This is a genomic window from Rhodanobacter sp. AS-Z3 (assembly GCF_029224025.1).
Lineage (GTDB): Bacteria > Pseudomonadota > Gammaproteobacteria > Xanthomonadales > Rhodanobacteraceae > Rhodanobacter.
Map to the genome: position 1 here is coordinate 2806396 of NZ_CP119392.1, position 230686 is coordinate 3037081.

209 protein-coding genes and 3 tRNA genes (2 of these 212 running past the window's edge) are annotated in these 230686 nt (G+C 62.5%); 96 read left to right on the forward strand and 116 right to left on the reverse strand.

What is annotated here, in order from left to right; genetic code table 11:
- The 3 genes in view from PY254_RS12500 to hutI are tightly spaced (at most 39 nt apart) and all read left to right on the forward strand, a layout consistent with a single transcriptional unit that may run on beyond the window.
- A protein-coding gene (locus tag PY254_RS12500; protein ID WP_281012371.1) for a bifunctional GNAT family N-acetyltransferase/carbon-nitrogen hydrolase family protein crosses the window boundary here: on the forward strand, positions 1–296 show its end. The gene continues 1264 nt to the left of window position 1, outside the view; 296 of the gene's 1560 nt are visible here — the last part of the coding sequence; its start codon lies off the left edge, out of view; the stop codon is at positions 294–296.
- Between the two features lie 39 nt (positions 297–335).
- Positions 336–1835: a chloride channel protein gene (locus PY254_RS12505; protein ID WP_281012372.1), complete on the forward strand. Its 1500-nt coding sequence runs from the start codon at positions 336–338 to the stop codon at positions 1833–1835.
- Between the two features lie 7 nt (positions 1836–1842).
- Positions 1843–3072 carry an imidazolonepropionase gene (gene hutI / locus PY254_RS12510; RefSeq protein ID WP_281012373.1) on the forward strand — a complete coding sequence of 410 codons (1230 nt, stop codon included), beginning with the start codon at positions 1843–1845 and terminating at the stop codon, positions 3070–3072.
- Here hutI and lpxK read toward each other — a convergent pair.
- From lpxK to PY254_RS12585, 15 genes are all read right to left on the reverse strand, one after another.
- The gene (lpxK, locus tag PY254_RS12515) at positions 3058–4044 is read right to left on the reverse strand and encodes a tetraacyldisaccharide 4'-kinase (RefSeq protein ID WP_281012374.1); all 987 of its coding nucleotides are present in this window, start codon (positions 4042–4044) and stop codon (positions 3058–3060) included. The genes hutI and lpxK overlap by 15 nt on opposite strands.
- A gap of 10 nt (positions 4045–4054) precedes the next feature.
- Positions 4055–5839: a lipid A export permease/ATP-binding protein MsbA gene (msbA, locus tag PY254_RS12520; RefSeq protein WP_281012375.1), complete on the reverse strand. Its 1785-nt coding sequence runs from the start codon at positions 5837–5839 to the stop codon at positions 4055–4057.
- A complete protein-coding gene (locus tag PY254_RS12525; RefSeq protein ID WP_281012376.1) occupies positions 5836–6267 on the reverse strand; it encodes an ExbD/TolR family protein in 432 nt (143 codons plus the stop codon). The genes msbA and PY254_RS12525 overlap by 4 nt, the downstream gene beginning before the upstream one ends.
- A 10-nt stretch (positions 6268–6277) precedes the next feature.
- Positions 6278–6922 (reverse strand): MotA/TolQ/ExbB proton channel family protein, encoded by a 645-nt coding sequence (locus PY254_RS12530; protein WP_281012377.1) that lies wholly within the window; start codon positions 6920–6922, stop codon positions 6278–6280.
- Positions 6923–7020: 98 nt separating this feature from the next.
- Positions 7021–9321 carry a DNA internalization-related competence protein ComEC/Rec2 gene (locus PY254_RS12535; protein WP_281012378.1) on the reverse strand — a complete coding sequence of 767 codons (2301 nt, stop codon included), beginning with the start codon at positions 9319–9321 and terminating at the stop codon, positions 7021–7023.
- A 116-nt stretch (positions 9322–9437) separates the two neighbouring features.
- Entirely contained in the window at positions 9438–10151 is a 714-nt protein-coding gene (gene lolD, locus PY254_RS12540) for a lipoprotein-releasing ABC transporter ATP-binding protein LolD (protein WP_281012379.1), read from the reverse strand.
- Positions 10144–11385 (reverse strand): lipoprotein-releasing ABC transporter permease subunit, encoded by a 1242-nt coding sequence (locus tag PY254_RS12545; protein ID WP_281012380.1) that lies wholly within the window; start codon positions 11383–11385, stop codon positions 10144–10146. The genes lolD and PY254_RS12545 overlap by 8 nt, the downstream gene beginning before the upstream one ends.
- A gap of 98 nt (positions 11386–11483) precedes the next feature.
- Positions 11484–11921: a protein YgfX gene (locus tag PY254_RS12550; protein ID WP_281012381.1), complete on the reverse strand. Its 438-nt coding sequence runs from the start codon at positions 11919–11921 to the stop codon at positions 11484–11486.
- Positions 11893–12141, reverse strand: a complete 249-nt coding sequence (locus PY254_RS12555) for an FAD assembly factor SdhE (protein WP_281012382.1) — start codon at positions 12139–12141, stop codon at positions 11893–11895. Before PY254_RS12555 ends, PY254_RS12550 begins: the two co-directional genes overlap by 29 nt.
- Positions 12138–12458, reverse strand: a complete 321-nt coding sequence (locus PY254_RS12560) for a hypothetical protein (protein ID WP_281012383.1) — start codon at positions 12456–12458, stop codon at positions 12138–12140. Before PY254_RS12560 ends, PY254_RS12555 begins: the two co-directional genes overlap by 4 nt.
- Positions 12459–12487: 29 nt before the next feature.
- The gene (locus PY254_RS12565; protein ID WP_281012384.1) at positions 12488–13270 is read right to left on the reverse strand and encodes a succinate dehydrogenase iron-sulfur subunit; all 783 of its coding nucleotides are present in this window, start codon (positions 13268–13270) and stop codon (positions 12488–12490) included.
- 96 nt (positions 13271–13366) lie between these two features.
- Positions 13367–15154: a succinate dehydrogenase flavoprotein subunit gene (gene sdhA, locus PY254_RS12570; protein WP_281012385.1), complete on the reverse strand. Its 1788-nt coding sequence runs from the start codon at positions 15152–15154 to the stop codon at positions 13367–13369.
- Positions 15155–15178: 24 nt separating this feature from the next.
- Entirely contained in the window at positions 15179–15583 is a 405-nt protein-coding gene (gene sdhD, locus PY254_RS12575; RefSeq protein ID WP_281012386.1) for a succinate dehydrogenase, hydrophobic membrane anchor protein, read from the reverse strand.
- Complete coding sequence (sdhC, locus tag PY254_RS12580) at positions 15580–15975, reverse strand: succinate dehydrogenase, cytochrome b556 subunit (RefSeq protein WP_281012387.1); 396 nt, start codon at positions 15973–15975, stop codon at positions 15580–15582. Before sdhC ends, sdhD begins: the two co-directional genes overlap by 4 nt.
- Before the next feature lie 86 nt (positions 15976–16061).
- Complete coding sequence (locus tag PY254_RS12585) at positions 16062–16229, reverse strand: DUF1674 domain-containing protein (protein ID WP_281012388.1); 168 nt, start codon at positions 16227–16229, stop codon at positions 16062–16064.
- Between PY254_RS12585 and PY254_RS12590 the strand changes: the two genes are divergently transcribed.
- Positions 16228–17178, forward strand: a complete 951-nt coding sequence (locus tag PY254_RS12590; protein WP_281012389.1) for a CAF17-like 4Fe-4S cluster assembly/insertion protein YgfZ — start codon at positions 16228–16230, stop codon at positions 17176–17178. The two genes, PY254_RS12585 and PY254_RS12590, sit on opposite strands and share 2 nt — an antisense overlap.
- A 470-nt stretch (positions 17179–17648) precedes the next feature.
- On the forward strand, positions 17649–18083 hold the full coding sequence (locus tag PY254_RS12595) for a cell wall hydrolase (RefSeq protein WP_281012390.1): 435 nt from the start codon (positions 17649–17651) through the stop codon (positions 18081–18083).
- A gap of 87 nt (positions 18084–18170) precedes the next feature.
- Here PY254_RS12595 and PY254_RS12600 read toward each other — a convergent pair whose 3' ends face one another.
- Positions 18171–18665 carry an outer membrane lipoprotein gene (locus PY254_RS12600; RefSeq protein WP_281012391.1) on the reverse strand — a complete coding sequence of 165 codons (495 nt, stop codon included), beginning with the start codon at positions 18663–18665 and terminating at the stop codon, positions 18171–18173.
- A 34-nt stretch (positions 18666–18699) separates the two neighbouring features.
- On the reverse strand, positions 18700–19269 hold the full coding sequence (locus PY254_RS12605) for a glycine zipper 2TM domain-containing protein (protein ID WP_281012392.1): 570 nt from the start codon (positions 19267–19269) through the stop codon (positions 18700–18702).
- 183 nt (positions 19270–19452) lie between these two features.
- Between PY254_RS12605 and PY254_RS12610 the strand changes: the two genes are divergently transcribed.
- From PY254_RS12610 to PY254_RS12710, 21 genes are all read left to right on the forward strand, one after another.
- Positions 19453–20220 carry a TatD family hydrolase gene (locus PY254_RS12610; RefSeq protein WP_281012393.1) on the forward strand — a complete coding sequence of 256 codons (768 nt, stop codon included), beginning with the start codon at positions 19453–19455 and terminating at the stop codon, positions 20218–20220.
- Positions 20221–20298: 78 nt separating this feature from the next.
- Positions 20299–20823, forward strand: coding sequence for a MarR family winged helix-turn-helix transcriptional regulator (locus PY254_RS12615; protein WP_281012394.1), 525 nt, complete (start codon positions 20299–20301; stop codon positions 20821–20823).
- A gap of 11 nt (positions 20824–20834) precedes the next feature.
- On the forward strand, positions 20835–22319 hold the full coding sequence (locus tag PY254_RS12620; RefSeq protein WP_281012395.1) for an efflux transporter outer membrane subunit: 1485 nt from the start codon (positions 20835–20837) through the stop codon (positions 22317–22319).
- The gene (locus PY254_RS12625; protein WP_281012396.1) at positions 22306–23505 is read left to right on the forward strand and encodes an HlyD family secretion protein; all 1200 of its coding nucleotides are present in this window, start codon (positions 22306–22308) and stop codon (positions 23503–23505) included. The genes PY254_RS12620 and PY254_RS12625 overlap by 14 nt, the downstream gene beginning before the upstream one ends.
- A 14-nt stretch (positions 23506–23519) precedes the next feature.
- Entirely contained in the window at positions 23520–25073 is a 1554-nt protein-coding gene (locus PY254_RS12630) for a DHA2 family efflux MFS transporter permease subunit (RefSeq protein ID WP_281012397.1), read from the forward strand.
- A gap of 89 nt (positions 25074–25162) precedes the next feature.
- A complete protein-coding gene (phaR, locus tag PY254_RS12635) occupies positions 25163–25660 on the forward strand; it encodes a polyhydroxyalkanoate synthesis repressor PhaR (RefSeq protein WP_281012398.1) in 498 nt (165 codons plus the stop codon).
- A 127-nt stretch (positions 25661–25787) separates the two neighbouring features.
- On the forward strand, positions 25788–26549 hold the full coding sequence (gene phbB, locus PY254_RS12640; RefSeq protein ID WP_281012399.1) for an acetoacetyl-CoA reductase: 762 nt from the start codon (positions 25788–25790) through the stop codon (positions 26547–26549).
- A 76-nt stretch (positions 26550–26625) separates the two neighbouring features.
- Positions 26626–28029 carry an FAD-dependent oxidoreductase gene (locus PY254_RS12645; protein WP_281012400.1) on the forward strand — a complete coding sequence of 468 codons (1404 nt, stop codon included), beginning with the start codon at positions 26626–26628 and terminating at the stop codon, positions 28027–28029.
- A complete protein-coding gene (locus PY254_RS12650; protein ID WP_281012401.1) occupies positions 28022–28429 on the forward strand; it encodes a DUF3293 domain-containing protein in 408 nt (135 codons plus the stop codon). The genes PY254_RS12645 and PY254_RS12650 overlap by 8 nt, the downstream gene beginning before the upstream one ends.
- A 59-nt stretch (positions 28430–28488) precedes the next feature.
- A complete protein-coding gene (gene ccmA / locus PY254_RS12655) occupies positions 28489–29124 on the forward strand; it encodes a cytochrome c biogenesis heme-transporting ATPase CcmA (RefSeq protein WP_281012402.1) in 636 nt (211 codons plus the stop codon).
- On the forward strand, positions 29117–29809 hold the full coding sequence (gene ccmB, locus PY254_RS12660) for a heme exporter protein CcmB (protein ID WP_281012403.1): 693 nt from the start codon (positions 29117–29119) through the stop codon (positions 29807–29809). Before ccmA ends, ccmB begins: the two co-directional genes overlap by 8 nt.
- A 12-nt stretch (positions 29810–29821) precedes the next feature.
- A complete protein-coding gene (locus PY254_RS12665) occupies positions 29822–30580 on the forward strand; it encodes a heme ABC transporter permease (protein ID WP_281012404.1) in 759 nt (252 codons plus the stop codon).
- Positions 30581–30585: 5 nt separating this feature from the next.
- Positions 30586–30783 (forward strand): heme exporter protein CcmD, encoded by a 198-nt coding sequence (ccmD, locus tag PY254_RS12670; RefSeq protein WP_281015218.1) that lies wholly within the window; start codon positions 30586–30588, stop codon positions 30781–30783.
- Positions 30784–30808: 25 nt separating this feature from the next.
- Positions 30809–31279: a cytochrome c maturation protein CcmE gene (gene ccmE / locus PY254_RS12675; protein ID WP_281015219.1), complete on the forward strand. Its 471-nt coding sequence runs from the start codon at positions 30809–30811 to the stop codon at positions 31277–31279.
- Positions 31276–33261 carry a heme lyase CcmF/NrfE family subunit gene (locus PY254_RS12680; RefSeq protein WP_281012405.1) on the forward strand — a complete coding sequence of 662 codons (1986 nt, stop codon included), beginning with the start codon at positions 31276–31278 and terminating at the stop codon, positions 33259–33261. The genes ccmE and PY254_RS12680 overlap by 4 nt, the downstream gene beginning before the upstream one ends.
- Positions 33258–33800 (forward strand): DsbE family thiol:disulfide interchange protein, encoded by a 543-nt coding sequence (locus tag PY254_RS12685; protein ID WP_281012406.1) that lies wholly within the window; start codon positions 33258–33260, stop codon positions 33798–33800. Before PY254_RS12680 ends, PY254_RS12685 begins: the two co-directional genes overlap by 4 nt.
- The gene (locus tag PY254_RS12690) at positions 33800–34246 is read left to right on the forward strand and encodes a cytochrome c-type biogenesis protein (protein WP_281012407.1); all 447 of its coding nucleotides are present in this window, start codon (positions 33800–33802) and stop codon (positions 34244–34246) included. The genes PY254_RS12685 and PY254_RS12690 overlap by 1 nt, the downstream gene beginning before the upstream one ends.
- The gene (locus PY254_RS12695; protein WP_281012408.1) at positions 34243–35301 is read left to right on the forward strand and encodes a tetratricopeptide repeat protein; all 1059 of its coding nucleotides are present in this window, start codon (positions 34243–34245) and stop codon (positions 35299–35301) included. The genes PY254_RS12690 and PY254_RS12695 overlap by 4 nt, the downstream gene beginning before the upstream one ends.
- 3 nt (positions 35302–35304) lie before the next feature.
- Positions 35305–36429, forward strand: a complete 1125-nt coding sequence (locus tag PY254_RS12700) for a homoserine O-acetyltransferase MetX (RefSeq protein ID WP_281012409.1) — start codon at positions 35305–35307, stop codon at positions 36427–36429.
- A gap of 48 nt (positions 36430–36477) precedes the next feature.
- Positions 36478–37059, forward strand: coding sequence for a cysteine dioxygenase family protein (locus PY254_RS12705; protein WP_281012410.1), 582 nt, complete (start codon positions 36478–36480; stop codon positions 37057–37059).
- A gap of 27 nt (positions 37060–37086) precedes the next feature.
- Positions 37087–37172 (forward strand) — tRNA-Leu (locus tag PY254_RS12710).
- A 65-nt stretch (positions 37173–37237) separates the two neighbouring features.
- Here PY254_RS12710 and PY254_RS12715 read toward each other — a convergent pair.
- A complete protein-coding gene (locus PY254_RS12715; RefSeq protein WP_281012411.1) occupies positions 37238–38269 on the reverse strand; it encodes a CpcT/CpeT family chromophore lyase in 1032 nt (343 codons plus the stop codon).
- A 163-nt stretch (positions 38270–38432) separates the two neighbouring features.
- Between PY254_RS12715 and PY254_RS12720 the strand changes: the two genes are divergently transcribed.
- Genes PY254_RS12720 through PY254_RS12735 form a run of 4 tightly spaced genes read left to right on the forward strand, consistent with a single transcriptional unit; the run spans position 38433 to position 42035 of the window.
- Positions 38433–39665 carry an MFS transporter gene (locus PY254_RS12720; protein ID WP_281012412.1) on the forward strand — a complete coding sequence of 411 codons (1233 nt, stop codon included), beginning with the start codon at positions 38433–38435 and terminating at the stop codon, positions 39663–39665.
- Between the two features lie 55 nt (positions 39666–39720).
- Entirely contained in the window at positions 39721–41052 is a 1332-nt protein-coding gene (locus PY254_RS12725; RefSeq protein ID WP_281012413.1) for an MFS transporter, read from the forward strand.
- Positions 41053–41072: 20 nt separating this feature from the next.
- Positions 41073–41552 (forward strand): VOC family protein, encoded by a 480-nt coding sequence (locus PY254_RS12730; protein ID WP_281012414.1) that lies wholly within the window; start codon positions 41073–41075, stop codon positions 41550–41552.
- A gap of 39 nt (positions 41553–41591) precedes the next feature.
- Positions 41592–42035: a VOC family protein gene (locus tag PY254_RS12735; protein ID WP_281012415.1), complete on the forward strand. Its 444-nt coding sequence runs from the start codon at positions 41592–41594 to the stop codon at positions 42033–42035.
- Positions 42036–42202: 167 nt separating this feature from the next.
- On the opposite strand, the gene PY254_RS12740 is transcribed toward PY254_RS12735, so the two are convergent.
- From PY254_RS12740 to PY254_RS12765, 6 genes are all read right to left on the reverse strand, one after another.
- Entirely contained in the window at positions 42203–44644 is a 2442-nt protein-coding gene (locus PY254_RS12740; RefSeq protein WP_281012416.1) for a TonB-dependent receptor, read from the reverse strand.
- Between the two features lie 26 nt (positions 44645–44670).
- Entirely contained in the window at positions 44671–45582 is a 912-nt protein-coding gene (locus tag PY254_RS12745; RefSeq protein WP_281012417.1) for a DUF1838 family protein, read from the reverse strand.
- Positions 45583–47205: 1623 nt separating this feature from the next.
- A complete protein-coding gene (locus PY254_RS12750; protein ID WP_281012418.1) occupies positions 47206–48792 on the reverse strand; it encodes a carboxylesterase/lipase family protein in 1587 nt (528 codons plus the stop codon).
- An 89-nt stretch (positions 48793–48881) separates the two neighbouring features.
- The gene (locus PY254_RS12755) at positions 48882–51362 is read right to left on the reverse strand and encodes a TonB-dependent receptor (RefSeq protein WP_281012419.1); all 2481 of its coding nucleotides are present in this window, start codon (positions 51360–51362) and stop codon (positions 48882–48884) included.
- A 422-nt stretch (positions 51363–51784) separates the two neighbouring features.
- On the reverse strand, positions 51785–52948 hold the full coding sequence (locus PY254_RS12760) for an acyl-CoA dehydrogenase family protein (protein ID WP_281012420.1): 1164 nt from the start codon (positions 52946–52948) through the stop codon (positions 51785–51787).
- Positions 52949–53004: 56 nt separating this feature from the next.
- Positions 53005–54447, reverse strand: coding sequence for a flavin monoamine oxidase family protein (locus PY254_RS12765; RefSeq protein WP_281012421.1), 1443 nt, complete (start codon positions 54445–54447; stop codon positions 53005–53007).
- Between the two features lie 312 nt (positions 54448–54759).
- Between PY254_RS12765 and PY254_RS12770 the strand changes: the two genes are divergently transcribed.
- The 5 genes from PY254_RS12770 (at position 54760) to PY254_RS12790 (ending at position 59889) form a co-directional block, all read left to right on the forward strand.
- Positions 54760–56445 carry a hypothetical protein gene (locus PY254_RS12770; RefSeq protein WP_281012422.1) on the forward strand — a complete coding sequence of 562 codons (1686 nt, stop codon included), beginning with the start codon at positions 54760–54762 and terminating at the stop codon, positions 56443–56445.
- 93 nt (positions 56446–56538) lie between these two features.
- Positions 56539–57723, forward strand: a complete 1185-nt coding sequence (locus PY254_RS12775) for a class I SAM-dependent methyltransferase (protein ID WP_281012423.1) — start codon at positions 56539–56541, stop codon at positions 57721–57723.
- Positions 57720–58091: a hypothetical protein gene (locus PY254_RS12780; protein WP_281012424.1), complete on the forward strand. Its 372-nt coding sequence runs from the start codon at positions 57720–57722 to the stop codon at positions 58089–58091. The genes PY254_RS12775 and PY254_RS12780 overlap by 4 nt, the downstream gene beginning before the upstream one ends.
- Before the next feature lie 36 nt (positions 58092–58127).
- Positions 58128–58640, forward strand: coding sequence for a DUF3598 family protein (locus PY254_RS12785; RefSeq protein ID WP_281012425.1), 513 nt, complete (start codon positions 58128–58130; stop codon positions 58638–58640).
- 82 nt (positions 58641–58722) lie between these two features.
- A complete protein-coding gene (locus PY254_RS12790; RefSeq protein WP_281012426.1) occupies positions 58723–59889 on the forward strand; it encodes a nitrilase-related carbon-nitrogen hydrolase in 1167 nt (388 codons plus the stop codon).
- 76 nt (positions 59890–59965) lie between these two features.
- Here PY254_RS12790 and PY254_RS12795 read toward each other — a convergent pair whose 3' ends face one another.
- The 8 genes from PY254_RS12795 to PY254_RS12830 all read right to left on the reverse strand — a co-directional run bounded on the left by PY254_RS12795 (position 59966) and on the right by PY254_RS12830 (position 67165).
- Positions 59966–61084, reverse strand: a complete 1119-nt coding sequence (locus PY254_RS12795; protein ID WP_281012427.1) for a CaiB/BaiF CoA transferase family protein — start codon at positions 61082–61084, stop codon at positions 59966–59968.
- A gap of 45 nt (positions 61085–61129) precedes the next feature.
- Positions 61130–62317 carry a CaiB/BaiF CoA transferase family protein gene (locus PY254_RS12800; protein ID WP_281012428.1) on the reverse strand — a complete coding sequence of 396 codons (1188 nt, stop codon included), beginning with the start codon at positions 62315–62317 and terminating at the stop codon, positions 61130–61132.
- 92 nt (positions 62318–62409) lie between these two features.
- Positions 62410–63591, reverse strand: a complete 1182-nt coding sequence (locus PY254_RS12805; protein WP_281012429.1) for an acyl-CoA dehydrogenase family protein — start codon at positions 63589–63591, stop codon at positions 62410–62412.
- An 11-nt stretch (positions 63592–63602) separates the two neighbouring features.
- A complete protein-coding gene (locus PY254_RS12810; protein WP_281012430.1) occupies positions 63603–64121 on the reverse strand; it encodes a MaoC family dehydratase in 519 nt (172 codons plus the stop codon).
- A gap of 97 nt (positions 64122–64218) precedes the next feature.
- Positions 64219–65073: an HpcH/HpaI aldolase/citrate lyase family protein gene (locus tag PY254_RS12815; RefSeq protein WP_281012431.1), complete on the reverse strand. Its 855-nt coding sequence runs from the start codon at positions 65071–65073 to the stop codon at positions 64219–64221.
- The gene (locus PY254_RS12820) at positions 65070–65936 is read right to left on the reverse strand and encodes a polysaccharide deacetylase family protein (protein WP_281012432.1); all 867 of its coding nucleotides are present in this window, start codon (positions 65934–65936) and stop codon (positions 65070–65072) included. The genes PY254_RS12815 and PY254_RS12820 overlap by 4 nt, the downstream gene beginning before the upstream one ends.
- A 23-nt stretch (positions 65937–65959) precedes the next feature.
- A complete protein-coding gene (locus PY254_RS12825) occupies positions 65960–66802 on the reverse strand; it encodes an SDR family NAD(P)-dependent oxidoreductase (protein ID WP_281012433.1) in 843 nt (280 codons plus the stop codon).
- A gap of 54 nt (positions 66803–66856) precedes the next feature.
- Positions 66857–67165 (reverse strand): RedY/HapK family protein, encoded by a 309-nt coding sequence (locus tag PY254_RS12830; RefSeq protein WP_281012434.1) that lies wholly within the window; start codon positions 67163–67165, stop codon positions 66857–66859.
- A 165-nt stretch (positions 67166–67330) separates the two neighbouring features.
- Here PY254_RS12830 and PY254_RS12835 point away from each other — a divergent pair, with 165 nt between their 5' ends.
- The 9 genes from PY254_RS12835 to PY254_RS12875 all read left to right on the forward strand — a co-directional run bounded on the left by PY254_RS12835 (position 67331) and on the right by PY254_RS12875 (position 76563).
- Positions 67331–68584 (forward strand): MFS transporter, encoded by a 1254-nt coding sequence (locus PY254_RS12835; RefSeq protein WP_281012435.1) that lies wholly within the window; start codon positions 67331–67333, stop codon positions 68582–68584.
- A gap of 41 nt (positions 68585–68625) precedes the next feature.
- Complete coding sequence (locus PY254_RS12840) at positions 68626–69300, forward strand: isochorismatase family protein (protein ID WP_281012436.1); 675 nt, start codon at positions 68626–68628, stop codon at positions 69298–69300.
- A complete protein-coding gene (locus PY254_RS12845) occupies positions 69297–70244 on the forward strand; it encodes a polysaccharide deacetylase family protein (protein WP_281012437.1) in 948 nt (315 codons plus the stop codon). The genes PY254_RS12840 and PY254_RS12845 overlap by 4 nt, the downstream gene beginning before the upstream one ends.
- The gene (locus tag PY254_RS12850; RefSeq protein ID WP_281012438.1) at positions 70241–71179 is read left to right on the forward strand and encodes a polysaccharide deacetylase family protein; all 939 of its coding nucleotides are present in this window, start codon (positions 70241–70243) and stop codon (positions 71177–71179) included. Before PY254_RS12845 ends, PY254_RS12850 begins: the two co-directional genes overlap by 4 nt.
- Before the next feature lie 59 nt (positions 71180–71238).
- Complete coding sequence (prpB, locus tag PY254_RS12855; RefSeq protein WP_281012439.1) at positions 71239–72150, forward strand: methylisocitrate lyase; 912 nt, start codon at positions 71239–71241, stop codon at positions 72148–72150.
- Positions 72151–72162: 12 nt separating this feature from the next.
- Entirely contained in the window at positions 72163–72837 is a 675-nt protein-coding gene (locus PY254_RS12860) for a hypothetical protein (RefSeq protein WP_281012440.1), read from the forward strand.
- A gap of 67 nt (positions 72838–72904) precedes the next feature.
- Positions 72905–73396: a VOC family protein gene (locus PY254_RS12865; protein ID WP_281012441.1), complete on the forward strand. Its 492-nt coding sequence runs from the start codon at positions 72905–72907 to the stop codon at positions 73394–73396.
- 1 nt (position 73397) lies between these two features.
- Positions 73398–74060, forward strand: a complete 663-nt coding sequence (locus PY254_RS12870; protein WP_281012442.1) for a hypothetical protein — start codon at positions 73398–73400, stop codon at positions 74058–74060.
- 322 nt (positions 74061–74382) lie between these two features.
- On the forward strand, positions 74383–76563 hold the full coding sequence (locus tag PY254_RS12875) for a TonB-dependent receptor (protein WP_281012443.1): 2181 nt from the start codon (positions 74383–74385) through the stop codon (positions 76561–76563).
- A gap of 160 nt (positions 76564–76723) precedes the next feature.
- On the opposite strand, the gene PY254_RS12880 is transcribed toward PY254_RS12875, so the two are convergent.
- The 3 genes from PY254_RS12880 to PY254_RS12890 are packed head-to-tail and all read right to left on the reverse strand — an operon-like array spanning position 76724 to position 80021.
- Entirely contained in the window at positions 76724–78148 is a 1425-nt protein-coding gene (locus tag PY254_RS12880; RefSeq protein WP_281012444.1) for an aldehyde dehydrogenase family protein, read from the reverse strand.
- Complete coding sequence (locus PY254_RS12885; protein WP_281012445.1) at positions 78145–79185, reverse strand: nitrilase-related carbon-nitrogen hydrolase; 1041 nt, start codon at positions 79183–79185, stop codon at positions 78145–78147. Before PY254_RS12885 ends, PY254_RS12880 begins: the two co-directional genes overlap by 4 nt.
- A 41-nt stretch (positions 79186–79226) precedes the next feature.
- Positions 79227–80021, reverse strand: coding sequence for an enoyl-CoA hydratase/isomerase family protein (locus tag PY254_RS12890; protein WP_281012446.1), 795 nt, complete (start codon positions 80019–80021; stop codon positions 79227–79229).
- A gap of 66 nt (positions 80022–80087) precedes the next feature.
- Here PY254_RS12890 and PY254_RS12895 point away from each other — a divergent pair, with 66 nt between their 5' ends.
- The 6 genes from PY254_RS12895 to PY254_RS12920 all read left to right on the forward strand — a co-directional run bounded on the left by PY254_RS12895 (position 80088) and on the right by PY254_RS12920 (position 85487).
- Positions 80088–80879, forward strand: a complete 792-nt coding sequence (locus tag PY254_RS12895) for a GntR family transcriptional regulator (RefSeq protein ID WP_281012447.1) — start codon at positions 80088–80090, stop codon at positions 80877–80879.
- Between the two features lie 4 nt (positions 80880–80883).
- Positions 80884–82155, forward strand: coding sequence for a 3-isopropylmalate dehydratase large subunit (locus PY254_RS12900; protein ID WP_281012448.1), 1272 nt, complete (start codon positions 80884–80886; stop codon positions 82153–82155).
- A complete protein-coding gene (locus PY254_RS12905) occupies positions 82152–82646 on the forward strand; it encodes a LeuD/DmdB family oxidoreductase small subunit (RefSeq protein WP_281012449.1) in 495 nt (164 codons plus the stop codon). Before PY254_RS12900 ends, PY254_RS12905 begins: the two co-directional genes overlap by 4 nt.
- A 71-nt stretch (positions 82647–82717) precedes the next feature.
- Positions 82718–83560 (forward strand): cupin domain-containing protein, encoded by an 843-nt coding sequence (locus PY254_RS12910; RefSeq protein WP_281012450.1) that lies wholly within the window; start codon positions 82718–82720, stop codon positions 83558–83560.
- Positions 83557–84453 (forward strand): VOC family protein, encoded by an 897-nt coding sequence (locus tag PY254_RS12915; RefSeq protein WP_281012451.1) that lies wholly within the window; start codon positions 83557–83559, stop codon positions 84451–84453. Before PY254_RS12910 ends, PY254_RS12915 begins: the two co-directional genes overlap by 4 nt.
- Positions 84454–84761: 308 nt before the next feature.
- On the forward strand, positions 84762–85487 hold the full coding sequence (locus tag PY254_RS12920) for a hypothetical protein (protein WP_281012452.1): 726 nt from the start codon (positions 84762–84764) through the stop codon (positions 85485–85487).
- 9 nt (positions 85488–85496) lie between these two features.
- Here PY254_RS12920 and PY254_RS12925 read toward each other — a convergent pair whose 3' ends face one another.
- From PY254_RS12925 to PY254_RS12955, 7 genes are read right to left on the reverse strand one after another with little or no spacing between them, the layout of a single operon-like run.
- Positions 85497–86825, reverse strand: coding sequence for an MFS transporter (locus PY254_RS12925; protein ID WP_281012453.1), 1329 nt, complete (start codon positions 86823–86825; stop codon positions 85497–85499).
- Positions 86822–87661 carry a hypothetical protein gene (locus PY254_RS12930; RefSeq protein WP_281012454.1) on the reverse strand — a complete coding sequence of 280 codons (840 nt, stop codon included), beginning with the start codon at positions 87659–87661 and terminating at the stop codon, positions 86822–86824. Before PY254_RS12930 ends, PY254_RS12925 begins: the two co-directional genes overlap by 4 nt.
- Before the next feature lie 36 nt (positions 87662–87697).
- Positions 87698–88930, reverse strand: coding sequence for a CaiB/BaiF CoA transferase family protein (locus PY254_RS12935; protein ID WP_281012455.1), 1233 nt, complete (start codon positions 88928–88930; stop codon positions 87698–87700).
- Complete coding sequence (locus tag PY254_RS12940; protein ID WP_281012456.1) at positions 88927–90324, reverse strand: amidase; 1398 nt, start codon at positions 90322–90324, stop codon at positions 88927–88929. The genes PY254_RS12935 and PY254_RS12940 overlap by 4 nt, the downstream gene beginning before the upstream one ends.
- The gene (locus PY254_RS12945; protein WP_281012457.1) at positions 90321–91718 is read right to left on the reverse strand and encodes a phenylacetate--CoA ligase family protein; all 1398 of its coding nucleotides are present in this window, start codon (positions 91716–91718) and stop codon (positions 90321–90323) included. Before PY254_RS12945 ends, PY254_RS12940 begins: the two co-directional genes overlap by 4 nt.
- Positions 91715–93091: an MmgE/PrpD family protein gene (locus tag PY254_RS12950; protein ID WP_281012458.1), complete on the reverse strand. Its 1377-nt coding sequence runs from the start codon at positions 93089–93091 to the stop codon at positions 91715–91717. Before PY254_RS12950 ends, PY254_RS12945 begins: the two co-directional genes overlap by 4 nt.
- Positions 93082–94449 carry an MmgE/PrpD family protein gene (locus tag PY254_RS12955; protein ID WP_281012459.1) on the reverse strand — a complete coding sequence of 456 codons (1368 nt, stop codon included), beginning with the start codon at positions 94447–94449 and terminating at the stop codon, positions 93082–93084. Before PY254_RS12955 ends, PY254_RS12950 begins: the two co-directional genes overlap by 10 nt.
- 177 nt (positions 94450–94626) lie before the next feature.
- Between PY254_RS12955 and PY254_RS12960 the strand changes: the two genes are divergently transcribed.
- Together PY254_RS12960 and PY254_RS12965 are read left to right on the forward strand one after the other, a co-directional pair.
- Positions 94627–95871 (forward strand): acetyl-CoA hydrolase/transferase family protein, encoded by a 1245-nt coding sequence (locus tag PY254_RS12960; protein ID WP_281012460.1) that lies wholly within the window; start codon positions 94627–94629, stop codon positions 95869–95871.
- A 40-nt stretch (positions 95872–95911) separates the two neighbouring features.
- On the forward strand, positions 95912–96652 hold the full coding sequence (locus PY254_RS12965; protein WP_281012461.1) for a GntR family transcriptional regulator: 741 nt from the start codon (positions 95912–95914) through the stop codon (positions 96650–96652).
- A gap of 43 nt (positions 96653–96695) precedes the next feature.
- Here the strand turns inward: PY254_RS12965 and PY254_RS12970 are convergent, their stop codons facing one another.
- A complete protein-coding gene (locus tag PY254_RS12970; RefSeq protein ID WP_281012462.1) occupies positions 96696–96887 on the reverse strand; it encodes a hypothetical protein in 192 nt (63 codons plus the stop codon).
- Entirely contained in the window at positions 96884–98410 is a 1527-nt protein-coding gene (locus tag PY254_RS12975) for an FAD-dependent oxidoreductase (protein WP_281012463.1), read from the reverse strand. Before PY254_RS12975 ends, PY254_RS12970 begins: the two co-directional genes overlap by 4 nt.
- Before the next feature lie 114 nt (positions 98411–98524).
- Here PY254_RS12975 and PY254_RS12980 point away from each other — a divergent pair, with 114 nt between their 5' ends.
- Complete coding sequence (locus PY254_RS12980) at positions 98525–99460, forward strand: LysR family transcriptional regulator (RefSeq protein WP_281012464.1); 936 nt, start codon at positions 98525–98527, stop codon at positions 99458–99460.
- Between the two features lie 40 nt (positions 99461–99500).
- On the opposite strand, the gene PY254_RS12985 is transcribed toward PY254_RS12980, so the two are convergent.
- The 7 genes from PY254_RS12985 to PY254_RS13015 all read right to left on the reverse strand — a co-directional run bounded on the left by PY254_RS12985 (position 99501) and on the right by PY254_RS13015 (position 107813).
- A complete protein-coding gene (locus PY254_RS12985; RefSeq protein WP_281012465.1) occupies positions 99501–99794 on the reverse strand; it encodes a DUF1330 domain-containing protein in 294 nt (97 codons plus the stop codon).
- Positions 99795–99807: 13 nt separating this feature from the next.
- Positions 99808–100527 (reverse strand): DUF3108 domain-containing protein, encoded by a 720-nt coding sequence (locus tag PY254_RS12990; protein WP_281012466.1) that lies wholly within the window; start codon positions 100525–100527, stop codon positions 99808–99810.
- Between the two features lie 55 nt (positions 100528–100582).
- Complete coding sequence (locus PY254_RS12995; RefSeq protein WP_281012467.1) at positions 100583–101266, reverse strand: hypothetical protein; 684 nt, start codon at positions 101264–101266, stop codon at positions 100583–100585.
- Positions 101267–101320: 54 nt separating this feature from the next.
- Positions 101321–102880, reverse strand: coding sequence for an FAD-binding oxidoreductase (locus tag PY254_RS13000; protein WP_281012468.1), 1560 nt, complete (start codon positions 102878–102880; stop codon positions 101321–101323).
- Positions 102877–104478 carry an alpha/beta hydrolase gene (locus tag PY254_RS13005; RefSeq protein WP_281012469.1) on the reverse strand — a complete coding sequence of 534 codons (1602 nt, stop codon included), beginning with the start codon at positions 104476–104478 and terminating at the stop codon, positions 102877–102879. The genes PY254_RS13000 and PY254_RS13005 overlap by 4 nt, the downstream gene beginning before the upstream one ends.
- Positions 104475–105488, reverse strand: a complete 1014-nt coding sequence (locus PY254_RS13010) for an NADP-dependent oxidoreductase (protein ID WP_281012470.1) — start codon at positions 105486–105488, stop codon at positions 104475–104477. Before PY254_RS13010 ends, PY254_RS13005 begins: the two co-directional genes overlap by 4 nt.
- 393 nt (positions 105489–105881) lie before the next feature.
- Entirely contained in the window at positions 105882–107813 is a 1932-nt protein-coding gene (locus PY254_RS13015) for a formylglycine-generating enzyme family protein (RefSeq protein WP_281012471.1), read from the reverse strand.
- Between the two features lie 102 nt (positions 107814–107915).
- On the opposite strand from PY254_RS13015, the gene rnd reads away from it, so the two are divergent.
- On the forward strand, positions 107916–109031 hold the full coding sequence (gene rnd / locus PY254_RS13020; RefSeq protein ID WP_281012472.1) for a ribonuclease D: 1116 nt from the start codon (positions 107916–107918) through the stop codon (positions 109029–109031).
- Between the two features lie 60 nt (positions 109032–109091).
- Positions 109092–109167, forward strand: a tRNA-Ala gene (locus PY254_RS13025).
- A gap of 54 nt (positions 109168–109221) precedes the next feature.
- Here PY254_RS13025 and PY254_RS13030 read toward each other — a convergent pair.
- Positions 109222–109425: a hypothetical protein gene (locus PY254_RS13030; protein ID WP_281012473.1), complete on the reverse strand. Its 204-nt coding sequence runs from the start codon at positions 109423–109425 to the stop codon at positions 109222–109224.
- 157 nt (positions 109426–109582) lie between these two features.
- Here PY254_RS13030 and PY254_RS13035 point away from each other — a divergent pair, with 157 nt between their 5' ends.
- Positions 109583–111571 (forward strand): S9 family peptidase, encoded by a 1989-nt coding sequence (locus PY254_RS13035; protein ID WP_281012474.1) that lies wholly within the window; start codon positions 109583–109585, stop codon positions 111569–111571.
- Between the two features lie 4 nt (positions 111572–111575).
- Here PY254_RS13035 and PY254_RS13040 read toward each other — a convergent pair whose 3' ends face one another.
- Complete coding sequence (locus tag PY254_RS13040) at positions 111576–112547, reverse strand: alpha/beta hydrolase (protein WP_281012475.1); 972 nt, start codon at positions 112545–112547, stop codon at positions 111576–111578.
- 82 nt (positions 112548–112629) lie between these two features.
- Positions 112630–114711 (reverse strand): polyphosphate kinase 1, encoded by a 2082-nt coding sequence (ppk1, locus tag PY254_RS13045; protein WP_345781839.1) that lies wholly within the window; start codon positions 114709–114711, stop codon positions 112630–112632.
- A 279-nt stretch (positions 114712–114990) separates the two neighbouring features.
- Between ppk1 and PY254_RS13050 the strand changes: the two genes are divergently transcribed.
- Positions 114991–116247, forward strand: coding sequence for an MFS transporter (locus PY254_RS13050; RefSeq protein WP_345781813.1), 1257 nt, complete (start codon positions 114991–114993; stop codon positions 116245–116247).
- A gap of 174 nt (positions 116248–116421) precedes the next feature.
- Positions 116422–117807, forward strand: a complete 1386-nt coding sequence (locus tag PY254_RS13055) for an FAD-binding oxidoreductase (protein ID WP_281012477.1) — start codon at positions 116422–116424, stop codon at positions 117805–117807.
- Here PY254_RS13055 and PY254_RS13060 read toward each other — a convergent pair.
- Positions 117804–120287 carry an ATP-binding protein gene (locus tag PY254_RS13060; RefSeq protein WP_281012478.1) on the reverse strand — a complete coding sequence of 828 codons (2484 nt, stop codon included), beginning with the start codon at positions 120285–120287 and terminating at the stop codon, positions 117804–117806. The genes PY254_RS13055 and PY254_RS13060 overlap by 4 nt on opposite strands.
- Positions 120288–120445: 158 nt before the next feature.
- Between PY254_RS13060 and PY254_RS13065 the strand changes: the two genes are divergently transcribed.
- Positions 120446–121051 carry a hypothetical protein gene (locus tag PY254_RS13065; RefSeq protein ID WP_281012479.1) on the forward strand — a complete coding sequence of 202 codons (606 nt, stop codon included), beginning with the start codon at positions 120446–120448 and terminating at the stop codon, positions 121049–121051.
- Positions 121052–121192: 141 nt separating this feature from the next.
- Here the strand turns inward: PY254_RS13065 and murB are convergent, their stop codons facing one another.
- The 5 genes from murB to PY254_RS13090 all read right to left on the reverse strand — a co-directional run bounded on the left by murB (position 121193) and on the right by PY254_RS13090 (position 126136).
- Positions 121193–122218: a UDP-N-acetylmuramate dehydrogenase gene (gene murB / locus PY254_RS13070; protein ID WP_281015221.1), complete on the reverse strand. Its 1026-nt coding sequence runs from the start codon at positions 122216–122218 to the stop codon at positions 121193–121195.
- Between the two features lie 94 nt (positions 122219–122312).
- Entirely contained in the window at positions 122313–123350 is a 1038-nt protein-coding gene (locus tag PY254_RS13075; protein WP_281012480.1) for a quinone-dependent dihydroorotate dehydrogenase, read from the reverse strand.
- A 78-nt stretch (positions 123351–123428) separates the two neighbouring features.
- On the reverse strand, positions 123429–124202 hold the full coding sequence (locus PY254_RS13080; RefSeq protein WP_281012481.1) for an SDR family NAD(P)-dependent oxidoreductase: 774 nt from the start codon (positions 124200–124202) through the stop codon (positions 123429–123431).
- A 7-nt stretch (positions 124203–124209) separates the two neighbouring features.
- Positions 124210–124512, reverse strand: coding sequence for a DUF4190 domain-containing protein (locus PY254_RS13085; RefSeq protein ID WP_281012482.1), 303 nt, complete (start codon positions 124510–124512; stop codon positions 124210–124212).
- Positions 124513–124600: 88 nt separating this feature from the next.
- Positions 124601–126136, reverse strand: coding sequence for an L-piperidine-6-carboxylate dehydrogenase (locus PY254_RS13090; protein ID WP_281012483.1), 1536 nt, complete (start codon positions 126134–126136; stop codon positions 124601–124603).
- A 184-nt stretch (positions 126137–126320) separates the two neighbouring features.
- Here PY254_RS13090 and PY254_RS13095 point away from each other — a divergent pair.
- Positions 126321–126397, forward strand: a tRNA-Arg gene (locus PY254_RS13095).
- Positions 126398–126429: 32 nt separating this feature from the next.
- Here the strand turns inward: PY254_RS13095 and PY254_RS13100 are convergent.
- From PY254_RS13100 to PY254_RS13110, 3 genes are all read right to left on the reverse strand, one after another.
- On the reverse strand, positions 126430–127740 hold the full coding sequence (locus PY254_RS13100) for an NRAMP family divalent metal transporter (RefSeq protein ID WP_281012484.1): 1311 nt from the start codon (positions 127738–127740) through the stop codon (positions 126430–126432).
- A 176-nt stretch (positions 127741–127916) separates the two neighbouring features.
- Positions 127917–129476: a protein adenylyltransferase SelO gene (locus PY254_RS13105; protein WP_281012485.1), complete on the reverse strand. Its 1560-nt coding sequence runs from the start codon at positions 129474–129476 to the stop codon at positions 127917–127919.
- Positions 129477–129563: 87 nt separating this feature from the next.
- Entirely contained in the window at positions 129564–130289 is a 726-nt protein-coding gene (locus PY254_RS13110) for a lysozyme family protein (protein ID WP_281012486.1), read from the reverse strand.
- Positions 130290–131093: 804 nt separating this feature from the next.
- On the opposite strand from PY254_RS13110, the gene PY254_RS13115 reads away from it, so the two are divergent.
- A complete protein-coding gene (locus PY254_RS13115; RefSeq protein ID WP_281012487.1) occupies positions 131094–131684 on the forward strand; it encodes a DUF1415 domain-containing protein in 591 nt (196 codons plus the stop codon).
- A gap of 120 nt (positions 131685–131804) precedes the next feature.
- On the opposite strand, the gene PY254_RS13120 is transcribed toward PY254_RS13115, so the two are convergent.
- Positions 131805–132542: a phosphatase PAP2 family protein gene (locus tag PY254_RS13120; RefSeq protein ID WP_281012488.1), complete on the reverse strand. Its 738-nt coding sequence runs from the start codon at positions 132540–132542 to the stop codon at positions 131805–131807.
- Between the two features lie 19 nt (positions 132543–132561).
- Entirely contained in the window at positions 132562–134679 is a 2118-nt protein-coding gene (locus tag PY254_RS13125) for a TonB-dependent receptor (RefSeq protein WP_281012489.1), read from the reverse strand.
- A 386-nt stretch (positions 134680–135065) separates the two neighbouring features.
- Here PY254_RS13125 and PY254_RS13130 point away from each other — a divergent pair, with 386 nt between their 5' ends.
- Positions 135066–135410, forward strand: coding sequence for a YkgJ family cysteine cluster protein (locus tag PY254_RS13130; RefSeq protein ID WP_281012490.1), 345 nt, complete (start codon positions 135066–135068; stop codon positions 135408–135410).
- 163 nt (positions 135411–135573) lie between these two features.
- On the opposite strand, the gene PY254_RS13135 is transcribed toward PY254_RS13130, so the two are convergent.
- From PY254_RS13135 to PY254_RS13160, 6 genes are all read right to left on the reverse strand, one after another.
- Positions 135574–136275, reverse strand: a complete 702-nt coding sequence (locus PY254_RS13135; RefSeq protein ID WP_281012491.1) for a pseudouridine synthase — start codon at positions 136273–136275, stop codon at positions 135574–135576.
- The gene (locus PY254_RS13140) at positions 136272–137339 is read right to left on the reverse strand and encodes a class I SAM-dependent methyltransferase (protein WP_281012492.1); all 1068 of its coding nucleotides are present in this window, start codon (positions 137337–137339) and stop codon (positions 136272–136274) included. The genes PY254_RS13135 and PY254_RS13140 overlap by 4 nt, the downstream gene beginning before the upstream one ends.
- A 70-nt stretch (positions 137340–137409) precedes the next feature.
- Positions 137410–138177, reverse strand: a complete 768-nt coding sequence (locus tag PY254_RS13145; RefSeq protein WP_281012493.1) for an AcvB/VirJ family lysyl-phosphatidylglycerol hydrolase — start codon at positions 138175–138177, stop codon at positions 137410–137412.
- Positions 138178–138194: 17 nt separating this feature from the next.
- Positions 138195–140804 carry a bifunctional lysylphosphatidylglycerol flippase/synthetase MprF gene (gene mprF / locus PY254_RS13150; protein WP_281012494.1) on the reverse strand — a complete coding sequence of 870 codons (2610 nt, stop codon included), beginning with the start codon at positions 140802–140804 and terminating at the stop codon, positions 138195–138197.
- 90 nt (positions 140805–140894) lie between these two features.
- Positions 140895–142889, reverse strand: a complete 1995-nt coding sequence (locus PY254_RS13155; RefSeq protein WP_281012495.1) for an OPT family oligopeptide transporter — start codon at positions 142887–142889, stop codon at positions 140895–140897.
- 111 nt (positions 142890–143000) lie between these two features.
- Positions 143001–143894, reverse strand: coding sequence for a pseudouridine synthase (locus PY254_RS13160; protein ID WP_281012496.1), 894 nt, complete (start codon positions 143892–143894; stop codon positions 143001–143003).
- Positions 143895–143972: 78 nt separating this feature from the next.
- On the opposite strand from PY254_RS13160, the gene PY254_RS13165 reads away from it, so the two are divergent.
- Positions 143973–144530 carry a YaeQ family protein gene (locus PY254_RS13165; RefSeq protein ID WP_281012497.1) on the forward strand — a complete coding sequence of 186 codons (558 nt, stop codon included), beginning with the start codon at positions 143973–143975 and terminating at the stop codon, positions 144528–144530.
- A gap of 75 nt (positions 144531–144605) precedes the next feature.
- Positions 144606–145040 (forward strand): FKBP-type peptidyl-prolyl cis-trans isomerase, encoded by a 435-nt coding sequence (locus tag PY254_RS13170; RefSeq protein ID WP_281012498.1) that lies wholly within the window; start codon positions 144606–144608, stop codon positions 145038–145040.
- 96 nt (positions 145041–145136) lie between these two features.
- Here the strand turns inward: PY254_RS13170 and PY254_RS13175 are convergent, their stop codons facing one another.
- The 3 genes from PY254_RS13175 to PY254_RS13185 form a co-directional block, all read right to left on the reverse strand.
- Positions 145137–145994, reverse strand: a complete 858-nt coding sequence (locus PY254_RS13175; protein ID WP_281012499.1) for a PA4780 family RIO1-like protein kinase — start codon at positions 145992–145994, stop codon at positions 145137–145139.
- 37 nt (positions 145995–146031) lie between these two features.
- The gene (locus PY254_RS13180; RefSeq protein WP_281012500.1) at positions 146032–148326 is read right to left on the reverse strand and encodes an EAL domain-containing protein; all 2295 of its coding nucleotides are present in this window, start codon (positions 148324–148326) and stop codon (positions 146032–146034) included.
- Between the two features lie 321 nt (positions 148327–148647).
- A complete protein-coding gene (locus tag PY254_RS13185) occupies positions 148648–149634 on the reverse strand; it encodes an LLM class flavin-dependent oxidoreductase (RefSeq protein WP_281012501.1) in 987 nt (328 codons plus the stop codon).
- Positions 149635–149740: 106 nt separating this feature from the next.
- Here PY254_RS13185 and PY254_RS13190 point away from each other — a divergent pair, with 106 nt between their 5' ends.
- Together PY254_RS13190 and PY254_RS13195 are read left to right on the forward strand one after the other, a co-directional pair.
- On the forward strand, positions 149741–150463 hold the full coding sequence (locus tag PY254_RS13190) for an rRNA pseudouridine synthase (protein ID WP_281012502.1): 723 nt from the start codon (positions 149741–149743) through the stop codon (positions 150461–150463).
- A gap of 362 nt (positions 150464–150825) precedes the next feature.
- The gene (locus PY254_RS13195; protein ID WP_281012503.1) at positions 150826–151758 is read left to right on the forward strand and encodes an HDOD domain-containing protein; all 933 of its coding nucleotides are present in this window, start codon (positions 150826–150828) and stop codon (positions 151756–151758) included.
- A gap of 6 nt (positions 151759–151764) precedes the next feature.
- Here the strand turns inward: PY254_RS13195 and PY254_RS13200 are convergent, their stop codons facing one another.
- The 6 genes from PY254_RS13200 to PY254_RS13225 form a co-directional block, all read right to left on the reverse strand.
- Positions 151765–152484, reverse strand: a complete 720-nt coding sequence (locus tag PY254_RS13200; RefSeq protein ID WP_281012504.1) for an ion channel — start codon at positions 152482–152484, stop codon at positions 151765–151767.
- A gap of 99 nt (positions 152485–152583) precedes the next feature.
- Positions 152584–155151, reverse strand: a complete 2568-nt coding sequence (locus tag PY254_RS13205; protein ID WP_281012505.1) for an Ig-like domain-containing protein — start codon at positions 155149–155151, stop codon at positions 152584–152586.
- A gap of 307 nt (positions 155152–155458) precedes the next feature.
- Positions 155459–155929 (reverse strand): GNAT family N-acetyltransferase, encoded by a 471-nt coding sequence (locus tag PY254_RS13210; RefSeq protein WP_281012506.1) that lies wholly within the window; start codon positions 155927–155929, stop codon positions 155459–155461.
- A gap of 3 nt (positions 155930–155932) precedes the next feature.
- Positions 155933–156703 (reverse strand): dimethylarginine dimethylaminohydrolase family protein, encoded by a 771-nt coding sequence (locus PY254_RS13215; protein ID WP_281012507.1) that lies wholly within the window; start codon positions 156701–156703, stop codon positions 155933–155935.
- Between the two features lie 14 nt (positions 156704–156717).
- Entirely contained in the window at positions 156718–156909 is a 192-nt protein-coding gene (locus PY254_RS13220) for an oxidoreductase-like domain-containing protein (protein WP_281012508.1), read from the reverse strand.
- 83 nt (positions 156910–156992) lie between these two features.
- The gene (locus PY254_RS13225; RefSeq protein WP_281012509.1) at positions 156993–157766 is read right to left on the reverse strand and encodes a class I SAM-dependent methyltransferase; all 774 of its coding nucleotides are present in this window, start codon (positions 157764–157766) and stop codon (positions 156993–156995) included.
- Positions 157767–157942: 176 nt separating this feature from the next.
- On the opposite strand from PY254_RS13225, the gene PY254_RS13230 reads away from it, so the two are divergent.
- A complete protein-coding gene (locus tag PY254_RS13230; protein WP_281012510.1) occupies positions 157943–160714 on the forward strand; it encodes a M14 family zinc carboxypeptidase in 2772 nt (923 codons plus the stop codon).
- 9 nt (positions 160715–160723) lie between these two features.
- On the opposite strand, the gene PY254_RS13235 is transcribed toward PY254_RS13230, so the two are convergent.
- From PY254_RS13235 to PY254_RS13270, 8 genes are all read right to left on the reverse strand, one after another.
- On the reverse strand, positions 160724–162547 hold the full coding sequence (locus tag PY254_RS13235) for a tetratricopeptide repeat-containing diguanylate cyclase (RefSeq protein ID WP_281012511.1): 1824 nt from the start codon (positions 162545–162547) through the stop codon (positions 160724–160726).
- Between the two features lie 4 nt (positions 162548–162551).
- Complete coding sequence (locus PY254_RS13240; protein ID WP_281012512.1) at positions 162552–162905, reverse strand: hypothetical protein; 354 nt, start codon at positions 162903–162905, stop codon at positions 162552–162554.
- A gap of 197 nt (positions 162906–163102) precedes the next feature.
- Positions 163103–163912: an SAM-dependent methyltransferase gene (locus tag PY254_RS13245; RefSeq protein ID WP_281015222.1), complete on the reverse strand. Its 810-nt coding sequence runs from the start codon at positions 163910–163912 to the stop codon at positions 163103–163105.
- Between the two features lie 23 nt (positions 163913–163935).
- On the reverse strand, positions 163936–164712 hold the full coding sequence (locus tag PY254_RS13250; protein WP_281012513.1) for a slipin family protein: 777 nt from the start codon (positions 164710–164712) through the stop codon (positions 163936–163938).
- A 16-nt stretch (positions 164713–164728) separates the two neighbouring features.
- On the reverse strand, positions 164729–166141 hold the full coding sequence (locus PY254_RS13255) for an NfeD family protein (protein ID WP_281012514.1): 1413 nt from the start codon (positions 166139–166141) through the stop codon (positions 164729–164731).
- A 473-nt stretch (positions 166142–166614) separates the two neighbouring features.
- Positions 166615–167496 (reverse strand): DUF3014 domain-containing protein, encoded by an 882-nt coding sequence (locus PY254_RS13260; protein WP_281012515.1) that lies wholly within the window; start codon positions 167494–167496, stop codon positions 166615–166617.
- Positions 167497–167555: 59 nt separating this feature from the next.
- Positions 167556–168317: an ABC transporter permease gene (locus PY254_RS13265; RefSeq protein ID WP_281012516.1), complete on the reverse strand. Its 762-nt coding sequence runs from the start codon at positions 168315–168317 to the stop codon at positions 167556–167558.
- On the reverse strand, positions 168314–169240 hold the full coding sequence (locus PY254_RS13270) for an ABC transporter ATP-binding protein (protein WP_281012517.1): 927 nt from the start codon (positions 169238–169240) through the stop codon (positions 168314–168316). Before PY254_RS13270 ends, PY254_RS13265 begins: the two co-directional genes overlap by 4 nt.
- A gap of 177 nt (positions 169241–169417) precedes the next feature.
- Between PY254_RS13270 and PY254_RS13275 the strand changes: the two genes are divergently transcribed.
- Positions 169418–169951, forward strand: a complete 534-nt coding sequence (locus PY254_RS13275) for a lipocalin family protein (protein ID WP_281012518.1) — start codon at positions 169418–169420, stop codon at positions 169949–169951.
- A 51-nt stretch (positions 169952–170002) separates the two neighbouring features.
- Here PY254_RS13275 and PY254_RS13280 read toward each other — a convergent pair whose 3' ends face one another.
- Both PY254_RS13280 and PY254_RS13285 read right to left on the reverse strand, forming a co-directional pair.
- The gene (locus PY254_RS13280; protein ID WP_281012519.1) at positions 170003–170497 is read right to left on the reverse strand and encodes a nuclear transport factor 2 family protein; all 495 of its coding nucleotides are present in this window, start codon (positions 170495–170497) and stop codon (positions 170003–170005) included.
- A gap of 74 nt (positions 170498–170571) precedes the next feature.
- Positions 170572–171054: a PepSY domain-containing protein gene (locus PY254_RS13285; protein WP_281012520.1), complete on the reverse strand. Its 483-nt coding sequence runs from the start codon at positions 171052–171054 to the stop codon at positions 170572–170574.
- A 178-nt stretch (positions 171055–171232) separates the two neighbouring features.
- On the opposite strand from PY254_RS13285, the gene PY254_RS13290 reads away from it, so the two are divergent.
- Both PY254_RS13290 and PY254_RS13295 read left to right on the forward strand, forming a co-directional pair.
- The gene (locus PY254_RS13290; RefSeq protein ID WP_281012521.1) at positions 171233–172450 is read left to right on the forward strand and encodes an HD-GYP domain-containing protein; all 1218 of its coding nucleotides are present in this window, start codon (positions 171233–171235) and stop codon (positions 172448–172450) included.
- Positions 172451–172520: 70 nt separating this feature from the next.
- Positions 172521–173768 carry a putative bifunctional diguanylate cyclase/phosphodiesterase gene (locus PY254_RS13295; RefSeq protein ID WP_281012522.1) on the forward strand — a complete coding sequence of 416 codons (1248 nt, stop codon included), beginning with the start codon at positions 172521–172523 and terminating at the stop codon, positions 173766–173768.
- A gap of 21 nt (positions 173769–173789) precedes the next feature.
- Here PY254_RS13295 and PY254_RS13300 read toward each other — a convergent pair whose 3' ends face one another.
- Positions 173790–174134, reverse strand: coding sequence for a zinc ribbon domain-containing protein YjdM (locus tag PY254_RS13300; protein WP_281012523.1), 345 nt, complete (start codon positions 174132–174134; stop codon positions 173790–173792).
- Positions 174135–174249: 115 nt separating this feature from the next.
- On the opposite strand from PY254_RS13300, the gene PY254_RS13305 reads away from it, so the two are divergent.
- The 3 genes from PY254_RS13305 to PY254_RS13315 all read left to right on the forward strand — a co-directional run bounded on the left by PY254_RS13305 (position 174250) and on the right by PY254_RS13315 (position 176226).
- Complete coding sequence (locus PY254_RS13305; RefSeq protein ID WP_281012524.1) at positions 174250–174615, forward strand: VOC family protein; 366 nt, start codon at positions 174250–174252, stop codon at positions 174613–174615.
- A 49-nt stretch (positions 174616–174664) separates the two neighbouring features.
- Complete coding sequence (locus PY254_RS13310) at positions 174665–175222, forward strand: protein tyrosine phosphatase family protein (RefSeq protein ID WP_281012525.1); 558 nt, start codon at positions 174665–174667, stop codon at positions 175220–175222.
- Positions 175223–175287: 65 nt separating this feature from the next.
- Positions 175288–176226 carry a DMT family transporter gene (locus PY254_RS13315; RefSeq protein ID WP_281012526.1) on the forward strand — a complete coding sequence of 313 codons (939 nt, stop codon included), beginning with the start codon at positions 175288–175290 and terminating at the stop codon, positions 176224–176226.
- 20 nt (positions 176227–176246) lie between these two features.
- On the opposite strand, the gene PY254_RS13320 is transcribed toward PY254_RS13315, so the two are convergent.
- On the reverse strand, positions 176247–176828 hold the full coding sequence (locus tag PY254_RS13320) for a 2'-5' RNA ligase family protein (protein ID WP_281012527.1): 582 nt from the start codon (positions 176826–176828) through the stop codon (positions 176247–176249).
- A gap of 393 nt (positions 176829–177221) precedes the next feature.
- On the opposite strand from PY254_RS13320, the gene PY254_RS13325 reads away from it, so the two are divergent.
- Positions 177222–179303, forward strand: coding sequence for a putative bifunctional diguanylate cyclase/phosphodiesterase (locus PY254_RS13325; RefSeq protein WP_281012528.1), 2082 nt, complete (start codon positions 177222–177224; stop codon positions 179301–179303).
- A gap of 38 nt (positions 179304–179341) precedes the next feature.
- Here PY254_RS13325 and PY254_RS13330 read toward each other — a convergent pair whose 3' ends face one another.
- Complete coding sequence (locus tag PY254_RS13330; RefSeq protein WP_281012529.1) at positions 179342–179608, reverse strand: DksA/TraR family C4-type zinc finger protein; 267 nt, start codon at positions 179606–179608, stop codon at positions 179342–179344.
- 38 nt (positions 179609–179646) lie between these two features.
- The gene (locus PY254_RS13335) at positions 179647–180411 is read right to left on the reverse strand and encodes a tetratricopeptide repeat protein (RefSeq protein WP_281012530.1); all 765 of its coding nucleotides are present in this window, start codon (positions 180409–180411) and stop codon (positions 179647–179649) included.
- 134 nt (positions 180412–180545) lie between these two features.
- On the opposite strand from PY254_RS13335, the gene PY254_RS13340 reads away from it, so the two are divergent.
- Together PY254_RS13340 and PY254_RS13345 are read left to right on the forward strand one after the other, a co-directional pair.
- On the forward strand, positions 180546–182306 hold the full coding sequence (locus tag PY254_RS13340; RefSeq protein WP_281012531.1) for an acyl-CoA dehydrogenase family protein: 1761 nt from the start codon (positions 180546–180548) through the stop codon (positions 182304–182306).
- A gap of 113 nt (positions 182307–182419) precedes the next feature.
- On the forward strand, positions 182420–182836 hold the full coding sequence (locus PY254_RS13345; RefSeq protein ID WP_281012532.1) for an OsmC family protein: 417 nt from the start codon (positions 182420–182422) through the stop codon (positions 182834–182836).
- Between the two features lie 24 nt (positions 182837–182860).
- Here the strand turns inward: PY254_RS13345 and ubiM are convergent, their stop codons facing one another.
- The 4 genes from ubiM to cycA form a co-directional block, all read right to left on the reverse strand.
- Entirely contained in the window at positions 182861–184072 is a 1212-nt protein-coding gene (ubiM, locus tag PY254_RS13350; RefSeq protein WP_281012533.1) for a 5-demethoxyubiquinol-8 5-hydroxylase UbiM, read from the reverse strand.
- A gap of 98 nt (positions 184073–184170) precedes the next feature.
- Positions 184171–184410: a hypothetical protein gene (locus tag PY254_RS13355; RefSeq protein WP_281012534.1), complete on the reverse strand. Its 240-nt coding sequence runs from the start codon at positions 184408–184410 to the stop codon at positions 184171–184173.
- Between the two features lie 188 nt (positions 184411–184598).
- A complete protein-coding gene (locus tag PY254_RS13360; RefSeq protein ID WP_281012535.1) occupies positions 184599–185426 on the reverse strand; it encodes an alpha/beta hydrolase in 828 nt (275 codons plus the stop codon).
- A gap of 4 nt (positions 185427–185430) precedes the next feature.
- Positions 185431–186810, reverse strand: coding sequence for a D-serine/D-alanine/glycine transporter (cycA, locus tag PY254_RS13365; RefSeq protein WP_281012536.1), 1380 nt, complete (start codon positions 186808–186810; stop codon positions 185431–185433).
- Positions 186811–187183: 373 nt separating this feature from the next.
- On the opposite strand from cycA, the gene PY254_RS13370 reads away from it, so the two are divergent.
- Positions 187184–188038: an OmpA family protein gene (locus PY254_RS13370; protein ID WP_281012537.1), complete on the forward strand. Its 855-nt coding sequence runs from the start codon at positions 187184–187186 to the stop codon at positions 188036–188038.
- Positions 188039–188139: 101 nt separating this feature from the next.
- Here PY254_RS13370 and PY254_RS13375 read toward each other — a convergent pair whose 3' ends face one another.
- Positions 188140–189003 carry a YihY/virulence factor BrkB family protein gene (locus tag PY254_RS13375; protein WP_281012538.1) on the reverse strand — a complete coding sequence of 288 codons (864 nt, stop codon included), beginning with the start codon at positions 189001–189003 and terminating at the stop codon, positions 188140–188142.
- Between the two features lie 332 nt (positions 189004–189335).
- Between PY254_RS13375 and PY254_RS13380 the strand changes: the two genes are divergently transcribed.
- Complete coding sequence (locus PY254_RS13380) at positions 189336–190178, forward strand: class I SAM-dependent methyltransferase (RefSeq protein WP_281012539.1); 843 nt, start codon at positions 189336–189338, stop codon at positions 190176–190178.
- Positions 190179–190182: 4 nt separating this feature from the next.
- Here the strand turns inward: PY254_RS13380 and PY254_RS13385 are convergent, their stop codons facing one another.
- Positions 190183–191379: a serine hydrolase domain-containing protein gene (locus PY254_RS13385; RefSeq protein ID WP_281012540.1), complete on the reverse strand. Its 1197-nt coding sequence runs from the start codon at positions 191377–191379 to the stop codon at positions 190183–190185.
- Positions 191380–191593: 214 nt separating this feature from the next.
- Here PY254_RS13385 and PY254_RS13390 point away from each other — a divergent pair, with 214 nt between their 5' ends.
- The 5 genes from PY254_RS13390 to PY254_RS13410 all read left to right on the forward strand — a co-directional run bounded on the left by PY254_RS13390 (position 191594) and on the right by PY254_RS13410 (position 195626).
- Positions 191594–192343, forward strand: a complete 750-nt coding sequence (locus PY254_RS13390) for a class I SAM-dependent methyltransferase (RefSeq protein WP_281012541.1) — start codon at positions 191594–191596, stop codon at positions 192341–192343.
- Positions 192344–192635: 292 nt separating this feature from the next.
- Complete coding sequence (locus tag PY254_RS13395) at positions 192636–194630, forward strand: tetratricopeptide repeat-containing diguanylate cyclase (RefSeq protein WP_281012542.1); 1995 nt, start codon at positions 192636–192638, stop codon at positions 194628–194630.
- Positions 194631–194984: 354 nt separating this feature from the next.
- Positions 194985–195287 (forward strand): hypothetical protein, encoded by a 303-nt coding sequence (locus PY254_RS13400; protein ID WP_281012543.1) that lies wholly within the window; start codon positions 194985–194987, stop codon positions 195285–195287.
- A complete protein-coding gene (locus PY254_RS13405) occupies positions 195287–195409 on the forward strand; it encodes a hypothetical protein (RefSeq protein ID WP_281012544.1) in 123 nt (40 codons plus the stop codon). Before PY254_RS13400 ends, PY254_RS13405 begins: the two co-directional genes overlap by 1 nt.
- Positions 195410–195455: 46 nt before the next feature.
- A complete protein-coding gene (locus tag PY254_RS13410) occupies positions 195456–195626 on the forward strand; it encodes a helix-turn-helix transcriptional regulator (RefSeq protein ID WP_281015223.1) in 171 nt (56 codons plus the stop codon).
- A gap of 172 nt (positions 195627–195798) precedes the next feature.
- Here the strand turns inward: PY254_RS13410 and PY254_RS13415 are convergent, their stop codons facing one another.
- The 4 genes from PY254_RS13415 to PY254_RS13430 are packed head-to-tail and all read right to left on the reverse strand — an operon-like array spanning position 195799 to position 199811.
- Entirely contained in the window at positions 195799–196770 is a 972-nt protein-coding gene (locus PY254_RS13415; RefSeq protein ID WP_281012545.1) for an FAD:protein FMN transferase, read from the reverse strand.
- Complete coding sequence (locus PY254_RS13420; protein ID WP_281012546.1) at positions 196751–198958, reverse strand: PepSY domain-containing protein; 2208 nt, start codon at positions 198956–198958, stop codon at positions 196751–196753. Before PY254_RS13420 ends, PY254_RS13415 begins: the two co-directional genes overlap by 20 nt.
- 11 nt (positions 198959–198969) lie before the next feature.
- Complete coding sequence (locus PY254_RS13425; protein WP_281012547.1) at positions 198970–199446, reverse strand: DUF2271 domain-containing protein; 477 nt, start codon at positions 199444–199446, stop codon at positions 198970–198972.
- 20 nt (positions 199447–199466) lie between these two features.
- Entirely contained in the window at positions 199467–199811 is a 345-nt protein-coding gene (locus PY254_RS13430) for a PepSY domain-containing protein (protein WP_281012548.1), read from the reverse strand.
- A gap of 496 nt (positions 199812–200307) precedes the next feature.
- On the opposite strand from PY254_RS13430, the gene PY254_RS13435 reads away from it, so the two are divergent.
- Positions 200308–200871 (forward strand): peroxiredoxin, encoded by a 564-nt coding sequence (locus PY254_RS13435; RefSeq protein ID WP_281012549.1) that lies wholly within the window; start codon positions 200308–200310, stop codon positions 200869–200871.
- 74 nt (positions 200872–200945) lie between these two features.
- Here PY254_RS13435 and PY254_RS13440 read toward each other — a convergent pair whose 3' ends face one another.
- Positions 200946–202892: a M61 family metallopeptidase gene (locus PY254_RS13440; RefSeq protein ID WP_281012550.1), complete on the reverse strand. Its 1947-nt coding sequence runs from the start codon at positions 202890–202892 to the stop codon at positions 200946–200948.
- Between the two features lie 749 nt (positions 202893–203641).
- Between PY254_RS13440 and PY254_RS13445 the strand changes: the two genes are divergently transcribed.
- On the forward strand, positions 203642–205318 hold the full coding sequence (locus PY254_RS13445; RefSeq protein WP_281012551.1) for an AMP-binding protein: 1677 nt from the start codon (positions 203642–203644) through the stop codon (positions 205316–205318).
- A gap of 18 nt (positions 205319–205336) precedes the next feature.
- Here the strand turns inward: PY254_RS13445 and PY254_RS13450 are convergent, their stop codons facing one another.
- The gene (locus PY254_RS13450) at positions 205337–206227 is read right to left on the reverse strand and encodes a LysR family transcriptional regulator (RefSeq protein WP_281012552.1); all 891 of its coding nucleotides are present in this window, start codon (positions 206225–206227) and stop codon (positions 205337–205339) included.
- Between the two features lie 119 nt (positions 206228–206346).
- Here PY254_RS13450 and PY254_RS13455 point away from each other — a divergent pair, with 119 nt between their 5' ends.
- Positions 206347–206757 carry a DoxX family protein gene (locus tag PY254_RS13455; protein WP_281012553.1) on the forward strand — a complete coding sequence of 137 codons (411 nt, stop codon included), beginning with the start codon at positions 206347–206349 and terminating at the stop codon, positions 206755–206757.
- A gap of 61 nt (positions 206758–206818) precedes the next feature.
- Positions 206819–207541, forward strand: a complete 723-nt coding sequence (locus tag PY254_RS13460) for a pirin family protein (protein ID WP_281012554.1) — start codon at positions 206819–206821, stop codon at positions 207539–207541.
- 89 nt (positions 207542–207630) lie between these two features.
- Here PY254_RS13460 and bamE read toward each other — a convergent pair whose 3' ends face one another.
- Positions 207631–208350: an outer membrane protein assembly factor BamE domain-containing protein gene (gene bamE / locus PY254_RS13465; protein WP_281012555.1), complete on the reverse strand. Its 720-nt coding sequence runs from the start codon at positions 208348–208350 to the stop codon at positions 207631–207633.
- A 548-nt stretch (positions 208351–208898) separates the two neighbouring features.
- On the opposite strand from bamE, the gene kch reads away from it, so the two are divergent.
- Together kch and PY254_RS13475 are read left to right on the forward strand one after the other, a co-directional pair.
- A complete protein-coding gene (gene kch, locus PY254_RS13470; RefSeq protein WP_281012556.1) occupies positions 208899–210113 on the forward strand; it encodes a voltage-gated potassium channel protein in 1215 nt (404 codons plus the stop codon).
- Between the two features lie 88 nt (positions 210114–210201).
- Positions 210202–211581 carry a chloride channel protein gene (locus PY254_RS13475; RefSeq protein WP_281012557.1) on the forward strand — a complete coding sequence of 460 codons (1380 nt, stop codon included), beginning with the start codon at positions 210202–210204 and terminating at the stop codon, positions 211579–211581.
- Positions 211582–211717: 136 nt separating this feature from the next.
- Here the strand turns inward: PY254_RS13475 and PY254_RS13480 are convergent, their stop codons facing one another.
- Together PY254_RS13480 and PY254_RS13485 are read right to left on the reverse strand one after the other, a co-directional pair.
- Positions 211718–212902 (reverse strand): GGDEF domain-containing protein, encoded by a 1185-nt coding sequence (locus PY254_RS13480; protein ID WP_281012558.1) that lies wholly within the window; start codon positions 212900–212902, stop codon positions 211718–211720.
- Positions 212903–213222: 320 nt separating this feature from the next.
- Positions 213223–213681, reverse strand: coding sequence for a YybH family protein (locus PY254_RS13485; RefSeq protein ID WP_281012559.1), 459 nt, complete (start codon positions 213679–213681; stop codon positions 213223–213225).
- A 294-nt stretch (positions 213682–213975) separates the two neighbouring features.
- On the opposite strand from PY254_RS13485, the gene PY254_RS13490 reads away from it, so the two are divergent.
- The 7 genes from PY254_RS13490 (at position 213976) to PY254_RS13520 (ending at position 223301) form a co-directional block, all read left to right on the forward strand.
- Entirely contained in the window at positions 213976–214701 is a 726-nt protein-coding gene (locus PY254_RS13490) for a glycosyltransferase family 2 protein (protein WP_281012560.1), read from the forward strand.
- Positions 214702–214885: 184 nt separating this feature from the next.
- Positions 214886–215638, forward strand: a complete 753-nt coding sequence (locus PY254_RS13495; RefSeq protein WP_281012561.1) for an SDR family NAD(P)-dependent oxidoreductase — start codon at positions 214886–214888, stop codon at positions 215636–215638.
- Positions 215639–215771: 133 nt separating this feature from the next.
- Positions 215772–215921: a DUF2256 domain-containing protein gene (locus PY254_RS13500; protein WP_281012562.1), complete on the forward strand. Its 150-nt coding sequence runs from the start codon at positions 215772–215774 to the stop codon at positions 215919–215921.
- Positions 215918–217444 (forward strand): cryptochrome/photolyase family protein, encoded by a 1527-nt coding sequence (locus PY254_RS13505; protein ID WP_281012563.1) that lies wholly within the window; start codon positions 215918–215920, stop codon positions 217442–217444. Before PY254_RS13500 ends, PY254_RS13505 begins: the two co-directional genes overlap by 4 nt.
- A gap of 234 nt (positions 217445–217678) precedes the next feature.
- Complete coding sequence (locus PY254_RS13510; protein WP_281012564.1) at positions 217679–219622, forward strand: CocE/NonD family hydrolase; 1944 nt, start codon at positions 217679–217681, stop codon at positions 219620–219622.
- A gap of 290 nt (positions 219623–219912) precedes the next feature.
- Positions 219913–221562, forward strand: a complete 1650-nt coding sequence (locus PY254_RS13515) for an FMN-binding glutamate synthase family protein (RefSeq protein WP_281012565.1) — start codon at positions 219913–219915, stop codon at positions 221560–221562.
- Between the two features lie 23 nt (positions 221563–221585).
- On the forward strand, positions 221586–223301 hold the full coding sequence (locus PY254_RS13520; RefSeq protein WP_281012566.1) for a thiamine pyrophosphate-dependent enzyme: 1716 nt from the start codon (positions 221586–221588) through the stop codon (positions 223299–223301).
- A 50-nt stretch (positions 223302–223351) separates the two neighbouring features.
- On the opposite strand, the gene PY254_RS13525 is transcribed toward PY254_RS13520, so the two are convergent.
- The 7 genes from PY254_RS13525 to PY254_RS13555 all read right to left on the reverse strand — a co-directional run.
- Complete coding sequence (locus PY254_RS13525) at positions 223352–223741, reverse strand: response regulator (protein WP_281012567.1); 390 nt, start codon at positions 223739–223741, stop codon at positions 223352–223354.
- The gene (locus PY254_RS13530; RefSeq protein WP_281012568.1) at positions 223738–225093 is read right to left on the reverse strand and encodes a sensor histidine kinase; all 1356 of its coding nucleotides are present in this window, start codon (positions 225091–225093) and stop codon (positions 223738–223740) included. Before PY254_RS13530 ends, PY254_RS13525 begins: the two co-directional genes overlap by 4 nt.
- Before the next feature lie 256 nt (positions 225094–225349).
- Positions 225350–226642, reverse strand: a complete 1293-nt coding sequence (locus tag PY254_RS13535; protein WP_281012569.1) for an MFS transporter — start codon at positions 226640–226642, stop codon at positions 225350–225352.
- Positions 226643–226822: 180 nt separating this feature from the next.
- Complete coding sequence (locus tag PY254_RS13540) at positions 226823–227758, reverse strand: alpha/beta hydrolase family protein (protein ID WP_281012570.1); 936 nt, start codon at positions 227756–227758, stop codon at positions 226823–226825.
- A gap of 238 nt (positions 227759–227996) precedes the next feature.
- The gene (locus tag PY254_RS13545; RefSeq protein ID WP_281012571.1) at positions 227997–228575 is read right to left on the reverse strand and encodes a TetR/AcrR family transcriptional regulator; all 579 of its coding nucleotides are present in this window, start codon (positions 228573–228575) and stop codon (positions 227997–227999) included.
- Positions 228572–229246: a cupin domain-containing protein gene (locus tag PY254_RS13550; protein WP_281012572.1), complete on the reverse strand. Its 675-nt coding sequence runs from the start codon at positions 229244–229246 to the stop codon at positions 228572–228574. The genes PY254_RS13545 and PY254_RS13550 overlap by 4 nt, the downstream gene beginning before the upstream one ends.
- An 86-nt stretch (positions 229247–229332) precedes the next feature.
- Positions 229333–230686: the 3' portion of a glycoside hydrolase family 30 protein gene (locus tag PY254_RS13555; RefSeq protein WP_281012573.1), read on the reverse strand. It continues 497 nt past the right edge of the window; the window shows 1354 of its 1851 coding nt (coding positions 498–1851); its start codon lies off the right edge, out of view — the gene reads right to left on this strand; the stop codon is at positions 229333–229335.

The following is a 230686-nucleotide window of genomic DNA, read 5'->3' on the forward strand; positions in this document are numbered from 1 at the left end:
GCTCGCAGGCGCGGGCGATCGAAAATCAGTGCTACGTGGTTTTGTCCGGCAATGTGGGCAATCTGCCGGGCGTAAATAATTTCGATATCCAGTACGGACAAAGCTGCATTCTCACGCCCAGTGATTTTCCGTTTGCCCGCGACGGCATTGCTGCCGACTCCACGCCGAACATCGAGACCGTGCTGTTTGCCGATCTGCGTCTGGAAAGCATCGCTCGTGCGCGCAACGCCGGCGCGGTAACCAACTTGAAGGATCGCCGCTTCGATCTCTACGAGACTCGCTGGCGGCCACGCTAAAAGCGTCGTCAGCCCGTGGGGTCTGCGATAATGGCCGACATGTCCGATTCGCCGAAGCCCTCGTCCAAGTCATCGAACCCGCGCCTGCAGGCGCTGCTCGGTCATGAGTTCTTCGCGCCACACCACTGGAAACGCCGACTGGTGTTGTGGTGCGGCGCGGTGCTGGTGGCGCTGGCGGCGATTCTGTTTGCCAAGGCCAGCGTGTGGTCTTACCAGCTGTTCCTGAAAATTCTCAGCCATGGTTTCTGGATACCGCTGATTCTTACCCCCATCGTCTTCGGCCTGCTCGCCTGGGCCACCGAGGGCAAGCTGCGCGCCACGCGTGGCAGCGGCATCCCGCAAGTCATCGGGACGCTGCATATCGAAGACGAGAGCTTCCGCGCACGCATGCTGTCGCTGCCGATCGCTGCCGGGAAGATGCTGCTGACCCTGATCGCGCTGGCCGTGGGTGCGTCCATCGGTCGTGAGGGACCAACCGTGCATGTCAGTGCCGGCCTGTTTCACTGGTTGGGTCGTCGCTTCGGATTCACCGATCCCAAGGCCGCATCGCGCTTCATCCTGGCCGGCGGTGCCGCCGGTATTGCAGCAGCGTTCAACACACCGCTGGCCGGTGTGGTGTTCGCGATCGAGGAACTTGCCGGCACCTTCGAGCATCGCTTCAGCGGCTTGCTGCTCACCGCCGTCATCATCGGCGGCGTGGTCTCGCTCGGCATCATGGGTAACTATTCGTATTTCGGCGAAGTCAACGCCAGCCTTCCGTTCGGCCGCGCGTGGCTGGCGGTGTTGCTGACAGGCGTGATCGGCGGGCTGCTCGGCGGACTGTTCGCACGACTGATCCTGCTGAGTCAGCATGGTGCGCTGGCCCAGATCGGACGCCTGCGCGCGCGCTGGCCGGTGTTCTTCGCCGTCGGTTGCGGCCTGGCGCTCGCGGTGATCGGCGTGTGCACACACAACAGCGTCTACGGCACCGGTTACGACCAGGCCAGGGCGATTGTGCAGGGCGCGGCAACCATGCCCGAGCAGAGCTTCGGCATCGCCAAGTTGCTGGCCAACGTGGTGTCCTACTGGGCCGGCATTCCCGGCGGCATCTTCTCACCGGCACTGGCAGTCGGCGCCGGTCTGGGTCAGAACATCGCCCACTTCCTGCCCGATACGCCGGCGGCTGCGGTGGTGCTGCTGGGCATGAGCGCCTACCTCGCGGGTGTCACCGGTGCGCCACTGACCTCGGCCGTGATCGCGATGGAGCTGAGCGACAACCAGGATATGGTGATTCCGATCATGGCCGCCTGCCTGCTCGCCCGCGCCGCCGCCTCGCTGTTCTGCCCGACGCCGGTGTATCGCGATTTTGCCGAACGCATGGTGCAGGACTTCGAACGGCAACAGGCCAGTCAGCGTCAAAGCCAGGATGTGGTCTACGAACTGACCGAAGATCCGTTCGACGAACAGATCGATACACCGCCGATAACCGGACGTACCACCGCCTTTACCGAGTCAGCGGCGGAAGCCGATCGGCCCACGACCCAGACGCCACCGGATTGATGACGCGATGAACAACGCTCGCTGGGACCGCCTGTTGCTGAATGCAACGCTCGCCACTTTCGTCGGCGACATGCCGTACGGACTGATCGAGCACGCGGCCATCGCGATGCATCACGGGCGGATCAGCTGGCTCGACCGCATGGTGGATCTGCCGGGCGACCCCGCAGTGCTGGCCGATACGGTGCAATCGCTTGATGGTGCACTGGTCACCCCCGGCCTGATCGACTGCCACACTCACCTGGTTTTCGGCGGCGATCGCGCCCACGAATTCGACCTGCGTCTGAATGGTGCCAGTTACGAGGAGATCGCCCGCGCCGGCGGCGGCATCGCGTCCAGCGTCATGGCGACCCGTGCTGCCAGTGAGGAACAGTTGTTTGCCCAATCACTGCCGCGGGCCAAGGCCTTGCTGGCCGACGGCGTGACCACGCTGGAGATCAAATCCGGCTACGGGCTTGAGCTCGACAGCGAACGCCGCATGCTGCGCGTGGCGCGCCGGCTTGGCCGCGAGCTGGGCATCACGGTGCGCACCAGCTTCCTGGGCTTGCACGCCGTGCCAGCGGAATACCGCGAGCGACGCAGCGAATACGTCGCGATGGTTGGCGACGAAATGCTGCCGGCACTGACTGCCGACGGGCTGGTCGATGCGGTGGATGCATTCTGCGAAGGCATCGGCTTCAGTCGTGAGGAAACCCGGCGGGTGTTTGAGCGGGCGAAGCAACTCGACCTGCCGGTGAAGTTGCACGCGGAACAATTGTCCGATCAGGATGGCGCGGCGCTGGTCGCCGAGTTTGGCGGACTGTCCGCCGATCACCTGGAACATCTCAGCGACAGTGGTATCCGCGCGATGGCCGCAGCGGGCACGGTGGCCGTGCTGTTACCCGGCGCATTTTACGCCTTGCGCGAAACGAAACTGCCACCGCTGGCCGCGCTGCGCGAGCAGCGTGTACCGATCGCGATTGCCACCGACTGCAACCCTGGCACGTCGCCCCTGCTGTCACTGCGGCTGGCCGCCAGCATGGCCTGCACGCTGTTCCGGTTGACGCCGGAAGAAGCCTTGCGCGGCATCACGGTGAACGCGGCGCGTGCGCTTGGACTTGAAGATCGAGGCACGCTGGCCGTCGGGCAACGTGCCGACCTGGTGGCGTGGCACGCGAAGCAGCCGGCAGAACTTTGCTACTGGATCGGCGGACAACTGCTGCGCGGCGTTTGGGTCGGCGGCGAATCAGTGACCGCGTAAGCACGCTTCAATGCGTGCGGTGAGCGTGTCGAAAAACGCGACCGGCAACTGTGCACGTACCGGTACGCGGAACCAGTCAGGCTGGGCGAAGCTGGTGCATTTCACGGCGTCTTTGTCGGTCATCAGCACGGGCAAGCCATCGGCAAAAGCCAGCTCGGCGGGCAGGAAGGCGTGGTGGTCGGTGAACGCGTGCGCCATTACGTCCAGGCCTGCCTCGCGCAAGCTGTCGAAGAAGCGCTGCGGGTTGCCGATGGCCGCCACGGCATGGACACGCTGACCGCGGAATGTCGCCAGCGATCGCCGCTGTCCGTCGGCCAGCGCAACCGCCTCGCCACCCTGCAACTGCATCGCATATTCACCGGGCTCGACAGCACCGCCATTGCAAACACGCAGATCAATGCGCTGCAGGCGAGCAAGCGGTTCACGCAGCGGACCGGCTGGCAACAAGCGACCATTGCCGAACCGACGCACGCCATCGATCACGCAGATTTCCACGTCGCGAGCCAGCCGATAGTGCTGCAAGCCATCGTCAGCAATCACCACATTGCAGCCGGCATCCAGCAGCAACCGGGCAGCCGCGGGACGATCCCGCCCCACCGCCACCGGCACGCCGCTGGCGTGGATGAGACACGGCTCGTCACCTACTTGCAACGGATCGGGCGTATCGTCCAGCAGCATCGGTTCGCGCTGTGAGCCACCATGACCACGACTGACCACGCCCGGGCGATGGCCACGTTCACGCAGCGCTTCGACCACGGCGATCGTCAACGGGGTCTTGCCGGTGCCGCCAACGCTGATATTGCCGATCACCACGACAGGTGCCGGCAGTCGCACGCTGCGCAACAGGCCACGACGAAACAGCCATCCACGCAAGCCGGTGACTGCGCCGTACAGAGCTGACACGGGGTGCACCCACCAGGGCGCACGACCGCGGCCGTACCAGGCTGATTCGAGCGTGTCGATCAGCGCCATCGTCGCCCCTTCAGTCGCTGCCCTGATCGGCCGCATGGTCGTGGAACTGCATGCGATGCAGCGCCGCGTACTGGCCGTTCAGCGCAATCAGTTCCGCGTGCGTGCCGCGTTCGATGATCCGGCCATGATCCATGACGGCGATCTGGTCGGCGCCTTCGATGGTCGACAGGCGATGCGCAATCACCAACGTTGTGCGATCACGCATAAGTCGTTGCAGCGCTTGCTGGATCAGTTGTTCGGATTCGGTATCGAGCGCACTGGTCGCTTCGTCCAGCACCAGGATCGGAGCGTTCTTCAGGATCGCGCGAGCGATTGCGATGCGCTGGCGCTGGCCACCCGACAGCGTATTGCCGCTCTGCCCTATCGGCGTGTGGATACCTTGCGGCAGGCGCGAAATGAACTCCATCGCATTCGCCGCTTCGGCAGCAGCAACAATGTCGGCTTCGCTGGCACCGGCCAGTTCGCCGTAAGCAATATTGTTGGCCACGGTGTCGTCGAACAACACCACGCTTTGCCCGACCCAGGCGATCTGCCGGCGCAGCGACGCCAGTGCATACGACCGGTAGTCCTCGCCATCCAGCACGATCTGCCCCGACTCCGGCTCATAGAAACGCGGCAGCAGGCCGACCAGACTGCTCTTGCCACTACCAGAGCGACCCACCAGCGCGGTCACCGAACCGGGTACGCAGATCAGGTCAATGCCGCGCAGGGCTGGCTGGTCACTACCCGGGTAGGCAAAACGTACCTGCTCGAAACGCAGGTCGCCGCGCGTGCGCGTCAGTTCACGCGTGCCCTGATCGCGTTCCGGCGGCAGGTCAATGACTTCGAACAGGTCTTCGGCTGCCGACAAGCCACGCTGGATGGTCGCCTGCACATTGGTCAGCCGCTTCAACGACGGCATCATCGCGCCCATCGCAGTGAGCACGGCGATGAAGACACCGGAAGTGATCTGGTCGATCACACCCGGCCGGGTGCCCAGGTAGACCAGTCCGGCCAATGCCACCGCGGCCACCGTCTGGATCGCCGTGCCCGAGGTAGCGGCGGTGGCGGCGATCTTCAGGTTGAGTCGGCGGGCACGATGGGTCACTTCGTCGAAGCGCCCAGCCTCGTAAGGCTGACCGCCATAGATGCGCACTTCACGATGCGCGTTGACTGATTCTTCCACCGTGCCGGTCACCGAACCCATCATGCCCTGGATACGCCGACTGATCTGCCGGTAACGCCGGCTGACCAGGGTGGCAATCACCACGATCGGTGGAATCATGACCAGCAGGACCAACGTGAGATAGGCGCTGTTGTGCAACATCACGTAGGTCATGCCGATGACGGTGACGCCTTCGGTCACGGCCGTTTTCAGCGCATCCGTCGACGCCGATGCCACTTGCTCGCTGGTGTAGGTGATGCGGGATATCTGCTGGCCTGAAGGCTCGGCGCCGAAAAACGCCGCAGGCAGCCGCAGATAGGAGGCAAACACATCGTGTTGAACGGACTGCACGATGTTGCGACCAATATAGGAAATGCCATAGGTGCTGACGAACGTGCCGATGCCGCGAATGCCGAAAATCAGGATGATCCAGATCGGCATCCAGAAAATCAGATAGGGGTCTTTCTTGAGGAACAGGTCATCGAACATCGGCCTGAGCAGGTTGGTGAACATCGCCAATCCGCCGCCATCGACAACCATGCCGACCATGGCCAGCAAACCAACCACCCAGTAGCGCCGGGTGTAACCAAGCAGACGCGAATAGACACGCCGACTCTCGGCATTCCATACGCCGCCCTTGCGCTCGCTCACCGCGCAGCACCGGGCTTGGTCGGCGTGGTGGCGATCGACAGCCGGCTGAAACCGAGCTGGCCAAGCGCATCCATCGCGGTCACCACGTTCTGATTCGGTGTCATCGCATCGGCACGGATGATCACCGGCTGATCACGATTGTCGCCAGCGTTGCGGGCAATGGTCTGCTTCAAGGCATTGATGCCCTCGCCCATCACCTCGTCGCTGCCTACGTAGAAGCGACCGTCACGGTCGATCATGATGGTCAGTGCCTGGGTGTTGAGGTCACGCTCCTGCGTACTGGCCTGCGGCAGCGTTACCTGCAGGCGCGAGTGCTGGATGAACGTGCTGGTCAGCACGAAGAACATCAGCAGGGTCAACAATACGTCGATCAACGGGATCACGTTGATTTCGAAGTCATCGCCACGGCGGTCGTTGCTGATACGCATGGCAGCTCGCTCAGCCCGCGTCCGGGGTGGCCGGACGACGCGGACGCGCCGCCGTGGTGGCCGCTACCGAGGTCAGGGTCAGGTCATCCAGCAGTGCGGTCGCCTGCTTCTCCATGTCCACGCAATAGCCGGCCACGCGCGAACGGAAATAACGATGCAGCACGTAGGCGGGAATTGCCACGGTCAGACCTGACGCGGTGCAGATCAGTGCCTCGCCGATGCCACCCGCCATCTTCGCCGGGTCGCCGATGCCGCCGGCCATGACTTCCATGAACATGCGGATCAGGCCGATCACCGTACCGAACAAGCCCAGCAACGGACCGATCAGGGCGATCGTGCCCAGCGTATTGAGAAAACGCTCCATCCGGTGGACCACGTGCCGGCCGGTGTCTTCAATACGCTCCTTGATGATCTCGCGCGGCTGCCGGCGAACCGCCAACGCAGCGGCCAGCAACTCGCCCAGCGGCGAACCGGCGGCGAGGGTTTCAAGGTGGCGCGGATCAAGTTGGCCGGTACGCGCCCACTCGCGTACCTCGTCACCCAAGCCAGGCGGCAGCACGGACTTCCGGCGCAGCGTCCAGCAACGTTCCAGCACAATCGCCAGGGCGACCGCCGAGCAGATCAGGATGGGCACCATCGCCCAACCACCAGCCATCAAAATTTCCAGCACTTTTCGACCCCAACATGCGACCTGACACGAAGCGCGCATGATAGCAGTCTGGCCGAACCATACTGCGGCAGGCGTGGCATTCCTCATTCGCGCCAATAGCGCGGCCGCTGCATTCGCCAGCCCTGAGCACGCCGTGGCGGGGCATCTGCCGGAAAATCCAGCTCGACGGCACCCTGCTCGGCGGTGTTGAAAACTGCCACGCCGGCAGCAGCATAACGTGCCAGCACGTCGGGTTTGGGATGACCAAAGCGATTGCGCCATCCCGCCGACACGATGGTCACCGAAGGATGCACGGCCGCGATGAATGCCGCACTGGACGAGGTCTTGCTGCCGTGATGCGGCACCAGCAACACGGTCGGCGGCCCCGCACCCAACGCTGCGGCTACCGACGGCTCCACCGCCGAGCTGATGTCACCGCTCAGCAGCATGCGACCGAAGCGACCTTCGACCAGCAACACGCAGGAGCTGTCGTTGTCCCGATCGGCCGAACCCGCCGCCGGGTTCAGCACGCGAAAGCGCACGTCATCCCAACGCCACGCTTGACCGGCAACGCATGGCTGCATCGGTATCCGCATCCGTGCCGGCTCGCCGGCATAGCGTGCGGCTTGCGGAAACGCCTCGGCGACAGCCTGCGCACCGCCGGCATGATCATTGTCGCCATGGCTGATCATCAGCATGTCCAGATGACTCACGCCCAGCGCATGCAGCGCCGGCAGCACCGCCGCCTCGCCCAGATCGAAGCCCGACGGATAACGCGCGCCGGCGTCATAAACCAGCACGTGATCCTGGGTACGCACTAGCACCGACAAGCCCTGCCCCACGTCGAGCACCCAGACCCTGAAGCCCCCTTCGAGCGGCGTGGGAAGCGGTGGCCGCAACATCGGCAGGAACAGCAGCAAACCCAGCCAGCGCAGCGGCACACCACGCGGCATGAACAGCCACAACGCGCCCAGCACGGCGAGCAGCAACGCCAGCGGATGCACGGTGGGCAAATACCAATGAGCGCCCGGCCAGGTGGCCATGTGTTCCAGCAACCACCATTGCGCGTGGGCAAACCGGGCCGCCAGCCAGAGCACCGGCGCGGCCAGTGGTGGACACAGGCCCAGCATCAGCATGCCGGACAACGCGCACGGCACGATCACGAAGCTGACCAGCGGCACCGCAATCAGGTTGGACAATGCACCTACCAGTGAAGCCTGCCCGAAGAACCACATCGTCAGCGGCAGCAGCGCCACCGTCATCACCAGCTGTCCCGCCGTCAGCTCATGCAGGAACGCACGCAAGCCGCGCCCGCGTGATTGCAGGCACAACATCAGGAAACCCACGCCAATGAACGACAGCCAGAAGCCGGCCGCCAGCACGGCGAGCGGGTCCACCAGCAGAATCGCGATCATCGCCAGCGACAACGACTGGGCACCGCTGCTGCCGCGTCGACTGCAACGCGCCAAGGTCACCACCGCGATCATCAGCAAGGTTCGCACGGTAGGCAGGCCGAAGCCGGCCAAGGCGCTGTAGACCGTGGCGACCAGCAAGGCAGCCGCTGCCTGCGACTGCGGCCGCGGCAGGCGCAAGCCCAGCGGGGGCCACAGCGCATGCAGCAGCCACGCCAGCCACACACCGAATACCGCCGCCACGCCCACATGAAAGCCGGATATCGCGATCAGATGTGACACGCCGTTTGCACGCGCCACCGCCCAGTCCGCTTGCTGCAAACCGCGGGTATCGCCTACGGTGAATGCCTGCAACAAGGTCGCATCGTGATGATCGCTCACCCGTGCGGCAATGCCGCGAGCCACCGCATCGCGGATCGCGTTGACGCACCAGCGCTTGCCGGAAAGCTCGGCGTTGTCCGGGTCATCGCGCACATAGCCGGCAGCGACGATGCCTCGCTCCAGCGCGGATCGTTCGCTATCCGCAGCGCCTGGGTCGATCAAGCCACGCGGCCGCTTCAGCCGCAGCAGCAACTGCCAGCGCGAACACGGTTTCAATGCTGGCGCATCGTCGTACCAGGACACCGTAAGCAGGCCATGCAACGCGACCGGCGTGCCATCAAGCGTGGCCTGCTCGACATGCAAGGTGAACCGGCTGGCATCGGTATTGGCCTGCGGCAGATCGGCGATGGTGCCCACCACGACCAGGTCCACGCCTTCGAGCGCACGCGGCAGCCGTGCCTCCATCGCCAAACCACCACGCCACGTTGCCCACGCCACGCCAAGCAGCAGGCAGGCCAACCAGCGCCAGCGTGGCCAACGCCACGCCAGCAAGGCAATCACGGGTAACAACAGCAGCAGCCACACCGGTGGCGGCAATCGTGGCAATCCCTGCACCAGCAGCACGCCGGTCAACAAGCTCAGCGCCGCGGTGATCGCTGTCAGTCGCCGCATGCCGCGCGCCCCGTTCCTCCCTGGAAGAACCCGAGCCTAGCGCGGTGGAGACAGCGATGAAGACGAAATGTGTGTAGGCGCGCGCCGGAGCTTGCGACCCATCGGCGTGCGACGAGTCAGCCGCGTGGTGCTTCCTGCAGCCTGCCGTTGTGCAACACCAGCGTTCGATCCATCTTCGCGGCCAGCTGTGTGTCATGGGTGACCAGCACAAAACTGGTGCCGATCTCGCGATTGAGTTCAAGCATCAGTGCGTAGACCTGCGCCGCGTTGCCCTCGTCAAGATTGCCGGTAGGCTCGTCACCGAGCACGCAGGCCGGCTTGGTCACCAGCGCACGCGCCACCGCGCACCGCTGACGTTCGCCACCAGAAAGCTCGGACGGCTTATGGTGCGTGCGACCACCCAGCCCCACTCGTTCCAACAGGGCAGTCGCCTCACGCTCCGCTTGCGCAATCGCGGTGCCGCGGATCAACAGCGGCATGCACACGTTTTCCAGCGCAGTGAATTCTGGCAGCAGGTGATGGAACTGATAGATGAAACCGAGCGAGCGATTGCGCACCCGACCGCGCTCGGCATCGGACAATTTCGACAGCACACGGCCGTCCACTTCCACCTCGCCGGCGGTGAGCGTATCGAGCCCACCGATGATATGCAGCAGCGTGCTTTTGCCGGAGCCGGAAGCGCCGACAATCGCCATGGTCTGGCCGCGCTTCAGGGTGAAGCTGACGTCGCTGAGCACGTCGGTGCGCAAGCCGCCTTCGGCGTAGGTCTTGGCCACGCCAGTGGCGCGCAATACATTTTCGGTCGGGTTGTTCATCACGTTCTTATTCATAGCGCAGCGCCTGCGCTGGCTGCGTGCGCGAGGCGCGCCACGCGGGATAAAGGGTGGCCAGCAGCGAGAACGCAAACGTCAGCAAGGCGGTCCAGCCGACGTCATGCCAGTCCAGCCGGCTGGGCACCTCGCTGATGTAATAGACGTCCGGCGACAAAAAGGTGACGTGGAAGGTGTGCTCGATCCACTTGATGATGCCGGGCAGCTTCCACGACAGCAGCGAACCGAAACCGACACCGAAACCGATACCGACGAAACCCACCAGCACGCCTTGCACCATGAACATGCCCATGATGCTGCGCGGAGTGGCGCCGAGCGTGCGCAGGATCGCAATGTCGGCCTGCTTGTCGGTGACCAGCATCATCAGCATCGAGATCAGGTTGATCACTGCCACCAGGATGATCAGCGAGAGGATGATGAACATCACCATCTTCTCCATCGACAGCGCGGCAAACAAATTCGCGTTGGTGTCCATCCAGGTCTGTACGCGATACACCTGCCCCAACTGGTTGGCCAGTTCGGTGGCTACCGGACGCGCATTGAACAAGTTGTCCAGGCGCAGGCGGATACCGGTCGGACCACTGAGATCGCTGAGTTTTTCGGCATCACTCATGTTGACCAGGGCCAGCCCGGAGTCGAACTGCTCCATACCCAGTTCGAACGTACCCACCACGTGGAAACTGCGCATGCGCGGCATGCTACCCATCGGCGTGGCGCGCAACTGATTGACCGCCATCGTCACCCGATCACCAACGCCCACGCCAAGCGTCATCGCCAATTCGCGGCCCAGCACGATGTTCCAGCTGCCTGGCGTCAGTTCGCTGAGCTTGCCTTCCAGCATGTGCTTGCCGATGTCGACAACCTTCGCCTCTTGTTCCGGCTCGATGCCACGCACCAGCGCACCGTTGGAGCGACGCGCCAACAGCATCGCTTCACTTTCAACGTAGGGCGCTGCACCCAGCACATGCGGATTCGCCTCGGCGATCTGCAACGCGCGCGGCCAGTCCTGCACGCTTTCGCCCAAACCGGAAACCGTGGCGTGCGAGATCGCACCGAGAATGCGCGAGCGCATCTGGTAGTCGAAGCCATTCATTACCGACATCACGGTGATCAACGCAATCACGCTGACCGCGATGCACACGATCGATACGGTCGAGATGAAGGAAATGAACTGGTTGCGCCGCTTGGCGCGGGTGTAGCGCAGGCCGATGAAAATTTCTAGCGGTCGAAACATGGGCGGGTCGCTTGTGGGGATTCGCCGAGCGGGCCGCCCGGTCATCCATTATCAGGTATTCGCTCAGACCCTGCCGTGCAATGGAAGTTGCCGTTCAGTCACAGGCGGGGCAAGGCCTCACCAAGCTGGATCGTGGCGAGCCGCATGCGCAGGCGACGACGGATGTCCGCATCGCTATTGTCCGGCGCGAGCAGCAACACCTGCACGCCGTGTGTCACGGTGTGCAGGCGCAGCAGGACAAAGCTGCCAAGTACTCGAAATGAACTCAGCGTTGCGGGAATATCTTCGTGGTTGTGCAAGCGCAACGTCCAAGACTGGTCGTCCGACCAGCCCGCCGCCGCGACGGGCACGGCCGCCAGACTTCGCAATGTCTTCCGCATGGCCAGCAACACGGCAACTGCAAGCAGCGCCTTCGACCACCACGGAATCATGCACAGCACGATGGCCAGCAACGCCAAAGCAACGACCAGAACAGGCAGCCCGCGCAGCCAGCGCGAAGGCCGGTACTCAAAGCCGATGGCGGGCGCGGATGTCATCGATGATCGCCTGCCAGTCAGCCCGCTGGGGACGCGCATGGCCCATCACCCAGTCCCACAGGTTCGGGTCCTGCTCATCCAGCAGCTCGTCGAAAGCCTGTTGCTGTGCCTCGTCGGCGCTGCCAAAGCTCTCATCCAGCCAGCCGCCGAACAGTGCGTCCAGCTCACGCGTGCCGCGGCGGGTGCGCCAGCGCAGGCGCTTGAGGCGTGCCTCGTTCAAAGCTCGCGCGACCGGTCGCGCTGCTGTTGTTGTTCACGCTCGAAATCAGCATGAATCTGCGGCAGCGTCCTGCTCAATCCTTTGAACAGGTTCTGATAAAGCTTCGGCACTCTTCCGAACAGCACCACCATCATCAAGCTGGGCAGGTAGAGCACGCCACCGACAACGATGAACCAGGCGATCCAACGCGCCAACGCCAGATCATCGTGAAGATGTTCCCATTGCTGGAATATCAAGCTGATGATGAGTGCCGACCACAAAAAGAAGGCGAGCCGAACTTTCCATGACGCACGTGGAAGCGACAGCAGGTTGAACATGGCGAGCATCCCTTCGCAGAAAAACGAGCCTATGCCGAGCGACGTTCCACCATCAGCTTCTTGATCTCGGCAATCGCCTTGGCCGGATTCAGTCCCTTCGGGCAGGTGCGCGTGCAGTTCATGATGGTGTGGCAGCGATACAGCTTGAACGGATCTTCGAGATCATCCAGGCGCTCGCCGGTAGCTTCGTCACGGCTGTCGACGATCCAGCGGTAAGCCTGCAGCAAGATTGCCGGGCCGAGGTACTTGTCGCCATTCCACCAGTAGCTTGGGCAGCTGGTAGAGCAGCAGGCGCACAGGATGCATTCGTACAGGCCGTCGAGCTTCTTGCGCTCTTCCGGTGACTGCAGGCGCTCCTTGTCCGGTGCCGTGCTTTCGGTACGAATCCATGGCTTGATCGATGCAAACTGCGCGTAGAAGTGGGTGAGGTCCGGGATCAGGTCCTTCACCACCGGCATATGCGGCAGCGGATAGATCTTCACGTCACCCTGGGCAACGCTGTCGATCGCGCAGATACAGGCCAGCGTATTGGTGCCGTCGATGTTCATTGCGCACGAACCGCAGATGCCCTCGCGGCAGGAACGACGCAAGGTCAAGGTGGGGTCGATCTCATTCTTGATCTTCAGCAGCGCGTCCAGAACCATCGGGCCGCACGAGGCCATGTCGACCTCATAGGTATCGATGCGCGGATTCTGTCCGTCATCCGGCGACCAGCGATAGATGCGGAAAGTACGCGGCTTCTTCGCATCCTTGGCCGGATAGTGCTTGCCCGGCTGGATCTTGGAATTCTTGGGGAGCGAAAACTCTGCCATGTGCTGAACCCTTCAACTTTTTGCAGGAGGGCTTGCGCCCCGACCGTACAACGTGATTGTTTTCCACCACGCCGCAGCCGAAGCTGCGGCGACGGATCAATAGACGCGCTTCGCCGGCGGCACGGCCTTGACCTCATCGGTCATCGGATTCATGTGCACCGGACGGGAATCAAAACGCGACTTGCCGGCCTCGTCGATCCACACCAGGGTGTGCTTCATCCAGTTGGCGTCATCGCGCTCCGGGAAATCCTCGCGGGCATGCGCACCGCGACTCTCCGGGCGCTGCTCGGCCGAATGCATGGTGGCCACCGCTTGCGCCAGCAAATTGGACAACTCCAGCGTCTCGACCAGATCGGAGTTCCAGACCAGCGAACGGTCGCTGACCTTGACGTCCGCGAACATGTCGAACACTTCGGAAATCTTCTGCTTGCCTTCGGCCAGCGTCTCGCCGGTGCGGAACACTGCCGCATCCTTCTGCATGGTGCGCTGCATGACCGCGCGAATCTGCGCTGTCGGCGTATTGCCGTTGGCATGGCGCAACGCGTCGAAACGGGCCAGTGACTTGTCCAGCACATTGGCCGGCAGATCCTTGTGCGCCGCACCCGGCTGGATCAGCTCGGCGCAGCGATGCGCCACCGCACGGCCGAACACCACCAGATCGAGCAGCGAATTCGAACCCAACCGGTTACCGCCGTGCACCGACACGCAGGCCGCTTCACCGATGGCGAACAGGCCCGGCACCACGGCATCAACATCGTCGCCACGCTTCTGCACGACTTCGCCGTGATAGTTGGTGGGGATACCACCCATGTTGTAGTGCACCGTCGGGATGACCGGAATCGGCTGCTTGGTCACGTCCACGCCGGCGAAAATGCGCGCCGACTCAGCGATACCGGGCAAGCGTTCGTGAATCACGTCCGGACCTAGGTGCATCAGGTTCAGGAAGATATGGTCCTTGTGCTCACCGACGCCGCGACCCTCACGGATCTCGATCGTCATCGCACGGCTGACCACGTCGCGCGAAGCGAGGTCCTTGGCACTGGGCGCATAGCGCTCCATGAAACGTTCGCCTTCGGAGTTGGTCAGGTAACCACCCTCACCACGCACACCTTCGGTGATCAGGCAGCCGGCACCATAGATGCCGGTGGGATGGAACTGCACGAACTCCATGTCCTGCAACGCCAGCCCTGCACGCAACACCATGCCGCCACCGTCCCCAGTGCAGGTGTGCGCCGAGGTGGCACTGAAATAGGCACGACCGTAACCACCGGTAGCCAACACCACCGCCTGGCCACGGAAGAAATGCAGGGTGCCTTCGTTCAAGTCCAGCGCCAGCACGCCGCGGCAAACGCCTTCCTCGTCGAAGATCAGGTCGATGGCGAAGTATTCGATGAAGAACGTGGCGTCATGCGCCAGCGCCTGCTGGTACAGCGTGTGCAGGATCGCGTGGCCGGTGCGGTCAGCCGCAGCACAGGTACGCTGCGCGGTACCCTTGCCGTAATGCGTCGTCATGCCGCCGAACGGGCGCTGGTAGATCTTGCCTTCCTCGGTGCGCGAGAACGGCACGCCCTGATGTTCAAGCTCGATCACCGCCTCAGGCGCGTTCTTGCACATGTACTCGATCGCGTCCTGGTCGCCGAGCCAGTCGCCACCCTTCACGGTGTCGTAGAAGTGGAAGCGCCAGTCATCCTCGCCCATGTTGCCGAGCGCGGCGGAAATACCACCCTGCGCTGCCACGGTATGCGAACGGGTCGGGAAGACCTTGGTGATGCAGGCGGCCTTCAGGCCCTTCTCGGCCAGGCCGAAGGTGGCGCGCAGGCCGGCGCCACCGGCGCCAACCACGATCACGTCATAAAGATGCTGCTGAACCTTGTAGCTTTCCATGAAATCCTGGCCTCGCGTCTTGTCTTAGGGGGTCAGCGCAATGCGCAGAACGGCCAGCACACCAGCCAGTGCGCCCAGCACGGCGAGGAACTTGATCGCCACCAGCAGCACGACTGCCTTCCAGCGGGTGTGCACGTAATCCTCGATCACCACCTGCAGGCCGAGCACGGCATGCCAGAACATGGTGAGAATGAAGGCGATCAGCAGCAACGCGTTCCACGGCTTCGCCACGCTAGCGTGGGCGGTAGCGTAGTCGGCATGCAACAAGCACAACACGGTGATCACAAACCACAAACCGAGCAGCACCAACGCCGCTGCGGTCAGACGTTGTGTCCACCAATGTTCCACGCCAGCCTGAGCCGAACCCAGACCACGGGCAATCTTCAACGGATTGCGGCGATCCTTCACGGCGACATTCTTCTCGCTCATGCCGCACCTCCGGCCATCAATATGTAAGCCCAGACCACCACCGTCAGCACGAGACTGCCGAACACCGACAGCCAGCTGGATCGCACGAATTGGGGGATTTCGTAACCCAGGCCAGCGTCCTGGATCAGATGCCGGATGCCATTGCACAAGTGATAGAACAGCGCCCAGCTCCAGCCCAGCATGAGGATCATGCCGACCGGGCTGCCGACGACGCCCCTGAAGTGGTTGAAGCTCGCTTCACCGGCGGCCAGATGCAGCAGGCCGAAAACTACCACCACGCTGCCTACCGCCAGCGCGATGCCGGTGGCACGATGGGTAATGGAGGTCATCATCTGCACTTGCTTCCTGTAGATCTGCAAGTGCGGGGAGAGCGGTCGTTGCGTGTCTGCCATGGCGGCTATCCTGTGTGGAATCGCTGATGTCCATGCCGCCTCTTTCCCAAAACCTGCGCGACGGCGACGAGCGCCAGCGCGAACGTTCAGAAGTCGATGCAGCGTCCGTTCTTTTCCCAATCACCGTAACGCGTGGGATCGGGTGCCGCTCGATCCGATGAATCCTTTTCCGATGGCTTGCCCGCAGGCACGCCAAACGTTTCCGCCGGAGCGGGAGCAGGATGAGATTCGACGGGAGGAATGGTCTTGGACATGGTTTTTGTAAGCCTGCAAAGGTTAATACTTGCCGCAGTGCAGTACAACCATGCGAACTATTCTAGCCGCGGCGACTGCCTCACCACGCACTTGCATGATGTGGCGTGCGCCCCCAACTCCTCCGGTCTGATGACAATGCCCTTCCCCGCCGAAACCCTGCTGCTTGAAGGCGCCGACGCATCCGCGTTCGCGCAAGCTCAATTCAGCAGCGCCGTCACCTCACTAGCCATCGGTCAATGGCAGTTCAGTGCATGGCTCAATCCCAAAGGCCGCGTGCTCGCCCTGTTTCACCTCGCACGCATTGCCGACGATCGCTATCTGCTGTTGCTGCGTGGTGGCAGCGCAACCACGATGGCGGAGGCACTGCAGCGTTTCGTATTCCGCTCAAAAGTGTTCATCTCGGCGCAACCACTGCGGGGAGTGGCAACAGGACCAGCACTTCCGCTTGGCCTGGTGATTGTCGCGTCGCCGGAAGAAACAGACTTCGCGCTTGCCTTCGGTTGCGACTCGCACAGTTTGCGCGCTACCCGTCCTGCTGCTGGCGATGACGACTGGCGACTGCAGGAGTTGCGCGACGGCTGGCCCTGGCTGGCGCCAGCCTGCATCGGCGAACACTTGCCGCCTGCACTCTCGCTGCAGCGCTTGGGTGCCGTGGCGGTTGACAAGGGCTGTTATCCCGGACAAGAGATCGTGGCGCGCATGCATTTTCGCGCGGGACACAAACGACACTTGCACCATGTCATTTTGTCGCAGGTCATGGGTGCCGGTGACCGGTTGAACAAAGACGAGCGCGAAGCGGGTTGCGTGCTTGATGTAGTCAACAACGACGCTAACGTCGAGGCACTCGTCATCCTTCATGATGAGGTAGCCGCGCAAGCGAACGAATGCGGGACGCTGCTGCTCGACCAGAACATCAAAGTGACGTTGATATCCACATGGCCGGCATGAAAATACTTTTGGCGACAATGAGTTTCACTCGGCACTTGTCAGCGCAAGGTGAGTGTCGGCTAAACTGCGGCACCCCGGCACTTGCCAGCGGAAGATTCCGCCACTAGGCTCCGTCGATCGAATATCGCGACATCCGGAACACGGGGTGTCGATGTACGCGACGAACCGGATGAATTCCGGATCGGCGCGACCCAGCTGCAACACCGCTGGATGGAACAACGCCTCGCAACCAACGAGTGCGTGCAAGTCGCAGGCAATACGGCCCACCACGCCGCGCTACGCCCGACCGCAAACAATCCCCGAACGGCTTGAAAGCTGGTTCGACCCGCCACAATCCCGTGGCAAAGCGTCATGGCCACAAGTTTCGGCCGCGACGACAGATCCAGGTGGAACGGCCTGCCCGCCCGTCCACCGCAACGGCACATGAAGCTGTTTCTGCTTCGATGTGTACAGCACGCTGGAGGCAGAACATGAAACTTTCCATGCTTTTGTGGCTCACTTCTTTGATGCCACAGCCCGTCGCCGATCAGGCCTGCCTGGCCACCACGGTGTATCTCGAAGCACGCAGCGAACCGGTCAATGGCCAGCTCGCTGTCGCAGAGGTAGCCTTGCGCCGCCGTGACCGTGGCCGCTGGGGTGACACCGTCTGCAAAGTGGTGACGGCACCCCATCAGTTCGCCACCACTACTACGCCGGGATCATTCGAGATCACCAATCTTGAAGCGTTCAACAAGGCATGGCGAATCGCCGGCGTGTCAATCAACAACTGGCAACTTCCCTTGGCACAGCGCCGCATGGTCGTGCCGCGCGCAGATCACTTCGCAACCACAGCCATCTCGCCCACCTGGTCGCACAACCATCCAAGCGTGACCATTGGTGACCATGCGTTCTACGCAGTTAACTGAGAAACAAAACAAATGGTCATGAAAAAAGCCCTCTTTCGAGGGCTTTTTTTTGGACGTCTAGACGTCCGTATCATCAAAGATAAAAGATCAACGAGAGTACACGTGATCGCCGCGCACTTCGACATAGTCGCCATTGCGGACGCCCGGATTCTCGCGCTGCGTTACGGTAACGTACTGGCCGTTATCGAGCCTCACAACAACACGCCAGGCCGCATCGCCACTGCTGTTGTGCTTGCCCACCTGATTACCCACCACACCACCGGCAACCGCACCGGCAACGGTTGCCGCCTTGCGACCATCACCCTTGCCGACCTGGTTGCCGAGCACGCCACCCGCAACGGCACCGATGATCGCGCCCAGGGTCCCACCGTTGCCGCTGCCGCTGGTGTAGACCTGCTGCACTTCCTGCACCACGCCACAAGACTGGCAGCGCGCATTGCGGTTGCCATAATTGCCCTGCTGGGACTGGTAGCCGCCGTTGTAACCGCCGTTATTGCCGTAGGGCGCCGTAGCGCAGCCGGTCAAAGCCAGGCCTGCGGTCATTGCGGTCGCCAGTGCAAACTTGCTGGTCAGTGCATTCATCAGGTTGCTTCCTCTATTCAGGGAAATGGGGGATTCAGCGAGCGGCCGAAACAGCGGTCACGCCTTCCTGTACCTCGACGCGATCACCGGGATCGTGATCCATGCGAACGGTGCGGGTAACGCCGTTATATTCGTAACGAACGTCGTAACCGACGATCTTCGAACTGCTGTTGTTCACCGTCTCGCACTTGCGCTCGACGCTCGAGGTCACCTGACCATGCTGGTTCTTGGCCTCAATGCGGTTGCCCGCATAACCGCCACCGACGGCGCCTGCCACGGTAGCCAGAGTCTTGCCCTTGCCGCCACCCACTTGATTACCGAGCAACCCGCCCACGACTGCACCGATGGCCGTGCCAGCGATGCGGTGCTCGTCCTTGGGTGGCGCGGTGCTCGTGACGGTCTCGTCATGGCACGCCTGCTTGGGGTTGTTCACCGTGGACCGCACCGGTTCCACACTGGTCACTTTGGCGTACTTCACGCCGGCATCCGCGCTGGTGCCGGCGCCGGCAACCCCGGCGTCCGCGTTCTTGTTACAGGCCGAAATGCCGGTAGCCAGCACGGCGGCGATAGCGATATTCAGCACATTGAGCGTCATTCTGTTCATGGCAGTGTTTCCTCTGTTTGTTTTTCTGCTGACTGTATTGCGTGACTGTCTTGCCCAGCCTTGCCGCAATAACATGCGTCCTCATTGAACCTTGTGGCAACTGAATCGGAGTTAGCTCACCGCCGTTACGATATCTTCACTTTCCATGAGCCGTTTTCCCGGCCACGCCACGAAAATCAACCCATGTACAAACTTGCCGACAGCCATGTCCACCTCAATGACGCCGCTTTCGACGGTGATCGCGACGCCGTCATTGCACGTGCCAGGGCAGCGGGCGTGGACACCATGGTGGTTCCGTCGGTAGATGCCGCCAGCTGGCCACTGATTGCCGCACTTTGCGCCCGACACGATGACCTGCACCCGGCGTTTGGCCTGCATCCGGTCTTCCTGCCGCATCATGCACCCGGGAATGTGCAGACCTTGTCGTCGCTACTGACGGCAAACCGGCCAGTGGCGGTCGGCGAAATTGGACTGGACTTTCATCTGGCTGAGCTCGATCCGGATACGCAGCGCCACTACTTCGTCAGCCAGCTGCTGCTGGCCCGCGACCACGAGCTCCCGGTCATCGTGCACGCTCGCGGCGCATTGGAGGAGGTGATTCTCACGCTGCGCCGTCAAGGCGGCTTGTGCGGCGTGGTGCACAGTTTTTCCGGCAGCGAGCAGCAGGCACGGCAACTATGGGCGATTGGCTTCCATCTGGGCATCGGTGGCCCGGTGACCCATCAGCGGGCACAGCGACTGCGTCGCATCGTGGCGACCATGCCACTTGAGTTCCTGCTGCTTGAGAGTGACGCGCCTGACCAGCCCGATGCCGCTCATCGCGGCGAACGCAACGAACCGGCGCATGTTGTCGACATTCTGCGTTGCGTGGCCCAGCTGCGTGGGCAGTCGGAACAACAGGTTGCCGATGCCACCCGCAACAACGCCCGACGGCTGTTCAATCTGCCATGAACTGGCCACGTCTGCACTCTTGCACCCGATGGTGCTCTCCTGATATTTTACTTCACTGGTGAAATATGACTCAGTGAAATGGCGCAACTGAAACAATGCATCGCGATGATGGATGAAGGTATCGAACGGGTGGGCAAGGTCCTCCCGCAGATGCCGGCGCTCGAAGCGCGATTGAGTCGACTGATGCTGATGCTGGGCCTGAACATCGAGGAAGATCTCGAGGCCGCACTGAAGCCCAACAAGCTCAATCACAGCGAATTCCTTACCCTGATGATCCTGTACAGCCGACCCGATGGCGCATCGACGCCGGGTGAGCTGTGCGAATACACCGCCCAGGGCGCGACCAACATGACCCGCATCGGAAATACGCTGGTCAAGCGAGGGCTGGTCATACGCAGCGCCAGTGAAAGCGACCGTCGTCGGGTAGTCATGCGCATCACGGCCGCTGGACGGCGCCTGGCGCAGAAAGTGCTGCCACCGATCTTCCCTCGCCTCGCCAGCTTGTTTACCGGTTTCAGCACCGCTGACAAACGTCAACTCGATCGTCTGCTGCGAAAACTGGCGGGCAATCTTGACCTGTTGAACGAAAGCCGAAACTCATGAAGGAATCTCCGATGAAGCATGCCCCGCGCGGCAGTCGTACGGCGCTTGTCGCTGGCGTGATGCTGATGTTGGCGGGCTGCGCACACGCGCCCGCCAAAATCGATGCGCCATCGTTGCGCAACGACGCACCCCTTGCGGGATTGCAGACACCCACCCGAGCCGGTTGGCCCGCGACCGACTGGTGGCGCCAGTACGATGACCCCCAACTCAATGACCTGATCGGCCGTGCGATGCAGCAGTCGCCCGACCTGGCGCTGGCGCAAAGTCGCGTGCAGGGCGCCGAGCAGTCAGCACGACTGGCCGCTGCCCAGCTGGGCCTTTCGGTAAACGGCAGCGCCCAGGTTTCACGCACGCGGATGAGCGACCACGGCCTGATACCGAGCAAGTTTCTCGGCTTCAGTTGGTACAACCAGGCTGATCTGGGCGTGCAACTGGAATACGACTTCGACTGGTGGGGCAAGAAGCGCGCCACCATGGAAGCGGCACTGAACCAGACACGCGCCGCCCAGGCGCAGCGCAGCGCGGCCGCGCTGGCTATCCAGTACGCCGTCGCTGACACTTACTTTGGTTGGCAGGCCGATCAGGCCCGCTTGCAACTGGCTGATCAGCTGTTGGCCACGCAGCAACAATTCACCCACATCGCCGAGCTCCGCGTGAGGCAAGGCGTCGATCTGCCGGACGAGGCACAGAAGGCGCGCGCCCAGCTTGCCGGGGTTCGTGAGATGCGCGTCGCACTGGACGGTTCGGCAAAGATCCGGCGCGTTGCGCTGGCATCACTGCTCGGCTTGGCGCCTGCCGATCTGCCTGAACTCCAGGCCCGTCCGCTGCCGGCCATCAAGGGTGGCGTACCGGCAAATGCCAGCTTAGACCTGATTGCGCGCCGCCCGGATATCGCGGCCAGTCGCTGGCAAGTGGAGGCGGCACTGAAGCAGACGGATGCCGCACGCGCCGAGTTCTTTCCTGACTTCAGCATCAAGGCGCTGGCTGGCTTGTCGAGCATCGACATGGGCAAACTGCTCACCGCGGGAAGCCGCAGCTTCGCGTTGACGCCCGCGCTGCACCTGCCGATTTTCAACGGCGGCACGCTCGAAGCGAACTATGGGGTAAGCAAAGCCCAGCTGGATGCCGCGGTGGCGCAATACAACGGCACCGTCATTGCCGCCGCACGCGACGTAGCCACCCAGTCATTGAGCGCCGAACAAATCGCCAGCCGCCAGCGCGAACAAGGCGCGCAGCTGGATGCCGACAGGACACTACTGGCCAACGCTCAAGCGCGCGCCCGCCAGGGCGTACGCGACCTGCGCGAAAGCCTGGGCGCACAGGCCGCGCTGTTGCAGCAGGACGATGCCGCAAGGCAGTTGCAGGCACAGGCATTGAGCACGGATCTGGCCTTGATCAAGGCCCTCGGCGGCGGCTATCGGGCCGTCGACAGCACTCCCTCTTCTTCCCCTTCTTCTTCTGTTACCGCCGGAGCTGTCGACCATGAGCGCCACTGAATCCGAAACCCCTGTCGACAGCAACGACAGCGGCATGGCCGCAAAAAATCCGGCGAAGCGTCGCCGCGCGTTATTGATTGTTGCCAGCCTTTTCATCGTCGCCGGACTGGTCTGGTTCGTGCTGTGGATGTTCGTATTTTCCACCCGTGAGAAGACCGACAACGCCTATGTCGGCGGCAACCAGGTGGCCATTTCGGCGCAGGTTCCGGGCACCGTGGTGGCGATCCTCGCTGACGACACGCAGCGCGTGGAAGCTGGCCAGATTCTGGTGAAGCTGGATGGCACCGACGCCGAGACACGCCTGGAGCAGGCCCGCAGCGCACTGGCCCAGGCTGTGCGTGGCGTGCGTCAGCAGACCAGTTCAGCTTCCGGCGCCGATGCCCAGGTCACTGCTGCACGACTTGACCTCAAGAAAGCGCAGGCCGATCTGCAACGCCGTCTGCCGTTGATTGCTGCGCAGGCCGAATCACCGGAGATCGTGCAACATCTGCGCGACGCTGTGCAGCAGGCACAGGCGGCGGTGGATGCCGCCGAAGCCCAGTCCGCCGCGGCACATTCCGCCATTGAAGGTACCGATGTTGCGCAGAATCCGATGGTGCTGCAGGCCCGTGCGAATTTCCGCGCGGCCTGGGTTGCTGCGCAGCGCAACGCGATCTACGCACCGGTTTCCGGTTACGTCGCACAGCGCAGCGTGCAGTTGGGCAACAGCGTCGCCGCCGGCCAGCAGTTGATGACCGTGGTGCCGCTGCATGACTTGTGGGTGGACGCGAACTTCAAGGAAAGCCAGCTGCGCCATATCCGCATCGGTCAGCCGGTTAAAATTGTCACCGACGTCTACGGCGATGACGCCGAGTTCCACGGCAAGGTGATCGGTCTGGGTGCCGGCACCGGCGCGGCGTTCTCGCTGCTGCCGGCGCAGAACGCCACCGGCAACTGGATCAAGGTGGTACAGCGTGTGCCGGTGCGTATCTCGCTGGACAACAAGGAACTGGACAAGCACCCGCTGCGGATCGGCCTGTCCAGCGAAGCCACCATCGACATCACCAACGACAAGGGCAATGTGCTGGCGACGGCACCGGCCACGCAGCCGGTGGCGCAGACCGAGGTGTACGACCAGATGGCCAGCAAGGCCGATGCCGAGGCTGAGCAGATCATCCACGCCAACCTGCCCCACGCCGCGCGCTGAGCCGGGCCCCACCGATGGCTGCCAACCCGAATGACACTACGCCGCTGAAGCCGCTGCAGGGCGGCGCGCTGGTCTTGCTGACTATTGCGGTCGCTTTCAGCACCTTCATGGAGGTGCTGGACATGACGATCGTCAATGTGTCGGTGCCCCATATCGCCGGCAGTCTTGGCGTGAGTCCCAGCGAAGGCACCTGGACGATCAGTTCCTACGCGCTGGCCAGCGCGATCATGCAGCCGCTCACCGGCTGGCTGGCACGACGCTTTGGCGAAGTACGCACGTTCATCACGTCGGTCGGGCTGTTCGTGCTGTTCTCGATGCTGTGCGGCATGGCCACCAGCATGCCGATGCTGGTGATCTGTCGCCTGCTGCAGGGAGCCGGTTCCGGCCCCATGGTGGCGCTGTCACTGGCCCTGCTGTTGGCCAACTACCCGAAACAGAAACAAGGTATTGCGCTGGCACTATGGGCGATGACCGTGGTGGTGGCGCCCATCTTCGGCCCGATCCTCGGTGGCTGGTTGACCGACAATTTCTCGTGGCCGTGGATCTTCTACATCAACGTACCGGTGGGCGCGCTGGCAGCAATCATCACCTGGGCCCTGCTGCGCAAACGTGAGACAAAAACGATCAAGGCACCGATTGACGTGATCGGCCTGACCTTGCTGGTGGTCGGCGTGGGTGCGCTGCAGTTCATGCTGGACAACGGCAACGACAACGACTGGTTCTCCTCGCCGATGATCCTCGCGTTGGGATTGATCGCGCTGATCTGCCTGACTTTCCTGATCGTGTGGGAACTGTACGCAAAACACCCCGTGGTTGACCTGTCGCTATTCAAGCGACGCAACTTCACCGTGGCCGTGGCGGCCATGTCATTCGGCATGATGGCGTTCTTCGGCATCAACGTGGTGTTCCCGCTTTGGCTGCAAATCACGTTGGGCTACACCGCCACCTGGGCCGGGCTGGCGAGTGCGCCGGTAGGCGTGCTGGCGTTCCTGATGGCGCCGGTGATCGGTGCCAACATCCAGCGGCTGGAACTGCGAGCGGTGGTGACGTTTGCCTTCATCGTCTTCGCGGTGACCTCGTTCTGGTTCGCCGGATTCGACAGTTCAGCCTCGTTCGGCACCATGGTGCTGCCACGTTTCATCATGGGTATCGGCATCGCCTGCTTCTTCATACCGCTCAACCAGATGTATCTCTCCGGTTTGCCCTCGAGTGAGGTGGCCAGCGCCTCGGGCCTGGCCAATTTCTGCCGCACGTTGGGATCGAGCATATCCACTGCCGCCACGGTGACCCTGTGGCAACATCGCGGTGAATACCACCATGCGGCGCTGACCGAACACATCAATCCGGCATCCCCGGCAGCCACCAGTTTTCTGCAGCGACTGCAACATGGGGGCTTTTCGCCGACGCAGAGTCTGGGCTTGGTCGATCAACTGATCACCCGCGAGGCGCTGACGCTGGCGGTGAACGACGTGTACATCGTCTGCGCGGTAATGTTTCTGGCGTTGATCCCGGTGCTGTGGTTCGCCCGGCCACCCTTCGGCAGCACTGGCGGCGCAGTCGGCCACTGATCGGGCAGGAAATGCTGCGGCCCTGCGCCGCAGCATGGCGCCGGCCGCGTGACTGGTGCGGCGCAATATCTTCTGCTAGCTTGTGCGGCATGGCACAAACCAAACGCACCATCAAGAAGTATCCAAACCGGCGTCTCTACGACACGGAAATCTCCAGCTACATCACGCTGGAGGAAGTCCGTCAGCTGGTGTTGGACAACGAGAATTTCGAAGTCCGCGACGCCAAGAGTGGCGAGGATCTGACCCGTTCGGTCTTGCTGCAGATCATCTCCGAGCATGAGGACAAGGGCCAGCCGATGCTGTCGCCGCAGTTGCTCAGCCAGATCATCCGCTTCTATGGCGACTCGCTGCAGGGCTTCATGGGTCCGTACCTGGAGCGCAGCCTGCAAGTCTTTCTCGACCAGCAGACCCAGTTCCGCAGCCAGCTCAACAGCCTGATGGGGCAAACCCCATGGAACACGCTGAACGACCTGACCGAGCGCAACATGGCAGCCTTTCAGGCCATGCAGCGTGGCTTGATCGATACTGCGGCCCAGGTGGTGCCGATCCCTGCCGCCAGTACCCGCGGCGGCAAGAAGTCCGGCTGATTTCTGCCCGGCCAACGGCGCGCATCGACGCGCCGTTTTCGTTTGTCACTTTCCGTTTGCTTCGATCCGACCGCTGCAGCACAGCATGTGCTGCCCCGCGGCATGATCCCCCCATGGACACACCACGATGAGCTCATCCGCGCATCCTTCGCGCATTGCACTGGTCACTGGCGGCATCGGCGGACTCGGAACGGAAATCTGTCGTCAACTGGCCACCGCAGGCTGCCGGGTGATTGCCGTGGACCTGGCTTCGCGCGACGAGCGCGTCGCGGCCTTCCATGCCGAAGTGGCCGGCTTCGATGGCGCGATCAGCTTCGAAGCTGCTGACGTCAGCGACTTCGACCGTTGCAAGCAACTGGTCGAGCGCATCGAGCAGCAATACGGCAGCGTCGACATTGTGGTCAACGCCGCCGGCATCACCCGCGATGCCAGCCTGCGCAAGATGACCCCGCAGCAATGGCACGAGTTGATGCACGTGAACCTCGACGGCGTGTTCAACCTGTGCCGCAACGCGATCGAAGGCATGCTGACGCGCGGCTTCGGTCGCATCGTCAACATCAGTTCGGTCAACGGTCAGACTGGCCAGTTCGGGCAGACCAACTACTCCGCCGCCAAGGCCGGCGTGCACGGCTTCACCATGGCGCTGGCCCGCGAGACTGCACGCAAGGGCATCACCGTGAATACCGTGTCGCCGGGCTATTGCGACACGCCGATGGTGGCGGCGGTGTCCCCGGAAATCCGCGCGCAGATTGTCGCCGGCATCCCGGTCGGCCGACTCGGCTCACCGGCTGACATCGCCCGCGCCGTGGCATTCCTCGCCGCTGATGACGCCGGCTATATCACCGGTGCCAACCTGCCGGTCAACGGCGGTTATTTCATGAGCTTCTGAGGAACCCGGCTCAGTCGGCATTGCAGTCCCGCGCCACTTGCGGAACAGTGGGCAGACTCCCTCCACGGATCGCAGCATGGCGCAGCAACCCATCACCCTCATTGGCGGCGGCCTGGTCGGTGCGCTGTTGGCGCAGCAACTGGCGCAGCGTGGCTTTGCGGTCGAGGTATTTGAGAAACGGCCCGATCCGCGACGCGCTGGCTTCCTCGGTGGCCGCTCGATCAATCTGGCGCTGGCCGAGCGCGGCCTGCAGGCGCTGCGCCATGCCGGGCTGGCCGACGACGTGCTGCAACGCGCGGTGATGATGCGCGGACGCATGGTGCACAACCACGACGGCCACAGCGGATTGCAGCGCTACGGTGTAGATGACAGCGAGGTGATCTGGTCGGTCTCGCGCGGCGCCTTGAACATGCTGCTGCTGGACGCCGCTGAAGCGGCGGGCGTCAACTTCCATTTCGGCCAGTCACTGGCGGCAGCAGATTTTGACCGGCAGCGCATCCGTCTGGTCGATCATGTCGGTATCGAACGCGAACAATCCGTCGGCCTGTTGATCGGTGCCGACGGAGCTGGTTCGGCGCTGCGCGCCGCGATTAACGCACATACCCCACTCGGCGAGCGGATCGAAGCGCTAGGGCACGGCTACAAGGAACTGGAGATTCCACCGGCGGCGGAACTGCCCGCCGCGGTGCTGCAACTCAGCGGCGGTCGTGACCAATTCGCGCTGGAACCGCACGCGCTGCATATCTGGCCGCGCGGCGGTTACATGTGCATCGCGCTGCCGAATACCGAAGGCAGTTTCACCGTCACCCTGTTCCTGCCCGGCCAGGGTGCCGCGCCCAGCTTCGCCACCCTGCCCGATGCCAGCGCGGCGGCAGCGTTCTTCAGCGAGCAATTCCCTGGCCTGCTGTCGCTGATTCCACGCTTCACCGAAGACTTCGAACAGAATCCGGTCGGCACGCTGTCCACGCTGTATCTGGAGCGCTGGCACCTCGATGGGCGCGCCTTGCTGCTTGGCGATGCCGCGCACGCGATTGTGCCGTTCCACGGCCAGGGCATGAACTGCGGCTTCGAAGACACCGTGGTACTGGCCAGCCTGCTGGCCGAAGCGCCTGAAGACAGCGCCGAGGTATTCGCCGAGTTCCAGCGAGTGCGCCAGCCAAACGCCGATGCGATCGCCTGCATGGCGCTGGAAAATTATGTCGAGATGCGTGACTCGGTGGCCGACCCGCACTACCTTGCCAAGCGCGAGCTCGGCGCCCTGCTGGCGACCCGCATTCCCTCCCACTACATGGCGCGCTACCGCATGGTCACGTTCACCCATCTTCCCTATGCCTATGCACTGGAACGCGGTCGCGCACAGGATCAGTTGCTGGAACAACTGCTGCGCGAGAACCCGAGCGTGGCGTCCATCGACATTGACGCGGCGGCGCAGCTGTTCGCCTCCACGTTGCCCCCGCTACCGGCGCTGCGTCATGGATGAGGCCCTGCTCGAAGCATTCCGCTCCACCGCCTATCACGTGTGCATCGACACCGTGAACTGGGCAACGATACGGGTCGACCTGCCCCTGCCAGCGGCGCTTGCCGAGGTGGTCGGCACCCGCTCGTGGGCCTTTATCACTGCCTGGAACCCGCAAGCGCGGCGACGCCCGCCGGCGGAGAACCTTGCCGCCCAACATGCGCTGCTGACCGCGCTGCAGGCATTGCCCGACGCTATGGTGCTGCCAGCCATTGGTGTCGGCAGCAGTGGCTGGAGCGAACCGAGCCTGTTCGCCATCGGCCCCGACGTCAGCGCCCTCGACCGGCTGGCCAAAACCCACGGTCAACTGGCCTATGTGCATGGCGACGGCCCGGGGGCTGCACTGCTGCGAATGCTCGATTGACGCCTCAGCGGCAGCGCGCCGCATGGACAGCATCGCTGCCATTGCGGACAATCAAGGGAATGACTTCCGCCAGTACCGCCGTGCCCCTGCTCGAAGCGCGAGCCTTGAGTTTCCATCGTCAGGACGAACCGGTGTTCGCGCCGCTGGATTTTCGCCTGCACGCGGGTGAACTGGCCTTGATCGAAGGCGACAACGGCAGCGGCAAGACCACCTTGTTGCGGATGCTGGCCGGTCTGCTGCATGTCGGCGCCGGCGAACTGCTTTGGCATGGCGAACCGCTGCAGCGTGATCTGTGCGCCGGGGAGATCCTGTTCCTCGGCCATCATCTGGGCCTGAAGGCTGACCTCAGTCCGCGCGAGAATTTGCGTATTGCGGCTGGACTGCACGGCGCACGCGACGGCTTGAGCGTGGCGTCCGTACTTGCGGACATCGGCCTGCGTGGCTACGAAGACGAACCCGTGCGGCGGCTGTCGGCCGGCCAGAAGAAGCGTGCAGCGCTGGCGCGACTGGTCTTGCTGCCCGCCACGCTGTGGCTGCTGGACGAGCCCTACGCGAACCTCGACCGCATCGGCATCGCGCTGGTGAACGAGCTGCTGGAACGGCACACCGACGCCGGCGGCGCGGCGATGGTCACCAGTCACGGCACGGTGAGCTTCCACGGCGGCGAGCCGCGACGGATTCGCATGCATGGCTAAGCACCCGCCCGGCCTTGCTGCTGCCTGCGCCGCGATGCTGCGCCGCGACCTCACGCTGGCCTGGCGCCGCCGCGGCGACATCGCCATGCCGGTGCTGTACGCGCTGATCGTCACCATGCTGTTCCCGTTCGCGCTGGGGCCGGAAGACACCTTGCTGCAGCGGATTGCCGCCGGCGTGGTGCTGGTCACCGTGTTGCTGGCGATGCTGCTGGCGCTGGACGCGATGTTCTCCAGCGATATCGAGGACGGCTCGCTGGAACAACTGGTGCTGGCGCCGCAGCCGCTGGCACTGATGATGGGCATGAAAATTCTCGCGCACTGGATCACCACCGCGTTGCCGTTGATCGTGATTGCGCCGTTGATGGCCGCAATGCTGCACCTGCCCGGCGCGGTGATTCCAGTGTTGTTGCTGGCCTTGCTGCTGGCCACGCCGCTGCTCAGCCTGCTCGGTGCGGTACTGGTCGCGCTGACGGCCGGCACCCGGCGCTCTGGTATGCTGCTGGCCTTGATGTTGCTGCCACTTTGCGTACCGGCCGTGATCTTCGCCGCGGGCGCCGTGGCGGCTGCCCAACAAGGTTTGCCATGGCTTGCGCCGATCAGCTGGCTCGCTGCCTCGCTGGTGCTGGCCGTGGTACTGGCACCACTGGCCTGCGCCGCAGCCCTTCGTATTGCCCTGGATTCGTGACCCTCGATCTTTATGGCTAACTGGATTCCACTCTGGTTGCACCGGCTGAGTTCGCCGCCAACCTTCTACCGCTTCGCCGGCACACTGCAGCCCTGGGCGATGACGCTGGCACTGTTGTTCGGCATGGTCGCGTTGTATGGCGGCCTGGTGCTGGCACCGGCTGACTATCAGCAAGGCGACGCCTATCGGATCATCTTCATCCACGTGCCCAGCGCCTGGATGAGCATGTTCATCTACGCCGTGATGGGCGTGGCCGGCTTCATCGCACTGGTCTGGCGCATCAAGCTGGCTGAAGTGGTGGCGATGCAATCAGCGCCGATCGGCGCGGCATTTACCTTCATCACCCTGGCCACCGGTTCCTTGTGGGGCAAGCCGATGTGGGGCACCTGGTGGACGTGGGATGCGCGACTGACTTCCGAACTGGTACTGCTGTTCCTGTTCCTGGGCGTGATCGGCCTGTATCACGCGTTCGAGGATCGTCGCCAGGGCGCCCGCGCCGCGGCCTTCCTCGCGATCATCGGTATCATCAACGTGCCGATCGTGCACTTCTCGGTGAACTGGTGGAACACCTTGCACCAGGGCAGCACGATCAATGTGTTCGGCAAGTCCACCATGACCTGGGCGATGGCGTGGCCGCTGCTGACGATGACGCTGGCCACCAAGTTCTACTACGCCGCCAGCCTGTTCCGGCGTGCGCGCACCGATCTGCTCGACCTCGAAGGCGGCAAGGACTGGGTGCGCCAGATCGCCGAAAGCGAGGCTGAGCAATGAGCGACTTGCAGCACTTCCTCGCCATGGGTGGCTATGCCGCCTACGTCTGGCCAGCCTACGCGCTGTTCTTCATCGTGCTGATCGCCGACACCGTTGCGCCGATCCTGCGCCGCCGCCGCGTACTCGGTGAACTTCGCGCCCGCCTGGCGCGTCAGAGTGCACGGCGCGAGCGCCAACCCCTTCCACCTACACCATCCCCCTGAGCGGGGCGGTCGATCAATCATGCCCATGAATCCCACGCGCAAACGCCGACTTACCATCGTGTTGTCGATCCTCGCTGCCACGGCCGTCGCAGCCGTGCTGGTTGTGCTGGCGTTGCAGAACAACATGAACTACCTGCTCACGCCGAGCCAGGTGCAGTCGGGCGAAGCAGCCGGTTACAAGACCTTCCGCCTCGGCGGCATGGTCAAGGCCGGCTCGATCCAGCGCTCCAGCGATTCGCTCAAGGTCACCTTCACCGTGGTCGACGCCAGCGGCACGATGCCGGTGGAGTACACCGGAATCCTGCCCGACCTGTTCCGTGACAACCAGTCGGTGATCGCCACCGGCCACATGGACAACGCCCACTTCGTCGCCACCGAAGTACTGGCCAAGCATGACGAAACCTACATGCCGAAAGAGCTGAAGGACGCCATGGCCAAGGCGCACGAAGGCAAGAAAATCGAAGAAGGCGCGGCGGCACAGGACAAAACACCATGACCCCCGAACTTGGCCAACTCGCGCTGATTCTCGCCCTGCTGCTGGCGCTGGCGCAAAGCATCCTGCCGTTGATTGGCGCGTGGCGTGGCAATCGCGCCTTGATGGCGGTGGCGCGTCCCGCCGCGGCCGGTCAGGCGGTGTTCGTGGCGATGGCCTTCGTCATCCTGGCGTGGGCGTTCCTGCGCTTTGATTTCTCGGTGCAGTACGTGGCCGACAACTCGAACCTGGCGCTGCCGTGGTATTACCGCATCGCCGCGGTATGGGGCGCGCATGAGGGTTCGTTGCTGTTGTGGATACTGATCCTCAACGTGTGGACGATTGCGTTGGTTGCGCTGAGCCAGAAGTTGCCCGAAGTTTTCGCTGCGCGCGTGATCGCAGTGATGGGCCTGATCGCGGTGGGTTTCCTCTCCTTCATCATCTTCACCTCTGATCCGTTTGGACGGCTGTTGCCGATGCCGGGTGACGGCGCCGACCTGAACCCGGTGCTGCAGGACCCGGGCATGACCTTCCATCCGCCGATGCTGTACATGGGTTATGTGGGCTTCTCGGTCGCTTTCGCGTTCTCGATCGCCGCGCTGCTCGGCGGTGAACTGGAACAGGCCTGGGTACGCTGGGCGCGGCCGTGGACCAACATGGCGTGGGCCTTCCTCACCTGCGGCATCGTCGCCGGCAGCTGGTGGGCGTATGCCGAACTGGGCTGGGGCGGCTGGTGGTTCTGGGATCCGGTGGAAAACGCCAGCTTCATGCCGTGGCTGGTGGGCGCCGCGCTGATTCATGCGCAAGCGGTCACCGAGAAACGCGGCTCGCTGCGCGCATGGACGATCCTGCTGTCGATCTTTGCGTTCTCGCTGTCCCTGCTCGGCACCTTCCTGGTGCGCTCGGGTGTGTTGACCTCGGTGCATGCGTTTGCCTCGGACCCACGCCGTGGCGTGTTCATCCTGGCCTTCCTCACCATCGTGGTCGGCGGCTCGCTGCTGTTGTATGCGCTGCGGGCACCGAAGGTACTCGGCGGCAAGGCGTTCAACGTGGTTTCGCGCGAAACGGTCTTGCTGATCGGCAACCTGATGTTCGCGGTCGCCGCGGCGATGGTGCTGCTGGGCACGCTGTTCCCGTTGATCGGCGATGCACTCAACCTGGGTCGCATTTCGGTTGGCCCGCCCTACTTCGGCTTCCTGTTCCCGCTGCTGATGACGCCGGTGATTCTGTTGATGCCGTTCGGTCCGTTCCTGCGCTGGGGCAAGGGCGATGCGCCGGTACTCAAGAGTCTGTTGCTGCGCGTGCTTATCGCCGCGATGGCCTGCGCGATCATCGCCGCGTTCTTTGTCGACGGAAACCTGAAAGCGATCCTCGGCGTTGCCGCTGGCGTTTGGGTGGTAGTTGGCGTGTTGTTGTATGCCTACAAGCGTTGGCGTGAAATGCCGCGTGGTCGGCGTTATCCCGGCGAACTGGCCGGCATGTTGCTGGCCCACATGGGCGTCGGCATCTTCGTGATCGGCGTGTTGCTGTCCGAATCGCTCAGCGTGACGCGCGACGTACGCATGGCGCCGGGTGAAACCCAGCACATCGGCAGCTACGACTTCCGCTTCGATGGCGTGCATCACACCACCGGCCCGAACTGGACCGCCGATCAAGGCACCGTCACGGTGACCCGCGACGAGAAGCAGATCGCCGTGATGCATCCGCAGAAGCGCACCTATCCGCGTGGTCAGGTACAGACCGAATCCGCGGTCGACGCCGGCGTCACCCGCGACCTCTACGTGGCGCTGGGTGAACCAATGGACGCCAACAACCTCGAAGGCGCGTGGGCGCTGCGGCTGTACACCAAGCCGTTCATCCGCTGGATCTGGGGTGGTGGCCTGCTGATGATGCTGGGCGGCGTGGTTGCCGCTACCGACAAGCGTTTCCGCCTCAAGCGTGCCGCGAAGGTTGAAGACGGCATCGACGTCAGCAGCACGCTGCAGGTCCAGGATAGCCACGCATGAATCGCCTGCTTCCGTTTATTGGCTTCATGCTGCTGGTCGGCCTGTTCGGCTTCGGCATCTGGTGGAACACGCAGCACGATCCGAATGCGATCACGTCGCCGTTGTTGAACAAGCCCGCACCGGCATTCAACCTGCCGAAGTTGTACGAACCCGAGCAGAAAGTCAGCAAGGCCGACCTGCTCGGCAAGCCCTATCTGCTCAATGTGTTTGCCAGCTGGTGCATCGAATGCGGCGTGGAGCATCCTGTGCTGACCGCCGAGGCACCGACGCTGGGCGTAACCCTGGTCGGCTACAACTACAAGGACGCGTCGGCCGATGCGAAGAATTGGCTGGCCCGGCACGGCAATCCCTACGCCGTGCTGATTGCCGATGAATCGGGCGACACCGCGATCGATTTCGGCGTGTACGGCGCGCCGGAAAGTTTCCTGATCGACGCCAAGGGCGTGATCCGCTACAAGCACATCGGCCCGTTCACGCCCGACGTGGTGGCGAAGGAATTGAAGCCGGCCATCGCAGCGATGCTGAAGGAAACGCCGTGATGCGACAGCTGCTGCGAATACTCGTCATGGCCTCGCTGTTGTTCGCTGGCTTTGCTCACGCGCAGGCCATCGAACCACTGCCGTTCAAGGATCACACGCAGGAATTGCGCTTCCAGCATCTCACCCATCAGTTGCGCTGCCCGATGTGCCAGAACGAAACCCTGGCCGACTCCAACGCGCCGATAGCACGCGACCTGCGCAACCAGATTTTCCGGATGATGCAGGCCGGCAAAAATGATGACGAGATCAAGCAATTCCTGGTCGCGCGTTATTCCGATTACGTGCTGTACGACCCGCCGCTGACCGCGAGCACCTGGCTGCTCTGGTTCGGTCCACTGCTCATTCTGCTGGCCGGTGCCGGCGTGGTGCTGGCAGTGATCCGCCAGCGCAGCCGCACCGCCCGCACCGTGGTTGAGACACCTACCGATACCGGGGACGACTGGTGAAGATTGTTTTTCTTGTTGCCGCTGCCGTGATGGTTGCAGTGGCGTTGGCCTTGCTGCTGTTGCCGTTGTTGCGCCACGGTCGTGAAGCGGGTCGCCCGCGCAGCGTGTTCGTGGTGGCCTTGTTGATCGCACTGGTGCTGCCCTTGGGGACCGGCGCGCTGTACCTGCTGGTCGGCACGCCCAAGGCGTTGAACAGTGCCAACTATCAGGCGCCGCCCTCACTCACCATGGATCAGGCGCTGACCGAGCTGCGCACTCACCTGCAGCAACAGCCGGGTGACCTCGAGGGCTGGATGCTGCTTGGCCAGACCAGCAGCATGCTGCATCAGCCGGCAGATGCCCGCGACGCCTTCGAGCATGCGCTGAAAATCGCGCCGAACAACGCCGAGGCGATGATCGGCTGGGCTGAGAACGACGCGATGACCCGCGACGATCACCACATCCAGGGCCGCGCACGCGACTTGCTGCTGCAAGCGGTAAAGCTGCATCCGGATAGCCAGCGTGGACTGTGGCTGCTCGGCGTCAGCGATTCCCAGAGCGGTAATTTCCGCGATGCCGCCGCCACCTGGCGTCTGTTGCAACCGCAGCTGGAACCCGGCTCGAACGTGGCCAAATCGGTTGCCGAGCAAATCGCCCTTGCAGATGCCCGCGTCAACGGCGCGCCGGTCAGCAGTTCCAGCAACAACGCGAACACCAGTAGCACCGCGCCAGGCGTCGCGCTGCAAGTGCAGGTGGCGCTGGCACCGGCCCTGAAGAACAAGCTGGCTGCCGGTGATGTGTTGTTCGTCTATGCCCGTTCGCCAAGCGGCCCGCCGATGCCGCTGGCCGTGGCAAAACTCGACCCGACCAGCCTGCCCGCCAGCGTCACGCTGACCGATGCGATGGCAATGACGCCAGCATCAAAACTGTCTTCCGTATCCCAGGTTTTCGTCGGCGCACGGATCAGCCACAGTGGCCAGCCGGAAGCCCAGCCAGGCGATCTCGAAGGCGACGCCGGCGTAGTCGAAGTGAACAGCGACACGCCGATCAAAATCAGTATCGACAAGGTGCATTGACGCATGGAAGACGCGCGCCGTTATCTCGCCCTGCCCTCACCGTTCGCGATGAAGCGCGGTGGCGAACTGCACGGCGCCCGTGTCGCCTATGAAACCTGGGGCACGTTGAATGCCGCGCGCGACAATGCCGTGCTGGTGCTCACCGGGCTTTCCCCCAGCGCGCACATGACGTCCTGCGAGGAAGACCCATCGCCGGGTTGGTGGCAGGAAATGGCTGGCCCCGGCAAGGCGATCGATAGCAGCCACTGGTTCGTGATCTGCGTGAACTCACTGGGCAGCGACAAGGGCTCGACCTGTCCTGCGTCGATCGATCCCGCCACGGGAGAAGCCTATCGCCTGGCCTTTCCCGAACTGGCGCTGGAAGACGTCGCCAATGCGGCTCACGCGGTGGTTGTCAGCCTCGGTATCGAGCGACTGGCCTGTTTGATCGGCTGCTCGATGGGCGGCATGAGCGCGCTGGCCTACATGCTGCTGCATCCCGGCAGCGTGCGCGCACACATCAGCGTGGATACGGCGCCACAGGCGCAACCCTTCGCCATCGCGATCCGTTCATTGCAGCGCGAAGCGATCCGACTCGATCCGCAGTTCAACGACGGTGCTTACGATATTCATGCGACGGAAGGCGGCCCCTATCCCGACCTTGGCATGAGCATCGCGCGCAAGCTCGGCGTGATCACGTATCGTTCCGCGATGGAATGGAACGGTCGCTTTGCGCGCATCCGGCTCGACCCGGAACAGCGCGAGGACGAACCGTTCGGCCGCGAGTTTCAGGTGGAGTCCTATCTTGAAGGCCATGCTCAGCGCTTCGTGCGCAACTTTGACCCGAACTGCTACCTGTACCTGTCGCGTGCCAGCGACTGGTTCGACATGGCCGAGTACGGCCACGGCAGCGTGCACGAAGGGCTGAAGCGCATCCAGATCGAGCAGGCCATGGTGATCGGCGTCAGTACCGACATCCTGTTCCCGCTGCAGCAGCAGGAACAGATCGCAGAAGGGTTGGAAGCGGCCGGTGCGCGGGTCGAATTCGTGGCACTGGATTCGCCGCAAGGCCACGACGCGTTTCTGGTCGACATCGAGAACTACAGCCACGCCATCGGCGGCTTCCTGAACCGGCTGGCAGCGGCCTGAGCCCCTCGCTGGTAAGCTTGGCGGCTCCCCGCACCACCCGAGACCGCCATGCTTACCCTGGATTTCCCCGGTAGCCGCACCTTGATCGACGCGATCGATGCCGCCGTGGCCAAGCCAACCACCCACGAGCTCACCGACAGCCTGCGCAACAGCCTGTGCAAGATGATCCGCGAGAAGACAGTAACCCTGCCCGAATGCGTGTTCGAGGCGAACGCCGAACACTACGCCCGGCGCGAGCTGTACCGCAGCGAGGAACACGGCTACTGCGTGGTGGCGATGACTTGGGGGCCGGGCCAGGGCACGCCGATCCACGACCACGACGGCATGTGGTGCGTCGAAGGCGTGTGGAATGGCGCACTGGAAATCGTGCAGTTCGAATTGCTGGAACACGACGAGCAGCGCTACCAGTTCCAGCCCGTCGGCTCGATCCAGGCCGGTGCCGGCTCGGCCGGCAGCCTGATCCCGCCACACGAATACCACAGCATCCGCAACCCCAGCGACGATGCCGTCACCGTCAGCCTGCACATCTATTCCGGCCCGATGGTCCGCTGTGCGGTATTCCAGCCGCTGCCCGAAGATCGCTGGTACGAACGCGATGTTCGTCAATTAGGGCTCGACCGCGTCCACTGAACCCGGCATAATCCCCAGCTCACACATGCCGGTGTGGCGGAATGGTAGACGCGGTGGACTCAAAATCCACTGGCAGTGATGTCGTGGAGGTTCGAGTCCTCTCGCCGGTACCAATACTTTGAAGAACCCCGCCAAGCGCGGGGTTTTTCATGTCTGACCGTCACAGAGGGGCTTCCCCCTATTTTGGCTGGATGAAACCGAACTTCCCGGCGTCGCCACCGCGAAGGGTTACCCCCGCCTGGAACCAGCGCAGGTTCATGCCGAGCTGCTTCGCGTCGGTACTGGCCCAGCTGTAGGCAACGGTACGCCCGCTGCTGTTTTCGATCAGGCCGATTTTGAGAATCGGATCGCGAGTGTTCTGGTAGGTCAGTTGCGCCAATTGCAGTGAATAGCCTGTGTCCTGCCCGGTCTTGTCGTCCTTGATCGGCAGAATCTGTCCTTCGTTGTGGATCACGAAACGCACCATCGACCACATCGACTGATCGTCCAGTGCGGCCGCAGGGCCGGCCTTCTTCACGATCGTCCAGCCGGAGAAATAGCGTACGCGGCGGTTCCGGCTCGGGGCACTGTCAGGCGGACTCGAAGCTGGCTTGGCCGCGCTCGTCTGCAGCCACAAACCTTCGGTGGACAGTCGCATGCTGCCAATGCTGATCTCGCGGCCATTCTTGCCGGAACCGATGCCGCAGCTGTCGGCTCGTACGCTTCCCTCAAAGCGATCACCACGATCGGTCAGGTAAAGCGAACAGCTTTCCTTATGCACCACGTCCGCGGCGGCAAGCGCGGCCAGCGAATCCGGCCGGGCATACGCGCCGACGTATTTCGTGGCGTTGACGAAAGCATAGGCTTCCAGACGAATGGCGTGCCTGGCGGAATCTGCGGTCACGCGAAACAGGCGAAGCGCCACGGCCTCACCTGGCTGGCCAACTTCATTCTGCTGCACGAACAACGTGTGTTCGCCGATGGCGCTGGCATGGGCATCAACGACGATGAGATGGTCGTGCCGGTGTGGCTTCGCCACGTTGTCGAGGTCTTCCTGCCAAACCTGTTCGTTGTTGTCGTATTCACCGGGCGCCCACTGCATGAACCTGACCAGAGACTGGTCCAGTGGATTCGGACTTTTCCCTGCGTCGGCGCCCGCATCGGCGGCAGCGGCACTGCCCAAGGCCAGCAAAAGCGGAATGGCAGCCATGCTGCAAAGAAGCCTGTTCATCGTTGAATACCCTCGATCACTGGAGTGCAACCCGGTTGCCAAGTGGCAGGATTGTGTGCAATGTTTGTCCGTACAAACTCTATGGTCAGGCTTGCCCCGGCGTCAACGACGGAAGGATCGCCTGCCCGCCCGGATCAGCGTCGTATCTCCAGAAGGACCATCAATGAAGCGAGCTTATCCGTGGCTGATGGCAGCCTGCGCCATGCTGGCCATGTTGGTCTCCAACGGCCTGACCATGACCGGTTTGAGCGTGTTCGACGGCTCGCTGCTGCACGAGTTCGGGTTTTCGCTGGGAGCGCTGAAATTCCGCGACCTGATCACGCTGGTACTGACCGGCGCCGTTGCTCCGTTCATCGGCATCCTGATCGATCGTGTCGGCGTACGCGCTCTGCTGATCGCCGGCAGCATCCTGCTGGGCGTGGCCTACTTCGCCTACGGCCACGTCACTGCGCTGTGGCAGATCTACGCGATTCATGTGGCTTTCGCAGCGGTACTCGTTGCCACTGGCCTCAACGTGGCGGTCATCCTGGTCTCGCAATGGTTCGTCAAACACCGTGGCACGGCCATTGGCATTGCCTTGGTGGGCGGCAGCCTGAGCGGTGTGATTTTTGCCAAGCTCAACGTCACCTTGTTGCAGCATTTCGGCTGGCGCATGAGTTTTGAGTGGCTGGCGCTGGCGCCGGTGATCCTGCTGGTCGCGGCGATCTGGCTGGTACGCAGTCCGAAGGACAAGGGCATGCTGCCCTTGGGTATGGAAGCCGGCGCCGACGCGCAGGCAGCTTCGACGCGTGGCGACCTCAGCTATGCCGATGCCTTGCGCACTCGTACATTCTGGGCGCTCGCCCTCACCGCTGGCATGACGTTCTATTGCACCCTGGCCACGGTGGCTCATTTGATCGGCTACCTGCTCGACATGCGCTACGACCTGGCCAAGGCCAGCGATGGTCTGGGCTTGTTCTTCGGCATGGTGCTGGTCGGCAATTTCCTGTTCGGCTTGATTGCCGACCACATCAACCAGAAAGCGGTCTTCATGGCGAACCAGGCGGTGATGCTCGCGGGCGCCATCATGCTGGCAAGCCTGAATATTCATTTCGCCTGGTATGGCATCGCTCTGTTCGGCGTGGGCTGGGGCGGGATGTACACCTTGCTGCAACTGCAGGCGGTGAACAGCTTCGGGATCAGTTCGGCGGGCAAGATTCTCGGCACGATCACCGTGGTCGATGCCACCGGTGGCGGTCTGGGCATCTGGCTGACCGGTGTGTTCCACGATCGCACTGGCAATTACGGCCTGGGCTTTACGGTCTGCTCGGTCCTCATCGCGCTGACGTTTCTGGCTTCCATGCAGTTCCGCGACGAACGCAAGGCACGCCTCGCACAGCTGGCACAGGCCGCCTGATCGCCGCGTGTCCCTTCACAAATAGCCGATGCCCCTCTTCCAGCGATGACAGCGCATGACTGATCCTGCAGCGAATTCGCACCGTTATCCTTCCGCCGGTATCGCGTGGCTGATGGTAAGCGTGCTGACCCTGGCCTACGTGTTCTCGTTCGTCGACCGCTACGTGCTTGGCCTGCTGATTCAGCCGATCAAGGCCGACCTGCAGTTGTCGGACCAGCAAATCGGCTATTTGCTCGGTCCGGCGTTTGCCATCTTCTACGCCACCATGGGACTGCCACTGGGCTTGCTGGCGGATCGCAAGCGCCGCACCTGGCTGGTCGCCGCCGGTGTGGCGCTGTGGTCGGTAGCAACCGCCGCCTCCGGACTGGCGCGCGACTTCTGGCACCTGTTCGGCGCGCGCATGAGCGTGGGCGTCGGCGAGGCAACGCTGAGCCCGGCAGCGATGTCGATGATTGGCGACAGCTTCCCGCCCGAACGTCGCGGCAAGCCGATCGCGTTCTATTCGGCAGCACTGACCCTCGGTGCCGGCATCGCCTCGTTGCTTGGCGCAGCCGTGCTGGAATGGACCAAGACCACCAGCATGATCGAGCTGCCCATCGTCGGCATCGTGAAGCCGTGGCAGACGACGTTCTTCGTGGTGGGCTTGCCCGGTCTGCTGATCGCGCTTGGCTTGCTGTTTCTGCGTGAGCCACCCCGCCAGCAGCATGGCGAAAACATGCTCGCCAGGAACGCCGGCGTGGGTGCAACCTTGCGCTTCGTACGTTCCAACGCAGCCACCTTCGCCTGTTTCGTCTCGCTCCCTTGCCTGCTGACCATCATTGCCTACAGCCAGGGTTTTCTGCCGGCGGTGTTCACCCGCAGCTTCGGCTGGAGCGCGGAAAAGTACGCACTGGCCAATGGCATCTCGATGCTGTTGCTCGGGCCGGCCACGGTAAACATCACCGGTGCCCTGTCCGACGCGTGGACCCGGCGCGGCATCAAGGATGCGCCGTTGCGCCTGATCATCCTGGGATGCCTGGTGATGGTCCCGACAGCTTCGCTGGCGATGCTGATGCCTGGGCCGTGGACGGCCATCGCCATGCTCGGCCTCAACTCGATCGCGCTGGCGATGATTTCCGCGGTCGGAGTCACCGCCTTGCTCGCGATCACGCCGGCGCCCATCCGCGGACAGATCGTCGCGTTGTACTACATGGCGATCAGTCTCGCGGGCTTGCTGCTTGGGCCAACGACGGTCGGCTTCCTGTCGACCCATGTCTTGGGCGAAGCGAACCTGCGCTATGCAATGGCCGCGGTGCCTTTGATCTACGGCATCGTGCCATTGTTGCTGATCCCGGTCACCCGTCGCCGCTGGTTGGCGCAGTGCGTGCAAATGGAAGGCAGTACCTGAAATAGACCGGAGAATCATGCATGACTGATGTAATCAAACGCACTACATGCATGGTGCGCGACATCGAAAAAGCCGCACATTGGTACGAACAGGTGTTCGGCATGACCCGCTGGATGGACACACCCTTCACCTTGTCGGGCACGCAACTGGCTGCCGGCAACAAGGGCGATCTCACGCGGCTGTGCATCCTCAAATGCATTGACGACAGCATCGGCATGATCGGCTTGCTCGAATGGCTGAAGCCGCGACAGGATGCACCGACCGAGCTGCCGACAGAGATCGCGTTTGGCACGCCGATCTTCGTGGTTGCCGCGACGGACGCGCGGCGGACGGTGGAACGTGCGCGCGCGCTGGGTTCCCGCATTCACTGTGAACCGCACGAGTGGACCGTGACCGGCGCCGACGGACTCCAGAAGAACCTGATCGGTTGTTCGTTCTGGGATCTGGATGGCTATTTCTTTGAAGTGAATCAGATCGTGACCAACGCGCCTACGGCGTAAAGGGACCGCGATCATTCCTAACTGCCGAGGCACTCACCAATGAACAGCATCCGCTTCCAGCGCGCCAACTTCATGGTTCGTGATATCGAACGCGCGCTTGCGTTCTATCGCGATGTGCTTGGCTTTGAAGTCGCCTTCACCCAGGGACATAACCCGGCCAGCTATTCGTTCCCGGTATTCGAGATTCCACCCCACGCCGTGCTGGGTTTCTGCGTACTGTCGGCCCCGAACCAGCCGCGCGTGATGGCGCTCACCGAAGTCACCAACGTACCGCTCGATCCGATACGGCCAAGACGTAGTGCCATCGTGCTGGAGGCCACTGACCCCGATGCGGTCGTCGCCGGCGCGCACAAACTTGGCCTGCAGGTCTACGCCGAGGAAGTGCTGTCAACCGCCGACGGACGCACCGGCCGGGAAATCGGCATCGTCGACTACGACGACAACCTGGTGGTGATCTACTCGATTACCCCGTCGCAGGAGTAATTCGCACCTACCCTTGGCAGAACCTTGACTGGACGGCGTCCAGCCATCAAGCAGGACAGCGACTGCACCCCTCACGTTTGATCGCTCGCGGCGCGGCATCTGTACCTGCAAAAAAAGCCGGCAAGCCATCGTTGCGATGACCTGCCGGCTCCGGGGCTGCAATCGTTTTAGAAGCGGTACTCAGCCCGCAAACCGAACATCCGCGGAAGCGGAGCCGTCACCATGGCAGAACGCGCGTAGTTCACCGAGTAGCCCGACCCCGTAACCAGATTCGGATACGCAATCAAGACCGTCGGATCGATGTTGCGCATGATGGCCACGCCGGTGTGGTTGTCGAACGCATTGTTGACGTACGCCGAAATGCGCAGGTTCTTTACCGGCTCGATGCCTAGCCTGAAGTTGAACGTGGTCGCCGACCCGGTCCAGTTCACGTTGGTGGGGTCACCGTACCTCGAACCTTCGAATTCGGCATCCGCGTTGCCGAACAGACCCCAGCCATTGGCCAGCACGCCCTGGTAAGTCACACCCAGCGACGCCGTGTCCCCAGGCACGGCAGGAAGATACTTGCCCTTGGCGTTGTTCGTGCCGATGTAGTTGAGGTAATCCGGATCGATGTTGTCGATGATCTTCGCGTCCAGATGGGAGTAGGTGAAATTCATCAGCCACTCGCGTGAGATCAGATACTCGCTCTCAAACTCCAGGCCCCGTATGCGGGACTTGCCGATATTGCTGATATACGAGTTCGTCGACGACTGACCGTTCAACCAAGTCACCAGACCATTGGTTGTCAGCTGCTGGTTGGTCCAGTTGATGTTGAATACGTCGACATTGAGCCGCAGGCGATTGTCGAGCCACATCGACTTCATTCCCAGCTCGGTGGTCCATGCGGTCTCCTCCTTGAAGGTCGCTGATCCCTGGGCGATCAGACTCGCCCGGGACGCGGGCGTCATGCGGGCGTCCTCGATCGATGCGTTGAAGCCACCGGGCTTGTTGCCCTTGGCCGCCAGCGCATAGAAGTTCAAACCGTCATGCACCTTGTAGCTCACCGTGAAGCGCGGCAGCGTACTGGTGAAGGTCGACTGGCTGTTGTAGGCCTGCGACAACGCCGTGGGAACGCCGCTGATCACCAGCAACTCATTGTCAACACCGGTGGCGCCGATCTTGTCCTGACCGCGGCGCAACTCGGCGGACGCTTTCCAATGGTCGTTGAACTGATATTCAAGCAGGCCGAAGACGGCCACGTTGCGAATCGTGGCATTGGGGGTGACTGCCGTCGTCACCACCGGTGCAAGCGAATTGCCTGGCAGGCCCGGCGTCAGGTTGAAGCCGGTCAAGTCGCCTTTATATCCGTAGCCGTTACCCTGGCTGTAGTAGTACACGCCAACCAAGCCGTGCAATGGCTTGCCCTGGTCGGACGCGAGGCGGAATTCCTGTGAAAAGTCGTGCGATGGTTGCGAACTGAAGGTCTCGAAAGCGCCACCAAACCCCCGAACTCCGCTGTAGTCCTGGTCAACGCCGAGATAGCCGTCAACCGAGTTGTACGCGCTCGTCGAACTCAACTGCCAACCGTTCTGGAAGTAGTAGTTCAGCGCAAGGTTGGCGCGGACGGAACTGGAGTTCACACCGGCACCGTAGCCCGCAAGGTGGAAACTGTCGGTGTTGATCGCGAGTTGATCCGGCACCTTGATCTTGCCGCACTGATACGGCCGGCCGGTATAGATCGGCGCAAAGTAGGCATACACGCCGCCGGTGGCCGTCCCGCCACAATTGGCATCGGCGAGGCCATAACGATAGAACCCCGCCGCCTGATCCTGGTCATGCAGATAGTTTGCTCGCAACACGGCCGAGAACGAGTTGTTCGGATTCCAGAACAACGATCCACCAAACGAGGTCGTGGCCTGTCCGCCAAGATCGTCTTTTGCGGACACCGTGTTGTGATACAGACCATCGCGCTGATCACGGTACGCGTTGACCCTGAAGGACAGCGTGTCGGCAAGCGGCGCGGAATAGCTGAAGCGCGCCTGCTTCTGGCCCTTGTTGCCGAACTGCACCGACGCGCTGCCCGACGGCTTGTTGCCCGGCAACTTGGTGATGAAATTCACCGCACCAGAGAACGTACGGCGGCCGAATAGCGCCGACTGCGGTCCACGAATCACCTCGACCCGCTCCACGTCCGACAGGTCGTAGCCACTGATATTGCCTTCCACGAAGACGCCGTCGATGAAGAACGACGCGTTCGGCTCGCCCAGGATATTTACCTGGCCTCGGATGACCGGACGATCCAGCACGCGGCCAAAGCTCTCGTGGAACGTGAAGCCAGGCGTAAAGCGGGAAATGTCCTGGACGTTCTGCAGTCCCTTGTTGTCGATGGTCGCTGCCGAGAACACCGTGACCGGCAACGGCACGTCCTGCGCCTGTTCTTCAACGCGGCGTGACGTAACGGTGACCGATGGCAGCGCCACGGCCTTGTCGGTGTCCGCCTTCTGCTCGGTTGCGCTTGCCTGCTTGTCACTTCCCGCACTCTGCGCATCGCTTGTTGTGACCAACAAACCATTACTCAATATGACGGCAATCACGCTGGCAAGGATGGTCTTGTTCTGCTTGTTCATTAAGTCTCTCCGCCGCTTGGGCAAAATTAAGGCTTGGTGGTCGCAGGTGGGTTAGCAGGGGTGCCGGTGGCTTGCGCGTTTTTCATGTCCCGATAGACCGACCACGTGGTCTCGTTGGGACTGACAAACTCGGTGGGTGCATCGATGAACTTTGGAAAGTGCTTGCGGGTGTAGGCCTGAACTTCCGCAGGAAGCTCGGCAAAGCTGTCCAGCTTCCGTCCTTCGCCGCTGTAGACAAGCCCGCCAGGGCGCTGTCCCATCTTCATCCAAGGCAGCCATGGGCCGGTGCGGAACCACGAATTCACGTAGGGAACGCTCTGCAGCTTGGGGTTTTTCATGTCCGCCAGCTTGGCGAAGAAGCCGAAATGTTCTGAAGCAATGTAGTGGTCGCCACTGGACTCTTCGGGGAACTTGGCGGGCGACAGTTCATTGGGATATTCCAGCGGAACATCGACCAGTAACATCACTTCGTCACCCATCACCACCCATGGCAGCGCGTACTTCCCGCTGCCATGGGCAGGCATCGCCGAATTCACCGGATCGTTGTGAACATGCATCACGTCATCGGTCTTGCCGGTGTAAGGGTTGTCCCATTGCTCGATGATCTTGCCGGTCTTCAGATCCCGGTAATAGCTGACTTCACGGGTCAACAATTTGTAGCTGCCGTCGGCCTCTTTGACTACGCGACAAACGTTGTATCCCTCGAATCCGAGCAGTGGCTTGAGCTTCTGCCCAGGCACCTGCGCGTAGACGGTGGCGGTCCACGCTGAATACTTCTGGTCGTGCGGATCGAGACTGCAACGCAGACGCAGGAACGCCGCTGATGAGTCAGCAGGATTGCGGAAGTCCGGGGTTGCCGCAAACGAGGCGGTTACTGCAGAGGCGGAAGAAATAATTGCCGCGCTGGTGATGTATCGGAACAATTTGCTCAATCGCATGATCGAAATCCTCTAAGACAGGTAGATATCGAGACCAGTTGGTCAGAGTCGTTCAAAGAACAACAGCACCCTTGAGTTCGATTACCCCTCGGAGCTGCCCGGCAACCACGCTCAATTGATTTATCGTTATAACATTAAACAGGTCGACACTAGCACTGCTAAAGATGCGCTGTAAAGCAAATGTACGTACAAAGTTATCAACATCCATGGTGGAATAGCCACGACCCAGCGAATCACGCGATGGAGCCGAAATTTTCTGGCTGTCAAAACTCCCACGAAATGGCCAGTACCAGCCCGTTCACACTAGCCGTCCTGCAGCCGCGAATACCCTTGAACTGGAGGTGGTTGCGTACGCCCCGCAGGGTGGACGTGGGCAAGAAGAGAGAGCAGACGGGGGACCGCCAGCGACCAGCCATCAGAGGTGGAAAGTCCGCCGGGAGACACTCGCCGAGATCACGCTTGCTGCAGTGCCGCGCTCCGCGGATCTAACCCTCGCCATTGACGCGCCCCCGATCCAACAACAAAGTCTCGGACGGCGAGCAAGGGTAGCTGCCATCGGATGACCGTCGTGACCACAAGACCTGACCGCCATTCGAAATACATGACCCGAGCGACGGCTACTCGCGGAGTCGATCCCTTACCCAGGCGAGTCGGCAGACCAGAGCATCTTGTAGCCGATGAATCATCATGCCGACGGCCAATCGGCCGGCCGCAATCGCGGGTCAAAATCGAAAATCCACTCGCGACCGAAACATCACCGGGGGCGACTTGCCGTCAAGATGCCCCACCCATGATCGACCAGTTGACCCAATCCAGCCAAAAGTGCGTAGGCGACCACGGACTCCGGAAAGCCTTGCTTCAGATTGCCTTCTGTCAGAGGCGGAAACCGCAGGATCTTCACGGTATCAATGCGGAGGATGGCATTGAACCTCATCGACAAGCGGGTTCAGACCAGGTTGGATCAGTCTCGGCAGCACGACGGTTCGCAGCCAGCATCAACCTTGCCGAACGGGCTCCCGCCATTGGCGAGCGTGCTCATCTTGAGTCGGCGCGACCGTCGCCGTGTTCGCAGGCAGCTGTCGGAGACTGCTCCCGTTTACTTTGGGTTTGCCGAAGCAGGTGTTAGCGCCAGCACTCTCGCCAGAGACAATCGTTGCATCCAGGTCACGGAAGGCAAGTCTCACCCGCCGATAGCGAAAACTGAGGAGGCTGTCCCTGATTCCCAAGCCACGCCGGGGAGCGCGCCAAAATTTCTGGCAAACAAATTTGGCGATGACCTACAGGCCGCCACTGATTCGTGGCAGTAGCGGTCACCTGCTGACGGTTTCAATTGTTGTTGAAGAAGTCCGCGTGGATGCGCAGGTGTTTGACGAGCCACGACGACTTCAGGTCAAGCACTGCCCTCCACGCCATGCCCTCCATGAATGAGCTCGATCCTGACTGGTCCGACCCTGCTTCGACGCATCAAGATAGCGGGCGCCCTCAATGCTGATATTGAAAGCGCGTGCTTGTCGTTCTCGCCCCGCTGACACCTGCCAGGCATTGACGTCCCAACGATCCGGCGACCTCCCGTTTGACTCGGCACCCAACCCGGGGGAGTCGATAGCCGGATCTGGAGCGCTTCTAGTGATCAGACTTGGTCGTGGATTCGGGCTGGGCAAGAACTTTCTGGTAGCGTTGGAGCTGGTATTTCATCCGCTTGATGAGCAAGTTGCGCGAGACGTGGGGCGATGTATCAAGAACCATCACCGCATTGTCTTTGGATGTGTACTGTGGCCATTTCGACAAGCCCGAACCATTCGGATTTCCGGTACGGGCAAAATTTGTCCAGTACCTCGCCATGGTGTCGGCCAGTGCAACATCTTCTTTGTCCGGAGCGGGTGCTTGCGTGACACCCACCAATTTCAGCAGATAGGCGACATCGTCGCTGTGGGCGGCGCCCGGTTGTTTGCCGCGCGTACTCGATCCCAGATGATCAAATTGATAGACATACGCGGGCTGTCCATGTTGCGCCATTTCGGCAGCAATAAAGCGGGCGGGCGCATGGAACTGGGCATCGGCAAACCAGTCTCCACCTAGAGTCTTGTCATCCAGGTTGCCATAGACGGCGCGCGCGGCAGCGGGCGAAACGCCAGCCAGAACCGCTGTCAGAGGGAAGCTGAAAGGAGCCAACAAGCTTTGCTCCCAGCTAACACTTCCGATCAGAGTAGGCGTCGTATTTGCCTGTCCGTCCGCGAAGATCCGGACCGGATCGCGAGGGATGATCTTGCCGTCGATTATTGGTGCGAGTGCGTTGTTCGTGTGCTTTTCGGTGTATTCGATGATCGCCTGCCAGGGTAGTGCACGCAGTTGCTCCGGACCGTCCTTCGTCCGATCAACACCAAGTTCCTTGCCCATCGCCTCCCCTTCGCGTTCCAGGCTCGACAGGTCACGCAGACCGCCGACAACGGCAACTGCGCCGCTCTGGGGAATGGCTTTCTGGAACAAGCCCTTGGCCAGGGGAGAGGCCATCAATGAGGTGACCGCAATACCGCCGGACGACTGTCCGAAAATGGTCACGTTATCAGGGTCACCGCCGAACGCGGCGATATTTTGCTTGACCCATTTGAGCGATGCGATCATGTCCATCAGGCCATAATTGCCGAGCAACTCGTGCGGCTGACTGGCAGTCAATGCCGGGTCCGCAAAGAGACCCAGACGACCAAGCCGATAGTTGATCGTCACCACGACCACGCCGTGTTTCACCAGCGGCGTGCCGTCATAACGCGAGCCCGCATTGAAGATCGCGTTACCCCCATGAATCCAGACCATCACCGGCGCCTTGGCCGCGGACTTCAGCGATGGTGTATAGACACTCAGGTTGAGGCAGTTCTCGCTCATGTGGAACTGTGCAACCCAGGGCACCTGCTTGCCGAAGCGCTTGTCCGGTTGTGGACAGATTGGACCGGCAACCGTTGCATCACGCACACCACTCCAGTGCGCGGGTGGCGTGGGTGGATGCCAACGACCTGCGCCGCCGACATCACTCGCGAAAGGAATGCCGCGAAAGACGTCGACACTACCCTCAGCCACGCCACGCACGTCGCCGTAGATGGTGTGAACCTGCGGTGCTGCGACGACCGGAGTCTCCGTAGCCGCCAACGGCACGGCTACCGCCATGCCAATCGTCGCGATCAGCACCACTCCAAGCAAAGCTGTCCTGTTGTTCACTGCGGTATCCGGTCGGTGAGGGAAGATAATTCAGCTATTTGACGCATGCCACGAAGACCCGATGGGATGTCCGTACCATGTGCCCATCATCAGAATCGATAATCCAGTCGAATACCGAAGAGTCGGGGCATGGGTGCCGTAACCGCCACGTCGCTCGGATAGCCGACCTTGTACCCCGAACCCGTCTGTCGATTCGGATAGGCAATCAATTGGCTGGGGTCGATATAACCAAGAATGTTTTCCGTCGTTCTGTTGTTGAACGCGTTGTTCACATACGCCGTGATGCGCAGGCCCTTGCGTGGCTCAATTCCAATGCGGAAATTGAACTTGGTCGACGCTCCGGTCCAATTGATATTTGAGGTTGTCCCGAAGCGACTTGATTGATAGAACATGTCCGCGTTCCCGAACAAGGTCCATCCATTCGACAGCGTGTGATTATAGGTCGCGCCAAGCGCCACGTCGTTTTTGGGAACCGCCGGCAAGTACTGGCCAGCGGCGTTGCCGACCCCGATGGTATAAAGCAAATTGGGATCGGGATTATTGACAACCTTCGCATCGAGGTAGGTGTAAGAGAGATTCAAGAGCCAATCGCGCGACAACAGGAACTCGCTCTCCACTTCCAGACCACGGATGCGGGAGCTGCCGATATTGGCAGTGTATGAGTTCGCTCCGACCTTCCCGTCCTGCGTCTGGTTTGGCACCGAAATTGTTTGGGTCTGATTTCGCCAGTTGATGTTGAAGATATCGGCATTGACGCGGAGGCGATCTTCCAACCACATTGATTTCACGCCAAGCTCAGTCGTCCAGGACGTTGATTCCTTGAACGTACTCAAGCCCTGCGCAATGAGACTTGCACGGGATGCATCGGTCAGGGCGGCACTCTGCACTGCCTGGTTGAAGCCACTTGGTTTGTTGCCTTCAGCCAGCGAAGCATAGAAATGCAACTCTGGTTGGGGCGCATAAGTCACAGCAACGCGTGGCACCAGCTTGCTGAAGTTCGCTTTATCGTTATAGGCGCGCGTGAACAGTGTGTAATTCGGCCCGATCTGCAGATATCCGCTATCCAGGCCAGCTTGCCCGATCGTATCCTTCCCCCAGCGCGCCGCGACTGACGCGCCCCACTGGTCATTGATCTGGTATTCGATCATGCCGAAAACCGCCTTGTTCTCGACGGTTGCACCAGGCGTCAACGGCGCGACAGGAACGGGAGCCAGCGAATTGCCCGGCTGTCCCGGCGCAAGATCGAATCCGGTCAGATCTCCCTTGTAACCATTACCCTGGCCTTGCCTGTAGTAGTAAACACCTACTTGACCACGCAGCGGTGCACTCTGGTCGGTTGCCAGCCGCAGCTGTTCCGAAAAATCATGCGACGGCTGAGAGCTGAAGCTCTCGAAAGCACCACCAAAGCCGCGGATACCACTGTAATCCTGGTCGATGCCAAGGTAATTGGTGAGCGTGTTGTACGCCGTAGTCGAAGTCAACGTCCAGTTATTTGCAAAGTAGTAATGCAACTCGACATTTGAGCGCAATATGTTGTTTCTCAACCCTGCGTCATGACCCGACAGACCAAATGCGGGTGTATTCACAGCGAACGTGTTGGGTACTTTTACTTCCCCGCAGTAGTTGGGACCATTGGTATAGATAGGGGCAAAGTATGCATAAACGGTACCTGTCGGCGTACCGAAACAATTCGAATTGGCCACACCATAGCGGTAATAAGCCGGCGATTGATCATCATCATGCTGATAGTTCACGCGCAGCGTGGCGTCGAACGAGCTATTCGGATGAAAGTACAAGGACCCGCCCACCGATTGGGTCTTCTGGCCACCCAGGTCATCCTTGCCTGACACCGAGTTGTGGTAAAGGCCGCCGAGCTTGTTGACGTACGCATTGGCGGCAAAGGACCACGCTGAACTCAGTGGCGCCGAGTAGTTCATGCGCACTTGCTCTTGCCCCTTGTTGCCAACCTGGAGCGAAAAGCCACCCTCAGGCTTGTTGCCGGGCAGTTTGGTGATGTAGTTCACCGCACCTGAGAACGTGGCTCGTCCGAACAATGCCGACTGCGGACCACGCAACACTTCGATCTGCGCGACATTGGAGAGGTCATAGCCGCTGATATCGCCCTCAACGTAGACCCCATCAATGAAAAACGAGGCGTTTGCCTGCCCCAGGATATTGACCATGCCTCGAATGATGGGCCGGTCGAGCGTGCGCCCAAAGGACTGATACATATTGAACCCGGGCGTAAAAGCTGCGATGTCCTCGATGCTTTCGAAGCCTTTGACATCAAGGGTTGCTGCACTGATGGCGGAAACAGCGATTGGTACGTCCTGTGCCTGCTCGGACACACGCTGTGCCGTAACCATGACAGGCTTCAACTTGATGGCCGAAGTCCCGCTCGTCGCCTTTGCGCTGCTCGTTTGCCCCTCACTAGTGTCGCTGGCGCCTGAGGCAGCCTGCCCCTCAGCGCCGCCCGCCGCGCTCTGCGCGTGGCTGTTACCGACAACCATGCCGTTGCTGAGGATCACCGCAATCGCGCTTACCAGCAGTTTCTTTTCCAGGCTTTTCATAGATCGTTACCCTGAGTTGTAGAGCAGAGTTCATGGATGGTTCTTGCGGGTGTTGTTTGGCGTCACGCCGTTCGCGCCCAATCCCGTGGCATGCTGCAAATCTCGATAGACCGGCCAGTCCCTGACAGGCAGGTTTCGACACCAGCCGGCCGAAGCAGCCCGCAAAGTGATGAATACCGTGGATCCCCCTGCCCCTTGCGGCCGCCCCCGGCGGCCACACCAATTGCTTTATCGTTATATCATTAGGCTAGTCGACACTAGCACTGACGACACCTGCCTGTAAAGCAAATGTACGTACAAAGTTTGCTCGCCGTCATGTTGCCCGCATGGCGCTCAAATAAGCTCGCTTGCAGCGGCAATCCATGCACCAGGTGCGGAGCGCGCGATGCGCCCACACCCTTGCCATGTCACACAAAAGCGCCTCAGAAGGCGTTGATGCCAGTCAGCTCACGGCCGACTACCAACTCATGCACGGTCTCGGTGCCTTCATAGGTGATCACCGATTCCAGATTCAGCGCATGACGGATTGCGCCGTGCTCGGTGGTGATGCCGGCGCCGCCGAGGATGTCACGGCACTGACGCGCGATGTCGATCGCCATGCGGCAGTTGTTCCACTTCGCCAGCGACACCTGCGTCGGCTGCATCTTGCCGGCATCTTTCAGACGACCGAGCTGCAGCGACAGCAGCTGCGCGGTGGTAATGCGCCGGGCCATGTCGGCCAGCTTCAGTTGCACCGCCTGGTTGGACGATAGCGGACGGCCGAACAGGATGCGCTCACTGGTGTAGTCCAGCACTTCCTTCAGGCACGCCTGGGCCGCGCCAATCGGCCCCCAGGTGATGCCGTAGCGCGCCTGGGTCAGGCAGCCCAGCGGACCCTTCAGGCCCTTCACGTTCGGCAACCGTGCGCTATCGGGCACGCGCACGTTGTCGAAGAACAGCGCGCTGGTGACCGAGGCGCGCAGGCTCATTTTCTTGTGGATTTCCTGCGCCTTGAAACCGGCCGTATCGGTCGGCACCACAAAGCCCTGGATGCCGTCGTCGGTCATGGCCCAGACGATCGCGATGTGCGCCAGGTTGCCGTTGGTGATCCACATCTTGGCGCCATTGATGACCCAGTCGCCGCCATCCTTCTTCGCATGCGTCTTCATGTTGGCCGGATCGGAGCCGCCATGCGGTTCGGTCAGGCCGAAGCAGCCGATCACTTCACCGGCGGACATGCGCGGCAGGTACTGTTTTTTCTGCTCTTCGCTGCCGTAGGCAAAGATCGGGTACATGCACAGCGAGCTCTGCACCGAAGCAAAGCTGCGCAGACCGGAATCGCCCCGCTCAAGCTCCTGGCAGATCAGGCCGTAGCTGACCGCATTCATGCCGGCGCCGCCGTATGCCTCGGGAATCGTTGCGCCGAGCAGGCCCAGCGCAGCGATCTCCGGAATCAGCTCCTTCGGGAAGCGGCCCTGGTCGAAGCAGTCGCCGATGATCGGCAGCACGCGCTCGTCGACGAAACGGCCGACAGAGTCCTGCACCATGCGCTCTTCGTCAGTAAGCAGCGAGCGGACATCGTACAAATCAATTGGATCGAGTGCCATGAAAAGAGCCTGTCAATGGGCCACGCATGCGCGGCCGCGGAGGGAGATGATTTGCGTCAAGTAGCCTGACGGGTGGCGCCAATCGTTGCCGCCGCGTGTTCGCCGGTGACCACCGCACCTTCCATGCCCGGCAAGTCGAAATTGGTGTCGCTGCCGGCAAAGTGAATCCGCCCCAAGGTCTTGCCCGCCCATTCGACGGTCTGGGGAACGTGGCCTGGAGCAATTTCCGGGAACGCGCCGGAGGCAAACTTGTCGTTGCCCCAGCTTCGGGTAGCCAAGGGCTCGAACGCACCTTTGCTGGCCGGGCGCAGGCGCGCCAGCTCATCCATCGCCCACGCCATGCGCTTGGCCGGTGCGTAGCGATCAGCATGGTCTGCACCAGCGCCGTTCAACCAGACGATCAGGCGCTCCATCTTGCCGTCACTGCCCGGTATGGCCAGTACGCGCTGGATCGGGCCATCATTCCACATGCCCGCCGGCATCCCATCAGTCTCCCAGAAGGGTTTGGTCGGACGCAGGTGGATCGTGGTCACCGAGTTGCTGCGGCGTGCGGCCCACACCGCGCTCTGTGCCGCAGGCGGCGCAGGGTTGATCTTGATCCGGCTCAACGGGCCACTGGGCACCGTAACGATCACATGGTCGGCATGATAGCGACGTCCGCCACGACAAATGACTTCGATGCCGCGCGAACCCTGCTCGATGGAAACCACTTCGGTGCGCAAGATCGGTGGCGACTTCAGCGAGGCCGCCATTGCAATGGGCAACGCCTGGCTGCCACCGGTAACCCAGCCCGGCACATCCCTTCCGCCGAAACGTGGTTCGGCATTGCGACGCAAGGCATCCAGTGCGCTGATCGTGCGCAACGAGGTGTAGCTGTTGGCCACATCCATCCAGTCCAGCGCCTGCCCCGACCAGCCCTTGCTGGCGAGATAGTCGCGCAGTGGAATATCCAACGCGAGGTTGGCTGGGTCGTCCCAACCAGCCAGCTTGGGCAAAGCCGCCTGCGCCATCGCCGCATACAGCAGACCCGGCGGCGGAATGACATGCTCGCGACCTTTCAAAGTGTTCAGCGGACTGTCGCGCCAATCCGTCGATGACAACGCCTGACCTGAAACCAGCAAGGTGGTAGGCCCACCCAACTGCACATCCACCTTTGGCGGCGCGATAGTCACGCCCACCCGCTTGGCATGCGCATGAATGCGCGTGTAGCCGCCGCCCACCTGCACCCCGCCCACTTCGAAACGCATACCGTCATGTTCGATTGTGTGCAGACGTCCGCCGACGCGATCATTCGCCTCCAGCACGGTGACCCGAGCCCCGCTCGATTCGAGCGCATAAGCCGCGGCCAACCCGGCCAACCCCGCGCCGATCACGATGACATCGCTACGCTGCGTGCCCGAACCCAGTGCCATCGCCGTGCCCTCACCCAATCCGATTGCCGCCACACCGGCCATCCCGGCAACCCCAACCGCGCTCTTGAGAAAATTTCGTCTGTCCATTGTTCATCTCGCTCAGCTTCCAGGAAGGGAAGACCAGCCGTGAGGAAGAAACAACTCGACACATGGCAGGTCACGTTTAATATGATCTATGAATATATCATTAAATCAATATTGTCCACTCGACAGACTCAGCTGCGACAAATTGCCCAGCAGAGTGCTGCGCAAAAACAGGGAGGCTTTCCTTCCACCGCCGATTCGCCCGTCCCAATCGCTTTGCCACAAAAACTTGCAGTTGCATTTGTCCGGACATTAAGCCTATGCTCGAAAGACTGCAACCCGGCACATGCTCACCCGTGCCAAGAGAGCCCCTGCATGGCATTCAAAGCCTCGTTTCTGACACTCTCACTGGCGCTTGCCCTCGGCTCTTCTGTCTTTGCTGCGGAGTTGCCCAGCGCGATTGAATTCCCCGCAGGCGTGCACCAGTTCGAGATCGACCGGATCACCAAGGGCAAGTTCGTCCGGGTAGCCGACGGCACCCACGCCGCAACGGTAGTGATGACGGGTCAGCACGGACTGGTCATCAACGGTGGCCACTTCAGCACTGCCAAACCCGTGAATTACGCCCGTGGCATCGAGCTTGCGCGTGGCAAGAGCATTTCGCTCTACAACAAGGAAAAGCCGACACAGCAGCCCGGCAGTCCTGAAGCGAGTTACAACCTATATACCGCCGACGAGATCAAGAGCATCTTCGCCAGCGGTGACAAGGAGCGCATCAACAACGCGTTCACTTCCAGCGACGCAAACAAAATGGCGCCGGTGCAGCTCACCGAAGCCAACGCGCTTGCAGCTTTGGCGGCGGCCAACGAAGTCGCGGCCGCCCGGGAAAAAACTGCGTGGAAGTTGACCAGCAGTAGCGGAAATCTTGAAGTCAACAGCGGCAACTTCAACTTCCACTCGGTCAACCAGAACATCATCTCGGCCGATGCCGGCCAGTTGATCTGGAACGGTGGCGAACTGGTATCCAGCGGGGGCGGCGGTGACACCATCCTGCAAGGCAGCAGCGGTATCGACATTCTCGGTGGCAACATCACCAGCAACGGAACCGTCGATGGCAAGCCGACCGCCGTGCAATACGACGATCGGCACAAACTGAATCGTGATCGCTGGACGCTGGGCAAGTATCTTTCGCTCGCCAGCAACGGTGACATCAACGTGGGGCTACAGGGCCAGCCTGGCCCGGTCATCCATGTTTCGGACGGCATGCTGAAGATCGGCGTGGTTTCCGCGGCACCAGCAGGCAATGCGTCAGCGCAGGCCCATTACTTCAATCTCAATAGTGGCTCGGTCACCCTGCAGGGAGACTACCGTTCCACCCTGTTGGCGCTTGAGCGTACCTATGACCTCGTTGCCACCATCAAAGGCGGGGTGCTCAACATCAGCACCGGCGAGAAACTTGCACACACGCCCACCGAAAGCCCCTCCATGTGGAACATGAAGACCCTTCTGGAAGGCGGCGTGATCAACCTCGTCAATGGCGAAGTGATCGGACCGAACAGCGCCATTCGCGGTGGCTTGCTGAACATGATGGGCCGCTCCAGCTTCAGCAGTCCGATGGGCAGCCTGACCATTTCCGGCGGCACGATCAACGTCGGCCCGCAGTCCTTCATCGGCGCGATCCGTGGCGACAGCAAGGCGCAATCGACCTACCCGACCAGCCAGCAGGATCTCACCATCAGCGGCGGAACCCTGAAGTTCAAGGTGGCCGCACCCGCACACGGTTCTGAACTCAAGGTAGGAACCGACATTGGCGGCATTTTCGCCGGTGACAACAACCCAGCCAGGCCCAGCCAGCCGACGCTGACCATCGCGCCGGAGACGGTGATCAAGCTGGATACGTCGGCGCTCAACAAGGGCACCTATACCGCGGCCAACTTTGCCTCAGTCGACGAGGGTGACGGCAGCTTGCATATTGCGGCACCCATGCAGATCGGCGGCCCCGAGCTTCCCTACAGCGGTACGCTGGACACCAGCGGATTGCTGACCATCATGGTCCACTGATTCAAGTTCATTCCGTTGCCGGTGTTTGTCCCCACAATCACCAGCGACACCCCACGGCAAACGCGTTTCCCGTTCGCAGCACGGAGATATCCAATGAGCCAACAAACTCCCCCACCCAGCTGGCAGCATGTCGGTCGCCACGGCGTCTTCCCCGAAAGCGGGCATGACGACACCGCACGCTTCGACTTCCTCGCCAACATGAATGGCTATCTGTCCACCCAGCTCAGTCCCAAAGTCCGGGTGGCCTACGAAAAGCGTGCCAAGCCGGCGTTCGAGAAGGAACAGGGACGCGAGCCGCAGACGCGCCAGGAAGTACGCAAGGCGATGCTCGGTGATTCGATCTATCAGACCTGGAGCGCGCTGCGCCGCAATACCATGGAGATGCGCCAGCAGGCCGGCCGCGCCCTGGTGTTCCGCCAGCTCAAGCCCTTGCTGGCCAAGGCACGCGCACTCAACACCAATGCGCCGACGCTCAAGCTCGATCCGTCGGTGGTGATCCCGCGCCACGTCAGTGCAGTCGACATTCACTGCATGCCGGGCGGCTATCACACCGAAGTGGTGGCTGAAGACATTTCCGCGGGCGCCAACTATGACGCGGGCATCTTCGCCACCACCGGCGGCATGCTCGGGCGCTACAACGATGGCGGCGGCCAGGCACTGGCGCAGTGGCTGAAAGAGAAATACCCGGATTTCAAACCCAAGCGCATCCTCGACCTTGGCTGCACCGTCGGTCACAACGTCGTGCCACTGGCGCAAGCGTTCCCGGATGCCGAAGTGATCGCGATCGATGTGGCCGCGCCAATGCTGCGCTACGCCCACGCCCGTGCGCGTTCGATGGGCGTCACCAATCTCGAATTCCGCCAGGTCGATGCCGAATCAACCGGCTATCCGGACGGCCATTTCGACCTGATAAGCAGCGCCATGTTCTGGCACGAAAGCTCGGCCAAGTCGATGCCAAAAACCTTGCGTGAAGTCGAACGCTTGCTCGCGCCGGGCGGCCTGACGGCACACCTGGAGCAGCCGCAGTACCCCGGCATGGACCTGTACGAGCAGTTCGTGCGCGACTGGGACGCCTACAACAACAACGAGCCGTTCTGGAGTGTCATGCATGAATATGACTTGCGCCAGATGATGATCGACGCCGGCTTCGACCCAGCGAAGTATTTCGAGACCAAGGTGGCCGGCGTGGTCGACCGCAGCATCTTCCCGGTCGCCAGCAACGAGGGCGAGGACTTTGGTCGCGCCGCACTATGGACGATGTTTGGAGCATGGAAATGACCGATATCGATTCGATCGACCCGATCGCCCTGGCCGGTTCTCGCGCCAAAGGCAAGCGCCCCTATTTCTTTAAAGACCCCGACGTCGAGCGCGTGCTGTCGATTGCGATGGTGATCGCGATGGAACATTCGGTCACCCGTCAGCGGCTGGATGCACTGGAACGCGTGATGGAAAGCAAAGGCCTGTTGAGCCGTGCCGAAATCGAGCAGTTCCATCCCGATGCCGAAGGCGAAGCCGAGCGTGGCCGCTGGATGCAGAACTACATTGCCCGCGTGCTACGCATCGTGCAGCAGGAAACCGAAGCGCTCGAAAACGGCTCGGCCGAGCCACCGCTGGCCGACATGATCGAGCAGATGCGCGAACACTGAATCATTACCCGCCATACCCTGAAAAGAGGATTACGCATGATCGACATGAAACGGCACATGCCCGCACTGGCCCGCCACGAGGGCGTATGGGACGGTGACTATCGCTATTACGACACCGAAGGCAACAAGACCGACGAGCACCGCTCGCGTCTGATCTGTCGCATCACCGGCGACGACAAGATGCCCTACCACCAGACCAACCAGTACAGCTGGGCGGATGGCCGCACCGAAGTGCGCGACTTCCCCACCACGTATTCGTTCGGCCGGATCATTTTCGACAACGAGCTGATCTACGGCTGGTGCACGGAAATTCCGGAAGACGACTTTCATCGCACCTTGATGCTGCACTGGAGCCGCAAGGGCGAGGGCGACATCGAGCTTTACGAGATGATCCAGTTATCCGATTGTGGCAATTACCGTCACCGCACCTGGCAGTGGTACAAGGGCGGCCGGCTGATCCAGCGCACCCTGATCGACGAACACCGCGTCAGCCACAACTGGAAACAGATCCCCGGCGTGAGCTTTGCGGGCGAGCCACTGGAGCCTTGATCCAATCCCCCGGGCGGAAGGCATGTCGCCTGTCCGTCCTGCCCGTTCGTTGAGGGCAATTCACGCAGCTTCGGGAAATTCCATGGATAACTCACGACGCAAGTTTCTCTCCAGTACCGCAGCCACGGCAGCAAGCGCCGCCGTAGCTACCATGGGCGTGGTCGCGCCAGGTGTGCTTGGCATCGGCGGCGCGGCCCACGCTGCCACCCCGACAAAGACCGGCAAACCCATCGACATGCGCACCGACGGCACCTATGACACCGTCGAACTGGCCAAGCCAAGCTGGACGCTGGGGCTGGTGCAGTCGCGCGTGCACTCGTTCGATGCGAGCAACTGGAAAGCGGGGATGAAGGAAAACCTCGCGCATATGCTGCGCTTGATCGACAACTCGTTCTACTACGGCGCCAAGCCTGACCTGCTGCAGTTTCACGAGTTCCCGCTGTCCGGCTGGCGCAGATGGGATCGCGCGGAGATCAACAAGTTCTCGATCGAAATCCCCGGTGAGGAAACCGAGGCGCTGGCCAAGAAAGCGCGCCAGTACGACACCTGGATCGTGTTCGGTGCCTACGCCAAGGACCCGGACTGGCCGGGTCATGTGTTGTCCATCACCACGGTGATGAACAACAAGGGCGAGATCGTCGGCAAGGACTGGAAGGCACGCAACATCAAGGGCGTGTTCCCCGACTTCGAGTTGTTCACCACAACCATCAACGATGTACTTGACCGCTACGTGGAAATGTACGGCCGCGATGCCGTGCTGCCGGTACACCGCACGCCACTGGGCAATATCAGCACCAGTTCGACCCAGCGCGAACCGGAGCTGTTCCGCGCACTGGCGATGAAGGGCGCCGAGGTGTTCCTGCGTACCGCATCGGGTGGCTTCTCGCCGATGGATATCGGTGCCACTGCGATGTACAACGGCGTCTACAGCTCGGTCGTCAACAACTCGATCTCGCCGGACAACGGCCCGTTCTTCGATGATCCCGGCGCAGGCGGAACCGCGTTCTACGGCCCCAGTGGCGAGCCGATGGCGCAGGCCACCAGCAAGGACGAACAACTGGTCGTCGGACGCGTACCCATCGCCGAGCTGCGCGCGCGCCACCGCCAGCCGATCGTGCACATGGACCTGTATCGCGATGTGTTCGATACGTACGTTCCGCAATTCCCGCCTAACCTGTGGTCAGCATACCTGCCGACTTCGCTGGAAGATGCGGGCCGTTACGTGCGTGGAAAATCACGCTGGAAGTAGGTTTGCCGGTAGTCGCGACCAAACGAAACACGCCCCGTTCGGGGCGTGTTTTTCTATCCGGCATGACATGCGCCGACTACTTCAGTTTCAGCTCCGCCAGCACGTCCGCCGTCGAAGCACCCAACGCGTCGAGATGGGGATTGATGCGACCCGGCTCGTTAGCAAAACGGATCGGGATGCCCAGATGCATACCGCCATCAGGCGCTTCCCAGACCATGCCACGCTGTTGCGTATGCGGGTCGTTGAAGGCCTCGGTCAGCGTTTTCACCGGCGCCCAGCAGACGTCGAGCGTTTCCAGCAACGCGCACCAGTGGGCCAGCGTCTGCGTGGCGAACGTTTCAGACAAAAACGCCTTGACCGGATCCTGGCCGCTGCCCGGTCGCAATTGACACAGCGGCGCCAGGTCCGACCGCCCCAACGCAGCCAGCAGGTTGTCAGCAAACTTGTGCTCGGCGCCACCAAGCGCCAGCCAGCGATCATCACTGCAGCGATACAGGCGATACATCGCGTTGCCGCCCCAACTGCGCTCTTCCTTCACGACCGGATCGCGATGCTCGGCAAAGGGCGGGCCAAGCACATTCGGCAGCCACGCCATCAACGCGTCCTGCATCGACAGGTCGATGTAGTCGCCCTGCCCGGTTTTCTCGCGGCGATACAACGCCATCAGGATGGCGGAAAGCGCCGTCAGCGAGCCAGCCATGTCGGCCACCGGCATATGCGGCGAAGCCGGCGAACCGTCCGGCCCGAGGTTGAGGCTGACCACCCCGCTGTCGGCCTGCATCGCCAGATCATGGGCGGCCCGGGTGGCCTTCGGACCGGTCTGCCCGAACGCACTGATCGAGCAATAGATGATGCGCGGATTGATCGCGCGGCAATGCGCGTAGTCAATGCCCAGACGCAGGGCTACCCCGGGGCGGAAGGCCTCAACCACCACATCAGCCCACGCGACCAGCTTGTCGAAGGCTGCCTTGCCGTCGTCGCTCTTCAGGTCCAGCACGATGCAGCGCTTGCCGCGGTGGGTGTTGCGAAACCACGTGGACACGCCAGCCTGTTTCAGGCCGACTTCACGCACCGGCTCGCCAGTGGGTGGCTCGACCTTGATCACATCCGCGCCGTGGTCGGCCATCGTCATGGTCAAATGCGGACCCGGCAGGAACAGCGACAGTTCGAGTACGCGCACGCCTTCCAGTTTCATCAGAGTCTCCGGGCAGTGCTGTCGATCATCGTGGCAACGATGTACTTACACCACACCCTGCGATACCAGTTGCCCGCGTTCCTGCGCGGAGTAGCCGAGTTCTTCCAGCAAGGCATCGGAATCTGCACTCAGCGGTGGACAGGCCGTGCCGGAAAGCCGCTCGCCGTTCAACTTGATCGGACTGCGCAGCATCCGTTGCGTGCCCTGCGGGTGCTCGACTGACTGCAGCATGTTGATCCGCTCCACGTACGGATTGTCCAGCGCATGGGCGACATCCAGTACCGGCGCAATCGGAATCTTGCCGGCAAACTGCGCCACCCAGTAGGCGGTGTCGTGGTGCATCAGCGCTTCGTCGACCAGTGGCGTCAGCGCCTCGCGGTTGGCGCGGCGTGCCGGGAAGTCGGCGAAGCGTGCATCAGTCGCCAGTGACGGGCAGTCGATGCCGGCGATGAAGGTTTGCCAGAACTTCTCCAGCATGCACATCACCATCACCCAGCCATCAGCCGTGCGGTAGACCTGACACGGCACCGTGCTGGGATGCGCCGAACGCTCCAGCCGGGTGGTCTCGTGCCCCTCGTTGAGATACCAGGTGGCCGGATAGCTGAGCTGATGCAAGGCCACGTCGAACAGGCTGACATCCACGTCACGACCGATTCCGCTGCGTCCAGCGCCAAGCAGCGCCGCCAGCAGCCCCATCGCCATCGTGGTGCCGGTCATGTAGTCAACCATCGACAGGCCGAAGCGCGACGGCGGCTGACCCGGTTCACCGGTGAGCGACATGAAGCCAGCCTCGGCCTGCATCAGATAGTCGTAGCCCGGCCACGCGGCACGTTCGTTGTCACGCCCGTAGGCCGACAGGTGGGCGCAGACGATTTTTGGATTGAGCTTGCCCAGCGTGGCGTAATCCAGCCCCAACTTGGCCGGCTGGTCACCACGAAGATTGTTGAGTACCGCATCAGCCGTGATGACGAGTCGCTCAAATACCTGGCGCCCGGCAGCCGTCTTCAAGTCCAGTCGCAACGAGCGCTTGTTGAGATTGAAGGTCTGGAAAAACTGACTGTCGCCTTCACCCAGGAAATACGGACCGGTGGCGCGCGACACATCACCACCCGGCGGCGACTCGATCTTGATCACCTCCGCACCCAGGTCGGCCAGATGCATCGAGCCGTACGGGCCGGCGCCGTATTGTTCGACTGCGAGAATGCGAATGCCCTGCAGCGGAAGAGAACTCATGAGGCTACCTGTGCGTGAATGGCTGCCAGCGTGCGCTCACGCGTGGCAGCGAAAATCGTCCAACTCCGGGAAGCCTGGCAATCCGGCACCACTCAGATCGGGTTACGCGCCACCAACTGCTTGGAAATGATGATGCGCTGCATTTCGTTGGTGCCTTCACCAATGCACATCAGCATCGCGTCGCGATGGAAGCGCTCGATCTCGTACTCGGTCGAATAGCTGTAGCCGCCGAAGATGCGCATGCCCTCTTCCGCGCAGAACGCGCCGGTTTCGGTGGCGAAATACTTCGCCATGCCCGCTTCCATGTCGCAGCGCTGGCCCGTGTCGTAGGCGCGCGCGGCGCTTTCGATCAGCAGCTTTGAGGCTTCCACGCGCGATGCCATCTCTCCGAGCTTCAACTGGATCGCCTGATGCTCGCAGATCGGCTTGCCAAACGTCTTGCGCTCCTGCGCGTAACGAAGCGACAACCGCAACGCACCCTGCGCAATGCCCGCCCCACGTGCCGCGATGTTGATGCGGCCCAGCTCCAAGCCACCGACGGTCTGCTGGAAGCCCTTGCCTTCTTCACCACCGAGCAGGCAGTCGACCGGTACCTTGTAATCCTGGAACACCAGTTCACAAGTATCGATCGCGCGGTAGCCGCTCTTCTTCATCTTCTTGGCCACGATGAAGCCTTCGCCCTTCTCGGCGATCAGCATGCTCATGCCCTTGTGCCGCGGCTGCGCATCCGGATCGGTTTTCACCAGCAGCAGGATCATGTCGCCGTTGAGTGAATTGGTGATCCACGTCTTGGCGCCATTGACGACGTAATGATCGCCTTCACGCCGCGCAACAGTGCGGATCGCCTGCAGGTCGGTGCCGGCATTCGGCTCGGTCAGGCCAAGGCCGCCACGCAGCTCGCCGGTGGCCATCCGCGGCAGGTACTTCTGCTTTTGCGCCTCGGTGCCGCAGCGCTCGATCGCCGACGCCATGATCAGGTGCGAATTGAAGATGCCGGTGGGCGCCATCCACACCGACGCGATGCGGGTGACGATCTTGGCGTAGATACCTGCTGGCAAACCCAGACCGCCGTACTCCTGCGGAATGGTGGCGCCGAACAGGCCGAGCTCCTTCATCTCCTCGACCAGCGCGTGCGGGTACTTGTCTTCCTGGTCGTATTCCATCGCGATCGGCGCGACCGACTTTTCGACCCAGGCATCGATGGTATCGAGCAAGGTCTTCTCGTCGTCAGCGCTCCACACGGGCGTATCGGCGGCATTCACGGGTGCATTCATGGCAGGGATGCTCAGTAGTTGACCTTGTCTTCGATCGAATGGCCTTCGCGCGCGATCAGCATGGTGCGGCTGAACGTGCTGACCAGCTTGCCGTCCTGATTGAAACCGTCGGTCTTGCAGGTGACGATGCCGGCGCCCGGACGCGACTTGGACTCGCGCTTCTCCAGCACCTGCGATTCGGCATACAAGGTGTCACCGACAAACAGCGGATGGGTCATCTTGATTTCCGACCAGCCGAGATTGGCGACCGCCTTCTGGCTGACGTCGGTCACGCTCATGCCGACCATCAAGGCGACGGTGAACGGCGAGCAGACGATGATCTTGCCGAACTCGGAGGCCTTCGCGTATTCCTTGTCGAAGTGCATGGGATGCGTGTTCATCGTCAACAACGTGAACCAGGTGTTGTCGGTTTCGGTGATGGTGCGACCCGGGCGATGCTCGTAGATGTCGCCGACCGTGAATTCTTCGAAGAAGCGACCGAAGGTTTCACGGTAACGGTGCTCACCGACTTTCTTGACGTTCTGAACCATGGGGAGTGATTCCTGTAGTGTTGAATGGCCTACGTGATCGGGCCGGATCTGGATGACGTATGGCCGTCTGGCCAGACATTGGATAAGCGCTAATGACTCAGCCTTCGCGTGCACCATGCGCACCGAGCGCAATCGCACGCTCGGCCGCAATTTCAATCGGACGATCCACCAGCTTGCCGTCCAGCTGGATCGCCTCGCCGCGGTTTGCCTGCAGCGCGGCCACGACACGGCGTGCACGCTCCAGTTCATCCACGGTGGGCAGATAACGCTGCTGGATCGGGCCGACCTGGGCTGGATGAATCGCCGCCTTGGCTGTGAAGCCCAACGCAATCACCCGATCGGTTTCCGCCACCAGCGCGGCTTCATCCTTGATGTCGAGGAACGGCACGTCGATGCAGCCGATGCCCGCCTCGGCGGCGATCACGGCGAGCTGCACGCGTGGATGGAAAAAGCTTTCCCAGCTGGCGCGACCGCGCAGCGCCACGATGAAATCGAAGCCGCCAAACATCAGTGCCTGCAGCCGTGGCGTGGCAGCGGCGATCTCGCGGGCATCGAGCAGGCCGCGCGGCGTTTCGATCTGCGCGATCAGCAAGGTGTCGCGACCGGCCAGTACGGCGTCGGCCTGCAGCAATTCAGCGGCACTCTCGACCTTGGGCAGCATCACGAACGCCGGCGCCAGGCCGGAGTCTTTCAGTTCGGCCAGATCCTTCTGCCCCAATTCGGTGGACAACGGATTCAGGCGCAAGCCGATCTCGCTGCGTGAGGCGGGCGCATCGGCAAGGAAGGCGAACACCGAAGCGCGCGCACTGTCCTTGTCGCCCGGCGCCACCGCGTCTTCCAGATCGATGCAGACCTGATCGGCATCGGTGGCAATCGCCTTGGCGTAGCGCTCCGGACGCGAGCCGGGCACGAACATCAGGCAGCGACGCGGATTGATGAGGGCGTTGCTCATCGCGACGCCACCTCTTTGACGAAGTGTTCCGCGATACCACGACGTTTCGCATACCAGACGCCCTGCTTGTCGGCGACGTACTTCAGGAATTTCTCGAACGCGGCAATCCGACCCGGTCGGCCGATGATGCGCAGGTGCAGGCCCAGCGACATCATCCGTGGCGCATCGGCGCCTTCGGCGTACAAGGCGTCGAACGTATCAATCGCGTATTCGAGCCAGTGGCTGGGCAGATACGACGGCGCCAACCACATCTTCATGTCGTTGGTGTCTAGCTGATAGGGCACGATCACCATCGGCTGGTCCGAGCCTTCGACCGGCGCCCAGAACGGCGCATCGGCCGAGTAGTCGTCCATGTGGTAGAGGAAACCCTCTTCCTGCAGCAGGCGACGAGTCACGGCCGTGTGCAGGTAGCGCGACAGCCAGCCCACCGGACGCGTGCCGGTGGTGCGTTCGATGCTGTCGGCGGCCTTGCGAATGAACTCGCGTTCCTGCGTTTCGTCCAGCCGGAACTGATGGATCCAGCGCCAGCCGTGCGAGCACGTCTCGTGCCGACTGTGGTGCAGATAGGCGGCAATTTCGGGTGCACGCTCCAGCGACAACGCGGCGGCGGTATAGGTCGCGGTGACGTTGTACTTGTCGAGCAGCGCGGCCACGCGGGCATGGCCCTCGTTCACGCCATAGCGATAGTTCGACTCGTTGCCGTAGTTGCGTACCGGCTTGGTCAGATGCACCGCCAGCTCATCCACCGGCTCGGTGATCTTGTCGCCTTCGCCGACGTTGTATTCGGAACCTTCCTCGACGTTGACGACGATCGACAGCGCGAGTCGCGCTTTGTCGGGCCAGCTGTAGACGGGTTTTGACATGACAGGTTCTCTGGGGTCGCCGATTAATGATTTTCTTCGCCGCCGGAAACGTTCATCGCTTCGCCGGTGACGTAGTTCGCATCGTCCGAGCACAGGAACGCACAGGCGGCGGCGGTATCGTCCGGCAGGCCGGGACGACCCAGCGGAATGCGCTTGCGCATAGCCGCGAGATACTCCTCGACGCTCACGCCCTGCGCCTTGGCGAAGTATTCGTTCTGCCACGCGCCCAGGCCGGTGGTGACATGGTTCGGGCAAATCGCGTTGACGGTGATACCGTGCTGCCCCAGTTCCACCGCACCGACGCGGGTCAGCCCCACCAGTCCATGCTTGGACGAGCAGTAAGCGGAGGCAAAGGGGAAGGCCGACTTGGCGGCCTGCGAAGCGATATTGACGATGCGGCCACCCCGCCCCTGCGCAATCATCGCCTTGGCGGCGTGCTTCATGCACAGGAAGCCGCCACGCAGGTTGACGCCGAGCACGGCATCCCATTCGGAAGCCTCCATCTCGATGATCGGCTTCATCAGGTAACCGATGCCGGCGTTGTTGACCAGGATGTCGAGGCCACCGAAGCGCGCCACCACATCGGCAATCGCCGCCTGCACCTGGGCTTCTTCCAATACATCCAGCGTGATCGCCGTGCAGTCGCCGCCTTCGGCAACGATCGCTGCCGCCACCTGCTCCAGTGCTTCGTTGCTGCCCACCGCCGAAGCCGGCATCTCGGCACCGCGCACGTGGCCGATATCGGTGACCACGACGCGACAGCCTTCGGCGGCCAGTCGGCGGGCAATGCCCTCGCCCAGGCCACCAGCCCGACCGGCGCCGGTGATCAGCGCAACCTTGCCTTTCAATTCGGGATAACGGGACATCGGATCTTCCACACGTTGAGAGAGTTCAAGAGGGCAGCTCGCGCTGCTCGACCATCACACTGACTGCGTCAGGATGAAAACAGGGTTATCGGCAAACTGCTGGAACTGCGCCGCACCCTCCTGCACCGCCGGTGCACCCAGATCAGCGCCAAACGCGGCCATGTCTGGCACCCGGATGATTTCGACATATTCATAAGGCGGCTTGCCGTCGCCGATCAGCAGTCCGCTGCAGCGCAACACCTCGAAGCCATCCACTGAAGCCAGCGCATTGACGGTCGGCAGGTCACGTTCGCGCGCCCAACGCTCGTAATCGTCGCGGCTTGCGCCGGCTTTGAGGTTGAAAAGTACGATGACGGTATTCATGGCTTCCTCCTTGGCAACAGATTGTGGCACACTTTGTCCGGACAAAGTTTAGACATACGGATTGCTCGCGGTCAATGCCAACAACGCAGCAATTCGCCAACGCATGATGATCACCGTATCAAGCTGCTCGCCACCCCTGACTTCGATCTCCCGAGAGGTTCAACGATGAAACGCTACTACCCCTGGCTGATCGCGATTCTTGGCTTGTTGATGCTGATGGTCAGCAATGGCCTGACCATTACCGGCATCACCGCCTTCGATCCGTCGCTTCTCTCTGAATTCGGTTGGTCCCGCGCCGTACTGAAATTCCGTGACCTGCTGACCCTGCTGCTGGCCGGGCTGATGGCGCCGTTCCTCGGCATGCTGATCGATCGGGTCGGCCCGAAGCGGCTGGCGCTGGTCGGGTCGCTGATGCTCGCCGCCTTGTACTTCGCCTACGGCTACGTGCATTCGATCGGCATGGTCTACCTGATCCATGTTGGCTTCGCCGCGGTTCTGGTCGCAGCCGGACTCAACGTCGCCGTGATCATGGTTTCGCAATGGTTCGTGACCAAGCGCGGCGTCGCGCTCGGTATCACCCTGGTCGGCACCAGCCTGGGCGGCGTGGTGTTGCCCAAGATCATCGTGGCGATGCTGCCGGCACTAGGCTGGCGCGAAAGCTTCATGTGGCTGTCGGTGGTGCCACTGGTGCTGTTCGTGCTGGTGCTGTTGCTGGTACGCACCCCTGCGCAGATGGGCATGCAGCCGTACGGTGCCCGAGACGCGAAGGCCGGTGCTGGTGAGACTGCCGCCACGGATGAACTGCCGGACATCGGTTATGCGGCAGCCATACGCACACCCACCTTCTGGGCACTGGCGATGGTCGCGATGACGACCTTCTACAGCATCCTGTCCGTGTCGGCCCATCTGTTCCTGTACATGCGCGACATGGGTTTCGACCTTGCCACCGCGGGCAACGCCATGGCGGTGATGTACGGCATGGCGATGATCGGAAAATTCGTGCTGGGTTTCCTCGCCGACTACTACGCGCCCAAGCGGGTGTTCCTGATCAACATCGCGATCATGATCGGTGGCGCGGTGCTGCTGGCCGGCATGAAGCCCGGACTGATCTGGTATGCGCTGGTGCTGTTCGGGCTGGGCTGGGGCGGCTTGTACACGATGATCCAGCTGCTCGCCGTCAATGCGTTCGGACTGTCCTCGGCCGGCAAGATCCTCGGCACGATCACCTTGCTCGACGCCACCAGCGGTGGTCTGGGCATCTGGATCACCGCCTTGTTGTATGACCATTTCGGCAGCTACCACGTGGCCTTCCTCGTCATCGCCGTGTTGATCGTCGCCGCCTTCATTGCCGGCTTCAGGGTGCGCAACGAGCGCCAACAGCTGGTGCTGCAGGACGCGCCCAAGCCAGCCATGCGCTGACTGCAGCCGCCCATCAAATCCCACGTATCAGGAGAACCCACATGCCCGTGATGGAAACCTCAAGTCTGACTGCACGTGAATACTGGGAGCAGGTCAAAGCCAGGCCGAACCGCGCGAAATTCGGCTTCGGCAAGCGCCCGGCGCTGCTCAATATCGACGTGCAACGTGCCTATACGGACCTGGATGCGTTCAAGACCGCGTACCAGACCGATCCGCGCCAGATCGAATACATCAATAGGCTGGCCGTGCTATTCCGCGAGCGCAAGCTGCCGGTGATCTGGACCCACGTGGCCTACCTGCCGTCCGCCGAAGATGCCGGTGTGTGGGGCACGCGCACCGACACCGTCGACTCGCTGCAGAACATCAAACACGGTTCCGAGCGCGCCGAATTCGACCCGCGCGCGCAGATCGAGCCGAGCGACATCGTCATGCACAAGCGCATGGCCAGCCCGTTCTTCGAAACCAATCTGTGGTCGCTGCTGACCTTCCATCACATCGACACGCTGATCATCACCGGCGGCTCCACCTCCGGTTGCGTGCGGGCCTGCGCCATCGACAGCCTGTCGCGCGGCTTCCGCACCACCGTGGTGGAAGAATGCGTGGCCGACAAGCACGAGATTCCCCACTTCGCCAACCTGGCCGACATCATGCTCAAGTACGCCGATGTCGAATCCATCGCGACGGTGGAGGAAGAACTGCGCAAGGTATCGCCATGAACACGCCGCTCATCAAGACCCCGAAGTCCGATCCGGGCCTGTTCGACTACCTGCCGTATGACAGCCGCCCGAAAATCAGCTGGCCAAGTGGTGCACGGGTCGCATTGTGGATCGCGCCAAATATCGAGTTCTACGAATACGCGCCGCCACCCAACCCGCAGCGCAAACCGTGGCCACGCCCGCTGCCGGACATACTCAGCTACGCCACCCGCGACTACGGCAACCGCGTCGGTCACCAGCGCATGATGCGGGTGATGGACAAGTACGGCCTGCGCGGTTCGGTCTCGCTGTCGGCGGCCACGCTGATCCATCACCCCGAAGTGATCGAACTAGCGGCGGCGCGCGACTGGGAGTTCTTCAGCCACGGCATCTACAACACCCGCTACACCTATGGGCTGGACGAGGCGCAGGAGCGCGAGATGATCGAGGAGTCGATGGCGCTGATCAAACAGCACACCGGCCAGCACTGCGACGGTTACCTCGCGCCCGCGCTGTCGCACTCGGAAAGCACCATCGACCTGTTCGCCGAAGCCGGCGGAGCGTACACCTGCGACCTGTTCCACGACGATCAACCCACGCCGGTGCATACCCGCAGCGGCAAGCGCTTTGTCTCGGTGCCGTATTCGCTGGAACTCAACGACACGATCACCTACGTGGTCAACAAGATCGAGCCGCGCCGTTACGGCCAGATGATCAAGGACGCGTTCGACCGTCTGTACGCCGAAGGTGAACACAGCGGCACGGTGATGTGCGTGCCCTTGCATGCCTACCAGGTCAGCCATCCGCACCGCATCCGTGCATTCGAAGAAGCGATGGATTACATCTGCAGCCATGCCGGCGTGTGGAAGGCGACCGGCCGCGAGATCGCCCAGCACTATCTCAAGCACAGCTACGACGATGCGCTGGCCGCGATCGCAGCCGTGGCAAAGGAGGACGCAGCATGAGCATGGACCGCAGCTATCTCGAATATCCGATGCGTCGCCACGGCATGGACCAGGACCGCTACGCGTGGTCGATGCTGGCCGATCGCGCACCGGTCAACTGGCCGCAGGGCAAACCGCTGGCGCTATGGTTGAACCTGAGCCTGGAACACTTTCCGCTGGATGCGCGCGGCGAGGGCTTCAAGGCGCCGGGCAACATGACCATGCCCTACCCCGACCTGCGCCATTACACGCTGCGCGACTACGGCAATCGCGTGGGCGTGTTCCGCGTGCTGGATGCGCTGAAGAAACACGACCTGCAAGCCAGCCTCGCCGTCAACGGCGAGCTGGCGCAGCGCTATCCCGCACTTTTGCGTCGACTGCACGCCACCGGCTTCGAACTGCTCGGTCACGGCTGGAACATGGACAGCATTCATTACGGCGGCCTCGACCCTGCGCGAGAGCGCGAATGGATCGAGCGCAGTCTCGCCGCGCTGGCGCCGTATGCGTCACACCCGGTCCGCGGCTGGCTGTCGCCGGCGCGCTCGCAATCGGAAAACACGCCCGAACTGCTGCGCGCCGCCGGACTCGACTGGTGCGCGGACTGGGTCAACGACGAACTGCCCTACGCCTTCCACACCCGCGAAGGTGACTTGTCCATCATGCCGCTGTCGCTGGAACTGGAAGACCGCTTCATCGTCGGCGACAACCTGCATGCCGAATCCGACTACGCCGACGAGATCATTGACGCCTGCGACTTCCTGCTCGACGAAGCCCGTCGCACCGGCCACGGCCGGATGCTGGCGTTGAACATCCACCCGTGGGTGATGGGCCAGCCGCATCGGATCAAGCATCTCGAGAGGATCTTCGCTCACTTCGCCACGCACACCGACGCGATCTGGAACGCCGCACCGTCAGAGATTCTCGCCGCCGCCCATCCGGCAAAGTCGCCCGCGTGACCCCCGCCACAACGTCACACTTGTCCACCCACCCATCCATCACAAAGGCGGTTCCAACCATGACCACCCTCCCCAGTCCCGGTGCCAACTTCCGCCAGGCGCTCGCCGATGAAAGCCCGCTGCAAGTGGTTGGCACCGTCAATGCCAACCATGCCCTGCTCGCCCAGCACGCCGGTTTCCGCGCGATCTATCTCTCCGGTGCCGGCGTGGCTGCCGGATCGCTGGGTCTGCCGGACCTGGGCATCAACACGCTCGATGACGTACTGACCGACATCCGTCGCATTACTTATGTCTGCGATCTGCCGCTGCTGGTCGACATCGACACTGGCTTTGGCCCGAGCGCGTTCAACATCGCGCGCACCGTGCGTTCGTTGATCCGGGCTGGTGCCGCGGCATGCCACATCGAAGACCAGGTCGGCGCGAAACGTTGTGGACATCGGCCGAACAAGGAAATCGTCTCGGCCGGCGAAATGGTCGATCGGGTCAAGGCTGCCGTCGACGCCAAGACTGATTCAAACTTCTTCCTGATCGCGCGCACCGACGCCATTGCGGTACAGGGCGTGGATGCCGCGATCGAACGCGCGCTGGCCTGCGTCGAAGCCGGTGCCGATGGCATTTTCCCGGAGGCTTCTTACGACCTGGAAACCTATCGCCGCTTCGTCGATGCAGTGAAGGTGCCCGTGCTGGCCAACCTTACCGAGTTTGGCCAGACCCCGCTGTTCAGCCGCGACGAACTGGCCACGGCCGGTGTGGCGATGCAGCTGTATCCACTGGCGGCATTCCGGGCAATGAACAAGGCCGCCGAGAACGTCTATGCGGCCATTCGCCGCGACGGCCACCAGCGCAACGTGGTCGACACCATGCAGACGCGTGAAGAGTTGTACCAGTGCATCGGCTACCACGAGTTCGAGCGCAGCCTCGACAGGGTGCTGGCTGCCAAAAGGGTCAATGACACCAACAACGGAAAGTAATCCGGGATCGACATGACCCATTTGCTATACCCGACCCTGCTGTTCGCGCACCTGCTGTTGTTCGTCCTGTGGCTGGGCGCCGACGTCGGCGTCTATCTGCTCGGCCAGCATTTCCGCAAACGTGAGCGCTATACGCTGGACCAGCGTCTGGCGCTGCTGAGGCTGTTGGTTGAAGTGGATATGGTGCCGCGCACGGCGTGGGCGCTGATGGTGCCGATATCACTCAGCCTGGTCACTGTGGGTCGCTATTGGATCGTGCCGGGATGGGGCCTCGCGCTGGCCTGGATGGTCGGCGCGATCTGGATTGCGCTGGTGTGGGACGCGCATGCCCATGATCAGACCCCGCGTGCGGCGCGCGACCGCAGGATCGAATCGGTGTTGCGCTACGCGCTGGCGATTTTCTATCTCGGCCTGGGGCTGGTCTCGCTGTGGCGCGGCGCCCCGCTGGCGCCGCACTGGCTGGCCACCAAGGCGCTGATGTTCGGCGTGATCTTTGCCGCCGCCATCATGATCGACGTCCGCTTTCGGCCGGTCGGCCCGCAGTTGCTCAAGCTGATCCGGGAAGGCTCCAGCGACGCCACCGAAGTGCCGTTGTTGCGGACCATGAACCGCACCCGGATCTGGGTCTGGATCGTCTATCTGATGTTGCTGGCTACGGCGTGGCTGGGCGTGGTCAAGCCGTTTTGACTGCCGAGTACGGCCACACGGCAGTCACTGCCGCAGCGCATGTCAATGGGGACTATCGGGTGATGAAATGCATCTGCAATTCGAGCGCTTTACCATTTTCTGCCGTGACCTGCAGGCGTCGCTGGCGTTCTACCGCGATGTCCTGGGTCTGATCGTCGTCGAGGAAAAACTCCTCGAAGGTGCGGCAGCGGGTGCACTGTTGCAGCTACCGCCGTGCCGCATGCAGATCGCCTTGCTGGCTGCCGCCGTCGACGCGCCGGTGATCGTCGGCCTGTTCCAGATCAGCGATACACCCATGGCAACGCTGCAGCCGCCGCTTGTTCAACCCGCCTGCAGCCAGACGGCGCTGGTGCTTTCCACCAGCAATTTCGACGGCCTGCACAACGCACTCAGTGCGGCCGGCAGCCGATTCCTCACGCCACCGGTGCGCTATCCCAAGCGTCAGGCCAGTGAACGTTCTCCGGCAGGCGTTTATCGGGAAATGATCGTCTACGACCCGGACAACATCCCCGTCAGCATCCTGCAAGTGGAACCTTTCGCAGAAGCTGGAGCGAACTAGCATGCTTCTGCAGACGCTACTGGTCGTGCATATCGCCGTACTCGGCTACTGGCTGGGTGCCGAACTGGTGATCAACAGTACCTACCGCTACGTTTCTTATGGCAGCGAGATACCGTTTGCCGAACGCAGTCGGCTGATGGAACACGTGATGCATGTCGACCAGCATGTGCGTTACGCACTGGTGCTGCAGGCTGGACTGGGTTTTGCACTGGCTGCCTTGTATGGGTTCGTGCCAGGTGGCGAACGCACCGCGTGGCTGGCTGCAGGTCTGTGTGCCCTGTGGCTGGCGTTTGTCGAGGCTACACACCGCTGTCGCCATCGGGCGAGCGGTCGTACCTTGGGTGCCATTGACCGTGGCTCGCGTTATGTCCTCATCGCGCTGCTGCTTGCCATCGCCATCGGCCTCATCGGCGGAAGCTGGCCGATGCCGCGGTGGTTGCACCTCAAGCTGGCGCTGTACGCAGGCGTGATGGCCAGCGGCATCGGCATCCGGCTGGCCCTGATCGGTCACTTCCGCACCTGGCAAGTGATGGCCCGCGAAGGTCCCGATGACCTTACCAACGCCATCATCCGTCAAACCTATGTACGCGCGACTTCAGTATTGGGCGTGCTGTGGCTATTGATTCTCGCGATCGTCGTGGTCAGCGTCTGGAAACCGGGATGAGCCAAGACGCAGCCTGATGAGCGTGTCAAATGCGACGCGTGTCAACACACACGAGGCCGCCGGGAACTGGCGTCTCGCCTAACCTTCAGCGACTGACTGAAGCCGATGCACCTCACATGCACAGCCACTTTCATGCCAGACCAACGGCTGCCTGCCCCTACCCGTTCATTGCTGCGTCGCGGCACGAACGCCTTGCCAAATAGTGTTCAAACCTTCTTGATTGTCCGGACAAACTAAAAGATACTGCGGCGACATTGTTATAGATGCATAACATTAAGATCAATACTCGAAATACCACCCGTCCACTGTCGTCGAGGTAATTATGAGCATGTATCTGAGCCGCAATCTGCTGGCCTCGTCGATCTTTCTGGCCATGCTGGCCACCCAGGCCTACGCGCAGGACCCCGCCAGCTCAACGCCATCGAATGGTGCGCCGGCAGCCGGGCAGGAATCACCGACAAGCCAGGCTCCGGTGGCGGAAAAGAAAGCGGTGCAACTGCAGAACGTCACGGTCACCGCTCAACGTCGCCAGGAATCGGTCCAGAAGGTACCGATCAGTATCACCACGCTGGACTCGATCCAGCTGCAGCGGATGAACGTCACCCGCATCGACGACATGAAGTTCGTGGTGCCCAACGTGGTGATCGAGCAGAACACCGCTCTCAATACGGGGCTGAAAATCTTCATGCGTGGTGTTGGTCAGGATGAATCCATGTTCACCGCCGAGCCTGCCGTCGGCCTTTACCTCAACGACGTCTACATTCCCCGGATGACCGGCGCGATGCTTTCGGTCTTTGACGTGGAGCGCATCGAAGTGCTGCGTGGACCCCAAGGTACGCTGTTCGGCCGCAACGCCACCGGCGGCGCGATTCGCTACATCACCAAGAAGCCCACCGGTGAAACCTATCTGAAGCTGAATGCATCGGTGGGCAATTACGGTCGCCGCGACCTCGGCCTGAACTTCAGCACGCGGCTCGGCAAGGATATCGACGTCACCGGTGCCGTGATGTCGAGCAATCGTGCGGGCTATATCCACGACCTTACCCACAATCGCGATGTCAACAACGTTCACCAGAACGCCGCGCGAACGACCGTGGCGATGCCCTGGGGCGACAGCACCTATGCCACGTTGAACCTTGATTACACGCGCGACACGTCCGGCGCCACCTACGCCGTGCCGGTCAAGCTGGATACCAACGGCAAGCTGGTGCCGGTGCTGGGCAGCTTTTACGACACGCGAACCAATACGCCCGGCTCCAATATCCTGCGCAGCTGGGGTTCGTCGTTGACCACCGACACCGACCTCGGCACCGTGTCATTGCGCAATGTCCTAAGTGCCCGCGGCCTCGACAATGAGTTCTACGAAGACCTCGATGGCACGGAACAGACGCGTTACCACCTGTACCAGAATCAGAAAGAACGTTCGTACAGCTATGAAGCGCAGTTGATCTCCCAGCTAACAGGTCCGTTCAGTTGGGTGGGCGGTTTCTACGCCTTCCGCGAGACCAACTCGCAGCCCACCCGCAACGACATCTTCGGCCCCGGCGCCACCAACTACATCAGCCAGCAGGACAATGCCTACGCACTCTACTGGCAGGGCGACTACGCCTTCACCGACCGTCTGAAACTGACTGGTGGCGCGCGCTACAGCATCGAGAAGAAAGACTTCCTGGTGGTCTCCGTGAGACCCAATGGCAGTCAGGCCTTCACCGTTGCGAAGAGCAATCGATGGAAGCGTCCGGACTGGAAACTGGCGCTGGACTACGACTTCGCCGAAAACGTGATGGGCTACGCCAGCCTGACCACCGGGTTCAAGAGCGGCGGCTTCAACGGTCGCGGAACCACCGTGGCAGCATTGGGAAGCTTCAACGCGGAAACCCTCACTGCCTACGAAATGGGCATCAAGAGTTCCCTGCTCGACAATCGTGTCCGCTTCAATATCGATTACTACCGTAACGACTACGCGGGTATCCAGCTGTCGGCCGTCGATCCCAACGGTGTGTTCTCGGTCACCAATGCCACCGGCGCCGTACTGTCAGGCGTGGAGATGGATGCCCAGGCACAGGTGACCGATGCATGGCAGGTTGGCGGTGGTTTCGGCACCATTGATGCGAAGTACCAGAACTACGCCCCGGTAAACGCTGCCACATTCGCCGGCATGGACTTGAAGGATGCGCCCAAGTTTCAATGGCATCTTTCCACGACCTACATCCAGTCACTGGCCAATGCCGACCTGATCTGGACGGCGGCAGTGAAGTACACCGACAAGTACTACGAGAACCAGGCGCTCTCCCCGATCATCATGACGCCGACCCATCTCGACGCGCGTGCACGCATTTCGTACGAGCCCAGAAACGCCAACTGGTCAGTGGCCCTGTGGGGCAACAACCTCACCAACAATCACATCTCGGCCGGCGGCTTCGACATTGCCGGACTCGGCATCGCCGTGATCTATCCAACCATGCCCCGCACTTATGGCGTGGATTTCAAATATCGCTTCTGAAGACAAGACCCTCCCCGGCGTCTTCTCTTGGCTCCCAATCCATGCGGATTGGGGGCCAATTTTTTGTCCGCGAATCGCTGGCAGCGTTTGACGGAAGATACCCAAGAAGCCCCTGCGCCCGCCGGGCAGGAGCTCCACGAACATCGCCCTCAACCGCCGCTCATGGCTGCGCTTTGAACCACCACGGGTCTTCAACACCCGGATTGATCAACAGCGCCTGCGCGCGCAGGAAGCGACGAATCGACGGCGCACCCATGCGTGAACCACCCATGCCGGATTGCTTGAAGCTCTGCTTTTCCTCGCTGTGGATCAGCCCGGTCAGGCTGGCATCGTTGATGCTGACGCCGCCTGCCTGCAGTCGTCGCGCCACCCGCTCGGCACGCGCCTGATCCTTGCTGAACACGGCAGCGGACAAACCATAGACCGAGTCGTTGGCGCGCGCGATGGCCTCTTCTTCATCGGCAACCACCATCACCGGCAGGATCGCGGCGAAGGTCTCTTCCCTGACCACCTTCATGCTTTCGTCCACGTCGACCAGCACTGTGGGCGGGCACCATTGTCCGCCCAGATCCTTCAACTCACCGCCCGTCAGTGCCCGCGCGCCGTGTGCCTTCGCGTCGGCAAGATGTTCGCGCACGATGTCCACCTGTGCGGCAGAAATGATCGGGCCGATTTCGCCATCGCGCGGTTGTGGATGAGCCAGCCGCAAACGGCTGGCTTCCTCGACCAAGGCAGCGATGAACACCTCGGCAATGCTCGCATCGACATAAACCCGTTCGAGCGACATGCAACTCTGCCCGCCGTTGACGAAGCCGCTCCACGCAATCGCACGCGCTGCGCGTTGCGGATCGGCGTCGGCCAGTACCAGGGCCGGGTCCTTGCCACCCAGCTCCAGCGATGCTGGAATGAAGCGCGCGGCGCAGGCTTCCCCGACACGACGCCCGGTGCGCACGCTGCCGGTGAAACAAATCATATCGACGGCCGCGATCAAGGCGCTGCCGACGACACCATCACCAATCACCACACCGATCAGCTGATCCAGTGCAGGTACCTCGGCCAGCGCCAGCCGCAAGACTTCGACGAAACGCGAGGTGACCTCACTGGGCTTGACCAGCACCGCACAGCCGGCAGCGAGCGCCGGGATCGCGTCAATCAGGCTCAGCAGCAGCGGGAAATTCCAGGGGCTGATCACACCCACCAGCGCATACGGCACCAGGTTCACCCGGGTCTTGATGAAAGGGATGTTGCCTGGCGCTTCCGCCGGTACTTCAAGACAGGCCGGCGCGCCGGCGGCCCAGCGACGCAAGGTGGCCAGCGTGCTGTCGAACTCGAGTACCGATTCGTGCCAGCGTCCGGTGTCACGCAGCAAGGCGTCGGTCATGGACTCGCGCCGGCGCTCCAGCGCATCGGCCAACGCCAGCAGCGCATCGCAGCGGAATTGTACCGGTTGCGCTGCCCACGCTGGTTGCGCGGCGCGCAGCTTCGCCACCAAGGCATCCAGCTCCGCCTGGCTGGTGACTGCCAGTTCACTATCGATCTGACCGGTGCGCGGATTGCGCATCTTCAACATGCGGATTTCAGTCATGAGCCGAGGACTCCGGAGGTTTTGAGGGCGGCGATGGTAGCCCGCTGACGTTGTGCAAATTGGGCGCGCTCGGGTATCTGCAATTGTCCGTCCGCGATCAGCGCGTTCGGCTGCAGCGGCGCCGGTGCCAGTCCGGCAGCGATCGCCGCCTGTGGCAAGCGCGAAAGTATGTGACCCATGCCGGGTCGCTCACGCCGCCGGCGCAAGGCATCGATATCGATTTCCGCATGCGCCACCATCGACTCGCCGGTGCCTGCGGTAATCAGCACCCGACCCTGGTCATCGACGATCTTCGACATGCCGTCGGTGCTCTGGCCGGGAAAATCCAGATCAACAATGCCGGCGGTATTCGCCGACACCACGTAAGCCATGTTCTCGAAGGCACGCGCACGCTTGGCGACATCCTTCGGCGTGAGATCCGGGCTGCCCACCTCGCTGGTGGAATGCAGGAACACCTCGGCACCGCGCAGCGCCAGTGCGCGCGCAATCTCCGGGTAGAGAATCTCTTCCGACGCGACGCAGGCCAACCGGCCCAGCGGAGTGCGCGCGACGGGAAACACCCCGTCGATACCATAGATGTCGAGGTAGCGATCCCATACGTCGTACGGCGACGGCGCGAACAGCGAGACCATCCGCCGGTAACGCAGCACGAGGTTGCCGGCATCGTCGAACACCACGCTGGCCTGGAAGTACAGCGAGGGAAAGTTCGGGTCGGTCTCGTAAGCGTTACTGACCAGATAGACCTTGTTGTCCTGCGCAATCCGCGCCAGCGCGTCGTACTCGGGGCCGTCCATCGCAAACGCCGCCTTCTGCGCCCAGCCGGGGATGGTGTCACCCATCGGGAAACTGGTGGCGAAATATTCCGGCAGCACCACCAGCCGCAGGTCCTGGCCGATGAAGCCCTTGCTGGCGCGAATCTGCCGACCGACGCGGTCGATATTGCTGGTGATCTTGGCGCGAGCCGTGGCGTCATCCGGACAGTCGTTGACCGCGTGACAGGTGGTTTGCAGTGCCAGTGCGCGGTAGGCGTCAGTCATGGAGTTGTCCTGTGGTCGTGCATCAAACGTGGTTGGCCACGTCACTGAAATTGCGGCGGGCGCTTGGCCAGAAACGCACTCGCGCCCTCGGCGAAGTCGGCACTGCTGAAAGCATCATTGAACGCGGCGGTGGCCGCGGCATGATCGACGTGATCATCGCCGCCGAGATAGGCCAGTACCTGCTTGATGCCGGCACGCGCGCTGGCCGAGGTCTGCTGCAGCTCAGCGACCATCGTCGCCACCACCGCAGCCAGTTCGTCATCGGCCACCAGCCGGTTCAACAGGCCCCAATGCAGCGCGGTCGGTGCGTCGAGCAAGCGTCCGGTCAACAACATCTCGCGGGCGCGCGCCAGACCAACTGTGTTGGCCAGCCGGCGGCTGTCTTCGGGGCTGTAGACCAGGCCGAGCTTGGCCGGACTCAATGCAAAGCGGCTGCGTGCCGTACCGATACGGAAATCACAGGCCAGTGCCAGTCCCAGACCACCACCGACACAGGCACCATCGATGGCCGCGATGGTGGTCAGCGGCGAGCGCTGCAAGGCCAGCTGGGTGCGCTGCACTTGCGCGTTGCTGGCAGCGAACGCATCGGGCTCGCCGAGCAGCCTGCCCAGCTCGTCGATGTCAGCACCGGCACTGAAGGCACCGGGGACGCCTTCAAGCACCAGCAGCGTTGCCGTGCTGGCATGGATCTGGTCAAGGCAACTTTCGAGCGCTGCCCAGTGCACGGTGGCCAGCGCGTTGCGCTTGGCTGCGCGGGCAATAGCCAGACGGGCCACGCCACCATCAAGCTGCCAGCCAATCACTTCGCCGCTGGATGATGCATTGTCTGACGACATTGTCACGCTTCCATCTTGCAAATATGGTATATCGTTATAGCATTAAGGCACGGAGGATGGAACCAGATGCGTAAAACGGCAATCGATCAATTGCGGTCTCCGGGCCAGAAGAAGCTGTTGCACGCTGACCTGCCCGCCCCGCTGTACTACCAGATGTTCACGATTCTGCGTGACCACGTGCTCAGCGGTGAAATCACGGTAGGCACGCAGCTACCGACCGAGTTCGAACTGGCCGAGTCGTTCGGGGTTTCACGAATCACCGCCAAGCGCGCGATGGATGACCTCGCTGCCGCCGGGCTGGTTGAACGGCGCCGCGGGCGCGGCACCCACGTGATCCACCACGCCACGCCCAAGCCGTTGCGCGGCCCGCTTACCGGACTGCTCGAAAACCTCGAAATCCTGGCCGAGGCCACCGACGTCAACCTGCTGCAGTTCAGTCGCGAAGCGCCACCGGCACCGGTGCGCGCGCTGTTCAAGCTGGACGCCGAAGAAACGATGGTGCACGCGGTCCGCATTCGCAGCCGCGCCCGTACACCGTTCGGCTACTACACCAGCTGGACGCGCACCGATCACCGTGAATTCAACGAGGCCAACCTTGCCACCACCTCTCGACTGGTCTTGTTCAAGCGCTGCAAGATCGACGTCGCTCGCGTCGATCAGACCCTGTCTGCCGTTTCGGCCGACGCCCAGAGCGCCCTGCATCTGAAGGTAAAACCCGGGACGGCCTTGCTGACCCTGGAACGCCATTCGTTCAATGCAGCCGGCGACCTGGTCGACCTGCTGAATATCCAATATCGCCCCGACCAGTTCCGTTACCAGATGAGCCTGGACGTCGAGAACTGGAAATCGAAGGAGTAACACCTTGGCTTCGACACTTGCCGAAAAGATCATTGCGCATGCGTCGGGCCGCGAGCGGGTGCGACCGGGCGAAATTGTCACTGCCGCCATCGACCTGTTGATGATGCACGACTCCGGCGGCCCGCGACGGGTCGCCTCGCGGCTGGACACGCTGGGTGCCAAAGTGTGGGACCCGAGCCGCGTGGTCGTGGTGAGCGACCACTTTGTTCCCGCCGTGGATATCGAAGGCGCCGAAATTCTCGCGCTGACCCGGCGCTGGGCGCGGGCCAACGGCGTGCGTCACTACGATGCCGTGGGGATTTGCCATGTGGTGCTGCAGGAACACGGACACATCCAGCCCGGCATGTTCTGCGTGGGCGGCGACTCGCACTCCCCCAGCGGCGGTGCGTTTGGCGCCTTCATGATGGGCGTGGGTTCCACCGACATCACCGGTGCACTGGTCACCGGTGACATCTGGTTGACCGTACCGCAGACCGTTCGAGTGAACTGGAGCGGTGAATTGTCCGCTGGCGTCAGCGCGAAAGACATCATGCTGTTCCTGTGCGCCAAGCTCGGCATGGGCAATGAAAACCAGGCCTTCGAATACGATGGCTCGGCCGTGCGCAAGATGTCGATGTCCGAGCGCATGACCTTGTGCAACATGTCGGCAGAACTGGGCGCGGCCACCGGCATCGTCACCGCCGACGCAGCCACCCTGCGCGCACTGGAACTGGCCGGACGTCCATTCGCCGGTGACATCGCGCAGTGGCAGAGCGACCCCGATGCCACCTGCCTCGCCGTGCATCACTTCGACGCCAACACGCTGGAGCCGCAAATCGCCGCGCCGCACAGCCCGGCCAACAGCCGTGCGGCATCAAGCTACGAACGCATTGCGATCGATCAGGCGTATATCGGCGCCTGCACCGGCGCCAAGCTTGACGACCTGCACATGGCCGCCGAGGTACTCAAAGGCCGCAAGGTAGCGCGCAACACGCGCTTGCTGATTGCCCCGGCGTCCACCGAAATGACCGCCCAAGCCGCTGCCGATGGCACGCTGCAAATCCTCACCGAGGCGGGCGCCATCCTGCTGCCTACCGGTTGTGGTGCCTGCCCCGGCATGGGTGCGGGCATCGTGGCTGCCGGTGAAGTCTGCCTGGCCACCACGGCGCGCAACTTCAAGGGACGCATGGGCTCCCCGGATTCGCTGGTCTATCTCGGCTCACCGTACAGCGTCGCTGCCGGCGCCGTGAAAGGCGAGATCTGCGACCCGCGCGAACTGTTGATGGAGACCGTATGAACGTTCGTGGCCGCGCCTTCGTCTTTGGCGACAAGATCGACACCGACCTGCTCGCCCCGGGCCCGTACATGCGCAGCCCGATCAAGGTGCTGGCCAGCCATTGCCTGGAAGCGATCGACCCGAACTTCGCCAGCGAAGTACAGCCCGGCGACATCATCATCGCCGGCGACTCGTTCGGCATCGGCTCGTCACGCGAACAGGCGGTGCAGGCACTGGCGCAACTTGGCGTTGGTGCGCTGCTGGCGAAGTCGTTTGCGCGCATCTTCTATCGCAACGCGCTCAACCTCGGCATGCCGGCGCTGGTCTGCCCCGAACTTGAAGCCAGTCGCGGCGACGATGTGGAAGTGCGGGCCGCCGAAGGCATCGTGATCAACCACACCAGCGGCCATCAGTTCCGCTGCGAAAAGATGCCGGCCGAACTGCTGGAGATCGTCGCCATGGGCGGGCTGATGCCGTGGCTGGAACGCAAGCTGGCACGCGAGCGCGCCTAGCGTGGTGACGCCAGGGAGATCGAGCTGAAGTCGCCCGGCCCCGAATCACGCGATTTAACGAGGATTGCTCCATGGCCCGACCGCATATTGAATTCCTGCAAAACCAGTCGCTGCCGTGGGAAGCCGAACCGCTGCTGCCCGGCGCCTGGACGCGCACCCTGAGCCGCGATGACGAGACGGGCGCCTGCACACTCCTGTCGCGCATGGACCCCGGCCTGCACTTTGAAAAAGGCAGTCGCATCGCCGCCGACGAAGAGTTCTACGTGCTTTCCGGTTGCTACTACCTCAACGGTTTCGAGTACGCAGCAGGATGCTACGGCTACTACCCCGCCGGCCATCCGCGTGCGCAGGCCTACTCCTCCGAGGGCGCCGTGATCCTGCGTTTCTTCGATGCCGAGCCTCGGCTGATGGCGGCCGACGAACCCGCACCGGCAGACCACGCCCCCGCCATTCCCTTCATCGATGCGATGCGCATGCTGTGGGATCGCAGCGTGTTCGACTACCGCCTCAACCACCTTGCTGCCGGCCGGAAAATTCTGCGCATCGATCCGGTCACCCAGCAGAAGACCTTTCTGTTCATGACTGCGCCACAAACCCACCCGACCAACTGGCGTGGCCCGAAGGAACATCACCCCACGCCCGAGGAAGCCTTCCTGATTGCCGGCGACCTCACCGGCGAATACGGCACGATGCGCCCAGGCTCGTACTTCTGGCGTCCGCCCGGCATTCCGCATGGGCCTTACGGCTCGCGCGGTGGTTCGCTGTGCCTGATCCGCTTCGTCGGCGGTGCGCACGTCAATCACTGGAGTGAATCCCAGCATACGTTCGACTACCAGCAAGCCTACGAACCGCAACTGCCGCCCGAACTGGCCGCACTGGCACTGCCACCGGCACCACTGGAAAATCCATTTTGACAGAGCCCACGACACGCCAAGGCATCCTGCACGCCACTGTGATCGCGCCCGATCTGCAGGCCGCCTGCCACGCCTATCTGACACAGCTAGGTTTGGACGTCTGCCAGCGTGGTGAGCTGGATGCCGACACTGCACAGCTACTCGGACTGGATGATTTGCGCGGACACGCCGTAGCATGGCTGGCCAACGAAGCCGGCGAACCGATCCTGCGCCTGATCGAAGATTCGCAAGCGTTGCTGCACGAGCCGATGTTCCATCACGGCTGGCTGGCGCTGGAAGTTCTGGTCGGCGATGTCGACACCCTCGCTGCCGGTTTGCGTGCGCCGTTCCGGGTGCTCGGCCCACCCGCTGATCTGCAGCTGAGCCAGGCGATCCGCGCCAGCCAGGTACTCGGCCCATGCGGCGAGTTGCTCTACCTCACCCAGATCAAGGCGGCGGTACCGCCGTTCGATTTGCCGATGAACGACGCGCGAGTATCGCGTCCCTTCATCGGTGTCATGTCCAGTCCCGACCGCGCGGCATCGCAAGCGGCCTGGTCAGCGCTGGCCCGTCACGCGGGCTGGGCGTTCGATACCAAGATCACCGTGCTCAACCGTGCGCTGGGCAAGCCGCTAGAAGGACAATATCCGGTGGCGGTGGTGCCGCTGGCGGGTCAGTGCATGGTGGAAATTGATCAGGTGGAGTCGTCGGCGGCAACCATCAACGAACGTCGCGCCGGATTGCACAGCATTGCGTGGCGACTGCCCGATGCTATTGAGGTGAGTCCGGAACACTGGGGAGTGGTGGGCACGTTCGACGACAGCAGCACCGGTGAACGTCGACTTGGGTTGCGTGGACCGGCTGAGGAACATATCGAGTTGCTCTGCAGGATGGACTCAGCCACGATTCGCTGAGCACAGGGCTAACATCGCGCGCCGCCTGCCAGCGTGACCTGTCAGGCGCGGATTCGCGAGTTCGTCAGGACGGCCACGCGGACATCAAAATTTTTTATTTCGACCGCTCGTGCCACCACCTGTGGACGCGGCAAGATCAGGCCGCCAAATCAAGCCACGGCAATGAGGGCACCCCATTGCCTTGCCGAGGCATACAGCTCGAGCCGACAACGAAATGCCGTGACTAGAGTGCTGGATTAGACTGCATTTTGAAATCCACTTAGGGTGAGCCCTCTCAACATGCACTGCGCGCTCTGCCTAGAAAAAAGGTGTTACAGGAATCGCACATCATTCCTGAGTTTCTCTATGGAGTGATGTACGACGAAAAGCATCGCTACAACGTGCTCAGTATTGCTCCAGACAGGCAAGAGCGGATCGAGCAGAAGGGAGCACGAGAGCCACTACTTTGCCGCGAATGTGAGCAGAAGTTCGCAAAGTTCGAGCGCTATGCGAGTTTAGTGATCAAGGGCGGCGCTCCCGGTATGAATGGACAAAGGAATGACAGCATCGTCTCCGTGACCGGCATCGACTACAGGCAATTCAAGTTATTCCTACTGTCGCTGCTTTGGCGCGCTGGAGTAGCCAAAGCTCGGTACTTTGAGCGTGTAAGGCTAGGCCCGCATGAAGAGCGACTGCGCGCCATGCTCCGCGATGACGATCCAGGGCCCTACCACCTCTATCCATGTATTTTCTGGGGCTTAAATCTAAAGCCAGACGAAATCCCGGAGCTAATGGTCCAGCCATGTAGGGACAAGGTATGGGGCCAGTCCACCTATCATTTCGTCGTACCTGGCTTAAAGCTTGTCTACTTCGTTTCTAATCAGCGTCTTCCCCGAAAGCGGAGTCAATTCGTGCTGCAGCACGATGGGTCTCTCGTGTTCCAAGTGAGGTCCGTTCTTGAGCTCCAAAGCGTGTCCGGCTTCATGAAACAGTTCGAGAGCAAAGACCTTCGTGTACAAGACGGGCGCCGCATCCAGCCCGAATCGCAAGACTGACCCACCCCACTACAACGAAATATCCCGCTCCCGCGTCTCCGGCATCAGCCACAACGCCAGCGCCGCGCATAGCGACGCCATCACGATCGGGTAGTACAAACCCGCATAGACGCTGCCGAAGTGCGCGCCCAGCGCCACCGTGGCGAACGGCATGAAGCCGCCGAACCAGCCGTTGCCGATGTGATACGGCAGGCCAATCGCGCTGTAGCGAATCCGCGTGGGAAATAGCTCGACCATATAGGCAGACGCCGGTCCGCACACCAGTGCGACGGGCACGGCCAACATCCACAGCACCATCAGCGCGGCCGTGAAATGGAGTTCCGGTTGAACGGCGGCGGCGAGCAGATGGAAGCCGGGCAACAGGCTGACCGCCGAAAGCACGAAGCCGGCGATGATCACCGGGCGGCGACCGTAGCGATCGGACAACCAGCCGGCCAGCGGAAACAACGGACCGGACAGCAGCAAGGCGCAGGCCATCAGCGTCGCGGCGCGCCCCACATCCAGACCGAGCGGCGATTGCAGAAACACGAGCGGAAAGTATTGCCCCGCATTCCACACGACGCCTTGCGCGGCGGTCATCGTGACGAAGGCCAGCAACATCGACTTCAGGTGCGTGCGCGAGGTGAACGCTTCTTTCAGCGGTGCAGTGGCCAGTTCGCCGCGTTGCTGCAGCTTGGCGAACAGCGGTGATTCGCCCAGGTGCAGACGCATGTACACCGAGAAAACCAGCAGCAGCACCGAGGCCAGAAACGGCAGCCGCCAGCCCCACGACTCGAACGCCGACTCACCGATCAGCGCACGCGTGCCCATGATGGACAGCAAGGCCAGCAGCAGGCCGATCGTGCCGGTGCCCATCACCAAGCTGGTGGTGAGACCCCGGTGCTTCGGATTGGAATGTTCCGCCACATAGGTCGACGCGCCGCCAAACTCGCCACCCACGGCCAGGCCCTGCAGCAGCCGCAGGATCACCAGCAGGATCGGCGAGAGCATGCCCACGGCATCGTAAGTGGGCAGAAAGCCGATGGATACGGTGGAGCCGCCCATCAACACGAGGGTCACCAGGAAGGTCTTGCGCCGACCGATGCGATCACCCATTCGGCCGAACACCAATGCTCCCACCGGTCGCACCACCCACCCCGCGCCGAACACGGCCAATGCTGCGAGCAAGCCGGTGGTGGCGTTGCCCGTGGGAAAAAACAGCCGTCCGAATACCGCAACGAGGCTGCCGTAGAGGAAGAAGTCGAACCACTCGAACACCGTGCCGGCGACGGCCGCGATGATCGCCCGGACCGAGGCCCGCGGCGTTGTCGTGGTTACGGCGACGCCTTCGCTGATCAAGGCGACTTCGCGCCCGCAGCAGGTTCAACCTGCGAGGTGGTTGGCGCATCGATCACGAACACGCTATCGGCAATCGGCTGGTTGACGTCGTACTGCTCCCAGGTGATGTCGTTGGTCAACGCACCGCGATAGAACAGCCGCACGTGCGTGGCCTGCTGGAAGTGCGGATGCTCGTGGTACTTGAAGTCCGAATAGATGCGTTCATGCCAGCCGCGTGGCGTGTCGAAGCCGACCTTGCGGATCGCGTAGTTCTTGCTGTCGATCCAGAACAAGGTGGTGCTGCCGGCCGGATCGCGCACCGACACATTGAACGATGGATGGCCTTCAACCTGATCATCGGCCAGCCGGGTGATGCTGAAGCCCTTGTCCAGCGCGAAGCGGATGATGCCGAAGCCGAAGGCCTCGGACCATTCCACGCTGGCCTTGGCACCGGGCACCAGTCCGTTCTGGTTGTAGGTGTTGTTGCCGTCGTAGGCAATCTGGAACAAGGTCTTGCCGCCGCTGGATGCGTCGATGCGCACCTTGCCGCTGGGGTTGTGCGCGGTGGTGTTCCACTGGGGGAATACGCGCCACATCTCGTAGTGGTCGGCAACCGTGCGGGTTGCCAGCACGCCGTTCTCGTAGACGATCGCGCGGCCACGCAGATGCAGGGTCACCGGTCGCTGCCAGACCGCACCGCCAGCGACTTCATGGGCACGACTGACAATGGCACTTCCACTCAGCGCGGCGTCAGCAGGCGCGGCCGCACTCACCGGGGTTAGCGTGGCCAGCCCCGCGCACAACGACAGGAACAGACTGAACAGCAAGGCGTACTTGCGCTGCGCGACAGATGGCATGACAACTCCCGGGTCGGTGAATCAGTGGAACCAGGCCTAGCCAGACAGAGCGATGACACCGGCGGCATCAAGCTCGGCCAGTGCGGCCGCATCAAGGCCCAGCATTTCCTGCAATACGTCTTGCGTGTGCGCGCCCAGCTCGGGTGCGGCGTGGCGGTACTGCACCGGCGTTGCGGAGAAGCGCACCGGGTTGGCCACGCCCGGCACGCTGCCGGCTACCGGATGCGGCAGCTCGATCTGCATGCCGCGCGCCTTGATCTGCGGATCATCGAACACCTGATCAATCGTATTGACCGGCGCACACGGCACCGTGGCCTGTTCCAGCGCGGCCAACCAGTCAGCACTGGGGCGGGTCACCAGACGTTGTTCCAGATACGCCACCAATTCGTCACGATGCGCCACACGTGCGGCATTGGTCGCATAACGCGGATCAGTCGCCAACGCCGGCTCACCCAACACGCTGCAGAAGCGCGCGAACTGACCGTCGTTGCCTACCGCCAGCATGAAATAGCCGTCCGCACTGGGCACCACCTGATACGGCACGATGTTCGGATGCGCCGTGCCCTGCCGCTTCGGCACCACGCCACCGACCAGATAGTTCATCGCCTGATTCGCCAGCCATGCCACCTGGGTGTCGAACAAGGCCAGGTCGATGTGCTGACCTTCGCCGTGTTTTTCGGCATGCCGCAACGCCGCCAGAATCGCTGACACCGCATACATGCCGGTCATCAGGTCGGCCACCGCCACGCCAACTTTCTGCGGTACGCCGCCGGGCTTGCCGTCAGGCTCGCCGGTAATGCTCATCAAGCCGCCCATCGCCTGGATCGCCGCGTCGTAACCGGCACGCTGTGCGTAGGGACCGGTCTGGCCGAAGCCGGTGATCGAGCAATACACCAGCTTCGGGTTCAGCGCTTTCAGGCTGGCGTAATCCAGCCCGTATTTCGCCAAGCCACCGACTTTGTAGTTCTCCACCAGCACATCGCATTGCGTGCAGAGTTTGCGGATCAGATCCTGGCCGCGCTCGCTGGTGAAGTCGATCGCCACCGAGCGTTTGCCGCGATTGGCACCCAGGTAATACGCCGACTCTTCGGTGAGTTGGCCATCGGTGCCGGCCAGCCACGGTGGTCCCCACTGACGGGTGTCGTCGCCACCTTGCGGGCGCTCGACCTTGATCACTTCGGCGCCGAAATCCGCCAGCACCTGGGTCGCCCATGGGCCTGCCAGGATGCGTGACAGGTCGAGAACCTTCACTCCGTCCAACGGTGTCATGACATGCCCCATGAGTGACTGGCGGCCGGCAGGCGCGGCTGCCAGCGCGTCGCATGCTGGAACGCCTCGGCCAGCGCGATCAGCCGCAATTCGTCGCCCACCCGGCCAACCAGTTGCAGACCCAGCGGCAGCTCGCCCTCGCCTACCGCCATCGGCACCGACAGCGCCGGATTGCCGGAAAAATTGGCGTAGCCGGTAAGGTCGGCCTGATTGGCCGGTACCGCATCGGCGAACGCAAATGCGCGCTGCGGCGTGGTCGGCGTCACCAGAACATCGCATGCGGCAAGCCACTGTTGCAGTTGCACCTGGGCCCGATCGAGCAGGCGTGACGCATCCACCAGATCCGCCGCAGAGCGACCTTCCGCGTAGCTCATCAGCTTGGCCAGCATCGGCGAAAAACGATCGCGCTGATGCTGCCAGTCGTGCCGGTGTTCGACCAGCAATTCGGCCTCACACACCAGCAAGCCGGCACGACGCGCGTGGCCGGGCGGAAATGCAGGTGCAGGCAGATCCACACGTCGATGGCCGAGACCAAACAGCACGTCGAGCGATCGCACAAACTCGGCGGCAACGTCATCGTTGCAGTGAACCGCATCGCCGAAATCCACAATGCCCAGACGCAACGGGCCAGTCGATGTCGGCAGCATGGTTATGCTGCGCGATTGCGCACTAGCCGGATCAAAACCCGCCAGTACCGGCAACAACCGACGCAGGTCACGGGCGGAGCGCGTCAGCGGTCCCACATGGTCGAGTCGGTGGCTCAAGGCCACGCTGCCATGCGTGCTGATCGCACCCCAGCTCGGCTTCAGTCCCACCACACCGCAGTAGCTGGCGGGAATGCGTACCGAACCCATGCTGTCCGTGCCCAGCGCCGCACTGCACAGGCCAGCGGCAACCGCCGCGCCACTGCCGCCACTGGAACCGCCCGGCGTGAAACCGGGCCGATGCGGATTGTGGCAGGCACCGAAGTGGGGATTGTTGTTGTCGGCGCCCAGCGCCGCTTCGTGCATGTTGAGCTTGCCGATGATGACCGCGCCGGCCTCGCGCAAACGTGCAACCGCGGTGCTGTCGCGCACAGCCACTGCCGCGTCGCGCCGCGTCGCCATGCCGGCCGTGCTGACCATGCCGGCCACGTCGAGATTGTCCTTGATCGCGATGGTCACGCCTTCCAGCGCCCGCGCCTGACCGGCCTTGCGCCGTGCATCGGAGTCGGCGGCCGCGGCACGCGCAGCGGACTCATCGATAGCCACATACGCATTCAAGATCGGCTGGCTCGCCGTGATGGCGGCCAGCTGCTGCTCCAGCAACTCCACGCAGCCGAGCCCACCCATGTCCAGCCGCGCCAGTTGCGCGGTCAGGTCCTCGCCCAGCAGCAGTGGATCGACGCGATTCATTTGAAGCGCTTGTCGATCAGGCGCACCGGTTTCTGGCGCACTTCCAGACCGGTCAACGGCGCCAGCGAACCGAGCTCGGCCAGCACGATCGTCATCTCCACGCCAAGGCGCTGACGCAGCAGCGCCGAAAATTCAGCCGACAGCGTGGCGTCGGTGACACTGCCGTTCACCTCGATATGCACGGCAAGGTCATCACGTCCCTTTTCGTCACGGGTGGCCACGCAGATGAACTCGCCAGCAAAACCACCATGTTCTTCCAGAATCGGCGCCATCGCCTGCGGGAAGATATTGATGCCGCGGATCTTGACCATGTTGTCGCTGCGGCCAAGGAAACCCTCGATGCGACGCAAGTTCAGACCCAGCTTCGACGGCGTGGTCAGCACGCGGGTGACGTCGTGCGTGTTGAAACGGATGATCGGATAGATGTCGTCCTTGTACAGACAGGTGACCACCATGTCGCCGACGTCACCGTCAGCCACCACCTTGCCGTCGTCGACGCCAAGAATCTCCAGGTACTGTGCGTCTTCCATCACATACATGCCATCCTGGTCGGGGCCCTGCCCGGCGATCGCGCCGGTGTCGCCGACGCCGTACCAGTCATACAACTGCGCCCCACCCCAGGCCGCCGACAACGACTCCCGCGACTCACGACCGAGATGGCCGCAAATCATCCGCACCTTGATGTCGCGGCCGGGCTCAAGGCCTTCCGCACGGGCGACGTCGGCCAGCTTCTTGATGTAGTCGGCAAAGCCGACGATGACGGTGGCGCCCATGTCGCGCATCAGCGAGACCTGCTGCACCGAACGCATTTCGATGCCGGTGCCGGCCGAGCAGAACAGCGCCTGGGTGAAATGATTCACCGCCTCGCGTACGTAGTGGCCGCCGTTGATCATGCCGTGGCCGTAGACCGAATGAACCACGTCACCCGCCGCCATGCCCTGCCAGCGATACAAACGCGCCAGCAGCAGGTTCTGGATCTCACGACTCTTCGGGCTGAACACCAGCGGCTGCGGCCGTCCGGTGGTACCGCTGGTGGTGTGGAACACCATCGAGGTATCGCCGGCCTTGGTGCCATCGTGCCAGCCGTGGAAATCACCCAGCGGAGGGCATAGTTCCACCGACGCCATGATTTCGTGCTTGCCGAATACCGGCAGCTTGGTGATGTCGGCCAATCCCTTGATGTCGCCCGCCTCGATGCCCGCGGCGCCCCACAGGCGCTGGTAGAACGGAATCTGCCATGCACGCGCCACGCAACGCCGGAACATCACATCCTGCTGCGCGAACAACTCGTCACGGCTGAGCGTGCGGAAGCGCTCGGCAAACTCCTGTTCCAGCGGAAAGTGCTTGAACAGCTCGTTGACGTCGAAGGTTTCGAAATAGGTTGGCGAGGTCATGGCATCTCAACAATCAGGTGATCGACCAGCTGACGCACGTCTTCGAGCGTCTCCAGTTGGTCTAGAAGGGACAACAGTTTGGTCCGTCGGTCGTCATCGAAAGGCCGGGCCGCGTGGTCCAGGCAGTGATGGAATTTTTCGAGCTGGGCTGCGCGCGTCAGCGGTCGCTGCGGCGAACCAAGTGCCGCTTCGCGATGGTTGTGCAACGTGACGCCGCTGCGGGTGGTGACAATCAGGCTTTGTGGCACCAGCGCGTTGGGATCGTCGCAATCGTTCGGGACCACCTGCATCCGGCTGGCAAACGCGGCGCGACGCGGATCGGTCAGTTTGTCGGGCGCATAGGTATCCAGCCCGACCCGGCCATCGATCAACAGGCTCGCGGTCAGATACGGCAGGCACAGGCGCGCATAACTGGAAGCCAGTCCATCGACATAGGGCCGCGACACCAGTCGCCGCACCAGTGGCGGTGCCTGCAATTCGATGCTGACCACGTCATCCAGCTGCAATCCTTCGCGCTCACGCAGTTCGCCGAGCATGTCGAGGCAACCATGCGCCGCGCCGCCGGTGGGGAACACCTTGTGACTGACCTGTTCCACCTGCGCGTCACCAGCGGCCAGGGCGGCCAGTGCCGGCGCGGTGTCGTAGCCGCCTTCGATCAGCGGCAGATAGCCGAACGGTCCTTCCAGCATGTCCCGTGGCGCGGGGAAGCCTTGCTCGGCGAACGCCCATGCGCTGAGCGCGGCGCGTGCATTGAAGCCGATCTGCAGGGCGAGCGTGGGCGAGCCTTCGACATGTGCTTGCATGGTGCCGGACAAGTGGCTGTAAGTCAGTCCGAGTGCGCGTTGCAGCAGCTCCGTATCGGCCCCGTACAACTGGGCGATGCCAGCCGTCGCGCCGAGCGCCCCGCACATTGCCGGCCGGAAGAAACGCATCGGCGAACGCGCGCTGATGCCCAGCAAGGTCGCCACGTCGATGGCGACGGATACCGCACTGATCAGGCGTTTGCCATCGATGCCACCGCGCTGCTCGGCTGCCGCCACCAGGGTCGACAGGATTACCGCCATCGGATGCACGACGGCGGGCATGTGCACGCAATCGAATTCCTGATTGTGGATCTGAAAACCATTGACCAGCGCCGCACTGGCAGCCGGCAACGCTTCACCGGTGACCCAGACGCGGGCGTCGTTGCCGCTGCCCAGCGATGCGGTGGCGCGGCGTACATCAGCGGTGAGTGGCACCTGCGGACCGGAACCGGAAATACCGACGGCCACCGAATCCATGATGAAGGTCTTTGTCGCGGCGATCGCCGCCGGCGACAAGTCGGCGTAACGCCGCGTGGTGGCATGGGCGAGCAGCGCTTCGGTCAACCGCATCGACGTATCTCCGCCAGAGCTGCACGCAGGGGTGCCAGCGAACCACCAGAGGGCAAGGCGCGCACGGCATCAAACAAGGTCGCCGCCAGTGTACGCGGCACGCCACCCCACTCGGCCAGGGCGAACGCCTTGTCGGTGATCGCCGCATCATCCATCGGGCATTCCGGATCGCCCCAGGCATCGACGCGCTGCGCCATCAGCACTTCGCCCGTCTTCAACTGCACGCGGACATTCGCGCCGTAGTGCGCGGGGAAGCGCGCACTGCACGGCGCATCTTCATTGACGAAGACCCGCTCACGCAGCGCCGCCAGGGCAGGATCATCCACGCTGGCCTGGGCGTAATGGGCAAGTTGCGGGCGACCAAAGATGATCACCGCCGCCAGCGCGTGCTGCAGGCTGAACTTCGCCTCCGCTTCGCTGACGGGCGTTGGCTTGTCGCAGAAGCGCAAGGCGTCGGCATAGGTTGCCACGTCGATGCGACTGATCGCATCCGCGTCCAATCCAGCCAGCTGCGGTGCCAGATCCAGCAAGGCATCGATGGCCGGGTGCGCATGCCGACACGCCGGCCACGGTTTCAGGCTGGTGCTGTGGATCAACCAGTCGGACTCCGCGGCAACCACCTGCTCCGGCTGCGCGTCCGGCGCGGTGGCGGCGAACAGGCCCTGCGGGCCTTCAAGAATGTAGCGCGGCCCCGGCACGCCCGCCGCGGCGAGTTGTGCCGCCAGCCAGCCGCTGCGCGCGGCTTCGGCGTTGTGGATCGACTTGGTCGGCACCGCTTCGTGGCGCATCTGCCACAAGCCACCCGTGCGACTGCCCGCCGTGCCGAGTGCGTCGGCCGTGGTCTCGGCGTCCAGCCCGAACACGGACACCGCCGCTGCCGCTGCGCCAAACGCGCCGGCAGTCGACGTGGGGTGCCAGTAGCGATAGTGACCGACGCCCAACGCGCGACCGATGCGGATTGTGGTTTCGTAACCGCGCACCACGGCGTCAAGTAGTTGGGTCGCGCCTGCCCCACTGGCTTCGCACGCCGCCAGCGCCAGCGGAATCACCACCGGGCCGGGATGCAGGATCGCGCCGCGATGCACATCATCCATTTCCAGCACGTTGCCGAGTGCCGCGTTGAGTAACAGCGCCGATGCCGCGTCATGCCGCCCGGCTGCGAGCGCCGTGGCCTCGCCCATGGGCATGGTCTCGACCAGCGCCGTCAATTGCGCTGCCAGCGGATAGCGCAGCGCGCCCAGTGCACAGCCCAGCCAATCGACCACCAGCGCCGCCGCCCGTTCGCGCGCCGCGGCATCGACGGGTCGCTGCAATTGCACGGCCAGACGTTCGGTAAGGCTGGAGCCCTGTTCGGTCATGTCGTACCAACCATCCTTCCACATTGCTTGAGATTGCCCGTGCGGTGCGCGGCGAAGCTTCCACCGGCTATGCAAGGGTACCTGACTTTGTCCGGACATTACCATATGATGAGGGCGCGGAAGCCGGATTCCCGCAACGAAGCATCGGCCGCACCGATCACAGAAGATCAACCCTTCATGCCCAGACAGCTCGACGCCAGCAGTATCTTCGACTACCTGCGCCCCGGCATGGAAATCTATACGCCCGGATGCGCCGGCCATTCGCTGCTGTTCGAATCGTGGTTGAGCCAGGCGCCCGAGCGTTGCGCGCAACTGCGCTTCACCGGCGTGCACATTCCCACGGTGAACTGCTTTGATTTCGCCGGCCTCGACTCGCAGACACGTCAGCGCACTATCTTCCTCAGTAGCGATTTGCGCGCCTCGTGGCTGGCAGGCAAGGTCGATTACCTGCCGATGACTTACAGCGGCACCTGGCAGTGGCTGGTCGAGCAGGTCCGTTTTGATGTGGCGCTGGTGCAGGTGGCTCCACCGGACGCCAACGGCGAATGCTCGCTGGGCGTGGCCTGCGACTTCACCCCGGCGGTGTGGCCGCAGGCGACCCGGGTGCTGGCGCACGTCAATCCGCGCATGCCGCGCACGCACGGTCCGTCGATTCCATGGTCACGCATTGATGCGGCTGTTGAACACGACAGCCCGCTGCTGCGGGTGCCTGATCCCGAGCCGGACGCGTCCATGGATGCCGTCGCTGCGAACGTTGCCGGGCTGGTCGACAATGGCGCGACCTTGCAGCTTGGTCTCGGTCGATTGCAGTCAGCCGTACTACGCGTACTGCATGACCGTCGCAACCTGCGTATCCACAGCGGCATGGTGTCGGATGGCTTGCTTGGTCTGATCGATGCGAACGCCCTGGCTGAAGATGTCGACGCTGTCGTGGCTGGCGTCGCCATCGGCACCGAAGCGTTATACGCCGCGGTCGCCGAGCGCGTGCGTTTCCGCGATGTCAGCCATACCCACGATCATGGCGTACTGCGCGCGATCCCCAAAATGACCGCAATCAACAGTGCGCTGTCGGTCGATCTGCTCGGTCAGATCAACGGCGAATACCTTGGCGGCCGCCAGCTCAGTGGCGTCGGCGGCCTGCCCGATTTCCTGCGCGGTGCGCGCCAGGCGCCCGGTGGCCGCGGAATCATTGCGCTGCCGGCTGCCACACCGAAGGGTGAAAGCCGCATCGTGCCGATGCTACCCGCCGGCCCGGTCAGCCTGCCGCGCATCGACGCCGACTGCATTGTCAGCGACCATGGCGTCGCCGACCTGCGTCACCTGGATGTACATGAGCGCGCCCGCGCTATCATTGCCATCGCCGACCCGGCGCATCGCGAATCCCTTGAACGCGGCTGGCACGAACTCACGCGACAGCTGTGAGCACTTAGCCACGCGTGACCGCCCCTTGAAGGATGATTGAATGACCGCAAAGCCACGCAGCAAACCCCGTTACGCCGAACTTGGCGATTTGCTGCGGTCGGGCATCGAACGTGGCGACTACCCGGTAGGCAGCCTGCTGCCCACCGAACTGGAGTTGTGCGAGCGTCACGAGGTCAGCCGACACACCGCCCGAGCGGCGCTGGCGCAGCTGATGAGCGCCGGGCTGGTCTCCCGTCGCCCGGGTGCTGGCACGCGGGTGATCGCCCAGCGCGAGGCCATGCGCTACGAACACGGCATCGACACCGTCGACATGCTGATGCAGTACGGCAATTCGACGCGACTGAAAGTGATGTCCTGCACCCGCAAAGTGGCTGACGAGGCCATGGCAACCCGGCTGGAAATGACCAAGGGCAAGGATTACCTGCACCTGGTCGGCTTGCGTCTGGAAGAGCCCACGCTCGATCCGATCGCCGTCACCGAAATGTTCGTGCCGGTGCGCACCGGCGTACCGGCCGAGAAAATGCTTGATTCCCATACCGCCAGTCGCGCCGTTGCACGCTTCCTGGACGCATCCCGGCTGTCGCGGGTGGAACAGGTTTTCGACGCCGCCTCGTTCACCCCTGATGAGGCCAAGCTGCTGGGCATCAAGCGCAACGAACCGGCCCTGCGCGTGCAACGTCGTTACCGAGGCACCGAGGACCGTCTGATGATGCTCGCCGTCAGCCTGCATCCGCCCGGTCGCTTTGCCTACAGCATGGTGTTGTCGCGCACTACGCGATGAGCATACGACGGCTTGCCTGCGGCCCAGCCACGCCGATGCATCTTCAGCGCGTGAACAGCAAACGCAATACCGAAGGCCGCAACGCCATCCACATCAACTGACGAAATTCCGCTGGCGTCAGGCTGGTCTTGCACGGCAGCATGCCCGCCACACCATCCATCACCAGCAAGCCATCCACCGATTTCACCTCGTTGATGCGCACGTCGAGCTTCATCGCTGGCGTTACCACCTTCATGCCACCACCTGCGCGTCTTTCCACGCGGCCAGGGCCACCAGGCCACGGCCCGCCGCACGACCGGAAATCATTGCCTCGGTCAGATAGGAACCGTTCTGGTAGAGGTCAGAGAACATCGAACCCAGTTCGCCTGCTTCATACAGTCGTGGCACTGCCCTGCCCGCATGATCCAGCACTTCGGAGGCGATGTTGCGACGCGCGCCACCGCCGGTGCAGACGATTACCGGATCGACCTTGATGGCATAAAACGGTGCTTGTGCAATCGGCATCAAGGTATCCGCCTTGCGCCCGAAATCGCCATCATGCTTATTCGCACATGCGGCGTTATAGCGATCCACCGTGGTCTTGATCAAAGCCGGATCGCGGCCGATCTTCTGCGCCAGTTCCTCGATGCTGTCGGCCTTGACGATCCAGCCCTTGGCGATTTCTGCAGCGTTGTCGTCACTCCACTGGTAACCACGCACCACCGGGTTCCAGGTCATCACCTCGGTAACCAGCTTGTTGTACTGACAGGTGATGGCGTCGAAGATCATGTGCACCGGCTGGGCGCGATAGTGCGGCGTGTCGACCCAGTGACCGTGCTTCTTTTCCTTGTAGTGGGTCAGCTGCAGCTCGGCCGTCTCGTTGTAGAAGCGCTCGCCCTCGGCATCGATCTCGATCCAGCTAAAGCTTTGCCAGAAGAAGTTGCGCAGGAATGCACTGCTGAAACCCGGTGGCTTGAAACCCGGCCAGATACCGCCTGACTGGCCCTGGTTGCGCAGGTGCCACAAGTCGGCGCCCGCCTTCTGCAGGATCTTGATGCCATCGCCGGTATTGTGCGGTGTGCCCAGCGGGTTCGCCTCGGACAGGCCGTAGTAGTCGCGCTGCATCTCGACGTTGGCCTCGAAACCACCGGTCGCCATCAGCACGCCACGATCGGCGCGCAGCGCCTGGCGCTTGCCGTCGATCTCGGCGATCACCCCGAACACTTCGAGCGTATCGGGGTCCTGAACCAGATCGCGCAGCGGTGCTTCATAGACAATCTGGATGCGCGGGCGCAGCCGGATGTTCTCGCGGAAGGCCAGGTAGACACCGCTGGGAATCGGCAGAATGGTGGCGGTGCAGTACACGGCATCACGCGCACCGAACTCGGGGAATTCCAGCACCGCGTCGCGTTCGCTGAAGCCGGTGCCATGAATGAATTGGGCACCGGCCTGCTGCGCCCGCTCCTGAATCCACGGTTCCAGCTTCGTCATCGCCTCGGCCCAGGCCAACAGCATCTCTTCGGGAATCGGATTGGCCGTACTCATCTTGCGCTGATAGTCCGCCAGCGCCTTGGCATCGCGCGAGATCAGCAACGACTGGCCCGCCACGCGACTGTTGCCGCCTGTCTCCGCCTCCGGTGCCTTCTCCAGAATCAGGATGCGGCAATCCGCATCGAGGTCATGCGCTTCGATCGCGGCACACATGCCAGCCAGACCGAAGCCGGCAATGATGATGTCCCACTCCTGATCCCACTGTTTGACGGAAGACAGACTTGCCATGACGCTCTACCTGTTGGAGTCAGCAGTACGCACTATCCGGCGCGACGCGGGCACAAGGCCAACGAATTCGAAGCACCGCTACAACCGCGCGTTGTAATGACTTAGGCTGAAGCCATGGATCTACGCCAACTCCGCTATTTTCTCGCGCTCGTCGAATACGGCAGTTTCACGCGTGCCGCGGCGATGACCGGGCGTACCCAACAGGCGTTGAGCAAGGGTATTCAGGCGCTGGAGCACAGCCTCGGCACACGCGTGGTTGAGCGCGGCACGCATGGCGTGCGCCTCACCAGCGCGGGGCGATTGTTGCTCGACCACGCACGCATCGCTGATGAGGCGGTACGCAGTTTCGAGGAGCGCCTGCAGGAGTTGCAAACCGGCACGGAGGGCGAGGTACGCATTGGGGTCGCACCTACCGGCGCCAGTGCGCTGGTCGCGCCCGCCGTGCTGGCACTACGGCAGCAATGGCCGGACATCGGCGTACGCGTGATCGGCGGCATCCTGCCTGATTTGTTGCCAGCGCTGCTGGCACGTGAGGTCGATGTGGTGGTGGCCCTCGACACGGTCAGCGAACCCGATCCACAGGTGATTCGAGACGTGCTGATGCAGGATGAATACCGGATCATGGCCGGCGCCCGGCACCCATTGGCAGGCCGGCGCGTGAACAGCGTAGACCTGCTGCAGTACCCATGGATCGTGGGGCGGCGCCTGGGTTCGGTGGAAGTCGAATTCCGGCAGCGCTTCGTCGAAGCCGGGCTGACGGCGCCGGCATCGGTGATCGAGTCATCCTCGGCCGAGTTCCTGCGCGCTCTGGTGAGTGCCGATCACTACCTCACCTTGTTGCCCAGCCTGCTGGTCCACGACGAACTGCGTTCCGGCCAGTGGGTTCGATTGAACGCACCGGGCTTCAGCTGGCAGCGCCCGCTCATTGCCTGCACGCGCCAGGGCGAGCCGCAGTCCACCCCGGTGTTGCGCTTGCTGCAGGCCCTGCACAACGCTGCCGCTTCCCTGCGGCAGACTGGGCAAGCCGGCGACGAGCCCAACAACGATTGAACGGCAGGGTTGGCCCGGGCCGAATCGTTGAGATGGACGTCTAATCGGGTAGTCCGTTCACCAACACCACATCAAAGTGCCCAGTCCCTGCACGCAACTGTTTCGCCTGCGTGTATTCGGGCGAATCCCAGAAGCGTCGCGCCGCTTCCATTGACGGCCACTCGGAAATCACCATCTTCCCTTCCGGCGCCTCACCTTCAAGGGCTTCCGCCACACTGCCAAGCACCCGATAGCGGCCACCGAACGCCGCCACCATCGGAGCGACGGTTTGGGCGTAGGCACGGAATGCCGCTGGATCGGAAATTCGTGCAGTCACCAGCATGAATGCAGTCATGGTCAACCCTCCTTCAAGCGTTGCTGACGAGCTCGGTCAGTTCGTATTGGGTCTGCATGTAGCCACCGACGCCACCCTTCAGGAAGATGTAGTTGCCGTCATCGGTACACCACACGTCATACGGCGGGTGTTCCTCGGGCAACTGGCCGGCGGTGTCGACATACCTGAAATGCAGCGCATCGAACGTTCCGGCCGCCACCGTGACTGACTCGCGCCCGACGAACTCCAGACCGAAACCCAGTCCGAACAACATCGGCCCGGTGGCGCCGCGATGGTCCGGCGAGGTCAGCATCAGATGCGGGTAGAACTGCCGCCCCGGCCCCTGGCTCAAGTCGTAGATGCGCAGACACAGTGCATCACCACAAATCGGGTGGGCACCAAGCCAGCGCACGCGTTCCGGCAGATCGATCCGCTGGGAAATTTTTCCGGCCGATCGATTGACGGTTTCGCACATGGCCTGTGTATCGGTGAAATGCATCTGACCGGTGCCCTCGAAGCGGTCACCCACCGTGAGCCGGACCGAACAGTCGATCGGATACCACTCAGGGTCCAGGCTCATCACGATGTCGCGAATGACATTCGGCTCATCGTCAATTTCGCAATGCGCGTGCACTACCCGCACGCCATCCGCCTGATCGGTGAGCATGAAGTATTCACGGCCGCGCTCCTGGCCAAGCCGCTCGGGCTTGGCGCTGGTATAGCGGATGGTTCCACGCAGAGTCTTGTGTTTCATGCAGCCTCCTTCAAAACGGGCAGCTTCAGAACGGTCGGCTTCAGAACGGTCGGCTTCAGAAAGGTTTGACGGCCGCGATGAACGCCACCGTGCCAATACCGATCCAGTACACATAGGCCAACAGGCGCGCCACGCTGATCGAGCGCTCCAGCGTTGCCTCAACCTCCGGGTTGTTTCCTTCCACCGCCAGGCGACGGAACATTTCCTGCCACTCACGCATCACGAAGCGCAGTTTCAGACCGATCACCAGCATCAGCGAATAGATCAGCACCTTCGCCGAGAACCACAACTGGTGTTCACCACCGGCAAACGGGCCATGACCGAGCAACGAGCTCAGCGCGCAGACGAACAGCAGCGGGATCAGAACGAAGCGGACTTTCTCATCGATCTTCGTCAGGGTGATGCCCATTTCGGAGCGGCGGAAAATGAAGGCCGACCAGCACAGTCCCAACCATGCCAGACCCAACACCCAGAACAGCACCAGCCAATTTCCATCGTAGGGCTGCACGCCCCAGAACGTCCCCATGTGCAGGCCCAACGGAAGCAGCAGGATGATGCCTGAACGCGCAAGGATGTCGATGCGGTAGGCGGTCTCCATGTGTCGTCGACGCTCTTCCATCGGCAACTTCCGATTCACCACGTTGTACGAGGTCTGGAATACCCCCCATTCCCCACCCAGCCAGTAAACCATCGCCAGGATGTGCACCCAGCGCAACATCCCCAGTTCATTCAGGACCATGGCTCTTCCCCTCTGATTGTTTTCAAGACAACGTGACTACGTCCGAACTCCCCACTACACCAGCACCCCCGGATTCATCAGACCGGATGGATCAAGCTGCCGTTTGATGGCATCGAGCAAGGCCAACGCCACCGGATCACGCCCGGCGCGATAGGTGTAGAACTTGCCGATCTGGAAATGCACTGCGCCGAGCCCACGCATGGTGTCGGCGATCTTGTGCTTGAGCGCATCAGCCGCCGCGCGTGCCGCCAGGTTTTCACCGGGACAGCCGATTCGCGCCAGGTGATCCGCGTCGACATTGCGGCGGTGAAATTCGGTGTGCGAATCGGGCCAGTAGATACATGGCTCGATCAAGGTGCCCTGCGCCCCTACCGTGGTCATCAAGGTACCAATGAACAAACCATGCTGATCCATCGTTGCCTGCTCGGCGGCAAACAACGCATCGAGCGCCGCCAGCAACGTGGTTGCTTTCGAATGCGGCACCACGGCGTGGATCGGCGCCCAGCGTTCGCCACCAGAGCCGAGCATCGAATTGAGTGCGGAAAACGGATTGGCCGCCATCACCTTGGGGATGCTGTTTTCCACTTCCTCGCCGAACGATGCCACCAGCTTGCGGGCTGCTTCGACCCGCGCCGCCACTTCGGCCGCCGAATCGCCTTCAAGGGTGACATGCAGCGAATACTGGGTCGGGTCCAGAAAATCGCGACCCTTGGCGACCAGCTTCAGGCCCTGCATCAGGCCGCCCTTCTTGATCACGTTGCCAAGCGTTTTGACGTCACTGCCAAGACTGGCCCGGCGCATGCGAATCTGCGACAGCTTTGGATCGAATGCCGCCACTTCCGACGGCAAGCCCGCACGTGCGAGGGCGCCCATCGCTCCGGTCAACCCTGCCGCCTCGTGAAATTGCCAAGATAGATAGTCGATATGCGAGTGCCGCGGCAGCAGGCGCAGGCTGGCGCGCAGCTTGATGCCGAGCAGGCCGCAATCGCCGAGGAACAAGCCGGTCAGGTCCGGGCCGAAATAGCGGAAGAATGGTGCCGAATTGCCCGATGCTGCTGAACCGGTTCGCACGACCTCACCATTTGCCGTCAACACTTCCACACCAAGCACGGCATCACCCGACGAACCGTAACGGCCGGAACCATGAAACACGCTGCCTTGCGACAGCGCACCACCGACCGTGGCGCGCAAGCCCGACATCGGACCGAAGTACGGCGTCCGCACGCCCTTCTCCGCCAGTGCAGCGTGCAGTTGCGCCCAGGTCACGCCCGCCTCGACCACCACGTACGCATCCTGGACATTGATCTCGACGATCCGGTCCAGCCCGGCGGTGTCCACCAGCACCGTCGGCTGGCGCGTAGCCAGATAACCTTCGGTGTAGCTCATGCCGCCACCGCGGGCGATGATCGCCACGCCCGCGGCGGTCAACTCGGCCACTACGGGGGCCAACTGCTCTGACGTGTGTGGACGCAGCACAGCCAGCAGCGGCTCACCGCGCGAATACACATCCTGCGCGTAATACTGCAGCTCGACCTGATCGGTGATGCAGCCCGAGTCACCCCAGTCACGATGAATACGCTGGATGATTGCTGTGGCGTTAGCTGGCATGGTCATGCGTGATATTCCTTCTGATGTTGCTTGTGCAGAAGCGCAGCGCGCCCCTGATAGTCGTCCTCTACCGCTGCGTCCACCTCCAGTGGCAACGGCAACCGTCGCAGGCGAACCAGCAGGTCCGCAGGCGTCGCTTCGCGGAACAATTGTTCGCAACGTGCGCCCAGGTGCAGCAGTTCCACCACGTTGTCATTGACCTCGTCGGTGGCTGGAGCAGCGACCCGTCGACGCGCCGCTGCCGTCGGTGCCAGCCAGGGCCACAACAGATGGCGTTCGCGCTCCCACTGCCATGCCTCGCCCAAATGACCACCGGCGCGGTCGAGTTGCGGGTTCGGCAACTGCGCCAGCAAGGTGGCCTGCTCACTCGCGTCAAGCAGCCATGGTCGATGCAGCACCACCCGTTCGACGCGTTGGCCGAGCCGTTCGATCAAGGCAGGAATGTAGCCCGCCGCTGCAGCATGGCTTTCGATTACTACGGGCAGTAAGTCGCTCATCGTCGCAAGCACCGCGGTCACCGCGACAAGCATGGTCTCCAGGCTCAGCGGCACATCGACTTCGGCAGACGCTCCATGTCCCGGCAGATCCACCGCGAGTACCGCCGCGTCACCAGCATCGAGTTGCGCCGGCGGCAAGGGACGCGTGCCCGGAGCGTGCAGATGCAGGTGCAGGCGACCGCTGCCAGCTCGACTCCAGCAGGCGATGTCACCCACGGGCGACTCCACGATACGGCGCTGCCACAGCATGTCTTCGACCGCAGGCGCCAGCAGGGTGGCCGCCGGCTCCCACGCCAGCGTGTCGGCGAGGATCGTGTCCATGTATTCGTGCAGCCCCGCAATACCGCCAGCCGCGACGCCCGAGGACACGTGCGCGGGCAATTTCGGCAGACGGCTGCGATGCGCCATCAACGGATCACCGTTGCGATACAACAGCCACGCTGGCGGTTTCAGCTGGCTGAGGTAGGCATGCTCGGTATAGCGGAACGCTGCGCCGTAGCCTGCACGGTAAGCGTCGCCGACCTCAAGCACATCCATCACGGTTTCATGCGTACTTGCCGTGGTTTGCGGATCGATCGCCATGGCACATTCGGCGCGACCGTCGTACCACGGGAAAAAGTATTTCTGCTCGCGCATGCGCGACCACAACCAGCGCAGATGCGCCCCGTCCCAGCTCGGTATAAACGGCGGCAGATAGCTTTCGCCATAGACCACGCTTTCGGCCGGTTCAAACGCGGCATAGCCGTCAACCACCAGTGCGGCAACCCGCTCCGGATAAAGCCACGCCACCTGCGCGGCGATCAAACCCCCGGTGTGCATGCCGAACACCGCAAAGCGCTGCAGGCCCAGCGCATCGGTCAGTTCGACGGTCGCTTTCGCCAGATCAGCAATACTCGGTTGGGCGGACGGCAGTGCGTCGGAGTAGCCAAAGCCGGGTGTATCCGGCGCGATCACGGTGTAGCGATCGGCAAAGCGTTCGATCATCGCCAGCCACATGCGCGAGTTCTGTGGCGATTGGTGCAGCAACAATAGCGCTGGACCGCTGCCCGCGTGGCGGTAATGCACGTGGCGCTGGCCAAGCCGCGCGAATTGACGATGAATCTTCACGAGAACTCTCCCACGCGTACCATCGCCTTACCCCGGTTTTTGCCCTGCATCAAGTCGACGAATACCTGCGGTGCGCTCTCCAGCCCCTGACTTACCTCTTCGCGATAGCGCACGGCGCCGCTGGGTATCAGCGGTGCAACTTCAGCCTGAAATTCAGCGAACCGATGCAGGTGGTCGTAAACCACCAGACCTTCCAGCCGCGCCCGCGCACCAATGACCGGGCCGAGATTCGGGCCAGGCGGACGCTGATCCTGGTTGTACTGGGAACTCAATCCGCACAGCACTACGCGCGCATGCCGGCGCAGCAGGGATACCGCCGCTTCCAGCACCGCGCCACCGACGTTGTCGAAGTACACGTCGATGCCATGCGGACAAGCCGTCCGCAGCTCATCGACAAAGTTGGGGCTGAGATAGCTCACGCAGGCGTCAAAGCCGAAGTCGTCCAGCGCGATCTGGCGCTTGTCCTCCAGTCCGACGATGCCGACCGTGCGGCAACCGGCAAGGCGTGCGAGCTGTCCGACCACACTGCCCACGGCACCCGTGGCGGTGGAGACCAGCAAGGTTTCGCCGCGCTTCGGTCTGGCAATGGAATTCAGGCCCGACCAGGCCGTAAGCCCGGGTATGCCGAGCACACCCAGCGCCGTGGACGGTGGCGCCAGCGCCGGATCAACTGGACGCAGGTCGGCCGGATTGGCCACCGCGTACTCGCACCAACCGGTTTCGCCAACCACCCAGCTGCCAACGGAAAATGCCGCGTGGTCGCTTTGCACGACACGGGCCAGCCCCATGCCGGGCACGATCGTCGCCAGTGCAGGACGTGGCACCACATAGCGCCCGGCCAGCAGCGGTCGCAGGTAAGGGTCCATCGAAAGCAGCTGCGTCTGCAGCAGCACGTGGCCTGCCGCAGGTTGCGGTACGGGCCGAACGACCATGCCGAAATCGTCGAGCTGCGGCGCACCGACGGGATAGCGCAGCAATTGCACGGCCTGCTGAGTGTCGGGAGTCACCATCGACGGCTCCTGCATCAAGTGAAACGTGGACGATTCGGCACGTTGCTGGCGGCGAGCGCGAGCGACATGGCCCCAGTGCTTTCATTGCCGATGCAACATTAAATGTCCGGACATTTAGCAATGTACTGGAATTTCCTGCTCACGCCAACAGGTGCGACAAATTGACTGTTGGTGCGCCTCACGACGCGGCCGCCGCGAGCCTCCCTTCTGCTGGAAGCCTTGCGCTACAGGCACACGCTCACATCGGCCCAAAGCCCTCGGGCTGTGCAGGTTCTCCAGGGTTTCCATTGGCGCCTGCGAGCCGGTTTGGCCGCGGGTGACTCCGCAGCGGTCAGAGGCCGTACCAAGCGGTTGATCGAATCATCCCCCGCCGACGGCAGCAGCAAAGGGCACCTACAGCTCGCGCACCACGCGGAAGCCGACGCGGCCGCTGCGCGCGTCGCCGTTGGCGCCCTGCCGGTACGCCGAGTCGACCTGTTCGGGCGAACTGCCCCACGAACCGCCGCGCAATACATGGGCACTGCAGCCCGGATTGATCCAGGCGCTGCCGTCGGTGGGCGCACGCAGGTAGCTGTCGTGCCAGCAGTCGGCCACCCACTCGGATACGTTGCCGTTGATGTCGTAAAGACCAAACGGATTGGCCACGAAGCTCATCACCGGGGCCGGTCCCCAGTAGCCGTCGCGATAGCCGCGGAATGCATGACTCCAACGCCGGCCGCTGCGTGAACGGTCCGCGGAACCGGTCAGGTTTTCCACCGGCTGGGTCGGCACGCCATTGCCCCACCAGTAGCGCGTGGTGGTGTTGGCGCGCAAGGCGTACTCGAATTCCGCTTCGCTGGGCAGCCGATAGATTTTGCCGGTGCGCTGGTGCAGCCAGTCCGCATAGGCGGAGGCATCGCGCCACGACACGTTCACCACCGGCAGGTTGTCGTCGGCCTTGTGGCCGGCGTAGTCGTCTTCCCAGGTCGCCGAGCTGTCGTCGCGCAACGCACCGCTGCGCTCGTCGTACACGCTGGCGCCGCCGAGCTTGATCGAATCGGGCACGTAGCCGCTGGCACGCACGAACTCACGGAACTGGCCCACGGTAATCGCACTGCGGGACATCGCAAAGCCGCTGGCAAGGGTCACCGTGTGTTGCGGCTGCGCAGACTCCACGCCACTGCCCTCGCTGGCACCCATCAGGAAGCTGCCGGTGGGAATCACCACCATCGCCGGGGTCTTGCCAGGCAGGTCGACGTAATGGTCAGTGAAGACCTGACCAGGCCGGTGGCTGGCATACAGGCGTGCGTTGATGATTTGCTCGTCGAGCGCGGCCAGTGCCGGCAGTTTCGGGTCAATGCCGCGGGCCTGCTCGGCCAGCTTGATGGCCAGCGTCACATTGCCGGCATCCAGCGCCGTGTGCGCCTGAGTCAGCACACCGTTGGCGCGCTGCTCGCGCATGTCATCGACGCGCTGGTGCACGTCACGCATCTGTTGCGAGCCGGGGCGGATCAACTGCGCCGCCGCCAGTTCGCGATCGGCACCGGCAAAATCGCTTTGCGCCACCGCAGCCAGTGCACGATCCAGCACCGCCCGCTGCACCTGCAGGATGCCCTGCTCGGCCACCGCATTTTGCGGATCAAGCTGCTGCACCTCGTGATACAGGTCCAGCGCACTGGCGCCGGCGGGCGTGTCGGCCTCACCTTGCCGCAACAGTCCCGCCGCGCGGGCCAGCATCGGCCGTACTTTTTCCAGCGTCTGCAAATTGGCTTCCAGCTGCGCCACCTCAGCTTCGGCATTGGGCAGCGTGCGCAACGCATCCAGCAGCTCGCGGGCCGCATCCACATCGCCCACGGCAATGTCCTGATCAACTTCCGCCACCAGGCGTGCGCGCACGTCGAACAGACCTTGCACCGCGCGCCGACTATCGGGCTTCTGTTTCAACGCTTGTTCGAACAGTGTTGCCGCGCTGTTTTCGCTACCCGCGAGCGCACCCGCATGCAAGGCCTTGGTAGCCCGATCAAGCAAGACTTTCACTGCCGGCGGATCGACGCCCAACTGTTTCGGCAGGTCGGCCTTTTTGCTGTTGCGCGCGGCGATCACTTCAGCCGGCGCCAGGGTCAGCGGCGGCCCCGCGTTGAGTTCACTGATGGCGGCCACGCGTTCCGGCTGCAGGCCGCTGGCTGGCACCAGCGCACCCAGGGTCATCGAACGGCGCGGCGCCTCGGCCGGGTTGACATGGAAGAAGCCCGGGAAAAAGTGATAGGTCAACGCAAATGCAAGCACGGTCACGCCCAACGCACCACCGAGAAAACGCTGACGATTCAGGGTTGCGTTGTTCGGCATGGATGGGCGTCCTTGGCTGCGGCCTGTTATCGTGCGCTGCTCACCATAGGCACAAATTGCCGACAGGGCAATCCGTGTCCGCGCCATTCGTAAGGAGTACCGATGTCATTGCCCGAAACCCCTGCTGCCGACTGGATCGACACCCCCGAGGCACTGCAGGCCTGGCTGGCCACGATACCGGCGGACGCGGCCGTTGGCCTGGACACCGAATTCATGCGGCGCAACACCTTCTATCCGCAACTGGCCCTGCTGCAATTGGGTTGGCAAGGACGTTATGCGCTGATTGATCCGCTCGCCTTCGACATCGGCGCGGCACTGCAGCCACTGCTCGGCGCCGGTCCGGCCGTCACCATCATGCACAGCGCCAGCGAGGATCTTGAAACGCTGTCGCCGTTGCTGCCGGGCGGCCCGCATGCCCTGTTCGACACGCAGATCGCCGCCGCCTTCGTCGGCATGGGTCTGGGCATCAGCTATCGTGCACTGGTCGCCGAACTGGCCGGCGACGATCTGGACAAGGGCGAAACCCGTTCGGACTGGCTGCAGCGCCCGTTGACCGGCTCGCAGTACAGCTATGCCGCGCTGGACGTGGTCTATCTGAAAACCATCCACGAACAACTCAGCGAACGCCTGCAACAACGTGACCGCAGTGCATGGCATGCCGAGGACTGCGCGCGGCTGAAGCAGCGCGCCAGCCACCGCGACGGCGACCCGCAACCGCAACGCGCACTGCGTGGTGCCGCCGAATGGTCGCGCGAACAGCAAGCCCTGCTGCGCCGCCTGCTGCTGTGGCGCGACCGCAGCGCGCGTCGACTCGACGTGCCACGCCCGTGGCTGCTCGACGACAACCTCGCCCTTGAACTGGCCCATCAGCCGCCGGGCAAGCTGGCTGAGCTCGAACAGCGCAGCCGTGGCCAGCGAGCGCTGCGCTCGGCTCAGCGCAACGAGTTGTTCGAGCTAATCACGCCTGCCGTCAGCGCCGAGGAAGTTGCCGCCACCGCACGTATCCCCGCCCATCCCCAAGGCGAGGCGAAGAAAGCGCTGGGCGACATGAAGCAACTGGTCGACAACCGCGCCAGCGAACTCGACCTGCCACCCGGCCTGCTGTGCCCACGCAAGGTGCTGGAAGAATACGTGGTGACTGCCGAGTGGCCCGAATTCCTCGAAGGCTGGCGCCGCGAGGTACTGCACGATGCCCTGCCCGGGCTGCTGCCAGGCTGAGCCAAACACATTGGCTCTTGGCGAACACCCACACACGCTGCTAACATTCGCGGCTTCCGTGGGGCGGTAGCTCAGCTGGGAGAGCGCCACGTTCGCATCGTGGAGGTCGTGGGTTCGATCCCCATCCGCTCCACCACGGATTTACAAAAAAGCCTCCGGTCTCCGGAGGCTTTTTTGTTAGCTGCTCACTTTACAGGCGCACAAACCGCGGAATCACCATCAACACCACGCCGACGACGATCAACCACGCGGCGCCGCTGACGAAATACGGAAAGGCCATCAGCGCGATACCGCAGACCAGCGGCACGATCTCGCGCTGCTTTCTGCCGTAGATGAAGTAGCCCAGCCCGATCGAGCCGAACAGCAAGCCCCACCACAGTGTCGATGTGTTCAAGGCCACCTCGCGGCATGGCGATTGGGTTGATACGGTCGGTGCTGCTGCCGGCGCCTGCTGTGCGCCGGGGTATCGGCGTAGAGTAACGCGGTCTCGTCATACCGGTGAACGCCGTTCGCGTGTCGCCGATCCACCACCGCTCGATCAAGGGGTTGCCATGAAGTCCATTGGACTTGCCGCGTTGGGTTGCTGTTGTCTGCTTGCCTTGCCGTTGCCGTCGCATGCTGCCAGTACGACGCCCTCGTTCCAGCTGAGCGACCTGCAGAAAATCGTGCGGCTCAGCGAGCCGCAGATTTCACCGGATGGCAAACGCATTGCGGTCGTCGTCTCCACGCCGGATTTTAAAACCGACAAGAGCAAGGATGAAATTGATCTGGTCGATGTAACCAGTGGCAAGCGCCGCACGCTGACCTGGCATCGCGAGGATCTCGGCTCGCCGCGCTGGTCACCGGACGGCAGCCAGCTGGCCTTCCTTGCCAAGGACGAAAAGACCAAGGAAGACCAGCTCTACGTGATGCCGATGGATGGCGGCGACGCCCATTGCATCACCGAAGCCAAGCATGGCGTGGACTCCTTCAGCTGGAGCCCGGATGGCACGCAGCTGGCGTTTGTCAGCACCGACGAGCCGGCCAATGCCAAGGCGATCAAGGCGCATGACGATGCGTTCCAGGTCACTGACAATCACTTTCTTGCACGCGCTGCCCTGACCTCATCGCACCTTTGGCTGATTCCCAGTAGCGGCGGCACGGCCAAGCGGCTGACCGAAGGCAGCTTCAGCCTGTCCACCGACCAGCAGGATGGTGCACCGGAACCGGCGTGGAGTCGTGACGGCCACAGCATCGCCTTCACCCGTTTTCCGGGGCCGTATTGGGGACCATCGTTCCACTCGGTGATCGACAGCGTGGATGTGGCTGGCGGTGCGCCACATCCCCTGGTGACGGCGCAGAGCGTGATGGACCCGCGCTACGCACCCACCGGCAAGGCACTGGCCTGGCTGCGCCCGCGTGGTGGCGACCAGAACAACGGCAATGCCGTCTATGTTTCCGTCGACGGCCACCAGCGCGACGTCACTGAAGCACTGGCGCGCAACATCGGCAACTACGCGTGGCTGCCAAATGGCAAGCTGCTGCTGGCCGGCGGCGATGGCACGCATGCGGTGCTGTGGTTGCAGCCGCTGTCGGGCAAAGCCAGCAAGCTCGACCTTGGCGAGGTCGAGGCCGGCGCCGATGTCAGCATCGCGAAAACCGGCGTACTGGCCTTCATCGGCAGCACGGCCAAACACCCGGGCGAGCTGTATGTGATGAATGCGACGAGCGGCAAACCGCGCCAGCTGACCCAGCTCAACGCGTTCATCGATACGCTGGCGCTGGGCCGTACCGAATCGATCGACTGGGACGGCCCGGATGGCTTCCACGAAGATGGCGTGCTGACCTACCCGGTGGGTTATCAGAGCGGGCAGAAGTATCCGCTGGTGCTGGCCATCCACGGCGGCCCGGAAGCCGGCTCGACCGTGCAGTTCTCGCCACTGCCGCAGTTGCTGGCGGCCGCCGGTTTCGTGGTGTTCCAGCCGAACTATCGTGGCAGCACCAATCTGGGTGATGCCTACCAGCATGCGATTTATCGCGATACCGGCGAAGGCCCGGGCAAGGACGTGATGGCGGGCGTCGCCGCGGTGGAGAAGCTGGGCATGGTCGACAGCAACCGGATCGGTGTCAGCGGCTGGTCATACGGTGGCTACATGACCACCTGGTTGAGCGGCCACTACCCGTCCAGATGGAAGGCTGCGGTGGCTGGCGCCTCGCTTACCGACTGGCTCATGGATTACACCGTCTCGTACTACCAGACCGGCGACGCATATTTCTTTGGCGGCTCGCCGTGGGCCGGCAAGGACCGCGAGATCTGGCGCGAGCAGTCACCCATTGCATCGGCCGACAAAGTCACCGCACCGACCCTGATCATGGGCGACGTCGGCGACCCCAACGTACCGCTGGTGAACAGCTACGAGTGGTACCACGCGCTGCGCGACAACGGCGTGCCGGTGGAGTTTTACGCCTATCCGGTCGATACGCATTTCCCCAAGGACATCGTGCGCACTACCGACGTTTATCGTCGCTGGGTCGGCTGGATGACGGCGCACCTCAACTGACCAATCAGCGGTCGATCACCACCGGCAAGGCGGCGATGCGCGCCGCCTGATCGTCCAGCAAACGCGACACGGCGGGATCGAGCGAACGCATGAAGCGCTCGACCGCCCGTGTGTAATCCGCAGGCAGGCCAAGCTGCTGGTTGATCTCGCCGTGCGACAGGTCTTCTTCCAGCACGCTGGCCTGGCTGCCGAATGACCTGGCCTTGCCGACGAAGGCGTGCGACTGCGCACAGGAGTTCAGCCGCTGACTGGAACACACGGCAAGGAACGGCACGATGCGACCCTGCAGTTGCTGGAACGGCGAAGCCGCCCGCCAGTCTGCGGGGTTGGCGCCGAACGCTTCGTCGAATAGTGGAAAGTGCGGCGCCTGCATGGTCTGCACCACATCCAGGCTGCCGCCATCCAGCGAGATCGCGCCCAGCCACGGCTGCGCGCCTTGAGCCTTCGCCAAAGCCGGCGCGGCGCTGAGCAGTGCCACCAGATGCGCCCCCGCCGAATGGCCCATCAGGATGAAGCGCTGCGCATCACCGCCCCACTGCGCGGCCTGACGCTGGGCCATGGCCAGCGCGCGAGCCACGTCCTCGGCCTGTTGCAAGGGCGCCGTGTCCGGACGCATGCGGTAGTTGGTGGAGATGACGATGAAGCCACGCGGCAGCCAGCGTGCCACCTTGTTCGCCACCACGTTGTCCATCGCCTTGTCACCGCGACGCCAGCCGCCACCGTGCACCATGAAGATCACCGGCGCGTGCGCTGCCTGCGCCGGTGCGTACACATCAAAACGCTGGCGCGGATCGTTGCCGTAGGCCACGTCGCGGATCACGCGAGTGCCCGCAGGAAGTACCGGCGTGCCGGTATTGCCGGCAACCTGGCGGCGCGCCAGCAAGGTATCGCGCAGCGAACTGGCCGATGATTCGGCGCAGACGACCACCAGGGTCAGCAGCAGAACGCTGACAGCGAAACGCGACAATCGGACCATCACATGCTCCATGGCGGGCGCGGGCTAGATACCCATGGCAACGCGAGGGAACGAAATCGGTGGACAGCCAGGTTCGATCGGCTCAGTGGACGGCGCCGGTGCCACACAGCAAGGCCATCAACTCCGCCTGCATGTCATGCACCGGCTCACCAGCGACAGGCACTGGGCGCTGGTAGTCGCCGTCGGCCTGCAGGTGGTAGGTGCCCACGTTGTCGGCCAGGCACAGCTCCAGCGCATGATGAATACGTTGCTGCAGCTTGCGGCCGTCGATCGGGAAGGCCACTTCCACGCGACGATCGAGACTGCGCTCCATCAGGTCGGCGCTGGACAGATACAGCCGGGGCTCGCCATCGTTGGCAAACCAGTACACGCGATTGTGTTCAAGAAAACGGCCGATGATCGAACGTACCCGGATGTTTTCCGAAACTCCTTCGACGCCGGGTCGCAGGCTGCAGATGCCGCGCACGATCAGCTCAATCTGCACCCCGGCGATACTGGCCTGATACAGCGCGCGAATCACGCCAGGGTCGGTCAACGCATTGAGCTTGAGGATGATCTGCGCCGACCTGCCCGCCGCGGCATGCACTGTTTCCGCGGCAATCATTTCCAGCAGCCGGGGTTTCAGCGTGAACGGCGCATGCAGCAGCTTCTTCATGTGCAGCACCGTGCCCATGCCAGTCAGCTCACTGAACAGCTTGTGCACGTCCTCGCACAAGGCCACATCCGAAGTGAGCAAGCTGTAATCGGCGTACAAACGCGCGTTGCCGCTGTGGTAGTTGCCGGTACCCAAGTGGGCATAGCGCACCAGCTTGTCGCCCTCGCGGCGCTGAATCAGCATCATCTTCGCGTGCGTCTTGATGCCGACCACGCCGTAGATCACCACCGCACCCGCCTGCTGCAGGCGTTCGGCAAGGCTGAGGTTGGATTCTTCTTCGTAGCGCGCGCGCAACTCCACCACCGCGGTGACTTCCTTGCCCGAACGCGCGGCGTCGACCAGGGCATCGACAATCTCCGACTTCGCATTGGTGCGATACAGCGTCTGCTTGATCGTCAGCACCTGCGGATCGCACGATGCCTGCCGCAACAGATCCACCACCGGCGCAAACGATTCGTAGGGATGCAACAGCAGCACGTCGTGCTTGCCAATCACTTGAAACAGGTCATCCGCGTGCCGCAGCGCTTTCGGCAACGCCGGCGTGATCGGCGGATATTGCAGTCGCGGATAGTTGGCGTGACTGGCAATCAGGAACAGCCGGGCCAGGTTTACCGGACCGTTCACTTCGTAAAGTTCGGACTCGGCCAGACCGAATTGCTTGAGCAGGTGATCGGCAAGCACCTTCGGGCAGTTGTCCGCCACCTCCAGTCGCACCGCGTCACCAAAGCGGCGCGAATACAGCTCGCCACGCAAGGCCAGCGCGAGGTCTTCGACGTCTTCGGGGTCCAGCGTGAGGTCGGCGTTGCGGGTCAAGCGGAACTGGTAGCAACCGAGCACGTCCATGCCGGGGAACAGCTCTTCCACATGGGCATGGATGATCGACGACAACAACACATAGTTGTCGCCGCCTTCGCACACTTCTGCCGGCATCTGGATCAAGCGCGGCAATACGCGTGGTGCGGGCACTACGGCCAGCCCGGAGTTGCGACCGAACGCATCGACGCCATCCAGCTGCACGATGAAGTTGAGGCTCTTGTTGACCAGTCGCGGGAACGGATGGGTCGGGTCAAGCCCGATCGGCGTCACCAGCGGCGCCACCTCCTGACGAAAATGGCGCTGTACCCATTGCTTCTGTTTCGGCGTCCACTGCGAACGTCGCACGATGCGAATGCCCTGCTGCGCCAGCTCCGGCAGGATGCGCTCGTTGAGGATCGCGTACTGCCGCTCGATCTGCCGATGCGCGATTTCGCTGATCATCGCCAGCGCGCGTTTCGGCGCGATACCGTCCGGCCCGATGATTTCGTGGTCCAGCGCAATCTGCCCTTTCAGCCCGGCCACGCGAATCTCGAAGAACTCGTCCATGTTGCGCGAGAACAGCAGCAGGAACCGCAGTCGTTCCAGCAACGGCGTTCGCTCGTCCAGCGCCTGATCCAGCACGCGGACATTGAACTGCAGCTGCGACAACTCGCGATGGATGTATAGACGGCTGTCGGCCAGATCCACAGTCATTGCCAACGGCGCCGCATCATTGGCGGCGGCAGGCGAGTCAGGGCGAATAGTGCGGCTGTTCATCGGCAAATCATGCAGCAAGGACGGGGTGGCAGCCCATGGTAGCTTGCCTGCGGTGCCGCCAGTCGCGGCATGCCTTCCCGGGTCAGCTTGCACTCAGGCTGTGTTGCCTTGTCGATGACCGGCAACACAGGCCAGACGACGCGTGGCACATGCAGCACGCTGGCGAGTTGCCTTATCGTTGGCACCCCCACGCCGCCCCACACAGTCAACCACCTCATGCAGACCCGCGTCGAAAGCGCCTTGATCTCCCCTGCGGCAATCCCCGCCTCCGACGTTCCCGGACCCGCCAGCGAACGTACCCAGTTCGCGGTGCTCGGCGGCATCAGCTTCGCGCACATGCTCAACGACATGATCCAGTCGCTGATCCTGGCGATCTACCCCTTGTTGAAAGGCAACTTCCACCTGAGCTTCGCCCAGGTCGGCCTGATCACCCTGGTGTTCCAGCTCACCGCCTCGATGCTGCAGCCATTGGTGGGCATGGTTACCGACAAGCGGCCGATGCCCTACTCGCTGCCCATCGGCATGGGCTTCACGCTGTGCGGCTTGCTGTTGCTTGCCGTGGCGCCGAGTTTCACGATGCTGCTGCTGGCCGTTGCGCTGGTCGGCACCGGCTCGGCGGTATTTCATCCGGAATCGTCACGGGTGGCGCGGATGGCTTCCGGTGGACGGCACGGGCTGGCGCAGTCGCTGTTCCAGGTCGGCGGCAATACCGGCTCGTCACTGGGGCCGCTGCTGGCTGCGTGGATCATCGTGCCGTATGGGCAAGGCAGCGTGGCGTGGTTCTCGCTGGCCGCGTTGCTGGCCATCGTGGTGCTGCTGCAGGTCGGCCGCTGGTACGGCCGCCATCATGTGGCGCGCAGCCAATCGCCGTCACGCCACCTCAATGTGATTTCGCTGTCACGTAACAAGATCATTGCGGCGCTGGTGATTCTCGGCTTGCTGATCTTCTCCAAGTATTTTTACCTGGCCAGTCTCAGCAGCTACTACACGTTTTACCTGATCCACAAATTCGGCCTGTCGGTGCAGAGCGCGCAGGTCCACCTGTTTGTCTTCCTGTTCGCAGTAGCCATCGGCTCGCTGATCGGCGGCCCGGTGGGTGACCGCATCGGCCGCAAATGGGTGATCTGGGTATCCATACTCGGCGTGGCCCCGTTCAGCCTGCTGCTACCGCACGCGAACCTGCTGTGGACCGGCGTGCTGACGGTGATCATCGGGCTGGTGCTGTCCTCGGCGTTCTCGGCCATCCTGGTCTACGCGCAGGAATTGATTCCCGGCCGCGTAGGCATGATTTCCGGCCTGTTCTTCGGCTTGGCCTTCGGCATGGGTGGCATCGGTGCGGCGGTGCTTGGTGGACTGGCCGACAGCCACGGCATCGAATACGTTTACCAGCTGTGCGCGTATCTGCCGTTGATGGGGTTGATCACGGTGTTTTTGCCGAATATCGAACAGCGCACTGCACGCACCGCACGGTAGGGCGGGCACTCCCCGCCGGGCCTGGCGTGCCGCCATCATCAAAGCCGTATGCTTCCATCATGACCGTGCCTGCGAAGATGGTCATAGTGACGCCAGGCAGTGGAACGGGAAACGCTGTCTGCTAGTGCTGTGATCCCACCGCATCGCGATGCCTCAGCGAGACAGGAGCAAGTCATGTCCAGCGAATTGGATGCTGCACACACACCGGCGTGGGATGAACTGGCCGCAGCACTGCGTGGCCCTGTGCTGCGCCGTGGCGAGCCGGAGTACGAGCAACGCCGCCATGTGTGGAACGGCGCGATTGACCGGCACCCGCTGGCGATCGCTCGCTGTCTGGATGCCGAGGATGTCCGCGCCGCCGTCAGGTTCGCCACTCGCTCGCAGGTGCCGATGACCGTGCGCGGCGGCGGCCACAACGTGGCCGGACTGGCGGTGCGCGAGGATGCGCTGATGCTGGACCTGGGTGCCATGAATCGCGTCGAGGTCGATCTGCAATTGCGCACCGCAAGGGTCGAGGGCGGAGCCTTGTGGCGGGACGTGGACGCGGCGACGTCACCGCACGGCCTGGCTACCACCGGCGGTCTGGTCTCCAGTACGGGTGTCGGCGGCTACACACTCGGCGGTGGCGTGGGCTGGTTGATGCGCCACTACGGGCTGGCTGTCGACAACCTGCTCGAGGCCGACGTCGTGCTGGCGGATGGACGCAGCATCGTGGTCAATGAACGGCAGCATGCCGATCTGTTCTGGGCGCTGCGTGGCGGCGCGGGTGGTTTCGGGGTTGTCACGCACTTCACCTACCAGTTGCATCCCGTCGCCGAAGTGTTCGCCGGCGTGGTGTTTCACCCCATCGAAGGTGCAGCCGAGCTGTTGCGCGCATTCCGCACGTTCACCCGGAACGCGCCGGACGCGCTGACCGCGATGCTGGTTTTCACCACCGCACCGCCGGCGCCATTCCTCCCCCCGGCAACCCACGGGAAGCGTGCCATTGCGCTGGCTTATTGCTGGAGTGGCGAGCCCGCGGAGGGAACGCGGGTGCTGGCACCGCTTGCCGATCACGGCCAGCCGCTGGGTCGCCACGAAGGCGTGATGCCGTATGCCGCGTGGCAGCAGACCTTTGACCCCACGGCCCCGGCGGGTGACCACTATTACTGGACGACCTCGCAGTTCGATGCGCTCGATGACGCGCTGATCGATACCCTAGTCGCAGGCGCCGAAACGCCACCGGACCCACGTTGCGAGGTACACATCCACCACTTGGGCGGCGCGGTGGCCAGAGTCCCGCGCGATGCCACGACCTTCATGCAACGTGATGTTCCGTTCTTCATCAACGTGATCGGCCATGCGGGCGGCGCGGAAGGACTCGCCGCCGTCCGCGACTGGACGCAAGGTCTGCGCACTGCGTTTGCGCCCCATGCGCGCAGCGACATGCAGCCGAACTTTACCGGGGACGTAGCCGACCTGGGCACACGCAGCCACGATGCGGCCACGCAGCAGCGACTGGCGGCGCTGCGTGCGCACTATGATCCGGCAGGACTGTTGCTGCCCGTGCGCAAAGCTTAAGCCGTGGCGATGTCTTCCAGCAGCGCGCGAGCCTCATCGGCGATCTGCTCGAAGCGGGTCCCAGCACCGTCCCGTCGCACCTGCTCGAAGGTCTGCCCGAGCTCTTCGCATGACCTCCGCTGCGCCACCACTTGCGCGTTGCGCCACTGCGGCATGAGTGGCGACTGGGTCAACTCACGCAGGTGCGCGGCGGCGGCCAGGAAGCGGGCGGCGCAATGCGCGTCGCCGCGCTCGCTCGCCAGATAGGCCGCGCCCTCGACGCAGCCCGCCACGCCACGCCAGTGCTGCAGCCCAATGAAGATATCGAGGTCAAACAGCCAATCCTGTGCCGCACCCGGCAGGTCGCCCAGGTAGAAACGCTGCAAGGCACGATTGATCAGGATATAGGCCTTCTGGAAAGGATCGCCGCTTGGCGACGTCACCGCATCGAAGGCGTCGCCGAGACAGGCCTCTGCGTCACGATGCCGATTGTTCAGCGCATGCGTGATGCCACGACTCAACAGCGCCATCGAGCGCAACCAGGGGTCGCCTTGCGCTTCGGCGACGCTCAGTGCCGATTCCGCGCAAACACCAGCCTCAGTGAATTCCCCGCACGTCGCGAGCTCGAACGCCAGCACCGCCTTGCCCGCCCCGGCCAGCCACAAGTCGCCCAGTTTCATGGCCAGCGCGATGCCTTCGCGTAATTGCGGACCGGCCTGCTCGTGCGCCTGCATCTGGTGATTCATGATGCCAATGGCGATCAGTGCCTGCGCGCGCTGTCGTGTCTGTGCTCGTCCGGCACGCAAGGCCTGGTCCAGCCAGTTTGCCGATTCGACATAGTCGCCCCCCATCCGCAGGTACCAGCAAAGATTGCCACTCAAGGCCAACGCACTCTCGGCACCGTCTGGCCGTGACAGCGCATGATCGAATGCGACGCGCAGATTGGCCCATTCGCGCCTGACCCGCTCGGACCAAAGCTGCTGGCGATCCCCGCGAATGCTCTCATTGGCGTGTTCGGCAAGCTGGACGAAGTGCGCCAGGTGCGCATCCCTTACGCACGGTTCGTCGCCGCTTTCGGCCAGCTTCTCGCGCGCAAACAGTCGCACGCTGTCCAGCAGGCGATAGCACGGCGGATTGGTGGTGGTATCCACGGCAAGCAAGGATTTGTCGACCAAGCTGCCCAGCAGATCCAGTACCTGCTCGTCCACCAGACCGAACACCGCGCCCACGGCGTTGGCACCGCCGAGCGTGCAGGCACCGGCGAATACGCTGAGCCCACCGAGCAGGGACAATTCAGCTTCCGACAACAGGGTGAAGCTCCATGCGATCAGCGCATGCAGCGTCTGATGCCGCGCTGGCCGGCTCGGACTGGTTTCGGCGAGGTTGAGAAGATGGGCATCCATCCGCGCCAGCAATTGCTGCGGGCTGAGCAAGCGCAACCGCGCCGCGGCGATCTCCAGTGCCAGCGGCAAGCCATCAAGCCGCCGGCATATCTCGGCAACCGGGTGAGCATTGGTCGGCGTCAAGGCGAAACTCGAGGCAAACGCGCGCGAGCGCGTCAGCAACAATTGCATCGCGGGGACTTGCGACAGGCAGGCCACCTGCTCGTCCGTGGCCCACTCGCCCAGCGGGGGAACCTCCAGCGGCGGCAACCAGAAAAGTCCCTCGCCGGCGCAGTTCAGGCGATGCTGACTGGTCACCAGCACACGCACATCCGCGCAAGCTGCCAACAAGATCTCGACCAGCTTTCCCAGCGGTGCGGCGATGCGCTCGCAGTTGTCGAACAGGAGCAACAGATGGCGTTCGCGCAGCAGTTCACCCAGCCGCTCGATCAACTCCTGCGCCCCCATGGTGACGCGGATATCAAACAATTCGGCCAGACCGCGTGCGACTGCGATCTCGTCTTCAAGCATGGTGCAATCGCTCAGCCAAACCCCATCGGGGAAATCCGCCGCTACCCGTCGCGCGACCTCGAGTGCCGTCTGCGTCTTGCCTATCCCACCTGCGCCGATCACCGTCACCAGCCGGCCATTCTGCAATAGCTGCTGTAGTTGCTCGATGTCGTTCTCGCGCCCGATCAGCGGGCTCGTGCGCTGGGGCAGGCGCGCTTGCGCTGATGGTGAAAAACGCAACGCAGGCACACCTTCGACTTGCGGTTTCTGCAAGGAGGCGATGAAGCGATAACCCAGTGCGTGCACGGTCTGAATGCAGTGCGGGTTCTCGCTGTCGTCCGCCAGCGCACGCCGCAGTTGCGCAATGATCCGACTGAGCGTGCCAGGCGTTACGTAGTTGTGTCCCCAGACGGCATCCAGCAAGGCGTCGCGACTGAGCAGTTGGCCAGGGTGAGCCAGGAATTCCAGCAGCACGGCAAACGCTTTCGGCTCCACCGTGATATCGCGACCATCACGGGTCAACCGATGCGCATCCGCATCGATCAGCACATTCGCGAACGCGAACGCACCGGACGCCGCAGGATGGATCGGGTGCTTACGGTTTTCCATATCGCAGCATGCTCCTTCCGGATCAGGTCACCACTACGGTGACCACGCATCTTCTCGCAATTCCCTCACCTATCCATCATGACTGGCACGTGTAGAGAGCGCAGATTACTGGCCAGGCGAACAGCGGAGTCGCCCTTGCCATGCCACAGGAGAATCCCATGAAAACTCGTATGCAAGCAGCAATTACTCTGGCTGCCATCGGCCTTTCGACGATTGCCGTCAGCCACAACGCAAGAGCTTGCGATTTCGGCAACGTCCAGTCACCCACAAACCTGCACGCCACGATGCTGACGTACACGCAAGACTCACCGAACGTTGCTCTAACCGCGGCAATGCGACATGAAGATGGCCGAGGTTACGCCAATCCCCTGCAAAAGCTTGAGCCCATCACTGGCCTGTACCGCTTCACGTTCACCGTGCAAGGCAACGTGGCCGACCAGGGCTTTGTCACCTGGCATGCCGACGGTACCGAGATCATGAATTCCGGCAAGGCCCCGCAGACCCAGAGCTTCTGCATGGGGGCATGGACGCAGACTGGGCCGCACACCTACCGGCTCAACCACTGGGCGTTGAACTGGGACGCCACCGGCCAGACCTTCCTCGGCCCGGTGAATATCCGCGAGAACATCACGCTGGCTCCCGGCAACAATGCCTACAGCGGAGACTTCACCCTCACGCAGTACACGCCGGACGGGAAGCAGCCTGTGGGGCCCACGGTGCACGGCACGACCACGGCGATGCGCGTGAGCGCCAATTCAAACTGATCCATCGGCATGCGACATCCCGTCGTGAAGACAAGGCGGGCGCGGAGGTTCCACGCGCCCGGCTTGCTCGAAGGCGTGACCAGGATGGTTACTTGAAGGGCAGTCGAAGGAAATCAGATGCAGCCTGCCTCGACGTGCGGCCTAGCTCCCGATTACCACTGGCTCCGGTTCCAGCTGCACGCCGAACTTCTTGCGTACGCCTGCCATGACTTTTTGCGCCAACGCCCACAGTTGCGGACCGGTGGCATTGCCGTGATTGACCAGCACCAGCGCATGCCGATTGGAGATGCCGGCGTCACCTTCACGCAGCCCCTTGAAGCCGGCCGCTTCGATCAGCCATGCCGCCGACAGTTTGCTGCGGCCATCCGCTTGCGGCCACGCAGCCAGTTCGGGATGCTCGCGCTTCAGCGCTTCAGCCAGCGCGGCATCAACGATCGGGTTCTTGAAGAAGCTGCCTGCGTTGCCGATCACCGCCGGGTCGGGCAGCTTTTTCGTACGCAGGTGCACCACCGCTTCGGCCACGTGGAATGGCGCAGGCTTGTCGACACCCATCCGCGCCAGCTGCTCGTCGATGCCGGCGTAGTCGGTTCGCAGTGGGCGATTGCGCGGCAACAGGAAACGCACGGCGGTAACGATGTAACGACCGGGCTCGCGCTTGAACAGCGAGTCGCGGTAGCCGAATGCGCAGGTGGCGTGATCGAGAATCACCACGCGCTGTTCTCGGGTATCCCACGCTTCCACGCTTTCGACGAACTCGGCCACTTCGCAACCGTAGGCACCGATGTTCTGGATCGGCGCGGCACCGACGGTACCGGGAATCAGGATCAGATTCTCAAGACCCGCATACCCCTGACCCAAGGTCCAGCGCACGAAATCATCCCAGCGCTCGCCCGCAGCCACAGCGATGCGCGCACTATCGCCATCGCTTTCAACCTGCACGCCGCGGGTCGCCATGACCACCACGGTGCCGTCGAAATCGCCGGTGAACAACACATTGCTGCCCTCACCCAAGGGCAGCACGCAGCCGTTGCGGATAGCCAGGAATTCGAGCAGCTCGGGCAGCTTCGAGGCATCACGAATTTCGGCCAGCAGGCGCGCACGCGCGTCCACGCGCAGCGTATTTCGCGACGCCAGCGAGGCATGCTCGATCAGCGTATAGCCGCCCATATCTATTCGCTCTGCTGGCATGTCTATTCGCTCTGCTGGCATGTCTATTCGCTCCGCTGGCACGGCTGTTCGCTCCGCAGGCATCTCTACCCGTTCAATGGCCATGACCGGCCTCGTGATGGCGACGAATTTCGTTGACACATTCACCGATCAGATGCGGCCCGCGATAGATCAAACCCGAATAGACCTGCACCAGCGAAGCGCCTGCATCGAGTTTCTCGACCGCATCACTGCCTTCGAGAATGCCGCCCACGCCAACCAGCGGAATACGCCCCTGCAAGCGCTGGTGCATGCCGGCAAGTACCGCGGTGGAGCGGGCAAACAACGGTTTGCCGGATAGCCCGCCTGCTTCGCCTCCGCGCGGATCGTCAGCCACTGAATCGTGATCGATCGTGGTGTTACTGCAAATGACGCCGTCGATACCGGTGCGCAGCAGCACTTCAGCGATCGCATCAAGCTCGAGCTCCGAAAGATCAGGCGCAATCTTCAGCAACATCGGCTTGCGCTTGCCCTGTTGCGAGCCCAACCGCTCCTGTGCCGCGCGCAACACGGAAATGAATTTGTACAGCGTGGCTTCCTGCTGCAGGTCGCGCAGGCCAGCGGTGTTCGGCGAGGAAATATTCACCGTGATATAGGTGGCGTGTTCGTAGACCTTGTGCAGGCAGATCAGGTAGTCGTTGACCGCCTTCTCGTTCGGCGTGTCCTTGTTCTTGCCGATGTTGATGCCGAGCACACCGTGGTAACTCGACTTCTGCACGTTGCGCACCAGCGCATCGACGCCACCGTTGTTGAAGCCGAGCCGGTTGATGATCGCTTCGTGCTGCGGCAGCCGGAACATGCGCGGCTTGTCGTTGCCGGGTTGCGCCAGCGGCGTCACCGTGCCGACTTCAATGAAGCCGAAACCCAACGCATCGAGCGCGTCCAGGTGTTCGGCGTTCTTGTCCAACCCGGCAGCCAGGCCCACCGGATTCGGGAAAGTGATGCCGAAAACCGTGGTCGGCAGATCCGCCGGCGGCTTGGCGATCCAGTGCGCAAACCCACTGCGCTGGGCCACGCCCAACCCATACAGGGTCAGGTGGTGCGCCTTCTCGGCGTCGAGCTTGAACAGCAGCGGGCGCAGGATGTCGTACATGGGTTTCCGATCAATGAGCCACAGGAAAACGGTAGTCGTCGGCGAAGTCTAGCCTGCCAGTGTTCCGGCCGCCGTCACTCAGCCACTGAGCATCTGCCCGCCATCGACAACGAGGGTCTGGCCGGTGATCCAACCCGCCCATGGCGAGGCGAGGAACAGCGCCGCGTGGGCGATCTCTTCGGGCTTGCCGAAACGACCAAACGGAATTTTTGCCAGGGTGGCGTGATAAAGCTCGGGTTGTTCGACCCGGCGGCGATCCCACAAGCCATCGGCAAAGGCGATCGAGCCCGGTGCAATCGCATTGACGCGGATGCGATCAGCGGCCAGTGCCGCCGCCTGAGACATCGTGTATTGGCTGAGCGCGGCCTTCACCGCCGCATAGGCAGCGCCATTCGGACGCGGACGAAACGCGGCGATCGAACTGGTATGCAGGATGCAGCCGTGATCGGAAGCTTTCAGATACGGCAACGCAGCCCGCGAGGCACGCACGGCAGCCATCAAGTCGACGTTGAAACCAGCCAGCCAGCTTTCATCGCCCTCGCCGAAGCCGTAGCCACTGGCGTTGTTGACCAGCACATCGATACCGCCCAGCGCACTCGCCGCCTCAGCGATCCACGCGTCGATCGCCGTGCCGTCTGCGAGATCGCCAACTTTCGCATGTGCGATCACGCCATGCGCTTCGATCGCTTGACGGGTTTCTTCCAACGCCGTTGCACCGCGCGCACAGATCGACACCGCCGCGCCGGCCTCGGCAAAACTCAGCGCGATACTGCGACCGATACCGCGACTACCGCCGGCAACCAGCACGCGATAGCCGTGAAAGTTGAACGGAGTCGAAGACCGGTCGCTCATGCGTGGATCAATGCCAGCCGGCAACCGCGAAGCCGAAAAACAGCACGGCCATCAGCAGCAACCCAGCCAGTACGCAAAAGCCCAACTGCACGTAACCCAACACCAGACCGGCCACAGCCATGCCGTCGCCTTCCATGCGGTTGTCGATCGGGCTGCGACGAATTTCGCCACGCGCCAGGTGGCCGCAGACAATCGCCACCAGCGCACCAATGAAAGGCAGCAGGAACCAGGTCACGATGCCAAACACCAGGCTGACCACGGCCAGCGAACTGGTCGCATTGCCGGGCCGGTAGGACGGTTGATAGCTCATCGGGTTGCTCACTCGTCAGGAAGGTGGAACCACGCCGTCGTGCACGGAACCGTCGCAGGCAGTGAACCGCCTGCGACGGCTTGCTTGATTACACCGTGAACTTGATGCCCTGTGCCAGCGGCAGAGCATCGGAGTAATTGATGGTGTTGGTCTGGCGGCGCATGTAGACCTTCCAGGCATCCGAACCGGACTCGCGACCGCCGCCCGTTTCTTTCTCGCCACCGAATGCGCCGCCAATCTCGGCACCCGAGGTGCCGATGTTGACGTTGGCAATGCCGCAATCCGAACCGGCGGCCGACAGGAACTGCTCGGCCGAGCGCAGGTTGTTGGTGAAGATCGACGAAGACAGGCCCTGCGGCACGTCGTTCTGCATGTCGATCGCCTCGTCCAGCGTCTTGAACGGCATCACGTAAAGGATCGGTGCAAACGTTTCGGTCTGCACCACGTCATCGGAATTCTTCACGCCGGTGACAATGGTCGGCAGTACGAAGTTGCCCTTGCGATCGGTCAACGCCTTGCCGCCGGTGCGCACGGTGCCACCCGCAGCCTTGGCATTTTCCACCGCCTTCAGATAACCCTGCACCGCTTCCTGGCTGTTCAGCGGACCCATCAGCGTGGTGGCCAAGGTCGGATCGCCGATCTTGCCTTCAACCTGCTGATACGCCTTGACCAAGGTGTCGACCACGTTGTCGAAAATCGACTCCTGCACGAACAAACGACGGGTCGTGGTGCAGCGCTGGCCGGCGGTACCGACGGCACCGAACACGATGCCCGGGATCGCCAGCTTCAGGTCGGCGGTGTCGTCCAGAATGATCGCGTTGTTGCCACCCAATTCCAGCAGCGAACGACCCATGCGCTGGGCGACGCGCTCGCCGACCATGCGGCCGACCTTGGTCGAACCGGTAAAGCTGATCAGCGGAATGCGCTTGTCGTCGACGAAGCTCTGCGCCAGATCACTGCCCGCATCGTTGAACAGGAAGAACAGATCCGGGAAGCCGCCGTCCTTCAGCGCTTCGTTGCAGATCTTCATTGTGGCGATCGCCGACAACGGGGTCTTCGGCGACGGCTTCCAGATGCAGATGTCGCCGGCGATCGTCGCCAGCATCGCATTCCACGCCCACACCGCCACCGGGAAGTTGAACGCGCTGATGATGCCGACCAGACCCAGCGGGTGGTACTGGTCATACATGCGGTGGCCGGGACGCTCCGAGTGCATGGTTGCGCCGTACATCATGCGGCTCTGGCCCACCGCGAAATCGGCGATGTCGATCATCTCCTGCACTTCGCCGTCGCCTTCGGGCTTGATCTTGCCCATTTCCAGTGCAACCAGCGAACCCAGCGCGTCCTTGTGCTTGCGCAGCGCTTCGCCACACAGGCGCACCGCTTCACCGCGCAGCGGCGCCGGCGTGGTCTTCCACACCTTGAATGCCGCCTGGGCGCGCTGGACGATCACTTCATAGTCAGCCGCGCTGGACGCATGCACGGTACCGAGCACTTCTCCGGTGGCCGGATTCACCGGCTGCAGCGCGCCGGCGTCGGTGGTCTTGGACCACTCGCCCTGGCCGAGGTAGCTGCCGGACTGCTCGCCCTTGAGGTTGAGCGCGTTGAGGATTGCATGGGACATGGATGTCTCCTGAGACGTGCGGCGCCCGCAGGCACCGTGAATGAAAACTGTAATCCGCCATTCTAGCAGGGCTGGCCAACCGGCTCCCGCACCGCCTTTGCGGACGCTCCGCCAGCTGTCAACGCGCGAACCCGCGTGTGCGCGGATCGCGCCATCGTGCGATCCATGCCAAAATCCCGGCGATGCCCTCGTAGCTCAGTTGGATAGAGCGGCCCCCTCCTAAGGGGCAGGTCGGACGTTCGAATCGTCTCGAGGGCACCAAATGCCTGTTCCAGCCGGGGGCGCACGGCCCGCTACTGACCCCATGTGGCAAACATCACCACAGCGGCCGCCGCCATCACCAGGGTGGCCAGCCAGCCAACCAGTTTCAGTCGCAGCGAGATGACGAACTTGCCCATCACCTTGCGCTGCGCTGCCAGCAGCATGATCACCACCATCAGCGGCACCGCGATCACGCCGTTGATCACCGCACTCCAGAACAGCATGCGGATCGGGTCGATCGGCGAGAAGCTCAGCAGCACGCCGAACAGGGTCGCCAGCGCAATCGTGGCGTAAAACAAGCGGGCTTTGCGCGGCGCGAACTCCAACCCCGTCTTCCAGCGAAACGCTTCGCCCAGCGCGTAAGCGCAGGAGCCCGCCAAAACGGGCAGCGCCAACAGGCCGGTACCGATGATGCCAGCGGCAAACAGCCAGAACGCAAACCGGCCGGCGATCGGTCGCAGCGCGGCCGCCGCGTCGGACGAGGTCTGGATGTCGGTCTGGCCATGGGCGTGCAGGACGACCGCCGCAGTCAGGATGATGAAAAACGCCACCACTTCCGAAAACAGCATGCCGCTGATCGTGTCCACGTTGATCCGCCGCAACGCCGCCGGGCCTTGCTGCGGCGCACGCCGCAGCGCCTTGCGTCCAGGCGTGATGCGCACTTCGTTGGCCTCTTCCGAGGCCTGCCAGAAAAACAGGTAGGGACTGATCGTGGTGCCAAACACGGCCACCACCGCCACGGCATACTTGGCGTCCAGATGTATGGTCGGCAGAAAGGTGCCCTTGGCAACCGCGAGCCACGGCACATCGATGACCAGCACCGTGCCGACATAGGCGAACAGGCTGAAGGTCAGCACTTTCAGCAACGGCGAATATCTGGCAAAGGGAATGAACACCTGCAGCACGACCGACAGCGCCGCAAAGCCGACCGCATAGGCCACCGCCGGCCCACCGATCAACAGGTTCAGCGCCGCACCCATCGCGCCAATGTCTGCCGACAGATTGATGATGTTGGCGATGAACAGCAGAAACACAAAGCCCATCACTACCGGGGCCGGATATTGCGAGCGAATATTTGCGGCCAGCCCCTTGCCAGTCACCCGGCCAATCCGTGCGCAGATGGTCTGGATGCCGATCATCAGCGGCAATGCCAGCACCACCGTCCACAGCGTGCCATAGCCGTACGCGGCACCGACCTGCGAATAGGTGGCAATGCCACTCGGGTCATCATCGGCAGCACCGGTAATCAGGCCAGCGCCAAACTGACTCGGCAGAGACTTCTTCCCCGGGCGTTCGGAATCTTCCACAACGGCCTGGACCAACGGGCCTTTCAATGCAGCCATCGCCTGATACTCAATCTGTCGGGGTGAACGTGGCCGGCTGAATGACCCGGAAAGCATGCAGTATGTTCTGGCGATTGTCGGCTTGCCCCACTTCGCGGAGCTTTCGTCACCAGACGATGGCTAATCCAATCGGGTCCACGGCAACCAGCGTTCATCACAGCCACCGACGTCGACCGTCAGGAACTGCACGACAGCATCGAGCATCCGGCCTTATGCCTGGCCCAGTCCGGCCGCTTCTGCGCAAACGCCTCGCGACCGGGCTGGTCGTCATAAGGGCGGCGCATCACGTCAAGCAGCTCGGCAATCCCTTCGGCATCGCCCTGCATGGCACGATCGATCGCCTGCTGCGCCAGATAGTTGCGCAGTACATAACGCGGGTTCGCCAGACGCATCTGCTCGCGGCGTTGTTCGGGTGTCAACGCATCAGCGGCAAGACGCGCCGCGTAGCGGGTCAGCCAGTCATTGAGCGCCGGCTCCGCTTCACGCCGTTTCGCCTCGTCGTAAAACGCATCGTGCATCGGTGCCAGCGTCGGCGTGTTTCGATCGACCTCACCCAGCGCGCGAAACCACAGCGTCATATCGATCTCGGCCTGCTGCATCAAGGCCTGCAAGGACTGCATCAAGACCACGTCGTCGTCGCGACATTCGGCGAGGCCGAGTTTCGCGGCAATGTTGCGGCGATCAGCAGCGGCGTAGGCCGCCGCATAGCGATCCAGCCCCACCTGCAGCGGCGCCACGTCCGCGAACAAGGGCGCCAGTGCACCGGCCAGTCGGCTCAGGTTCCACCACGCCACGTCCGGCTGCTGGCCAAAACGATAGCGGCGGCGCTGTGCATCGGTGGTATTCGGCGTCCAGTCCGCGTCGTAATTGTCGACCCAGCCGTACGGGCCATAGTCGATGGTCAGGCCCAGGATCGACATGTTGTCGGTATTCATCACGCCGTGCACGAAGCCGACGCGAATCCAGTGGGCAATCATCGTGGCGGTGCGCTCGCACACCTGGGCAAACCATTCGGCGTACAAGGCTTCACCACTACCCGTGAGTTCCGGATAGTCACGCTCGATGGTGAAGGCGACCAGTTGCTGCAGCAGACCGACATCACCACGCGACGCCGGCAATTCGAAGTTGCCGAAACGAATGAACGACGGCGCCGCACGACAGACGATCGCGCCCGGCTCGGTCGCTGCGTTGCCGTCGTAGAACATGTCGCGCAATACCGGCTCGCCGGTGCCAACCAGACTGAGCGCACGCGTGGTCGGCACGCCCAGATGATGCATCGCCTCGCTGCACAGGAACTCGCGCACCGACGAGCGCAGCACCGCACGGCCGTCCGCACCGCGCGAATACGGCGTCAAGCCAGCGCCCTTCAATTGCAACTCCCAACGCTCGCCCGCCGCGTTGATCACCTCACCCAGCGAAATCGCCCTGCCATCGCCAAGCTGCCCGGCCCAGTGGCCGAACTGGTGGCCGCCGTAATTTGCCGCGTAGGGCTGCATGCCATCGAGCAACAGGTTGCCACCGAACACGCGAGCGAACTCGGCTGAGCGGACATCAGCCTCGGAAAGGTCCAGCACAGCGGCCATTTCCGCCGAATGCGCGAGCAATCTTGGCGCCGCTACCGGGGTGGGATCGACCCGCGAATACAGCGCACCTTCCACCTGACGCAGGCCGATGCCCTGCTCCGGATCGCCGGGCAGGTCACGTACGAAAGCATTGTCGAAGCGCCACTGGAACATGCCGAGATGACCGCAAGAGGATGCCGCTTATATTCGGGCGGCCGCGATGCGATGCAAGGCAGCGACACCAACTGCCCGCATCAGATGTCAGCGCGCGACAGGCTTGTGCCGGCGCGCAATGCGACGTTCTGCCTTCAATCGCTCATACACGGTAAGCACGGCCGTGCCGTAGCCCTTGGCCAGGCTTGGCGTGCGGCTGTGGTAGTAACCCACACCCATCACGCGGTCGCGGGTACGGTGCATACCGTCGCGCAGGATTTTCGCCGCTACCGTGATGTTGGTGCGCGGGTCCAGCAGAATCAGCGGATCGCGTACGGCATCGCGATGCATCGGGTAATAGACCTGCATGATGCCCACGTCCTGCACGGCCGAGCCAAACTGGCTGGCTGCCGCCATCTGCAATTGCACATGCTGGCGATCACCGCGCACCAGGTGGTCGTCAACCCGGAACAGCCACGGTGTCGGCGCCACCTTGCCGTCCGGATACAGCGATTTCGATTCGACCAGCGCCACGCTGTACAGCAGCAGCGGATCAATGTCATACGCCTTGCCCACCTGAGCCCACAGGCTGTGGCGAGACGTGATGTCCAGATTCGGATCAGCCATCGGCATCATCAGGTCCATCGTGCTGACTTCGCTCAGCAGCCGCTCGGCCGAGGGCGCAGCCGGGGCACGATCAACGGCAAGACCGGCCTCCGCCAGCGGCTCGTCATGCGTTGTCACCAGCGCGGTGGCAGGTGGAACCACCGTCTGCTCGACTGGCTGGACCACCGGTGGGGCCACGTTGGCCGTGACCGGCTGTACAGCCGCCACACCTGAGATCCTCGCTACCGGCACCGTCGAATGAGCGCCGTGCCAGGCCATGCCGCCCAGCGCTGTCGCGGCGCCCGCAGCAACAACCAACAAGGCGGCGATGGCCAACCGAGGCGGCGCCAACAGTACCGACTTCCGCGCAATCGCTTGCGCGCGAACAAACTGGCCACCGGAAGCCACTGCCGCACAGCCGCTCCCCGCCAACCTGACAAGCCATTGCCCGAATCCCACCGCGCGCCCGCGTAGCAGCGGAACGAGCGGCTGCAACGACGCCGACGATCGCCGCTGGCGTGCCAGCGCTGGCATCAAGACTTTCCAATCGGTGGCACGGTAGCGCGGTGCCAAGCGCGCTTTTTTCGAGCGAACTGGCGCGGCAAGCGCAAGCCGTGATCCAGAGCTCACCGGCAAGGCACGCGGGCTGGGTCGGCGCTGCGGACCGTGGAATCGACCCGTCGCCGAAGCGCACGCACGCGCAGCCGCAGCCTCGCCGCGGGCTGCGGCGGTTTCCGAACCCTCTGGTTTGTCGCCGGATTCGCGGTGCATCGCACCTGTCATCCGGCCGCTCGAACCATCCACGAATGAATCCTCGTCATGCCCCAGGGGGCTACGCACGATACGCCAGCTTTGCCACGGTTGCCCGTAACACGAGGCTGGCACACACCTTTCGGCCAGCCATCAAGGCGACCCTTTGGCCCAGTCTGTGGCAGGCCAAAGGGGCATGATCGCACGTGAACCGCCCAATCCAACCTCACCGTGCGCGCTGGCCCCGGCTATAGTCGCGCTCGCCATCACACCGGAAAGTTCATGAACACGCCCCCCGCCAACGATCTCAACGCCGACGCCCTGCCCGAGGACGCGCCCTATCTTGCCGCGACCACCCGCTGGGTGGAACGCGCGGTGATCGGCTTGAATCTGTGCCCGTTTGCCCGCGCGCCGCATGTGCAGGGCAAGCTGCGCATGCGGGTCAGTCAGGCGCGCGACACCGATGCCTTGCTCGACGACCTCTGCGGCGAACTGCAGTCGCTCAACGCACTGACCCCGGATGAATGTGAAACCGGCCTGCTGATCCATCCATTCGTGCTGGGCGATTTCCTCGACTACAACGACTTCCTCGACGTCGCCGATGCTGCCGTGCAAACGCTGGGTCTGGAAGGCGAATGGCAGGTCGCCAGCTTCCATCCGCAGTATCAGTTCGCCGACAGCGAGCCCGAGGATGTGGAGAACTACAGCAACCGCTCGCCCTTCCCCACGCTGCATCTGCTGCGCGAAGCCAGCATCGAGCGGGCGATGGAACAGATGAGCGACACCGACGCGATCTACCGGCGCAATATCGACACGCTGCAGAAGCTGGGGCCGCAGGGTTGGCAGGCGCTATGGGACGACACCACCGGCTGAGCAGTGGGCAGCATCCACCAAAAATTTCTAATGCGGTGAACCATCACCTTCGCCAGGACGCGTCGGGCACGTGGCGTGCCCGACGCGTGGTTCGAAAACGAGAGGTCTTTCGGCAACCGGCTAACCGCCTGCCGGAACCTGTCGGTTGAAGCCAGCGTCCTCCAGTTCGCGTGCTGCTGCATCGAGATCGTGACGGATGGCCGGGCTGGACAGAAAGTCGCGGACCAACGCCTGTCCCAGCACGCGGCCGGCGAAGATGTCCTGCGGCGTATGCACGCCACGCACCACCCGGCGCCAACCCACGCTCCGCGCGTAGCGATCCAGCGCCTGCGCACGTTGCGGAAGCAAGTGGCCGAGCAGCAGCGCGAAGACCGTTGCCCGCGTGCTGTGCCCACTGGGGTAGCCATAATCGCGGCTCTTCCAGTCGACAGCGTCACCTTCCGGGTCCCACTGGCATGAGTTGACCGGACAGGGCCGCTCGCGGTGCCAGGTCTGTTTGGCTTCGTTCTTGGCGAGATTCGTCTCCTTCTTCACCTCGGCGAACAACGCAGCGGTGGCTGGCAGCCGCTGCTCGGTGAACTCCGGACCCAGTACGGCAGCGAACGAGAACACCCCGAACTCCTCTTCCTGTTTCGACAGCGCGGCCTGCTCCGTTGTTCGCGTGGTGTAGGCCTGAAAGGTGACGGTGCGATCGGCGCTGTCTTCAGCGCTGCCCATGGCTGATGGCGCTGGAAGCACGGCGACGGCCTCATGCAGCTGGGCGTCACTGAGATAGTGTTGGGCGGTGCGCGCGTTGCCGATATTCAGCATCGACAGGCCAAGTACGGCGACACACACGCGGGTAAAATTCATGCTCATGCGACTGCTCCGCTGCATGTCAAAGTGCCAGCGACACGGAGGCAAACCAGCTCCGTCCGGGCAGCACGAGATAATAGGTATCGCCCTTCTTCACCGAGTCGGCGACCTGCTGGTTGGCGTCGAGCAGGTTGTCCACCTGCAGCTTCAGCTTGTAGCTCTTGATGAACGAGCCGCTGAGTTTCTGGCCGTAGCCCAGGCTGAGCGCAGCGCGCCAGAAGCCGCCACTGTTGCTGGTGGCGGTGACCGAATTGGCCTGATCGGGATTGAAGTCGCCGTTGTAGACCTTCTGCGCACCGATGTACTTGCCGCCCAGCGCTGCGAAGAAGCCGTTCTGGGCGTAATTCACGCCGAGCGCCGCGGTGCTGTCGGGGATGTTGGGGATATCCAGACTGGAGCGCTTGAAGCGTGCGTCGAGCAACGAGCCGTTGGCATACACGCTGACACCGCTGCCCACGTAATAGGTAGCTTCCGCTTCCACGCCGTGCATGCGCGCACCCTTGGCGGTGGCGTAGATGTCATCGTGGGTGACCGGATCGACTGCGGTGAGCGGGTAGTTGTTGTAGTCGATGAAGAAGATGTCGGCATCGGCGTTGAAGCGGTCGGTCTTGTATACCGTGCCGAACTGGTAGTTCATCGTCTGCTGTGGACGGGCGCGGTTGAGGCGCGGATCAGGCACGTAAAACTGGTTGAGGTTGGGGGCGAGAAAGCCCTGCGCGGCCTGCGCGTAGATGCTCCAGTCAGCGCCGAGGCGGTAGTTGCCGCTGAGGTAGCCCAGCGTCTTGCGCCAGGTCTGGTCGTACTTCAGCGGCAGCTTGGTGCCCTGGTTGTACGGCGTGTCGATGTAACGGGTGAAGCCGACGTTTTTCATGCCCGGAGCGATGGTGAGCGCTTCACTGGCCTGCCAGGCGTACTCGGCGTACAGCTGCGTGGTACGCAGGCGATCATTCATCGTGTATTTGTAGGGCGCGTAGGGGTTGCTGCCGCCGGGTTTGACGTCGGTCGCGCCGCCGCGACTGTAGTCCAGCGCTACGCTGGAGCGGTCGTTGCCGGTGTATTCGTACCAGCCGCCGGTACGAAACTGACCTTTGTCGTCGGTGTGCGCCAGCTCGAATGTGTCGCCCCAGGCACGGTAGTTGTTGACCTTGTAGTAGCCACCCATTGCCGTCTTCGAACTCTTGGTGCCCACGTAGGCGCTTTCGTGGCTGCCATTGGTATACGCGTACGTATACAGCTTGTTGTCGAGCTGCCAGGTCTCGCTGAAATCGCTGTGGACGCCCAGGTATTCCATGTCGGTATTCTTGTCCTGGTAGTTGTAGCAGTCGCAATCGGTGCTGGTACGGTCGGTATTGAGGCCGAAGTTGCGGCCCAGCGTGTTGATCTGCTGCTGGGTGAGCGTGCCCTTGTCCGGCTTGTTGAAGTGGATCGTGTTGTAGTTGCTGAGCAAGGTAATTTCGGTGTGCTCGCCCACCGGCTGCACGTACTTCAGGTAACCAGTGGTGCGCCGCATCGGTGCATGCGTATTGGCGGTATCGGTGTCGTTGTATTGCACGCTGGCGATCAACTTGCCGCCGCCCAGGCCATCGATGCGGCCGGTGTTGAGCTCCAGATGCGTCAGCGTAGTGCCATAGCTGCCGATGCTGAAGGTGGGGATGAACGAGAACGTGTCGCGCGCGTCCTTCGAGCGCAGCGCCACGGTGCCGCCGAAAGTCGCTGCGCCCAGCGTGCTGGCACTGCCGGGACCACGATCGATACTGACCTCGCCGATCATCTTGGCCGGGAAGTAGCTGCTGGTGTGGTGGCTGAAGTCGTTGGTGTCGCCGAACGGGATACCGTCATAACTGACGTTGTACTGGTTGTCGCTGAAGCCACGCAGGGTCATCTGCTTGGATTCGCCCAGGCCCGGACCGGCCGGGCTGATGTTGCTCACGGCCGGCGCGATGTTGGCGATGCTGGCGTAGTCGGCGGTGGGCGCCGTGTAATTGTTGATGTAGTCCAGGCCGATCACCGACTGCGGCTGCGTCGCATCCAGCTCACTCTGCACCGGCGCCAGGGTGATTGCCGAAGTCGTTACGGCGCGCACTTCCACTTCCTGCAGTTGCTTCGCCTCGATCATGTTCGGCGCAATGCTTGACGCCATTGCGGCGTTTGACACGTCATCCGTGGTGGCTGCATGGGCGCCGCCGACAACCAGCAGCGAAGAGGCGCACAAGAAAGCCACGCGATAGGATTGGCGGATCGCGGTAACCAGCGGGCGCCTGCGGAAAACAACGCGGCCAACGGCAAGGCCTGCATGCAAACATGACATCATGATCAAATCGTCCTGGATTGAGGCGGAAGGGCAAGCCCATCAAGCCTAGGGAGCTGATTTGACCGTTTTGTTGCAGCTGGCTTGCAGAAAAAGTGCGACTGAGCTGGCTCCGAAAGTTCCCTGCACTGAATGCGGGATGTGAGATGTGGGACGCAAAATCGTACCGAAGCCGATGCCTCAACATCCTGTTCATCGGATGGCTGTCACGCTGACGCATGACTGACCTCAGCACGCAACCCGACGACCCCTACGCCGAAAGCGTCGACCCCCGCGTGCATTGCAATACCTGCGAAGCCGTGTGCTGCCGCCTCACCGTGGTGCTGATGCCCGAAGACCGGGTGCCCACCTGGTTGATCGAGCGCAATGAATACGGCATGGAAACCCTGGCCAAGGGCGAAGACGGCTGGTGCGCCGCCATCGACCCCAAGACCTTCGGCTGCACCATTTACGACGAGCGCCCGACCATCTGCCGCAAGTTCGCGATGGGCAGCCCGAGCTGCCGCGACGAACGGCACAAATGGTTTGGCGCGAGCATCCCCACCGCGGTGCATGTGCTGTAACCGCAGGACCATCACGTCTCCCATCGCGCTCCGGCGGGCAGTGTCCGCCCTACGGGACGAAGTTGAGTTAGGGGTCATGGCGCACGCTGCAGCTCGTCGTTGGGCAGGCACTGCGCGCCGGCTTTTCGCCACGACCTGCTGCAAAGCGGCGTGCAGTGCCGCCCTAAGCCGCGAAAATCAGTGCGACTTCGCTGGCATCCAGCGGGCGCCATTCGCCCAGCGGCAAATCGCCCAGCACCAGCCCACCAACTGAAACCCGGCGCAAGGTCTCCACGTTGTTGCCGGTGGCGGCGAACATGCGGCGTACCTGGTGGTAACGGCCTTCGGTGACACTGAGCCGCGCATGACGCGGGCCGAGCACTTCCAGCTCAGCCGGCGCCAGCGGCTCCTTTTCCGATTCCAGCATCATCGTGCCGCTGGCAAACAGCTCACCTTCGTCGCCGCGCAAATCCTGCGCCAGCGTGGCCTCGTAGACTTTGGTCACCTGGGTCTTCGGCGAAATGATCCGGTGCAACAACGCACCATCATCGGTGAACAGCAGCAATCCAGTGGTGTCGCGATCAAGTCGACCGACGCTGGACATCGCCGGTGAGCGCACGCTGTAACGCGGCGGCAGCAGATCGTAGACGACGCGGCCCGGGTCCTTGCGCGAGCAGGTGATGCCCAGCGGCTTATTCATCATCAGCACCAGACCTGCTGGTGGGTCCAGCGGCTCGTCGTCGACGCGAATCGTGTCAAGCGGCACCACGTCGTCGGTGTACAGCACGTCGCCAGCGCCATCGGTGATGCGGCCCGAACGAAACAAGGCAGTGACATCCTTGCGGCTGCCATAGCCAAGATTCGCAATCAGCTTGACCAGTTTCATCCACGCACCCCTGTTGCTTCGATCACTTTGAACCCATCCTGCACGATCAGCGTGCGTACTAAATGAAAACGCGCGCCAAGCACCGCTTCGTAAGGCAAATGCCGATTGGCCACGAGCAGCAGGCGACCATTGGGCTGCAGCGCCTCGGCGGCGCTGACGATGAACGCGCGACCGAGTTCGGGCAGGTCGGCACGCCCCTGATGAAACGGCGGGTTGCTGACAATGACGTCATAACGCTGCGCCAGTCCGCGAGTGACGTCATGCCAGTGCACCGAAATCGCCACCTCACGCCCGGACTGCTGTTTCGCCCGGGCCAGATTTCGCCGTGCCGGTTCCAGTGCACGGGCTTCGGCTTCGTATAGATCAATGGCCTGCACGCGCGGGCAACGCGCCATCAACTGGCTGGCGAGATAACCGTAGCCGGCACCGAGATCCGCCACGCTGCCATGCAGATCATCTGGCAAGTGCTCGGCCAGCAAGGCCGAGGCGCGATCAATGCGGTCCCAAGCGAACAATCCGGGACGGCTGACATAGCCATAGACAATTTCGCGTGGCGCATCGAGCCCCAGCCAGTCGGCCAACAGTGGCTGGTCGATGTCGTTCGCTGCCGGCGTGCTCCAGAACACCCGGCATTTATGCTTGGACAGGTGCTGCACGGTCGTGGCGAGTTTCGCCAGATCCGCCTCGCCCGACTTCGCACCCTCGGTATTCGGCATCGCCGCCAGCACGCAGCCTCCGGGCTGCAAATGCGTCAAGGCGCGGGCGAACAACGCACGTGCCTCGTCACGCTGACGCGGCGGCAGCAGCAGCACCAGCGCAAACTTCTCGCCACTGGCCGGCTCGCCTACGCGCATGCCGTTTCGACCAAGCTCATCGGCAAATGGAAGGAAGCTTTGCTCGCACAGCCAGCCTGGCTGCGCCATCTCACGCAGGCGCACGCCAGCACGAGCGCGCAGAAACAGCACCTTGCCAGCAACCGGCAAGCTGAGGTCACGCGTCTCGAACGGAACGAACAGGGCGGCCAACGCCGCATCGGGCGCGGCCGCAAATACGCTGGCAGTCACGTCATATCTTCAGCACAGAATCGGGATGGCCATTGTACGTGGCCGCGCGAAGCAACACCGCGGCGACGCTTCAATGCGCGGCAGCCGGCAACTCGTCCAGCAGCTGGTTCGTCAGTGGCTGATAGCCGCCATCGAAATGATGATCACCCTTCTTGGCATGCACCGTCACCCACGCTGGCACGCCCGACTGGTCGCAGACGCTGTCGTCGGCGTCGTCCAGGCCGTAATAGCAGACCACCGGCGGCTGGCCCTGCAACGCCTGCAGCGGCGGCAAGGCGTCGTAGTGCTGGATCGGGTTGATGTGCTGCAGGACCTTCTTGAGATGTTCCTTGAACCAGCCCTGCTTGATCATGTAACCCTCCAGCTCGATCTCGAAGGTCACGTCGCGACTGGGTGACAGCAAGACCAACTGGGTGATGCGCGCACGATTGGCCGGGCTGAGCCTGGCCACGATGGTTGGCAGCACATCGGCACCGAAGGAAAACCCAACCAGCCAGATGCGCTGCTTGCCCCAGGCGCCGAGATACTTCGTCATCAGCGCATCTAGCTCGTGCGCCGACTGCTCCGGCGTGCGCTCGTGCCAGTAATACTTGAACGTGTTGACGCCCAGCACCGGAATGCCGCGATCGATGAAGGCGATGCCCAGGCGCCGATCCAGGTCGGCCCAGCCTCCGTCACCGGAATAGATGATCGCCATGACGTCATCCCGGCCCGCCGGCGGCGCCGTGCTGATGGCCGCCACCGGCAACACCACGGTGGCCTTTTCCAGACTGACGCGTGACCACGGATGCCACATCATCACCGCACCCAGCACGCTTGCACCCACCACAGCCAGCATGATTCGACTCCTGCGTGTCATCGGCGCACCACTCCGGAAAGCCCGCCGGAAATCAGGCTGGCAACATTGGTCAGGATCATCGGCAAGGCAATGCCGCGGGGCACGGCGATGTAACGTGGCTCCCAGACCGGGCCGAACTTTTGCTTGTAGTGCTGCAGCCCGCGGAAATTGTAGAAGCGTCCGCCGCGACCGAACACCAGCGCGCCGAAGCGATTCCACAGCGGTGCCTGGCGTCGGTTGTGCAACCCGGCCAGCGGTGCCATGCCGAGGTTGAACCACGTATAGCCTTCGGCGCGTGCCCACTGCATCAGTTCAACGAACAGATAATCCATGATCCCGGCCGGGCCCTCCGGTAGATGCCGCATCAAATCCACCGAGGCCTCCTGCTTGAACTCGGTCAGGAACAGATTGGCGAACGCCACCATTTTCCCGTCCTGCCAGACCACCGCCATCGGCGTGCGCTGCAGATACTCCGGATCGAACGCACCCAGCGAGAAGCGCTTCTCGCGCACATTTTTGCCTTTCAGCCAGGCATCGGAGACCGCTTTCAGTTGCGGCAGCAGCGGCGCCACAGCGGCAGCCGGCAGGATCTCCAGCCGCAGGCCGTCTCGGGTCAGCTTGTTCACCGTATTGCGCAACACTTTGCGCGACTTGCCGTCGAGGTTGAAATCGGCCAGCCGTACGCGCGCCTCTTCGCCCACCTTCAACAGGGTCAGACCGACTTCCAGATACATGTCCAGGTCCGCCGGGGTCACCTGATAGAACACCGGCCAGCCGCCAGCGTGTTCGCATTGCTCCAGGAAACCCCACACCAGCTCGCGGCGGGCATCCTCATCGCTGCCCACCGGATCGCCCATGGCCACCCAGCTGCGGCCGGCGATGTCGTACATCACGAACGCCTTGTGTGCGGCATCGAACAACAGACTCTTGTCGCCCACCAGCGCCAGATGTGCCTGTGCGGAGGGAAACTGCTTGATCAACGGCAACGCCAGTTGCAGTTCCGCCTCGCTCGGCGCTTCCCGATGCAGCTTCATTGGGCGGATCAGGCTGGCCAGCGCGAACAGCATGCCGGTGGCGGCCGCAGCAACCAACGCCCGCGCAGCGCGCGGTGCCGCGCCGTGGTTGAAGCTGAACTGCCACCACAGGTCGGCGCTGTAATCGACGTGCCGATAGCTGAACACCGCCAGCCACCCCGCGCAGCCAAGCACGGCAACGATTGCCAACACCCAGCCCAGCGAGAAGCTGGTGCTGAACAAGGAAGCCCGTCGATAGAACAGTCGGCGTGCCGGCGCCAACGCCATTGCCAGCAACACCAGCAGGGTGGCTTCCTCGTAATCGATGCCTTTCAACAACGAAAACAGCGCACCCGCGACAAGCAGGATCAGGGTCAGCCAATAGGCCGCGTCCAGCCTGCGTTGCAGCCCGCGTGCAAGGATCAGCAACAGCATGCCGATGACACTGGCCAGCAAGTGCGAAACCTCAAGCACCGTCAACGGCAGCACCTCCCGCAGCACGGCCATGCGCGCCGGCAATGCGTGGGTGGCTCCGGAAAACAGCAGCACCGCACCCGAGACCAGGGTCAACCCGGCAAAGAAGGCCGGCAGCAAGCCCATGAACCACGGCGACCACAACGACTTTTGCCTGAGGCCACGCGCCTCGCGCTGCAACACCAGCACCGTGGCCGAACACAGCGGCAACAGGTAGTAAATCACCCGGAATGCAGCCAGCGCACCCAGGATCGGCGCGGTCAGCGCCGGATTGCCGGTGGCACCGAAGCCGGCCAGCATCAGCGCTTCGAAGACGCCCAGCCCACCGGGAACATGACTGATCAGGCCGGCGATCTGCGCGATCACGAAGATCGCCAGGAAGTGGGCGAAGCCACTGTCGAGCTGATCCGGCATCAGCACATACAGCACGGCGGCGGCCAGACCCCAGTCGAGCGCGCCGACCAGCACCTGTCGCAACGCCACCATGAACGACGGCAGCCGCAACTGCCAGCGACCGATCTGCAACGGTCGACGCAGCAGGCCACCGGCAACGATCCACGCCAACGGAATCAGGGTCAGCAGCAGGCCCAGCGAAAAGCTGAAGCTGGCCAGCGGCAACGCCGGCGGCAACGGCACCAGCAGCAGGGTCACCCCGGTCAGCGCCAGCAGGCCCAGCCAGAAACTGAGCGTGCAGAACAGCACCACCTTTGCCACTTCGGTGGTGGACAAGCCGTTCTGGATATAAAACCGGTAACGGATTGATCCGGACACCAGCAAGGACATGCCGATGGCATTGCTGAAGGCATAACTGACAAAGGAAATCAGGCTCACTCGGCGCCATGGCAACGGCCGCTCGATCGACGCCAGCGCAAAGCGGTCGTACAACGTCATCACCGCAAAGCCGAGCAAGGTGAACAGCGCAGCCAGACCCAGCCGTACATGCGAGATACCCTGCACGTAGCGCCGCACCTGATGATAGTTCACGTCGCGCGCCAGCAAGTGCAGCGCCCACAACGCCAGGCACAACATGGCTACCGACAGCAGCGGCCCCGCCATCCTGCGCAACAGCACGGCACGCTGGCTCGGTGGCTCCAATGCCTGCTCCGCGGTCAGAGCGGCTTCAACTTCTTCTTGCTGCACGCGGCGCAGAACTCCACTGGGATCACCCAGTTTAGAGCCAGTCTGGTGACTTGCGATGAACGGCCATGCAGCCGTTCATCGCGGCAACCTTCAGGCAGCCGAGCGACGACCCATCCGCGCCACCCACAGATACAAACCGGTATTGACCAACACGAAGGCAAGGCCACCGAGCCAGATCGCTGCGGTGCCAAAGCCCGGACCAACCAGGGCCAGCGGCGCATCCTTGCCGGAGAACACCACGATCGCGGCGATCACCACGCCGATGATGCTTTCACCGACGATCATGCCCGAGGCCAGCAGCACACCCAGCTGCTTGGTCGCTGCCGGATCGCGTGCCAGCTCTGCACGCTTGTCGAAGTACCAGCCGACGATCGCGCCAACCACCACCATCAGCGTAGTCGAGGTCGGCAGGTAAATGCCCAGGCCCACCGCCAGCGGCGGCAACGATGCGGACTTGCTGCCGCGGCCAAGTGCAGCGTCGATGATGATCAACACCACGCCGATCGCGCCGCCCAGGATGATCAGGCTCCAGTCGATATTGCCCTGGATCACGCCCTGCGCCAGCGCTGAAATCAGCCCGGCTTGTGGTGCGGCCAATGCACGTGGGCCAGCGCCAGGCATGCCGGCAAAGCCATACGCCTGGTTGACCAGATCCAGCACCGGCGGAATCACCGCTGCACCCACCAGCACGCCGGCCACCAGCGCCACCTGCTGCTTCCACGGCGTGGCATCGACCAGCTGGCCGGTCTTCAGGTCCTGCAGATTGTTGTTGGCGATGGTGGCTACCGAGAACACGATCGAAGTGGCGAACAACGCGAATGCCACCAGCCCCTTGCCCGCGCTGACCGGCAATTGCGACTGCACGCCGGCGACCAGCAACAGCGCGGCGACGATCACCACCAGAATGCCCACGCCGGACAATGGACTGTTGGACGAGCCGATCAGGCCGGCCATGTAACCGCACACGGCGGAGACCAGAAAGCCCATCACCACCACGAATATCAAGCCGCCCACCAGCAGCAAGGCCAGGTGGTCGCCCAGCCCGGTATCGCGAGCGAAATCCCCGAGCAGCCAGGCAATCGGCAGCAGGCACAACAGACTGATCAGGCCGACAATGCCGATCGGCATGTCCAGCTCGGTGCGCGGCAGGCTGGCACCCTGGCCGGATTTACGCGCACGCGACGAGGCCATCGCTGCGGCCAGTCCGCCGATCACCGGCTTGACCAGCTTGGCCAGCGTCCAGATGGCTGCCACACCAATGGTGCCCGCACCGATGAAGCGGACCTTGGTGCTCCACGCCGCCTGTGCAATATCTGCTGCTGCGCCAGCCGCGCCCAGCAACGCGGTGTAATGCGGCACCGCCCAACCCCAGGCAATCACCGCACCGAACAACATGGCAAGACCGACCCACAAGCCGACCAGGTGACCGACCGCCAGCAGCGCAAACGAAAGGTTGAAGTCGTAGCCGGTCGCCGAGCCGCGATCACCCAGACGAAAATACTGGGCCACGTCACTGCCGAACACACGCGTGGCCACGACAATGGCGAACAAGGCCGACACCACCGAACCGCCCAGCACGGCCAGCAATCCGGCGCGAGTGCTTTCTTCGGACTTGGATTCCGCGCCCTCACCGCCGCCAACCTTCAGTACCTCGGCGCAGGCGACGCCTTCGGGATACGGCAGGTCCGAATCAGTCACCAGCGCCCGGCGCAGCGGGATGGTGTACATCACGCCCAGGATGCCGCCGGTGGCGCAGATGCCAAAGGTGATCCAGAACGGAAAGCCGGTCCACCAGCCGACCATGACCAGGCCGGGCAACACGAAGATGATCGCCGACAGCGTGCCCGCCGACGACGCAATCGTCTGCACGATATTGTTTTCCTGGATGGTCGAATTCCTGAAGTTGCGCAGGATCGCCATCGAAATCACCGCCGCCGGAATCGAGGTGGCGAAGGTCAGGCCGGCCTTGAGGCCGAAGAACACGTTGGCGGCAGTGAACACCAGGGTGATCACGATGCCGATGATCAGCCCGCGCACGGTCAACTCGGTGCGTGGCTCACTGACGGATGCTGGTTTTGCACTCACTGATGGCTCTCCCCCGGTTGGATGCTGCGGTGGAAGATAGCGTGGATAGGTCGCCAGGCGTTATCCGAAACATTCCCATGCCAGGCAGCCAACCCGTACCGCACCCAGCCGTCAGCGCAACACGAGCCGGCTTTCGAAGTTCCGTGGCATCCGCGACAGCGGATCGACGAACGTCAGGCCACGCGCCAGCAATTGCAACGGATGGGCAAAATCCTCCGGTGCTGCCACCGCGAGTTGTGGATAGCAGGAATCGCCCATGATCGGCGCGCCCAATGCCGCCATGTGCACGCGCAACTGATGCTTTTTCCCGGTAACCGGGTGCAGCGCATAACGCCACAACTCGGCACCGCGATCGAGCACTTCGATGCGCGTTTCGCTGTTCGGCTCCCCATCAACCTCGCACATGCGGAAGAACGGCTCGCCAGCAACGATCCGCGACCGACGCAGCAGCGGGAACGTCAGTTGCGCCAGCGGCGGCGCCAGCGCCTCGTAACGCTTGTCGATGCGCCGCTCGCGGAACAACGCCTGATACGCACCACGACTGGCCGGATTCGCGGAGAACAACACCAGTCCCGCGGTAAGCCGATCAATCCGGTGCAGCGGCACCAGTTGCGGGTTGTCCAGCCGGCGGATCAACCGGCGCAGCAAGGTCTGCTCGACGAAACCACCGGCAGGGGTGACCGGCAGGAAGTGCGGCTTGTCGACCACCACCAGGTGCTCATCCACATGCAGCACCGTCTCGGTGAACGGAATCGGCAACTCCTCAGCCACCTCGCGGTGGTAGTGGATACGCATGCCCGCGCGATATGGCGTCTGCACGCTGATCGGCACGCCCTCTCCATCCAGCACGCGACCACGCGCGATCCGGTCCAGCCATTGCGTGCGACTGACCGTGGCGAAATGGTCGCTCAGGGCATCCAGCACGCTGACCCAGTGACCGGCCGGCAGATGCACGGTGCTGGCGTCGCTGTCTGGAACAAAAGCGGGGGTGGCAGGTTTGTTCATCAGGCCGGCAGTCTAGCCGGCTGCCTGCCCAGCGGCGCCAGCGCGTAGAATGGTGGGTTGTCGTCCGCAGGCACTCTCATGGCACTCAACTCCACCATCTACAAGGTCGAACTGCAGATCAGCGACATGGATCGGCATTACTACGCGACCCATGCACTGACGCTGGCCCGGCACCCGTCGGAAACCGAGGAGCGGCTGATGGTGCGCCTGCTCGCGTTCGCGCTGTACGCGGAAGACCGGCTGGAGTTCGGCAAGGGCATCAGCGACGAGGACGAACCGGCGCTGTGGCGCAAGGCGTATACCGACGAGATCGAGCTGTGGATCGAGGTGGGCCAGCCCGATGAAACGCGTATCCGCAAGGCCTGCGGTCGTTCGCGCCAGGTGGTGGTGATCAACTACGGCGGCAACACGGCGGAGATCTGGTGGAACAAAAATGCCAGCGCACTGGCCCGCAACAAGAATCTGACCGTGCTCGATATTCCGCACGCCACCGTGGCCGAACTGGTGGCGCTGCTGCAGCGTGGCATGCGCCTGCAGGCGCTGATCCAGGACGGCCAACTGCAATTGATGAATGATGCCGATGCGGCGGCGGTTGAACCGGTCAAGCGCATGCTTGCCGCCGAACTGGTGAGCTGAGCCGCGCCAGGCCCGTGAGCACCCGCTTTCCCGCATAATCCCTATCCATTCCCACCAGATTTTTCGGAGTCACCCATGCGCTGGTTGCTGCCCCTGCTTACCGTGTTCGCCCTCGCCGCCTGCAGCACCCCGCCCGCTGCGCATGCCAGCGGCAAGGTGGACAAGCTCACCATCATCGACACCAAGGTGGGCACCGGTGCCGAAGCCAAGCCCGGCATGGACGTGCTGGTGCAGTACACCGGCTGGCTCTACGACGACAGCGCCAAGGACAAGCACGGCGCCAAGTTCGACAGCTCCTACGACCATGGCGCGCCGTTCAACTTCCCGCTCGGTGCGGGTCGCGTGATCGATGGTTGGGACCAGGGCGTGGCCGGCATGAAGGTCGGTGGCAAGCGGACCCTGCTGATTCCCGCCGCGCTGGGCTACGGCGCACGTGGCGCCGGTGGTGACATCCCGCCGAACGCCTCGCTGGTGTTTGACGTGGAGCTGGTTGACGTCAGCACGCACTGAACTACCTTCCGTAGGAGCGCACCCTGTGCGCGATGCTCTTCGTCACGTCACGCAAAAGCATCGCGCACAGGGTGAGCTCCTGCAAAATCGCCAGGCTCAGTCTTCCTGCTCGGCCGCCTCACGGCCCTGCTGGCGGATGATCGCTTCCTCGCGCGCGTCGATGATCGACTGCATCACACTGTCCACGTCGGCAATGGTTTCATCGAATTCGAAGTGGCCGGTGAGTTCGCTGTCCGGATGCAGCTCACCCAGTTCAAACAGCGCCCACATTTCCTCGCCGTAATGGGTGTCCAGCAGCTCTGGCGCGAAGCGCGACAGGCTGATGCTGATATTGCCCACGTCACGCCGCAGCATCATTCGCGCGTTGTTGTTGCCCGAGGCGCTGACTGCTTGCGGCAAATCGATGATTACCGGGCCATCCCGCCCGACCAGCACGTTGTATTCGGAAAGGTCACCGTGGATCAGGCCCACGCAGAGCATCCGCGCCACCTGTTGCATCAAAAAACGGTGGTAGTCGCGGGCCGTGTCGGCGGACAACTCCACCTCGCCCAGTCGCGGCGCGGAATAGCCGTCGGCATCAGTAACCAGCTCCATCACCAGCACGCCACTGAAGTAACCGTAGGGCTTGGGTACTCGCACGCCGGCAGCAGTCAACTGGTACAGCGCATCTACCTCGGCGTTCTTCCAGGCGGCCTCGGCTTCCTTTCGACCGAACTTGGTCGCCTTGCCCATCGCGCGCGCCTGGCGGCTGCCACGCACCTTGCGGCCTTCCTGATATTGCACCCGCGCCTGGAAACTGCGCTGAGCCATGTCCTTGTAGACCTTGGCGCAGCGGATATCCTCGCCTGAGCGGACGACGTAGACGGAGGCTTCCTTGCCGCTCTTCAGCGGTCGCAACACCTGATCGATCACACCTTCGTCGATCAGGTCCTGCAGGCCCTTGGGGGTTTTCATGCGTGGAAAGCTTCGATAGTTCGGATGCCAACGCCCATTATGGCTGATTGCTGCCCGCCGCCGTGACTACCGCCTGTACGGGCCTTCTGGCAGAGCGCTCCGGCTGACGCCGCGCGGCTTGCCAGCGGGTCATGGCCTCACCGATCGGCAACGGCCGCGCAATGTGGAATCCCTGCGCCCAGTCCACACCCAGCTCACGCAGGGCTGTCGCCGTGGCGGCATCCTGAACGTACTCGGCTACCGTCTGGGCCCCGAACGCCTGTGCCACGGACACGGTGGCACGCACCAACTCCATGTCGCGGTGGGAGCGCATCATGTCGCAGACAAAACTGCCATCAATCTTGATGACGTCCACCGGAATCTGTTTCAGACGCTCGAACGACTGATAGCCCACGCCGAAGTCATCGATCGATATCAGGCAACCACGCTCGCGCAAGGCGGCAAACAACTGCTCCGACTCCCCGGCGTGGGTGATCGCATCGGTTTCGGTGACCTCGAAACACAGTTCATTCATCGGCACCACGAAGTGATCAAGCAAACCCAGCAACTCGCGCGCAAACACCCGCGAGGCCAGCGATTGCCCGGCAATATTGATACACAGGTGACCAAGGAACGGGGAATACGCGCCGCGTTCCTCGCGCAGCCAGCGATCGACCCGCCGTACCACCGCCAGATCCAGTTCGGCCATGCGGCGATCATTGCGCAGCGAGTTGAGAAAACTTCCAGGCAGCATCAACTCGCCGTCCGAGTCGCGCAGGCGACAAAGAATTTCACCCGAGACGCCTTCATCGCCCGCCCGCGAAGACAGCGGCGCATAGGGCTGGAAATGCAACTCGATCTCACCATCGCGAATTCGCGACAACACTGTTGTGGAAAGCTCAAGCACCCTTCGGTGGCGCTCCTGCGGCGTAGTGTCTTTCTGCAGCTCGGCGTGTTGCATGCACAATTCACCGCGAAGATGCGCGTCGATCGCCGCTTCGGACGCGCGCAGAATGCGGGCATCCAGGCTCTCACCCGGCAACTCGGTACCCGCCACCCCCAGGTAAGACAACATTCTGATGCGGTGTTCGTGCCAGACAAACTCACTGTCGTGCGCTCGCTTAAGCAGGCGACTCCACGCGGCATCGCTATCAGCCTGCGCATCATTCAGGACCAGCAAAAACTGACCCGTGCCAAAATAGTAAGTCTTCGCAATGCCTGCAGCCTGCTCGGCCAGCCATCGCGGAATCGCCGCCTGTGCCCGAAGTCCAACCCCAGCGTTTATCTTCGCGATACCGTCAATCAGCAGAAAACCCATGGAACGTGGCGGTGTTACCTCGCAATCACGGCGAAAAGCGGCAAGATTGGCCAGCCCACTGAGCGGATCAACCAGACTGGCCTGCTCGTGTCGCTGCAGGGCTTCCTCGCGCTCGCGGCCATACAGCAGCAGCAGCAGAACCAGCAGCTCCAGCATCATGCACTCAATGGCAATACGCAGCAGCGCGCTCGTCCCCAACAAATGAGTCGCATGACTTGCATAGTCCACCAGCGATGCAGCGAAAACGAATTCGACCATCACCAGAAGTGGCATGCTCCAGCGCAGTTTCAGCCCGAGTACCGCCAATACCAGCAATGCCGCCAACAGCAAGCGGCTATCGAGCAAGGCATCCAGGGCAAGCTCAATATTCCATCCCATCAAACCTGCGAAACGCAGCAGCGCAGCAGGAAGTAGCACCCCTATACCGAGCAACCGCCAGGGAATTTTCCGCCACGACAGGGCGGTATCTTCCGGATCGCCAGACAGGCGCCGAACCACCAGCGGCAACCCCAGGATCATCACGCCAAACGCCGTCGAGAAGAACGCCTCGATCGCATCACGGGTCATCGTTTGTCTGGTTGCCAGCGGATCAAACCAGAGGTTCAGAATGACGGTCGACAGCGTCAAAAGAAGTGGCACCACGACCACACCGAACAGCATGAATGGTGGTACATCTGCCACGCTGAAACGCCAATCATCGTGATGACCGCGCCGCAGCCAACGCGAACCAAGGTCAAACAGCACATACGTGAGAACAGCTGATGCTGCACCGAACGCGTAATAGGTCAACGTAAGATGAAGCACCAAACTCATCTTGACCAACCAACTGGCATAGCTGGCCATGACCGCCAGCGCCAGCGGCAGGCGGTCACGATAGATCACGGCCAACGCAAACAGAAAACCCAGGTGCAAATGGGTCAGCAGAATGTTTTCACCGACGCCGGAAAGGTGGACCTCGTAGGGAATTTCGACAACGTAGAAAGCACCGGCTACCAGTGCCAGCAATATCGCCGCTACCCAACGTGATCGTTGCATCCCAACCTCTTCAGCATCTCACTCGAACGATCCAGCTACCGGTCAGCAGCGACGATTTTCACGAAAAAACGGCCAGCTGCCAGCCATGCAACCTGAAAATGCCTTTGGCCGCAAGCCGCCAGGAGAACGGTTGAATGGGCCTCGACCACCCATTTCAGGCTCACCAGATGGCGCGGAATGGGTGCCATCTCAACCACAGCAAACCTGATCTCTCACACTCGATAGCGGCTGCCTGTGGGTAAACTGAACCACGGATTGCATCGCCGGCGGTTGCCCCGGAACCTGGAACGTTCGTCACATCGACACCGCCCCACTGTCAGGTCAACCGGCTACCATCAGCCCGGCGGCCAGTTCGAAGGAACGCCGACGCGCCGCATGTTCGAACACGTTGGTGGTGATCAACAGCTCATCCGGGCAGTGTCGCGCCATGAAAGCCGTCAGGCCCTCCTGAACGGATGTCGCGTCACCGACCACCGCGCAAGCCAACGCCCTTTCCATCATCAGCTTTTCCGGTGGCGTCCAATACGCCTCGATATTGTCGATGGGCGGTGGAATCAACCCCGGCCGGCCGCGCCGCAGGTTGATGAAGGCCTGCTGCTGGGTGGTGAACAGTCGCCGCGCTTCGGTGTCACTGTCCGCCGCCACCACGTTGATGCCGAGCATGGCGTACGGCTGTGGCAACCGTGCGGACGGCGTGAAGTCCCGCCGGTACAGCGCCAGTGCCTCGTCCATCGCGTCCGGCGCAAAATGCGAAGCGAACGCGAATGGCAGGCCGAACTGCGCGGACAGTTTCGCGCTGAACAAACTGGAGCCCAGCAGCCAGACCGGCACGTCGATACCGGCGCCCGGCACCGCACGCACGGGCTGGCCAGGTTGCGCCGGTTCGAAATAGCCAAGCAATTCCAGCACATCGTGCGGGAAGCTTTCCGCGCCGTCGAAATAGCGACGCAAGGCCCGAGCCGTGGCCTGGTCGGTACCCGGCGCCCTGCCCAGGCCCAGATCAATCCGGCCGGGGTACAGCGAGGCCAGCGTGCCGAACGCCTCAGCCACCTGCAGCGGCGCATGGTTCGGCAACATGATGCCGCCCGCACCCACGCGAATGGTCGAGGTACCACCAGCGACGTGGCCGATCAGCACCGCTGTCGCCGCGCTGGCAATGCCCGGCATATTGTGATGCTCGGCCAGCCAGTAACGCCGATACCCCAGCCGTTCGCCCAGCCGCGCCAGGTCCAGCGTATTGCGAAATGCCTCACTGGCGTCGCTGTCCTCGGTCACCGGGGCCAGGTCGAGAATGGAAAACGGAATCATCGCGTACTCTTGCCGGAAGGGTTGAACAAACGATGTGGGGACGCCCCGACGAATTGCCACCGGCTGCAGCAACTACAATGCTGCCACCTCACTCTGTGGCACCCCGATGACTGAAGCCATCCGCCTGTCCAAACGCGTCGTCGCGCTGCACCAATGTTCGCGCCGCGAGGCCGACCAATACATCGAGGGCGGCTGGGTGCGCGTCGACGGTGTCGTGGTGGAAGAACCCCAGTTCATGGTCGACACGCAACAGGTCGAACTCGATCCAGATGCCGTGCTCACCGCCACCGAGGCGGCCACCCTGGTGCTGCACAAACCCGCCGGTTACGACGCGGGCACAGGGGCCAATCCAGCCTCGGCGCTGGTCACACCGCTGACGCATTGGTCAGAAGACAGCTCCGGCGTGCGCCCATTGAAGCGCCATCTGCATCGGCTCGAAACGCCGCTGTCCCTGCCGACCTCAGCCAGCGGGCTGCTGGTGTTCACCCAGGACTGGCGGGTCAAACGCAAGCTGATCGAGGACATCGATCGGGTCGAGCAGGAGTTCGTGGTCGAAATCAGCGGCGAACTGGCCCCGAACGGGCTGGCGCTGCTCAATCACGGCCTGCACTTCAACAACTACGCGATGCCACCGATCAAGGTCAGCTGGCAGAATGAGCACAACCTGCGCTTTGCGTTCAAGCGGCTGTCATCCAGCCAGATCGAGCCGATGTGCAATGCGGTCGGTCTGACCGTACTGTCCATGAAGTGTCTGCGTGTTGGCCGTATTCCCCTGGCGAAATTGCCGCCAGGCCAGTGGCGCCATCTCGCACCGCACGAGCACATCTGAGACCATTCGCGACGATCCCGGAACAGTCTAAACTGCACCCGACAACAACCACCCGCAGGAGAGCGACATGAGCAAGGGCATGGATTCAAAGAAGAGCGAAAAGAAGAAACCGGCGAAAACCATGAAAGAGAAAAAGGCCGCCAAAAACGAGAAGAAAAAGGGCTAGTGGCCCCGAATGCTAAATTTTCGGCATCCGTGGCCGATAAGCCCGGATGCCGAACGCTGAAATAAACGGGAGTCTTATGGCGAGCATGTGGCAGCGCCTTTTCGGCCGCCAAAGCAATCGTGCGCGAGCAGCGCCGCAGGCAACCCGGCCGGCCGCGCCTCCCGCCGTGGCTCCCCGCCCCGCTCCCGTGCCCGACGTGCCCGAGCCGCCTGCCGAACAGGCGCTGGCCAGTCGTGTCCAGCTGGAGGAACTGTTCCATCGCTTCGTGCTGGATCTGCCGGAATCCTCCCTGGTCGAACTCACTCCGAACGAACTTGCCCTGGTCAAGCGACTGGACCTGCTCAGCGTGCGCTTCGACATGCGCAGCCTGCCGCGCCTGCCCAGTGTCTTGCCGCAATTGCTGCGTGAACTTCGCAGCGACACTGCCGCTGGCGCCCAACTCGCCAAGCTGATTGCCCGCGATCCACTGCTGATCGGCGAAGTGATGCGCGTCACCAGCAGCGTGTTCTATCGCTCGGCGCAGCCGATCACCAGCCTGCAACAAGCCGTGGTGCTGCTGGGACAGGACACCTTGCGTCAGGTGGTTGCCCAGCACGTGATGAAACCGATCCTGCAAGCGAATACCGGCTCGGGTGGGCAGAGTGCCGGCGTGCGCCTGTGGGAGCACGCCGAACGCTGCGCCCACGCCAGCGCGTTCCTGGCCCGCAACGCGGGCGGTGACGCGTTTGAATCCTATCTGGCCGGCATCATCGCGCGCACCGGCACGGGCGCCGTGGTCCGCCTGCTGGAAACCACATCCCCACTCAACGAGGCGCCGGTTTCAGCGGCGTTTCTGGCCGAATGCGACCACCTTGCGGCGCGTCTCTCACTGCAGGCGGCACAGCACTGGGAGCTACCGGCGCGCGTCGTCGAAGCCGTGGCGGAGATGCAACTGCAGGACGCCAAACCCATCAGTACACTCGGCAAAATCCTGGTCGTGGCCGACCTGCTGGCGATGGAACAGGTACTGGGCGAGCATGCACGCCTGCCCAAATCGGTCGAAGCCGACTGCGGCAACCTGCTGCCTGCCTCGACCGTGGAACGCTGCCGGAAGGATCTGCGCAGCAATTTCGAAAACACGCACGCCTGAACCCGCTCAGCGCCGGTCGCGTTGCAGTGGCGCCACGCTGAGACCGATCAGTCGCGACACCACCAGCGCCACGTACATCAGCCCGACAAACATCTCCAGCGCGGCCACGGCGCGGGTATGAACAGTGATCGGGATGACATCGCCAATGCCGGTACTGGAAAGCAGCGCGAAGCTGAGAAACAGCAGCTCGGTCCAGGTTCGTGGCGCCTGCGGATTCACCGCCGCGGAAAAGCAGCCGGGCTGCAAGGTCTGGCACAACACGAACACGAAGGTGAAAGCCCACGCGAGCAGGGTGAAGGTCGCCCCGGCCGCGAACAGCTCATCCGTGGTGGCATGCCGGTCGGCCAGCATGTAGCTGATCAGGCAACCGGCAGCATAGAAATAGAACACCGCTTCCAGCGCCGCCCACCAGGGGCGCAACAGCGGCACGTCCATGATCATGTCGATCACGTTCAACGCCACCGCCGGCACCGCGATGCTCAAGCTGATCCACGCGCGACCCGGTGTCCGCCGAACCATCGAAATGGCCAGACCAAGCACCACCACGCCAAAAGCTCCGAGCAAAGCCCGCGCCGGACGCGTCTGTTCGATGAACGGATACAGCAGCAAACCGGCCAGTTGCACCAGCAACAGAATGGCCGAGGGGTGGCGGATGATGCGCACCAACCAGCGCAGTTGGGTAAAGCGCAGCAGCTTCCGGGGTGTCAGGGTGTCGGCATCGCTCATGCGGGTTCCTTGCATGCGGTGGATCTGATATCCGCCGAGTGTAGCCGCTGAGATCGCGTGCGGCGGGAGGCATCCTGTGACTCCCGCCACACCCATCACTTACTGCGCAACAACCCCGACGTCGTCGATCACGAACGAGGTCTGCTGACTACTGTCTTCCTTGCCGTAGAAATTGATCTGTATCGCCTGTCCTTTATAGGCATCCAGATTGATCGTGCGCTGCTGGAAGCCGCTCGCTGCATCGACGTTTGAATAGCTGGCCAGATTGATGGTCTTGCCGGTGGAGGTGATCAACTGCACCTGCAAGGTGTCATAGGCCTTGCTGCCGGTCTCCGCGGTATCCACATGCAGGAAGAAACTCAGCGTGGCATGCGCGACACCGACGGGAATGCTGATCGCCTGGCGCACATAGTCGGTGTGGCTGCTGCCATAACCATCCAGCCATGCCTTCCAGCTTCCGGCATGGGCGGCTTCGCTGCTGTCGCTGGTGATCACGCCGCTGGTCTGCGTCCAGCTGGTCGAACCGCTTTCGAAGTTGCCATTGTTGATCAACTGGGTCGTGCCACCACCGCCATTGGATAGGCTGAAGTTGACTGATCCGCTGGTGCCGACGTTGCCTGCCGCGTCGTATGCTCTGGCCATCAGCGCATGCGTGCCGTTGCTGAGCGTGGTCGAGTCCAGCGTGACGCTGTACGGTGAGCTGGTATCGGTGCCCTTGAGTGCGCCATCCACGTAGAACTCCACCCGCGCCACGCCGACGTTGTCGCTCGCCGCGGCCTTCAACGTGATGCTGCCGCTACTGCCGCTTTCCGATGCACTCACTGTCGGTGCCGTGGTGTCGCTACCGCCACTGCTGTTGGACACGCTGAAGCCGACCGAATTGCTGCTACCGATATTGCCGGCTGCGTCATAAGCCTTGACGATCAGCACATGCGTGCCGTTGGCCAGCGTGGTCGAGTCCAGCGTGGCGCTGTACGGTGCGTTGCTATCAGTGGCCTTGAGCGCGCCATCCACGTAGAACTCCACCTTTGTCACGCCTATGTTGTCGCTGGCGCTGGCATTGAAGGTGATTGTGCCGCTGCTACCGGCTTCACTGGCAGTTGCCGTTGGTGCGGTGGTGTCACCCGAGCCAGCGCCCTCGCTCACCCAGACCGGCGCCGACCACAGCCGCAGACCGTTGGCCTGGGTAATTCTGGCGTAATAGAAGTGATCTCCTTCGGTCGGAGTGAACGTCGTGGTCGCCGTCTGAGTCAGTAGGGTCACCGTGCCGTTGCGTCCCGGGACACCCTCGAAGATCTCGACCAACTGGGCACTTTGCCCCGAAGCACTCGCGTAACTGACGTTCAATGCCAGCGGTCCGCTATTGGCAAAACGCTCACCCATCAGGTGCCCATTCGCGGTCAGTATGATCTGCGAGGTCTTGTCTTCGGTGGCAAACACGTGGCGTGCGCGCAGTGCCGCGACAAAGCTGTCCAGACTCAAGGCGGTGCCATTGGGTATCAGCACACCGGTACGGTTGCTGAAACTGGCGCCCCAGTTCGCGCAGTGATTGTCCTGATCGGAACTCGGTGCCACGTGATACCCACGTTCGAGAATGGTGTTGTAGGCAATCTCGTAGTTCGGGCGCGACGTTTCCGACTCGGTGGTGTTCACCGAGAACGCCGAACTGTTCAATACTTCGGCCAGCACCATGACCTGATCACCGTCGGCGGTGTAACCGAAGTCGGTGCCGTTGACCTTGAACTGCCCGCTTTGTGCTGGGTGATTGAACTGGCCGATCCAGTTCTTGCTGCGCATCAGGGTGTACAGCGACGCATAGTCGCCCTTGGCGATCTCGTAATCACCGATCAACTGACCGGCACTGTTTTTCTCCCACTCGATCAGGCCATCGGCGTTGAAGATGTTCATGTGGCCGCCGTTGCTGATCACGCCCCACTCCTGACCATAGATCGAGAGGAAATTGGGATGGGCGGCATGGAACGCCGTGGCTGCCTGCAAGCCCGAGGCAAACAGGTTGTGCGCGGTGGCGGGATTGGCCGAGGCGTTGGTACCGGTGGAGCCATCGAACATGTGGTTGTGCTCGGACGTCATCAACATGTCCAGCCCGTGATCCATCGCGTACTGGTAGGCGTCGGTCGGACCAAAGGCACTGCTCTGCGGACTCTGTTCGCCATGGCAGGTCGCCAGCGCGCCACCGCCGTCACTGTGATTGGTCTGACTGTGCAGATCGCCGTACCAGATCGTGTAAGGCAAGCCGCCGGTGGTGGCCGCAAGCGTATGCAGGTTTGCCTGCCGCGCCAGCGTCATGACCTGCGGCATGGCGGTTGCTGCAACCTGGCCCACCTGGATCTGCTGGCGTTGTTCGGTGATCGCGTCGGGCGCCAGGCGTGCTGCCAGGCTCAGCGCACGACTGGCCAGGCCGCTGCCAATCCGGCGCGCGTTGTCATTGTCCAGCGCGATCGTGCGCAAGCGCACCGTGTAGTAACCCGGCGATAGCGGCTTGAGCTGCGCGTCCAGTCCATCCCAACGGACGCTGGCCTGCGCCTGGCGCGTGTGCAACACCGAACCGCCATTCCATTCGCGCAACAGCTGACCATCTCGATCAAGCAGCGCGATCTGCCATGCCACCGGCGTGCCCGGGTTGGCTCCGGGGTATTCGAAATGCATCACGATGTCCCGGCCCGCAGCAACCTGAAACGGCACCTGCAGCGAGGCGTCAAACTCTTTGTGGTCCGGCAGCAGCGGAGTGGCCAAAGCTGACCAACAGGCTACGCATCCCGCGAGCACAAGGCTGCGGGTGATCTTGTTATTCCACGACATTGATAAACCCCTACGCGTTGGCAAGAACTCCCCCGGCGCGATTTATAGGCGACCGGAGCACGCAGCGGTATGACCAAAATTCTTAGTTGCCGCTGCAACCACCGTGACTAAACCGGTCAAGCCTTGCGTCAAAGGTACTGCGAGACGAGGTGAGTCAGAGCCGATCCAGATGCATCGACTGGGTCAGCAGACCGTTGTCGCTGAGCTTGGGCGGACCGCTGCACACAAAGCCCAGATGCAGATAGACCGGCACAGCCATCGCCGACGAATTCAAGGTGAAGCGCCGGGTGCCCGCGCGGCGCACGGCGTCGCGCATCGTGCGTTGCCACAACTGTCGCGCGATACCGAGGCGATGCAGGCGCGTACTGACGAAGAACTGGAACAGGTGTGAGTCATCACGCATCGCCGCCACACCAACGACCCGTCCGTCATCCGCACACGCCAGCTGAAAGCGCTGGCCAGCGAGGATCTTGCGGCGAATGATCCGTGCACCCATGCCATACAGAAGCGACGGTGCCGCACTCGCTGGTTGCTCCGGCAGTATCCAGCGGCGCGTCACCCGGCGCGCCACTAGGCCAATCGCACAAGCATCCTGCGGGCGACCGAGCCGATAGCGAATGACCATCACTCAATCCGCCACGCGAAACACCAGACTGCAACAGGTCACCGCACCTTCGGCCTTCTGCAGTTCGGACACATCCACAGAGGTTACCGCGAAGCCGGCATCGAGCAGTCGCTGCTGCGTGCGCGGGAAGCTCGCCGGCATCAGCAGCGCATCACCGATGCGCACCACGTTCGCCGCATGCGGCTCGGCCGGGTCGACTTCGATCACGCGGAAGTCAGCGAAGCGCGAGCGATCCACCCACGCCGGCTGCAACAATACGGTCTGATCATCGAGCTGGGTCACGGCGGATTTCAGATGCAGGCAGCCGTGGGTCGGCACACCCTCTACGGCGTAGCCATGGCCTACCAGCAACTCGCGCAACTGCGTAATGCCCGCATCATTGCTGCGCGCCGACTCACCGACGTAGAGGGTGCGGCCCAACCGCAGCACATCGCCACCGTCAATCGTTCCGGGCGCCTCGATCGCCAGCAACGGCCGCCAGCTTTTCAGCGCAGCGCCGATACTTGCCACCTCGTCACGACGAGACGACGCGCCGGGCCGGGTCAGCACCGCAACCTCATCCAGCACGATCGCGGCGTCCTCGACGAAAACCGAATCAGGCAACTGGGCTTCGGCTGGCAACGAAATCACCCGGCAACCAAGCGCCATCAGTGCTTCCCGATAGGCGTGATGCTGTTTGATGGCCTGCGTCACATCGATCGCGGAGCGCTCGACGAAGGACAATTCGCACGTACCCAGTGCCGGGCTGACGTCACGCGTGATGGCTACCCACATGCCTGCTTTCCTTTCTACGTTGAGGGATGACGCGCACGCCAGGCAGCCATCGCCGCCTCATGGCGGGCCAGTGCTTCGTCGTGTACATCGTAGACACAGCGTACGCAGCCCTCGCCGCAACAATCGGCAGCGTCGGGTTCGACGGGGCGTTGCGGTGGCGGATCATCCGGGTCCGACACCGCAGCGGCAGGCTCATTCGTACTCACGGCAGTTCTTTCTGCAGCAGCGGGAATCACCCCGATGGTGCAACCAAGCGCCGCCGCAACTCAAGCACCGAAGGTGTGCAAGCTCACTTCGCCGGTTTGCGGAAGCGGTAGATGAACTGGTCGGTGTGACCACGGATGGCCTTGTCGAACACCTTGATATCCAGTGGATCAGCCGCGTTGTGCAGCGCCTTGCTTTCGCCATCGAAGACGAAGCCGGCCGCTTCCACTTCCTGTTTCACCGCCGCCGGATCGATCCGATGCAAGGTATTGGTATCGGCAAAGCCGGAGCCGGCTGGCGCGACGTGATCGATAATCACGAACAGCCCTCCAGGCTTGAGTGCGTCGAAGACTTGATGGTTGAACGCCGCCATATCCATCGGGCCCATGAACGCATCGTGGAAGTCGTGGTAGTTCTGCACCGTGAACACCAGGTCCACTGGTGCTGGCGCCTGCAGCTTGGCCGCCGGCTGCTGCAGGATGCTGACATTGGCGTAGTGCGGCGTGGCCACCAGCTTCTGCCAGTTGCCCAGGCTTTCGGTGTCGAACTTGCCCATCTCGGTCGGCCAGACGGTGTAGACATGTCCCTTGGGACCCACGATGCCACTGAACACCCGCGTCCAGTAGCCGCTGCCGGGAACCAGTTCCAGCACACTCTGGCCAGGCTTGACCTCGGCGAACTGCATCACCTGATCGATTTTGCGGCGGCTATCGTCGACCTTGTCTGCCGCACGGGCTGGATCGTTCAGGGCCTTCTGCAGCACGGCCTGTGGCGCGGCTGCATGGGCATTCGGCGCGTAGGCCGAAGCAGCGGCGGGGACAGCAAGGCAGAACAGGGCTGCAAGCACGGTTGGTCGCATGACGCTTCTCCATCGCAAGAGGTCGTTCGATTGTGCTCCCGAATACGCGCAGCAACCTGTGCCGAGCGGCATGGTGCGTGCTGACGGAATCCCTGCCTGACTGATGGCCTATTCGCCGCGGCGCCTGCTCTGGCAAAGTGGGGGATCGGCCGGCTGTGGCCACGGGGAAAGCGATCATGCACAAGACCATCCGGTTTTCATGGGGAATGCTGTTCACGCTCGGCGTGTGCGCGGCTCAGGCGGCCAGTGTGAGCGTGGCTAACGACTATGCGCGTGCGCCGGACCAGCCGCTCGACCAGGCCTATACCGCACAGATCCTGAAGTTCACGACCGATCCGTCGTTCAACACACCGCTGACGAACTACCTGCCCGCCTCCGCCACGGTACCTACACCGGAGAAAGTGCTGGGCCATATCGCCGGCGCACCGAACTACCTGCCCTATAGCGCCGACGTATCCCGCTATTTTCGTGCACTGGCCGCCGCCAGCCCACGGGTCAAGGTGTTCAGCATCGGCAAGAGTGAGGAAGGCCGCGAGATGATCGCGGTGGCGATCGCCGATGAAAGTCTGCTGGCCGACCTTGATGCAAACAAGGCGCGCCTGGCCAATCTGGCCGATCCACGCGCCATCGGCATGGACGATACCAAGGCCGACCAACTGATCGCACAATCCACCCCGGTCTACTACATCACCGGCTCCATCCATTCCACCGAAACCGGTTCGCCCACCGCGTTGATGGAACTGGCCTACCGCCTCGCGGTGGATAACGCGCCCTACATCCGTCACATCCGTTCGCATGTGATCACCCTGATCACGCCGGTCGTCGAGGTCGATGGCCGCGACCGCATGGTCGACCTGTACAACTGGCATCTGGCGCACCCCGGGCAGAACTATTCGCGGCTGCTGTATTGGGGCCACTACGTGGCGCATGACAACAATCGCGACGCGATGGGCATGTCGCTGGCGCTTACCCGCAACGTCGCCGACACCTTTGTCGGCTGGCATGCGCAGGTGCTGCACGACCTGCACGAGTCGGTGCCGTTCCTGTACGACAACACCGTGGGCGACGGCCCGTACAACGCGTGGATCGACCCGATCCTCACCGGCGAGTGGCAGCAACTGGGCTGGGACAACGTGCAGCAAATGACAAGGCTGGGTATGCCCGGCGTGTTCACCCATGGTGACTTCGATACCTGGAGCCCGGGCTATCTGATGTTCATTGCCGCCATGCACAACGGCATCAGCCGGCTGTATGAAACCTTCGGCAACAACGGCGCCGATACCGTGCAGCGCATCCTCGATCCGTCGGAATACGCGCGCACCTGGTACAAGCCCAACCCGCCGCTACCCACCGTGCTGTGGTCACAGCGCAACAACAACAACTACCAGCAGACCGGCCTGCTCACCGCGCTGAATTATTTCTCCAGCAACGGCCAGCAGTTCCTGAAAAATTTCTACCTGAAGGCCAAACGGTCGATCGAGAAGCCGCAGCAGGCTGGCCCCGCCGCCTATGTGTTCAGCGCGAGCGATCCGCGCCCCGGCTCACGTGCCCAGCTGCTGCGCGTGCTGCAACGTCAGCATGTGGAGATCAGCATCACCAGCGCACCGGTCACTGTAACCATGCCCGCCCCAGGCGACGACAAGAAGCCGGCCGCCAAGCAGACTTTCCCCGCTGGCAGTTACGTGGTGCGCATGGACCAGCCCTACTCGCGCATCGCCGATACGTTACTTGACCGTCAATACTGGTCACCGAAGGACCCGCAGCAACATCCGTATGACGACACCGGCTGGTCGATGGGCGACCTGTTCGACGTGCAGCTCGCGCGGGTCACCGATCCGGCGATCCTGCAAGCGCCAATGAGTGCGCTCGGCGAAGCGGTCAACGTACCTGCCGGACTGGCCGCGATCGACTTGCCCAACGCGAAGCTGCCACGCATCGCGCTCATGCACACCTGGCTGGGTACACAGACTGAAGGCTGGTGGCGCATCGCGCTGGACAATCTGAACGTTCGTTACGACTACATCAGCACGCAGGACGTAGCCAAAGCGGGCAACCTGCGCGCCAAGTACGACGTGATCCTGTTCGCACCGATCGGCGACACCAGTGCGCAGGAAATCGTCGACGGCATGCCGATGTGGGGCAACCCGATGCCGTGGAAGACCACGGCGCTCACGCCGAACCTTGGTCGCATCGACGCTACCGATGACATCCGTCCCGGCCTGGGCAACACCGGGCTGGCCAACCTCAAACGCTTCGTCCAGGACGGTGGCCTGCTGGTCACCGCCGAGGACACTGCGAAATTCGCCATCGACACCGGTATGGCACCGGGCGTGTCAGTCGCGCCAACCAATCGACTGAAGGTAGTCGGCAGCGTGCTGCAGGCGAAATTCGTTGACCGCCATAACCCGATCGCCACCAGCTACACCCGCGACGAGCTGGCTTTGTATAGCGCCAACGGCCAGTCGTTCAACGTATCCAACCTGCTCACCGGCGACCATGGGCTGCCCAGTGCGAAGAGCTTCCAGCGCCCCACCGGTCGCGGCGGCCCGCACGACACCGACACGCCGGAAGGCAGGGCCGCTACCGCCGCCGCACCGCTGCCCGACGTGCAGCCATGGCAGCCGATGCCGCTGAATGCCGAGCAGATGCGCAACAACCCGTGGGTGATTCCTGTCGATCAGCGACCGCAGGTGATCCTGCGCTACGCCGAGGCGAAGAACCTGCTGATCGCCGGCCTGCTCGACGGTGCCGACGAGATGGCCGAGCATGCGGCGGTGGTCGACGCCCGCTACGGCAAGGGCCATGTGCTGCTGTTCGCAAGCAATCCGATCTGGCGCGGCGAAACCATCGGCAGCTACCCGCTGGTGTTCAACGCAATTCTCCACCATGACCGGCTGGATACGCCGGCGAGCGCCACCCGGCAGGCGACGAGTCAGCCAGCCGAGTGATCCCGCGACTCAACCGTGATCAACCGCCACGCCAGCCACGCGCTGGCGTGGCTGCGTGTCATCACTGACCATGACCCGGTTGCGCCCTTCGCGCTTGGCGCGGTAGAGGCCATCGTCTGCATCGACCAGCAACTTCCGCAGGTCGTAACCGGAACGCTCGATGGTGGCTACGCCAAAGCTGGCCGACACCGGCACCTCAGCCAGATTGTCGCCGAAGACCGAGGCCGCCGCGATGGCCTCGCGAATCTGCTCGGCACGCGCCAGCGCCTGCTCCAATGTGCATTCCGGCAACAGGATACCGAACTCTTCGCCACCGAGCCGACCAAAGATATCGGTGGAACGCAGGTGCTGCTCACACGCCGCCACCGCACGCTTCAGCACGCGATCGCCTACCGCGTGCCCATGCGTATCGTTGACCACCTTGAAGTGATCCAGATCGATCAGCACCAGGCAGGCCTGCCGCGAGGACTTGCGGCAGTACTGCAATTGCTGCTCGGCTGACGTCACAAAATGCTGTCGGTTGAAGATCCCGGTCAGTCCGTCGCGCCGTGCCAGTTTCATGAAACGCAGTTGCGAGCGCTTGATGCGGTAGGTCATGAACGCAATGAAACCCAGCACCAACAGCAGTAGCAGGAGCTGCAGCCGACTGGTTTCCGAGGCCTTGCGATCCAGCGCCTGCTGCAGTTTCAGCACTTGGTTCTGCCGACTCAGCGTATCCACCTGTGCCTTGTTCGCCGCCAGTTGCTGCTTGACCGTCTGGAAGGCCAGCGCCTTCGCGCTGACCTCGTCAAGATGTCCCTTGTCGGCCACCATATATTTTTCATGGTAGGCCAGCGCTGATGCAGCGTCGCCTTCCTGCTTGGCCAGCGTATAAAGAATCTTGTACGCCTCGACCACAGCTGGCGCGAATCGATTACTGGTGCCATGCCCGACGGCAGCCAACGCAAATTGCCGGGCCAGTGGCGTTTTCCCTGCCTGCTGATACGCCTGCGCCAGCAAGCCCTCGAATTGGGCTACCTGCTGCGAATAGTTGTCGCGGTGCACTTCGGCGAGGTGTTTGCTCAGCAAGGCAATCGCCTTGTCCGAATCTCCCTGCTGCAGAGCGAGGCTGGCTGCAAAGTAGCGGATACCGTTCGCGTAAAGGCTGTTGTTTTCCTTCAGGCAGGTTGCCACGCCTTCGCTGATCAACGGCTCAATGCCATTCCACTGCCTGCCGCCAAACCGCGCCGCAATCCGCGCATGATCATCGACACAGGTAAAGCCCGGCCTTGCCAACCCCTGCGTGAAGATTTGTTCGGCGTAATAGGAAGCCAGTGCGTATTGCCCGGCATCGGCATACAGCGACGAAACCACGCCGTAGCCTTTCTCACGCAGGCTCGGCGTTGCGCGTGACCCCTCGCCAATCGCTCCGACGAGCTGATCCAGTTGCCGAAAGGCATCTTCGAAACGAGACTGCTCGGAAAGCGAGTTCACCTGCAACATCCGGGTCTTGAGCCGCAGGTCGTCATCCTGCGAGTCACTCAGGATGGCGTGGGTCAATGCATCCGACTTTTTGTAGTCACCCGCCAGGATGGCCTGCCACGCCTGCAAGTAACGCAAGTGCTGCTGCTGTTCCGGTGCCAGTTCGTCAATTCTAGGTTCCAGCTGACGCAGCAAGCTGACACATTGATCGGACAGTGACGTGGTGCACGCCGGATGCTCCGCTTGTTGCAACAAGCTGGCCGCATCAACCGCATTCGTTGACGCGGCCACACCGGTGGAAACGGCGAACGGAAGTCCACCGCCACACGCAGCGATCAGCGCTAATCGACGCAGTGCGCTGAATGCACGCATGGACTCAAGCGGGCAACGAGCTAAGTAGGCGGCCGTCGCTCTCGACGAGAAGTGCCCGCTCGGAATCATCCGCGAGCTCTTCGTCCTCGTCGGCTTCTTTGGCGGGCGACGGTGGTGGTACGGCAGGCCGTGCCGGCTGCGGGCCGGTACCTGGCGGGCCGGGTGGTGATACCAAAACGCAGACGGGCTTCGATCCCAGCAACTCGCCCAGGCGCTCGGCGTCGCGCGCGACCAACGCTGCATACTGTTGGGGGGTGGCGTCGACGACAGCCAAGGCCGTAGCCAATTCATCCGGTGAAGCCTGCGAAAGCTGCGCGTCCCCGCCCATCCTTTCGAGAAAATCGATCACATCCAGCATGTATCAGTCCTCAAGCCAAGTTGCTCAGACGCTCACCCGGAACGGCAGTAAACGTATCCACTGTCGCCCCCGTTGCGTAACACCGGGAATGCATCGGCATCGTTCCAGCTAAAGCTTCGGACGCGCCCCTCGCGGCCAGCTCCAATCCCGCAGAATAGTGTTTTCTTGCGCCCTCAGGTAGTCAACCTGATGCACCGTCACCCAGTACCAGCCACCGCACGGTCCAGCGCATCAAAGCGCGCGAGTATCTCCGGATTGGGCTGCATGGCATACGCCGGTGGAATCACCAGAGTATCGGTCATGTCCAGCTTCGCCTGCGGCAACGCAGCAAGCGTGCACCGCTCGATGCGTGGCGACTGGATCGGCAGCGTCGCGGCGCGATAGATGGTCACCTCATGGTTCAACGGATAGTCGCGTGCCAGCACATCCACCAGCACCTGACGATAGGCGGCATTGGTGGAGAAACGCGCCATCGACTGGTCGCCGACCACGCCGACCTGCCACAGGATCAGGTAGGCCGCAGGATCGATGCGTCGCTGGTAGAACAGCAACTGGCTGGCTTCGTAGTGCTGGCAGCCATACGCACCCGGGTCGATGCCGAGATCGGCGTATAGACAGCCTTCGGCCGAAATGGCCGGCTCCATGTGCGCGCGGCAGCCCTCCTCCCTGGCCAGCTCGATCGCCTTGTGCGGCACCCATGCAAACACGCCGGGATGACCGTAGAACACGCCACAGACCCGCCTGCCGGCGCGCACTTCCACCAGCATGGCTTCGACCATCTGCCAATAGGTGTTCATACGCGAGCTGCCTTCCTGGTAGAACGACTGCAAGCTGCGTACGTCGGCGTGCATGCGCCGCAGCCACAACTCCACGATGCCATCGGACAGCGCGAAAAACACTACGTCGGCCTGTTCGATATGACTGCGCGCCAGCGGCGCCAGATGGGCACCCAAGGTCATGCCCAAGCCGACACAGACCAAGCTTCCAGTCGAAGGCGTTGTTTGCATCATGCTGACTCGTTTGGGGTGAATCAGTCAGTTTTACCCGAATCGCGCTTGGACGGAAATGCTTCCATCAGTGGCCGGATCAAGTCCAGCGGCAACGGGAACACGATGGTCGAGGACTTGCCGTTGTTGGACATGTCGGCCAGTGTCTGCAGGTAACGCAATTGCAGCGCCTGCGGCTGCTGCGACAACATGGCGGCGGCATCACGCAGTTTCTCCGCTGCCTGCATTTCACCCTCGGCGTGGATCACCTTGGCGCGGCGTTCGCGTTCGGCCTCGGCCTGGCGGGCGATCGCGCGCACCATGGTTTCGTTGAGGTCGACGTCCTTGATCTCCACGTTCATGATCTTGATGCCCCACGGATCGGTGGCTTCATCCAGCGTGGTCTGCAAGGTGTGGTTGATCGAGTCGCGCTGGGACAGGATCTCGTCCAGTTCGTGCTGGCCCAGCACCGAACGCAAGCGCGTCTGCGCCAGCTGGCTGGTCGCCTGCAGGAAGTTTTCCACTTCCAGCACCGACTTGTCCGAATCAACCACGCGGAAGTAGACCACCGCGTTGACCCTCACCGACACGTTGTCGCGCGAGATCACGTCCTGCGGCGGCACGTCCATCACGGTGACCCGCAGGTCGACCCGGATCATGGTTTGCACCACCGGAATCAGCAGCACCAGGCCGGGGCCCTTGGTACTGGTGTAGCGACCCAGGGTCAGCACCACGCCGCGCTGGTACTCCGGCAGGATCTTGATCGTGGCAAACAGCAACATCGCGCCAAGAATGACCAGTACACCGACAAATCCGAACATTTCTATCTCCTGAACTTCATGAAATTTCTGCGTCGGCTTGCGCCGGCTCGACCCGCAACAACAAACCCTGCCGCGACAGCACCCGCACGCGCGCACCAGCCGGCAATGCCGTAGCGCAATGCACGCGCCAGCGCTCGCCGCGCAACATCATCCAGCTCTCGCCGCCGGGAACGACGGCCTGCAGCAAATCGCCGGTGTCAGCCAGCATCGCCGCATCACCACTGAACTGCGGCGCTCGCCGCGCGCGAAACACCAGCCACACGATCAGCCCGAGCAGTGCGGCCGCACACACCGCAATGCCGCCGATCGCGCCCAGATTCACCGCATAACCGGGCACGCCGGTGTTCATCAGCATGACCGAACCGGTGACAAAAGCGACCAACCCGCCGATGCCGAAAGCGACCACGCCGGGATTCACCGCTTCGGCCACCAGCATGCCAATGCCCAGCGCCATCAGCGCCAGCCCGGCGTAGTTCACCGGCAACAACTGCAGCGCGTACAAGCCGACCAGCAGGCTGATCGCACCGACGATGCCGGGCAGCATGGCGCCGGGATGCAGTGCTTCCAGCCCAAGGCCAAAGATGCCGCCCAACAGCAGCAGATAGGCGATGGTCGGATTGGTGATGATGCCCAGGAAGCGAGTGCGCGCATCGGGCGCATAGCTACGCACCGTAGCCCCTTGCAGATTCAGCGTGACGGTGCGATCACCCAGCTTCACCACGCGGCCGTTTGATTTCGCCAGCAGGTCGTTCACATCGCTGGCGACGAAGTCGATCACGTGTTGTTGCGCGGCCTCGCCGGCGGTCAACGTCGCGGCGCCGCGCACCGCCTGCGCTGCCCAGTCCGCATTGCGCCCGCGTAGCTGTGCCAGCGAGCGGATGTAGGCAATCGCATCGTTGGTGACTTTGTTTGATTCGGCATCATGGCCCGCTGCCGACGGCTCGCTGCGAACGGTGGAACTGGCGACGGGTTGGCTGGCCGGCCTGGCCGAAGGCCGTGGCGTGTTGCCGCCCAAGGACACCGGCGTCGCCGCACCGACATGGGTGGCCGGTGCCATCGCGGCAATCTGGCCGGCATAAAGAATATAGGTACCGGCCGAGGCGGCACGGGCACCGTCGGGTGCGACGTAGACCAGCACGGGAATGTCGCTGGCCAGCATCCGCGAGATGATCAATCGCATCGATTCGGACAGCCCACCCGGTGTATCCAGCTGCAGCACGATGGCTTGCGCGCCGTCGTGCTCCGCGCGGATCGAGGCACCCTCGAAATACTCGGCGGCGGCAGGACCGATCGGCCCCTCCAGCGTGATCTTCGCCACCATCTTTCCGGCAGCCTCGTGACCGGCTGCCGCCGCGTGGTCAGCCCAAGTCGGGGTCACCAAAAACGCAGCCAACAGGGCCGCGCTCATTCGCCACCAACCACGCTTCATCACGCCGACCTCCGCAAACAGCGACGATACCGCCACTGTACGCGTGCAGGTGTTCAAAAACGGTCACACACAGGAAAATCATGCAAGGCCGGCTGGGCGCACAAGGACGAAAGGCACTACGCCTGATGATGTTGCAAGTCGCCACCCCGAAGCGACCATTCGGCACGCGCGTGCCCGTCCGAAAAACCGTTGACGCCAGCCAGCAGCACGAGCATGTCCACCGGCGACGACAGCAACCACCTCAGGTCGCAGCGCCGAATGCTCGCCGAGCATGCAGGGCTGCCTGGCAGCGAGGTGGCCCAGTCCGGCGCGCTGTCAGGTCGGAAGATACGGCGCGAATGGCCTGCGCTGCCGCGGTCACGCGTGGCCGAGTTCCGTATCCGGCAGCAGTGCAAGAAACAAGCTATGCGCTTGGACAGGCTATGCCGCGGTGGCGCCAGACAGGTTTGGCTGAGCGTGACCCGACTCGCCCATCAGTCAACCGGCGGTGCCGGCTGGATCTTCTCACTGGGCGTGCCTGCAGGAGCAGCATGCAGCCCTGCACCGACCAGTTGCGCGCGTATCGCGCGCAGTTTCGCCTTGATGCGCGCTTCGGCTTCCGGCCCCACCCGCATCATCAACTTCTGTCCAGTCGACAGCGACTCCAGCGCAGGATCGGCATAAACATAATAGGCGTTCGATCGCCGCATGGGCGCCCGGGCCGCCAGGTCCGGTGCCGCAAGCAAATCGTCCAGAACCACGATCAGTCGGTCATTGAAGTAGCCCTTGGGATAACCCAACTGCTGATAAGCCTGCTGGAACAGCGGATAGGCATGCACATACCAGGCAACCAGCGCCCGCGGATCGGTGGCGTCGACTACCTGCAGATAGGGCGCGTAGCGCTCGCTGTTATTCGCGGCCAGCACGATGGAACCACCCACGTCGTCAACCAGCACCGGACCCTTCGGCGTATGCGCCGGCAAGGTGAAGGAACCCAGTGCCTCGTGCCGGGGCAGCGCATCCAGCGTGGCGACGATCCGTTCGATGATCCGCTGACGAATCAGCAACGCCGACCAGTCACTGCCGGCCGCCAATCGGCCAAGCCCGTCGGCCACACTTTCATCGCTGCCGTCCAGCGCGGGCAACGGAGTGGTCGAGGCCTCGGCCGGCGCTGTTCGCGCCTGCTCAATGGGGTGCTCGATCACCGCCTGCTCCTGCGCGGTCGCCACGGGTGTGGCGCTGCTTGCCCTCGGGGTCACCAGTGGCGCGTCGCCAGCATTCATCGCCTTGCGCGCCAGATACAACCCGCCTGCACCAATGGCCAACACGACGACGCCCGCCGCAACCCAGCTTCCCACCGATGACTGCTTGCTCATGATTACTCCGATCTTGTTGCACGACTCAATGTGTTCTGACTGGCGCAAGCCCGATTCGTTCACGCCTTCAATCGATAGCCGCTGCGGAAAATCCACCATACCAACGCCAGACACATCGCCAGAAACACCATCGTCATGCCAACACTGACCCCGATGCCTACGTCGGCCACGCCGTAGAAACTCCAGCGAAAGCCGCTGATCAGATAAACCACCGGATTGAACAAGGTGACCTTCTGCCAGAACGGCGGCAGCATGTGGATCGAGTAGAAACTGCCACCGAGGAAGGTCAGCGGCGTCACGATCAGCAACGGCACCAATTGCAGCTTCTCGAAGTTGTCCGCCCAGATCCCGATGATGAAACCGAACAGACTGAAGGTCACCGCGGTGAGCAGCAGAAAGGCCAGCATCCACAGTGGGTGCTGGATATCAAAGGTGACGAAGAGTCGCGCGGTAATCAGGATGATCACCCCGAGGATGACCGACTTGCTGGCCGCGGCACCGACGTAGCCCGCCACGATTTCAAACGGCGACACCGGTGCCGACAGAATCTCGTAGATGGTGCCCACGAACTTCGGAAAATAGATCCCGAACGATGCGTTGGAAATGCTTTGCGTCAGCAGCGACAACATGACCAGACCCGGCACAATGAAAGCGCCGTAGCTGACTCCGTCGATGCCGTTCATGTGCGAACCGATGGCGGCGCCGAACACCACGAAATACAGCGAGGTGGAGATCACCGGCGAGACGATGCTCTGCAGCAAGGTGCGCCAGGTACGCGCCATTTCGAAGCGGTAGATTGCGCGGATGCCGTGAATATTCATGCGCGCTCCCTCACCAGATCCACGAAAATATCTTCCAGCGAACTCTGGCTGGTCTGCAGGTCCTTGAAGTCGATACCGGCCTCGGCGAGCCGTCGCAGCAGCCCATCGATGCCGGTGTGCTCGCTCTGTGCATCAAACGTATAAACGAGTTGCTGACCGTTGCCCTTCAGTTCGAGAGCATAGGTCGCCAACCCTGGCGGAACCTCCGACAGCGGATTCTGCAACTGCAGGGTGAGCTGTTTACGCCCAAGCTTGTTCATCAGCGCAGCCTTCTCCTCCACCAGGATCAACTCGCCCTTGTTGATCACCCCGATGCGATCAGCCATCTCCTCGGCCTCTTCGATGTAGTGCGTGGTCAGGATGATGGTGACGCCGGTGTCACGCAGCGCGCGCACCATCACCCACATGTCGCGGCGCAGTTCCACGTCGACGCCCGCTGTGGGCTCATCAAGGAACAGGATGCGCGGCTCATGCGAAAGCGCCTTGGCAATCATCACCCGGCGCTTCATGCCGCCGGACAAGGTGATCATCTTGTTGTTGCGCTTGTCCCACAGTGACAAGTCCTTCAGCACCTTTTCGATATGCGCCGGGTCGGGCGCGCGACCGAACAGACCGCGGCTGAAACTGACCGTGTTCCACACCGTCTCGAACGCGTCGGTGGTGAGTTCCTGCGGCACCAGACCGATCTTGCTGCGAGCGGCGCGATAGTCGCGCACCACGTCGTGTCCGTCAGCCAGCACCTTGCCTTCGCTCGGGTTGACGATGCCACAGATGATGCTGATGAGCGTGGTCTTGCCGGCACCGTTGGGGCCGAGCAAGGCGAATATTTCGCCCTGGCGAATTTCCAGCTCGATGTTCTTCAGTGCACTGAAGCCGGAGGCGTAGGTCTTGCTGAGTTGATGAACGGCAATGATCGGCGGCACGCCAACCTCCTGACAACGAGCGGGGAGAGGCATGGTATGCCTGACCTGACAGCCAGGGCCAGCCATCACCAGGCCCATTCCACCCCGGTCGACGAGTGCTTACCCGACCCTGCACGACCTGCAACCATTCAGGCGCCGACAACGTACGATGGTCAACGCACCTGACGGATATCCCTCATGCCATTACTGCTCTTGTTGCTCGCCTCGCTGGTTGCCGCCTCACCCGCCGCGGCGGACACGCTGCCGAACGAACCGGTGCCGACACTGGCGATGGACCGCTATGCTGGCCAATGGCATGAAATTGCCCGGCTGCCGATGTACTTCGAGCGCCGGTGCCTGAACGGCGTGACCGCGAAGTATGTGCCGAATGCCGACGGCACGGTGCGGGTGGAAAACACCTGCATGACCGCGAAGGGTCAGATGTCGATTGTTGGCATGGCACGCGTCAAGGAGGGCCAGCCGGGCGCGCTGGAGGTTCGCTTTGCGCCGGGCTGGCTGAGCTGGCTACCGTTGAGTTGGGCCGATTACTGGGTGATCGAAGTGGACCGTGATTACCAATGGGCGGTCATCGGCAGCCCCGGCCACAAACACCTGTGGATACTGGCGCGCCAGCCGCGCATGGATCGGGCACTGTTCCAGACCTTGAAGGAGCACTCCCGGCTGCGCGGTTATAGCGTCGACGACCTGATCATCACGGCGCCGCTGGACTGACTGGCGTTGCGTTTGCCACCACGCCAGTGATGCGAATGTGCGCTTTCCCGGTCAGTGAACCTCACCGAGCGGGCTGGCCATACAACCGGTTTTCTGCACTGTGTAGCTGATCCCGGCCACGCGCCAGCCAGCCGCCGTGCGCACCAGGCTGAAGTTGTCGATGCCGCAATGTGACAATTTTCCATCGAGATGAAAGTCATACGGGGCCCACACCTGGGCGATATTTCCGTTCACCGTGACCTGCGCATTCCAGATCCGTTCGAGGAAGATTTCGCGGTGTTTGCCGAGGGTATCGAGGTAGCCCGTGTCTGGTTCGATGCGCACCGTGCCGTCAGGCAGCAGCACCACGAAATTTGCGCCCGGCAGAATCAGCCGGCGCGAGGCATCGACATCATGCTTGCCCATGGCCGTAAAAAGAGCGACCACTGCAGCCAGGGCATCCCGCTGGGCAGGGCTGTAAATGTCCTTGGCGTTCGCGCAACTGGCACCCGGTATGGCGCAGGCAATGAACACAATCATCGCCATCGTGGCACTACGGAAATTCATCTGCTGTCCCCCGCTGAAAGTTGCCTGATACCTGTTCAACCTGGCGCGTCACCCAAGCTGGTCAAACCCCACGTTCAAAACAGCAGCAGCAATAATGGCACGATGATTCCAGCGCCAGACAGCGCACCGAACAGCGCTGGGCGACGGCTGAAACGCCAAGCCATGTAGAGCCCGCTGAGCACCGAGACGAACAAGCTCAGTGCCACCAGCGCAAAGAAAACTTTCATCGGCAGCAAATTCTTCCTGGCCGGTCGATTCTCGACGGCCACCACTCGCGGCTCCGCGTCCGCGGCTGGTCGTGCTTGCAACGGTGCGGCGGCACCGTTGGCGGGCGGGCGTCGCCGCTGCGGCATCTCGATGGTCTGTTTCTTATGTAGTTGTGCTGCGCTGGCCAGCCACGCCGGTGGCGCGTAATCGCTGCCGCGCGTGGTTTCGTGCAGGCTGAACACCTGCAGTCCGCCAGTGAGCGCAAAAAACAGGAGCATCGGCGCGCTGAACACGCCCAGGTAGAGATGTATCGAACGCAGGCTGCGCAGGAATCGATGAGGGAGCGACATACAAGATGCAAGATCGTGACAAGAGGTCCGTACTCTAGTCGGAACCGCGTGGTCGTTCCATCGCCTGGGCGCCCGCCGAAGTACGCCGATGGAAGCAGCACCAGGATCATTGGCACCGGCATGTAGTCTGCTGATAGGCTCTGACTCGTTGCATCCTGCCAGTTCACCGGGATAGCGCGTGGCCTTTGAGATCGAAGAACAGCGCATCGACGTCAATGACCTGCGACTCGGCATGTATGTGTGCCGACTCGACCGGCCATGGGAAGACACGTCCTATCCGCTGCAGGGTGTCGGGCTGACCAGCCCGGAGGATCTCGCCGGCATCCGCGCCATTTGCCAATACGTCTACATCGATTTGCGCCGCCAGGTGGTCATCGCATCGCCCGCAGCGCTGACCCGTACCAACCTCTCTGGGACACGCTTCAAGAACACGGTTCACTACAGCGACAAGATACCTGTCGAAGAAGAAGCGCCGCGCGCGCATGCCGCGCTCGACAATGCCAGCCAGATGGTTGACCGCATCTACGACGACATCGCCAGCGGCCGAGAACTGTCGGTCGAGCGCGTGGAGCAGGCCGTGCGTCCACTGGTCGCCAGCGTGCTGCGCAGTGCCGATGCGTTCTTCCTGGTCGAAGGCTTGCGCCGACACGATAACTATTCCTACAGCCATTCGATCGGTTGCAGCGCGCTCGCCGCCGTTTTCGGGCGACATATGGGCTTTGCCGAGGAAACCATCCTCAGCCTGGCTGCGGGCGGATTGTTGATGGACGTGGGCAAGACCCGTCTCCCGGAAAGCCTGTTGCGCTATCCGGGGTCGCTGGCACCGGCCGAGGTGGACGTCGTGCGTTCGCATGTCGCTGCGGGCCTCGAAATCGTCTCCGAATCGGGTATCACCAACCAGGATGTACTCGACATCCTGCGTACTCATCACGAGCGTCACGATGGCAGCGGCTATCCCGATGGCCTCGCCGGCAATGTCATTCCGATCACCGGGCGCATGCTCGGCATCATCGACACCTACGACGCGATGGTCAGCCCACGACCGTATCGGCCGGCCATCTCGCGCCATCATGCATTGCGGCAAATCTACGCGGCCCGCAACACCCTGTTCCAGGCAGAGATGATCGAGCGCTTCCAGGTTTGTCTTGGCGTGTATCCCACCGGATCGATAGTCGAATTGAGCAGCGGTGAAGTAGCCGTGGTCATCGCGCAGAACCAGGTGCGTCGCCTGCGACCGAAAATCGTCGTACTGACCTTGCCAAACAAGCAACCACTCAAGGAGTTCCGTCAGATCGACCTGATGGCGTCTTCGGCGAAGAACGAGCCGATCGATATTCTGCGTGGCCTGGCCGTGGGCGATTACGGCGTCGACGCTGCCGAGCTGTTCCTGAAATGACGCCACTGCACACCAGCCTGCCAATGCCGCAGGTCCCCCCTTCCTTCTGCTGTCAGGACGCGATGCCACCATGCTGAACCGGCCAGCCCTGTTCGACGTCATCGAGCAACAGATTGCTGCCTGCATCGGTACCGGCGGAAGCTTCGCCGTGCTGATGCTGCGCGCTCACGGCCTGCGTGAAATCGCCCTGCGTTTTGGTTACAGCCAGGCCGAGCACGCTGGCGAGATCGTCCAGGAGTTGATTGGCATGTCGCTGCGCCCGATCGACTGCGTCTTCCAGATCGGCGATGACAGCTATGCGGTGGTGCTACCCGACATGCTGGGCCGCAACCACGGACTGCTGGCCGCCGCCAGACTCAGCCAGGCCTTCGAACAGCCGCTGGTGGGGATGGAAGCCCCCTGGCAACTGCGCATCTCCATGGGTATTGCAATCTACCCGGAACATGGCCAGGACGCCGAACTGCTTTGCCGCCGCGCCGGAATGGCACTGGATGAGGCGCAGCGCCGGCGCGAGCCCTGCGTAATCTATCAGCCCGACGAAACCCAGGTGGAGGTCTTTTACGAGGAACTGCGCGAAGCCATCGAGGCGAACCACCTGCAGGTTTTTTTCCAGCCGGTGCATGACTTGCTGAGCAAGCGCATGGTGGCGGTTGAATCGCTGGCGCGGTGGACCAGCCCGCGCCACGGCGAAGTATCACCCGCCCGTTTCGTGCCGTTTTCCGAACAAAGTGATCTGATTTCCGCACTGACCCGCTGGAGCATCAACGCCACGCTGCGACATGCAGCGCCGCTGTGCGCAACCGGCGAGTTGAGCTTTGCCATCAACTTGTCGCCACGTGCGTTCTCACGCCCCGGAATGGTCGAGCAACTCAAGGGCGCGCTGGACGTCTGGGGCGTGGAGCCCACGGCAATCATCGCGGAAGTCACCGAGACAGCGTTGGCCAATGACCTGGAATCCGGCGTACAGGTGCTGGGCCAGCTACGCGACATGGGCGTGCGCATCTCGATCGATGATTTCGGCACCGGCTATGCGTCGATCTCCTACCTGCACCGTTTCCCCGCCACCGAACTGAAGATCGATCAGTCGTTGGTCGGCTCCATGCAGGACGATCCGCATACGAGCCGACTGGTCGGCGCAATCATCAATATGGCGCGCCATCTGGATCTGGCCACGGTAGCCGAAGGCATCGAGAATCAAGTCACCCAGGACCGGTTGACTGACATGGGCTGCACGTACGGACAGGGCTTCCACCTTGGTCGACCGGAGCCCGCCGCGAATTTCGCCAGCCGCTTCCTTGCCGGCCACGCCCAGCGCTGAGCCGTGCTCAAGCCGACCAGCTCAGGCCTTTTTCAGAAAACAGACTTTCAGCACCAGGCCCTTGATCTTGTCCGAGTTGCCTTCGATGTGTTCGTCATCACCATCGACCAACCGAATGTTGCGGATCAGCGTGCCCTGCTTCAGCGGAATCGATGACCCTTTCACCTTGAGGTCCTTGATGACCGTGACCGTGTCCCCGCTGTTGAGCACGTTGCCGTTCACATCGCGAACCAGCAGCGCTTGGCCGCCCTGGTCTGCGCCCGCCTCCATCGACCACTCATGCCCGCAATCGGCGCAGATGTAGTTGCCGCCATCGGCATAGGTATTTTCCATGGCGCACAACGGACAGGCTGGAATGTCAGACATGGAACGATCCTGAGGCGGTCTAGCGGGCCAGAAGTATACCGGCAAGGTGCGGATCTTCACGTCACCGACATGGCCAAGGCGCTACATCTGCGAGCATCACATGCGGAGAGACGTCATGACTGCCCACCAGGTTCTTGCCACAGTTGCCGCAAGTGACTTCGGTGCATCCCGTGCGTGGTACGCCCGTTTGTTCGGGCGGGTGCCCGACAATGCGCCAGACGCTGCTTGCGCCGAATGGCAGATTGCCAGCCGCACGCGTATCCAGCTGCGGCCGCGCGACGAGCTCGCCGATGCACCGTGGCAAGCGGGCCCCGCCTCGCTGGGCATCATGGTCGACAACCTCGATGAAATGCTGCGTGACCTGCATACGCGCCAGATCGACGTACCGATACCCCAACTGGCCACCCACTTTGTCCGGGTTGTGCCGGTCCGCGACCCCGACGGCAATATGGTGACCTTCGTCGAGTCGGCTGCAGCTTGAGCGACTGAAGCGGGTATCCTCGTTACTCAGCCCGAGGGAGTTGCCCGCCATGTACCGTTGCCTGCTGCTGTCGCTTGCGCTGTTCGGGTTCGCGCCATTTGCCAGCGCCGCGAGCTCACCACCAGCTGAGCTGACCGGACTGCCTCACGTGTCTTTCCCGGCGCCGCATCGCGTCGCCTCGGGCCGTTTGCAGGCCAGCGATATTCCGGCCTTGAAACACGCCGGCATCCGTGAAGTGATTGACCTGAGTGTCGACAGTGAAACACCCGACTTCGATGAAGCCGCTGCCATGCACGCCGCCGGCATCGACTATCGCAACCTGCCGATCCATGGCGCAGATGACTTGAGTCCTGCCACGGTCACCCACTTCGATCGCCTGCTGGCCGAAGCCGGTGACCGGGAAACCCTGGTGCATTGCGCCAGCAGCAACCGGGTGGGTGCCCTGATTGCACTGCGCGCGGCGCTGATCGGCGGCAAGAACAGTGAGGACGCGGTGGCCGAAGGCCGCCGCTGGGGCTTGAAGAGTCTGGAGCCGGTCGTTCGCGCGCGATTGAGTGCGTGGCAGAGCGCGGATACCAGCGCGGCTCCTGCGCCACCGACTCGCTGATCCACTGCCCGCCCTGTTGCCGGCCTTTGCTCGGCGCACACCCGCACTCACCTGCCCGCCGCCGCATGACTACGCCGTCACCAGCCACGCCGCAGCCCGCTACGCCACTGCCACCGCGCGCGGTGCTGCTGATGCTGGGCAGCGCGCTGCTGTTTGCACTGATGGCCGTATCGATCCGGCTGGCATCAGCGCAGTTGCACCCGTTCCAGATCACCTTCTTCCGTAGTGCTTTCGGTGCCTTGTTTGCGCTGCCCTTGTTGCATGGACGTGGCTTGCGCTTCCTGCATACCCCGCGCTTCGGTTTCTACCTCGTGCGCTGTGTGATCGGCATGGGCGGCATGCTGGCGGGATTCTGGGCCATCGTGAACCTGCCGCTGGCCGAAGCCGTCGCGCTGTCCTATTCGTCGCCGCTGTTCGTCACCATCGGTGCCGTGCTGTTTCTCGGCGAAGTGGTACGCATGCGCCGGTGGAGCGCTGTAGTGGCTGGTTTCATTGGTGTGCTGGTGATCGTGCGTCCCGGTAGCGATGCCTTTGCCACCGGCAGTCTGGTTGCGCTGCTGGCCGCCGCACTGACTGGTGCGGTGACGATCAGTATCAAGTCGCTAACCGGCAGCGAACCCGCCGACCGCATCGTGCTGTTGACCACACTGTTGTGGATTCCCCTTTCTCTACCAGCCGCGCTGGCGGTGTGGCAGTGGCCGCACGCACAAACGTGGCCGTGGTTGGTGCTGTCCGGCGCATTCGGCACCGGCGGTCACTACTGCTGGACGCGCGCCCTGCGGCTCGCCGACGCCTCACTGCTGGCCCCATTCAGTTATCTGCAGTTGCTGCTGGTCGCGGCTTTGGCGTGGTGGCTCTTCGGCGAAGTGGTAGATCGCTACACCGCCGCTGGCGCGCTCATCATCGTCTGTGCCAGCCTGTATATCGCCTGGCGCGAACATCATCTGGCGCAACAGCAACGTCGTTTGCTGGTGGCCGCGACGAGTGCGGAGCCCACCATCTGACCGACCCAGCGGTGCAGTGCTCAATAGTCGTCGGGAAGCTCAGGCAAATCCGGCATATTGGCCAACTCGTCCATCAGATCGATCACCACAGGCTTCGGGGCGCTGGCCAACGGCCAGCTGGCGACTACCTCGAAACGCGACTCGCCGAAGAAGCTGCGAATCAACGCGAACTCTGCCGCATACCATTGGATTGGCGCGATGGATTCTTCGATCGAATCGATCAGCGTGCCATGCAGCAAACTGACATGCGGCAGGAAGCTGGAAACCCCGCTGACCTGCAGACCGAAGCGCGCCTGGGCTGCCGCAATCGCCTTGCGCAAGCCGAGCGCCGCCTCGTTGGTAGCGCTGTCCGCGCACAGCACGAACGGAAATTGTCCATCCTTGGCACTGAAACGCATGGCCGCATCGAGGTTGACCGTGAAGCCTTGTTCACGCACCTCCCCCGCGGCGGCCAGCAAGGCTTCTTCGAGTGGTCGCGGCGGCCAGTCCGGCTTGCCCATCGGACACAGGGTCAGATGCAGGCTGTCGATCCCGACCGGAGTTGCGCATATCCGGTGCGATTTGCAGAAGCGCTCACCCACTTCGATCATCGCGGCGCGCACGCGCCTATCCGGCAGCAATCCAAAGAAGTAATTGATGCCCGCAGTGAGTCCGGAGGGGTTGGACGAATTGGAAATGGCCTTGCCTCCGTGCTGTCAGGATTGCGACGACTTGAGCGGTGCTGCCCAGCCTAGCAAAATCTGCGAAAAAGGACGGCACCGCTGGCCCCGACCGCGCCCGCACCCCGCGCCCCGTCCTGTCGTCGCTGAGCTTGCCGCTTGTCGGGCATCCGTACAAGTGGATGGAATCATCACCAAAACACGGAACCGGCCGAGGCGAGCAAGGTTCGCGACAGCAAGCCTTGCCCCCTGTCGCTCCATGGGCTGCGGCGATTCCTGTAGCATGTTGCGACGTGGTCACGGGATTGATCATTCGAAAGCGTCCATGACCCAGCCATGACCTTGTTTGTTTCCAGCCAATTGATCGCCTGCGGCATTTGCCTGTTCGCCGGCTTCTATTCCCTGCTGGCCAGGTCGGCTGGGCAGCGTGACCCCATGGTTCTTGCGTTCGGCAACTTGTGTCTGCTGCTCGCCGCCTACCTTCTGCTGACTGCATCCATCGCTCAGACCAACTCGCTGAACCTGGCGTGTTCGCTGGTCCGCTGGCAAGTGGCGATCGCCTGCCTGATCTTTCCGGCAGCCACCTGGTTCATTGGCCACTATGCGCAATTGCAACGTCGCCGACCATGGCTTGGCGTGGCATGCGCCATCTTCGGCGGGCTGTTTTTCGTCAATCTGTTCTCTCCCTCCAGCGTGATCTACTCAGCCATCGCGAAAGGCGCGCCGATCGTGCTGCCATGGGGTGAAACGGTCAGTAATTTCGTCGGACAGAAGTCCAGTTTGTTTGGGGTCTACTACCTGGCCAGGGATGCCGCCTACCTCTGGGCGATCGGTTGCTGCATCGCCTTGTGGCGGCGAAACAGCACGCGCGCGCGGCCGTTGACCCTCTATCTTTTGATTCAGGCAGTGGCAGCCATTCACGGCGAGGTGATCAGCCGTGCCGAACTGCGTTCGGTGAGCTATGAGTCACTCATCTTTCTCGCGCTGGTCGTGCTGATGGGTGACCAGTTGCGACGTGAATTGCAACACCGTGCCACGCTGCTGACCCGCAACCTCGATGAATTGCGCTCCGAAACGCTGCGCCGCGAGCAGGTAGAGTCGAACCTGCGCCATCTTGCCTATCACGACACGGTCACGGGCCTGCCGAATCGGCTGGCGGTGCGGGAACATGTGCAGACAGCACTGATGGCAAAAAACCCGGCCGGCAGCGCACTGATCATGCTGGACCTGGATCATTTTCGCACGATCAACGAAGCACTTGGCCACGACGTCGGCGACAAGCTGCTGAAGGCTGTTGCAACGCGACTGGTGTCGGCGGTTCCCTCCGGCAGCCTGGTTGCCCGACCGGGTGGCGACGAATTTGCCCTGCACCTGAAACTGCCCGTGGGTCTGGCACCCGCCGGCGCCGCACTCGACATCGCCGGCGACCTGACGAAACAGCTTACCGCGCCGTTCCGAATAGGTGCCCACGACCTGGCCATTGGTGTCAGCGGCGGCATTGCATTGCTGCCCGGAATGGCTGGCGACGTCGACAGCGCCTTGCGCCAGGTAGCCATGGCCCTGCACAAGGCCAAAGCCACTGGCCGCAACCGGACCATTGTTTTCGAGCAGGCGATGCAGGCGCAGGCGGACCGTCGGCTGTTGCTGGAAAAAGGCTTGCGCCTGGCGCTGGAGCGCGACGAATTCGAACTGCATTATCAGCCGCAGATTGACGCCAGTGGCCAGTTCGTCGCCGCCGAAGCGCTGTTGCGTTGGTGCCACCCCATCGAGGGAATGATCTCGCCTGAGGAGTTCATCCCGATTGCCGAGGAGGCCGGACTCATCCATGCGATTGGTCGCTATGTCATGCAACGCGCCTGCGTCGAACGGGAAGGCTGGCCGACCGCCCATGCGACAGCGCGCGTATCCATCAATGTCAGTCCGTGGCAACTGTTCGCGCAGGACTTCGTGACCTCCTTGCAGGAGATCGTCAATGCCACGCGCACCCTGCCGCGCCAAGTCACCATCGAAATTACCGAAAGCGCGTTGCTGCACGATCTGGACGACCTCACGCGCAAAATTGATGAGCTGGCAAACTGCGGATTTCACTTTGCGCTGGATGACTTCGGCTCGGGCTATGCCTCGCTCGGACATCTTAAGAAGCTGCCGCTGCACGAACTGAAGATCGATCGCGCCTTCATTGAAAACCTGCAGGCCGGCGTAACCGACCCCTTCGTCAACGCGATCATCACGATTGCACACGAACAGAAATTGCTCGTAGTGGCTGAAGGCGTCGAGACCGAGCCGCAACGGGTTGCCTTGGTTGAAATGGGCTGTGATGCTGCCCAGGGGCATTTGATCAGTCAGCCACTGCGTGCAGATTCCTTCTGCCACTGGCTTGAACAACAGCCCGCCCGGCAGGTTCTGGCAAACGGTTGATCAAACCCGCTGCATCTGCGAGAGCTGCCACATCGAGATCAACGCAACTGGCTGTCCTTGCTGCCACGGCGGTTGTACAAGCCGGCGCCGCGCTGCTCCTCATCGTGAACCTGCTGGCAGGCCACACACAGGCGCACGCCCGGCACGGCTTCGCGACGCGCCGGTGGAATCACCGCGTCACATTCCTCGCAATGGCTCAGCCCCGGGCCTTGGCGCAATTGCTGCCGCGCACGCTGTACCGCGTCACTGACGGTGGCGTCGATCTGATCTTGTACAGCGCCGTCGCCGGCCCAACCGGTTGCCATGATCTATCTCCACAAAGACCGCAGCGCGGCCGCGCCGCTCAGTGCGACTTTGCCCGCAAATCCCTGATATATCCAAGCTCACCCAACGACTTGGGTTCACCCGGGGTCAGTTTCAAGCAGGCCTGATAAGCCTTCGTCGCATCGTCCAGACGATGCAGTTCAACCAGGGCGTAACCTTCACCGCGCAGAGCCACGCACTTCAACCGGGTGATGGTTTCCGGGTCAACACCACTGATCTCGGCATTACCCTCGGCGTCCTGATACAAGGCCAGCATCTTCTGCCAGTCACCGCTGCGTTGATAGGTGAATGCAAGTTCGCTCTGGTACTGGCTGTCCATCGGCGACAAGGCCAGCGCTTTCGCCAGCTCGGCTTGCGCTTCGGGATAACGCGCCATCTCGCTGTAGGCGTAGGCACGGGCCCAGTGCGCACGAGCCCAAGCGGCCCCGATCACCTCGACCGGCCGGTCGACTTTTCCGTTGACCGCCTTGCTACCCAAGGTTGCGTAGGTGAGCGCATCGAGCATGCCGTTGGCGCAGAAAACCAAGACCGGCTTGCCCGCGTACATCGTTTCGTACTTGGTGATCACCTCGGTCAACGGCCCATCGATTGCCAGTTGGATGCGCCCGGACTGGATCATATGCACCGCGTCGGTCACTGTCTGCAGATCCGCATCGGCAACCGGCTTGCCGTCTGCGTCGAGATTCAAGGTGACGGTGCTGGACGGCTTGACCGCTGCCTGCGGTGCACAGCCGGCCAGCGTGAATACCGCAATCAGCACGGCAAAGTTGGCAAAACGATGCATGGACTTCCCCTGTTCAAATGCGGGCCCAGCATAACGCGACAGCATGCTTGCTCCAGCCTGCGGCGATTGGCGGCATGGCCAACTGCGCAGCAAGTGCAAGAATGCAACTTCAGCCCTTGCCTGGAGAACGTACCGTGAGCACGCCATCGCCTGTCACCCCCGCACTGCGCAGCGAGCACAGCGTCGCCAAACAGTTGTTCCTCGGCAACATTCTTGAAGAAAATCTGTTCCCTTACCCGGAAATCCGTGCACGCGACCAGGAAATGCTGGGCGCGATGACCGACGCCATCGACCAGTTCCTTGGTGACAAGACCGCCGAACTGAAACAGTACGACCGCGATGCCGAGCAGCCGGCCGAATTCATCCAATCACTGCGCGACATGGGTTTGTTCGGCCTGATCATCCCCGAAGAGTTCGGTGGACTGGAGCTGTCCAACGGCGCCTATGCGCGCGTGCTCGGCCAGACCAGCAGTCACGACAGTTCGGTCTCGCTGACCATCGGCGCGCACAGCTCGATCGGCATGAAGGGCCTGCTGTTGTTCGGCAGCGACGAGCAAAAACGGCGCTACCTGCCCAAGCTGGCCACTGGCGAAATGATCGCGGCGTTTTGCCTGACCGAATCCGGCGCCGGTTCCGATGCCGCGTCCATCCGCACAAAGGCCGTGCGCAACGACGACGGCAGCTGGACGCTGTCCGGTGAAAAAATCTGGATCACCAACGGTGGCATCGCCGATTTCTATACCGTGTTTGCGCGGACGGATACGCCCGAAGGCAAGATCAGCGCTTTCATCGTGGAGGCGACGTGGCCCGGCGTCAGTCATGGCCCGCATGAGGACAAGATGGGTATACGCGCATCCAGCACCACCACGGTCGCGTTTGCCGATGTGCGGGTGCCACCCGAGAACCTGCTCGGTCCGGTCGGCAAGGGCTTCAAGGTCGCCATGAGCATCTTGAACAGCGGCCGTACCGGTCTGGGTGGCGGCGCTGTCGGCGGCATGCGCTCGCTGATCCGGCTCGCCTGCGCACAGGCCAAGGAGCGCAAGCAGTTCGGTCAGCCGATTGCCGAGTACGGGCTGGTGCGCGAAAAGATCGCGCAGATGACGATGGACTGCTTCGCTGCCGAAAGTGCGGTGTGGATGGTGGCGCATCTGATCGATGCCGGTGGCAGCGACTATTCGGTCGAGGCGGCGATGAGCAAGGTGTTCGCCAGCGAGGCCGTGCAGCGTGCGTCCTACGAGGCGCTGCAGATCGCTGCCGGCAACGGCTTCATGCGCGACTTTCCGTACGAACAGATCACTCGCGACACCCGCATCCTGTCGATCTTCGAAGGCACCAACGAGATCCTGCACCTGTACATCGCACTTTCCGGATTGAAAGACGTGGGTGCCGGCCTGAGCGAACTGAAATCCGCCGTGGGCGAGATGTTCAACGATCCGATCAAGGGCTTCGGCGTACTCGGCAGTTATACCGGCCGACGCATGCGCGAAGCCACCGGTTACGGCATCGATCGGATTGCCTACGCGCTGTCGCCGCGACTGCGCAAGGTCGCCGGGATGTACGAGAAGTACACCGTCGAATTGTCCAAATCATCCGATCAGCTATTACGTCGCCACGGCAGGAAAGCCACCGACATGCAGCATGCGCAGAAGCGTCTGGCCGATATCGCGATTGATCTGTTTGTCGGCTTGTGCGTGCTATCGCGTGCCGACAGTCTGGAAAAGAAATCCCACCCCGCCGCCGCACAAGCGGTCAGCATTGCCGAGATGTTCGCCAGACAGGCACGCCGCCGCATGGCGCGCAACGTGCGCGGGCTGGAGCGCAACGAGGATGCGGCGGTCGAGCAACTTGCTGGCGCCGTGCTGGCCAACAACGGCTACATGTGGGATGTGATCTGAGCCAGGTCGCGGACAGCTTTGACGATTGATAGGGCACCCGATGAACTGGCGTCATCGGGTTACCATGACGTCCTCGTTGACCGTTGCCACCTTCGCTGCAGGAGCTTCCGAGCATGAGCATTCCCTCCGTCCACGCTGTCACCGGACAAACGCCTTACACGGTGAGTTTCACCGATGACCAGGGCCATTCATGGCTCGCCGACGAACCGCTCGAAGATGGCGGCGCGAATGCCGGGCCGGCGCCGCATCGGCTGTTGCTTTCCGCACTGGGTGCGTGCACCGCAATCACCTTGCAGATGTACGCTGCGCGCAAGCAATGGCCGCTGCGTCGGGTTGGCGTGGATCTGCAGTTCAATCCGGAAGGCACGCCGACCAGCGGCAACGACATCACCCGCATCATCACGCTGCAGGGCGACCTCAGCGAAGAGCAGCGCGAGCGTCTGCTGCAAATCGCCAATGCCTGCCCGATTCACAAGGTGCTAACGGGCGAAGTGCGGATTGGCAGCAGTCTGGCCAGCAATCCGGTCTGAAACGCCCTTTCGAAGGATGCGGGTTCAGACAGACCGACGTCGCAACAGCGTGGGAATGGTCGTGGAATCCGCTGTCAGTCCCGACATCACCATGCGCTTGAACGGCCCCAGCCTTGCGCCCGCGCCGAGCGCCAGCTTGCGTACGAGGCGCGCGGGACGACGGTCGTCGGTGTACAGGCCCGCCAACATCTGGGTGGCCAGATACAGCGGACGCGTTGCGCGACGGTGCCGGCGTTCGTAGCGCTGCAATACGGACGCACTCCAGAACGGCCGACCTGCCGTGAGCGCCGCGCACAGTTCATGCGCCAACGTGTCCTGGCCGAGCAGCCCAAAATTGAAGCCATGTGCGGTGACCGGATGCATGCCGACCGCGGCATCGCCGATCAACGCAAAGCGCTCGGCGACGAAGCGCTTCGCATACACCCCGACCAACGGATAGGTGCAACGGGGACCGACGACTCGCATGGCTCCCAGTCGTTGCTGAAAGCGCTCGGCCATCGCCGCTTCCAGCGCCGCATCGTCCAGTGCCAGCAAGGTTTTCATCGCCTGTGGCGAAAGCGTCAGCACCACGGAAGAAGTATGCGAGTCGTGCAACGGCAGCAAGGCCAGCGTCTGGCCGTGACCAAACCATTCCCACGCCACCTGTTCGTGCGACACGTCGTGCTGCATGCGCAGCACCAGCATGGTCTTGCCGAAATCATGCATGCCGGCGGCAATACCCATCGCCCGTCGCGTGTCGGAGAAACGACTGTCTGCCGCAACCACCAATTGCGTGTGCAAGCTTTCGCGATTGGCCAGTTCAACCTCGGCACCGTCGCTACTGGTGCGCACCGTTGTCACCTGCGCGCCAGTGATTCGCTCCACCGCCGGCAGTTCCATCACCTCGGCGTACGCAGCCCGGCGAATCGCATGGTTGGAAAGTAGCCAGCCCAGTTGTGACTTGCCCGCTTCGTCATGACGAAACATCAAGCCATCGCGATCATCACCATCGAGCACCATCGCATCGCGCAGGGTGCCGATCTCGTCCTCGCGCAAACGCGCCCACAAGCCCAGTTCGCGCATCAAACGCTGCGAATGATGGGTGATCGCGATTTCACGGCCATCATCGGCTGGCGCCATCAAGGCCGCCTCCTCCTGCCGCTCGACCAGCGCGATGCGCAGGCCGCTGCCCGAAAGCGAACGGGCGAAACACAGTCCGGCCGGACCCGCGCCGATGATCACGATATCGAAGAACATGGCAGCACACTCCATTGATGGATCGCCCGCAAGTGGCGGGCCGTGGTTATCTTTCTGCGCAGACCGCAGTCAGCGACGTCGCACGACAAAAACGCTGATCAACCGCTGCAGCCACCGCAGCAGATCGACGGTTGCTGCACCACCTGCGCGGGTGCCACCGTCCAGCCCACATGTCGCAGCACTTCGATCAGGTCGGGTGCGGTGGTGGTGGAAGAGATCCGCATCACCAGGCCACTCATGTCCAGATCGACCACCGCCATCGGGTCGATGTCGAACATCGCATCCTGCACTTGCGCCGGATCGGGCGCGCTGTCGGTCAGGGCAATATGGAATTCCATCGGGGTTCCTCGCTTTATGCACACTGATTCAGTGTCATCGAACCCATCTTGGTCGCGCCCGCTGATCGTCACCTTGACGGGGGTCAAGTCATGACCAGACTGCGGGCAGGCAATCGGACGCCCCGTAAAGGCGCCCGCAGAAATACCGGCCACCGGTCACCGTGGTGAAACGGAGTTGCAGCGGCTGTTCAGTGCGCGGGGAACAGCTGCATGAAAATGGCGGGCGAGGCACGCCGATAGATATTCTCGTGCGTGAGCTTCGGCCAATGCTCGTAATACCAGCGTATGCCGGGGCTTGCTTCAGTACGCAACGCGGCCTGCAGTAGCCCGCCGCCCGCCTCGTCCAGTCCGTCGTCACCGGTGCTGGCCACGTACAAGGTCTGCTGACGCCGCGGCCGCGGCGCCTGCAAATCGAGCTTGGCGTTGCGGGCCAGGAAACTGTCGTTCCACCACAGGCTGGGGCTGAGCGCGATCCCCGCGTCGAAACGTTGCGGATCGACCAGCATCGTTTCCACCACGAACAGGCCGGCCAGGGATTCGCCGACAATCGCGCGGTGTCCGTCGGTGCGATAGCGGTGCTCCACGTCGGGAATCAATTCGTCGCTGATGAAACGGCGGAAATTTTCCGAGCCACCGACATGGGGAGCGATGGCACGATCACTCGCCACGCTGGTAACGCCGGTCATGTCACGGCGGCGCTCGGTGTTCTCGATACCAACCACGATCATCGGGCGCATGTGTCCGGCACGAATTGCGGCATCCACGTCGTGCGCAACGTGTGGAAAGTCTTCCTGCAGCCCACCGTCGAGCACGTACAACACCGGGTAGCGTGCTGCCGTAGCCATGTCGTAGGAAGGCGGTGTGTAGATGTTGATGTGCCGTGCTTCATGCAACACCGCCGAATGGACGGTGAACGCGACGTGCGCCGGCAGATCCGCCGCACGCGCCCGAGACATTCCTACGATGACCAGCAGGAAGATTGCCGACGCCAGCATTCGGCGGAAGATCGCACTCATCCGCTCAACCCTGTCGCACGCGGCGCCCCTTCCACAGGTAGCCAATCCCCAGCAGCACGAACCACACCGGGCTGGCCATCAGTGCTTGACAGGTATCGGGCTGCAAGCTCAGCAGCACCAGCACGAACACGAAGAACGCCAGACACACCCAGCACATGAACACGCCACCGGGCATCTTGTAGGTCGACGCTTCATGCAACTGCGGGCGCTTGCGCCGGTAGGCGATATAGGCGAACAGGATCAGCGACCAGACAAACATGAACAGCACCGCTGACAAGGTGGTGATCAGGGTGAACGCGGTGATCAGGTCGGGAATCAGGTAGATCAGTGCCGCACCACACAACAGGCAGAAGCAGGAAAACAGCAAGCCCAGCGACGGCACGGCAGCGCGGGACAAGCGTGCGAACGCCGACGGCGCGTGTTTCTCTTCGGCCAGGCCATACAGCATACGGCTGGTGGAGAAGATGCCGCTATTGGCCGAGGACGTGGCCGAAGTCAGCACCACGAAATTGATCAAGCTGGCCGCTGCCGGAATGCCGGCCAGCACGAACAGTTCCACAAACGGGCTCTTGCCCGGCTCCACCATGCGCCACGGCGTGACCATCATGATCGCCACCAACGCCAGCACGTAGAAAATGATGATGCGGATCGGGATCGAGTTGATTGCCTTGGGCAGGTTGCGCTGCGGGTCGGCGGTTTCCGCCGCGGTGGTGCCGACCAGCTCGATGCCCACAAAGGCGAACACCGCGATCTGGAAGCCCGCGAAAAAGCCGCTCAAACCTTTCGGGAAGAAGCCGCCGTCATTCCACAGGTTGGCCACCTCGGCCTTGTGCCCGGTCGGCGAAGTGAAGCCCCACGCGACCAGCGCGAAGCCGGTGGCGATCAGCGCGCAGATGGCGACAATCTTGATCAGCGCAAACCAGAACTCCATTTCGCCGAACAGCTTCACCGTGACCAGGTTCAGGCTGACCAGCAGCAGCACGCAGAGCACCGCCGGTATCCACGGTGCCAGTCCGGGAAACCAGAATTGGGCATAGGCAGCAATCGCGATCACGTCGGCGATCGCGGTGATGATCCAGCAAAACCAGTAGGTCCAGCCGCAGAAGAAACCGGCCCATGGCCCGAGCAAGTCGGTGGAGAAATCAATGAACGACTTGTACTCGAGATTGGACAACAGCAACTCGCCCATCGCCCGCATCACGAAGAACAGCATCACGCCGATGATCAGGTAGACCAGCAGGATCGACGGACCGGCCAGACTGATCGTCTTGCCCGAGCCCATGAACAAGCCGGTGCCAATCGCGCCACCAATGGCGATCAATTGCAGGTGTCGGTTGGAAAGGCTGCGTCGCAGGTGCTCCGGGTGTTCCAGCGTTGCAGTCATGCGGTCAGCCTTGGCAGCGGGGAAAGAAGCCAACATACAGAAAAGCTCCCGCCGCAGCCACGCATTCAGTGCAGCGCCGCGTGATGCATCCAGAGCACAAAGAGCAACGCCAACACCAGCACACTGCCAGCTGCACGCCGGTTCCATGCATACGTCTGGAGGCGAGATAGTTCCTTTCGTGCCGGGTCGCCCCGGCGACATTTGCTGTTCCAGACGACGTGCTGACCGCATGGGCTGCCATGCCGAAAATCGCCCCAGCGCTCCGGGCAAGTCGACGGGCAATACGGCGGCTGGTCGGCATGCGGCCTTGCAGCTTCCCCGCATGACCTGATCGGGAGCATCATGCGGCAACCTACGACTGCTGGTGCCCCTCATGAATCGGATCTTCCGCGTCTTCATGTTCGCGCTCTGCCTTACCCTGCCCTTGCTGGCAATGGCCGGCAACGATATTGCCGGCTCCAAGGATCATCCCCTGCTGACCCGTTACCCGGGCTCATATATTGGCGAATACAGCAAGGCGTACAACGCCACCGAGTTCAAGGTTGGCGCCGGTAACAGCGCCACGACCCAGACCGTGGAAGGCGATACCACCAGCCTTCGCTATTTCCACGGCAGCCCGGAAACCCAGCCCAGTGCGCTGCAGGTCATCCGCAACTACCAGAACGCAATCCGGCAGATCGGCGGCGAAGTGCTGTACGAGCGTTTGCCCAGCGACGGCGACGGCGGCGAGACCACGCTCAAGGTGCACACCGGCGGCAAGGACGTCTGGGTCAAGGTAGTACCGGACATCTACGGTGCGCCGACCCAGGACTATCTGCTGGTGATCACCGAAGTGGCTGCGATGGCACAGGCGGTGACCGCCAACCAGTTGCGCGACGAACTCGACAAGAATGGCTTCATCACCCTGCATGTGAACTTCGATACCGGCAAGTCGGTGTTGAAGCCGGATGATCTGGCCACGATGCAGCAGATCGCCCTCATGCTGAAAGCCACGCCGGCACTGAAGCTCAGCGTGGAAGGCCATACCGATAACGTCGGCGACGCCGCTTCCAACAAGACACTGTCCGAGGCCCGTGCGAAAAGCGTGATGGCTGCAATCGTGCAGGCGGGCGTCGCCGCCGGGCGACTAAGCGCCACCGGCTTCGGCCAGGAACGCCCCGTTGCCGACAATCGCAGCGAGGAAGGACGCGCAAAAAACCGCCGCGTCGAACTGGTCAAGGCACCGTAACCGAGCGCACTGACGCCCTTTGGATGGATGCCGCCGCAATGATTTCATCGGAAACGCGTCTGCGTTCAAGCAGGCATGGGACACACGCCAGGTGAAGTGTCCTACCCGGACACATCCTTCGACGCATGCTCGGCCGGCTGTGCCCGTTCGCCACGCGCCACCATCAACGAGTGCGTGAGTTCGGCGCCCATCAGCACAATCACCGACGCATAGAAAACCCAGGTCAACAACACCACCAACGCACCGGCCGAACCATAGGCCCCGCCCACGTCGCTGTGCGAGATGTACAAACCGATCACCCATTTTCCGGCCAGAAACAGCAGTGCGGTCAATGCGCCGCCGCGCAGCGCATCCCGCCAATGAATATGGGCATCCGGCAGCACCCGATACATCGCACCAAAGGCAAGCACGAATACGGCTGCCGAGAAAACGTATTCGATGGTGGCCCACATCCACGTATCGCCCGGCACCACCAGTTGCAACACGGCTGAGACAACAAACGTCACGATCATCATGAAACCGATCCCGCCGAGCAACGCCAGCCCGCGTGCTCGTGCCCGCAGCCATGCGCCAATGGCATTACCCGGTTGTGCTTCAACCCCCCAGATGCGGTTGAGTGATCCCTGCAATTGGGCAAATACCGAGGACGCACCGACAAGGGTGACGCCGATACCCACCAGGCCGGCCATGTTTCCCGCGCGCGGATGTTCGCGCGCACTGCTCACCACAGCCTGGATCGCGTCAGCCGCACTCGACCCGATCATGCCGGTAAGCATGGCTGCCAATTGTTGCTGACCGTCGCTGTGCAAAAGAGAAAGCATCCACACCAGCAGGATCAAGATGGGTGCGAACGACACTGACGCATAGAAGGCGAGCGCGGCGGCGCGTGTCATCAACTCGTCGTCGCCAAAGCCGGAGAACGCCGAGATCACGGTGCGCTTGACCAGACTGGCTATCGCTTTCATGAGGGATCGTCGGGAAAAGGGCCTTCAGTGAAGCATCGTGAGGGTGAAAATCAGCTCACGGCGTTCAGGCCGTGAGCTGAAACACCGTAGGGCACTCAGTCAAGGGGCACACGGTGAGCCCTGATTCGTCGGCAGGCGATGTGCGCAGAGCTGACTCTCACGGCGCATCGCGCTGTTACAGCAGGTGCAGGCCATCGAACGGCCAGCCAACCAAACCTCGCGCTGCACCAACTGCTCGGACGCGCAACATGACCTGGCAACCGCCAGTCGGTTACGATGCCACGCTTTCACCGCCTCGCGGTCGTACCTACCAGAGCAGGAGCTTGCCCGTCGTGTCGCACTACTCCGGCCCCTTGCTCACGCGACCGCTCGCCGACGCCTTGCTGGCCGCACGCGATGCCGACGTTGATGTCTGGACGGGCTCACTCGACCTTGGCATCTCGAACCACACCGCCACGCTGGAACCCGATGTCTGGCAATGGCATGGCAACGGTTATCCCTATCCGGGCCGACTGAAGGACCGCACCATCCACTACTGGGACGGTGACGACTTTGCGCCGGTGGCGCGTTATTCCGGATCACTGATCAAACTGGTGCCGACCGACTGGGGTGCACCCACGTTCGAGATCGACGGCATCAAGATGCTGCCCACCGCCAAGGAATCCCCGTTCGAGGATGCGCGGCGCAAGGTGGCGCTGATTGAACCGCGCGGCAAGGTAGTGCTGGATACCTGCGGCGGGCTGGGCTATTTCGCCGCGTGCTGCCTGGAAGCGGGCGTGGCACGCATCCATTCGTTCGAGAAAAATGCCAACGTATTGTGGCTGCGCACAATCAATCCGTGGTCACCCGATCCGGATTCGACGGCCAGCGATGGTCGGCTACAGCTGACCCATGCCGACGTGTCGCAGATGATCACGCAAATGGCCGATGGCTCAATAGACGCGTTGCTGCATGACCCACCGCGCTTCGGCATCGCTGGCGAGCTCTACTCGCAAGTGTTCTACAACGAATTGGCGCGCGTACTGCGCCGTGGCGGGCGGCTGTTCCACTACACCGGCAGTCCGAACAAACTGACCAGCGGCCGTGATGTACCGCGCGAAGTGGAAAAACGGCTGGAGAAAGCCGGCTTCAAGGCGCAACTCGCACTCGACGGCGTGCTGGCGACACGCCGCTGAATCGTTAGGGGCTTGGTACCTGCGTTGTGTCCGCGCCACGCTGAACCGCTTCAATGAAAGCCCGACGTGAAGCCACCAGTGCCTTCGAGGTTGCCTGCGGCCATGCGCCGACCTGCACAATCACCAGCTGGCGCGCCGGGTCCACATAAACCATCTGGCCGTAGATGCCGATCGCGGCGTAGCTGCCATCGCTGTCGGTCCACCACAAGTAACCGTAACCGTGCCCCGGACTGGCCACGTCCTGCTGCTTGCGCATCGCACCGTGCATCCACGCATCGGCGATCATCGGCTGACCATCGATACGTCCGCCATCGAGCATGAACTGGCCGATCCGCGCGTAGTCCGCCAGTGTGGCCGACAAGCCGCTGCCACCGGTGTCGCTGCCATCGCAGTCGTCCTTCAACCAATACGCGTCGGACGCCATGCCGTAAGGCTGCCAGATAGTCTGCGACAAATACTCTGCCAGCGATTTCTTCGTGGCCCGCTGGACCAGAATACCGAGCAGGTCAGTCTCGGCAGTGTTGTAGTTCCAGTGCGTGCCGGCCGGATATTCGCGCGGCAATTTCGCCAGATACGAGATCACGTGCGGCTGGCCGTGCTCGCACGCGCTGCGATACATCTGCGCCACGTCGGAGTGCGGGTCCGCGTAGTCCTCGTTCCAGCGTACGCCCGAGGTCATCGTCAACAACTGCTCCACCGTAACCTTGGCGTACGCGGTGTCGCGAAATTGCGGAACATATGTATCCAGGGTGTCGTCCATGCCATGGATATCGCCGCGACGCAGCGCGATGCCGAGCAAGGTCGAGGTGACCGACTTGGCGACCGAGAACGAGGTCCAGCGCTTGCCGGCATCAAAGCCCGCTGCATAACGCTGCAGGCGAATGCGACCGTGCTGCAGCACCATCACGCCCGCCAGATGATGGGCGGTCATATAGCCGTCCAGCGTGGTCACGCCATCCTTCCACTGCGGCAGCAACGCTGTGCCCTGTGGCAAGGCATGCACCTGCGTGCCATGTGCCACGCGATCGGCGGGGAAAATTTCGTACATGCGCGGGAAGCGCGCTGTGTGTTCAGCCTGGCTCCAGAACAACACGTCCTCACGTTGCTGGCCGACCGACGGCGACTGGCTGGCCCATAGTGGCAGCGCAAACGCCCCGCATGACGCCATGCACAGCCAACGCAGACAAATGTTCAAACGCATGACACTCCCGGCCATCGAGGCAACTCTGTTGAAAAGGGCCGCCAGCCAGAACACTTTGCCGACGGCTCAACGCGGCATTCTAGATCTTCCGTGACGCGCACGCAGTGAACAGCTCCGAATACAGCGAAGCATTCGGCGTGCAGGCCGCGCACTATCCTCGCGCTGCTGGCTGCGCGAAGATGTCTTGTCAGACCGGCTCTCCTCAGGGACTCGCATGAACAAGTCAGCTCGCCGTGGTCACTACGGCATTGATGCGCCTTACGCTCCGTTTTTCATGGGCATCGGGCTGCTGGCTTGCCTCGCTCTGGTGGTGTTTGCACATATCGACAGCTTCCTGATCAGCGCGACCATCCTGCCCTTGATCCTTGCGTTCTATCTGCACACTACCTTGCGCGGCAAATTTGTCGCCTGGCACCAGCTGCTCGCCAGCCAGCGCTGGCGTGGTGACGAACACGTGCTCGACCTTGGTTGCGGTCGCGGCGCGGTGCTGTTGATGGCTGCCGAACACCTCCCGCAAGGTCGTGCCACCGGCATCGATATCTGGAGCAGCAAGGATCAGTCGGGCAACGCTATCGACGTGACCGCCAGCAATGCCAATGCGGAAGGTGTGGCCGACCGCATTGAACTGAAAACCGGCGACATGCGTGAACTGCCGTTCGCCGATGCCAGCTTCGACCTGGTGGTCTCCAATGTGGCAATCCACAACATCAGCGCGCGGGCTGGCCGTGATCGTGCCATCGCAGAGGCATGGCGCGTGTTGCGTCCGGGTGGAAAGCTGCTGATCGCGGATATCGGCAAGACCCGCCAGTACCAGCAGAGCCTTGCGGCGCTGGGCGTTTCTTCGCAACGTCACTCACTGGGTTGGCGCATGTGGTGGGGTGGCCCGTGGATGGCTACGGTACTGCTCACCGCAAACAAGGCAGCCGCTGCCAATGAGTCCATCGAAATCGTCGGAAGCAGCTGAAGCAGACTCCCGATTTCGCCCGCATCGACCCGGCTGGGACGCCTCGTGCTCCACCGCATGTCGGGTGCGTTCTCGGCCAAGGTCGTCATGCCGACTGCCGAGCGAGCATCCGTTGTCCGGCACATCGCCGGAACGGACTGGGCTGCCCCGAATAGCTGTACCCGGATGGCAGAATTCAAGTTTTCCATCAGGCGGCCGATCGCTTTTGATGAAAATGAAAGCGGCCTTGATTTGGCTATGCCTTGGCCTGTTGTTCGTGGCTGAGTCTACAGCTGCACGTTCATCCGAAACCGTGACTCAGGTTGTGACCGACCTGCAAGCGCATGGCTATCAAAACAGTCATGCCGCACTGACACGGCTGCGCGATGCCAGCGATGTTCCCGGCCCGACGTCTCCGCTGGATGCGAGGCTGCACTACGAACAGGCGCTGCTCAAACTGGCCATGGAAGGTAACCAGATCGAGCAGGTCCGCGCGAGCCTGACCGCGCTGCAACGCATGGCCAGGCAGGAGGCTTGCGACGCCTGCCACTTCTACGCACTTCTGGCGCAGGCGCGCCTTGCACTGGTGGACGTTTCCGCCCCTGCCGCCCGGCCTTATCTTGATCAGGCCAGCGTCTTGTTGACGAAGAATCGGAATGCCGTCGACCAGCAAATTTTTTACACCCTGCTTGGCAATACCCAGGCTCAAGATCGCAAGCTGAATACCGGTATCGAGAACACCATGCGGGCGCTCGAGCTGGCTGAGGCGCGCGGCGATGCCGCGGCCGCGGTCAGATTGCAGGGCGCCCTGATCTGGATGAATGCCGATTTAGGCGACCTGCGTCGCGCCAGCGGGCTGGGGGAAGACGCTTATGACCTTGCCACGGCAATGAATTTCCGGCCAGCGATGGCACAGATCAGCCTGGATCTCGGTCACGTCTATGCACTGACCGGTGACCGTGCCAAACAACGCACCGCGATCGAGCGCTCCCTGTCTCTTTCCCGTGACGACCCTGGCCTGATCAGTCTGCAGGTACTCAGTCTGAACAACCTGTCCGACCTCTATCTTTCCGAACCCGGACAAGAGCAGCGTGTACTGGACTATGCGCACCGCGCCGATGATTTGGCCAGCTTGCACAAGATGGAGTTACAGCGTGCAGCTCCGCTTACCAATATTGGCCTCGCGCAAGCCAGGCTGGGCCGCGTTGCTGACGGCGTGGCGAATATTCGCGAAGCGATCGCCATTTCCCAACGGCATGGACAAAAGGAATACGTCGTCGGCATTACCCGCGAATTGGTGGGCGTTCTGGAGCGCGCCAGCCGCTATCGCGAGGCGCTGACCGAATTGCGCAAAGCCGATGCACTCGAGCTCGACCTTACTCGGCAGCAGCGCGATAGCGCGGTACTGGATCTGCAGGAAAAGTACGCGGCCGAACACCAAGCCCAAAAAATCATCCAGCTTTCTGCCCAGAATGCCCTCAAGCAGGCAGAGCTGGCCGCTGAGTCCTGGCGTAATCGCTTGTGGGCGGCGCTGGCCCTGATGTTGGCGATAGGATCCGCCTTGCTTGTGCGATCGATTCGTCAGGCGCGGCTGGCCAACCGATCCCTGGCCATAGCCAACGCGTCGCTGGCCGAACAGTCGACAACCGATCCGCTCACCGGCGCAGCCAATCGGCGTCACGTGCAGAACCTGCTGCAGCAACAGCCGCGACCGCTGAGAACACGGCGTACTGACCCCAGCGAAACCCGGCAGCCGGAAACCAGCCTGCTCTTGCTGGATCTGGATTTCTTCAAGCGGATCAACGACACCCACGGTCACTCTGCAGGTGATCTTGTACTGGTCACCGTGGCCCAACGTCTGCGCCAGTTGCTGCGTCAGGAAGATACTGTCGCCCGCTGGGGTGGCGAAGAATTCGTGCTGGTACTGCCACACACACCCGCCAGCACCCTGCCGGCGGTGGCGCATAAAGTTCTACAGGTCATTGCATCGACACCTGTATCGCTGGGCGAGTGCGAAATCGCTGTCACGGTATCGCTTGGCGCGGTCAGCTTCCCGATGTATGCCGATCAGGGCTGGGAAGCTGCCCTGGCGGTAGCGGACCTTGCGCTCTACGAGGCCAAGTCCGCGGGCCGCAATCGCGCCGTCTGTCTGACCCGGGTAAATCCGCATGCGGATTTACAGCAACTGCGTGGTGATCTTGCCCAATCGGAGCAGGCCGGCGACATCGACTTGACCGAGGTGCCTGGCCCCGCTGTGGGGCCAACCTTACCGCAACCCGCTTCGACCCACGACAAATCCGTGGTGTAGCACACTTCCACGAATCTTGCGGATGCGTGCCCGGCCGAATCCCCCAACGCTTGCCGGTGGCGGCATGCGTGCCGCCTACGAACACCGACAGGCACGCATACACAACAGTTGCTTCGGCGGTGCTATCCAATAGCGCAGTCCGCAGCCCACGGATGCCCATCTGTTGGCGTCTATTGATCGACGCGAGTGCGCTGAATCTTCAGGACTCCACCAGCACCTGGCGGTCTGCCGAAGCCGGCACCCGCCATGACAAGCATGCCGGCCCGCGATCAGACACGTCCGTAAACAAGTTTATTGACACTATGTCAAATATATATAACATCATGAACACCTGAACAAACATGAAGAATCGTCATGTCCGCCCTGGAAAAACGCGCCTGGCTTACCCTGTGCAGCATGTGCCCCGTCTATCTGGTCTATTTCACGATACGACTCGGCTTTCCCGAAGTCATGACCACCATGCTGCAACGCTTCGCCCTGCTCGCCATGGTTGCCAGCCTGCATGCAGTGGCTTATCTCGCCGCATGGCTGTGGATGAAGTACCGAGAAGCTGGCGAGAACCTGCTGGAAGACGAACGCGACCACGCCATCGACCGCCATGCTTCACGCATCGGCTATTTCCTCCTGCTGACCGGGCTTATCGTGGTCGGCTGGTGATGCCGTTCAACAAAGGCGGCTGGGAAATCGTCAACGCCGCACTGTTCTTCATCGTGCTGACCGAAACCGTTCGCAACGCGCTGATCGTGCTTGGCTACCGGCATTCACGTCATGCCCACTGAGCCGATCGCCAACGACGTCAAGCTGTTGCGCTTCCTCGCCCAGGAGATGACTCAGGCCGAACTGGGCAAGCGCGTGGGCCTGACCCGGCAGACCATCGCCGCTATCGAGCAAGGCGGCTACTCGCCCTCGCTGGATGCCGCTTTCCGCATCGCGCATACCTTCGGCAAGCGGGTCGATGAGGTGTTCCACTGGCAGCCCGATGGCGACAAGGCCTGACTGAAGTGCGTATCGCCAACCAACTCACCACGTCCGCGAGCAGAACTGACCAGCATGCCCAGCCAGCTGAGCATCTGGCTGAGGGTCGTCTGTCGACCCAGACTGACGTTCAGGGAAATAAATTTGTCCCCTTTTCTCGCGAGTTTTTGGAAGAGCTAATGATCGCTGCAACTTATCGCTGCAATCGACCATCCATGACCGACACTTCACGCAAACCATCCCTATCGCGAAGGATGAACAATGCATCGATGCCTCGCGCCAGGGCCAGTGCCGGACCTGCTTGCGGGCCAGCCACCAGCAGTGCGGTGGCCCACGCGTCCGCGTGCATACAGGTGCGCGCCAGCACGGTGACCGATGCGACGGCATTGTTCACGGGCGCGGCGCGACGTGCGTCCATGTTGTGTGCGAAGCGGACGTCGCCCACCTGGAGATAGCGCCGGTAGTCGCCCGATGTGGCTACGGCCAGGTCTTGCAGTTCGATGACTCCGCGCACTGCGCGGCGCTCAGTCTCGGGCTGTTCAAGCGCCACAGCCCAGGGTGCACCGCTGGCTTGGCTGCTCACGGCGCGCAGCTCACCATCGAGCGCCGTCAGCGCATGCTGCACGCCGTGCTGCAGTAGTACAGAAGCCATGCGGTCTACCGCGTAACCTTTGGCAACCCCACAAAGGTCGAGCTGCAAAGGGTTACGCTTGCGGGCTCGGCGTGTTGGGAGGTCGAGCTCCAGGCATTCGTGCGTACTGCGATCCGCAGCTTGGCGTGCGCTGCGGATCGCCACTGCATCGGGAGCATCGCGCACCGCGCCAAAGCCCCAGGCATCGACCAGTGCCCCGATGCCCGGATCAAACGCACCTGCGCTCAGGCGACAGATGTCAAGCGCACAGACCAGCACCTCTAGCATTTCAGCGGGTAGCTCCACCCAGGTGTCCAAGGGCGCGCGGTTCAGTCGCATGAGCTCGCTATCGTGCTTCCAAGGCGACATCTGATCGTCCACCTGCTCCACTGCGGCGGCGAGATCCTGACGCAGGATCTCCAGGTCGATAGTGGCGTCCACGTCAACGGTGGCAGACCACCGCGTGCCCATGGTCGGGCCATTCAAGGTAGTCCGCGTGAAGGGAGAAGCTGACTCAGAAGACGTCTTCGGCATAACGCTCCTTCGCTTTAAGCTGCGCCACGCTCAGTTGCAGCGGCGCGAGTATGGCGTCCAGCGTCAGGGTCACATCGCGTGCCATGGCGCGGCTGCCACAAACGCGCACGATAGCGCCCTGGGTCACAAGGTCGCGCAGGTGCTCGGCGTCGCGGTTCAAGGCGTCCTGCACATATCCGCCACCATCGGGCACGCGTGAGAACACCGTCTGCACAGTTTCCAGACGTCCTTCGCCGAGCCAGCGCTGAATCTCCGAGCCAAAGTAAAAATCCCGCGCTGGGTCGCGCCCACCAAAGTACAGGTGCATGCGCGTGCGCCGGTCGTTGCGGCGGATGAAACCGGCCAGCGGCGCCACGCCGGTGCCTGCTCCTATCAGCAGCACGGGTCGCCGCGTGCGTGGCAACGCAAAACCGGGGTTGGAACGAATGAAGGCGGCGATGTGGTCTTCTGGCTTGAGGCCCAGCAGGTGCATAGAGCATAGGCCGTTGGGCATCTGACGCACGCATATTTCCAGAAATCCATCCTCCCAACCCGATGCCAGCGAGTAAAAGCGCGGCACGCCAGAGCCTGGTGGCACGATACCCACGAGGTCGCCTGCGGCAAAGTGTGCCAGACCCTGAGCGCGTAGCCGTTCCCGCCAATCTTGTGCAGGCCACGCAAAACGCAGGATTGCCGTGGGTTGCCCGTCCCAGCCGGGGTAGTCCTCCCGCGCCACGAGCGTAAGTGCGGTGGTAATCGGCACCCGCGGCACATGCTCCAAAATTAGCGGTTCGCCCAGTGCCTGCGCCAGAGCCTGGCCCCAGTGCGCGAATTGCTGGCTCGATTGCTGGTGGATACTCTCCAGTCGGAGCAGCGCAGACCAGCCCTTCGCTCGCAGGGTTTTCTCCAGCACCTCGGCAAAGGCGCAAAAGGTCGGGTATTGCCGATCGCCAAAGCCCAGCACCGTCACCGGTACGGCGCTGACACTAAGCTGCTCTATACGGTTCAGGGCATTGCTGGCGTGGGCCGGAGCCTGACCGTCACCATAGGTTGCGGCGAGCACGAAAACTTGCCGAGTGGCTGTCGTGGTCCGGAAATACTCGAGCGCGCAGGTGTGCACACGGTGGCCGTTTCGGCCCAGCGCGTCGTGCAGCGTTTGAGCAAAGCCCCAAGTGCTACCGCCTTCGCTGGCGACGAAAATGAGCACGTCGGCCTGTGTCATCGGGCTGTTGCCTGTGATGTGTGGAGCTTGGCCGCGCGCCTGCCACCAGATCACAACGCCTGACAGCCAAAACAGCAGCACACTGGCGCCTACAAGCGCGAGCACCAACGCCCAAGGCCAGGCTCCTTCACCCGTGTGCAGCACCAGAGCCAAGTCGTACATACGCTGTGCCAAGGTAACGTCCTGCCAGGCCAGCATTTTCCCAGAGTACCGGTCAATCCAACCTTCACCCTGCCGGGTGGAAACCTTCCAGGTGTCCTCAGGATCGGCAGCATCAGGAAAATTCAACTTGCGCAAGTCCTGCATAGAGAGGCTTCGCAGCATGGAAATCTGCCCCGCGGGCAGGGCCGTCTGTCCGGTGACCACGGAGACCACGTCGGGCTCGGTCCCGGAGTCCAACGCCACCAGTCCAAGGGTCGAGGCGCTCATGGTCAGCGCTGTGAGCGACGTCAGGCACAGCATCGTCAGCACCACCCGGCCCGTTACCACGTGGATGCGCTGCGCCAGCGAGCCACGCACCCGCGCCGCCAGCCGCCGCCAACCGCCCATGCGGCGCAACAGCAGCATGAGCGCCGAGACGCATAGCATCCCTATGGCCAGCGCAATACTCGCCGCACCCCAGCGTCCGGCGTCGCCCAAGAGCAGCGAGCGGTGCAGATTCTTCACCCAGCGCGGCAGCGCCGAAGGCTGCCACGCGCCCAGCACCCGACCATCAGCGGGGTCCACGTAGGTTGCCCTCGCCTGATCGCCGTCGAAGCTGAACACCACGATGGCACCTGAGGGAAGGTGTCGCAGTTCCTCCGCACCCGGAACGGTGCGCACCACGCGTTCCACCAGTGTGGCCACCGGCAGGTCGTCCGGCGCGGCAGGTGCCTGCCAAGCCTGTTGTACCGGATCGAACGCCAAGATGGCGCCGGTGATGCCCAGCACCACGGCTAGTGTGCCTATCGTCAGGCCCAGCCAGCGGTGGATCGACTTCCAACCCATGCGTGCGTCCTTTACTGCAGTTGGAATGTCAGCGTCTGGATGTACTGCTTACCGGCCTGCGACTTGCCGACTTTGTCGGTGGACAGTGGCACGCGAACCTCCGACGGGCTATCGCGCATGTCTTCCACGGCTGCGTCGATGCGGATTTCGTAGCCCGCGTCAATCAGTGCATCGGCTAGGTCGGCCGTGATCTCGAGCGTTCGCCCCGCACCCACGCTGGCGCCAGTCACGCCGGCAAGGCGCTTGGCGTCGCTGTTTGAAAGGCGGTTCCAATCTGACAGGTGCTTGTAGTACTTGGCCTTGCCACCGGACACCCACAGCGTGCGCACATAGGCTCCATTGGCGTCGGTCAGGTACGCGGCTAGATAGGCGCCGTCGCCACCGTAGCTATTGAGTTTGGTAGTCAGCGTGATCTGACGGCTGTGTGCCAGGGCGGGCATGGCCAGCGCACAGGCGGCGGCCAAAGTGGTCAAAAGTAGTTTGGACATGGTGATGCTCCAATGATGGGTTAATCGACCTGGCCGTCCGGTTGCGGCGCGGTGAGCTCACGGACGCGCTCTTGAGAACGCTGGTGGCCCTCTTGCTTCATCTTCAATATCTTCAGGGTTTCCGGATCGATTTTGGCCTTGAAGGTGCGACCTTGGGCGTCCGTGCCACGAATTTTGTAACAGCCGTCGTCAATATTTAGCCGCTGGATTTTCCAGCCCTGCCGAGCTGCCATCTGCTGCACGGCCTCACGTGACTGCCAGCGCTCGACCGGCGCATCGCAATGGTCATCGGCCAATGCCTGCAGGGTGATCAGGCACAGTGCCAGTGCCAGCAGGCCACGACGCAGAAAGGAAGAGCGTTTCATGGTCGGACTCCTTTTCATCACGTTAGCGCATGACAAACGCTTTGCAGGGCAGACGCTGGTCCAAGGTACGAGTCGACTGTATTCACCCAGCAGCTTGATCATCTTGCGCGGCAGTGGCACCTGGCACATTGATCAGGGTCAACAAGTCCGACTTGAAGGTCGGAGTGCATTAATTATTTCCTAGCCAGATCTGAATGGCTGCTTCTGGCGGATCGTTGTCGTCGACTCCGTTGGCCAACACACCTGTCGAACCTCGCCAGTTCCGCTGGTGATAGTGTGCAGGCCGGTCGGTGGTGGGCAACGCGGTCGCCTGCCGTGGTCGGTTTCGCTGGCGACGCTGATTAGTTGTCTGGCGAAGGCGGGAGGTGGTTCGCGCTTTGCACTCAAGGCCCACCCAAGAGTCGCCGCGCGAGCGAACAAGGCATCCATCCAGATGCTTCAGGCGTATACAGTACTGGATTGTTTGCCTGTCACCCCTCGCCCTGGAGTTCCCGTCATGAAGCCACTGATCAAATTCGCCGCCCTTGCCCTGATCGGCAGCGCCACCGTTGCCATGCCGGCATTTGCCGCCTTGAAGGTGGGTACCCAGGCACCGGAGTTCAGCGCACCCGCCTATCTCGCCGGCCAACCGTTCACCTTCAACCTCGCCGATGCACTGAAGAAAGGTCCGGTGGTGGTGTACTTTTTCCCCGCGCCGCATACCTCCGGCTGCAATGTCGAGGCACACCTGTTCTCTGAAGCCATCGATAAATTCAAGGCCGAACACGCCACGGTCATCGGCGTCACCGCCGGCAATCTCGACCAGCTGGCCGCGTTCTCGAAGGAAACCGAACATTGCGGCGGCAAGTTCCCCGTGGCCGCCGACGCGGGCGCGAAGATTGCCAAGCAATACGACGCCACCCTGATGATGCGTCCGGGTTGGTCGGACCGCACCTCCTATGTGATTGCGCCTTCCGGCAAGATCACCTACGTCTACTCCGACCTCAGCCCCAACAAGCATGTCGAAGAAACACTCAAGGCGGTGAAGGCGATCGAAGACGGCGGCACCAGCGCCAAGTAAATCGACCGGTCACCTGACCCCATGATGCGGAACGAAGCACGCGCTTCGTTCCGCATCGACTCACAACTTCTGCTCTACTTCCGTGCCGCAATGATCTGGCTGAGATAGTCCGGCGTGCCCTTGATGCGTTCCAGGTGCGGGTACTGCAAGCCATCGTGGTAGTCCAGCGAGATGGTGCGATAGCCGCCCTGATACTTCATCAGCAACTGGATTGGCGTCTTGCTGCCCTTGGCTGCCGCAATGGCTTCCTTCAGCACTTCCTTGGAATAGGTCTGGCCGTTCACCGCCTCCAGCGACGCGCCGGTGCTGACCCCGGCCTTGAACGCCGGACCGCCCCAGCGCACATCGTTGACCTGACCGTGATCATTCATGGTCAGCCCGATCGACCAGGCGAAGTTGTACAAATGCCGCGACGGCTCCGGCCGTGAGTTGTACTGCTTCTCGTAGGCACTGGGCTGGTCGGTATAGACCAGCTTCCAGCCGGTTGCCGCCAATCCTTCTTCCAGCGGCGGATTCAGCGCATCGACGCGCGCGTGCAGGAAGCTGGCCCAGTCATTTTTGACCACGCCATTCAAGGTCGCCACCACGTCATCGAACGTATAGGTCTTGGTCACGTAGCTGCCGTTGTCGACGCCGAAGAAGGCATGCGCGAAATCGTCCAGCGACTTATGTCCCTGGGTGAGTTCGCGAATTTTTCCGTCGACCGCCAGCCACATCATCTGGCCACCGCTGTAGTAATCCTCACTCATCTGCCAGCTGCGATACGGCAGGCTCGATCGGTGGGCCGCCGTGGCATCATTGGTGGTGTCCTCCAGCGTGCGCCACTGGAAGCCGGGGCGGTTGCGCTCGTAGTTTGCGGCCACCATCGCCAGGCCATCGCGGAACTGCTGCACTGTCCACATACCCGAGCGCGCGGTCAGCACATAACCCCAATACTGGGTCTGGCCTTCGTAGACCCACAGCAGCGAGTCGCCCATCGGCACGTTGAAGTTCGGCGTCCACAGATCCGCTGGGCGGCGGAACTTGCCGTTCCACGAATGCACGTATTCGTGCGCCAGCAGGTCACGCTCCGGCGCATTGCTGTCCCAGGCGGTGAAGTAGTCGGCGCCCATGCCGTCCTCGCTGGACTGATGGTGCTCGGTGCCATTACCGCCGAGCTCATCGGACAGCGAGAACAAAAAGTCGTAGTGATCGTAGTGATGCGAGCCGAACACGCTCACGGCCTGAGTGACCAGCGCGCGATGCACCTTGAGCTGCTCGGCCGACATCTCCAGATACTTCGGTGCGTCCGCGACGATGTCCAGATGCACCGGAGCGCTGCCACCCGGATTCAGGTCGACGCGCTTGAAATATCGCCCGGCGTAAACCGGGGAATCGACCAGGTTGTTGAACGTCACCGGCTTGAACGTGGTCGTGTCACCGGACTGCGAAGCAGTCTCCAGCGCCGTACCGAACTGCCAGCCTTGCGCCAGCGTCATGCTGGGGGCGAAGGTGATCGCGCGCGAGAAGTGCCCGGCCGGATACAGCGACACCTTGCTCCATTCCATGTCCATCATGCGATCGGTGATTTCGAAGCCGCCATCGCGCGGCGACATGTAGTCGAAGGCTACCTCAAGGCTGCTCACCCCCGCCGGCACGTCGAGATGGAACGCGAACACGTTGTACTTGTCACGCTTCCACATCACCGGCTGGCCATTGGCCGAGAGCTTGAGGCCGGCCAGCATCGCGATCGGGCCGCTCGGCGAGTGGTCGCCGGGAATCCATTGCGGATACAGCAAGGTCAGCGGACCGGCCGTGACCGGAATCGTCTCGTGTACGCGGAAGATGCCCTGCAGCGTGTCACTGGCGTCGACATGCAGGCTGATCGTGCCGGGATACGGCGTGTCCTGCGGCGCGGGCACCTGGTCAGCGCCGATGGCCTGTGCCTGGACTGCCGTGGCAGCAAACGCCAGCAGCACGGCAGCAGCAAGCGTCGCAAGCGTGTGGCGCGCGCCGGCAGAGGTAGGGGTAGGAACAGCCATGACGAACTCCGGCAAGCAGGTGGGAATGTTCAAAACTAGCACCCCTGCCCGGTCCGATGGCAACCCCGTCGCCACGCAGTCCATCGCGCGCCGTGCACCAGCCCGGCGGTGAGCCATCGCGGTCAAGCGACGTAGGCAGGCCCTGCCGGCCTTCAACTCGACACGGTCGCAAAGCGTCACTAGCCAGCCCGGCCGAGCCGTGCTGCGAGTCACGTGCCTGCCGAAGAGCCAGGCACCTCCCGCGGAAGTCCTCTGCGCCGGCAGCGGCAAATCAATCAATGTTCTGCGATCCCGGCGCTGCCGCTGCGCCATGGCTCCCCGCGCAGCCAACGCCAAAGCCAATGCGCGCTGCCGCCCCTGAAACGGCCATTCCGTGAAGATGCGTTTTGTCAGGCAATACAGCGAACCCGGCATTAGCGAGGAAAGTCGAGCCAATTTTCTCGGCGAGCTGACGCGGATCAGCGCGGTTCTAACCGATTGCTTCACTAGATAGGAACACTCGCTGCACGCGTTGTACCAGCTGCCGCATGCCTATCGTGCTGCCCCTACGCCTGCCCCACACCATGGGCTGACGTCCGCTCTAGGGCAGCCTGCCAGGCAGCCACCCAGGACCGAGCTTGGGCCAGCAGCCACGCTCCGACAAATCGATGTCGTCTGCATCCGTTAATGCAAATACGCCCGCAAGATACCGTAAGGTATCGACTGGCCCTTGATGAGGCCGGCTTGCCTACCATCGCAGGGGTATTGCAGTGATCTATCCGTTCGGTAGTCATGTAACGTCGCCGCTGTCCCGGCCCGACTTCCGCAATGTGGCCAGCCACGCGTTCGATAGCGGACATACCCTGCCGCAGATGTTGATCGACGCGTGCCGCCGCCACGCCAGCCAACCAGCTTTCAGCAATCTCGGTCGTACCCTGAGCTTCGGCCAGATCGATCAACTGAGCGATGACTTCGCCAGTTACTTGCGCCAGCAACTGGGGCTGGCCAGCGGCGAGCGCGTGGCGATCATGTTGCCGAACCTGCTGCAGTTTCCGATCGCCGTGCTCGGCGTGCTGCGCGCCGACCTGATCGCGGTGCTGGTCAACCCGTTGTATACCGCACGCGAACTGCATCATCAACTGGTCGACTCCGGCGCGGCTGCGCTGGTGGTGCTGGACAATTTTGGCGCGGTTGCCGCCGAGGCCGTGCAAGCCACGGCGGTGAAACACGTCATCACCACGCGCGTCGGCGACATGCTGCCGTGGCCAAAATCGGTGCTGGTGAACACCGTGCTCAAGCACGTCAAGAAGATGATTCCGTCGTTCCACATCAACGCTGCCATTCGCTGGCCCGTGGCACTCTCCGAAGGTCGCCGACTGCCGCGCGTGCAGGCACAAGCCATCGGCAGCGACACGGCGCAACTGCAATACACCGGCGGCACTACGGGCCTGTCGAAAGGGGCGGTGTTGCCACACTCGGCGCTGATCGCCAACGTGGCATCCGCCGAGCAGTGGCTGGGCCATCGGTTTGATCCGGCCACCGATGCGGTCATCGTCTGCCTGCCGATGTATCACATCGCGGCCTACAGCAACGCCATCTACAACATGACGCACGGTATCCATTCGGTGCTGGTCACCAACCCGCGCGACATTCCCGCGCTGGCCGCCACGTTCGCCAAGGTTCGGCCGGCCGGCTTCGCCGGCGTCAACACCTTGTATGACGCGCTGCTCAACTCGGCCGACTTCGCGAAGCTGGATTTGTCCTATCTCAAAGTGTGCTTGCAAGGCGGTACAGCGTTGCGCAGCGGGACGGCCGAACGCTGGAAAGCGCTGACCGGCAAGGATGTGGTCGAGGGCTACGGACTGTCTGAAACCAGCGCGGCAATCACCTTCAATCGCTGGGATCAGGCCAACCCGGTGGGCTCGATCGGCTTGCCGATGGCCGAAGTGGAAATCAGCTTGCGCGACAACGACGGCAACGTGGTGGCCAGCGGCGAAGCCGGAGAATTGTGCGTGCGTGGTCCGCACGTCACCACCGGCTACTGGCAGCAGCCTGACGAAACGCGCGATGCCTTTTTCGACGGCGACTGGTTCCGCACCGGCGACATCGCAAGGGTTGACGAGAACGGCTATTACTTCCTGCTCGACCGGCGCAAGGACATGATCCTGGTATCGGGCTTCAACGTGTTTCCCAATGAAGTGGAAGACGTGGTGGCGATGCACCCGGGCGTACTCGAAGCCGGCGTGGTCGGCATGCCCGATGAGAAGACCGGCGAGGCTGTGCGGCTGGTGGTGGTACGCAAGGACCCGGCACTCAGCGAGAGCGACCTGCGCGCGTACTGCCGTCAGCACCTCACGGCTTACAAGCAACCCAAACAAATCGAGTTCCGCGACGCCCTGCCGAAAACTGCCGTGGGCAAGGTACTGCGACGGGAGTTGCGCAAATAGCCGCGGCTGCGCGACTCGTCATGCGTCTGCGCTGCGGAATTGCTCCACCAGGAAGTCACTGAAGCTGCGCACCAGCAGTGACGCCTGCCGATGCTGCGGATATACCGCATGCACGGTGAAGCCTTCCGGCTGGAAGGCATCCAGCACGGGAACCAGTCGTCCATCGGCAAGCGCTGCGGCGACGATGAAATCCGGCAGGTTGATGATGCCCAGTCCGGTAAGCGCTGCGTCACGCAGCATTTCGCCATTGTTCGCACGCAGCGGCCCGCTCACCGATACCTTGCGCGCGCGCTCACCAACACGAAAACTCCATTCGCCGTGGCGTGCATGTCCATAGATCAGGCAGGCGTGCGTCGAGAGTTGCTCGGGCTTCGCCGGCGTGCCGTGTTTGCGCAGGTATTCCGGGCTGGCACAGGTGATCAGCTGCACGGTCGTGATGCGACGGGCAATCAAGCTGGAGTCGGCCAGCGTGCCAATACGCACGGCCATGTCGTAACCCTCGCCGATCAGGTCGACCGTGCGGTCGTTGAGTTCCAGTTCAACCGACACCTCCGGATGGCGCTGCATGAACAACGGAATCAACGGCCCCAGGTGCAGGGTCGCAAACGTCATCGGGGCACTCAGCCGCAGCAGCCCGCGTGGAGCGGCGGTCTGGCTGGTGATCAACTGCTCGGCGGCATCCACGTCCTGCAGAATGCGCTGGGCGCGCTCGTGATAAGCCAGCCCCAGATCGGTGACACGCAGACGCCGCGTCGAGCGGAGCAGCAAGCGCGCACCGAGTCGTGTCTCCAGCGCCGCAATGCGCTTGCTGACAAACTGCTTGGACAATCCGAGCCGCTCGGCTGCCGCGGTAAAACTCTGCGCATCCACCGTCTCGGCAAAGATCCGCATGTCCTCGAGCTGGCTCATTGTCGCTTTCCAGTTGACAGTATTAAGCCGATCATCGCCTTTTTCTATTTACAAGGCGACTCTAATATCTCGCTCCAGACGCAGCACTCGCTGCATCCCCACTCATTCGGAGTACTGCCATGAATCATCGCGAACCCGCCTTCGTCCCCGCCGCGGCCCGCATGCTGCTGGCTTCCCTGTTCCTGATCAGCGGCTTCGGCAAGCTGGCCGCACCAGCCGCCACCAAGGCTTACATCCTGTCCGCCGGGCTGCCATTGCCAGATGTCGCCTACCTGATCGCCGTGCTGATGGAAGTCGGCTTGGGTCTGGCGCTGTTGGTCGGATACCGCACGCGACTGGTCGCCGCGCTGATGGCCGCTTTCACCGTGGCTACTGCATTCGCCTTCCACGCGCACTTCGCCGATCCGAACCAGATGACCCACTTCCTTAAAAATATCGCCATCAGTGGCGGGCTTTTGCAGGTTGCCGCCTACGGTGCAGGCAGCTTTGCACTGGATGCTCTGCGTCTGCGTCGTACCCAGACCGCCTGAGCACATTGTTTTCGTGAGGGAGCGTCGCTCCCTCCGATCCACCATCAACGAGGAGCAACACATGATGCAAGTACGCAAGGCTTCCGAGCGCGGTGTCGCCGAACACGCCTGGCTCAGCTCTCGCCACACGTTTTCGTTTGCCGGCTACATGGACCGCACGCAACTGGGCTTCTCCGATCTGCGCGTGATCAACGAGGATCGTGTCGCACCCGGCCAGGGCTTCGGCAAACACCCGCACCGCGACATGGAAATTTTTTCCTATGTGCTGGAAGGTGCGCTCGCCCACAGCGACAGCATGGGTACGGGCTCGGTGATCAAGCCCGGCGACGTGCAACTGATGAGTGCCGGCAGCGGCGTAACCCATAGCGAATTCAACGGCAGCGACGAAGCGCCGGTGCACTTCCTGCAGATCTGGATCGTGCCGGAAAAATCTGGTGGTACACCGGTGTATCAACAGCGTCACTTCGCCGAAGCTGACAAGCGCGGTCGCCTGCGCCTGATCATCTCGCCGGATGGTCGCGACGAATCGTTGCGCATCCAGCAGGACACGTCCGTCTATGCCGGGCTGTTTGATGGTGATGACACCGCCACGCTGAACCTGGCCGATAACCGGCACGCCTACGTGCATGTGGCCCGTGGCAGCGTCGAACTCAATGGCATGAAGCTGGAAGCCGGCGATGGCGTGCGCCTGCGCAATCCTCGCACGCTGCAACTAGCCGCGGGCGAAAACGCCGAAGTGCTGGTATTTGATTTGCGTCCGCAGGAATTGCCGCAGATGCCGTGATGTGTGGCCGGTCGCGGATGGGTCGATGGATTCGCCCCATCCGCGGCCGCAAGATGGCGGCCCGAGCGCACATTGCAGAAGGTTGGCCGCTATTGAACGTCGGTGACACGTCCACCGGTGAAGGTCACCTTCATGGTCGGGAAGTAGTCGATTTCCTTGCCGCCACCAAGCTGCACCACGGTCGTCGGCTGCCCGAGAATGGCCTGCACCTGCTGTTTGGTCTGGCCCACGGCAAGCGTTCGCGACACAGGGGCTTCCGCCGGCGCATCGTGACTTGCCGGCTGCACGGAAATCACCTGTGCCAGCGACTGCATCACCTCATCCGCCGAAGGTGTACTGCCCTTGGCAAAGGGCAACACCAGAAAAGCCTTGTAGTGCAGGCCGTCGATCATCTCGCTGAGCAGCGACAACTGCACGCCGTCGTCCTTCATCTCCACGCCAGTCAACAACACTTTCTCGCCGGCGACGAACATGCGCGTCGGCACGGTCGGTGCGTTGCCGCTGGCGGTGAAGAACTTCATCTTGTTGAGAAAGCTCTGGTGAAGCTTGCCGCCCTTGTATGTGTTGTAGGACGGAATCGCCGAACTGATTGCGCACATGAACAAGTCATCCTTGTTCAGCACCAGAACGTCGCCGGGCTTGACGATCGAGGTCAGGTCAGCGGTAGGTTTGGTCAGCGCGTAAGTGGCTTCGATCCGCTCGGGAATCGAGCCGGCCTGGGCATGCGCGGCAGGCGCAGCGGCAAGCAGCGTCGCAGCAAGCACGAAGGCGGAAACAACGGCACAAGCCGAATAACGCAGAGTGGACATGGCAATCCTTTGCAAAGTAACTGCTCCCGCAGCGGAAACAGTGGACAGGAATAAATCAGTGCTATGCACAGAGGCTAACATCGTTCAAACAGGCACACAATTCGGCCTCAAGCGACAGCCGGACGCCCCGACAGGCACTTCACACAACCGCTTGAAATTTCCCATGCGCCGCGCCGCCAGCGTGATGTCGCCATGCTTCCACGCGTCTACAAAGGACACTGCGCCACGCACGAATCCCGTTATCCGGAGCGCCGTGCCTCGCACCATGCCGCGCACACAACAGCCATGTCCAGTCGAGCAAGCGATGCAGCGTTTGCGCAGCCACGTCCGCGTGGCACGGCAAGCTCGTGAATCCGCCCTCGTGTGAAAGACGGCATACTGACCCTCCCTCGGGCAACAGGCCAGCGAGTGAGAACACTGCGCCAAATGGGACTTCCATCCCCACCCAACGTTGACGGCGTCCGCTTTCGAAGCAAACCGTCGCAAAGCGCTGAAGCGCCGACCACGCCATGGCAACCATACCCGGTGAACCATTCGGGGAGCTGCCCATGAATGTGCGCCCGCTGGTTCGGCTTCGCTCGCTGCTGCGCCGTTGGTTCACGGCCGTGCGTGGAGACCTCTGGTTTCCCCATGTACCGCTGGCGCTGGCCATAGCCTGCGGCGGCGTGTTCCTGTTGCAGATGGATTTCGGCGGACGCTGGCAGCATTACGTCGATGCCCTGGCACACGGACGTTTCGACCTGCCACCTGGCCTGCTGCCACCGTTGCTGATCGGCGGCAGCATGCTGATCATGGCGATTGGACTGCTGCTGCGATCACGGCTGGCGTGGACGATGGCCACCTTGCTGGTGATCACCGGTGCTGCCAGTTTGCTATTCAGCCAGCATCTGCAGACGCACTTGTTGCTGAGCTATTTCGTGCTGATCCTGCTCGCGCTCAGCTTGGCCTGGCGCCAGTTCGATCGCAGCAGTGTCGCCGCCAGCACCTTGTTCGCCATCACTTCGGTAGTGATGCTGATGATGTACGCCACCTTCGGCGCCTACTACCTCGGCAAGGAATTCAAGCCGGAAATCGGCGACTTGGTCAGCGCGTTCTATTACGCAGTAGTCACCATGAGCACCGTGGGTTACGGCGACATCACGCCGCAAACTCCCGAGGCAAAACTGTTTACTGTGTCGATCATCATTCTTGGCGTGGCGGTGTTCGCCACCTCGCTGACCGCGGTGATCGCACCGATGGTCAGCAACAGCCTTCACCGCATCGTCAACCGCAAGGGCTCACGCATGAAACGGGAGAATCACTTCGTCGTCATCGGCAACGGCCCGCTGGCCATCAACACGGCGCGCGAATTGCTCCGTCGCGGCCACCCGGTGACCCGGCTGTTGCGCAAGGCACCCGAAGACGGAAGCATCCGTGACAGCGAGCTCGACATCGTCATCGGTGATCCCAGCGACACGGACGTGCTCAAGGAAGCCGGTGCCCAGCATGCCGAAGCGGTATTGGCGATGATGGTCGATGACTCGGAAAACGCTTTCGTGATCCTCGCCGTCAAGGAACTGGGCGGCAAGGCGCGCACGGTGGCTGCGGTCAACGACGCCGCCCATCTGAGCCGCGTGAAACTGGCCCAACCGGACGTGGTGATCTCGCCGCAGGTGCTCGGCGGCGAACTGATCGCGATGTTGATGTCCGGCGAAGAAGTGACTTCGGATTTCGTGATGAAGCACGTTTTCCAGCGCACGGTGGAGCCCGCCACCACAACCTGATCTGCCGCACGGCGGGCAAGCCAGCACGTGCCGCCAGCCCGCGCTTGATACAATCGCCCGCTTGTTTCCTCCTGTCAGGCCACACGGCATGCGCCGGTCTTATCTAACCGAACCGCTGGTGATGCTGGCGACCGTGTTGCAATGGCTGATCCTGTCGATCTTTACTGGCGCGCTGGTCGGCACCGGCTGCAGCCTGTTTCTGCGTATTTTGTTTGCGACGGCTGACCGCACCTACACCGCGCCGCTGTGGCTGCAAATGAGCTTGTTGCCGATCGGCGGGCTGCTCAACGGCTTGCTGCTGTATTACGGCAAACGCCAGAATCGCACCGGATTGAAGGACTCGGTGATCATTGCGGTGAATGATCAGAACGGCAAACTGCCGTGGCGCACCTTGTGGATCAAGCCGATCGCCACACTGATCACGCTCGGCTGCGGCGGCTCAGCCGGCAAGGAAGGCCCTTGCTCGCATCTTGGCGCCAGCATTGCCTCAGGCATCGGTGAATTGTTGCACCTCAATCCCGAGCTGCGCCGGCGCCTGGTCGCCTGCGGTGTCAGCGCGGGTTTTGCGAGCGTGTTCGGCACGCCGATCGCCGGCGCGATCTACGGCGTGGAAATGTTGGCGATTGGTCGCATCCGCCACAACTTCCTGTTCCCCGCGATTGTGGCCGGCGTAACCTCGTATGAAGTCAGCCGCTTCTGGGGCGTGCCCTATCCACACATCGACGTTTCCTTTGCCGGCAATTTCACCGAGCTGCTGTTTCTGAAAACGGTGATGATCGGCATTCTGTGCGGCGTGGTCGCCTGGGTGTTCATCGAACTGCTGCACGGTACGACCCGTCAGTTCACGCGTCTCCGCACGCACTTCTCGATCTGGCCACCGTTGATGCCGTTTATCGGCGGCATCGTGCTGGCCTTGCTGCTGTTCGTGATTCCCAACGACTACATGGGCCTGAGTATTCCGTTGATGGACCGTGCGCTCGCAGGCCAACCGATGCCTTACGTCGGCTTTCTGTGGAAGGCCTTGCTGGTGGCGATCACGCTGGGATCGGGCTTCTACGGCGGCTTGATCACCGAGCAATTCGTCATGGGCGCCGTGGCCGGTGGAGCGTTTGCCCACTTGTTCGGCGTACCACCGGAGCTGGGTGCCGCGGTGGGGCTGTGCGCGGTCGTTGCGGCCGCATCCAACACGCCCATCGCCGCCATCCTGATGGGTGTGGAACTGTTCGGCGGCGACAGCTTGCTCTACGTCAGCGGCGCAGCGATCGCCGCGTATCTCATCGTCGGCCATCGCAGCGTCTACCCCGAACAACAAATCGCAGCCACCAAGACTTCGTGGATGACCTCCCGCGCCGATGTGCTGGTCAGCCAGGAAAAGGTGCGTCTTTCTGGTGAACTGGTGCGTTGGTGGCATGACCGCCGACACCCCGGCACGCCCTACCCGGAAGAGCCGCCCGAAGACAAGCTGTAATCAATGTTGTGGCACCTGGAAACCGCGCCTCGTCCGCACAGCCTCCTTCGATTTACCCGAAAATGCCTGCCGGATTGACTCTGCTCTGCAAGGGTGTCGACAACCTCACCCGGTCGGCCGTGCTCATTGAAGCGTTTCAGGCCACCTGATTGCGACCAGCCTTCTTCGCCCGATAAAGCGCCTCATCAGCGGCGTGCATGGCCTCTTCGAATGTCTCGGTCTCGCCCAGCCTCGCGCAACCGAGGGATGCCGTCATCGGTCCCTGCAGGTCAGTCCATCCGGGTACCGATAGCAACTCGATGTTCTGCCGCAGGCTCTCCGCCACGCGCAAACAGCCGTCCTGATGAGTGTCGGTGACCAGTACCGCAAACTCTTCGCCGCCGATGCGCGCGACCAGATCCACCTTGCGAACGGATTGCGACAGCAGCGCAGACACCGCCACCAGCACATGATCACCCATGGCATGTCCAGCCGTGTCGTTGACGTGCTTGAAATGATCCAGATCCACCATGACCAGCCACAGCTGGCCGCCGTTGCGCCTGGTCCGTTCGACTTCGCGCTGGGCAACTTCGAAGAACTGCCGCCGGTTGGGCAAGCCAGTCAGTGCATCTGTCCTGGCAGCTTTTGCCAGTTTGATTTCGGCCTGGCGGCGAGCAAAATCCACCCGCTCGAGAAAAAAGGCGGAAACACTGATCATCAAGATGATGAACCAGCAAATGGTGACCACGAAAACCCCGAACAGGCTTTGGTCTCCACCGGCGCCGGATATCGCAGACCTGACCAGGATGTAGCCCAGTGCCGTGGGTATCAGGTAACCCGCCAGCGCCTGCATTCGCGCGACCTTGCCGCCGATATACGGACTGAGCATTGACCGGAAGCCCCCATGGTCTGCCGTCATCGCCAGGGTAGCGCATGCCAGTCCCAAGCCGGCAGTGGCTGTCAGCAACGACATTTGACCGTAGAAATGCTGCAACCCATACGCATATCCGGTGAAGGACACGGCCGGAATGGCGATGGCGACGGAAGCGGTCAGCTGTGAAAGGCTGGGCGCTTTCAGTACGTGCAGCCCCAGCGTAAATGCAATGCTGAGCAACATGACCGCCGAGTTGACGCCCATGCGGTTCTCTCTGCCCAATTGCTGCTCGCGCAACACTTCTCCGTGAAAGGGCGTGATCCACGAAGTGAGGTCAATGCCCAGAGCCGCTTCTGCCAGACGGCAAGTGACCGCTCCCAGGACAAGCAGGGTGAAGATGCGTGCCAGCCAGATCCCGCTTGGCGTTCCGCGCGATTCCTCCCGTATACCCAGACCCAGCAGCAGCACACACAGTGCCGTCAGGGGATGTGTGGCGGGACCATTTGCTAGAGGCCGATAGAGCGCTTCGACGTGTCCAAAGTATCCGGCCAGCGCAAGCAATCCGAAAAGAGCACACGCCGAACCCAACGGACCTGACACGGTCAGTATTGCCCGCACCAGCCGCCATTGCCTTTCTCCATCCGTACCGACCGTCATGCAGTTACGTCCCCCACAACAAGCGAATTCGGAGCACGTCCCTTGCCGCCGTAACTATTCACCCCTCTGGCCCTGAATGGGCACCGGCACGATCAGCGTTGATCCTGCCAATCTCTCTTTAGCTCTTGCCATCAATGGCCCGGTGTCGCAGGTGGATCATCCGAGGCGTGGTCCACGAGGTACACCCAGCGGCCGTCGATCCTGCGCGAGACATCGGTGTAGCGCCCATGCTCGGTCATTTCCTTGCCGTCCTTCTTCGACATGGAGACCACCGTAAACGTACCCCAGGTAGAAACCTCGTCACCGTGGGCGAACCGGCCCATCTCCACCAGCTTCGCACTCTTTACCTTGATGTCAGCGAAGAAGCCCGCGTAACCCTCGCGAATCGCCGCGCGGCCGCGCATCGTCGGCACGCCGGGCAGCCAGAACACCGCATCGGCTGCATAGCACTTGGCTACCGCATCCGCGTCGCCAGCCAGGAAAGCCGGCTGCCAGCAAGCCGTCGCCGATGCGGGCGCGCTGGCTGCCATCGAGGGCAGCGACATCAGAGCCAACACACTGATCACCGCGAACCGCCTGATCTTTCGCATGACTCGGTCCTCCCCGCGCGTTGATCGACTGCCCAAGCCGCGGCAGCACAGTGCACATGGCTTCTGTCGATATGGTGCGCCTGACCGGGGCGGCTGTCATCAGGCGATGGCGAATGGAAAAACGGACAGCTCACCACCGGACCAGGGGGCGACGCCGGGCCAGGCACCTTTTTCGCGTCGGCGTCATCCAATCGGACGACATTTCCGTACAACAGCCGGTAGCAAAAAGCTGTCTCCCGCTTGCGACTGCAAGACTCGCTCGCACCCTCCATTCCATGAGATCTGCATTGCCTCATGCCAACCCCCTTCTTTTCCATCATCGTGCCTACCTACAACCGCGCTCGATTGCTTGACCGTGCGCTGGAGTCCGTACTGGCGCAGCACGAGTCTTCGTGGGAACTGCTGGTCGCCGACGACGGCTCGACCGACGGCACCTGGGCCGCCCTGTGCGACTGGACGCGGCGCGACGACAGGGTGCGCTGCTGGAGACACGCCAACCGTGGCCAGGCAGCCACTCGCAACGCGCTGCTGGAGCGTGCACGCGGGAACTGGGTGGCGTTTCTGGACAGCGACGACGAACTCCTGCCCGACCACCTTGCGCTCCGTCGCAAGGCCATCACCGAACTTCCCGCCACCCAATTGTGGCTGGCGCCGATGCGTATCGTTGGCAATCCACTGGTGCCTTGTTGCGTGCATCCTGGCGAAATGATCCATATCGATCACTGCCTCGGCGTCGGCATGCTGACCATTCGGCGCGAGGCGATCCTGCAGGCGGGTGGTTTTCCGGAGATTGGCTATGCCGAAGACTCCGCGCTGATGCGTCGCCTGCTTGCCAGCGGCATGCGCATAGGCCGGCTGACCCAGCGGTCCTATGTCTACCACCGCAGTCATGTCGACAGTGTCACCAGCAACCAGGTCGCGGCCAACGACATCATCAAGGCCGCCCACCTTGCGGAAAGCCGGCTCCGGCCGACCGGGAACCTGCACCGCAACGCCGGGGCCGGCATCGGCATGGCCTGAGACGCCGGGTGTCCGATCCGCGACCCGGAAGCACTTCATAGCCGAACCGGTGATCGCCGGACATGGCTGCGACACCGTTCGAGCAGGTCAGCAAGCCATCGGCTGGAACAGGCATGGCGCTGACGCATCCGCTGCAACGATTTTCGCGTAAAGCAAACCACGAATCACGAAGAGCGATATCTCGATGACGCAGACGGTATGGATCACCGGCGCCTCCGGTGCCATCGGTCAGGCCTTGGCCCACCGCCTTTCCTCCCGCGGTTGCAGTCTGGCACTGTCGGCACGTGATCCCGCGCGACTGCAAGTACTGGCCAGCACACTGCCGGGTGAGGTGGTCGTGCTGCCCGGTGACCTGACCGATGCCAGCCTGGTGCCGCAATTGCTGGACGAGGCCCAGGTCACGCTCGGGCCGATCACCGGACTGGCCCACTGCGTTGGCTCCACCCTGATTCGCCCGCTCCATCTCACCAGCGAGGCTGATCTGCGGGCACAGTTCGAACTGAACTACTTCAGCGCATTCCATGTGCTCAAGGCCTTCGTGGCCGCAGCACTCAAGCACAAGCAATCGGCCAGTGCGGTGCTCGTCGGCACCCTGGTTGCGCGCAGCGGCTTTCCGAATCATGAGGCGATCGCCAGCGCCAAGGCAGCAGTAGCGGCGCTGGCAATGAGTGCGGCGGCGAGCTACGCAGAAAAAGGCATCCGCGTGAACTGCGTGCATCCGGGCCTCACTCGCTCGGCACTTTCGGCGCGGCTGACCGGCACTCCGGAAGCGCTTGAGCGCAACGCCCGAATGAATCCGATGGGCCTGGTCGGCGAGGGCGAAGACAGCGCGGCGGCCATCGATTTTCTGTTGAGCGAACAGGCGCGCTGGATCACCGCCCAGCAATGGGGCGTCGATGGCGGGCACGCGGTGATTCATCCGCTGCCAAAGGGATGAGGGTGTGCCGAATGTTCCGCACCGCAGCAGGTTTGCACTTCTTGCTTGAGCGAAGCGGTCGTGTTGGCAGTTCGACGCGATTCGCAACGTTCTCAAGCAATCTGCATCTGCCTGTCGGCCCGGCGTGATCGCGATGCACAGCAAAAGCCATCTGCCAACCAAACTGTGCCCGGTATGCCAGCGCCCGTTCGCGTGGCGCAAGAAGTGGCGGAAAGTGTGGGATGAGGTGCGTTATTGCAGCGAACGTTGCCGCCGCCAGCCGCGCACACAGGCACGTTCATGAGTTGCCTGCGACTGATCCTGGCCGACCAGCTCAACGCCGGGCATAGCTGGTTCCGCCACGTCGACGACGGGGTGGTTTACGTGATGATGGAAGTTCGCAGTGAAACGGACTACGTGCGCCATCACGCGCAGAAAGTACTGGGCTTGTTCGCTGCGATGCGTCGCTTCGGTGAAGCGCTGACCAAGGTCGGGCATCGCGTCGAATACTTGCGCCTTGGTGATCCACGAAATCGCCACAGCCTTGCCGCCAACCTGCCATGGTTGATCGAACAGTTTGATGCGCGCCGGCTTGAACGCATGGAAGCGGACGAATGGCGCGTGGAGCAGGTACTGGACGAAGCTTTCACCGCCAGCGGCCTGGCCAACGCCGTGGTCAGCACCGAGCACTTCCTGCTCGAGCGCGCGGATGCAGTGGCCCGTTTCGCCACGAAAGTCCCGCGCATGGAGTACTTTTACCGCGACCTGCGTCGTCGCCATCACATCCTGCTCGAAGCGGACGGCAGCCCCTGCGGCGGACAGTGGAATTACGATGCGTTGAACCGGGAAAAGTGGCTGGGCGACCCCGTAGCTCCACCATGGCCATGGCGCAAACATGACCTGCGAGCACTGTGGACGGAGATCGAAGCTGCGGGCATCACAACCCTCGGTGAACCCTCTGCCGCATCCTTCGGCTGGCCGCTGTCCCGGCTAGAGGCACAGGCGTGGCTGGAGGATTTCGTCACGCATCGGCTCAAGCACTTCGGCCGCTTCCAGGACGCGCTCAGCAAACACTCCTCCACCCTGTTTCATGCCGGCCTGTCGTTTGCACTGAACACCAAGATGCTGCATCCCCGCGAAGTGATCGATGCGGCGATCCGTGCGTTCGAATCCGGTGGAGTCGATCTCGCCGCCACCGAAGGTTTCGTGCGGCAGATCCTGGGTTGGCGCGAATACGTGCGCGGCATCTACTGGGCACGCATGCCCGGTTATGCCGAACTCAATGCGCTGGATGCCACGCGTCCGCTGCCATCCTGGTACTGGACCGCCAACACCAGGATGGCCTGTCTGCACGCAGCGATACGGCAATCACTGGACTACGGCCATGCGCACCATATCCAGCGACTGATGGTGACCGGCAACTTCGCCCTGCTCGGCGGTTGCGATCCGGACGAGGTTGATCGTTGGTATCTGGGTATCTACATCGACGCGTTCGAGTGGGTGGAACTGCCCAATACTCGCGGCATGAGCCAGTTTGCCGACGGCGGCATCGTGGGCAGCAAACCCTATGCGGCGTCCGCCTCGTATATCCACCGCCAGTCCGACCACTGCCAGGGCTGCCATTACAACCACGCGCGCCGCCACGGCGAGCGTGCCTGTCCACTCAACAGCTTGTACTGGCATTTTCACCAGCGCCATCGCGACGTGCTGGGGCGCAATCCTCGTCTGGCGATGAGCTATCGCAGCTGGGATCGCATGAAGGCCGCGGAGCGTGCAGCAACCTTGGCCCAGGCCGAGAGGTACCTGGCACATATCGAAGAGCTTTGAGCCGCAGTGCAGGCATCAAGCCGGCGCGTCGCCGGGCAACTTCCTCCGCAGCAACCAGCCATCCATGCCATCAAGAGTTGCTCACCTGCGAACGTCAGCCCGACAGCTTGCGCCACGTTCGCGTTTGGGAAATACCGCAGCAGCCAGCGCGGATTTGCGGCAGCGCTTGGTGTGCCGCAAGACGCCACCGTGATAGTTTGCGAACACGATCATCCGCTTGAGGACGCTCTGCACATGAAGACTCACGCCACCGGCTCGGCACTCGTTGCGCTGGCCTTGCTCGCATCCGTCGGCGCATTTGCGCGACCCGCAATTGCCCAGGTATCGGCGAAAGTCACACCCGACATGATCCAGACCGGCTCCGATATTCCGGCAGACTGGAAGCCACCCCAGAGCGACTTCAACTACGTTAAACGCGACGTGATGATTCCGATGCGCGATGGCGTGAAGCTGCATACCGTCATCCTGATTCCGAGGGACGCACACGGATTGCCGATGCTGCTGGAACGCACCCCGTACGACGCCGGCCATATGTCGCCGAACAACAGTCTGCTCATGGCGGACGCGGTGTGGTCGGGCGACAAGGACTGGGCCGACGGCAGTTACATTCTGGTCAATCAGGACATCCGCGGAAAATACGGCTCGCAGGGCAAGTACGTCATGACGCGCCCGCCGATGGGGCCGCTCAACCCGACCAAAACCGATGACACCACCGACGCCTGGGACACCATCGACTGGTTGGTAAAGAACATCAAGGCATCGAATGGCAGGGTCGGCATGATCGGTTCGTCCTACGATGGCTGGACGGTTGCGATGGCTCTGCTCCATCCGCACCCGGCGCTCAAAGTGGCCGCTCCGGAAAGCCCGATGATCGACGGCTGGATGGGTGATGACTGGTATCACTACGGCGCTCTGCGCCAGGTAAACCTGGACTACTTCAGCGGCCAGTCCAGCAAGCAGGGTTCGGGTGAATCGATCCCGCGTGCCAACTACGACGACTACACCAACTTTCTCGAAGCCGGCTCGGCAGGTAACTACGCCGAAGCGAACGGCTTCAAGCAACTGCCGTGGTGGAATCGCTTCGCTGCGCACCCGGCCTACGACAGCTTCTGGCAGCTGCAGGCGCTGGACCAACAGCTCGTCGCGCGCCCTTCCACGGTACCCACGATGTGGTTGCAAGGCCTGTGGGATCAGGAAGACATCTATGGCGCCGTGCATGCCTGGGAAGCCCTCAAGCAGGCCGGCCACGGCGCCAACAACCATCTGGTGATCGGCCCGTGGTGGCATAGCCAGATCAATCGGGACGGCTGGAACATGGGCCCGCTGAAGTGGCCCGGCAACACCACCGCACAGTTTCGCCAGCAGGTGCTGATTCCCTGGTTCAACCACTACCTGCGCGACACGCCGATGGCGACGCCGCTGCCCGAAGCAATGATCTACAACCCGGTGGAACAGCGCTGGGACAGCTTCACCGACTGGAAGGTAGCCAGCGCCCAGCAACTCACGCCGCTTTACCTGCAGGCCGACATGGGTCTGGGTTTCGAACAGCCTGCCGCGGGAAGTGACAGCTACGTTTCCGACCCAGCCAAACCGGTGCCCTACCTGCCCCGCCCCATCCCGCAGAAGAACGATGGCTGGCGCACCTGGCTGGTACACGATCAGCGTTTTGTATCCGACCGGCCTGATGTGCTCTCCTACAGCACGCCGGTGCTGACCAGCACCGTCACGATTCAGGGCGCACCGATCGCCGACATTTTTGCCAGCACCAGCGGCAGCGACGGCGACTTCGTGGTGAAGCTGATCGACGTCTACCCGGGTAGCGATCCTGCCGATCCCGCCATGGGTGGTTACGAGTTGCCGGTGTCTCTGGACATCTTCCGCGGCCGCTATCGCCACAGCTTCGCCGACCCATCGGCGATCCCGGCGAACCAGTTGCAGGAATACAAGTTCCGACTGCCGACCACCAACTACGAGTTCAAACCCGGCCACCGGATCATGGTGCAAATCCAGTCCAGCCTGTTCCCACTGTACGACCGCAATCCGCAAACATACGTGCCCAATATCCTGTTCGCCAAACCGGCGGACTATCGCAAGGCCACGGTTACCATCGAGCACGGGCCGAGCGGACGCAGCGCCGTGTTGCTACCCGTGGTAGCGGGCGCGCGGCACGGAGGTTGACTGAAGTGGCGCGGCGCAAGCCGCACCACTCGTCGATGTACGAAAGCTTTGCGCGTCGTTGCAGGGATCACCTGCAACATCACCCATTGCGCCCTTGTTGCAGCAGCGGAAGCGCGATACCGACTCAGCTTCGCGTGAAGTTGACACCATGCTGAGTAAGGTTGGATCACTCAAATCACTTCGTACGCAGCATCTTGCGATGCTGTTGTCAGCGATGAGTGTCCAACGTCGTTTGTTGATACGCGGACTGTTCATCGTGCCGAAATCAACCGACCGGGAAGCCACCAAACGTGCTCGACTTACTCCAACGCAATCTCGTGCCGATCGCGGCGCTGCTGCTTTCCGTGATGTTCGCCTGGCTGGGCTGGCAGGTCTCGTCAGCGTGGTACTGGCCACTGCTGCTGACGGTACCGCTGCTGGCGCTGGGCATCTACGACTGGTCCCAGCAACGCTGGACACTGCTGCGCAACTATCCGGTAGCGGCACGTCTCCGCTGGATGTTCTACGACCTGCGCCCGTTTCTGCGCGCCTACATCGTTGAAGATGATCTCACCGGCGCGCCGTTTCCACTCGCAGCACGCAACCTGATCCACGAACGCGCAAACGGAGAAACCGACACCAAACCGTTTGGCACCGAGCGGCACACCGATGCGGCAACCTATCACTGGTTTGCCCATTCGATCGTGCCCGCCGAAAAACCCGATGACTCTCCCCGGGTGGTGGTTGGCAACGAACAGACGGCCAAACCCTATGCCGCTTCGGTCTTCAATATTTCAGCGATGAGCTTCGGCGCGCTGTCGGCCAACGCAATCCTCTCGTTGAACCTCGGTGCCAAGCTGGGTGGTTTCTATCACGACACCGGCGAAGGCGGACTCAGTGATCATCACCTCGCCCACGGTGGCGACCTGGTCTGGGAACTTGGCTCGGGCTATTTCGGTGCGCGCGACAAACAAGGCCATTTCGATCCTGCGCAGTTCGCTGACAAAGCCGCCAATGACGCGGTGAAGATGACCGAGATCAAACTCAGCCAGGGCGCCAAGCCAGGCCATGGCGGCTTGCTGCCCGGTGCAAAGGTCACCGCAGAAATATCCCGTGTGCGCGGCGTACCGGCCCATCAAGATTGTCTGAGCCCGGCAGGTCATTCGGCTTTTTCAACGCCGATCGAACTGCTGGAGTTTGCCGCAAAGATGCGCGAATTGTCCGGTGGCAAGCCGGTCGGCCTGAAGCTGTGCATCGGTCAGATGCACGAGCCGTTCGCCTTGGTGAAAGCCATGCTGCAGACCGGCATCCTGCCTGACTTCATTGTCGTCGACGGCGGCGAAGGCGGCACCGGCGCGGCACCGCAGGAACTGTCGGACTGGGTTGGCATGCCGCTGGAAGATGGTCTGGTCGTGATGCGCAACGCGCTGGTCGGCGCCGGCCTGAAAGACCAGATCCGGCTGGCCGCCAGCGGCAAGGTATATTCGGGCATGGGCCTGGCGCGCAACCTGGCGCAGGGCGCCGACTGGTGTAACGCGGCGCGCGGCTTCATGTTCTCGATCGGCTGCATCCAGGCGCAACGCTGCCACCTCGGCACCTGCCCCACCGGCATCACCACGCAAGATCCGACCCGCCAGCGCGGCCTGGTTCCTGCGGTGCAGGGTCCACGCGCCGCGCGCTTCCACGCGGAGACGCTGAAGTCACTGGCACGCATCGTCGCAGCGGTCGGCTTTGAACACCCGCGGGATCTGGCACCGCATCACCTGATTCATCGTGTCGGCCCGGAAAAGGCGTTGCCGATGGACGAGATCAAGGTCTTCCTGCCCGAAGGCATCTTGCTGGCCGCACCGGAAGAAACCATCTACGCACCGTGGTGGCGTGCGGCGCAGGCAGACAGCTTCCGCCCCGCCACCAACCTGCTCACCGAACGCGCGCGCACCCAGCGCAGCGCCATCGGCTGACCCACACGACAAGGAATCACCGCATGGCAAGCAACGTAGCCGAGATCATCGTCGACACGCTCACCCAGGCCGGCGCACAGCGCTGCTACGGCATCGTGGGCGACACCATCAATCACTTCACCGATGCGGTGCGCCGTTCGCCGCTGCGCTGGATTCACGTGCGCCACGAGGAGGCCGGCGCGCTGGCTGCTGGCGGCGAGGCCTATATGACTGGGGAACTCGCCGTGTGCGCCGGCACCTGCGGCCCGGGCAGCCTGCACTTCATCAACGGCATTTTCGAAAGTCACCGCAATGGCGCGCCCGTGGTGTTGATCGCCTCCGATGTGGCGCGCCCAGAAGTGGGCTTGGCGTTTCCGCAGGAAGTCGACCAGCGACGCATTTACGAGCAGGCCTCGGTGTTCTGCGAGTACATCTCGCACCCCTCGCAGGCGCGCCGGATTACCGCGCTGGCCGCGCAGGCGGCACTGGCCCGAGGCGGTGTAGCGGTCGTGATCGTCAACGGCGACATGTTCACCGAAAGCGATGACGACGCCTTGCCATGGTCGGTGCACCGCGTCGCCTCCGCTGCGTGTCCGCGCAGCGTTGAACTCGACCGTCTGGCCAGCCTGCTGAACGAGGCAAAGAGTGTCACCTTGTACGCCGGCTACGGTGCGCGCGCAGCGCATTGCCAAGTGCTGGCGCTGGCCAAACACCTACAGGCGCCGGTGGTGCACACCAGCCGCGCCAAGGAATTCATCGAGCCTGAGAATCCCTTCAATGTCGGCATGACCGGCATCCTTGGCAATCGCGCCGGCATGCAGGCGATCGAGGACGCCGACATCACGCTTTGTCTGGGTACGGATTTCGCGTGGACTCAGTATTACCCGTCGCATCAGCACGTCATCCAGATCGATAACGACCCCACGCATCTCGGTCGGCGCGCACCCATTGCCATGGGTTTGGTCGGTGATGTCGCTACCACCATCGATGCGGTGTTGCCACGGCTGTCGGAAAAGCAGGATGGCGAACACCTGGCCAAGGCGCTCAAGCAGTGGCAGGCGGACGGCAAGGATTATGCGGAAGCGGCGCACGACGAAGACCCTAAGCTGCTGCATCCGCAACGCGTCACCCAGTTGCTCGACCAGTTGGCCAGCGGCGATGCACTGTTTACCGCGGATGGAGGCTCGCCGATGGTGTGGTTGCTGCGTCACCTCACCGCGAACGGTCACCGACGCTTTCTTACCAGCCTGCTGCACGGCACGATGGCGAATGCCTATCCGCAGGCGATGGGCATGGCCGCGGCGTTTCCTGATCGGCAAGTCATTGCCTTGTGTGGCGACGGTGGCCTGACCATGTTGATGGGCGACCTGCTCACGCTGCGCCAGGAAAACTTGCCGGTAAAACTATTGGTGTACAACAACCGTTCGCTTGGTTTCGTTGAAATGGAACAGCGCGTGGAAGGCCTGCTGGACGCCTTCACCGAATTGCAGAATCCTGACTTCGTGAAACTCGCCGACGCCTGCGGCCTGCCAGGCTGGCACGTGGAAAGCGAAGAAGAACTGGAGCCTGCCATGCGCAGCTGGCTGGCCGTGGACGGACCGGCCTTGCTCGATGTGCGCGTCAACCGTCTGGAGTTGGTGATGCCACCGAAGATCAAGCTGTCGCAGATGGCGTCCACCGCGCTGTTCGGAGTCAAGGCCGTACTGGACGGACGGGGTCGCGAAGTGATTGATCTGTTGCGGAACAACTTTCTGCGCTAGCCGGCGCGAATGGATCACGTGAGCCAGCGGCTATCGAATCGCCGCTGGCTTCAACCGGTGCCGCCGACACGTTCGACGTTGGCGCGCAAGCGGGACAATTCATTCAGTAACGTCTTGATGTCGTAAGGCTTCTGCAACATGTTTTCACTGCGGTAGCCCGCCGATACACCGTCGGTACCGTAGCCGGAAGCAAACGTGAAAGCGATGCCGCGGGCACGCAGGATATCGGCCACCGGGAAGCTGAGTTCGCCATCCAGATTGACGTCCAGCACGGCAACATCCATATCGCTGCTTTGCGCGAGCCTCAGCGCATCATCCAGATTCGACGCCGTGATCACCCGATAGCCGGCCCGCTCCAGCAAATCTTCCAGCATCATCGAAACCATCACTTCGTCTTCCACCAGCAGAACACGTGGCGCAGCGGAATTCGGCGTGTTCATTCGCGGCGTCCCTTCTTTCGCAAGGGCACATCGATGACGCAAGACAGACCGGTCTGTGCATATTGCAGGTCGGTGGAACCACCCAGACCGGCGACCACGGTTTCCAGTAGTCGCGAGCCCATGCCCTTGCGCGCAGGCGGCTCGAGGATCGGCGGACCGTCACTCTCCAGCCAGGACAAGCGCAGGCGTTCCAGTCCTTCCTGCATCTCGGTCTGCCAGCAGATCGTGAGGTGACCACCCGGAACTGACAGTGCACCGTGTTTGACCGCGTTGGTCGCCAGTTCGTGGATCAGCATGCCCAGCGCCGTCACCATCCGTGGCTGCAACTGCACATCGTCACCGAGCAGGCGCACCGCATTTGCCTCGTTGTGATACGGCGCCAGTTCATTCAGCACCAGATCGCGAAGCGAGGCGTGCATCCAATAACCGGTCGTCAGTAGATCCTGGGTCTTGGACAGTGCCAACAGGCGCGCACTGAAGGTTTCGGCAAAACCGTCCAGCGACGTTGCATAGCGCAGCGATTGATAGGCAATGGACTGCACCGTCGCCAGCGAATTCTTGACCCGATGGTTGAGCTCGTTGATCAAGGCCTCGCGCTGGCGCTGCGCCAGCTTTTCCTGGGTGACGTCACGGGCAATCTTGGAGGCACCGATCACGTTCCCGTCGTCATCGAGCACCGGGGATACAGACAGCGATACGTCGATCAGGCTGCCGTCCTTGCGCATCCGCGTGGTCGGGTAGTGATCAATCGCCTCACCCCGTCGAATGCGCTCGAGGATGCCAGGCTCTTCGTCGGGCATTCCCTCGGGAATCAGCATGGTGACCGGTTGGCCGATGGTTTCTTCGCGGGTGTAGCCGAACAGCCGCTGGGCCCCGTTGTTCCAGCTGGTGATGATGCCGTTCAAATCCTTGCTGAGGATGGCGTCATCGCTGTACTTGACGATGGCCGCCAGATGTCGCGCCAGCGCGCTGGCATGCCAGCGCTCAGTAGTGTCGGCAATGCTCAACATCAGGCCATCCACGCCGCCTGAATCGGACCGGCTGGGATGGAAGCGCAGCGCCAGATGTACCTGTCGTTCGGGTACATGCAGGTTGCGCAAGACCGTCTCGCTGGTCTCCAGCGCTTGCCGAGCGGCCTCCAGCAGTGCTGGACACTCCAACCTCTGGGCAATGTCGTTCAGGCACCGAGGGGGTGCTGCCAGACCGAAACCCAGCAACCGCTGGGTGATCAGGCCGATCCGACGAACCCCGAGCTGGGCGTCAAGGAACACCACGTTGCCCTCGTCACGCCCCAGCAACTGCAGCAGGTCTTGCTCTGCCGTCCGTGGCACCGGAGCAACGGTGTCACGCAAGGAAGCCGAAGCCTCCGCAGCAAACCTGGTTGAGCTCACCTGATCCCGCATGTCGCCTGTACCTTCTTTTCGAGTCTCACGACTCCATCTTTGCAAACAGCAACGTGATGATTTCGTGTATGAGCCTGCCGTTCGACCACGCCCGCGAACAGGCACAGCGCGCAACGCCGGCACCGCTATTTAGGCCGAGCTGACAGAGCATGTCCGCGAAGACTCGCGTTGCACGGGCATGGATCCCGGCCGCGCCCGGCATCCCTCACGTCACGCGTTCACCGGCGGCGACCCGAACAGCGGTCACATCCGCCGGCTCCGGATGCATGAGCAGACGCCAGCGCCAGGCATTCCGGTGCAGACGTAAACGCCGATACCTGACTAGATAAGCGGCCGCTACCGCCGCCGCCGCCACACCTGCCAGCGCGCCCACGCCAAGCGCCCAGCGCGCACCAAATCGGTCAACCACCCAGCCAACCAGCGGCGCACCAATCGGCGTGCCACCCATCACCACGGCAATTCGCAAGGCCAGCACGCGACCACGCATGGAGCGCTCGGTAGTCAGCTGCATCATCGAGTTGCTGGCCGTCATGAAGGTCAGCGCAGCCAGCCCGACGAAGAACAGCACGGCAGCAAACAGGAACGCGCTGGGCATCACCGCCGCCAACGCCAGCGTGATACCGAACGCCGCTGCTGCCGCGCCCATCAACACCATGCCGGGAAACTCGCGGCGGGCCGACAGCAGCGCTCCACTCATGGTGCCTGCCGCCATGGCCGAAGTCAGCAAGCCGTACTGGCTGGCGTCGCCGTGGAACACGGTGACCGACATGGTCGAAATGAAGATCGCAAAATTGAAGCCGAAGGTACCCAACAACAAAAGCATTACCAGCACGGCGATCAGGTCGGGACGCTGCCAGACGTAGCGAAAACCTGCCAGCAGGCTGCCGCGGGTACTGGCAGGACGCGCTTCGACATGCAGTTCATTCACCCGCAGCAACCACAACGAAAGCATCACCGCACCGTACGAGACCGCGTTGATCAGAAACAGCCAACCCTCGCCTACCACGGCAATCAACACACCTGCCACTGCCGGTCCGAGCATGCGAGCGCCGTTGAAGGAAGCCGAATTCAGCGCGACCGCATTGGCCAGGTCGTCGTCGGTCACCAGGTCCGACACAAAAGCCTGTCGCGCCGGCGCATCGAACGCCGTGACAATCCCCAGCAGCAACGCAAAGCCATACACCATCCACAGCTGCACCACGCCGGCGAGGGTAACCAAGCCCAAACCCAGCGCCAGCAAGCCGGCAGCGCACTGAGTGAACATCAACAACTTGCGACGATCCAGATGATCGGCAGCCAGCCCCGTCAGTGGCAACAAAAGCAGCGGCGGGCCGAACTGCAGCGCCATCACCGTACCCACCGCCGTGGCGTTGTGCTGGGTGAGCACGGTGAGCACCAGCCAGTCCTGCCCGACCCGCTGCATCCAGGTACCCACGTTGGACACCAGCGCACCGATCGACCACAGCCGGTAGTTGTAGCTGCGGAGTGAGTGGAACATGCTGCTCATGGCGGGCCTGCCAACTCCGTCGGCGCGCTGCCACCGCCAAGCCACCTGAACCCCCCTGCCAGCCTGATACGAACCAACAGCGCGCGCCGGCCGAAGACGCCAGTATCAAGCCCCACTGTCAGCCGCCGATTGGCGCCAGCTTTTTCCCTGACGAAATTTCCATTGATCCGGTCAGCCACCTTTTCCTGCCTGCTTCGGCAACGTCGCCAGCCAGTGCAGCACGGCCCTGGACAGCTCGATGCGCTGGTCGGAATACGCGTGGTCGGCAGGCAGATGCACGGATATGACCTGGCGATCGCCCGCCTTGCGTAGCGCGGTAGCGAAGGCATTGTTCTCGTCGGCGAGGCCATCGTCGGAAGTGACAATCAGAGCCGTGCGGTTTTTAAGCAGGTCCACCTTGTCCATGAATGGCCAGCCAGCCACATGATCGGCGAGCTCGTTGGCCAGCCCGGTTGGCGAGCAGCCAGCCAGTGGCGCCATGCCTTCATCGGCCAGGCCGGAGGCCATCGCCGCGACAGCATCCGCGCGCTTGTGCTGACCAAGGATGGCTTGCATGCGCCCGGACATGTCGGCCGCCGAAATGGTAGCGAAGGCCTTGATCGCGGGGTCTGCCGCGGCCGCCTCGACGGTCATGAAACCGCCCATGCTGTGACCTATCAACACGATCCGGCTCGGGTCCACTCGCAACGACCTGGCCACATCCGGCTGGCGCAGGTAGGCAATTGCGGCCGCCGTGTCCTCGATGCTGTGGGCAAACGAGAAATCACCCGGCGTGCCCCACGAACCACGGTAGTTGAAGTACAGGACATCCCAACCGGCGCGCCGCATGTCCTGCGCCAGATCAAGATTGCGTTCGTTGCCGGGAAAACCGTGCAGCAGAATCACCACAGGATGAGGTCCCGCACCAGCCGCAATGTAGACCAACGCATTCATCAGCTCGCCGTGGCTGGGGATCTGCATGGTCTGCATCGAGGCCCGATCCACCGTCTTGGATGGCGGCGTCTGGCTGCTGTGAACACCGGCGACCGGCGGCATTCCAGCATGGCCGGGACAAGCTGCTGCCGCGAGGCAGGTGGTGAGGAAAACAACGATCGCATGATGCTTCATGACATCACCTCGTGCAGTTTGGTGTGAACAGGCCGATTGAAAACTGCTGCTGGCAGCTGACCCTGTTGCTACGTCGCCGATCCGGAACCCACGCCATATTAGATGGAAGCAACACTTCTTTCCGTGGCGGCCGGAGGCAAGTGGAGTCCATCGGCCTCTGAAATGCAATTTGCAGCGGCCTTCTGCTGTTGTCTACGCTCATCCTGCTTCGGGCGCGCCGATACGAACCCCGCTTCTGTCAGGCGGCCAAACCGCCCAGCAAAGTCTTGCCAACAGCCGCCGGGCCGCTACCACCGCGTGCGCCGCGCCCCACCACCATGGCACCTTCCAGTGTTGACAGCAGCAGCTCGGCAAGCGCCTGGGCACGCAGGGCCGATGTCACCTGCCCACTGTGCTGCGCATCGCGAAACGCTGCCGCAAGCCAGACCAGGTTGAGTTCGAAGAACGTCGCCACCGCAGCGGCAACATCTTCGGGCAACGCATCGGCCTCAGCGCCCAGCATGCCGCACAAACACAGCCGCGAGTCCTGCGCATAGGTCGTCGCAAACAAGCGAACGTAGGCCTTGAGTCGTGCGAGTGGATCACGTCGTGCAATGTCGATGGCGGCTAGCGCGGATTCAAAGCGCTCGGTATAGCGCTGCGCCAGCGCGGCCACAAGATCGGACTTCGTACGGAAGTGGTGGTGCACGCTGGGCTTGCGAATGCCGACTTGCTGCGCCACGTCATCGAATGAAAAGCCGCCGTAGCCGCGCTGCTGGATCAGTGCCTCAGCCACATCCATGATCCGCGCAGCCGTGCCTTCTGTAGTAACCATCATGCTCCTAGCTCGGCTTCGTCGACGAGATGGCCGGTCTTGACCAGAATGGTGCAGCCCTCGCGACTGAAAGGCTGGTGCTGACTGAGATGGGGACTACGCAACCAGCTCCCCGTCGGATAGCGGCCATGCTCATCCTCGAACACGCCATGGACCACCAGAATTTCCTCACCGCCATAGTGACGGTGTGGGTTGAAATACGTTTCCGGCGCCCAGCGCACCAGCGCGGTGTGCTGGGTTCGGAACTCATGCAGCGGCATCACCGACAAACCGGGCACCAGACCCGGCAGCCACGGCGAAGCCTGCGTGTCCAGTGCCACCTGGGTCTGATCAAGCGGATCAAAGTACCGCAGCTTCACGAATAGCACGCAGCCACCCTCCGACCATGGCGCGTGCGCCGAACCCGGCGGATTGCGAATATACGAGCCCGCTCCGAAGCGGCCACTTTCGTCGCAGAATTCACCTTCAAGCACGAACAGCTCTTCGCCCAGTTCGTGTGCGTGACCGGGAAAGCGTGAACCTGGCGCGTAACGAACGATGGAGGTAGCACGCGCCACCTCGTCACCATCACGTTCAAGCATCTTGCGCTGGACACCGACCGAAGGCGAGCTGACCCAGTCCATCGTGGACGAATCAACCACCACCCGCTCGGACCAGTCAGAACGAAGTTGCATGCCACTGCCCTACCTATTGGAAGGTAGGTAGTTTCCAGAATGCCGAAGCATCCGTCAACCAGCATTCCATCATGCCGAGCGCCTGGCTAAGGGACCGAACTTGTCGCTGGGGCAGGCACGGGCGCTGGTGCCACCGTGGCTGCCGGCGCCGCTGCTGACGACACGGTCGATGCTGGCGCAGGTGTATCCGCTGGTGCACGTGTCGATGCGACGGCGGGAGCACTTGTCGACGCGGCGGCCGGCACCGCTGCGGAGACGACCGTCGATGCAACAGCCGGCGCGCTCGTGGATGCGGCCCCCGGCAGCATTGCGGCAACAACCGTCGATGCAACAGCTGGCGCACTTGTCGCGGAGACCGCCGCCGCGGCTGTTGATCCGGTTGCCCGTGGGCTTGCAAGCCTGACCTTCGCCGTGGCGGCCGGCGCGATCGCAGGCGTGCTCGCTGCGGAGGCCGCCCACACGAACGTGGCCACACTGCTGGCCGGCAAGTCGTACTCGAAGCGCAGGTCACCCTGGCTGACCGACAGGTGATTGGTTTGCGAGTTGCCGTTGACGGCCACCAGCACCACCGTGCCATCATCCGGATTCTGGAACGCTACTTCGCGCACACCGGGGTTGGTGTTCGCGGACTTTACCCGCACGGCCCCCGGCATCACGAAGCGACTGAAATGCGCGAACGCGTAGTACTCGTCATTGCGACTGACCGCGCCGGTAGCGGAATCGATCGTCACGATGCCTTTGCATTCGTCGCAGCCGCCAGCGTGCGGACCATGGTTTTCGTCCAGCACGAGGTTCCAGTAGACGACCCCGCGTGCCCAGTTGGTGACGCTGCCCATGACGATGTTGCGGGCGAACAGCAACAGTTCACCATTGCGAGCCGAAGGCCAGTCACCGCCGGCGCATTCGGTGAGGTAGACGTCCTTGTTTGGAAACGCGCGGTGCACCGTGGTCTGCGCACTCGGGTCACCGCGGTAACAGTGCCACGCAATCCCGGCGAGGTAGCGTCGCGCGTCGGGGTCGGCCAACACGCTCAAGGGCTGGTCCGGCAGATCCCAGTTGTGATCCCAGCCCAGGATCACCGTGGCGGGTTTGTGCCCGGCCAACGCAGGTCCCAGATATTTGCCGATGATGCGGGCACGGGCATCGACCGGCAGCGACATGCCCGGATAGGTCAGTGGCTCGAACGTCGGTTCGTTCTGCACGGTCAGCGCAAAGATCGGGATACCGTAACTTTTGTAGGCATCCACGAAGTGGACGAGGTAGTTCGCAAAAGTCGCCTCATACTCGTCCAGCAGACTTCCGCTGATTACGTTCGCACTGGCTTTCATCCACGCCGGTGCGCTCCAAGGCGAGGCAATGATCAACGCGCCGGGCTGAACTGCCAGAATGTCCTGCAGCACCGGGATGACGTTGCGCCGATCCGTCACCACATTGAAGTGC

Excerpts from the sequence above, each read along its gene's own strand:
- PY254_RS13360 (WP_281012535.1), bottom strand. The coding sequence starts at position 185,426 with ATGAGTGCGATCTTCCGCCGAATGCTGGCGTCGGCAATCTTCCTGCTG.
- PY254_RS12990 (WP_281012466.1), bottom strand. The coding sequence starts at position 100,527 with ATGAAACACAAGACTCTGCGTGGAACCATCCGCTATACCAGCGCCAAG.
- PY254_RS13295 (WP_281012522.1), top strand. The coding sequence starts at position 172,521 with ATGCTGAACCGGCCAGCCCTGTTCGACGTCATCGAGCAACAGATTGCT.
- PY254_RS12995 (WP_281012467.1), bottom strand. The coding sequence starts at position 101,266 with ATGGTCCTGAATGAACTGGGGATGTTGCGCTGGGTGCACATCCTGGCG.
- PY254_RS12720 (WP_281012412.1), top strand. The coding sequence starts at position 38,433 with ATGAAGCGAGCTTATCCGTGGCTGATGGCAGCCTGCGCCATGCTGGCC.
- PY254_RS13130 (WP_281012490.1), top strand. The coding sequence starts at position 135,066 with ATGACTGACCTCAGCACGCAACCCGACGACCCCTACGCCGAAAGCGTC.
- PY254_RS12805 (WP_281012429.1), bottom strand. The coding sequence starts at position 63,591 with ATGAATGCACCCGTGAATGCCGCCGATACGCCCGTGTGGAGCGCTGAC.
- PY254_RS13260 (WP_281012515.1), bottom strand. The coding sequence starts at position 167,496 with ATGAGCAAGCAGTCATCGGTGGGAAGCTGGGTTGCGGCGGGCGTCGTC.
- PY254_RS13410 (WP_281015223.1), top strand. The coding sequence starts at position 195,456 with ATGACTCAGGCCGAACTGGGCAAGCGCGTGGGCCTGACCCGGCAGACC.
- PY254_RS13375 (WP_281012538.1), bottom strand. The coding sequence starts at position 189,003 with ATGAAAGCGATAGCCAGTCTGGTCAAGCGCACCGTGATCTCGGCGTTC.
- PY254_RS12505 (WP_281012372.1), top strand. The coding sequence starts at position 336 with ATGTCCGATTCGCCGAAGCCCTCGTCCAAGTCATCGAACCCGCGCCTG.
- PY254_RS12705 (WP_281012410.1), top strand. The coding sequence starts at position 36,478 with ATGCTTACCCTGGATTTCCCCGGTAGCCGCACCTTGATCGACGCGATC.
- PY254_RS13430 (WP_281012548.1), bottom strand. The coding sequence starts at position 199,811 with ATGAAACGCTCTTCCTTTCTGCGTCGTGGCCTGCTGGCACTGGCACTG.
- PY254_RS13240 (WP_281012512.1), bottom strand. The coding sequence starts at position 162,905 with ATGCTGGATGTGATCGATTTTCTCGAAAGGATGGGCGGGGACGCGCAG.
- PY254_RS12765 (WP_281012421.1), bottom strand. The coding sequence starts at position 54,447 with ATGGACAGACGAAATTTTCTCAAGAGCGCGGTTGGGGTTGCCGGGATG.
- PY254_RS12755 (WP_281012419.1), bottom strand. The coding sequence starts at position 51,362 with ATGAAAAGCCTGGAAAAGAAACTGCTGGTAAGCGCGATTGCGGTGATC.
- PY254_RS13390 (WP_281012541.1), top strand. The coding sequence starts at position 191,594 with ATGAACAAGTCAGCTCGCCGTGGTCACTACGGCATTGATGCGCCTTAC.
- PY254_RS13185 (WP_281012501.1), bottom strand. The coding sequence starts at position 149,634 with ATGATTCCGTTTTCCATTCTCGACCTGGCCCCGGTGACCGAGGACAGC.
- PY254_RS12895 (WP_281012447.1), top strand. The coding sequence starts at position 80,088 with ATGCGTAAAACGGCAATCGATCAATTGCGGTCTCCGGGCCAGAAGAAG.
- PY254_RS12785 (WP_281012425.1), top strand. The coding sequence starts at position 58,128 with ATGATCGACATGAAACGGCACATGCCCGCACTGGCCCGCCACGAGGGC.
- PY254_RS13015 (WP_281012471.1), bottom strand. The coding sequence starts at position 107,813 with ATGCCGAACAACGCAACCCTGAATCGTCAGCGTTTTCTCGGTGGTGCG.
- PY254_RS12820 (WP_281012432.1), bottom strand. The coding sequence starts at position 65,936 with ATGTCAAAACCCGTCTACAGCTGGCCCGACAAAGCGCGACTCGCGCTG.
- PY254_RS13135 (WP_281012491.1), bottom strand. The coding sequence starts at position 136,275 with ATGAAACTGGTCAAGCTGATTGCGAATCTTGGCTATGGCAGCCGCAAG.
- PY254_RS12960 (WP_281012460.1), top strand. The coding sequence starts at position 94,627 with ATGCCCAGACAGCTCGACGCCAGCAGTATCTTCGACTACCTGCGCCCC.
- PY254_RS12780 (WP_281012424.1), top strand. The coding sequence starts at position 57,720 with ATGACCGATATCGATTCGATCGACCCGATCGCCCTGGCCGGTTCTCGC.
- PY254_RS12825 (WP_281012433.1), bottom strand. The coding sequence starts at position 66,802 with ATGTCCCGTTATCCCGAATTGAAAGGCAAGGTTGCGCTGATCACCGGC.
- PY254_RS12940 (WP_281012456.1), bottom strand. The coding sequence starts at position 90,324 with ATGAATCGCGTCGATCCACTGCTGCTGGGCGAGGACCTGACCGCGCAA.
- PY254_RS13310 (WP_281012525.1), top strand. The coding sequence starts at position 174,665 with ATGTACCGTTGCCTGCTGCTGTCGCTTGCGCTGTTCGGGTTCGCGCCA.
- PY254_RS13235 (WP_281012511.1), bottom strand. The coding sequence starts at position 162,547 with ATGCGTGCATTCAGCGCACTGCGTCGATTAGCGCTGATCGCTGCGTGT.
- PY254_RS12665 (WP_281012404.1), top strand. The coding sequence starts at position 29,822 with ATGGCTAACTGGATTCCACTCTGGTTGCACCGGCTGAGTTCGCCGCCA.
- PY254_RS12645 (WP_281012400.1), top strand. The coding sequence starts at position 26,626 with ATGGCGCAGCAACCCATCACCCTCATTGGCGGCGGCCTGGTCGGTGCG.
- PY254_RS12800 (WP_281012428.1), bottom strand. The coding sequence starts at position 62,317 with ATGAGTTCTCTTCCGCTGCAGGGCATTCGCATTCTCGCAGTCGAACAA.
- PY254_RS12845 (WP_281012437.1), top strand. The coding sequence starts at position 69,297 with ATGAACACGCCGCTCATCAAGACCCCGAAGTCCGATCCGGGCCTGTTC.
- PY254_RS13475 (WP_281012557.1), top strand. The coding sequence starts at position 210,202 with ATGCGCCGGTCTTATCTAACCGAACCGCTGGTGATGCTGGCGACCGTG.
- PY254_RS12770 (WP_281012422.1), top strand. The coding sequence starts at position 54,760 with ATGGCATTCAAAGCCTCGTTTCTGACACTCTCACTGGCGCTTGCCCTC.
- PY254_RS13415 (WP_281012545.1), bottom strand. The coding sequence starts at position 196,770 with ATGCCGAAGACGTCTTCTGAGTCAGCTTCTCCCTTCACGCGGACTACC.
- PY254_RS12985 (WP_281012465.1), bottom strand. The coding sequence starts at position 99,794 with ATGACTGCATTCATGCTGGTGACTGCACGAATTTCCGATCCAGCGGCA.
- PY254_RS13160 (WP_281012496.1), bottom strand. The coding sequence starts at position 143,894 with ATGAACAAACCTGCCACCCCCGCTTTTGTTCCAGACAGCGACGCCAGC.
- PY254_RS13370 (WP_281012537.1), top strand. The coding sequence starts at position 187,184 with ATGAATCGGATCTTCCGCGTCTTCATGTTCGCGCTCTGCCTTACCCTG.
- PY254_RS12865 (WP_281012441.1), top strand. The coding sequence starts at position 72,905 with ATGCATCTGCAATTCGAGCGCTTTACCATTTTCTGCCGTGACCTGCAG.
- ccmA (WP_281012402.1), top strand. The coding sequence starts at position 28,489 with ATGACTTCCGCCAGTACCGCCGTGCCCCTGCTCGAAGCGCGAGCCTTG.
- PY254_RS13510 (WP_281012564.1), top strand. The coding sequence starts at position 217,679 with ATGAAGACTCACGCCACCGGCTCGGCACTCGTTGCGCTGGCCTTGCTC.
- PY254_RS12590 (WP_281012389.1), top strand. The coding sequence starts at position 16,228 with ATGGTTTTTGTAAGCCTGCAAAGGTTAATACTTGCCGCAGTGCAGTAC.
- PY254_RS13400 (WP_281012543.1), top strand. The coding sequence starts at position 194,985 with ATGTCCGCCCTGGAAAAACGCGCCTGGCTTACCCTGTGCAGCATGTGC.
- PY254_RS13455 (WP_281012553.1), top strand. The coding sequence starts at position 206,347 with ATGAATCATCGCGAACCCGCCTTCGTCCCCGCCGCGGCCCGCATGCTG.
- PY254_RS13190 (WP_281012502.1), top strand. The coding sequence starts at position 149,741 with ATGACTGAAGCCATCCGCCTGTCCAAACGCGTCGTCGCGCTGCACCAA.
- PY254_RS12790 (WP_281012426.1), top strand. The coding sequence starts at position 58,723 with ATGGATAACTCACGACGCAAGTTTCTCTCCAGTACCGCAGCCACGGCA.
- PY254_RS12625 (WP_281012396.1), top strand. The coding sequence starts at position 22,306 with ATGAGCGCCACTGAATCCGAAACCCCTGTCGACAGCAACGACAGCGGC.
- PY254_RS13120 (WP_281012488.1), bottom strand. The coding sequence starts at position 132,542 with ATGAGCATGAATTTTACCCGCGTGTGTGTCGCCGTACTTGGCCTGTCG.
- sdhA (WP_281012385.1), bottom strand. The coding sequence starts at position 15,154 with ATGGAAAGCTACAAGGTTCAGCAGCATCTTTATGACGTGATCGTGGTT.
- PY254_RS12610 (WP_281012393.1), top strand. The coding sequence starts at position 19,453 with ATGTACAAACTTGCCGACAGCCATGTCCACCTCAATGACGCCGCTTTC.
- PY254_RS13200 (WP_281012504.1), bottom strand. The coding sequence starts at position 152,484 with ATGAGCGATGCCGACACCCTGACACCCCGGAAGCTGCTGCGCTTTACC.
- PY254_RS13050 (WP_345781813.1), top strand. The coding sequence starts at position 114,991 with ATGCAGACCCGCGTCGAAAGCGCCTTGATCTCCCCTGCGGCAATCCCC.
- PY254_RS12965 (WP_281012461.1), top strand. The coding sequence starts at position 95,912 with ATGACCGCAAAGCCACGCAGCAAACCCCGTTACGCCGAACTTGGCGAT.
- ubiM (WP_281012533.1), bottom strand. The coding sequence starts at position 184,072 with ATGTTCTTCGATATCGTGATCATCGGCGCGGGTCCGGCCGGACTGTGT.
- PY254_RS13075 (WP_281012480.1), bottom strand. The coding sequence starts at position 123,350 with ATGTACGACATCCTGCGCCCGCTGCTGTTCAAGCTCGACGCCGAGAAG.
- PY254_RS13085 (WP_281012482.1), bottom strand. The coding sequence starts at position 124,512 with ATGAGCTATCAACCGTCCTACCGGCCCGGCAATGCGACCAGTTCGCTG.
- PY254_RS13425 (WP_281012547.1), bottom strand. The coding sequence starts at position 199,446 with ATGTCCAAACTACTTTTGACCACTTTGGCCGCCGCCTGTGCGCTGGCC.
- PY254_RS12685 (WP_281012406.1), top strand. The coding sequence starts at position 33,258 with ATGAATCGCCTGCTTCCGTTTATTGGCTTCATGCTGCTGGTCGGCCTG.
- PY254_RS13545 (WP_281012571.1), bottom strand. The coding sequence starts at position 228,575 with ATGATGGTTACTACAGAAGGCACGGCTGCGCGGATCATGGATGTGGCT.
- PY254_RS12730 (WP_281012414.1), top strand. The coding sequence starts at position 41,073 with ATGACTGATGTAATCAAACGCACTACATGCATGGTGCGCGACATCGAA.
- PY254_RS13225 (WP_281012509.1), bottom strand. The coding sequence starts at position 157,766 with ATGCGACCAACCGTGCTTGCAGCCCTGTTCTGCCTTGCTGTCCCCGCC.
- PY254_RS12550 (WP_281012381.1), bottom strand. The coding sequence starts at position 11,921 with ATGACATCCGCGCCCGCCATCGGCTTTGAGTACCGGCCTTCGCGCTGG.
- PY254_RS13010 (WP_281012470.1), bottom strand. The coding sequence starts at position 105,488 with ATGGTGACTCCCGACACTCAGCAGGCCGTGCAATTGCTGCGCTATCCC.
- lpxK (WP_281012374.1), bottom strand. The coding sequence starts at position 4,044 with ATGGCGCTGATCGACACGCTCGAATCAGCCTGGTACGGCCGCGGTCGT.
- PY254_RS12630 (WP_281012397.1), top strand. The coding sequence starts at position 23,520 with ATGGCTGCCAACCCGAATGACACTACGCCGCTGAAGCCGCTGCAGGGC.
- PY254_RS13440 (WP_281012550.1), bottom strand. The coding sequence starts at position 202,892 with ATGGCTGTTCCTACCCCTACCTCTGCCGGCGCGCGCCACACGCTTGCG.
- PY254_RS13100 (WP_281012484.1), bottom strand. The coding sequence starts at position 127,740 with ATGGCTGCATTGAAAGGCCCGTTGGTCCAGGCCGTTGTGGAAGATTCC.
- PY254_RS13040 (WP_281012475.1), bottom strand. The coding sequence starts at position 112,547 with ATGGTCCGATTGTCGCGTTTCGCTGTCAGCGTTCTGCTGCTGACCCTG.
- PY254_RS12885 (WP_281012445.1), bottom strand. The coding sequence starts at position 79,185 with ATGACTGACGCCTACCGCGCACTGGCACTGCAAACCACCTGTCACGCG.
- cycA (WP_281012536.1), bottom strand. The coding sequence starts at position 186,810 with ATGACTGCAACGCTGGAACACCCGGAGCACCTGCGACGCAGCCTTTCC.
- PY254_RS13405 (WP_281012544.1), top strand. The coding sequence starts at position 195,287 with ATGCCGTTCAACAAAGGCGGCTGGGAAATCGTCAACGCCGCACTGTTC.
- PY254_RS12760 (WP_281012420.1), bottom strand. The coding sequence starts at position 52,948 with ATGGCACTCGATCCAATTGATTTGTACGATGTCCGCTCGCTGCTTACT.
- PY254_RS13265 (WP_281012516.1), bottom strand. The coding sequence starts at position 168,317 with ATGAATATTCACGGCATCCGCGCAATCTACCGCTTCGAAATGGCGCGT.
- PY254_RS13000 (WP_281012468.1), bottom strand. The coding sequence starts at position 102,880 with ATGACCATGCCAGCTAACGCCACAGCAATCATCCAGCGTATTCATCGT.
- PY254_RS13420 (WP_281012546.1), bottom strand. The coding sequence starts at position 198,958 with ATGGGTTGGAAGTCGATCCACCGCTGGCTGGGCCTGACGATAGGCACA.
- PY254_RS12835 (WP_281012435.1), top strand. The coding sequence starts at position 67,331 with ATGAAACGCTACTACCCCTGGCTGATCGCGATTCTTGGCTTGTTGATG.
- PY254_RS12680 (WP_281012405.1), top strand. The coding sequence starts at position 31,276 with ATGACCCCCGAACTTGGCCAACTCGCGCTGATTCTCGCCCTGCTGCTG.
- kch (WP_281012556.1), top strand. The coding sequence starts at position 208,899 with ATGAATGTGCGCCCGCTGGTTCGGCTTCGCTCGCTGCTGCGCCGTTGG.
- ppk1 (WP_345781839.1), bottom strand. The coding sequence starts at position 114,711 with ATGACTGTGGATCTGGCCGACAGCCGTCTATACATCCATCGCGAGTTG.
- PY254_RS13505 (WP_281012563.1), top strand. The coding sequence starts at position 215,918 with ATGAGTTGCCTGCGACTGATCCTGGCCGACCAGCTCAACGCCGGGCAT.
- PY254_RS12615 (WP_281012394.1), top strand. The coding sequence starts at position 20,299 with ATGGCGCAACTGAAACAATGCATCGCGATGATGGATGAAGGTATCGAA.
- PY254_RS13205 (WP_281012505.1), bottom strand. The coding sequence starts at position 155,151 with ATGCATTTCGAATACCCCGGAGCCAACCCGGGCACGCCGGTGGCATGG.
- sdhD (WP_281012386.1), bottom strand. The coding sequence starts at position 15,583 with ATGAGCGAGAAGAATGTCGCCGTGAAGGATCGCCGCAATCCGTTGAAG.
- PY254_RS12980 (WP_281012464.1), top strand. The coding sequence starts at position 98,525 with ATGGATCTACGCCAACTCCGCTATTTTCTCGCGCTCGTCGAATACGGC.
- PY254_RS13335 (WP_281012530.1), bottom strand. The coding sequence starts at position 180,411 with ATGCATCGTTTTGCCAACTTTGCCGTGCTGATTGCGGTATTCACGCTG.
- sdhC (WP_281012387.1), bottom strand. The coding sequence starts at position 15,975 with ATGGCAGACACGCAACGACCGCTCTCCCCGCACTTGCAGATCTACAGG.
- PY254_RS13090 (WP_281012483.1), bottom strand. The coding sequence starts at position 126,136 with ATGTCCCATGCAATCCTCAACGCGCTCAACCTCAAGGGCGAGCAGTCC.
- PY254_RS12930 (WP_281012454.1), bottom strand. The coding sequence starts at position 87,661 with ATGCCATCTGTCGCGCAGCGCAAGTACGCCTTGCTGTTCAGTCTGTTC.
- PY254_RS12740 (WP_281012416.1), bottom strand. The coding sequence starts at position 44,644 with ATGAACAAGCAGAACAAGACCATCCTTGCCAGCGTGATTGCCGTCATA.
- PY254_RS13345 (WP_281012532.1), top strand. The coding sequence starts at position 182,420 with ATGAGCATTCCCTCCGTCCACGCTGTCACCGGACAAACGCCTTACACG.
- PY254_RS12975 (WP_281012463.1), bottom strand. The coding sequence starts at position 98,410 with ATGGCAAGTCTGTCTTCCGTCAAACAGTGGGATCAGGAGTGGGACATC.
- rnd (WP_281012472.1), top strand. The coding sequence starts at position 107,916 with ATGTCATTGCCCGAAACCCCTGCTGCCGACTGGATCGACACCCCCGAG.
- lolD (WP_281012379.1), bottom strand. The coding sequence starts at position 10,151 with ATGAATAAGAACGTGATGAACAACCCGACCGAAAATGTATTGCGCGCC.
- PY254_RS13180 (WP_281012500.1), bottom strand. The coding sequence starts at position 148,326 with ATGCAACGATCACGTTGGGTAGCGGCGATATTGCTGGCACTGGTAGCC.
- PY254_RS13520 (WP_281012566.1), top strand. The coding sequence starts at position 221,586 with ATGGCAAGCAACGTAGCCGAGATCATCGTCGACACGCTCACCCAGGCC.
- PY254_RS13215 (WP_281012507.1), bottom strand. The coding sequence starts at position 156,703 with ATGTGGGTAGCCATCACGCGTGACGTCAGCCCGGCACTGGGTACGTGC.
- PY254_RS12690 (WP_281012407.1), top strand. The coding sequence starts at position 33,800 with ATGCGACAGCTGCTGCGAATACTCGTCATGGCCTCGCTGTTGTTCGCT.
- PY254_RS13080 (WP_281012481.1), bottom strand. The coding sequence starts at position 124,202 with ATGAGCGACCGGTCTTCGACTCCGTTCAACTTTCACGGCTATCGCGTG.
- PY254_RS13035 (WP_281012474.1), top strand. The coding sequence starts at position 109,583 with ATGAAGTCCATTGGACTTGCCGCGTTGGGTTGCTGTTGTCTGCTTGCC.
- ccmE (WP_281015219.1), top strand. The coding sequence starts at position 30,809 with ATGAATCCCACGCGCAAACGCCGACTTACCATCGTGTTGTCGATCCTC.
- PY254_RS12935 (WP_281012455.1), bottom strand. The coding sequence starts at position 88,930 with ATGACACCGTTGGACGGAGTGAAGGTTCTCGACCTGTCACGCATCCTG.
- PY254_RS13500 (WP_281012562.1), top strand. The coding sequence starts at position 215,772 with ATGCACAGCAAAAGCCATCTGCCAACCAAACTGTGCCCGGTATGCCAG.
- PY254_RS13145 (WP_281012493.1), bottom strand. The coding sequence starts at position 138,177 with ATGCTGGCTGTGGTGGGTGCAAGCGTGCTGGGTGCGGTGATGATGTGG.
- PY254_RS13125 (WP_281012489.1), bottom strand. The coding sequence starts at position 134,679 with ATGGCGTCAAGCATTGCGCCGAACATGATCGAGGCGAAGCAACTGCAG.
- PY254_RS12815 (WP_281012431.1), bottom strand. The coding sequence starts at position 65,073 with ATGAGCAACGCCCTCATCAATCCGCGTCGCTGCCTGATGTTCGTGCCC.
- PY254_RS13535 (WP_281012569.1), bottom strand. The coding sequence starts at position 226,642 with ATGTTCCACTCACTCCGCAGCTACAACTACCGGCTGTGGTCGATCGGT.
- phbB (WP_281012399.1), top strand. The coding sequence starts at position 25,788 with ATGAGCTCATCCGCGCATCCTTCGCGCATTGCACTGGTCACTGGCGGC.
- PY254_RS12830 (WP_281012434.1), bottom strand. The coding sequence starts at position 67,165 with ATGAATACCGTCATCGTACTTTTCAACCTCAAAGCCGGCGCAAGCCGC.
- bamE (WP_281012555.1), bottom strand. The coding sequence starts at position 208,350 with ATGTCCACTCTGCGTTATTCGGCTTGTGCCGTTGTTTCCGCCTTCGTG.
- PY254_RS13115 (WP_281012487.1), top strand. The coding sequence starts at position 131,094 with ATGAACACGCCCCCCGCCAACGATCTCAACGCCGACGCCCTGCCCGAG.
- PY254_RS13300 (WP_281012523.1), bottom strand. The coding sequence starts at position 174,134 with ATGTCTGACATTCCAGCCTGTCCGTTGTGCGCCATGGAAAATACCTAT.
- PY254_RS13175 (WP_281012499.1), bottom strand. The coding sequence starts at position 145,994 with ATGAAAACCCCCAAGGGCCTGCAGGACCTGATCGACGAAGGTGTGATC.
- PY254_RS12560 (WP_281012383.1), bottom strand. The coding sequence starts at position 12,458 with ATGTTCAACCTGCTGTCGCTTCCACGTGCGTCATGGAAAGTTCGGCTC.
- PY254_RS12910 (WP_281012450.1), top strand. The coding sequence starts at position 82,718 with ATGGCCCGACCGCATATTGAATTCCTGCAAAACCAGTCGCTGCCGTGG.
- PY254_RS13435 (WP_281012549.1), top strand. The coding sequence starts at position 200,308 with ATGAAGCCACTGATCAAATTCGCCGCCCTTGCCCTGATCGGCAGCGCC.
- PY254_RS13255 (WP_281012514.1), bottom strand. The coding sequence starts at position 166,141 with ATGAAGCGTGGTTGGTGGCGAATGAGCGCGGCCCTGTTGGCTGCGTTT.
- PY254_RS13275 (WP_281012518.1), top strand. The coding sequence starts at position 169,418 with ATGCCATTACTGCTCTTGTTGCTCGCCTCGCTGGTTGCCGCCTCACCC.
- PY254_RS13245 (WP_281015222.1), bottom strand. The coding sequence starts at position 163,912 with ATGCAAACAACGCCTTCGACTGGAAGCTTGGTCTGTGTCGGCTTGGGC.
- PY254_RS13165 (WP_281012497.1), top strand. The coding sequence starts at position 143,973 with ATGGCACTCAACTCCACCATCTACAAGGTCGAACTGCAGATCAGCGAC.
- PY254_RS13170 (WP_281012498.1), top strand. The coding sequence starts at position 144,606 with ATGCGCTGGTTGCTGCCCCTGCTTACCGTGTTCGCCCTCGCCGCCTGC.
- PY254_RS13065 (WP_281012479.1), top strand. The coding sequence starts at position 120,446 with ATGAAAACTCGTATGCAAGCAGCAATTACTCTGGCTGCCATCGGCCTT.
- PY254_RS13490 (WP_281012560.1), top strand. The coding sequence starts at position 213,976 with ATGCCAACCCCCTTCTTTTCCATCATCGTGCCTACCTACAACCGCGCT.
- PY254_RS12880 (WP_281012444.1), bottom strand. The coding sequence starts at position 78,148 with ATGACTGAAATCCGCATGTTGAAGATGCGCAATCCGCGCACCGGTCAG.
- PY254_RS13550 (WP_281012572.1), bottom strand. The coding sequence starts at position 229,246 with ATGCAACTTCGTTCTGACTGGTCCGAGCGGGTGGTGGTTGATTCGTCC.
- PY254_RS12595 (WP_281012390.1), top strand. The coding sequence starts at position 17,649 with ATGAAACTTTCCATGCTTTTGTGGCTCACTTCTTTGATGCCACAGCCC.
- PY254_RS12525 (WP_281012376.1), bottom strand. The coding sequence starts at position 6,267 with ATGCGTATCAGCAACGACCGCCGTGGCGATGACTTCGAAATCAACGTG.
- PY254_RS13460 (WP_281012554.1), top strand. The coding sequence starts at position 206,819 with ATGATGCAAGTACGCAAGGCTTCCGAGCGCGGTGTCGCCGAACACGCC.
- prpB (WP_281012439.1), top strand. The coding sequence starts at position 71,239 with ATGACCACCCTCCCCAGTCCCGGTGCCAACTTCCGCCAGGCGCTCGCC.
- PY254_RS12875 (WP_281012443.1), top strand. The coding sequence starts at position 74,383 with ATGAGCATGTATCTGAGCCGCAATCTGCTGGCCTCGTCGATCTTTCTG.
- PY254_RS12535 (WP_281012378.1), bottom strand. The coding sequence starts at position 9,321 with ATGCGGCGACTGACAGCGATCACCGCGGCGCTGAGCTTGTTGACCGGC.
- PY254_RS12605 (WP_281012392.1), bottom strand. The coding sequence starts at position 19,269 with ATGAACAGAATGACGCTCAATGTGCTGAATATCGCTATCGCCGCCGTG.
- PY254_RS12725 (WP_281012413.1), top strand. The coding sequence starts at position 39,721 with ATGACTGATCCTGCAGCGAATTCGCACCGTTATCCTTCCGCCGGTATC.
- PY254_RS12860 (WP_281012440.1), top strand. The coding sequence starts at position 72,163 with ATGACCCATTTGCTATACCCGACCCTGCTGTTCGCGCACCTGCTGTTG.
- PY254_RS13525 (WP_281012567.1), bottom strand. The coding sequence starts at position 223,741 with ATGAACACGCCGAATTCCGCTGCGCCACGTGTTCTGCTGGTGGAAGAC.
- PY254_RS12700 (WP_281012409.1), top strand. The coding sequence starts at position 35,305 with ATGGAAGACGCGCGCCGTTATCTCGCCCTGCCCTCACCGTTCGCGATG.
- PY254_RS12945 (WP_281012457.1), bottom strand. The coding sequence starts at position 91,718 with ATGACCTCGCCAACCTATTTCGAAACCTTCGACGTCAACGAGCTGTTC.
- PY254_RS13305 (WP_281012524.1), top strand. The coding sequence starts at position 174,250 with ATGACTGCCCACCAGGTTCTTGCCACAGTTGCCGCAAGTGACTTCGGT.
- PY254_RS13315 (WP_281012526.1), top strand. The coding sequence starts at position 175,288 with ATGACTACGCCGTCACCAGCCACGCCGCAGCCCGCTACGCCACTGCCA.
- PY254_RS12650 (WP_281012401.1), top strand. The coding sequence starts at position 28,022 with ATGGATGAGGCCCTGCTCGAAGCATTCCGCTCCACCGCCTATCACGTG.
- PY254_RS13485 (WP_281012559.1), bottom strand. The coding sequence starts at position 213,681 with ATGCGAAAGATCAGGCGGTTCGCGGTGATCAGTGTGTTGGCTCTGATG.
- PY254_RS13210 (WP_281012506.1), bottom strand. The coding sequence starts at position 155,929 with ATGGTCATTCGCTATCGGCTCGGTCGCCCGCAGGATGCTTGTGCGATT.
- PY254_RS12565 (WP_281012384.1), bottom strand. The coding sequence starts at position 13,270 with ATGGCAGAGTTTTCGCTCCCCAAGAATTCCAAGATCCAGCCGGGCAAG.
- PY254_RS13060 (WP_281012478.1), bottom strand. The coding sequence starts at position 120,287 with ATGGAAAACCGTAAGCACCCGATCCATCCTGCGGCGTCCGGTGCGTTC.
- PY254_RS12715 (WP_281012411.1), bottom strand. The coding sequence starts at position 38,269 with ATGAACAGGCTTCTTTGCAGCATGGCTGCCATTCCGCTTTTGCTGGCC.
- hutI (WP_281012373.1), top strand. The coding sequence starts at position 1,843 with ATGAACAACGCTCGCTGGGACCGCCTGTTGCTGAATGCAACGCTCGCC.
- PY254_RS13355 (WP_281012534.1), bottom strand. The coding sequence starts at position 184,410 with ATGGAATTCCATATTGCCCTGACCGACAGCGCGCCCGATCCGGCGCAA.
- PY254_RS13385 (WP_281012540.1), bottom strand. The coding sequence starts at position 191,379 with ATGCGTTTGAACATTTGTCTGCGTTGGCTGTGCATGGCGTCATGCGGG.
- PY254_RS12530 (WP_281012377.1), bottom strand. The coding sequence starts at position 6,922 with ATGGCTGGTGGTTGGGCGATGGTGCCCATCCTGATCTGCTCGGCGGTC.
- PY254_RS12905 (WP_281012449.1), top strand. The coding sequence starts at position 82,152 with ATGAACGTTCGTGGCCGCGCCTTCGTCTTTGGCGACAAGATCGACACC.
- PY254_RS12585 (WP_281012388.1), bottom strand. The coding sequence starts at position 16,229 with ATGTCCAAGACCATTCCTCCCGTCGAATCTCATCCTGCTCCCGCTCCG.
- PY254_RS13105 (WP_281012485.1), bottom strand. The coding sequence starts at position 129,476 with ATGTTCCAGTGGCGCTTCGACAATGCTTTCGTACGTGACCTGCCCGGC.
- PY254_RS13325 (WP_281012528.1), top strand. The coding sequence starts at position 177,222 with ATGACCTTGTTTGTTTCCAGCCAATTGATCGCCTGCGGCATTTGCCTG.
- PY254_RS12600 (WP_281012391.1), bottom strand. The coding sequence starts at position 18,665 with ATGAATGCACTGACCAGCAAGTTTGCACTGGCGACCGCAATGACCGCA.
- PY254_RS13495 (WP_281012561.1), top strand. The coding sequence starts at position 214,886 with ATGACGCAGACGGTATGGATCACCGGCGCCTCCGGTGCCATCGGTCAG.
- PY254_RS12795 (WP_281012427.1), bottom strand. The coding sequence starts at position 61,084 with ATGAAACTGGAAGGCGTGCGCGTACTCGAACTGTCGCTGTTCCTGCCG.
- PY254_RS13450 (WP_281012552.1), bottom strand. The coding sequence starts at position 206,227 with ATGAGCCAGCTCGAGGACATGCGGATCTTTGCCGAGACGGTGGATGCG.
- ccmB (WP_281012403.1), top strand. The coding sequence starts at position 29,117 with ATGGCTAAGCACCCGCCCGGCCTTGCTGCTGCCTGCGCCGCGATGCTG.
- PY254_RS13540 (WP_281012570.1), bottom strand. The coding sequence starts at position 227,758 with ATGAAGCATCATGCGATCGTTGTTTTCCTCACCACCTGCCTCGCGGCA.
- PY254_RS13055 (WP_281012477.1), top strand. The coding sequence starts at position 116,422 with ATGTCCAGCGAATTGGATGCTGCACACACACCGGCGTGGGATGAACTG.
- murB (WP_281015221.1), bottom strand. The coding sequence starts at position 122,218 with ATGGGCGGCTATACGCTGATCGAGCATGCCTCGCTGGCGTCGCGAAAT.
- PY254_RS13250 (WP_281012513.1), bottom strand. The coding sequence starts at position 164,712 with ATGTTCGGATTTGTCGGTGTACTGGTCATTCTTGGCGCGATGTTGCTG.
- PY254_RS12955 (WP_281012459.1), bottom strand. The coding sequence starts at position 94,449 with ATGACCGAACAGGGCTCCAGCCTTACCGAACGTCTGGCCGTGCAATTG.
- PY254_RS12545 (WP_281012380.1), bottom strand. The coding sequence starts at position 11,385 with ATGTTTCGACCGCTAGAAATTTTCATCGGCCTGCGCTACACCCGCGCC.
- PY254_RS13330 (WP_281012529.1), bottom strand. The coding sequence starts at position 179,608 with ATGGCAACCGGTTGGGCCGGCGACGGCGCTGTACAAGATCAGATCGAC.
- PY254_RS12890 (WP_281012446.1), bottom strand. The coding sequence starts at position 80,021 with ATGTCGTCAGACAATGCATCATCCAGCGGCGAAGTGATTGGCTGGCAG.
- PY254_RS12950 (WP_281012458.1), bottom strand. The coding sequence starts at position 93,091 with ATGCGGTTGACCGAAGCGCTGCTCGCCCATGCCACCACGCGGCGTTAC.
- PY254_RS12620 (WP_281012395.1), top strand. The coding sequence starts at position 20,835 with ATGAAGCATGCCCCGCGCGGCAGTCGTACGGCGCTTGTCGCTGGCGTG.
- PY254_RS12775 (WP_281012423.1), top strand. The coding sequence starts at position 56,539 with ATGAGCCAACAAACTCCCCCACCCAGCTGGCAGCATGTCGGTCGCCAC.
- PY254_RS12735 (WP_281012415.1), top strand. The coding sequence starts at position 41,592 with ATGAACAGCATCCGCTTCCAGCGCGCCAACTTCATGGTTCGTGATATC.
- PY254_RS13230 (WP_281012510.1), top strand. The coding sequence starts at position 157,943 with ATGCACAAGACCATCCGGTTTTCATGGGGAATGCTGTTCACGCTCGGC.
- PY254_RS12840 (WP_281012436.1), top strand. The coding sequence starts at position 68,626 with ATGCCCGTGATGGAAACCTCAAGTCTGACTGCACGTGAATACTGGGAG.
- PY254_RS13285 (WP_281012520.1), bottom strand. The coding sequence starts at position 171,054 with ATGTCGCTCCCTCATCGATTCCTGCGCAGCCTGCGTTCGATACATCTC.
- PY254_RS12810 (WP_281012430.1), bottom strand. The coding sequence starts at position 64,121 with ATGGTTCAGAACGTCAAGAAAGTCGGTGAGCACCGTTACCGTGAAACC.
- PY254_RS12970 (WP_281012462.1), bottom strand. The coding sequence starts at position 96,887 with ATGAAGGTGGTAACGCCAGCGATGAAGCTCGACGTGCGCATCAACGAG.
- phaR (WP_281012398.1), top strand. The coding sequence starts at position 25,163 with ATGGCACAAACCAAACGCACCATCAAGAAGTATCCAAACCGGCGTCTC.
- PY254_RS13280 (WP_281012519.1), bottom strand. The coding sequence starts at position 170,497 with ATGAATTTCCGTAGTGCCACGATGGCGATGATTGTGTTCATTGCCTGC.
- PY254_RS12745 (WP_281012417.1), bottom strand. The coding sequence starts at position 45,582 with ATGCGATTGAGCAAATTGTTCCGATACATCACCAGCGCGGCAATTATT.
- PY254_RS12870 (WP_281012442.1), top strand. The coding sequence starts at position 73,398 with ATGCTTCTGCAGACGCTACTGGTCGTGCATATCGCCGTACTCGGCTAC.
- PY254_RS12850 (WP_281012438.1), top strand. The coding sequence starts at position 70,241 with ATGAGCATGGACCGCAGCTATCTCGAATATCCGATGCGTCGCCACGGC.